Here is a 228,936-nt window from a genome sequence, read left to right on the forward strand (position 1 = left end):
GACGCCGATCTCACCCGGTGGTCACGCGTCGGTCACCCCAGCGCGTCGGACACGACCTGCTTCGCGGCCTCCTGGACCTGGGTCAGGTGGTCGGGCCCGAGGAACGACTCGGCGTAGATCTTGTAGACGTTCTCGGTGCCGGAGGGGCGGGCCGCGAACCACGCGTTCTCGGTGGTGACCTTGAGGCCGCCGATCGACGCGCCGTTGCCGGGCGCCGTCGTCAGCTTCGCGGTGATCGCCTCGCCCGCGAGGGACGTCGCGGTGACCTGCTCGGGCGACAGCCGTCCGAGGGTGGCCTTCTGCTCGAGCGTCGCCGGGGCGTCGACCCGGGCGTACCAGGACTCCCCGAACTCCGAGACGAGCTGCGCGTGCCGCTGGGACGGCGACGTCCCGGTGGTGGCGAGGATCTCCGAGGCGAGCAGCGCGAGGATGAGCCCGTCCTTGTCGGTGGTCCACACGCGTCCGTCGGTCCGCAGGAACGACGCGCCCGCCGACTCCTCGCCGCCGAAGCCGACGGACCCGTCGAGGAGCCCCGGCACGAACCACTTGAAACCGACCGGCACCTCGAGGAGCCGACGGCCGATCCGCGCGGCGACCCGGTCGATCAGCGACGACGACACCAGCGTCTTGCCGATCGCCGCACCGGCGGGCCAGCCCGGACGTGCGCCCGAGTACAGGTAGTCGATCGCCACCGCCAGGTAGTGGTTCGGGTTCATCAGCCCGGCGTCCGGGGTGACGACGCCGTGGCGGTCGGAGTCCGCGTCGTTGCCGGTCGCGATGTCGTACGGGGCCGCGGTCCCGTCGGCGCCCGGCCGCATGGCGTGCACGAGCGATGCCATGGCCGACGGCGACGAGCAGTCCATCCGGATCTTGCCGTCCCAGTCGAGCGTCATGAACGCCCAGCGCGGGTCGACGGTCGGGTTGACGACGGTGAGGTCGAGGCCGTGGCGCTCGGCGATCGCCGCCCAGTACTCGACCGACGCGCCACCGAGCGGGTCGGCGCCGATGCGGACTCCCGCGGACCGGATCGCGTCGAGGTCGACGACGGACGGGAGGTCGTCGACGTAGGCGGTGAGGAAGTCGTGCTTGAGCGTGGTGTCGGCGGCGAGGGCCGTCGCGAGCGGCACCCGCCGGACCTGCCCGACGCCGGTCCGCAGGATCTCGTTCGCCCGGTCGGCGATCCACCCGGTGGCCTCGGAGCCCGCGGGCCCGCCGTGCGGGGGGTTGTACTTGAAGCCGCCGTCGCGCGGCGGGTTGTGCGAGGGGGTGACGACGATCCCGTCGGCCAGGCCCGAGCCCGATCCGTCGGCGCCGGTCCGGACGCCCGCAGCCGTCGTGGCGCCGTTGTGCAGCAGGATCGCGTGCGAGACGGCCGGGGTCGGTGTGAACGAGTCGCGTGCGTCGACGTGGACCTCGACGCCGGCCGCGGCGAGGACCTCGAGGGCCGTCTGCCAGGCGGGCAGCGAGAGCGCGTGCGTGTCGCGCCCGATGAAGAGCGGGCCGTCGGTGCCCTGGCTGCGCCGGTACTCGACGATCGCCGCCGTGATCGCGACGATGTGCGCCTCGTTGAACGCGGAGTCGAGGCTCGAACCGCGGTGCCCGGAGGTGCCGAACACCACCCGCTGGGACGGGTCGTCGAGATCCGGCGAGAGGTCGTAGTAGGCGCCGATCACGGCGTCGACGTCGATCAGGTCGGAAGGCTGGGCGGGGGTACCGGCGCGCGGGTCCATGGCGCGATCCTTCCATTGCGGCCGGTGCCACGCACAGTCCCGTCCCGACGGTCGTGGGCCGACCGGTTCCGACGGTCGTGCGCGGACCTGTCCGGGACCGCCCGGGTGTCCACCAGGTGAGCGCTGACGACCGGGCGCTGGACGCCCGTGCCGAGTCCCGTCATAGGGTTGCCTCATGTTCTCGTCCCCGGTGCGCACCGTCCTGGTGAGCGACCTCGACCCGGCGGCGCCGATCGCACCCGGCACGACGCTTCTCGACGTCCGTGAGCAGGACGAGTGGGACGCCGGGCACGCGCCCGGTGCGCTGCACATCCCGCTCGGTGAGCTGCCCCGGCGCATCGCCGAGATCCCCGTCGACGGGCGCATCGTGGTCGTGTGCCGGTCGGGGAGCCGGTCCGCCCGCGCGACGGCCTGGCTCGAGCAGGGTGGCTACGAGGCCGCGAACCTCGACGGCGGCATGCTTGCCTGGGCGGGCGCCGGGCTCCCGGTCGTCTGAGCGTGTCGGTCGCCCGCTCGGCGGCGGGGTGCGGTCCGACGCGAGCCGGCAACTACCGGTAGCCTCGCTGCCCATGGCCACCATCTCCGAGTTCGTGCTGCGCCCGTTCGAGGGGCTCCCCAGCGAGCCCGACTGGGTCGCGATGCGCGAGGTCGTCCCCGCCGCGACCGCACCCGCCCGCACGACTGCCGAGTACGGCGCGCGCGACGTCCTGATCACGACGGTCCTGCCGATGGGCTGGCCGGCGCTGCACCGGTCCGACGGCGTCGTGCTGCTCGCCCTGCAGACGAACGCCGGCACGGGAGACCTCAGCCGCGACCTCGCGGCCGTGCTCCTCGAGGCGATCGAGCTCGAGCCCGGCACCGCCGTCGAGACGACCACGGCGCCGGGGCCCGGACCGCGGCTGCAGGACGTCCTCGACCTCACCGTCCCGTTCGAGGTCACCGTGCACGAGGGCTTCGAGTACTGGCTCGCTCCGGACACCGAGATCACCGACGACGTCCGGCAGTCCCTCGAGGAGGCCGACGCGACGATCGTCCCGACCCGCAAGCTCGGCGGCGTCCCGTCGGCGTACTGGTGCCGGATGGGTGGGCGCGAGTTCCTGCGCTGGGCGCGCGCCGAGGACGAGCAGGTCGTCCTGGACGGCCTGGCTCGGCTGCACGCGCGCCGGGAGTCGGCGATCGGCACGGCCCGGTTCGTCGGGTACTTCCGCTCGAACGGCCTCGTGGTCCCGGTGTGGGAGCTCCCGCGCGGCGTCGAGGCCGACGACGTCGAGCCCGACGTCCAGGCGTTCTCCGCGGGCTTCGAGGCGGCCCTGGCCGACACGTCACCGCTCGACGCGAACCAGCGCCGCGCGCGGGCCGGGCTGGTGGCCCGGCAGGTCACGCTGCGCTGACCGGTCGCGTCGTTGCCGGACCGTGACAGGGCCGGTGCGTTCCTCGGTGGGTTGCCGCGGTGTGCACTCGCTAGGGTTGAGGACGTGACCTCCGCCGGCGCCGACCCCACCGTCGACAACCCGGGCAGCACCGACCGCCCGGTGCCGTCCGCACGCCCGAAGCCCCTGGTCAGCAGGACCGTCCACCGGCAGCGCGTCGCCGTGATCATCCCGGCCAAGGACGAGTCCCGGCGCATCGCCGCGACGGTCCGCGCCGCCCGCGCGATCCCGCACGTCGACCTGGTCCTCGTGGTCGACGACGGCAGCGAGGACAACACGCAGCACGTCGCGCGGGACGCGGGCGCGGTCGTCGTCCGGCACTCCCACAACCGGGGGAAGGCCGCGGCGATGGAGACCGGAGCCGCGGTCGTCGCGATGCGGGACGCGCCCGACCGGCCCGCGCGTCTGCTCCTGTTCCTCGACGGCGACCTCGGGGAGACGGCGGTCAACGCTGCGCCCCTGATCGGTCCGGTCCTCGATCGCGAGGCGGACTTCACGATCGCCCTGCTCCCCCCGCAGCCGGGTGCCGGTGGGCGCGGGATCGTGGTCGGCGCGGCGCGTCGGGCGATCCAGTCGATGACGGGGTGGACGCCGACCCAGCCGCTGTCCGGGACGCGGTGCCTGACGCGGTCCGCGTTCGAGGCGGCGACGCCGCTCGCGCACGGCTGGGGGGTCGAGACCGGGATGACGATCGACCTGCTGCGGCAGGGGTTCGTGGTGCGGGAGATCCCGTGCGACCTGCGGCACCGGCCGTCGGGCTCGGACCTGCGCGGCCAGCTCCACCGGGGCGGTCAGTACCGCGACGTCGTGCTCGCGATCAGCGCCCGGCGCGTGCGCAGCGCTGTGGGGCTTACGCGCGGCTCGCGGTCGCACGGTTCGCGCTCGGATGGCAGGCGGCTGGGCGGTGGCCGGCCGGACGGTTCCGCGACGAGGCGTTGACCGGCCGCTGACCTGGTGGCCTGGTGACCAGATGGCCCGATGACCTGCTGACCTGCTGGTTCGGGGTCCGCTGACCCGGGCCGTCACGCCGACGGCTGCGGGTCCCGTTCGGCCGCAGGGATCGCGCGGAGGTGCAGCACCCCGTTCGCCGTCGTGGCGATCAGCAGCGGGAACGCCACGCCGAGGCCGACGGCCGGGATGACGATCCCGGAGTCGTTCACGAGGAACGCGATCCCGAGCACGACGCCGAGGGTGATGACCGCAGGTCCGGCCATCGGCGCATCGGCGCGGAGCAGCCGCAGCGATGCCCCTCCCGAGAGCCAGGCGTACGCGCCTCCGTCCGATGTCTGCGCGGCCCGACGGACCGTGCGGATGAGGGCCACCAGGGCGAGGACGAGGGCGACGGTCGCCGTGAGGGACAGGGCACTCCCGGCGAGGGTGTGGAGGTTCTGAGTGGCCTTGCGCTGGACGACCGGCCAGGCGCCACCGTCGATCAGGGTCTGCACGAACCGGCCGAGGTGCGTGCGCGAGTCGGCGGGCCGCAACCAGTCCAGGACCGCGAAGAACGCGACCGCGCCGGCGCCTCCGCCGAGCACCACCAGCACCCGTCGCCAGGTGAGCCGGACGCCGGCGGCGAGCAGGGCGAGCACGGCGAAGCCGGGGACGAGCCCCGGGGGTCCTCCGAGGTCGCTGCCGAGACCGGGGAGGCCGTCGAGCACCGTCGCACCGAGCCCGACGGCGGCGACGAACGCGACCGCGAGGCGCCGACGGCCCCGGCGGACGAGGGCGTTCGCCCCTGCTGCCGCGACGATCACGACGGCCGCCGCGAACAGGGCGAACGCCGTGTTGCTGAAGCCGTAGAAGCGGGCACCGAGCAGAGGCTGGACACCCATCGGCGCCGAGAGCTGCAGAGTCGCGCCGGTCGCGACGTCGTCACCGAGGACCAGCGCGGTCGCAGCGGCGACGACGCCCGCCGGGCCGAAGCCCCAGCGCCGCCACGGCGGGATCAGCGCGAGCCCGGCGATCACCGCGACCCAGCCGGCAGTGAGCCCCAGCAGCACGACGGCCGGGGACGTGGCACGCCACCAGGGGCTCGCGTTCGCCAGGAACGACGCCGCCGGGACCGCGGCGACGGTCGCGCCGGCGACCCGCACCGCGACGAGCACCCGCCCGGGGACGTGGGCGCGCGGCGACGGACCGGACGTGACATCTGCGGTCGCGCGACGCCGCCACCGAAGACGCCCGTCCAGGCCGATCACGACCGCGAGGCCGAGCACGAGGTTGAGCAGCACGAACCCGACGTAGAACGGCTCGGAGGTCCGGCTGGTCGCCTGGGCGTGACGGTCCTGGTCGACCAGCGCCTCGATGCGTGCCTCGGCGCGGGTCGGTCCGCGACCGGCTGTCACCGGGGAGCCGACCAGCACCCCGGCCGGTGCCGCGTCCTGGGCTCCGACGCCGGAGAGGAGGGTCGGCGTGAGGTCCGTCGTCTGGAGCAGACCGGGCTGGCGGGTCGACGTCGAGGCGAGCCACCCGCCGCCGAACGCCGCCCCGCCGGGCACGACGCCCGGTCCGGTGGCCACCGCGAGCTGGAGGTGCGGCTGCCGGCCCGAGTCGGCGATCGACGCCAGGACGACCGTGGTCCCGTCGGGCACGCCGGCGAGCACGGCATGCACGCGGGTGTCGAGGGCGGCCACCTGGGCGGGGCGCGCCGCGACGGGAGCGGTGCCCGCGGACTCCGGGCCGGGGTCGCGCACGGTCCCGAGGTCGACGACGAGCAGCTCGGCGATCCCGAGGTCGGTGCGGACGAGGTCCGAGAGGTCGGTCGCGTCGGCCGGGACGGCGTCGATCGGTGACGTCACGCGCCCGGACGACCGGGCGAGGGCGATCGCCGCGCCGGGGCCGATGCCTGCGGCGTGGACTCCCGCGGTCGCGAGGCTGTCCCCGAGGAGGCCGAGCCGCGCGTCGTAGCCCGAGTCCGCCGCTGCGGTCAGGTAGTCGCCCCACCCGGGCACGGTGGCGTCGGTGCCGGGGACCTGCAGGGTCCGGCAGGTGCCGTCGCCGGACAGGTCGGCGGCAGGCAGGTCGGCGGCGGGCAGGTCGGCGGCGCGCGTGCCGGCCGAGACGGCGAGCCAGCCGTCCGCCGGGCAAGCCGTGGCGTGGACGCTCCGCACCACCACCGAGCCGACCGAACCGTCCCGGGTCAGGGACCACAGGGTCGGTGTGGCGCGGGCGTCGAGATCGTCGAACCGGAGCCCCGTCACGCCGATGAGCACGACCTTGTGCCCGTCGGCGGCTGCCGTGCGGACGCTCGACGGAGCGTGGGTGGTCGTCGTGCCGCTCGGGGACGCGGCTGCGGGTCCGGCCACGGCGATCCCGACGCCGGCGAGCAGGACCAGTGCGACGGTGCGGGTCACCCGCCGCAGGCGTCCGCGCCGATTCATGCGTGGCCGGTTCATGCGTGGCCCGTCCGTGCGTGGCCCGTCCGTGCGCGGCCGGCCCGCACGCGGGCCGTGCGGGGCGCGGGTGAACACCCGGTCAGCCTACGGTCCAGGGCGTGGGGTGGTGTGTCGACCGCCACGGCGGGGCACGATGGTCCCGGCACCGCGGGGCCGGGTGCGCAGTCGGGGCAGAGGAGCAGGGCGTGGTGCAGTCATCGGACGGGCAGCAGGGAAGCGCTGCGGGTGGAGGGGACTCCGGCGGGACGGCGTCGGACGACGCGGCGCAGGATGCGGCGCTCGACGGCGTCCTGGCCCGCCGGGACGTCGGCGCGGTCTTCCAGCCGATCGTCGACCTGCAGTCGGGTGAGGTGGTCGGTCTCGAGGCGCTCGCCCGGGGACCGCACGGGACCGCGCTCGCGGACCCGAGCGCGCTGTTCGCCGCAGCGCGCCGCGCGGGGCGGGTCGCGGAGCTCGACTGGATCTGCCGGGCGGCGGCGTTCGAGGCGGTCGTCGCCTCGGGTCTGCCACCGTCGTTGTCGCTCTTCGTCAACGTGGAGCCGGAGACGTTCTCCGTCGCGTGCCCACCGGATCTGCTGGTCGCGGTGACCCGCGCGGAGTCGATGCTCCGGGTCGTCGTCGAGGTCAACGACCGGGCGCTCGCGACCGACCCGGCGGGGCTGCTGGCCGTGGTGGACCGCGCCCGGGCCTCGGGGTGGGGGATCGCGCTGGACGACGTCGGGGTGAGCCGCGACTCGATGGCCGTCATGCCGGTCATCGGTGCGGACGTCATCAAGCTCGACCTGCGGCAGCTCCGGCGACGGAGCCCGGAGGACGCCTCGGCGATCACGATGAGCGTGCTCGCCCACATCGAGCTCACCGGTGCCTCGCTGCTCGTCGAGGGGATCGAGAGCGAGGACGACGCGGAGTGGGCTCGCGCCCTCGGTGCCGCGTACGGGCAGGGGTACCACATCGGCGTGCCCGGTCCGCTCGAGGACCACTACCGGGTGCCGCGGGCGACGGTCCCGCTCGCCCCTGCCGAGCTCGACGAGCCGGCGGCGGGCTCACCGTTCGCGATCGTCGCGGCTCTCCCGTCGCGCACGATCGACCTCGCGCACGTCGACGAGCTGGCCCAGCTGGTGTACCGGACCGCGCTGGTCCCGGGCGCGTCGCCGGTCATCCTGGCGTGCGGCGGTCGCGACGACCGGCCCCAGGAGGAACGTGGTGCGGGCTACCCCGAGCTGGAGAGCCCGCCGCTCCTGGCGGTCCTGTTCGGCGAGGGGCTGCCCGTGCTCCCGATCCCCAGCCTCCCCGACCTCCGGGGGGTCCGGGTCCTGCACGACGACCCCCTCGCCGACGAGCGGTTCCTGGTCATCCTGTGCGAGAAGGGGCCGTTCGCGGTCCTCGGGTGGAGTGACCCGTCGGTGGTGGCCGGACCGATCGAGGTCGTCGTGACGCAGAACCCGGACCTGGTCCACCGGATCGCCCGGCACCTGATCCGCCGGATCCCGCCACCCGGTGCGGACAACGAGGCCCTGCTGCCGTGGACGCCCGGCGTGACGGCGAGCACGGACCCGGCGGGCGGCTCGGCCCGGTCCGGGTGGCGCGATCGGCTCGGCCGTCACGGGTAGCCGGCCGCCGGACGGGAACATCTAGGCTGGCGGTGCCGTGCGTCCTGCACGTCCTGCTGCCCCGTGGCCCGTCCGGGCCCGTCCGAGGAGGTTGTCCGGTGACTGGCGACGCCACCACCCGTCCGCGCTACGCGTACCTGGGGCCGGCCGGCACGTTCACCGAGGCGGCACTGCGCCTGGTCGTCCCGGCCGATGCCGCCGAGTACCTCCCGCAGGTCGACGTCGTCGCGGCGATCGAGTCGGTGCGCGCAGGGGTGGCGGACTTCGCCGTGGTCGCGATCGAGAACTCGGTCGAGGGGAGCGTGTCGGCGACGCTCGACACGCTCGCGACCGGCGATCCGCTCGTCGTGATCCGTGAGGTGCTCGTCCCGGTGAACTTCACCCTGGCGGCCCGGCCGGGCGTGGCGTTGTCGGACGTCCGCCGCATCTCGGCGCACCCGCACGCGTGGGCGCAGTGCCGTCGGTGGCTCTCCGCGCACCTGCCGGGTGTGGTGCACGTCCCGACGACGTCGAACACCGCGCCGGCCGTCCTGCTGGCGGAGCCGGGCCAGGAGCTGGGCTTCGACGCCGCGCTGGTGCCGCCGCCCGCCGTGGAGCACTACGGGCTGCACGCGATCGCGACCGGGGTGGCCGACAACGCATCGGCAGTCACCCGGTTCGTGGTGGTCGGCCACCCGGGGACCGTCCCGCCGCCGTCGGGCGCCGACAAGACGTCGCTCGTCGTGCACCTGCCGCACAACAACTCGGGTGCGCTGCTGGAGATGCTCGAGCAGTTCGACGCGCACGGCGTGAACCTCTCGCGGATCGAGTCCCGACCGATCGGTGATGCGCTCGGCCGGTACTCGTTCTCGATCGACGCCGAGGGGCACATCGCCGAGGAGCGCATGGCGGAGACGCTCATGGGGCTGCACCGGGTGTGCCCGCACGTGCGGTTCCTCGGCTCCTACCCGGCGGCCGACGCGCCGCCGACGGTCGTCCGGACCGGGACGGCCGACACCGACTTCACCGACGCCCGTCGATGGGTCGAGGCGCTCCGCGCCGGCCGCACGTCCTGAGCCGGTCCGCGCGAGGCCGTCGAGCGGGCTGACCGGCGCTGCGGTCGGGTGCCGGACCCGCCGAGGGGGGATCAGGCGGCCGACGGCTCCGGGGCGTCGGCCTGGACCCGCATCACGAGGACTCCCGGGTCCACCCGGACGTCGACCTCGGTCGCGCGCCCGAGGACCTCGCCGTCCACCTGGACGTGCTCGCCCGCGGGGACCAGCAGCCGGATCCTGCGGGCGCGTGCGTGGTCGATGCGGCCGATCTTCGCCGGCAGGCCGGTGCGCACGCCGTAGCCCTGGAGCACGACCTCGCCGAAGAGCTGGGCCCAGCCGACCAGCCCGCCACGGGTGTCGATCGCGGCGATGTCGAGCCACCCGTCGTCGACCAGGGCGTCGGGCAGGAGCGTGATCCCACCGGGCAGACGGCCGCAGTTGCCCACCAGCAGGCTGCGCAGCCGGGCCGTCGCCGGCGGCCGGTCGTCGAGGCGGATGTGCACCTTGGAGCGGGTGCCGTGCAGGTGTCGCACGCCGGCGAGGAAGTACGCCATCCAGCCCACGCGCGCCTTGAGGGTGGCGTCGGTGTCGGCGACCATCGCGGCGTCGAAGCCGAGGCCGGCGATCACCAGGAAGAGGTGCTCGGTCCGGGGGGCGTCAGGGTCCTGATCGGGTCCGTCGAGCGTGAGCCAGCCGACGTCGATGCTCCGGTTGCGACCGGTCAACGCGATGCGGATCGCCGCCTCCGGGTCGGAGAGCGGGATGTCGAGGTTCCGCGCGAGGAGGTTCCCCGTGCCCATCGGCACGAGGCCCATCGGGATCCCGCTGCCGACGAGCGCCTCGGCCACCGCCCGGACCGTGCCGTCGCCGCCCACCGCGACGACGACGTCCGCCCCTCGGCGGACCGCCTCGCGGGTCTGCCCGACGCCCGGGTCCTCGGCGGTGGTCTCGAACCAGATCGGCTCGGGGAGGTCGCGGTCCTCGCAGGCGGCGCGCACCGCGTCGCGCAGGCCGGCGACGTCGGGCTTGGTCGGGTTCGCGACGAACGCGACCAGGTCGCCCCGCTCCTGCACCTCGTGGACGAGGTCCCGGGACGGTGACGTCGGCTGGAGGTCACCCGTGGCTGTCAGGATCAGCCGGCGTTGGCGACGGAAGACGACGACGGCGAGGACCAGCGCGGTGGCGGCGACCGCGGCCACGAGCGCGATGAGGATGCTCTCCGAGGTCATGGTGCACACGGTAGGCGGTGACGGCAGGTGTCGCTCAGTCTCGATACCCTCGGGGGGTGATCGACCTGCGACTGCTCCGTGATGACCCTGACACCGTGCGTGCGAGCCAGGTGGCGCGGGGTGATGACCCGGGGCTGGTGGACGTCGTGCTGGACGCGGACGCACGCCGCCGTGCCGCCCTGACCGACTTCGAGCGCCTGCGCGCCGAGCAGAAGTCGCTCGGCAAGGAGGTCGCGCAGGCGCAGGGTGAGGAGAAGCATCGGCTCCTTGCGCACGCGAAGAGCCTCGCGGAGCAGGTCAAGGCGCTCCAGGCGGACAGCGACGCCGCTGCGGCGGTCCTCGAGGAGGCCGCGCGACGGATCGCGAACGTGATCGAGCCCGGAGTCCCGTCGGGCGGCGAGGCGGACTACGTCGTGCTGCGGCACGAGGGGACGCCGCGCGACTTCGCGGCCGAGTACGGCCCGGACTTCGCGATCCGCGATCACCTCGACCTGGGTGAACGTCTCGGTGCGATCGACACCGAGCGTGGCGCGAAGGTGTCCGGTGCGCGGTTCTACTACCTGACGGGGATCGGTGCGCGCCTCGAGCTCGCGCTGCTCAACGCGGCGATGGACCAGGCGATCGCGGCCGGCTTCACCCCGGTGATCACCCCGACGCTCGTCAAGCCGGAGATCATGGCCGGGACGGGGTTCCTCGGCGCGCACGCGGACGAGATCTACCGGCTCGAGGCGGATGACCTGTACCTGGTCGGGACGTCGGAGGTCGCCCTCGCCGGGTACCACGCGAACGAGATCGTCGATCTGTCGGCCGGCCCGAAGCGGTACGCCGGGTGGTCGGCGTGCTACCGCCGCGAGGCGGGCTCGTACGGCAAGGACACCCGCGGCATCATCCGGGTCCACCAGTTCCACAAGGTCGAGATGTTCGCCTACGTCCCGGTCGAGGAGGCCGCTGCCGAGCACGAGCGGCTGCTCGGCTGGGAGGAGCGGATGCTGGGCCTCGTCGAGCTCCCGTACCGGGTGATCGACACCGCGGCGGGCGACCTCGGGACGAGCGCGGCCCGCAAGTTCGACTGCGAGGCGTGGCTCCCGACGCAGAACCGCTACCTCGAGCTCACCTCGACCTCGAACTGCACCACCTTCCAGGCGCGGCGACTGAACGTGCGCGAACGTACCGAGGCGGGTGACACCCGCACGGTCGCGACGCTCAACGGCACGCTGGCCACCACGCGCTGGATCGTGGCGATCCTGGAGAACCACCAGCAGGCCGACGGCTCGGTGCGGGTGCCGGTGGGGTTGCGGCCCTATCTCGGTGGCCTCGAGGTCCTCGAGCCGGTGACCCCGTGACCCCGGTACCACCGCTCCCGGGCGGCCAGGTCCCGCACCTCGTCGCGCTCGACGTCGACGGCACGCTCGTCACGTACGCCGGCGAGCTGTCGGAGGACGCCCGGGAGGCCGTGGCCCGGGTGCGTGCCGACGGCCATCACGTCGTCCTGGCGACGGGCCGCTCGGTCCATGCGACCGTGCCGGTCGCGCACGAGCTCGGGATCACGGACGGCTGGGTGGTCTGCTCGAACGGGTCGGTGACCGTGCGGCTCGACGCGGACCTCGAGGGCGGCTACGAGGTCGTCGACCAGGTCACGTTCGACCCGGGTCCGGCGCTGCGGCTCCTGCATGCCGAGCTCCCGGGTGCGCTCTTCGCGGTCGAGGAGGTCGGTGTCGGCTTCCGGCTGAGCGCGCCGTTCCCCGACGGGGAGCTGAGTGGGGTGCAGTCCGTCGTCGACATGGACGACCTCTGCAGCGTGCACGTGACGCGCCTCGTCGTCCGCAGCCCCGGTCAGACGAGCGAGGAGTTCCACGAGGTCGTGCACCGGATGGGCCTCGCCGACGTGAGCTACGCGATCGGGTGGACGGCCTGGATGGACATCGCCCCGCACGGCGTCACCAAGGCGTCGGCGCTCGAGCAGCTGAGGCGTCGACTGGGCGTGGAGCCTGCCGCGACGATCGCGGTCGGCGACGGGGGGAACGACCGCGAGATGCTCGACTGGGCCGCGCGTGGCGTCGCGATGGGGCATGCGGACGTGAGTGTCCGGGAGGTCGCCGACGAGGTCACCGGGACCATCGAGGACGATGGTGTGGTAGCGCTCCTACAGTCGCTGCTAGCCTGACCCTTCACGCCCGAGAGCGCGTTCGCGCAGGTCGCCAGGTGGACCCCAGCCCCGTCCGGGGGCACAATCGGCGTCCGTGGCGCACATCGAGGACGTGGCGCGAGCCGCCGGCGTATCGACGGCGACCGTCTCGCGCGCGCTGCGCGACCTCCCGCACGTCTCCCAGGCGACCCGCGACCGGGTTCGCCAGGCGGCCCGCGACCTCGGCTACGTGGCGTCTCCCGTCGCCGCGAGCCTCGCCTCCGGGCGCACCCGCACGATCGGGCTCCTGACGCCCTGGGTCAACCACTGGTTCTTCTCCAACGTGATCGACGGCGCGGAGCGTGCGCTGCGCGCCGAGGGCTTCGACGCGCTGCTGTACACGTTCGAGATCCCGCGTGACTGGCGCCGCCGCCAGGTCGATCCCGACGTGCTGCGTCGGCGCGTGGACGGGATCATCGTCGTCGGCATGCCGCTCGACCAGGCGGAGGTCGATGCGCTGCTCGGGCTCGGTCACCCGGTGATCTTCATCGGGACGGGCGCCGCCGGCCAGGTGACCGTGCGCGTCGACGACTTCCGGACCGCGACGGTGGCGACCGAGCATCTGCTGTCGCTGGGCCACGTGGTCATCGGTCACATCACCGGGTCGCCGCAGGACAACGCGCCGTGGGCCCCGCCGGTGGACCGGCGCTCGGGATGGCTCGACGCGATGGCCCGCGCGGGGGCGCCGCCGGACGCCGAGCTCGAGGTCAACGGGTACTTCGACGTCGAGGGTGGGCGCGAGTCGACCCGGCAGCTGCTCGCCCGGCGTCCGGACGTCACGGCGGTCTTCGCCGCGTCCGACGAGATGGCGATGGGGGCGATCCTCGCCGCGCGGGACCTCGGCCTCCGGGTGCCCGAGGACCTCTCCGTGATCGGCATCGACGGCCACGACCTCGGCGAGCTCGTCGGGCTCACGACGATGGCGCAGTCCGCCCAGGACCAGGGCACGACGGCGGCGGCCCTGCTGCTCGGGATGATCACCGGGACGCCGGCGCCGGAGCAGGTGGTCTTCCCGACCGAGCTGGTCGTGAGGACGTCGACGGCGCCGCCGCGCACGCACGCGACCCCGTCTCGCTGACGCGACCCCTCCGGAGGCCACCGCGGCCGGGAGACGAGGTCTGTGACGAAATCGTGACGTCCCTGGACTTGACGGCAGGAGGTCGGTGGATGCCAAGATCGACCTGCTCGTGTAAGCGTTTGCAGTGACCACCACCTGTCGCGCCAGAGAGGCCGCGACTGGGAAGGAAAGACATGAAGCGAAACTCACGACTCGCCGCAGCAGCAGCAGGGGTTGCCGCACTGGCCACCGTCGCAGGTTGTTCGAGCGGCTCGAGCAACACCGGCACCTCGGCATCTGCCGTCCCGACGTTGACGGGCGACTGCGCTCAGTACCAGGCCTACGCCGGGCACAGCGGCTCGACCGTCACGATGTTCGGATCGATCCTCAGCCCGGAGTCCGACTCCCTCAACAAGTCGTGGGCGGACTTCGAGAAGTGCACCGGGATCACCATCCAGTACACCGGGTCCAACACGTTCGAGTCCGACCTCCCGGTGAAGGTCAACGGCGGTAACGCGCCGAACCTCGCGATCATCCCGCAGCCCGGTCTGCTCCAGCAGATGGTGGCGACCGGCACGGTGAAGAAGCCGCCGGCCGGCACGGTCGCCAACGAGGCGAACTGGAACGACGCCTGGAAGGGCTACGGCTCGGTCGACGGCACGTTCTACGCCGCCCCGATGAGCGCGAACATGAAGTCGCTCGTGTGGTACTCGCCGAAGTACTTCAAGGACAACGGCTACACCGTGCCCACCACGTGGGCGGACATGATGGCCCTGTCCGCCAAGATGGCGTCCAACATGAGCGGCACCGCGAAGCCGTGGTGCGGTGGCATCGGCTCCGGCACCGCGAGCGGCTGGCCGGCCACCGACTGGCTCGAGGAGGTCGTGCTCGGGACCTACGGCGGCCAGGTGTACGACGACTGGATCAGCCACAAGGTCAAGTTCTCCGACCCGCAGATCCAGAAGGCCATGCAGACCGTGGCCGACTGGCTGCAGAACCCCGCGTGGGTGAACGGTGGCGTCGGCAACGTCGCGACGATCGCGACCACGACGTTCCAGGACGCCGGTCTCCCGATCCTCAAGAACGAGTGCGGGATGCTCCAGCAGGCGTCGTTCTACGAGGCGCAGTGGCCGAAGGGCACGAAGGTCGGCCCGGACGGCGACGTGTTCGCGTTCAAGCTGCCGGCCGTGGACCCGTCCGTCTCGACCCCGGTCGAGGGCGGCGGCGAGTTCGTGACCGCGTTCGCTGACGACCCGGCCACGCAGGCCGTGCAGAACTACCTGTCGAGCCCGGAGTGGGCCGACAGCCGGATCAAGGTGGCACCGGGCTGGGTCTCGGCCAACGAGAAGGTCGACCAGACCCTCTACACCGACCCGATCGACCAGATCTCGGCGAAGTACCTGGCCGACCCGAAGGCCACCTTCCGGTTCGACGCCTCGGACGCCATGCCGGCGGCCGTCGGCGCCGGTGCCGAGTGGAAGGCGATGGTGGACTGGTTCGGCAGCGGCAAGTCGATCAAGGATGTCGCCGCAGAGATCGATGCTGCCTGGCCGACCAGCTGACGTCACCGGTAGAACATGAGTGAGTCCTGAGGTGCTTCGGTCCGCGGGCGCGACCCGCGGACCGAAGCACCTGGGCTGTATCCAGCTGTATCTACCTGTGCCGTCCAGTTCGAAGCGAGACAGACAAAGGGGTCCGTCATGACCACTGCCTACGTTGCGTTGGCGTCGAGCACCCTCGGGCAGGCCGCCTCTACCCTGTTCGGCGTCGTCGAGGCCGTCGGTGGGTTCCTCGCGATCCTGCTGATCGTCTTCTTCGTCGCCGGACGGGTGACGGGCCGCCTCCAGAAGCCGATCGCCATCGTGATCTGCCTGGGCCCGGCGCTGTTCCTGGTGCTCCTCGGCCTGATCATCCCGGCGATCACGACGATCAACAACAGCCTGAGGAACCAGCAGTTCCTCGGCCAGCTCAAGACCAAGTACATCGGGCTGGAGAACTACGCGCACGCGTTCACCGATCCCTACACCCAGCAGACGATCATCCGCACCGTGCTGTGGCTGCTGATCGTCCCGGCCGCGGCGGTGTTCGTCGGGCTGCTGATGGCCCTCCTGGTCGACCGCATGAAGTACGCGTCGATCCCCAAGACCATGGTGTTCCTGCCGACGGCGATCTCGTTCGTCGGTGCCTCGGTGATCTGGGCCTATGTCTACAACTACAAGGCACCGTCCCTGCCGCAGACCGGGTTGTTGAGCCAGGTCGTCATGAAGCTGGGGTGGAGCAATCCACCGAACTGGCTGATCACGGTGCCGTTGAACACCTTCCTCGAGATGGTCATCATGATCTGGATCCAGGCCGGGTTCGCCATGGTGATCCTCGGTGCCGCGCTCAAGGGAATCCCGGACGAGATCATCGAGTCCGCTCGTCTCGACGGCGCGTCCGGGGTGAAGCTCTTCCGCACCGTGCAGATCCCGATGATCCGCACCACGCTCGTGGTCGTGATCACCACGGTGATGATCACCACACTGAAGGTGTTCGACATCGTGTTCACCCTGAACAACGGCAACTTCAGCACGGACGTGCTCGCGCGGCAGATGTACGCCGACATGTTCGTGACGAACCAGGTCAGCCGGGGTAGCGCCCTGGCCGTGATCCTCTTCCTGGCCGTCACCCCGCTCATCTACTACAACGTCCGCACGCTGCGCCGAGAGCGGGAGATCCGATGACGACGACGACGACACCCGCCGCCAAGGTCCAGCAGCCGCTCAGGGGACAGGCGGCCGTCAAGGCGGTGCGCAAGGCCTTCAGCAGCTCGCTCGCCTCGGCCGCGGCGGTATTCATCGGCATCATCTGGACGATCCCGACGTTCGGGTTGCTGGTCAACTCGTTCCGGTCCCGGGAGGCCGCGGCGACGACCGGGTGGTGGGAGGCCTTCGTCCACCCGAGCTTCAGCCTGTCGGGGTACAACGAGGTGCTCACCGGTGGCGGTGGCCTGGCCATCCCGCTGGTGAACTCCCTGGCCATCACGATCCCGGCCACGATCATCCCGATCTTCATCGCGTCCATGGCCGGGTACGCGCTGGCGTGGATGCGGTTCAAGGGCAGCGACTTCATCTTCTTCGGCATCTTCGCGCTGCAGGTCGTCCCGCTGCAGATGGCCCTCGTACCGCTGCAGCAGTACTACGTCCACGGGCTGCAGATCTTCGGGATCACCGTTCTCCCCTCACCGGGCATCAACGGCACGATCGCGCAGATCTGGCTGACGCACACGATGTTCTCGATGCCGCTGGCGATCTTCCTGATCCACAACTTCATCGCCCAGCTGCCTGCGTCGCTCATGGAGGCGGCTCGTGTGGACGGTGCCTCGCACCTGCGGATCTTCCGCTCGATCGTGCTGCCGCTGTCGATGCCGGCGATCGCCTCGTTCGGGATCTTCCAGTTCCTCTGGGTGTGGAACGACCTGCTGGTCGCCAAGACGTTCGGTGGGACGAGTCCCGAGATGCAGCCCGTCACCGCGCGGATGCAGAGCCTGGTGGGCAGCTACGGCGCACACCTGGACCTGCTGGCACCTGCCGGCTTCCTCACGATCGTCATCCCGCTGATCGTGTTCCTGAGCCTGCAGCGCTACTTCGTGCGCGGCCTGCTGGCCGGGAGCGTCAAGGGGTGACCTGAGGTCGCACGGACGAGGGCGTCGCCACGAGGCGGCGCCCTCGTCGCGTCCGGGGCGCACTACCGTGTGCACGTGACACACCCCGCCGTCGTCGGCACGTCGTCGCCCGGCCACCGGGTCCCCGCACCCGTCCTGTTCATCGGCTCGGGCACCGCGCAGTACGTCGGTGCGGCCGTCGCCGTCGGTCTGTTCATGCAGCTGAGCCCGGGTTCGGTCGCCTGGCTGCGCGTCGCGGTGGCCTCGATCGTGCTGCTGGCGTGGGCGAGACCGTGGCGTCAGGCCTGGACCCGTCGCGCGCTGGTGGGCACGGCCCTCTTCGGTGTCGTCCTTGCGGGTATGAACGTCACGTTCTACCTGGCGATCGACCGGCTGCCGCTCGGCACCGCCGTGGCGATCGAGTTCGTCGGCCCGGTCGCGGTCGCGGCCATCACCGGGCGTGGCTGGCGTGAACGGGCCGGCATCGGGCTCGCGGCCGCCGGCGTCGTGCTGCTCGCGGGGATCACGCTGCGGGACGGCGGCCCTGAGGTCCGCCTCGGCCTGGTCTTCATCGGGGCCGCGGCGATGCTCTGGGCCGGGTACATCGTGCTCGGGCGGCGCGCCGCGCACCGCGGGACGGGCGTCGGGCCGCTCTCCGTCGCCATGACGGCCGGCACGATCGCGTTCGCGCCGTTCTTCGCCGGCTCGCTCGGCACGGTCGTCGGCGACGCGCGGCTCGCCGGGGCGGTCGTGCTGGTGGCGCTGTTCTCGTCGGTCGTGCCGTACGCGATCGAGCAGGTGGTGCTCCGGCGGGTGAGCGCGGCGACCTTCGCGATCCTGCTCGCCATGCTGCCGGCGACGGCCGCCGCGGTCGGGGCGGTCGCGCTGCGGCAGTGGCCGCAACCGGTCGACCTCGTGGGGCTCGCGCTGGTCTCCGGTGCGATCATCCTCACGACGGCGCGCCCGCCGATGACGCGCACGGTGGTCGAGCCTGCGGTCCCGCAAGGCTCCTAGAGGTACTGACCGGGCGTCGGCCGGGAGTCGTCGCCGTCCTCGGGCACTGCGTCGCTGCCGGGCCCGTCGACCTGCTGCCGGTACACGACACCCGGGGGAAGGGCGCGGCGCATCTGGGCGAGCTGGGCCTGCGTGGCCATCTGCTGTGCGACCAGAGCGGTCTGGAGACCGTGGAACAGGCCCTCGAGCCACCCGACGAGCTGCGCCTGGGCGATCCGCAGCTCGGCATCCGACGGCGTGACGTCCTCGGTGAACGGGAGGGTGATCCGGTGCAGCTCGGCCACGAGATCCGGTGACAAGCCCTCCTCGAGCTCGCGCAAGGAGCGCTCGTGCACCGACGCGAGCCGCGCGCGTGCCGCCTCGTCGAGAGGAGCGGTGCGGACCTCCTCGAGGAGCTGCTTGATCATCGTGCCGATGCGCATCACCTTGGCCGGCTCACCCACCACGGGGGTGTCAGCACCCTCGGCCCGCGAGCGCTCCGCGTTGCCCATGTTGCCCGTGCCGTCCGTGTCCGTGGTGTCCTCAGGGGCCGACGTGACAGGGATGACGATCGCCACGGGGGTGCGGTCGGGAGTCGGGTCGTTCGTGGTGCTCATGCGGCGTTCCTCCTGGATGGGCAGACGTCGTCGACCGTATCTCGCTCAGGGGACGAGAAGGACCTTGCCGAAGACTTCACCCGATGCCAGGAGCTCGTGGCCCGCGGCAGCCTCGGCGAGCGGGAGCCGGGCGTGCACGACGGGACGCAGCCGGCCGTCGAGCAGCATCGGCCAGACGGTCTGCCGGACGGAGTCGACGATCGCCGCCTTCTCGTGCGGCGGCCGGGCGCGGAGCGTCGTGCCGATCACCGCGGCACGACGGGCCAGGAGCAGCCCGAGGTCGATCTCGGCCCGTCGTCCCTGCTGGAGGCCGATGACCACGAGGCGACCGCCGGTCGCCAGCGCGCGCAGGTTCGTCTCGAGGCCGCCGGCGCCGAGGACGTCGAGGACGATGTCGACACCTGCCCCGCCGGTCGCCTCGAGCACCCGGTGCAGGACGTCGTCCCGGCGGTGGTCGATCGCCACCTCGGCACCGAGCTCGAGGCACCGCTCGGCGCGGGCGGCGCCGCCCGCGGTCGTCAGGACACGAGCGCCGAGCGCGGCCGCGAGCTGGACGGCGACGACGCCGACGCCGCCGGACCCACCGTGCACCAGGACCGTGCTGCCGGCGGTCAGACCGCCCACGTCGACGAGGTTGGACCAGGCGGTGCAGACCGCCTCGGGGAGCGCAGCCGCGTCGAGCAGGTCGATGCCGTCCGGGACCCGGAGCACCTGAGCGGCGGGCACGGTGACGAGCTCCGCGTAGCCGCCGCCGTCCACGAGGGCGCAGACCCGATCGCCCTCGGACCAGCCGGTGACACCGTCTCCCAGGGCGGCCACCACGCCGGACACCTCGAGCCCGAGGCGGTCGGTGACGCCCGGCGGCGGGGGGTAGCTGCCGGCCCGTTGCAGCAGGTCGGCCTTGTTGATGCCGGCGGCGCGGACCCGGATGAGAACCTCGCCGGGCCCCGGAACCGGAGCTGGGAGGTCCTCGACGGGCAGCCCGTCCGGGCCCTGCGGAGATGTCACCACGACTGCGCGCACATCGACGAGCCTACGGACGAAAGTCTGGGCGCGCTCCCGTCTCGCGTGACAAGATCGGGCCGCACGCTAATGCACAGGGGGTCCCTGACCGATGTAGGACACGCGGCGTCCCCGCTGTCCCGACGTCGTGCGCGTGCTCGTATCCGGGCAGCAGAGCAGCTGAGTTGAGAGAGGTCCACATGCTTCGCAGGTTGGGCATCCGGTCCAAAGTGCTCGCTGTTCTTGCGGTGCCCATGATCGTGCTGCTCGGTGTGGTGGGGTACGTCGGTTACGGGGCGATCCAGGAGGCTCGGACGGCGAGCGCCGTCGAGACCGTCGTCAACGCGATGAACGCGTACACGCCCGTCATCGAGGCGCTCCAGGAGGAGCGGGCGGCGTCGGTGGCGAAGTCGCTGTTCACGTTGTCCGATCCCGCGACGCTCACGGCTGCGAGGAGCAAGACCGACGCGGCGATCAGGGCGCTCGAACCGCTCTCCACCACCGGAGTCCTCGCGTCGTTCCCTGCGAACGTCCGCACCGCCTTCGGAGAGAGCGACTACCAGCACTCCGACCTCGCGGCGCTGCGGGCCCAGGTCGACTCCGGCGGCCAGACGAGCAACATCCAGAGCACGTTCGACGGTGCGATCAACGCTGACATCGCGCTGTTCGGGATCGTCGCCAACGCGATCCCGGACCGTTCGCTCGCCGGGTACGTCCTCGCGTTCGGCTCGATCGAGAAGAGCAACGAGGACCTGGTTCGCGAGCAGGCCGTGGGCGAGTCCATCATGCGTCTCCAGGGCAGCTCGCCGGGTACCGTGCAGCTCTTCGTCACGCAGCAGTCGACGACCGAGCTCGACCGCACGACCGAGCGGGCAGATGTCGCCAACCTCGGACGGCCCGAGCTGTTCATCCCGCTGAAGTACCCGACGCAGGACTTCAAGCGACTCCGCATCGTCCTGCAGAACGGCAGCCCGGCCGAGATCGCCGCGGTCACCCCGGCCGCCTGGCAGAAGGAGATCGCCGATCAGATCGCGGCCCAGTCCGCGGTCCGGGACAAGATCTTCGTGGACGCGTCGCAGGTGGCAGCGACGGCCTCGTCGGCCGCCCGCTCGAAGGCGCTCCTCACGGCAGGGACCGGGCTGGCTGCCGTCGGGCTGTCGCTGTTCTTCGCGCTGTTCGTCGCGCGTGGCATCGTCAACCCGCTCCGCCGCCTCACCGCGGCTGCCGCGGACGTCCGCGAGCAGCTGCCGAAGCTCGTCGAGGAGGTCGCCGTCCCCGGCGAGGGACCTGGCATGGAGCTCGTGCAGATCCCGGTGGAGTCGCGTGACGAGGTCGGCCGCCTCGCCGACGCGTTCAACTCGGTGAACGCCACGACGCTCCAGGTCGCCCAGGAGCAGGCCGCCCTGCGTGGCTCGATCGCCGAGATGTTCATCAACGTCGCGCGCCGGGACCAGGTGCTCCTCAACCGGCAGCTGTCCTTCATCGACTCGCTCGAACGCACCGAGGAAGACCCGAACGCCCTGGCGAACCTCTTCCGGCTCGACCACCTCGCGACCCGGATGCGCCGCAACGCCGAGTCCCTCCTCGTGCTCGCCGGCATCGACTCCGGTCGACGGATGCGCGACTCGATGCCGCTCTCCGACGTGATCCGCACGGCCTCGTCCGAGATCGAGCAGTACGACCGCATCCAGCTGGACCTCCCGATCGACCCCCACATGCTGGGGTTCAACGCCCTCGCGTCGGCCCACCTGCTCGCCGAGATCCTCGAGAACGCCACGGTCTTCTCCGAGCCGGACACGCCCGTCGAGGTCAGCACCGGGGTGCGCGGCGACAGCGTCACCGTCACGGTGGTCGACCACGGGCTGGGGATGTCCGACGAGGAGATCGAGCTCGCGAACGAGAAGATCCGGTCCGTGTCGGCGAGCGACGCGCTCGGTGCGCAACGACTCGGGCTGTTCGTGGTCGGCCGTCTGGCCCAGCGTCTCGGTGCCACCGTGCAGATCGGCCGTGGCCAGGTGGGCACGGGCACGACGGTCGAGGTGACGTTCCCGGTCGTCCTGTTCCAGGCGAGCGAGACGATGTCCGCCGCCTACGGTCTCCCGTCCCCCGTCGTGGACCACGCCATCGAGCCCGTCGCGCCGCCGATCGAGGACGCCGCCGCTGCCTGGCTGTCTCCTCCGGTGATCGAGGACGTCCCGCCGGTGGTCGAGGCGGTCGACCTCGGCGCGCTGACCGACGGTGCGACCCAGCTCGGCCTCCCGAAGCGGCGCGTCCGCGACGGTGCGACGGTCGAGGAGCCCGTTCGCCCTCCGGTGACCCAGGCCGAGCTGCGCGAGCGCGACGAGAGCAAGATCGTGCTCCCGGCGCTCGTCGAACCCCGCCTGGCCGCAGAGCTCGCCGGTGCCGTCGAAGGGTGGAAGCCGGACGTCGCGGCCCCCTCGGGCTCGTCGCTCCCGGCGCGCAACCGCGCCGCGTCGCCCTACTGGCAGGACGCGCCGGCCGAGGAACCCGCCGTGGCACCTGCTCCGGTGGCCCCGGAGGTGCGGACCGGCCTGTTCAGCGGGTTCCGCCGTGGCGTCGACGTCCCGGCGCCCGCCCCCGCGGACCTCGCAGGACGGCCGGTGCGAGGTACCGACGAGGGCAGCTCCGACCAGCACGGCGCCGGTTTCTACGCCGCCGACTACCACGCCACGAGGTACCACGGTCCGAGCTCGGAGCTCCGCGAGACGCTGCAGAGCGCCGAGGCGGCACCGGACCCGGCACCCGCCCCCGCCGAGGCTGCACCTGCCCCGGTGATGCCCGCGTTCGTGATCCCGGGGCTCGTCCCCGACGACGAGGACGACGAGGTCTACGTGCCCGGCCGCAACTGGGAGCCGGTACCCGTCGTGCGTGACGGATCGGCGCCGACAACGGTCGACACGCCGCCCGAGCCCACCGTTCTCCCGACCCGCCATCCGGCGGGGCCGCCTGCGGCGTGGGCACCCCCGCCGGCCCCGCAGACGTCGGAACCGGCCACACCGCTCCCGGACCAGCCGCGCGAGCCGGACCCGGGCGCTGAGCGCGTCTGGGCTCCGGACAACGTCCCGGCACCGCGATGGGAACCGACAGCCCCGCTCGCCCGGCGTGGCGCTCCCACGGCACCCGAGCACACCTCCGACGTGGTGCCGCCCGTCGCGAACCCCGCTCCGCTGGAGCCGACGACACCCACGGACGGGGCAGCAGCGCCCGGCGTCGACTCGCCCTGGGCGCCTCAGCAGGCGTGGGCACCGGAACAGGCCTGGGCACCGGTCTTCCCGTCCGCCGGTCCGGCGCCGCTCGCACGGCGCGACGGCGCGGCGACCGAGGTCGAGAGCACCGCGACCGCGACGTTCTCGTCGGCTGCGCCCCTCGGCTTCGAACCGCACCTCGACGAGGCGCGTGCCTGGAGCGCCGGTGAGCACCTCGACCCGCTGACGCACCCGTCGCCCGTCGTCCCGCCCCCGGGCGCCCCCCAGGGCGGCACGACGGTCCCTCCGGCGGTGGCCGCACCGTTGCCGACGCGCACCGAGGCAGCCCCCGACCTCCGCGAGGTCGACGCCTCGATGCCGTGGATGCCGGCCCCGCCGCCGACGGGCTTCCAGACCCTCAGCCCGGGCGCGCCTGCGCCCACGACGGACGGTGCCGTGTCTCCTGGAGGTGCGCTGCCGTCGCGCACCCCGGTGCCGACCGGCAGCGCACCGGCCCCTGGCGCCACGGTCCTGCCGAGCCGCCCCGTCCCGAACCCGCCGGTCGAGCCGGCCGGGATCGTCGACCCCGCCGAGCGTGGTGACGGTGAGCCCGGCGTGCCGGTGGTCCCGTTCTCGAGCATCGTCGCCCCAGCGGCGCCGGAGGTGCGCCCCGAACCGGCGACGCTCCCCGCGTGGCAGCAGCGCGCACAGACCGAGTCGGCTCCGGCGTTCGGCGACGTCGTGGGTGCCTCGGCGGCGCCGACGGACGCCCCGAAGCGCAGGTGGAGCCTGTTCGGACGCAAGAAGGCCGATCGCCCGGACCCGTCCGACTCCCGGTCGACTGCGCCGCAGGAGGCCGACCGCGCTGCCGCGGACCGGGTCGGTCAGGGCTTCGCGCGACAGCAGCCGGCCGTGTTCCTCCCGGCAGGCGACGTGCCGTCGCTCGAGCCGCAGGCGCCGGTGCGATCGTCGGCCTTCGGCGCGTCGAGCCAGGCGCACGCGGCACCCGAGCCCCCGTCGACGCCGCCGTCCGCTCCCGCGTGGGCTCCGGCTGCAGCGTCCGCCGCGCCCCCCGGCGGAGCGCCTGCGGCGTTCACCCCGCCGACTGTCGCTCCGGTCTTCACCCCGCCGATCGTGCACGAGGCTCCGACCAGCTGGTCGCCGCCGGTGGTGCCGGACGTCATGGCGTCCTCGTTCACGGACGCCCAGCCGGTCCGCAACGGTGCCCTCGACGACGAGGTCGCGGCGATGCTCGCGCTGCGGTCGGACATCCAGGAGCAGGCGCTCTCCGAGCTCAGCCAGCTCTCGGCGTACCGCCCGACGATCGTGAGCAACGGACCCGCCGGCACGGGCGCCCTGACGCGCCGGGTGCCGACCGCGATCCCCAAGGCGCCGGAGATCGTCAAGCCCGACGGCGACCGCGCCGTCAATCGGGATGCCGCGCAGCTGCGTTCTCGGCTGTCCAGCTTCCAGTCCGGGACGAGTCGTGGCCGTCGCGCCACGGAGGACGCCCCGACCGGGTCACCGACGGCCGATGCCTCGCTCGCCGAGACGTCACCCGCATCAGGGACTCAAGATTTCGTGATCGATGACGATCATGACAACACGCCTTCGACACCGTCATGGTGACGAGCTACCTCGCAGCCGCTGGCTGCCGCCACAAGGAGGAAGAGTGACAGCGCTCAGCACTGAGGCAGCCAACTTCGGCTGGCTCCTGGACAACTTCGTCCGGACCGTGCCAGGCACTCGGCACACGCTCGTGGTGTCTGCCGACGGCCTGCTCATGGCGATGTCCGAGCAGCTGGACCGCACGAGCGGTGACCAGCTGGCGGCGATCGTCTCCGGTATGTCGAGCCTGACCCGTGGCGCCTCGCGTCAGCTCCGCGCGGGTGAGGTTCGTCAGGCCATCGTCGAGATGGACAACCTCTTCCTGTTCCTCATGAGCGTCTCGAACGGCTCCGTCCTCGCGGTGGTCGCCGAGTCGAGCTGTGATGTGGGCCTCATCGGGTACGAGATGGCTATGCTCGTGTCCCGTACCGAGGCAACCCTCACACCGCAGCTGATCACCGAGATGCGCGGCCAGCTTCCCGTCGACGGCGCGACACGATCCCCACTGGGATGAGGTAGCGATGAGTGACCACATCGAGTACGAGGCAAGGACGGTCCGTCCGTACGCCGTGACCGGTGGCCGGGTGCGGTCGTCACGGTCCGCGGACCTGCCTCTCGAGGCCCTGGTCGAGGTGATGCCGGGCGCTGTCACGAGCAGTGGTCTGACACCCGAGAAGCGCGCGATCCTGCAGCACGCCGCGCATACCTACATCTCCGTCGCCGAGCTGTCGGCGATGCTCCACCTGCCGCTGGGCGTGGTGCGCATCGTCGTCTCCGACCTCGCCGACGCCAAGTACATCCGCGTGCACACCTCGACGCCCGTCGAGGTCCACACGGGTCAGTCACCTGCCCTGTCCCTCAGTGTGCTGGAGAGTGTTCTCAATGGCATTTCCGCCCTCTGAAGCCGCGGTCGCCGAGCACTCGGCCACCGGAGGCGTCGCGCCCACCGTTGTCAAGATCGTCGTCGCAGGCGGCTTCGCCGTCGGCAAGACCACCTTCATCGGGTCCATCTCGGACATCGAGCCGCTGAACACCGAGGCGGCGATGACCGAGCACTCCGTCGGCGTCGACGACGCCGGTGGTGTCTCCGACCGCAAGACGACCACCACGGTCGCGATGGACTTCGGTCGCATCGCCCTGCCGGGGTCCTTGTGGCTCTACCTGTTCGGCACGCCGGGCCAGGACCGCTTCCTGTTCATGTGGGACGACCTGGTCCGCGGTGCGATCGGCGCCGTCGTCCTGGTCGACACCGACCGGCTCGACCAGTGCTTCCCCGCGGTGGACTACTTCGAGAGCCGCGGCATCCCGTTCGTCGTCGGCGTCAACTGCTTCGACGGGATCGCCAAGCACCAGCTCGAGGACGTCCGCGAGGCGCTCGCCATCCCGGCGCACGTCCCCGTGCTCTACACGGACGCGCGGTCCCGGGCCGCCACGAAGCAGACGCTGATCTCGCTGGTGCAGCTCGCGATGGAGCGGCTGCGCGGGGCGTGACCGTCTGACCTCGATCGTGACGCCGGAGGGCGCCCGTGCGGACCAGCGCGGGCCCTCTCCGGCGTCGACGTCTCTGTAGACTCTGCGGGTCCCAGCGGCGGCGTCGGGACGCGGAGAACACGGCCCAGAGGACGGCATGCAGACCTACGTCGACGGGACGGCGCTGAGCCGGTTCCTGGAGGGCGCGGCCGAGCATGCGGAGTGGGTCGCGTGGGCCGCCGAGCACGACGGGTCCCTCGTGACGTCGGAGCTCGCCCTCTCGGAGCTGCGGCGTGAGGCGGAGCCGCGTGGCATCGAGGCGCGTCAGGCCGCCCGCGACGTCGCCGACCGGCTCACGGTGGTCCGGTTCTCCGACCAGTGCCTGGCGACGGCGGCGATGGCGTCGTCGGTGCTGCCCCCGTTCGCGGCGTTGCACCTGGGGGTCGCGGTGGCGGAGCCGGACGTCACGGCGGTCGCCACCTACGACCAGCTGCTCGCCCAGGTCGCGGTGATCTACGGGGTCGAGGTCGTCAGCCCGGGACGGGCCCCGCGGTGGTGGGAAGGCCTGGCATGATGTGCACGCACCGTGCTCGTCACGGTTCTGGTGGGTTGGCAGAGCGGCCGAATGCGCAGGTCTTGAAAACCTGAGTGCCGATGATCTCGGCACCGTGGGTTCGAACCCCACACCCACCGCCTCGGACGGGGCCGTCGCACCCCGTCGACGTCCGCCCGCAGGGTGCGCGGCGGTCGGCCGTGATCCCGTCGGCGACCGGGCCGGATGTCCTGCTCGCGATGTCCCGTGGACGCGTCATGATGGTCCCCGTGCCCACGATCCCCACCGATGACGAGCTCGAGCTCATCCGTCAGTCCGGCGTCGCGCTCCGTGCCGGCAAGCTGAGCCTCTCCGCAGGGACGGGCTCCTACCGGGTGAAGAACACGATGGAACGAGTCGCGACCGCGCTCGGCATCGACCGCCACGAGGCGCACGTGACCCTCACCGAGATCACCACGACCTCGCACCGCGGCTCGAGCTTCCGCACCGAGGTCGCCGAGGTCCGCTCGATCGGCATCAACTCCGACCGCCTCTCCGCGCTCGAGGTCATGGCGTCGACCCTCCGCCCAGGATCGACGGTCGAGGAGGTCACCGAGAAGCTCGACGCGATCACGGCCCGGCGACCCCTCTACTCCGGGCTGCTCAACGCGCTGTGGTCCGCGATCGCGTGTGCCGCGTTCGCGTTCCTCAACAACGGCGGGCCGATCGAGTGCCTCGTGGTGTTCATCGGGGCCGGCGTCGGCCAGTACGTGCGGCGCGCGCTGCTGACCCGCGGCTTCAACCAGTTCGGCGTGACGATGATCGCCGCGGCCGCCGCATGCCTGACCTACCTGGGGTTTATCCAGGCCCTGCAGGCGGTCGGCTCCGTCGGGGCGCACCACCAGGCCGGGTACATCTCGGCCGTGCTGTTCCTGGTGCCGGGGTTCCCGCTCGTCACCGGCTCGCTGGACCTCGCCAAGCTGGACTTCTCCGCCGGGCTGGCACGGCTCACCTATGCGCTGATGATCCTCAGCTCGGCGGCGCTGGCCGTGTGGGGCGTGTCCGTGGCGGCCGGTCTCGACCCGGCCCCGGTCGCTGGCCCGCGGCTGCCGTTCCTCGTGCTCATCGCCCTTCGCCTGGTCGCGAGCTTCCTCGGGGTGCTCGGCTTCGCGCTGATGTTCAACAGCCCGTGGAAGATGGCGATCGGTGCCGCACTCGTCGGGATGGTGGCGAACGTCGTCCGTATCCAGCTCGTCGAGGTCGGCGCGGCCGCACAGGCCGGGGCCGCCGCCGCCGCGCTGATCGTCGGCCTGCTGTCCGCGTGGGTCGCCCCGCGGCTCCGGGTCCCGCGGATCACGATCTACGTCCCGGCGGTCGTCATCATGGTGCCCGGCGCGACCGCGTACCGGTCGGTGTTCCACCTCAGCAACGGCGACACGACGCAGGCGCTGGCGTTCGGTGTCCAGGCCGCGCTCGTCGTCATCGCCATCTCGATCGGCCTCGCCGTCGGCCGCATGCTGACCGACGCGACCTGGGCGTACGAGAGGTGACGAGCGGTCCCGTCGTGCCTGCACAGAGGGCTTTTGCTGCGACGACGGCGGACAGGTAGCCTAGGCGGGCTTGGAGACGTCGCATAGCCAGGTCTAGTGCGCGACCCTGCTAAGGTCGTGAAGGGGTAACCCTTCCGTGGGTTCAAATCCCACCGTCTCCGCTCTGGGTGCCTGATCAACCTCAGGCCCGTGAGTGACAGAACTCCTCGTGAGGAGCCCGGACGGGCTTCTGACGGGGAGTTTCGTCGTTCTCGGGGCCCCCTGCCGCCATGCGCGTGGGGGTTCGCGGCACCACGGAGGGCTCGTGTGCGGACATCGGCGGAGGGGCTCACCGGACCTCGGGAGAGGACTCGCGCGCTCCGCGGCGCCCCACGAGACCGATGGCCCACGTTCGCGTCAGTCGCTCCATTCCAGCCCGAGAACCGTCGAGATCGTCCGGACGACGCCGTTGTGGTTGTTCGATGGTGCGATGAAGCGTGCTGCATCACGAACCACGGGATGTGCATTGTCCATCGCGAACGAGTAGTCCGCCGTGTCCATCATCTGCAGATCGTTCAGGAAGTCGCCGAACACCATCGTCTGAGAGCGTTCGATCCCCATCTCCTGCTGAAGACGGCGGACTGCGGCTCCCTTGTTCGCGGTCTGGCTGATGACGTCGACCCAGTGGGCGCCTGAGACCACGACCTGCAGAGACGCGTGGTAGGCCGACAGAGCCGGAGCGGTCGTGGTCTCGGCGGATCCGAAGTCGAAGAATGCGACCTTGAGCACGTCGTCATCGGGAGCGTCGAGCAGGTCGGGGACAACCTGAACGCGACTGAAGAACCGCATCACCTGCTCCAGGAATCGCGGATCCTCCCGCTCGACGTAGGCGGAGCCCTTCCCGCACACCACGACACCGACGTCCACGCCCGAGGCGATGAGGTCGCGCGCTGTTCCGACGAGATCCGCAACCGCGTCGCCTGCCAGGCAGTCCGAGGCAACCTCCTGCCCGTCGCGCACGATGTACGTCCCGTTCTCCGCGATGAACACGACCCGGTCGGCGACGTCGCGGAAGCGCTCGAGGAGGTTGTCGTACTGCCGTCCGCTCGCCGGGCAGAAGACGATGCCCCGACGGTCCAGCTCGTCGAGCAGCGGCCAGAGGTGCTCGTGGAGCTGGTCGTGCTGGTCGAGGAGGGTGCCGTCCATGTCCGCCGCGATGAGCCGGATGTCGGGTCGGGGGTCGGTGGGGAGCAGCTCGAAGGGCGGCGTGGAGTCGATGGTCACGGGCCGATGATGCCAGTCCTCGGCGTCGTCCGGTTTCCCGGGAGGGTGGGCGTGGACAGCCTGAGCCGACGACGTCTTGACAGCCCACAGAGGCGGCTCTACGGTGAGTACACGATTACGTACACGATTACAAGGAAGTAGATCGATGAGCGCGAACGTGGACGACGTGAGTGTCGCGGGAGATCCCGTCGACCTCCGCAAGGTGGCGTTCGGTGCTGCTGCCGATGCGCTCCAGAGTGAACGGGACGCGCTCGAGGCGGTATCGAGCCGGTTGGGCGATGACTTCTTCCGTGCGGTCGAGCTCCTCGTCGCCTGCAGCGGGCGAACGGTCGTGACGGGTCTGGGGAAGTCGGGACACGTGGCCGGGAAGATCGCGGCGACCCTGTCGAGCGTGGGCAGGCCGGCGCAGTTCGTCCACGCGACGGAAGCCCTGCACGGAGACTCGGGCGCATTGACCCGCGGGGACCTCCTGATCGCCCTGTCGAACTCCGGTCGCACCGCCGAGGCGGTGGCGTTCGCTCGCTACGCCGTGTCGATCGGAGTGCCGGTCATCGCCCTCGTCGGGGTCAAGGACTCGCCGCTCGCGGACCTGAGCAGTGCCGTGATCGACGCCTCGGTCGCTCGCGAGGCAGACCCCTTGAACCTGGCGCCCACGGCGTCGACGACCGCCGCTCTCGCGCTGGGAGATGCGCTGGCCGCCGCCGCGATGGCAGTGGCGCGCTTCACCCCGGACGACTTCCACCTGCGCCACCCGTCGGGTTCGCTCGGTGAGCAGCTCGCGACCGGCGAGGACCAGCGATGACCTCCGACGTCGTGGTGGTCGGCAGCTTCATGATGGACCACCTCGTCTACGTGGAACGCCGCCCTCGGCCGGGCGAGACCGTTCGCGGCCTCGGGTTCCACGTGTCGGAGGGTGGCAAGGGCTTCAACCAGGCGGTCGCCGCCTCGCGGGCCGGAGTGACCGTCCGGATGCTCGGGCGGGTCGGCGACGACGACCTCGGGCGCCGATTCCTCAACCGAGCCCGAATCGAGGGCATCGAGACCGACGGCATCGGCCTGGATCCCGAGTCCGGCACCGGAGTGGGCGTGCCCGTGGTCGACGAGAGCGGCGAGAACGCCATCGTCGTCGTCCCCGGTGCGAACGACCAGTTCACCGTCGAGCACCTCATGGCGCACTCCGCGCTCGTGTCCGACGCGCGGGTGCTGCTCCTCCAGCGGGAGATCCCGGAGTCGACCGCGGTCCGCGCTGCCGAGCTCGCCAAGGCCGCCGGCGCCTACGTCGTGCTGAACCCGGCACCCGCCGGGCCGATCGACGCCTTCCGGGGCCTCGTCGATCTTGTCGTCCCGAACGAGGGCGAGCTGGCCGCTCTCGCGCGCGGCAGCAACGTCCTCGAGCGGGCTCGCAGCCTCTCGGCGCTCCTCGGCGGGTGCGACGTCATCGTGACTCTCGGCCCGGCGGGGGTGCTGCTGGTCACGGGAGAGGACTCGCGGGTGTTCGCGGCCGAGTCGGTCGACGCGGTCGACACGACGGGTGCGGGCGACTGCTTCTGCGGAAACCTCGCGGCGCGCCTCTCGCTCGGCGACGCGCTGGCGTCGGCGGTCGAGTACGCGATCGTCGCCTCCGGCATCGCCGTCGGACGTCGCGGCGCAGCTGACGCGGCACCGGTGCCTGAGGAGGTGCTGCTTCGCCTCCAGGCGCGACAGCGCTCCGAGGGCGACGACGAGGGGCGCGATGACGCGGCCCTGGCAACAGTGAGAGAGGGGTAGGACCGTGAGCGGATTCTCCATCTGGATGCTCGAGTACGCGCACTGTCTGACACAGCCGATGGGCTGCATCTTCTACGGGCAGTGGAACGTCGGCACCCGGAAGTTCCCGTACAGCTACGTCTACGTGGAAGGCGACGGCCACCGCATCCTCGTGGATGTCGGCCACGACGACGAGAGCTCCAACCAGGTGCTGTCCTCCCGGTACGACGTCATCGACTGGCAGGCCCCCGATGCCGTCCTGGCGAAGGTCGGCGTGCGTCCTGAGGACATCGACATCGTCGTCCTCACCCACGCCCACTACGACCACGCGGGTGCGGCTCGGCGGTTCCCGAACGCCACGTTCTACCTCCAGCGCACCGAGCTGGAGGGCTCCCGTTGGGCCCTGGCCAATGCGCACCTGTTCAAGTCGATCATCGGCGCGATCGACCCGGGCGACATCGAGATGCTCACCGAGCTCGAGCAGGAAGGGCGTCTCGTCCTGCTCGACGGAGATCTTCCGGACCTGGTCCCCGGGCTGAGCGTACGTGCGGCGAAGGACACCCACACGCCTGGATCCCAGTACGTCGTCGTCACGACGGGCGGGCAGAACTGGGTCGTCACCGGCGACAACATGTACAGCTACGAGAACGCCGAAGGCCTCGACCACGACGGCACCTACGTGAGCATCGGCTTCGGTGGCGGCAGCTCCTGGAACAACCTCACGACGATCGACGAGATGCTTCGCGCCGCCGGATCGACGGACCGGCTCGTGATCGCCCACGAGGGCGAGACATTCGTCCGGCACCCGTCCAAGGAGTTCCCCGATCACCTCTCCGTCGCCGAGCTCGTGCTCGCCGATGGTGTCACCTCACGGATCTGAGAAACGAAGGGAACCCGATGAAGAAGACAGGAATTCTCAATCGCGACGTCTCGGCGCTCGTCGCGCAGATGGGCCACTACGACACGCTGATCGTCTCGGATGCGGGATTCTCGGTCCCGCCGGGTGTCCCGTGCGTCGACCTGACGCTCTCCGCGGGCAGCCCGACCGTGGACGAGGTCGTCGCGATGGTCGGCCGCGAGCTGCAGGTGGAGAGGTTCCACTTCGCCGACGAGGCCGTGGCCGTCCTGGGCGACCGTGCCGCGGACATCTTGAGCGTCTTTCCCGAGGCGTCTGCCCAGAGCATTCCCCACGTCGATTTCAAGAAGATGGCGACAGGCGCCCGCGGAATGATCCGCACCGGTGACTGCCGTGCATACGCCAACGTCATCCTCGTCTCTGGCGTCATCTACTGACACACCTGCACGACCGCAGTCCGCACGTCGCATCGCACAACAAGCTCAAAGAGGAGTAGAAAATGCGCAAGCAACACACCAGCGTGATCGCCGCAGTGGCGATCGGGATCGTCGCACTCGCCGGCTGCAGCTCCACCGCACCGTCGACCGGCACGTCGGGTACGGCGGCGGGCGGAAAGCTGCTCGGCATCGTGTCGATCACCGCGACCGACGCGAACAACGCCCGCGTGATCAAGGGCGCGACCGCGGCTGCAGAGGCCGCCGGCTGGACCGTCGACGTCGTCGACGCCCAGGGCAGCGCCGACCAGGCGAACGCGGCGATCGTGAACTTCGCGAACAAGAAGGCCGGGATGATCTTCGACCTGGTGTTCCCCGCGTCGTCCCTCGGTGCTGGCCTCGCGGCAGCGAAGTCCGCCGGCATCCCCGTGGCGACCTGGGGCGGTGGCCCCGGCGACGGCATCGTCATGACGACCGGCGCCGGCGGGCCGTTCGCCGAGCCCGCAACCGCGAAGCTGCTCAGCGACATGAGCGACGAGGGTCAGGTGCTCGCCCTGACGTACCGGACCGGACAGGTGTGTCGCGACCGCGAGGACCTCTTCGACGAGATGCTCGCGAAGGCACCCAAGGTCACCGTGACCAAGAACGAGGTCACCATTCCCGGGTTCCTGCAGGACGGCGCCAAGTACGCCACCGCGTGGCTCGCCGCGCACCCTGCCGGCTCGGGCAACCTCGCCGTGTGGGGCTGCTGGGAGGACCCGACCCTCGGCGCGATCTCCGCGATCAAGCAGCAGGGACGCACCGACGTCAAGACCTACGGCATCAACGGCTCGAGCACCGCGATCAAGGCGGTTCAGGACGGCAGCCTGACCGCCACCGTCTACGAGGACGGGGTCAAGGAGGGCGCGACCATGTTCACCACGACCATGGAGGCGATCAAGGCGGGCAGCAGCTGGCAGCCGAAGACCGTCGACGTGCCGGGGATCCTGGTCAGCGCTGACAACATCAGCGACTTCCTCGCCTCGCACCCTGAAGCACTGAACTGACGTTCTGACGACGACGAGGAGTCACGCGATGAGCGACGAGCAGGTGGACACGAGGGTGCGGGCGGCCGACACGCAGTCGATGGTGGTCATCGATTCCGTGAGCAAGGCCTTCGGCGGGGTCCACGCGTTGCGTGACGTCTCGCTCTCGGTCCGGCCGGGAGCGGTGCACGGTCTCGTCGGTGCGAACGGGGCCGGCAAGTCGACGCTGATCCGCTGTCTGGCTGGGGTCACCCAGCCAGACAGCGGGCAGATCGTGATCGACGGCGAGCCCGTGACGATCGCCACACCCCACGACGCATCGGACCTCGGGTTGTCCTTCATCCACCAGGAGCTGAGCCTGGTGCCCGGGTGGAGCGTGCTCCGGAACATGGCACTGGGCGTTCCGCCGACGACCCGTCTGGGGCTGATCGACTGGAGGCCGATCCGCCAGCGTGCGCGCGCCGTCGCCGAGCAGGTCGGGATCGAGTTCAGCCTCAACAAGCAGGTGGACGACCTCAGCACGGCGGATCGGTGGCTCGTCATGATCGGGCGCGCCCTGATGCACGACGCGCGGCTGATCGCAATGGACGAGCCGACCGCGTCGCTGTCCGCGAGCGAGGCCGAACGACTCCACGCGATCGTCAGGGACCTCGTCGCCCAGGGCAAGGCGATCATCTTCGTGTCCCACCGGCTCGACGAGGTCTCGTCGCTCTGCTCGGACATCACCGTCTTCAAGGACGGCGCCGTCGTCCAGCAGACGACACGCGCATCGACCACGCGCGCCGAGCTCGTACGGGCCATCGTGGGTCAGGACATCGACGTCACGTCGCGCCCGGCCGAGAAGGCGACCGCGGGCGAGGTCGTTCTCGACGTGCGCGACATCCATGACGCCAAGACCCTCCACGGAGTCTCGCTGGAGGTGCGATCCGGCGAGGTCGTCGGACTTGGCGGGCTCGTCGGAGCAGGGCGGACCGAGCTCGCTCGCATCATCTTCGGTGCAGCGAAGCGCACCACCGGTCAGGTCCTGCTCGCAGGCTCCGAGGTCCACTTCGCCGCACCGGCCGACGCGGTCAGATCGGGGATCGGCATGGTCCCCGAGGAGCGGCGATCCGAAGGGGTGTTCCTCGACAGGTCGATCGACTTCAACATCAACATCGCCTCCCTGGACTCGCTCCGGATGCATCGCCTGCTCCCGCTGCTCCGCCTGCGGGAGGCGCAGCGACGTGCGCAGATCGCCGCAGACGGTGTCACGGTGAAGGCGAAAGACGTGCGACAGCTCGTCGGCGCGCTCTCCGGCGGGAACCAGCAGAAGGTCGCCATCGCCCGATGGCTGATCGACAAGCCGAGGGTCCTGATCCTCGACGAGCCGTCGAGAGGCGTCGACGTCGGGGCCCGGGCCGAGGTCCACCGCCTCGTCCGTGAGCTCGCCGCTCAAGGAACGGCAGTCCTCGCCATCTCCTCCGACAACGAAGAGCTCGTCGCGCTGTGCGACCGGGTCGTCGTGATGGCCGAAGGGGCGATCACGGGCGAGCTGACCGGCGACGACATCACCATCGATCACATCCTGTCGTTGAGCTTCGCTCACGACCGAGGGAAGGTTGCAGCGTCATGACCACGACCACGGCTGACGTCAGTGCGAAGTCGCTGCCTGGGGCAGCGGCAAAGGGTCGCAGGACCCTGGCACTCACCATCGTCTCCAAGTACGGAACCCTGATCGCCATGGCGATCATGATCGTCATCTTCGCGATGATGGTCCCGAACGGGATCTTCCTCACGACGAACAACCTGCTCAACATCGTCAACCAGTCGGCACTCACCGCGATCATCGCGAGCGGGCTCACCATGGTCCTGGTGGTCGGTGAGTTCGACCTGAGCGTCGGGTACGCGGCGAGCCTCGCAGGGATCCTGGTCACCGGTCTGATGGCCAAGCAGGGCCTGGCGATGCCGCTGGCGATCCTCGTGACCCTGCTGATCGGGGGCGCCGTGGGTTCCGCGAACGGTCTGCTCGTGACCAAGGCGCGCGTCAACGCCGTCGTGGCGACCCTTGGCCTCGGCACGGTGCTGGTCGGGCTCGCCTACGGCTACACGGCAGGTTCGCCGATCGTCCAGGTGCCGCAGGCGTTCGCGCAGCTCACCCTCGGGCGGACGCTCGGCGTCCAGAACCCGATCTGGTTCATGGCCGTCGTCCTCGGTCTTCTCTGGCTCGTCCTCAACCGCACGCCACTGGGTCAGCGGATCCAGGCAGTCGGCGCCAACACCGAGGCCGCGCGTCTCGCCGGGGTGCGGGTCGACCGGACGAAGATCGCCGCGTTCGTGATCGCGGGCGTGTGTGCCGCGATCACCGGAGTGCTGCTGGCCTCGCTGCTCGGCAGCGGTACCGTGAGCGCTGCCGACGGCTACCTGATGGACTCGTTCGCCGCAGTGTTCATCGGCTCGGCCACCCTGCGTGATGGCAGGTTCCACATCGTCGGCACACTGGTCGGGGTGCTCGTCGTCAACGTAGGGTTCAACGGGCTCAGCCTCCTGGGGACCCCGACCTTCTGGCAGTACATCTTCAAGGGCGGGATCCTGGTCCTGGCTGTCGCTCTATCGACGATCGCGCGCCGGTACTCCCGGACCTAGGACCTCCGCGTGACCGAGCTGGATGTATGAGGAGGGGGAACCTTGGCCACCATGCGTGATGTCGCCGCGGCAGCCGGCGTGTCAACGGCGACGGTGTCGCGGGTCGTGAACCAGAGCGGGGTCGTCGATCCCGAGCTCACCGCTCGCGTACGTGCTGCGATCAACGAGCTGGGGTACCGGCCGAACCTCGTGGCCCGCGGGCTGCGCAACCAGACGACGACCGTCCTGGCGCTGGTCTTCTCCGACATCGAGAACCCGTTCTTCACCTCGGTGTGCCGAGGCGTCGAGGACACTGCACGGCGTCACGGCTACTCCGTGCTGCTGTGCAACGCGGACGAGAACATCGAGAAGGAGGCCTCGTACGTCAACATCCTGGCGTCGCAGTCCGTCGCCGGGGTGATCATCAGTCCGGCCTCGGACGAGACGGACATCGAGCCGCTGGTGAGCCAGGGAGTCGCCATCGTCGCGCTGGACCGGCGGCTCGTGCACCACCCGACGGACTCGGTCCACTCGGACTCCCGTGCCGGGGCACGCAACGCGACGCGACACCTCCTGGAGTCAGGGGCGCACCGGGTCGGCTGCATCACCGGGCCGCGCGGGGTGAGCACCGCAGAGGAACGCCTCGGCGGCTACCGCGATGCGATCTCCGCCGCGCGGCTGCCTGACGAACCCGCCCTCTGCGAGTATGCGAACTTCCGTGAGGACGGCGGGTACCGGGCGGCCAAGCGGATGCTCGAGCTCCCGGAACCACCCGACGCGCTGTTCGTCGCCAACAACCGGATGCTCGCCGGTGCCCTTCGTGCGTGCCTCGAGGCCGGAGTCGCGATCCCGGACGAGGTCAGCATCGTCGGCTTCGACGACCTGCCGTGGGCGGACTTCACCCAGCCGTCCATCACCACCGTGCGTCAACCGACCTACGAGATCGGAGCCGCCGCCGCGCGGCTGCTCATCGAACGCATCGCCGGTGCTGATCTCCCGCCGCGGGAGGTCGTCTTCCAGCCGGAGCTGGTGGTCCGCGGCAGCTCGGTCAAGCGTGCAAGCAGCGCGCGGACCGACGTGCGGAAGCGGCCTGCGTCGGCATCCGCTCGTTGACGTCTCGACGGCGTGCGCGGACTTGAGCAGCTGCGGGCGTCCTGCCCCGCGTCGAGCCCGAGGTCCCCGTCGCGCTCGGGCAGCGGTCGATCAGCGCCGGTAGGGGTCCGGGCGGATGTCGCCACGGTGCTCACGGACGATCTTCTTCCAGCGGGCGCGCTCGTCGGCGGCCAGGCGGGCGTCCCCGCGGCGGGCCTGGTAGGCGGCCTCGCGGGCCAGGCGACGCCAGGAGTCGAGCCGTCGGGCCGGTAGCTCACCGGAGTCGATGGCCTCGCGCACCGCGCAGCCCGGCTCTTCGGTGTGGCGGCAGTCGCGGAATCGGCAGCGGTGTGCGAGCTCCACGACGTCCGCGAAGGTCGCGTCGAGCGCGTCGTCGTCGGCGACGAGGCCGATGCCACGCACGCCAGGGGTGTCGATGAGCCAGGCGCCGCCGGGCAGTCCGACGAGCTCGCGGTGCGTCGTCGTGTGCCGTCCGCGGCCGTCGGCGCGGCGCTCGCCGGTGGCCATGACCTCGGTGCCGGCGAGGGCGTTGACGAGCGTGGACTTGCCCGCGCCCGACGGGCCGACGGCGACGAGCGTCACCCCCGGCTCGAGCAGCGCGCGCAGCGGGGCAAGACCGACGTCGGTCGGGACGCTGACGGTGTGCACGTCGGCGCCGAGCGCGACCGCGGCGACGTCGCGGTGCAGGGCCTCCGCGTCGGGCACGAGGTCGGCCTTGGTGAGGACCACGACGGGTCGCGCGCCGGAGCCCCACGCCAGCGTGAGCAGGCGTTCGACGCGACCCAGGTGGGGTGCGGGGTCGAGGTGCTCGACGACGAGGACCACGTCGACGTTCGCCGCGAGGGCCTGGGTGCGGGACGTGCGGCCCGCGGAGTCCCGCACGAGGGCGGACCGGCGTGGCAGGACGCGGACGAGTCGCAGCTCGTCGTCCTCGACGACGAGGACGTCGTCGCCGACGGTCGGGGCGAGGTCCTCGCCGTCGTCGGACGGGACCAGACCCCCGCGCGGGAGGACGGCGCGACGTGGCTCCTCGCCCGGCTCCACCCCCGGGACCACGAGCACCGCGCCGGCGTCGACCCGGGCCACGCGGGCCGGGGAGGCAGCGGCGTGCGGCTCCAGTGACGGGAGCGCTCGGGAGTCCGGAACGGGCATGACATCGATGCTAGGAACCGGCCCCGCCGCGGGCGACCTGATTTCCAGGGCTCGGTGTGTTGTCGGGTCCGGAGCGCCGTCGGTCACAGTCGCCGTCGGTCACAGTCGCATTCGGTCACTGGCGCAACCGGGTCACCGGGCGCAACCGGGTCACCGGGCGCAACCGGGTCACCGGGCGCAGCCGGGTCCCTGGGCGCAGCCGGGTCACCGGCTGTCGTCGCGCAGCACCACCCGCATCGTCGAGCGGCTCGCGGCGGCACCGGCGACGACGAGCAGGCTCGCGGCGAGGACCGACCCCACGAACCTGAGCGCGACGTCGACGTGCGTGAAGGCCGACATCCCCATGGCAGGGACGAGCAGGAGCCCCACCGCGACGAGCGACGTCCCGATCGCCGCGTAGAGCGGGAGCAGCGTCTCCTTCATGCGCGCCTTGTCGAGGACGGCGAGGTCGGTGCCGGCCAGCGCGAGGGCCCGGTACTGGTCACGCTGGTCGATGACCCGGCCGGACTGCATGACGCCGGTGGACACCGCGGCGAGCACGCCCGCGATCGCCAGTGTGAGCAGAGCCCCGGTGGACAGGTCCGCCAGGTACTGGTGGTCGGACGCCGACGTCGTCGTGGAGGTGTCGAGGACTGCCATGACGCTCGCGATGCCGGCGATGAACGTCGCGAGCGATACCCCGCCGACCGAGCGCCAGGCCGTTCGCGGCTGGTCCATCAGGCGGCGCCCGGCGAGCAGCGTCGCGACGTCCTTGGCCCGCGCCGTGACGATCCGACCCTGGAGGTACGCGACGAACGGACCGACGACGTTGATCGTGGAGATGCCTACCACGAGCAGCCCGACCAGCACGACGACCGGGACGTTCACGTCCGAGCGCATCGTCACGCCGAAGGCCACCGCCGCCAGGAGCATCGTCAGGAGCCGGACGGCCCGGAGCCCGGCCGGTCGCACGCGCGCCGCGACCCCCAGCGGGGTGATCGCCACCCGTCGCAGGCTGGACACCGCACTGAGCAGCGCCACGACCGTCACCGCACCCACGGCGGCCAGGACGGTCGGGACCCCGACCCACAGCTCGCCGAGGTCGAACGTGCGTCCCTCGAACCGCAGGCGAGCAACCGCCGGCAGCAGTGCCGCGTACCCGAGGACGCCGGCGAGCCCACCGGCCAGCGCCTGCGCACCGGCTTCGAGCAGGGTGACGACCGCGACCTGGGCCGTCGTCGCTCCGCACAGCCGGAGCGTGGCCAGCCGGGCGTCGCGTCGGGCGACCACGAGCCTTGCGGCCGCGCCCCCGAGGGTCACCAGCGGGATCAGCAGGAGCGCGGCAGCGATGCGGGCGAGGACCGGGTAGGTGCTCTCGACGTCGCTCAGCGGGAGACCGGCCGCCCTCCCGTCGAACGCGGCGATCCCCCCGAGGACCACGAGCAGGACGGCCGTCGTCGCCCCGAACGCGATCACGGCGAGGCCGCTCGTGAGGGCCTGCGGGTCGGAGCGCCCGGCGCTGCGACGGCGCACCAGCCACCAGAGTCGTACCGCGGCGGTCACCGGGTCATCGCCTCGGTCGTGATGCGGCCGTCCTGCACCTGGATGGTGCGCGAGCACCAGCGGGCGACCTCAGGGTCGTGCGTGACGACCACGAGCGTCGCGCCGGCGGCACGGGTGCTCTCGGTGAGCACCTGCATCGTGTCGTGGCCGGTCGCCCGGTCGAGGGCCCCGGTCGGCTCGTCCGCGAACACCGCGCCGGGTGCGCCGACGAGCGCCCGGGCGATCGCCACCCGCTGGGCCTGCCCGCCGGACAGCTCGCCCGGTCGACGGTCCTGCAGGCCTGCGAGGCCGAGGTGGTCGATCCACCGGGAGGCCACTGCGCACGCGTCGCGCCGGGACGTGCCCGCGAGCATGAGCGGCAGGGCGACGTTCTCGACCGCGGGCAGCTCGGGGAGGAGCTGGCCGGACTGGAAGACGAAGCCGAAGTCCTCGCGGCGGAGCACGGTGCGCCGGGCGTCCGAGAGCGTGGTGAGGTCCGCGCCGCGCCACGTGATTGAACCGGCGGTCGGGCGCAGGATCCCCGCGAGGCAGTGCAGCAGCGTCGTCTTGCCCGAGCCGGACGGGCCCATGATCGCGACGGACTCGCCGGCCGCGATCGTCAGCTCGACGTCGATCAGGGCGTGCGCGGCGTTCAGACCGCTGCCGTACGTCTGGGTCAGCCCGAGCGCGACGAGGTCGGAGGAGGTCGTGGTCATGCGCCCATGATGGCCGCCGACACCTCGACGCGGCGTCGGACGACGGGGTGAGCCTCGACTCGACGTGTCGTCCTGGGGTCGCGGGCCGGGTCAGCCTGGGGGGTGGGGGCGGGTGCGCGGTGGCGCCCGGTTTGGGGACGGGGCGCCGGGACGGTATCGTCATCCCCGGCCCTTGGGCCATGCGCCCGTAGCTCAACGGATAGAGCATCTGACTACGGATCAGAAGGTTGGGGGTTCGAATCCCTTCGGGCGCACAGTGAGACGTTGGCCCGGCATCGTCATGGTGCCGGGCCTTTGTCGTCTCCCTGTCGGTGATTTCCCAGGACAGCGGCCTGCACCTGGCTCGCAGGCCAGATGTCGCCGCCGCGCGCCGGGCTGATGACCCGGGTGGAGCGACCGGGTCGGGTCAGCGACGGTGGACCACGGCGTCGACGATCTCGTCGACCGGTCGTGCGATGCCCAGGCTCCTGGGCGCCCCGCTCACGAGGTGCGCCGGCGGCCGAGTTGACGGAGCTTCCAGCCCACGAGGGCGAACCAGACCGGCAGCAGGAGCCCGTAGATCGCGTAGCCCGACCCGATCATGGGTCGCAGCGTCTCGGCGACGATCCCGGCCGCGCCGGTGACGACCCCGAGGGTGGCGACGACGCGGCCGACGTGCCCGGTCCGCATGGTCAGGGACAGGACGAGGATCGCGGCGGCCGTCAGGACCCCGGCCCAGGACACCGCGTTCGTGGCCGCGATGAGTGCGTCCGCGGCGCTGACCAGGCTCGCCCGTTCGGCGCCCGAGCTGGTCGCCGCGTAGGAGTCGGCGAGCACGACCAGCCCGCCGTTCAGGGACTGCGGGCTGCTGCCCAGGGCCAGCGCGATGGTCTCGGAGGCGATCCCGAACAGTCCGCCGATGGCCGCCATGCTCTTGTTCACCCCCTTGAGCGCCACGGCGAGGGCTGCGAACACGACGAGTGCGGGCACGCTCAGCCCGACGAAGCACACCAGCTCGGTCAGGTAGACGAACCTGTGGGCATCGATGTACTCGAGCAACGCGCGTCCGTCGGTCGGGGGGATGGGCGCGGCGAAGACCAGCACGACCGGTACCAGCACGAGCAGCACGAACACCAGTGCCGACAGGGCGCCGGCCCGGTACAAGGGTGCCCACGACGGGTCGAGCCCCGCCGGCTCGGCACGGTTCACGCTGGGCAGGTTGGTCCTGGCCTTGCGGACCGTCATCGTCGCCACCTCGGAGCACGGGGTCGAGACGTCGGGGTCAGCCGTCTCATCGGAGCGAGCATTCGAGCGCCTCCACCACGCGGACGCGGCGGACGCACCAGTCGCCTCACGTCCTGACAGCCAGACTCCCACCGTTGGCCGGGCGCCGCGACCGACAGGTTGGCTCCGGTGCTGGAGGAGACCGACACGCACGGGACGCAGGTGTCTGCCTGCTGGGCCCGTGCGATCGGTCTGAGGTCGTCGTCCGCGACCCGTTCGGGTGATCCGCCGCGAACGGACTGAGGCCGCGCCCGTTGCGCTGCGAGAATCCGTGCGTGGACCCGTTTCCTGCCGCCGGCTGGTACGACGACGGGGCGACCCCGGGCGTGCTGCGCTGGTTCGACGGCTCGGTCTGGACGGAGTACACGGTGCCGGTCGGCAGGCCCGACCAGATGCCGGCCCCGGCTCCGGGTCCGGCCCCGAGTCCGGTCCCGGCACCGAACCCGGAGCCGACACCGGCCCCGGCGTCGACCTTCGGCCACGTCCCCACCGTGCGGCTCGGGCAGTCGCTCAATCTCGCCGACCATGTGGTCGAGACCGCCGAGTACCGGCGCAACCGGCTCGACGAGGCGCTCGCGCTGCGCCGCCGGGCCGTTGCACTGTTCGGTGGCGCGCTCGCGGTCCTCCTGGTGGTGGGGATGGTCGGCATCGCGATGCACGGTGCGGACACGATCTGGTACGTCGGCGTGGTGGCGTCCGCCGTGCTCTGCGTCCGGGCGTGGCGCGACTACACGAACGCGACGTACCGCGGTGCGCCCGCGTTGACGACGACGGCCTGGGTGATGGCGGGGGTTGCGCTGATCGTGGCGCTCGCGGTCCTCGTCGCCGGTCCGATCGCCACGATCACCACGCTGGCGCACCTCGTGGACAAGGTCAGGCGCTGACCCTCCCGGCCGGGCGGCGTTGATACCGTCGGGAAGTGATCGGTGCCGCATCCTCTGAACCGGATGCGTTTCCCTGTTCCATCGAGCAGGCGACGTCGTCGGACGCCGCAGGTGTGTACGACGTCATGCGGACGACCTGGTTGAGCACGTACCCGAACGAGGCGCTGGGCATCTCGGTCGAGAGCATTCGCGCGCGCGTCGAGGGTGAGCACGGTGAGGGCGTCTCCGGGCGGATCGAGAGATGGCGTCAGGCCATCGAGGACCCGGATTGCCACATCGTCGTCGCGAAGCAGGGCGATCGCGTCCTGGGCTATGTCGCACCCTTCTACGACGAGAACGAGCAGCACTTCCGACTCGGCGGGCTCTACGTCCTGCCGGAGGCCCAAGGGAAGGGGCTGGGTCACCAGCTCATCGAGGCTGCGATCACGAGCATCGGACGCGAGCACGACATCTATCTGCACGTGGCGACGTACAACGCGCGGACGATCGACTTCTACACGCGGCACGGATTTGTCGAGACGGGTCGCGACATGACTGGCAGCACGCCGGGCCCGCAGGACGGGCGCGACATCCCCGAGCTGGAGATGGTGCTGCCTGCGGGCGTCACGGAGTAGCGACTGATCCCTCTTGCGCCGTCAGCAGGCCGGGCTGACGGCTGCACGGTACCCGGCCGGTGGACGGTCCGGCAGCGCCGCCGCGCTGACTCGGCGGGGAGCCCCGCGCCTACTCGGCGGGGATCCGCCGGGCACGGACCGCGCTGTAGGTCTGCTGCAGCGCGGTGACCGACTGGTCGTAGGACGCCTGGGCGATCCCGATGAAGAGGCAGTCGACGACGGTCAGCTGGGCGATCCTGCTGCCGAGGGCGCCCGACCGGAAGAGCGTCTCGCGGGCGGCGGTGAGGAGCACGATGTCGGCGACCGCGGTCAGGGGCGACCGGCTGAAGTTCGTGAGCGCGATCGTCGTCGCCCCTCGGGCCCGGGCCTGCGTGAGGTAGTCGACCGTGTCGGTGGTCGTGCCGGAGTGCGAGACCGCGAAGGCCACGCACTTCTCGTCGAGGACGGCTGCCGTCGTCAGCGCCGCGTGCGGGTCGTGCCACATCAGCGCGGTGAGGCCGATCCGGGTGAGCTTCTGCTGCAGGTCGAGGCCGACGATCGAGCCGGCGCCGACGCCGAAGATGTCGACGCGACGGGCACGGAGGATCGCGTGGATCGCGGCGGTCAGGGCCTCGGTGTCGAGGACGGCCGCCGTGTCGGAGATCGACAGCGTCTCGCTGAGGGCGATCTTGGAGATGATGTCCGCGATCGTGTCGTCCTGGTCGATGTCACCGGACACCGGGGGCAGGTCGGAGGTCTGGAGGCGCTCGCGGGCGGCCTCCTGCGCGAGGTCGAGGCGGAGGTCCTGGTACCGGGTGTAGCCGACGCTCCGGTAGAAGCGGACCACGGAGGTGGTGGAGGTGTGGCTGCGTTCCGCGAGCTCGGTGATCGAGAGGTTCGCCGCGGCGACGGGGTCGTCGAGCAGCACCTCGGCGACCTGGCGCTCGGAGCGGCGGAGCGTGGGGCGCGCCTCGCGGATGCGGACGAGGACGGTGCGGGACTCGTGCTCGCGCGCGGCCGTCGTGTCCACTTGCGTCTCCCCGCCCTCTCGCTGCTCGGTCGCTCGGGACCACATGCTGTCACGCCGTCAGGGCGGCAGCCGAGGGGTGCGAGCCCGCCCGGAAGTTTGTTACATGATCGTAACCGCCGATGTACAGATTTGACCTACTCTGAACGCGAGCGCTTAACGCCCGACCGCACCGAGGGCCCTGACCGTGACTCGACGGTCGCCCAGCAGCGAATGGAGCAGTTCATGTCAGCACGCACCCGCGCGACACGCGGCTGGATCGCCGCAGTCGCGTCCGTCGCCGTTCTCACCCTGGCCGCCTGCTCGAGCCCCACGAGCTCGAGCACGCCGTCCTCGACCACCGGCAAGGCCGGCGGATCCCTCGTGATCGGTGTCACCAGCGACCCCGACACGCTCTTCCCGTGGAAGGCCACCCAGTTCCAGGCCGTCCACCTGCTCGAGAACATCTACGGGACGTTGACGCAGTTCGACAAGGACCTCAACGTGGTCCCCGGGCTCGCGACGTCGTGGGACGCCTCGGCCGACGGGAAGACCCTCACGCTCCACCTGCGCACCGGCGTGACGTTCGACGACGGCACGGCCTTCGACTCGGCGTCGGTCAAGAGCTCGCTCGACGCGATCAAGGACGAGGCGACCGCCGCCGTCGCCCGGTCCTCGCTGTCGGCCGTGACCTCGGTCGACGCGCCCGACGCGTCGACCGTCGTGCTCAACCTGTCCGCCCCCGACGCTGCCCTTCCCGCGAACCTGGCCACCGTCAACATGGCGATGCTCCCGGCCGGCGCGACCGAGACCGCGCTCAACACGACGCCCGACGGCACCGGCCCGTACAAGCTCGAGTCGCGCAAGCCGAGCCAGTCGATCACCCTCGCCGCGAACCCGACGTACTGGGGAGACGCCCCCACGCTCGCGAGCATCGAGTTCCGCGTCATCCCGGACGAGTCGTCGATCGTCTCCGCGCTCCAGTCCGGGAACGTGCAGATGGCCGTGTTCGACGACCCGCTGGTCGCCAAGACCGCCGAGGGCCCGAACGTCACCGTGACCAAGACGCCGCAGCTCTCGTACCACGTGCTGCAGCTCAACGCCCGTCGCGGCGACCTCACCGACGTCAACGTGCGCCTCGCGATGCAGTGCGCGATCGACCGTCAGCAGGTCCTCGACACCGCAGCCCTCGGCGAGGGCGAGGTGACCGGCCCGATCACGTCACCGGCGTACAAGTCCGACCCGACGTCGCGGCCGTGCCCGACGCGCGACCTGGCGAAGGCCAAGGAATACCTCGCCAAGGCGGGCAAGAGCTCGGGCGTCACGATCGACACGATCGTCTCCCAGGGTGAGTACGCGACCTCGGTCAACGAGGCGCAGAACCTCGCGGCGCAGCTCGCCGAGGCGGGCATCACGCTCAAGCTCGAGGTGCTCGAGTCGGGTGCGTACGTCGACCGCTGGATCGCCGGCGACTTCGACGCCGCGGTGGCCCTCAACGGTGGACGCCCGGACCCGGACGGCATGTACGGCCGCTACTTCACCAGCACGGGCAACCTCAACAAGGTCGCCGGGTACAGCTCGCCCGAGCTCGACGCGCTCTTCGCCGAGGGCAAGGCCACGACCGACCCGAAGGCCCGCAAGGCGATCTACACGAAGATCTCGGACGACCTCGAGAACAACGCCGCGTGGATCTGGATGTTCACGAGCTACACGTACACCGCGACCGCGACGTCCGTGCACGGGTACACGCCGATGGCGAACGGCTCGCTGCAGTCGCTCCGCAGCACGACCGTCGGCTAGCCGCACACAGCCGCACATGGGGTGGTGGGACCGGCACCCGCCGGTCCCACCACCCCCTGACGAGATGGGCATCATGGTCCGACAGCTCCTCCACCACAGCGTCGTGCGCCGCGGCACGCAGATGGTCGTCACGTTGTTCGGCGTCGCCGTCTTCGTGTTCATCATGCTGCGGGCGATCCCGGGCAACCAGATCACCGCCGGCCTCGGCACCGAGGCCGCGGCGCTCACCCCGGCCCAGCGCGCCGCGCTCGAGAGCTACTACGGTCTCGACAAGCCGCTGCTCACGCAGTTCTTCGGCTGGCTCGGGAACGTGTGCACCGGCAACCTCGGGTTCTCGTCGCGCTCGCAGCAGAGCGTCCTCGACATGACGATGCACTCGCTCCCCGTCACGCTCGAGCTCGCGATCCTCGCGATCGTCCTCGGCCTGGTGATCGGGGTGCCGCTCGGGATGCTCTCGGCCTCGAGGCCGGAGTCGCCCCGTGACGCGATCGCGCAGACCGTCGGCCTCGCCGGGCTGTCGATCCCGGCGTTCCTGCTCGCGACCGCGCTGCTCTCGGTCCTCGCCCAGGTGTGGGGCTACAACCCGAACGGCCGGGTCTTCGCCCCGATCACGCAGGACGTCCTGCTCAACCTCCAGCAGATGATGCTGCCCGCGTTCGTCCTCGGGTTCGGGATCGCGGCACCGATCATGCGCACCACCCGGACGGCGGTCCTCGACGTCCGCTCCGAGGACTTCGTCAGGACGGCGCGTGCCAAGGGGGTGCCGGTGCGACGCCTGTACGTCCGGCACATCCTCGGCAACGCGCTGGTCCCGATCGTCACGATGACCGGTCTGCAGTTCGGCTACCTGCTCGGCGGAGCGGTCGTCGTGGAGCAGGTCTTCTCGATCCCCGGGATCGGACGTCAGGTCCTGCTCGGTATCCAGCAGAAGGAGTACGCGGTGGTGCAGAGCACCGTGCTCGTCATCGCGGTCGCGTTCGTCCTGGTCAACCTCCTGACCGACGTCCTGTACCGCGTGATCGACCCGAGGGTGCGTGCCTCATGAGCGAGCTCACCGAGCTGCCCGTGACCGCACCGGGAGCGGCACGACGGCCGCTCGCGGCGGTCCTGCGGAGCCGCAGCGGCCTCGCCGGGATCGTGCTCACCGGGCTGCTGCTCGTCGTCGGGATCCTGTCCCTCACCGGCGCCCTCCCGTACGACGCGACCGCCCAGAACCCGGCCCACCGCCTCGCGGCACCCTCCGCGTCGCACTGGTTCGGCACCGACCAGTTCGGCCGGGACGTGTTCGCACGGGTCGCCGCCGGCGTCGCCAACTCCTCGCTGATCGCGGTGGTCGCGGTGACGTTCGCGACGATCGTCGGCACCGCCGGCGGTCTGATCGGCGGGTTCTTCCGGCGGCTGCCCGACGCGCTGATCAGCGGCCTCACGAACATCCTGTTCGCGTTCCCGCCTCTGCTGCTCGCGCTGTCCCTCGCGTCGGTGTTCACCCGCACGTGGTTCACCGTCGCGGTGGCGATCGCCGTCGTGTACGTGCCGATCTTCGTCCGGGTCACCCGGGGCCCGGTGCTCTCGTTGCGCGAGGTCGAGTTCGTCCGGGCCGCCACGAGCACCGGCGAGAGCCGGATCGCCGTGATGCTGCGGCACGTCCTGCCCAACCTCACCTCGATCCTCGTCGTGCAGATCGCCCTGTCGCTCTCGTGGGCGGTCCTCACCGAGGCCTCACTGAGCTTCCTCGGCCTCGGGACACCACCGCCGGCACCGTCGCTCGGATCGATGATCTTCGAGTCGCGCACGCTCGTCTCGATCGCGCCGTGGACCATGATCGCGCCGGGCGTCGTCGTCGTGCTGCTCGTGGTCGGGCTCAACCTCCTCGGCGACGGCCTCCGGGACGTCCTCGACCCGCGGAACCGAGGGACACGATGACGACCACGCCGCAGTCCTCGCGCGACTTCGCGAGCCTGTCCACCGAGGCGGTGGACCCGACGTTCGCCGACATCGACCGGATGCCCGTCGCCGACCTCGCCGCCCTCATGAACGCGACGGACGCGACGGTCCCGGCGGCGGTCGAGAGGGCCCTGCCGAGCATCGTGCCCGCGATCGAGGCCGTCACCGAGCGCCTGCGCGCCGGTGGTCGGCTGATCTACGTCGGCGCCGGCACCCCCGGCCGGCTCGGGGTGCTCGACGCCTCCGAGTGCCCCCCGACCTTCGGGACGTCACCCGACCAGGTGTTCGCGATCATCGCCGGCGGCCCGGAGGCGATCGTCTCGCCGATCGAGGGAGCCGAGGACGACGAGGGCCAGGGCGCCGCCGCGATCGTCGCCGCGGGCGTCGGGCCGCTCGACGCCGTCGTCGGAGTCGCGTCGAGCGGGCGGACCCCGTACGTGGTCGCCGCGATCGGCGAGGCGCGGCGTCGCGGCGCCCTCACCGTGGGGCTGTCCTGCAACGTCGGCACCGCGCTGAGTGACGCCGCCGAGCACGCGATCGAGATCGCCGTCGGCCCGGAGCTGATCAGCGGGTCGACCCGGCTCAAGGCGGGGACGGCGCAGAAGCTCGTCCTCAACATGTTCTCGACGATCTCGATGATCCAGATCGGCAAGACCTACGGCAACCTCATGGTCGACGTGCACGCCTCGAACGCGAAGCTGCGTGCCCGCGCCGTCCGCATCGTGCGGTCGATCGCCGAGGTCGACCGGGCCACCGCGGTCGCGGCGCTCGAGGAGACCGGGTACCGGGTCAAGCACGCCGTGCTGCTGCTGCGGCTCGGACTGGACCCCGCGACCGCGGAGGAGAAGCTGCTCGCCGCAGGCGGGCGGCTGCGCAACGTCCTGGAGGGAACCGCATGAGAGTGCTCGGGATGATCTCGGGAACGTCGCACGACGGCATCGACACCGCCGTGGTCGACTTCCGGCTCACTGACGGTGCGCTGACCGGAACGGTCGTGCACACCGGCAGCACGCCGTACGCGGCGGACCTGCGCGCCCGGCTGATCGCGGCGCTGCCGCCCGCTCCGACGACCCTCGCGGAGGTGTGCGAGCTCGACACGCTGATCGGCCAGGCCTTCGCGGCTGCCGCCGTCGCGGTGATCGGCGAGGCCGGGCCGATCGACGCGATCTGCTCGCACGGGCAGACCGTCTACCACTGGATCTCCGACGGCGCCGCGCTCGGGACCCTGCAGCTCGGGCAGCCCGCGTGGATCGCCGAGGCGACCGGGACCCCGGTGGTCTCGGACGTGCGGGCGCGGGACCTGACCGTCGGCGGGCAGGGGGCGCCGGTCGTGTCGTTCCTGGACCGGATGCTGCTCGCCGGCATCGTGGGGACGCGGGCCGCGCTGAACCTCGGCGGCATCTCGAACATGACGGTGATCGACCCCGACGACAGGCTCGTGGCCTATGACATCGGCCCGTCGAACGCGCTGATCGACTCGGTCGTGGTCGAGCGCGGGCTCACCCCGTACGGCTACGACCGGGATGGGGCGATCGCGGCGTCCGGGACCGTCGACGACGCCCTGCTGGACGTCCTGCTCGCCGAGCCGTACTACCGGCTGCCCGCACCGAAGAGCACCGGCAAGGAGCTCTTCCACGGCGACTACGTGCGGCACGCGCTCGAGGTCGCGGACGCGGAGCCGACCGATGCCGACCTCGTCGCGACGCTCACCGCGCTGACGGTCCGGACCGTCGCCGCCGAGGTCCGGCGCGCCGGGGTGACGACGCTGATCGCCTCCGGTGGTGGGTGCCGGAACCCGGTGATCCTCGACGGCCTGCGCGACGCGCTGCCGGGGGTCGACGTGCTGCTGTCCGACGACCTCGGCGCACCGGCCGACGACAAGGAGGCGATCGCGTTCGCGCTGATCGGGTGGTGCACGCTGCACGGCGTCCCGGCGAACCTGCCCGAGGGCACCGGTGCACGCGAGCCCCGCATCCTCGGCAGCCTCACGCCGGGGGCAGGACCGCTCGTGCTCCCTGTCCCGCTGCCGACCGTGCCGACCGCACTGACCCTCACCCGGGAGCCCTAGGTGACCGACGTGCCCACCGTGACCGTGCGCCCGGCCGAGGCCGACGACCTCGACCAGGTCGTCGACGTCTTCCTCGGCTGCTGGCGCGAGACCTACGCGGCCGTGCTGCCGCGGAGGCTCGTCGACGCGATGACCGACCAGAGCGCGCGCGAGCTGTGGGCGCGCGCCGCGCGGGAGTCCGCGCCGGGGGACCTGCTCGTCGCCCTCGGTGCAGTGGCTGAGGTGCCTGCGCAGGTCGTCGGCGTCGCTCGGCTCGGGCCCGTCGTCGACGGGACGGGCCACCTCGCGTCGCTCTACGTCTCGCCGCAGGCCCAGGGCCTCGGTGTCGGTCGCCGCCTGATGGAGGTGGCCCTCGCGCGCCTCGCCGCGGCCGGTGCGACCTCCGCGACGCTGTGGGTGTTCCGGGACAACGCGCCGTCGATCGCGTTCTACCGGCACCTCGGATGGGTACCGGACGGGCACGAGCGCACGCAGCCCGAGTTCGGCGAGCCGGAGCTCCGGCTCTCACGCAGCCTCGCGCCGGCAGACGGCGACGGCCGCCGATGACCGGGACGGTGCGCGAGCTGCGGGTGCACGAGTCGGTGCGTGCCCTCGTGCGGCCGTTCGTCACCGCGATCCGGCGTGCCGACAGCATCCCCGTCGTGCTCGTCGAGGCCGTCGACGACACCGGGACCAGCGGCTGGGGTGAGGCTGCCGTGAGCTGGCGCGTGACCGGGGAGTCGCCGGCGAGCGTCCGCGCGGCCGTCCTCGGACCGCTCAGCGACGTCGTCGTCGGGCGGCCCCTGGAGGCGACCGCGACGCTCGGTGCGGACCTCGCGCGCGCGGTGCACCAGAACGCGGCCGCACGGTCCGCGGTGGAGTGCGCCGTCCAGGACCTGTTCGCCGCGCGTCGCGGGCTCACGCTCGCCGCGGCGCTGGGAACCGGGCGGGACGGCAGCACCGAGCGCCGCGTCGGCATCGCTCGCAGCGCCGCCAGGGTGCGCACCGACATCACGGTGTCCGCGGCGAGCACCGAGACGCTCGTCGCCGTCGCACGGCGGCACGTGGCCGACGGCTTCACGACGATCAAGGTCAAGGTCGGGGCCGGCGGGGACGACCGCGACGCCCTGGTCGGGGTGCGGGAGGCCGTCGGGCCGGACGTCGTGCTGCGCGTCGACGCGAACCAGGCCTGGGACGTCGACGAGGCGGTCGGGATCATCCGGTACTGGGAGGCCGCGGGCGTCGGCCTCGAGCTCGTCGAGCAGCCGGTGCGCGCCCGTGACCTCGACGGCCTGGCCGCAGTGACTGCGCAGGTCGGGACCCCGGTGCTCGCCGACGAGTCCGTCCGCACGAGCGACGACCTCCGTGAGGTGATCCGCCGCCGCGCCGCAGGACTCGTCAACATCAAGCTCGCGAAGACCGGCGGGCTGGCGGAGGCTCGGCTGATGGCGGAGCTCGCGGCGCGGAACGGGATCGGCGTCGTCGTCGGCTGCATGATGGAGAGCAGCGTCGGCGTCGCAGCAGCAGCGGCGCTCGCGGCGAGCCTCGGTGGCGCGGACGCCGCACGCACCCACGACCTCGACGCCGGGCTGTGGCAGTCGACGTCACCGGTGCGTGGCGGGATCCGGTACGACGGCGCCGAGGTGGTGCTCTCGTCGGGGCCCGGGCTGGGCATCGTCGGGCTCGCGGGTGACGACGTCGAGCCGTGGGCGGTGGCACCGTGACGGGCCGCACGTCGCTGGACCGAGCGCTGCAGGAGCTCGCCGTGCGCGTCGTGCACGACCTCCCGGTGGACGCGCCCACGGGTGCGGTGCCCCCGGTCGGAGCGGTGCTCGCGGTGCACACCCCGGCCGGGGAGAGCGTCGCCGTCGCCGGTGACCGCACGCTCGAGCCGGCCGCCCCGATGACCCCGGACACCGTGCACGACCTCGCCTCGGTGACGAAGGTCGCTGCCACGACGGTCACGGTGATGCGGCTCGTGTCCGAGGGGCTGCTGTCGCTGGACCGGTCGGTCACGAGCCTGCTCCCGGGTTTCGCCGGCGGGTACAAGGACGACGTCACGGTGCGGGACCTGCTCGAGCACCGGTCGGGGATGGCGGAGTGGTGGCCGCTGTACATCTCCGCGTCCGGCGGGCAGGTACCGGAGTCGGCGCACGACGTCGTCGACCGGCTGGCGTTGCGGTACGCGCCGCGGTCCGGTCACCACTACTCGGACCTGGGGTTCGTCCAGCTCGGGCGGATCGTGTCGGTCGTCACCGGGCTCCCCCTCCCGGAGGCGGTGCGCACACTCGTCCTCGACCCGCTCGGTGTCGACCTCCGGTACGGACCACCGGCCGGCGCCCCGGTCGCGGCCAGCGGGCCGGACGACCGCGTGGAGCAGGCGATGCTCGACTCCGGGACCCCGTACCCGGTGCCGTTCTCGTCGGCGGACTTCGCGGGGTGGCGCACCGGGACGATCCAGGGGCAGGTCCACGACGGCAACACGTTCCACGCCCTCGGTGGTGTCTCCGGCCACGCCGGGCTCTTCGGCACGGTCGGCGACCTGCTGCGGCTCGCGGTCGCGCTCGCCCACGCTCACGACCACGGGGCGATCTGGTCGTCCGCGGTGGTCGAGGAGTTCATGGCCTCCCCGCGACCGGTGCCCGCGCGCTCCTGGAACCAGGCGCTCGGGTTCCGGCACTACTGGGTGCGCCTCGACGGTCGCCGGATCGAGGTCCTCGGGCACACCGGCTTCGTGGGGGCCGCGATGGCGTTCGTCCCCGGTGGCGACGTCGCCGTCGCGCTCGGGACGAACCGCCTGCTCCGCGGCAGGCCGCCGGTCCCCGTCGAGGAGCTCCTCCACCAGATCCTCCGGGTCGCGACCGACCCGGATCCCGACGCCGCAGGCCCTCATCCCCCTGGGGGTCTGCGGCCCTCCTCTCCCGCCCCCGACCTGAGCCGAGGCACGCCGTGACCGACCCGACCCCGCTGCTGTCCATCCGCGACCTGTCCGTGGTCTTCCGCTCGCGCGCCGGAGACGTGCCGGCCGTGAGCGGCGTGACGATCGACGTGCACGCCGGTCGCACGGTCGCCGTGGTGGGCGAGTCCGGGTCCGGGAAGTCGACGACGGCCGCCGCCGTCAACCGCCTGCTGCCCGACGCCGGTCGGATCACCACCGGGCAGGTGCTGCTCGACGGGCGCGACCTCGCGTCCCTCACCGAGCGCGAGATGATCGCGGTGCGCGGCGCGCACATCGGGTTCGTGCCGCAGGACCCGATGTCCAACCTCAACCCGTTGATGCGCGTCGGTGACCAGATCGCCGAGGCCCTCGAGGTGCACGGCCGGACCAGCGGGAACGCGACGCGCACCGCCGTCGTGGAGCTCCTCGACATGGTGGGGATCGCGGACCCGGAGCAGCGGCTGCACCAGTACCCGCACGAGTTCTCGGGCGGGATGCGCCAGCGGGTGCTGATCGCGATGGGGCTCGCGTGCCGTCCGCGCCTGCTGATCGCCGACGAGCCCACGAGCGCGCTCGACGTCACGGTCCAACGCAAGATCCTGGACGAGCTGGACGAGCTCGTCGGACGGCTCGGCACTGCGGTCATGCTCATCACCCACGACCTCGGCCTCGCCGCCGAGCGGGCCGACACGATCGTCGTCATGAACCAGGGCCGCGTCGTCGAGTCCGGCACCGCGGAGCAGATACTCGACGCGCCCCAGGACCCGTACACGAAGAGGCTCCTCGACGCCGCGCCGAGCCTCACGTCGACGCGATGGGTGCGGGCCTCGCCGGTCGTCGCGCACGGGGCCGCGACGCTCGAGGAGATCGGGCGTGGGACCGCGGAGGTCCACGGTGCGACGCCGACCGACGCGCCCACCCCGGCCGTGGCACCGCTCGTCGCGGTGAACCACCTCTCCAAGACCTTCGTGCTGCGGTCCTCGCGCAACGGCGCGGTGCGCGAGCTGACCGCCGTGAGCGACGTCAGCTTCACGATCCCGCGCGGGCGCACGGTCTCCTTGGTCGGTGAGTCCGGGTCCGGCAAGTCGACCACCGCGAACATCGTGCTCGGGCTCGAGACCGCGAGCGAGGGGCACGTGCTCTTCGACGGCGTGGACATCGCGCCGCTCTCGCGGCGTGAGCTCTTCGCCTTCCGGCGCCGGATCCAGCCCGTCTTCCAGAACCCGTACGCGTCCCTCGACCCCCGCTACACGGTCGAGGAGTCAATCGCCGAGCCGATGCGCGTGCACCGGGTCGGCCACCGGCGCAGCCGCCGTGAACGCGTCGCGACCCTGCTCGACCAGGTCGCGCTCCCCGCGGCGATGGCCTCCCGCCTCCCGCACGAGCTCTCCGGCGGGCAGCGTCAGCGCGTCGCGATCGCACGTGCGCTCGCGCTGTCGCCGGAGCTCGTGGTGCTCGACGAGGCGGTCTCGGCCCTCGACGTGATCGTCCAGGCGCAGATCCTCGAGCTGCTCGCCGGGCTCCAGCGAGAGCTCGGCCTGAGCTATCTGTTCATCAGTCACGACCTGGCCGTGGTGCGGATGATCTCCGACGAGGTGCACGTCATGAAGAACGGGTGCGTGGTCGAGAGCGGGACGCCGGACGAGCTGTTCGCGCGCCCGCGGGAGGACTACACGCGCGAGCTCCTGGCGGCGATCCCCGGTGGGCGTCGCGCGGCCTGACGGGTCACGGCTCCGGCCCCGGGTCTCACACGTCGCGGATGCTGCGCAGCTCCTGCCGGCTCCGGACGCCGAGCTTGGTGAAGACCCGCGACAGGTGGCTGTCGACGGTGCGCACCGAGAGGGTCAACCGGTCGGCGATCGCCCGGCTGCTGAGCCCGCCGGCGGCGAGGCCGGCGATCTCGCGCTCGCGGGCGGTGAGGCGGGCTGACGGGCGCACGGTCGGGAGCCACAGCCCCTGGGCGGTGAGGTCGCGTGCGGCGATGGCCACGAGCTCGACGTCGCCGGCCACGATCGCCGTGGCATGGGCGAGAAGTGCCCGGGCCCGGGTGGTGGCGACGGCTGCGGCGAGCTGGCCGAGCCGGGTCAGTACGGCGGCGTCGGACGGGTCGGCCGCCCCGAGGAGGTGGCCGGCGACCAGCGCCCGGTGCAGCGCCTCGAGCTCGGTGCGGTGCAGCCCGCGATCCGCGCTCCAGTGCGCGAGTGCGAGGGCGTCGGCCCGCAGCGTCGGCTGGAGGAGCCAGAGCTGGGCGTCGACGAGGAGCAGCCGGAGGTCGGACTCCACCATCGCCGACGCCCGCTGCGGTGCGCGCCGCGCGGCATCGATGAGGCGGAGCGCCGCCGACCTGTCCCCGAGGGCTGCGGCCGCCACCGACTCCGCCGCTGCGGCGTACGCGTAGAGGCCGGACGGGTCGAGGATGCTGAGACTGGCCGACGCCGCATGGTGCTCACGGAGGGCGTCGGTCCACAGCCCTCGCGCCGCGGCGAGCAGGCCCCGGCCGGTGCTGTCCGCGGCGTACTGGATCGGGTGGCCGGCCTCGGCGCACGCCCGTGGGACGGCGGCGTGGTCGGCCCCCTCGAGGTCACCTGACCACAGGTGCACGAGGAGCTGGGTCGTGCGGATGCGCGCGAGCAGCCAGGGGTGTCGCGGCGCGTGCACCTCGGCGGCCCGGACGCTGCGGGTCGCGAGGGCCGTGGCGTCGCCGAGGCGTCCCGCCTGGGCCAGTCCGAGCACGGTCGGCGCCGCCAGCCCGAGCACGTTCGCGGACCGGTAGCCCGCAGCCCGGAGGTGCGCGAGCGAGGGTTCGACGCTCTCGGCGAAGCGCCCGGCGGCGCCGAGCCGGGTCAGGCGGTTCACCTCGAGGGCCGACCGCAGGTCCGGGTCGGCGTCGTCGCCCAGCTCGCGGAGCAGGCCGTCGATCAGGTCGAGCGAGCCGTCGGGGTCGTTGCCGTGGTACTGGTGGAGGTCGGCGCTCTGCTCCGCGAGCTGGATCTGCCGCAGGCGGTGCTCGGTCCCGGTGTGATCGGCGGTGAGTCGCTCCGACGCCTCGAGCAGGTCGGCGGCCGCGCGGCCGGACTCGCCGAGCAGCCGCCAGGCCTGGGCCCGGACGAGCAGGACGTCGATCAGCGGGCCCGTGCCGCCGAGCGGCTGACGGAGCGCCGCGCTCGCGATCTGGACGGCGATCTCGGGGCGGCACAACGACACCGCCGCGCGCATCGCACGGAGCAGGCGTTCGCCGGTCTGGTGGATGTCGCACTCCAGCGCCCACAGCACGGAGCGCAGCAGCCCGGCCGGCGACTCGTGCTCGGTCGGGAACCCGGAGCGGGCGGTGCGCAGCTGGGTGTACAGCTGCCGGCGACGGCTCATCGGGACGAGCGCGCGGACGGCCTCGGCGTACGCGGGAGGGTTGAGCCGCGCGATGGGGGACAGGGGCTCGTCGAACGATCGGTGGCTGCCCGGTGTCCCGTACGTCGTCGGCGCGGTCACGACGAGCCCCTCGTGCACGAGGTGGTCGAGGACCGCGTCGTCGACGAGGCGGTCCAGCCAGGACACGGGGATCGGCTCGGCGAGGGCCACGAGCTCGAGTGCGGTGCGTGCCGGGACCGGGAGGTTGTCGAGGTCGCGTCCCACCGCGTCGAGGACCCGCGGGCCGGGACCGGCGCCGATCAGGCCGATCCAGACCCCGTTGCGTTCCGCGAGGGTGCCCGTCTCGACCTCGTGGCGGAGGAGCTCGCGCACGTGGTGCGGGTTGCCGAGCGTCTGGCGCCAGATGCGTCGGCCGGTGTCCCCGGTGACGGGTCCGCCGAGCGCCTCCTCGACGAGGGCCTCGGTGGCGGCGGGGTCGAGCGGGCGGAGGTCGAGGCGTTCCGCCAGGCCGTCCTTCCACAGCTCGAGCCACGGCGACAGCTGCGCGCCCGACGGGCGCATGGTCGCCACGACGGTCACCTCGCCCTCGCGGACGAGCAGTGCGAGCGCCTGTGCGGTGGCCCGGTCCAGCAGGTGGGCGTCCTCGACGTGCAGCAGGACCGGTGTGCGCGGGGGCTCGTCGGTGACCCGGATGACGTGGCTGGGGTGGCCGGTGGCGCGCTCGAGCGACGCTCCCGATGCCGCGAGGTGGATGCCCTCGAGCGCGGCCCAGCGGTCGGCCGCACCGACGGTCAGGGTCATGGGGTGGGGGTCGGGGAGCTGGCGGTCGGCGATCGTCCCGTCTGTCGCGACCCGGGCGTCGCTGAGGTGGGGAGCGAGAGCGCGGCGTCGTGCGGTCCACTCGTCGAGGGTCGCCCGGACGAGGTGCGTCTTGCCGACGCCGGCCTCGCCGACCACCAGGACGCTGCGGGCGGACGCGAGTGCGTCGAGCATCGCCGTGCGGGGTGCGGGGCGGTCGACGAACGGCCACGGTCGGCCGGTGGGCCTGTCGCTGAGCGGGGCGGGGATGCGACCGGTGGTCGTGGCGCGATCGGCGAGGTCGGTCATGCCATCCCCCCGTCCTCTCGGTCCACCATGGCGTCCGGCGGACGTCGCTCCGCGCGAGCGTGCGTCTCAGCTCACCGATGCGCTCCGAGCAGGACCTTAGTCCCAAAGTGCCCGGAAGACACCGAGTTGACGACGACATTCACCCATGTGGCGAGGGGCAAAAGTCCCAAGATCGGTAGGGATTACCGATGTCGCTCCGCACGCCCGCTCCTACGTTCGACACTGTCAGCGCCCACGGCACCGCCCTCTCCCCGAGGATGCGGCGCGAAACCAGGGAGAGATAGTGCCCACATACACCGCGCCAGGCGTGTACGTCGAGGAAGTCCCGTCGTCGCAGAAGGTCCTCGCGTCAGCACCCACAGCCGTCGCAGCCTTCGTCGGCTTCACCGAGCGGGCCCCGCTCGGCGACCCGAACGACCCCGAGGGCCTCGCCCCCCGGCTCGTCACGAGCTGGACCCAGTTCGAGTCGCTGTTCGGCGGGTTCGTCGACGGCGCGATCCTGCCGCTGTCCGTCTTCGGGTTCTTCCAGAACGGCGGGACCCTCGCCTACATCGTGCGGATCCCCAACTCGACCCCCGCCGGTGAGCCCGCCCGTCTGGCGCTCCCGGCTGCGGACCGGTCCCTCGGGAGCCCGCTCGAGATCACCAGCGTCGAGCCCGACGCCGACGTCACCGTCGCGATCGCGACCGACGACGGCGACCCGGACGCCGAGGGCCCCTCGACCTTCACGCTGAGCGTGATCGTCGGCGGCGAGACGGTCGAGCAGTACCCCGACCTGACCTTCGGCGGTGCGCGTGACGCGGCAGCCGTGATCAACAAGACCTCCACGCAGATCAAGGTCGAGCTCAAGCTCGAGGCCGACGTGGACCTGCAGAGCCAGCTCGAGCTGCTCCGCCCGGGCCTGTACCCCCTCGAGAAGGCGGCGCCGGTCCCGGCTCCCGTGACCGGCCGCAAGTTCGCCGGATCGGAGACCGCCCGCAGCGGCATCAACGGTCTGGCGATCGCCGAGGACGTGACGATGGTCATCGTCCCCGACCTCATCACCGCCGCGACCAAGGCCGACGGCAGCGTCGACCTGGGCCTGTGGAAGGCCGTCCAGACGTCGCTGATCGCCCACTGCGAGCTGCACCCGAACCGCATGGCGATCCTCGACGCCCCTCCCGGGATGGGCCCGCAGCAGATCAAGGAGTGGCGCAGCGAGACCGCGATGTACGACTCGGCGTTCGCCGCGCTGTACTACCCGTGGATCAAGGTCGAGAACCCCATCGGCTCCAACGGCGACGCCGAGGTGCTCATCCCGCCGTCCGGCCACGTCGCCGGCGTCTGGGCCCGCACCGACGACACCCGTGGGGTGTGGAAGGCGCCGGCGAACGACACGATCCGCGGCGTGCTCGACGTCGAGCGCTCGATCACCCAGAACGAGCAGTCGCTGCTGAACCCGATCGGGATCAACTGCATCCGCCCGTTCGGCACGCGCGGCATCCGGATCTGGGGTGCACGCACCCTCGCGTCGGACACCGACTGGCAGTACATCAACGTGCGCCGGCTCTTCAACATGGTCGAGTCGACCATCATGGACGGCACGCAGTGGGCGGTCTTCGAGCCGAACGACGTCACCCTCTGGGAGGGCGTGACCCGCACGCTCACCGGCTACCTGCGCGGACTGTGGCAGTCCGGGGCCCTGTTCGGCGCCTCGGCGGACCAGGCCTACTTCGTGCGATGCGACGCCACGACGAACCCGCCGGAGTCGATCGACGCCGGCAAGCTCGTCGTCGAGGTCGGGCTCGCGCCGGTCAAGCCGGCCGAGTTCGTGATCTTCCGCATCAGCCAGAACAAGCAGTCAGCCTCCTGATCTCACCCCGTCCCGGTGGGCTCAGGTCCACCGGGACGTCCCACCTGAACTGAGGAGCACCCGTGCCCAACGCAATCTTCAACACCGACCCGATCATCTCCCAGAACTTCTTCCTCGAGATCGACGGGTCTGTGGTGTCGTCGCTGATCGGCGTCTCGGGCCTGGACGTCGAGGTCGGTGTCGCGACGACCAAGCAGGTCGGCAAGGACGGCAAGCAGCAGCTGGTCAAGACCCTCGGCGAGGTCACGAACGTCCCCGACCTCAGCCTCACGCGTGTTGCCCCGTCCGACATGGGCAACGACAAGCTCTGGGGATGGTTCAACGACATCCGCGACAAGGGCATCAAGCTCTCCGACCGGACGAACAACCGCAAGAACGGCTCGATCGTGATGTACGACCACACCCACACCGAGGTCGCACGGTTCAACTTCTTCAACGGCTGGCCGAGCAAGATCTCCACCGACGGGCTCAGCGTGGACAGCCAGGACGCGGTGAAGGAGACGATCACCCTCACCATCGAGCGTCTCGCGCGGGTCAAGTGAGCCTGCAGACCCGCTACGACTTCACCCTGCCGCGCGGCTACGTCGACGACCAGGGTGTGGTCCACCGCACGGGCACGATGCGCCTGGCGACCGCACGGGACGAGCTCGAGCCGCTCCGGGACCCGATGATCGACGGCGCGGACGACCCGCGCCTGACCATCGTCGTGCTCGCGCGCGTGGTCGAGAGGCTCGGCACGCTCGAGCTCGTGACGACCCGGGAGATCGAGGGGCTCTTCGCCGCCGATCTGGCGTTCCTCCAGGACTTCTACGGAGTGATCAACTTTGGCAGCCAGGAGGAGTACGAGGAGCTGATCGCCGCACAGCGCGAGGCCGGCGCCCCGGTGACGACGCAGGCCGTCGCCCCGGAGCCGGCGGTCGCCGCGACCGAGGACGCGCCGGCCGACGCCCCGGCCGTCGCGTCGTACTCGCGGCCGGGTCGTTCGGCCATCGAGGAGATCCCGCACGACGGCAGGTGACACATGCTCCGCTACCCGGCTGAGGCGCTCTGGCAGGAGATCGCCTATCTCGCCTACCACCTGCACTGGTCGATGGCGGACCTGCTCGACCTCGAGCACCTGGACCGTGTCCGCATGGTCCGGGCGGTGTCGTCCCTGAACGAACGAGCGTGGGAGGCGGTGCGCGACGGTGGCATCTGACATCGAGCCCCTCGGCGGCGATCCCACCACCGGCGGCATGTTCATCTTCGAGGTGGACGGGGTCGAGATCGGCACCTTCCGCGAGGTGCGCGGCCTCGAGCTGACCGTCGACGTCGAGACGTACACCGAGGGCGGTCAGAACCAGTACGTCCACAAGCTGCCCGGCACGCTGCACTGGCCGAACCTCGTCTTCAGCCGTGGCATGGTCGAGAGCGACGCGCTGTTCACCTGGGTGTCCAACTCCTCCGGGGAGAACTTCGCCGCGAACGGGAACAAGGTGACGCGCAGCACCGGTGCGGTCACCGCCGTCACCAGCGAGGGCAAGCGCCTGCGGGCGTGGGAGTTCGACCAGGTCTTCGCCGTCCGCTGGACCGGGCCCGAGTTTCACGTCGGCAGCAACGAGCAGCTCGTCGAGCAGCTCGAGGTGGCGCACAACGGCTTCCGCGCGAAGACGACGAATACCCCGGCACCGTGAGCGGGACCGAGAACGAGCCGACGTCCCCCGGCAGCGCACCTGACCCGACCCCTGCGCCGTCGGTGACGCTCGGTGCCGCGATCCGCACCCGTTTCCGTCGCCCGGGCGCCGCCGACGGGCAGCACCCGCCCCGGCTCATCGGTCACCTCGCCGCGCGGTCCCTCCTGTTCAGCGCCGCCTCCGGGCGTTCGCTCGCGGTGCGGCGCGTCGTCGGGGTCCCGGCGAGCGTGCGAGGAGTCGGCTCCCGTGACGCCGTCGTCCGGGCACCGCGGTGGTGGAGCCCGAGTGCCACGCCGGAGGAGATCGCCGACGCCGCCGGGGCCCGCCCGACGCCCGCCCCCGCCGATCCGGCGACCGGCGTGACACTCCCGGCGCGTGGCCTGCGCCGCGTCGCACGCGGCGTTCCGAACGAGTCCCCTCGGCACCCCGGCGGGATGTCCGTCAGCGCCGCCCCCAGCACCCTGCCGATCCGGCCGGCGCGAGAGGTGACCGCCGCCGGCCCGATGATCACCTCCGTGGACCGGCGCCGACGGTCGCCGTCGCCACCGCCCCGACCGAGCGGCCCCGGCGGTCCGTCGGGGCAGGCCTCGGGGGCCGGCACCACGCCCGACGTGGCGCGCGCGACGTCGGCCGGTTCCCCGGAGAAGGCTGTGCGCCGGACCGTGTCGGCCGTCGGCCCGGACGGCAACCGAGGCGACCGGACGACGGGGAACGACGGGACGACCCGGCTGACCCCCACCGCTCGCGTGAGCCGTTACGTCCGTCGACGCCTCGCCGCTGCCCGTGCGGCCCGCGGTGACGAGACGACCGCAGCACCGAGCGCCAGCCGGTCGGGGGCGACGGACGCGCCACGGACGCCGTCTCCGACGCCGACGACGCGGGCGTCGGCTCCGTCGACCTCTCGAGGCGGCGCGAGTACGCCCGCCTCTGTCGCCACCGGCAGGACGGGTGAGGTCGCGCCGGTCCGCCGGTCCGCCGCACCGGCCCCGTCGTCCGCGCCGCCGAGCCCGTCCCACCAGGTCGGACCGGCGTCCGCCGCTGCTCCCGACGGCACGACGACGCCGACCGGGCCTTCCCTGGGGAGAGCGGCAGGTGCGCCGGGGGGCGTCGTCGCCTCTCCCGTGGACGCACCGCCGGTCGGCGCGGTCCAGCCGTCCGAGGCGTCGCCGACCGCGGAGGTCGCCGCCCCGCGCCGGCTGCCGAGCGCGGTCGCCGCAGGGCCGTTGACGAGCCCGGAGCCGGCGCCGACCCGCCCCGCGCGCCGAGGGATGGCGGCGCGCACGCTTCGCCGTGCCGTCGGCGCACCGGTGCGCCTCCGGGTGCCGGGTGCGGCCTCCGTGGCGGCACCGGGCGGCTACCGACCCGTGCGGCGCGAGCCGGACGCGGTGGCGGGCCCGATCCGCAGGTCGACCGCCGCCGACGCAGGACGAGCAGCGGCGGGGGCGTCGGGCGCCGGCACCCGGCCCGAGGCCGCGACGCCAGCGCCTGCGGGCCGGGCGCCGGATCGGCAGGGCCCGGCCACGACCCAGGCGCACGCCGCGGCGCCGGTCTCGACTGCGCCCGGCTCGACCTTGCGGAGCGCCACCGTCCAGAACCCGACCTCGCCCAGCCCGAACGCAACCAGCCCGACCGTGTCGAGCTCGGCCACGCCGGGCCGGACCTCACTCTCTCGAACCACACCGACCGGTGCCGCGCGTCACGGCGCCGTCGAGCAGGGTGTGGCGGCCGCCGCGACCCCGCAGACCGCCACGCCGACCTCGGCGGTGCCTGCGGTGCGCGCAGAGGGGGACCCGACCGCCGTGCGTCGCTCCGTCGGACCCGCTACCGCGACGACGCTGCCGCTCGCTGCGGCGGGAGCCTCGGTCGGTGACGACGCGGCTCACCCGTCGGGTGCGCGCGATGCTGCACCGCGGACCGTGCGCCGGTACAGCGGGCTCCCCGTGGCCATGGGCTCGCTCGCGGTGCGTCGCGCGTCGGAGGGTGAGCTCGTCACGTCCGGGGCGAGCGCCGGACGGCTCGTCCGGCCGGGGCGTCCCTTGGCTGTGCACGCCTCGACCGACCGCCGTGCGACCGGCGGCCTGGGGTCGGGTTCGTCGGCCCGCACCTCGACCCTCGGGGCTACGGCGCCGAGCTCCCTGCTGCTGGCGAGTGCCTCGGCACGGTCCAGCGGATCCGAGCGGCCGGGTGCCACGGTGCGGCGTCGACCCGCGCCGGCGGCGTCGTCGCAGGTGCTGTCGGAGCGCCGTCCCGCTGCCTCACGAGGCCCTGCGGGGTCACCGGGCTCGTCCGGACGGCAGGGGTCTCCCGCGCAGTCGCGCTCGGCCGGGCCACAGGGTCCCTCCGGTCCGCCGGGTGCCGCACACCCGGGGGGCGGGACGTCGCAGGGCGTCGCGACGTCGGGTCTCGCGTCGCCGGGCCGACGCGGCTCGACGATCCGGCGCGCGCCCCACGGCCCCGAGGCCGTCGTCGGTCGCACGTGGTCGCTGGGGATCGTCGGCCCACCGGTGGGGCAGGCGATCCGTCGTTGGACCGACGCGTCTCGGCAGCGACCGGACGGGTCAGAGGCCCGCAGCACGCTGCTCGGCGGACATCGGGCGCCGGGAACCCCGGCGTCGGTCCCGGCAATCGGTCGGGGTGCCCCTGGGTGGCCGGCTCCTGCGGGCGGCTCCCGTCGTCGCAGCGAGGGACGGGCGGCACCCGTGCTCGGGCTGCACCGCGGTGCCGTCGTGCCGGCGGAGCTCGTCGGTGTCGCCTCGACGGCCGGCCGACTCGTGATGCCGCCTCGGGCTGCGCCGTCCCCGGCCGGTCCACCGCCGGCGGTCCCCGACGCACCTGCGTCCCGCGTCGCCTCGCCCGGCGCACCGCGCGAGGGGGGGAGGATCGTCCCGCGCAGCCGGACCGAACCTCCCGGCGACTCTCGCGGCGCTCCTGGCCGCGGAGTCCACCGGGGCATTCTCCGGCCCGGGTGCCCCGACGCCGACCGACGCCGTCGCCCCGCCGCCGATCCGCCACACCTTCGAGGGAGCCGACATGACCACCAGCGTGCAGCACAGCCCGGTGAGTGCGTCGTGGACCGCACCCGACGACCCCGGCAGCCGTACCCTCGACCCCGAGGTCATGGACGAGCTCGTGGACCGTGTGGTCGAGCGGATCGAAGGCCGCGTCGTCGAAGAGCTCGAGCGCCGCGGGCGCCGTGGTCTGCCGGGGGGTGTTCTGATGGCCTCGACGGAGAAGGCGTTCCTCGAGATCGAGAGCGGCGAGCGGCTGCCCTGCCTGTTCAACCCCGCCCAGCTCGCGATCAGCCGGAGCAACACGTGGACGGGAGAGTCCATGCCGGGTCGCGGTGTGCCCCGGCTGCGGTACGCGGGCGCCCGACCCGGGACGATGGCGGTCGAGCTGTTCTTCGACACGACGAACGACGGCAGCGACGTCACCAAGTACACCGGGAAGATCCTCGCCCTCATGGACGTCGACTCCTCGCTCCCGGGGTCGAACGAGACCACGCACAACGCGCGGCCGCCCTACGTCACGTTCCACTGGGGTGACCTGCACTCCTACAAGGCCGTCATCGCGCACCTGGACCTGACGTTCACGTACTTCTCGTCGGCCGGCACCCCGCTGCGGGCGACGCTCGCCCTGGTGCTGCGCCAGTACGAGGAGTCGAAGGCCTTCGGGCCGCAGAACCCGACGTCGGGCACGCCGCGACCCCACCGCGTGCACCGGGTGCAGCCGGGCGAGACGCTCGACCGGATCGCCGCCCGGTACTACGGCGACTCGACGCAGTGGCGCGCTCTCGCGAGCGCGAACGGCATCGAGGACCCGCTCGCCCTGCGTCCGGGCGCCCAGCTGTCGATCCCGCAGCTGGAGGTCTGAGCATGCCCGTCCTCCCGTCGACGTCCGACGGCATGTCGCTGGCCCCGGTGATCAAGTCGAACGGCTCCGTGCTCCCCGAGGCCTGGCTGGGCGCGCTCCTCGAGCTCCGGGTGCGCCGTGCCGTGCGGACCATCGGCCGGTGCACCCTGCGGTTCGCCGACCCGGGCTACACGCTCGCCAGCGCGAGCAAGCTCAAGGTCGGCGCCACGATCCAGGTGTCCGCCAAGGCCGACGGGGAGGGCACCACCCTGACCACGGTGTTCGAGGGCAAGGTCACCTCGACAGGGGTCGAGAGCAGCGACGCGGATCAGCCCGAGCTGATCGTCGTGGCCGAGGACCTTGCCTACGAGCTCAGCCGCACGGCCCGGGCCGCGACCTACCTCAAGCAGAAGGCCTCGGAGATCATCACCAAGGTGGTGGCGGACTCGGGCGCGGCCAGCACAATCGATGCCACCGACCATGTGCTCGACTACACGCTCCAGACGGGCACCGACCTCGCGTTCATCGACGAGCTGTGCCGTCGGAACGGGCTCGACTGGGAGGTGAACGAGACGACCTTCCGCGCGTGGACCTCGCACAACGGGACCAAGCTCAGCGACCCGGCTGCACAACCGGTCGTGACGCTCACGCTCGGGAACGACATGAGGACCTTCTCCGCGCGGGTCTACGGGGACGCGCCGAAGTCGGTGACGGTCCGCGGGTGGGACCACCTGAACAAGGAAGAGATCGTCGCGACGTCGGAGCTCGGCCGCAGCAAGCTGCCGAACGGGATGAGCGCCCTGCTCTCGGAGGGCTCGATCCGCAGGGCGACCACCCTGGACGCGCAGGCCGGACCGGTGGACCGGGCGGACGCCAAGACTCTTGCGGACGTCCTGAGCGCCGAGACGGGGACGGTCGTCGCGCGCGGTGTCGGTCCGATGCTCCCGATGGTCCGACCCGGGGTGACGGTGACTGTCGCCGACGCCGGGCCCGCGTCCGGCGACTACTACGTCCGTGAGGTGGAGCACACGTTCCGCCCGTCCGGCTTCCACACGGCGTTCGTCGCGGGGGACCGGGGGCAGACGTCGCTCGTGCCCCCGAACGACGCGTCGGTGTCGTCGAGCTTCCAGCACGCCGGACTGGTGGTCGGCATGGTCTCGGCGATCAAGGACGACCCCGAGGCTGCCGGCCGGATCAAGGTGTCCCTCCCGGGGCTCGACACGAAGATCGAGTCCCAGTGGGCGCGCCTGGCCGTCCTGGGCGGCGGGGCGGGGCGCGGGATGGTGTTCCTCCCGGAGGTCGGCGACGAGGTGCTCGTGGGCTTCGAGGGTGGCGATGTCCGCCGTCCCGTGGTGCTGGGTGGGCTGTTCGGCAAGAAGGACAAGATCCCCACGGACCTCGTCGGCAGCTCGGAGGTCGAGCACCGCCGGCTGACGTCCCGGCTCGGCCACGTCGTCGAGCTCTCGGACGGCACCGATGCGAGCACGCAGCACATCCGCCTGGCGCTCGCCGGTGAGACGATCAGTCTCCGCCTCGGCAAGGACCGCGCCGACCTCAAGCTCCCGTCGGGGGTCCCGTTGAAGATCGTCTCGGGCAGCTCGTCGATCGAGATGGACGGCAGCGGGGCGATCAAGCTCTCCGGGACGACGATCGCCCTCAAGGCCGAGCAGGGTGTGACGATCGAGGGCATGGACGTGACCGCGAAGGCGACGGCGAAGCTCGCCGCATCCGGCGCGCAGGTCGAGGTCAAGGGCAGCGCGACCACGACCATCGAGTCCTCGGGCGTCACGGCCGTCAAGGGAGCGATGGTGCAGATCAACTGATGGCTACCTCCAGCCCGAACCCCCTCGCCGGAACCACGGGACGCGACGCGTCCTTCATCGGTCGCGGCTTCAGCTGGCCCCTCGAGGTCGACCATCGCGGCGCGATCCGGTTGACCGAGGGCGTCGCCGACCTCGACCGGTCGATCCGTGTGGTGCTGCTGACCGCACCCGGCGAGCGCGTCATGCGCCCGCAGTTCGGCTGCCGGATCTGGGACCTGCTGTTCGAGCCCGTGACCCCGAACCTGCTCGGCCTGATCTCCGAGGCGGTCCGTGAGGCTCTCGCCCAGTGGGAGCCGCGCGTGGAGGTCGAGGACGTCGAGCCCGTGCAGGACGACGACGACGGCGGGCTCGTCCGGATCCTCATCCGCTACCGCGTCAAGGCGACGAACGACCGCCGCAACCTCGTCTACCCCTTCTACGTGATCCCGCGTGAGGACACCTGATGCCGATCCCTCCCCCGAACCTCGACGACCGGTCCTTCCAGGACATCGTCGACGAGACCAAGCGCCTGATCCCCCGGTTCACGCCCGAGTGGACGAACCACAACGTCTCCGACCCCGGGGTCGCGCTGATCGAGCTCTTCGCCTGGATGAGCGAGATGGTGCTCTTCCGGGTGAACCAGGTACCTGAGCGGTTGTACGTGCACTTCCTCAACCTCGCCGGGATCGAGCCGTTCCCGCCGTCGGTCGCCCGCACGGACGTGACGTTCTGGCTCTCCGCCCCCGCCATCCAGCCCCTCACCATCCCCGGCGGTACCGAGCTCACGACGTCGACGTCGGCGACGGACGCCGTGATCTTCTCCACCGAGCACGACGCGGTGGTGGCGCCGCCACGGCTGCACGCCGCGCACTCGACGCGTGCGCGCGACGAGCAGACCGTCGACGGCTGGGAGGACCTGACCTACCCGGGCAGTGCGCTGACGTGCTTCACCTCGACGCCGGTGCAGGTCGGCGACGCGACGCTGTTCGGCTTCGCGGAGTCGCTCGCCGGGGCCGCGCTGCGGCTCACCGTGGAGGCGACGGCCCAGGGGATCGGCGTCGACCCGGCGAACCCGCCGTTGGCCTGGGAGGTCTGGACGGGTGAGTCGTGGACGCCGGTCCGGGTGCAGCGCGACAGCACCGGCGGGTTGAACCGCAACGGCGAGGTCGTCCTGCTGATCCCGCAGGCGCACGCCTCGCTCATGCTCGCCGGGACCGTCGCCTACTGGTTGCGGGTGCGCCTGACCAACCCCGCGCCCGGGCAGCCGACGTACCAGGCGTCCCCGCGCCTCGAGTCCCTGAAGGCGGACGTCATCGGGCTCACGGTCTCCGCCGAGCACGCGACGACCGTCGGGCCGGAGAACCTCGGCCGCTCGACCGGTGTCCCGGCGCAGCAGTTCCGGGTCGGGTCGATCCCGGTCGCGGCGCGTCGCGAGAGCGAGGTCGTCCGGGTGGTCGCGACCGAGGGGACGACGACCTGGACCGAGGTCGAGGACTTCTCCGCCTCCGGCCCGGAGGACCGTCACGTCGTCTGGGAGTCGTCGACCGGGGTCGTCCGGTTCGGGCCGCGCGTGCGCTACCCCGACGGCACGGTCCGCCAGCACGGCGCGATCCCGCCGGACGGCGCGCTGATCCAGGTCACCGGGTACCGGCACGGCGGCGGTGCCGCGGGCAACGTCGGGGCACGCACGCTGACGAACCTGCGCTCGACCCTGCCGTTCGTCTCGAGCGTTGTGAACCTGGCGCCCGCCGTCGGCGGGGTGGATGCGGAGACGGTCGAGGAGGCCAAGATCCGTGGTCCGCTGTCGCTGCGCACCGGGCAGCGTGCCGTGACGGCCGGGGACTTCGAGCGGTTGACCCGGGAGACCTCGGTCGAGGTCGCCCGCGCGCGGTGCCTGGTGGGCACCGAGACGCACAACGGTGCGGTGCGGGTGCTCGTCGTCCCGCAGGTGCGCACGGATCCCCGGACTCACAAGATCGACGACTTCGCGCTGTCCGAGCCGCTGCTGCGCGCGATCTGCGAGGTCCTCGAGGAACGCCGGTGCGTCGGGGTCGCGGTCGAGGTCGGCACGCCGTTCTACCAGGGCGTGAGCGTGGCCGCCCTGGTGCGGGCGCTGCCCGGGCGCCCGGCGGCCCTCGTGCGGCAGCGGGTGCTGGACGTCGTCGACCGCTACATCAACCCGGTCACCGGTGGTCCGACGGGCACGGGGTGGCCGTTCGACACCGACATCACCGCCGCCGAGATCGCCCAGCTCCTCGAGGTGGTCGAGGGCGTCGAGCGGGTCGAGGAGGTGCAGCTCTTCGAGTACGACCTGCGCACGGGGCGGCGCCTGGGTAGCGGACGTGATGTCCTGCACCCGGAGTCGCACACGCTGTTCCTGTCGGCCGAGCACCGGGTGGTCGTCCGATGACGCGCGCGCTCGACGTCCGGTGCGCCGGACGGTCCGCGCTGCCGCCCGTCTACGGGGGTTCCCGTGAGACGTGACCAGTGGCTGCTCAACCAGCTCCCCGTCGGGATGCTGAGCGACGACTTCTTCACCCGGTTCGTGTCGATCTTCCAGGAGGAGGCCGCCACGCTCCTCGCGCACGGCGACAACCTCCCGCACCTGGCCGACCCGACCGTCGCACCGTTGCCGATGGTGCGCTGGATGGCGGACTGGATCGGGCTCGACGGCATCGACCCCGGTCTGCCGGACGGGACCCAGCGTCGGCTCGTCACGACGGCCGCGCGCACGCTCCGGCGTCGGGGCACGCCCGGCGCGCTGCGGGGGTTCCTCGAGCTGTTCAGCGGAGGCCCGGCCGAGGTCACCGACGGGGGCGGCGTGTGGCGTGAGGGCGAGGCACCGGCCGATCACGCCTGGGTCGTCATGCGTGTCGCGTCGACGGGTGGGCTGCCGGACGAGGCCTTCGTCTCGCTGATCGCCGACCACGTGCCGGCGCACGTGCGGGCCGAGCTGTGGGTCGACGACCGGCAGATCTGGCCGCAGCCCGGGGCCGAGGAGAGGATCCGTCGTGGCTGATCCGTCGCCGCTCCCGTCCTCCGTTCCCGCCGCACCACAGGAGACCACCGTGCCTCACGAGACCGCCCCTGTCGGGGAGAGCGCGCTCCCTCAGCAGAGCGCGGTGCCGTCGGAGAACGCGGTGCCGTTCGGCACCACGGCGCCGCTGGAGGCCACCGTGCCCTTGCAGCCCGCTGTGCCTCCGCAGCCCGGTGTGATCCGTGACAGTGTCCTGCCCCACGGCCCCGGCTCGCCGCGGGTCCCGGGCGCCCCAGCGATCACCGTGCCCGACGCCCCGGCCGAGATGACGATCGTCTGTCCCGAGTGCGGGGCGCCGTCCACCGTGGCGCTGGCACGGCGCGACGCCGACGACTTCTGCCCGATCTGCGACTACCCGCTGTTCTGGGCGCGTCCGCAGGACCGGAAGGGCGGCGGGGAGGACGGCGCCGACGACGCACGCTGGCGGTCACCCGGCGCGTCCGGCGCCTCGCTGATCGCGACGGTCCCGTGCCCGGTGTGCCGCGAGCTCAACGTGCCGTCGGCCGTGGTGTGCGTCCGGTGCGGTGCCGACATGAACCCGCCGCCGCCACCCGAGCCGGAACCCGTGCCGGCGCCGGAGCCTGCCCCCGTGCCGCAGGAGATCCGCGAGCCCGACCCGGCCGAGCCGTTCCCGTGGTGGTGGTTCGCGACGGTGATCGCGATGGTGGGTGTCGCCTGGTACGTCAGCATCCGGTACTGACCGTACGGGTGGTCCGGGTCGGCATGCAGATGAGCCTGGGGCGACCCGACCGGGCGGACGGTCGGCAACGGAGCTAGCCTGAAGAACGAGGTGATGCCCTGTGCGCTCGTCTCGTATCCGTGACGCCGCCGTCGCCGGTTCGTTCTACCCGGGCGACCCTGAGGTGCTGCGCGTCACCGTGGACCGGCTGCTCGCCGACGCCCCGCTGTCGCCCGACGGGGCACCGACCCCCCGAGCGGTGATCGTGCCGCACGCCGGGTACATCTACTCGGGCTCCACCGCGGCCCTGGCCTACGCGCGGGTCGCGCGGGGGAGGGACGCGATCCGGCGGGTCGTGCTGATCGGCCCGACGCACCGGGTGGCGGTGCGCGGGGTCGCCCTGCCCGGGGCGGACGGCTTCCGGACGCCGCTGGGCGTGCTCCCCGTCGCGGAGGAGTGGGCCGAGGAGCGCCTCGCCGGTGTTCCGGCGGCGTGCATCTACGCGGAGACCCACCAGTGGGAGCACTCCGTCGAGGTCCAGCTGCCGTTCCTGCAGCGCACCCTCGGCGACGTCGAGATCGTCCCCCTGCTCGCCGGGGACGCGACGGGCGACGAGGTCGCCGACGTGATCGACGCGCTGTCGGACGAGCCGGGGACGCTCGTCGTGATCAGCTCGGACCTGTCGCACTACCTGCCCTACGAGGAGGCGCGCCGCGTCGACGCGCAGACGATCGCGCAGATCGGCGCGCTCGACGGGCCCCTGGACCACCTGCAGGCATGCGGAGCGACCCCGGTCAACGGCCTGCTCGTCGCCGCACGCCGGCACGGCCTGCGTCCCGAGCTCCTGGGCGCGTGCAGCTCCGGGGACACCGCCGGGGACCGGGAGAGGGTCGTCGGCTACTGCGCCTTCGCGTTCGACGAGGACGACGATGGCTAGGTGCCGGGCGTCGACGCGCGACGCGGCGGTCGAGATCTCACCCGCCGCCGTCGATCAGCCCGCTGTGGCCGAGCAGCCCGCTGCGGTCGATCGACCTGCTGTGGCCGATCGGCCTGCCGCGACGGTGCCGTCCGCGGACAGCGTCGTGCCCGACGACGCAGGTGACCTGCTGCTGCCCGTCGCCCGCGAGGCCATCGCCCGGTCGCTCGGGATGACGACCCCCGGCACGGAGACGGGGGTCGCACGTGCCGAGACGTTCCCGTCGTGGGTGCTCGAGCCCGGAGCCAGCTTCGTCACCCTGACGAAGGGCGGCCGGCTCCGCGGGTGCATCGGGTCGCCCGTCGCCCAGCGGCCGCTGCTGGACGACGTGCGCGCCAACGCGGTCGCGGCCGCGAGCCGGGACCCGAGGTTCGTGCCGATGGAGCCGGCCGAGCTCCCGGTCGTCGCGATCGAGGTCTCGGTCCTCTCCGCGCCGCAACCCCTGCCGGTCGGCAGCCTCGAGGAGTGCTACGCCGCGCTACGACCAGGAGTCGACGGTGTGATCGTGGAGATGGGGGACTGGAACCGGGCGTTGTTCCTGCCCCAGGTGTGGGACGAGGTGCCGGACCCCGTGCAGTTCCTCGGGCACCTGTGGCGCAAGGCCGGCGTCGCCCCGGGTGTCTGGTACGAGGGCACGACGGTGCAGACGTTCACGGTCCGAGCCTGGCACGAGGGGCCCGACGGGTCGGAGGGGTGAGAGACGTGCGCGACGACGACCTGCTGGTGCCCTCGGCGTCCCCCGGCGACGAGGCGGAGGTGCCCGAGCCCGAGCCCGAGCCCCACGTGGAGCCTGAGCCCGACGTGGAGCCTGCGCCTGACGTCGAGACGTGGCCCGACGCCCCGACGGCCCGGTGGTGGACGGCGCTGGACGACGGGCGGCTGCAGTGCGACCTGTGCCCGCGACGCTGCCGGCTGCACCCCGGGCAGCGGGGGTTCTGCTTCGTGCGCGCCCGCGACGGCGACCGGATGGTGCTGACCACGTACGGGCGGAGCTCCGGCTTCGCGATCGACCCGGTGGAGAAGAAGCCGCTCGCGCACTTCTACCCGGGGACCGCGGTGCTGTCGTTCGGCACCGCGGGCTGCAACCTCAACTGCCGGTTCTGCCAGAACTGGGACATTTCCAAGTCCCGCGAGTGGGACCGGCTGGCCGCGATCGCGTCCCCTGACGGCATCGCCCGGGCCGCCGAGTCCGCCGGCTGCGACTCGGTGGCGTTCACGTACAACGACCCGGTGATCTTCGCCGAGTACGCGATCGACACTGCCATGGCGTGCCACGAACGTGGCCTGCACGCCATCGCGGTGACTGCCGGCTACATCGCCCCGGTCGCCCGCGCCGAGTTCTTCGCCCCGATGGACGCCGCGAACATCGACCTCAAGGGGTTCACCGAGGACTTCTACTGGAAGGTGACCGGCTCGCACCTGCGCGACGTGCTCGACACGATCGTGTGGGTGCACGAGCACACCGACACCTGGGTCGAGCTGACGACTCTGCTCATCCCCGGCCACAACGACGCACCCGACGAGATCGAGCGGATGAGCCGGTGGATCCTCGCCGAGATCGGTCCCGACGTGCCGCTGCACTTCTCGGCGTTCCACCCCGATTTCAAGATGCTCGACGTGCCGCCGACGCCTGCCTCGACGTTGCGCACCGCGCGAGCCACCGCGCTCGACGTCGGTCTGCACTTCGTCTACACGGGCAACGTCCACGACCCGTCCGGGGAGACGACCTCGTGCTCGACGTGCGGCCACGTGCTCATCGAGCGCGACTGGTACGAGATCCTCGCGTACACGGTCACCGCCGACGGCCGCTGCCCGGAGTGCGGCACCGTCGTGCCGGGCCGGTTCGGCACCGCCGTCGGCCACTGGGGGCGGCGCTCCCTGCCGGTACGGATCGCGTGACCGGTCGGCTGACCTGCCCGGTCGGCTGACCTGCCCGGTCGGCTGACCTGCCCGGTCGGCCAGGCCACCCGTTGGGCTCACCTGCCCGGTGCGCGCGCACCGTCCGCAGCGCTACCTGCGACACGGTCTGCGCCGCGTGCGACGTCCGACGCTCACCGCCGCACCTGGTGCCAATGGTGCGCGTGGTGCGTCAGGGACTTCTCATGCGTCACCCCAGCCACTCGGGCCCCACGCGCGGCGCGGCGCGCTGGCCGCGTCCAGATGCCGGGACGAATCGAGGCGTGCGCCACAGGTGGGTGCGCGAACATGACGTGCGACTGCGACTGCGACGGAGGGGACCGATGACAGAACGGCTCACCGGCGGAACGGGTGCGATCTGGCTGCGCTGGGTCGCGCTGGTGGCCTTCGGCACCGGGTTCGGGTATGTCGAGGCTGCGGTCGTGACCTACCTGCGTCGGGTCATCGGCTATCACGCCGGGTACCAGGTCGGCGCCCAGAAGGTGTACCTCGACCTCGGGGTGATCTCGTTCGTCCAGCCGCAGCACTCGGTGCTGGTCGACCCCGTGCTCACGCAGGTGGAGGTCGCCCGGGAGGCGGCGACGATCCTCATGCTCGTGGCGATCGGCATCGTCGCGGCCGAGACGTGGGGCCGTCGGCTCGCGGCGTTCTTCATCGCCTTCACGGTGTGGGACCTGACGTACTACCTGTTCCTGCGCGTGATCGACGGGTGGCCGACGAGCCTGCTGGACCAGGACGTGTTCTTCCTGATCCCGGTCACGTGGGTCGGTCCGGTGGCCACCGCGGTGGTCGCGTCGAGCGTCGTACTTGTCGTCGCATCATGGATGTACATCACAGGAGGGCGACGCCTGACGGCCACCTCGTTCACGGCGCCTACGTCACCGTGAACGTCACCCCGGCACTCGTCGACGTTCTGAACGTCGACGTCTCGCCGAAGGTCGCGGTGAGGGTCGCCGTCCCCGCGGTCCACGTCCCCGTGACCGCCGTGGACAGGGTGAGAGTCGCGACCCCGCTGGCGGAGACCGAGGCGGTGCCCAGGCTCGTGCCGTTCCGGTAGAACGTGACCGTCCCCGACCCGACGGTCCTGCCGGTGCTGGTGACCGTGGCGGTCAGCGTGACCGCCGCCGGGGTCGCTGCCGGGAACGTCGAGATGTCCGACGTCAGGGTCGTCGTCGTCGGGTAGCGGACCGTCACCGGGACCGCTGCCGACGTCGACGCCGCGAACGTGCCGGCCCCGCTGTAGGTGGCGGTGAACGACGGGGTGCCCCCGGTCCAGGCCGACGTCGACGGCGTGAGGGTCGCCTTGTAGACGCCCGACAGCCTGGCGACGGCTTGCGGGCTGCCGAGCTGGGTCCCGTCCATGAAGAACGTCACGGTCCCGGCGTCGAGCCCGGTGCCGTTGCCGGAGGCCGGGGTGATCGTCGCGGTGAGCGTGAGCGCGTCGCCGGGGTTGATCGTCGACGCCGAGGCCGTCAGTGCCGTGGTCGTGCCCAGCTGCGTGAGCGTGAACGGCGTCGTGACCTCCGACACCGTCGCGTCCGAGGTGCTGACGGTCGCCGTCGTCGGCGTGACCTGCCACCCCGGCACGTTCGGGGTGACGGTGTAGCTGGACGTGCGGTCGAGGTACACGACCTCGGCACCGGTGTTCACGCCGGCGGTGCCCGAGTACACCTGGGTCCCCGAGGAGGTACCGGAGCTGCGGGTGATGACGAACGGCATCGAGGGTGCGCCGGAGACCGTGGAGGTCGCATCCACCCGGACGCGCATCTCGGAGACCGTGACCGCCGCGGTCGTGGCGCCCGCGGCGATCGATGCCGTGTAGGTCCCGACGTGACCGGCCGGACCTGACACCGTGGCCGTCCAGGCGCCCGGCGGCACCTGGTTGAACGTCGTGGCGAACGTGCTCGGCCCGGTACGCACGGCCGGCTGCGCGGCGAGCGAGAGCCCACCGGCCGGGTCCGGGTCGAGCGCGACCAGGGCACCGGTCAGGTCGAAGCCCTGGGTCGAGGTGAGCGTGACCGTGACCTGGCGGGCGACCGTGTAGAGCACGATGTCCGTCGAGTAGAGCTGGCCCGCGCTGAGCGTGATCGTGCGCGTCGTCGGGCTGTAGCCGGTCGCGCTGATCACGAGCGAGTACGTGCCGTCGGCGATCCCGGTCATCGTGAACGCCCCGGCGGTCGTGGTGGTGCTCTTCAGAAGGGCGCCGCCCGTCCCCGGCACGTGGAGCTCGACCGTCGCCCCGTCCAGGAGCTCGGGGGCGGCCGCACCGGCCTGGCCGGACACGGTGCCGGTGACGGTGTTGGTCCGGGCCGCGATCGGCAGGCTCAGGGTGGTGGGCTCGCCGGCGGCGACGGTGATGTTCACCGTCAGCGGGGCGAAACCGCCACCGGTGATCGACAGCGAGTACGTCCCCGGGTCGATGTTCGCGAACACGTACTTCCCGCTGGTCGGGGCGGTCGCGCACGTCGCGGACGGGACCGTGGTGCAGTTCTGCTCGGTGGTGCCGTCCACCCCGATCAGCGAGACGTCGAGCGCGTTCACGGCCGTCGACGTCGCATCGAGCGGGTCGTACACCGTGACGGTGAGTGTCACCGGGTTGGCCTTGAGGAGCAGGTTCTGGGTGACGTCGGTGCCGGCCGGGACGGTCACCGTGACGGAGGTCGACCCGTCGGCGAAGCTGTACCCGGGCGCCAGGATCGTGACGGTCCAGTCACCGGCGCTGAGGCCCTGGGTCGTCGTGGTCCCGGTGATGCGGTAGGCCCCGGACGTGTCGGTGGTCGCGGTGAACACCTGACCCCCGGCCTGCGACGCCCGGACCTCGACGCCTGCGAGCGTGCTCGTGACGCCGCTGGACCGCTGGACGGACACCGTGCCGCTGATCGTCCCGAGCTTGACGACGGTCACCGGGATCGGTGTCGACTGCCCGGCGGCCACCGTCACCGAGAACGTGTCGAACTGGTAGCCGGCGGCCTGGACGAGCACCTGGTAGGTCCCGCTCGCCATCTGGCCGAACGACACCTGGTTCGTGCCCGGGATCGCCGCCGTCGTGATGTTGCCGGAGCCGGGGCGGATGAGGGTGACGACCGGGTCCTGGACCGCCGTGCCCGGAGCGGCGCCGGTGACGACGGACACCGTCAGGTCACCGAACCGCGGGAGGTCGAACGCGACCGGGGTGAGTGCCGTCGGGAGCACCGGCACCGTGAAGGTCACGGTGCGCGAGTCGAAGCCGGCCAGCGACGCGGTCACCCGGTAGGTGCCCGGACGGACCATCGTCGCGCCCGTGCCACCGCTCGGGTCGGCCGGCTGCGACGGGTCGGACCACACGAGCGTCGCCTGACCCGGCGACCCGGCGACGGCCACGGCGCTGATCCCGGCGTTGCTCGCCCCGGGCGGCCCCTGGTCGACCACGAACGTCATCGCGGCGATCTCGGACGCGGTCGGTGCCGGTGCCCCGGTGAACGTGACGGTGCCGGAGAACGGTCGTCCCGACGGCTCGAGCACCAGCGGCGACGCGAGGTCGGAGATCGGGATGTTCGTCCGGGTGAGGGTGCGGTAGGGCGCGGTGCCCCCACCGGGGGCCGGGTAGGACACGGTGACGCTCACCAGGTCGGTGACGAGCGGCAGGTACACCTTGGACGGGTCGGTGGCGTCCGCCTGCGCGGCGACGACCTGGAACGCGCCGTTCGCGTCCGTCGTCGCCGTGGCCGACGTCGTCACCGGGACGAGCCCCGAGTAGCCCGTGACCCCGGTGAGCTGGACGGTCGCACCGGCCACGGGACTGAGTGCCGTCGCGGCGAGCTGGGTGACGACCGTGCCGCCGAACGCGCTCCGCGGACGCGTGAGCACCACCTGGGTGGAGATCTCCTGGTTGTTGCCGATCGTCACGGCGGCGGACGATGCCGTGAGCTGGACGGCTGACGTCGCACCGGGCGGCGTCGTCGTCCACGTGACGTCGAACCGGTAGGTGCCGGACGGGAGGTGCGTGACGACGACCTGACCGTCGGCGCCGGTCGTCCAGGGAGTCGCCGGAGGCGTGTAGGTCCCCGACGACAGGCGCACTGCGGTCACGACGGCACCGTCCGCGGGCAGCAACGCGCTCGTGCCGCTGTCCGACAGGACGCTGACGTCCACCCGCGCCAGGCGGTCCATCGTCGCGTCGTATCGCCGGACGTCCCCGGGGTTCAGGACGATCGCGACCGGGGCGACCGGGAGGTACTCGTCGTCGCCGGGGATCACGGAGATGTCGAACTGCCCGCTCCCGAGCCGCTCGAGGTCGTACGAGCCGTCCGGCTTGGTGGCCGCGCACTTCGCGCCGCCGGTGATCGTGCAGGTGACCGTGCCGTCGGGTGCCGTCGACACGGTGCAGGGCCCGAGCGTCCCGGTGGACCCGGTCGGGCGGGCGACCACGCAGGTACCGGCCGGGACGGCGCCGACCCGCGCGAGGATCGTCCCGACGACCGACGGCGACGGGTACAGGGCCACCTGGGCCGCCTCGACGGTCTGACCCATCGGGACCTTGACCTTGACGGTGCCGGGCTCGTAGCCGGGTGCCGAGATGGTCAGCGTGTACAGGCCGGGGAGCAGGCCGGCGGTGCCGGGGGCCGGGATGACGTACTCGAGGTCCGGGGCGGACGTCACCGTGATGGTGCGGGTCGACCCGTCGGCGGCCGGCGCCGTCATCGTCACGGTGATCTGGCACACCTCGGGCTTGCCGCTCGGGTCCACACCGAGGTTGGTGCACGTGATCTGGCCGTTGGTACGCGCGTCGGAGACCCGGCCGCGGATCACCGACGTCGCGAGCAGACCGGACCCGGGGATCGGCGTCATCTCGAGGTCCGAGGTCGCCGCGGACCCGGCCGTGACCTTCACCGGCGCGTACGCGTCGAGGTGACCGAAGAGCTGCGCGGAGAGCACGTAGCTGCCCGGTGCGATGCCGTTGAACCGGAACGTCCCGTTCGCGTCCGACGTGCTCATCGTCTTGTAGGTGTTCACGCCGTCGGTCAGCGTGAGCCCGGCCCCGCCGAGGCCCGTCCCGCCCGGGTCCCGGACGGTGCCCTGCACGACGCCCGTCGACAGCCCGAGGCGCACGTCGAGCCGTGCCGCCGAGGCGCTCGTCCCGAGCGTCACCTGCGTGGTCTGCGAGGCGTACCCCGGGCCGCCCACCGTCACCGTGTACGTCGACGGGACGGGGAGGTTCGCGAGCACGAAGGTGCCGACCTGACCCGACGTCACGGTCGACGCCGTCCGGGTGGTGGTGCCGTCGGTCGCCGTGACCGTGAGCCCACCGAGGCCGCTGATCCCCCGAGGGCATCAGGGCCGGTGACCGTACCGGCGAGCGACGCCACTCCGTGCGCGAGCGCCAGGTCGACCACTGCGGAACCGCCGGCGGTCAGCGTCACGAGCCGCGACTGCGCACCGAAGCCCGCGCCGGCGGCGGTGACCAGGTAGGTGCTCGGTGTCGACAGGCCGTCGACCGACCAGGCGCCGACGGTGCCCTCGGTCGCGCTGCTCGTCGTCACCACGTTCGTCCCGTCGGTGATCGTGACGCTCACGCCGCCGAGCGGGCCGTCCGGGCCGGTGATCTGCCCGGACATCCGGCCGGCCCCGGCGATCATCGCGATCTTCAGCGGAGCGGCCGCGGCTGCGGCCCCGGTCATCTCGAAGCGCTGGGTCTGGAACCCGGGCTTGGACACCGTGATGAGGTAGTTGGACTGTGCCGACATCCCGGCGACCGCCCAGGTGCCGTCGTTGAGGGACGACGTGTCCCGGGCGGCGTCGACCGCTCCGGTCGGCTGCAGGACGAGCGACGAGGCGGAGATCTTGCCGAAGCCGCCGCCGCCCGTCGACCCGCTGGTCAACGACGCGTTGACGGCCGTCGCGCCGGTCGTCGTGGATCCGGACGCCGCGCTGCTCCCGATGAGCTGGCTCGCCGGGACGACGGAGATGTGGAACCCGGCAGGGTCGGCGGCGGTGATGATCCCGCCGATGCGGACCCCGGCCTGGGCGGCCCCGGTGCCGCCCGTGCCCCCGGTCCCGCCCGTGCCCCCGGTCCCGCCCGTGCCGCCCGACGCGGCCCCGCCGGTGCCCCCGGTCGCAGTCGGCGTGGCGCTCGGGGCGACCTGGCCGCTCGCGGGCGCCGCGGTGGTCTGCTGGTTCGTGCGCTGGGACAACCACGGCAGACCGACGGCGATGCCGGCGATCCACAGGGCGACCACGGCCAGCATCGCCACCGCCCGCAGGGCACTCGCGGGGAACATCGGGCGAGAGGTCAGCACACCGTGCGACCGTGCCGGGGCCTGCTCGCCGTGGGCGACCACCGAGTACGACGTGCGACTGCGATGCCCGATCAGGCGTGGCCGGGCGACGGAGAGCCGGACCGGCAGGCGGACCGTCGCGTGCGCGGGAACGGTCACGACCTGACCCTCGAGGTCGATCCGCAGGTCCCGCGTCGTGGCGCTGTCCAGGAGCACCGCGGCCGGGTGCTCCCCGCTGTTGCTCAGCACCACCGTCACCCGGCGGGAGAAGACGGCGGTGGCCTCGGCCGGTTCGACGCTGAGGACCACGGTGCTCGGCGCGTCGACCGTGACGGTGGCGTCGAGCAGCGTGACGGGGCCGCCCGGGCCGCCGGGCACCTGTGCCTGGACGGCGAGCGCGTACGCGTACGAGCCGGGGACGGCGCCGCGCGCCACCCCGATGCCCAGCTCGACGGAGACGGTCGCGTCGGCCACGACGGCAGGCACGCGCACGGGCTGCGCGTGCCACTCGCCGTCGAGCCCGATCGCGGAGATCGTCAGGTCGCGCGGACCGTCGGCGAGGTTGCGCACGTGCACGCGGACGACGGCGGTCTGCCCCGAGGGCGCGTGGGTGCCTGGCTCGACCGCGACGCTCACGGTCGGCCTGCCGGGGGTCGGTGCGTTCATCGTCTCGTCGTCCCTCATGGTCCGGGGATCGTGATGTTCTGGGTGAGCTGCTCGCTCGGGTTGAGCGTCACCGGTGGTGACGTGGCCGCGGCGGCGCCGTTCGCGGACGGTTTCACCTCGAGGATGTAGAACGCCGGAGCGTCGACGTTGACGAACGAGTACGCGCCCGAGCCGTCGGTGGTCGTGGTGGCGACCGGTGCCGCGGCGGTGCCGTAGTCCGAGGCGAGGTACAGGTCGACCTCGGCGCCCACGGTCGGCACCCCGCCCTTGTCGACGACTCCGGAGATCGCTGCCGGGGAGACGAGGACCGGGTTGATCGTCTTGACCTGCCCGGCCACGAGCGTGACGATCATCGACGTCGGTCGGGTGCCCTTGCGGCTGAACGTCACGGTGTAGGTGCCCGGCGGCAGGCCCTGCATGACGAACGACCCGACCGCGTTCTCCGGGGTCGACGCGGACGTCACGGTGAACTGCGCCTGGCCGGAGCTCGCGGAGATCTGCACGTTCCCGGTGGGGGTCGCTGTGCCGCCGCCGGCCGGGCTCTGCGTCACGGTCCCGAGGATCTTCGCCGTGGCGAGGCGCATCTGGACGTTGACCTGCGTGGCGCTCGGCGCGCCGGCGGTCACGTGGCCGAACCCGTCGATGCTCACCGAGAGCACCTGCGACTCGAGGTCGGCACGGGAGAACGTCACGGTGTACGTGCTCGGGATCCGCAGCCCGGAGAGCGCCCACGAGCCGACCGGGGACTGGCTCTGCGTGACGGTCTGACGGGTGTCGGCACCGTCCGTGACCGTCACGGTCACCCCGCCGGTCCCGTCGGGTGCCGTCGCCGTCCCGGAGAGCGTGCCGGACGCCGCGCCGAGGGTCACGGCGACCCCGGTGAGCTTCTGCGCCGGACCGAGGTTGAGGTTGAGGGTCGCCGACGCGTAGTTCGGCGCGCTGATCACGACGGTGAACGTCCCCGGGGTCGGCAGCCCGCGCAGCGTGAACCCGCCCGGGGTGTCCTGCGTGAGCGTGACGGTGCGCACCGACACCTGGCCGTACGTCGCGACGACCGTCGCCCCGGGGATCGGCCCGCCGGCCCCCGACACGACCCCGGAGATCGTCCCGTCGCCCTCGAGGAGCTGGATCTCGATGCCGGTCCGTTTCTCACCTGCGGCGACGTCGATCCGTTGCACCTGGGTGCTGTACCCGGTCTCGGTCGTCACGAGGTCGTAGACCGCCGGTGACGGGACCTGGTCGAGGGTGAACGTGCCGTCCGCACCGACCGGGACGCTGCGCACCACCGCCCCGGACGTGGCGGTGGCCGGCGCCTCGCCCGGCACCGGCGCGACGTTGCCGGCCAACGGGGGGACGTCCAACGGCAGCTCGAGCCGCACGACCGCACCGGCGAGGTTCGCACCCGTCACGGTGCCGGACACGCTCGCGGGCACACCGCCGACGAGGACCGTGAGGTCCGTGACGCTCTGGCCGGCGTTCAGCTTCACGAGCTGGGCCTTGTCCGCGGTCGCCGCGGACGGGTACCAGACCTCGGCGAACCCGGCGGCCCGGAAGCGCAGGGCGTACGAGCCGGCCGGCAACGAGCCGATGTGGAAGGCGCCCGAGGCGTCCGTCGCCGTCGTCGCCACCGGCGCGGTGGTGTCCGACTCGTCGAACGCGTCGACGGAGACCGCCGCGACGCCGTCGCCCGTCGAGAGCAGGCGGACCTGGCCGCCGAGGGACGACGTCCCGGTCGTCGCCTTCTGCGTGCGGGCCTGGGCGACCTGGAGCGCGACGTCACGGTCGGCGGCCGAGCGCTTCACCACGCCGCCCAGCGCCGTCGTGATGACGATCGCGAAGATCGAGATCGCGACGAGCAGCCCGAGCATGGCGAGCAGCCCACGACCGAAGACGGGCTTCTGGACGAACGCCCCCATCGCCGCCGGGGGGCCGTCCGTCGGCGGCTCGGCCTCGAGCTGCTTGACGTCGACGACCGGCACGGGGGCCGCCGGGCCCGCGGCAGGCCAGGTGGCCATCGCAGGGGTGGCGCGGTTCGCGATGCGCAGCTCGAAGGACCGCGGCTCGGGCGATCCCACCAGCTTCCGCTTCGCGCTCGTGCGGAGCTCCGCGAACTGCTGCTCGCCCGGGCTCAGGTGGAACTCCGGCGGGTCGAACCTGAACGTGATCGCGCTCTCCGGGTCGGTCCCGACGACGGCGCCGTCGATCGTGGTGTTCCCGTTGTTCGCGATCGCCACGCCGAACACGGCCGACCGTCCGCCGGTCACGATCGTCGGGTCGAGCTGGACGTCGACGCGGGTGATGCCCGCGACGTCGATGACCAGCTCCTCGACGGTGGTGCGCCCCGGTGCGGTCAGCTCGCGCACCTGCACGGCGACCCGCCGCTCACCGGCCGGCAGCGCCGCCGGGAGGTCGAGCGTGAGGGTCACGGCGGCCGTCTCGCTGGGGAAAAGCGTCGGCTCGGGCTGGTCGATCTGGACCCAGGCAGGGTCGACGCCGAGGCAGCGGACCGCGTACCCGCTGATCACGTCACCGGTGTTGGTGATGGTCACGATCGCGGTGGTCGGGTTGCCGGCGACCGCGGCGATCCGGCGGGGGGCGACGTCGAGGCGCATCTCAGCCCACCGCCGGCAGGGTCAGGTTCTGGGTGACGGTCGACCCGGCGACGACCTGCACGACCGCCGTGGTGACGACGCGCCCCGCCTCCGACAGCGTCACGGAGTACGCGCCGGGCGGCAGCTGGGCGAACGAGTAGAACCCGGCGGGTGAGCCGGCGACCGCGGTGGACGTCGTCTTCCAGGTGTGCTGGCCGTCCGTGGCCTGCACCTCGACCCCGGCCGTCCCGGTGCCCCCCGACTGCACGACGCCCTGCACCGTGCCCCACGACGGGCGCATCGTCACGGTGACCGCGGGGGTCGTCCCCGTCGTGAGGTCGACGGCGACGCTCTGCGCCGCGTACCCCGGCAGGGTGACCATCAGGGTGTAGAGCCCCGGCTTGAGGCCCGCCAGGGTGAACGCCCCGACGTTGCCGGTCGTGAGGGACGTGCCCGTCACGGTGGTCGGGCCACCGGTCGCGGTGATGGTCGCCTGCCCGAGCCCGCTGCCGTCGGGCGCGAGGATCCGGCCGTTGACGGTGCCGGCGCCGCCGGTCATCGTGACGGCGACGTCGTTCTTGGACTGGCCGGCGGTGAGGTCGACCACGACGGTCGCGGTGGTGAACCCGTTGGCCGCGAACGTCACGACGTACGTGCCGGGGGTCGGCAGGCCCGGGATGACGAAGGTGCCGACGGCGCCGAGCGTCGGGGTCCCGACGACGACCGGCGTGCCGCCCACGCTCGTCGTCACCACCACGCCACCGAGGGGGTGGCTGCCGTCGCTGACCGTCCCGGAGATCTGCCCGGTGCCGGACGCGAGGGTCACCGTCGGGGCGAACCGGGTCTGGCCGCCGGTCACGCTCTCGGTGATGGTCGAGGGCTGGTATCCCGGCGCCGTGAAGGACAGCTCGTAGGTGCCCGGCGCCACGACGTCCGGCAGCGTGAACGTCCCGTCCGCCGCGGTCTGGACGGTGCGGGTGAGGGTGGCGTCGTCACGGGCCCACGTCGCGCGGGCCACCACGGTCGTGACCACCGGGGTCGTCACGGACCCGACGTCGACCTTGCCGTTGATCACCGCCGGGTTGCCGGTGATCGTCAGGTTCACGTCGCCCGTGACCTTCTGCGCGACGGCGTTGACGAGCTTCGCCCCGGAGGAGTCGGCGGCGCTCGGGTACCAGACCGGTGTGTAGCCGTCCGCCTTGATGCTCACCAGGTACGAGCCGGGGTACAGCCCGGCGATCGCGTAGCTGCCGTCCTGCTGGGTCGCGGCCGACCCGACCACGACGAGCCCGGTGCGCGACGTGCGCCACGCCTCGACGGTGATGCGCCCCACGCCCAGGCCGTCGCTGGCGGCGGTGACGGTGCCGGCGAGCGTCCCGCCGACGCCGGCGGGCAGGACGCCGGTGCGTGGCACGGCGCCGGCGGGTGCCCCCGAGGCCGTGGTGTCGGCTGCGGCGGCGGTCCCTGCGGCACCCGCGACCGAGGTGGCGGCGAAGAACGACGCGGGGGCGACCTTCGTGTACGGGTCGGAGCCGAGGATCGCGCCGACGCCGAACAGGAAGATCGACGCCCAGACCCCGAGGATCGCGAGGAGCACGATCGCCGTGATCACGCCCGCGCTCAGCCGCGAGCGCTGCCGCAGCACGAGGGGCACCACCTCGTGCTGGTCGAGAGCGGTCGCCTCGACCTGCAGGGCGCGCTCGCGGTCGCCGCCCAGCAGCTGACGCGGCCCCTGGACGCGGACCGTGCACGTGGCGGTGGTCCCCGGCGGGAGGCTCAGGGTCGACGGCGTGAGGGTCGCCTGCAGGCTGCGGTCGCTGTCGGTCGCGCGCAGCGCGACGTCGAGCGGGACGTTGCCGCGGTTGCGGACCTTGATCTCGAAGCTCGCGCGCCGCCGCGACCGCACGACGGACGGTGCGGCGCTGATCGAGAGCTGCGGTCGGCTGCCGACGACGAGGTCGACGTCGTGGTGGACGGCGTCGGTGACCCCGGCCTGCCCGACGACCCGGACGGTGATCGGGTGCGTGCCGGCCGGGAAGCTCTCCGGGAGGTCGAGCCGCACGACGAGCTGACCGGTCGCGTCCGGGAACAGCGCGAGCACCGACGGGCGTGACGTCGTGTGCTCGACGGGCAGCCCCACGACGTGGGCGCTCACCCCGTCGATGACGGTTCCGGTGTTGACGACGTCCAGGAGGATCTCCCCCGACCCTCCGGGGGCGACCTCGAGCACGTCGACGCCGCTGACCACGCGCACGGCAGCTACGACCTGTCGTCGGGAACGGTCGCGTGGAGCGTTCCGTCGGCGTCGCGTCTCACGGGGAGGTCGGCACCCGCGCGGTCGGCCGGACCGATGGTCGGGCGCGTCCTGGCCGGCATCGGCGGGCGGGACAGCTGGTTGAGGCTGCCGTCGACGGAGGTGACGCCACGCGGTGCGGTCTCCCACGGGTAGGCGTCGGCGGCGACGGTCGCGAGCAGCGTGAACGAGGCCTTGAGGGTGCCGCCGAGCCCGCCCCAGACGTCCCGCGGGCGGTTCACGGTGTCGTCGGCGAGCGTGAGCTGCACGTTGGAGCTGAGCGGCGTGGCGAGGTGCTCGGGTGGCAGGATCTGCTGGGCGAGCAGCCGGGTCAGCACGTCACCGAGCAGCTGGTGCTCGTCGCGGGTGCTCCCCGCCCACGCGCTCACCAGGTAGGACAGCTGGACCATCGGCAACGGTGCGCGGCGCTCGAGGCTGCCGTCCGCGGCGGTGCGCGGGGCGGACGGGCGCGGCGGCTGCGGGCTCCGGGACACCTGGTACAGGAAGAGGCTGACCGTGATCCGGTTCACCTGGGCGGCCCAGGTCGACGACGGCGGCTCGAAGGAGACGTCGCCGATCTCGTTCGACAGGGGGAGCGCCGACCGCAGGTAGCTCTCCAGCCCGTCCTCGACGGTAGGGATGAGGATGATGCTCTCCCTTCTCGTCGCGCGGCGTGCCACCCGTGGACCCGTACCCACCCAGCACCCAGCGCATACCCGAGAGGCGTTCTCGATGCTACGAATTGCCCGGAACAGCCAACATCGGTAATCACTACCGAAGTTCGCCGCGGGTGCTCGACCGGACCCGTGACCTCGCAGCAGACTCGATCCCGGACGAGGCGGTGAGAGCCCGGGCCGTGCCGGGCGCGTCGCGCGCGCGGGGGCACGGGTCGGCCGCTCGCTCAGGTTCCCGTTCGACCCGTTCGTCGTCTGCTGCCGGGAGGCCTGTGATGCGCGAGCGCCTGACCGCTCTGCTCAAGCCGCTGGCGCTCGCCGTGGACCGTCGCGGTGGCCTCGACCCCCAGCTCGCAGGGCGGCTCGGGGCCGTGATGGACGTGCTGCGCGACGAGTACGACGGCGCGGGTCCGTCCGGGGAGTGCCGGGGTCTCGCCGGGGAGGACCGGCTCGCCGGGCTGGCCGACGTGTTCGACCTCGACCCGGTCGACGTCGACCTGCTGACGATCGCCGCGGCTCCTGATCTCGACGCGAACCTCGCGCTCGCGTTCGGCCTGCTCCGCGGCGCGACGGTGCCGGCGCGGGCCTCGGTCGGGCTCGCGCTCGAGCTGGTCGGGCTGCCGACGCTGTCCGGTGCGGGTCCTGCCCGCCTCGGCGTCGGCGCACCCGTCCGGCGGCACGGGTTGCTGGACGTGTCGTCGGGCGAGCCGTGGCTGCTCCGGGACCTGTGGGTGCCCGACCGGGTCGTCGCGCACCTGCTCGGCGTGGACGAGGTCGACCCGGAGGTCGCAGCGGCCGTGATCGACCCGGTGCCGATCACCGGGCTGGATGCCGACGGGCTCCTCGCGGCGGCGGTCGAGGCCGGTGTGCCGCTCGTCTGGGTGCGGTCCCCCCTGGGTGCCGGTGGGCTGTCCCTCGCCGCCGGGGCGCTCGCGGCGGCGGGCGTCGGGTGCCTGGCCGTCGATCTCGCGCGCGTGCCACCGTCGGCGGACCTCGCGCGTCTGGTCGTGGTGGTGACCCGTGAGGCGGCGCTGCGCGGCGCAGGGTTGGTGGTCGCGCATGCCGAGCGCGTCGCGGAGCACGACCCCGCGGCCGTGTTCGCTGCTCTCGTGGAGGCCGCCGTCCCGGTGCTGGCCGTCGGCGAGAAGGCGTGGCAGCCCACGTGGCTGTCCCACCACCCCCTCGTCGTGGAGGCGCCGGCGGTGTCGACCGAGGACCGTGCGGCGGTGTGGGACGCGCACCTCGGTGTCGCCGACCACAGCCTGTCGACGCTGCGGCTGGCCCCGGAGTCGATCGCCGACGCGGCGCAGTACGCGACGCGCCTCGCGCTGATCACCGGCACGGAGGTGTCGGTGGACTCGGCTCGGGCGGCCGCGCGCCGGGTGGGCGGGTCGATGACGACCGGTGCGGCGCTGGCGCCCCGGCGTCCGCCGTCGTTCGAGGACCTCGTGCTCCCCGAGCACGCCGGCGCGACGCTGCGACGGCTGGTGTCCTGGGCGCGGCACCGCGACGAGGTGCTGGCCGACGGGCGCCTCGTCGACGTCGGCGGCAAGGGGACCGGGATCGCGGCGCTCTTCAGCGGCAGCCCGGGGACGGGCAAGACGCTGGCCGCCCATGTGATCGCTGCGGAGCTCGGGCTCGACCTGTACCGGGTGGACCTGTCGTCGATCGTCGACAAGTACATCGGGGAGACCGAGAAGAACCTCGAGCGGGTGTTCCACGAGGCGGAGAGCCTGAACGTCCTGCTGTTCTTCGACGAGGCCGATGCGCTGTTCGGCAAGCGCTCGGACGTGAAGGACGCGCACGACCGCTACGCGAACCAGGAGGTCGCGTACCTGCTGCAGCGCATGGAGAACTTCGACGGGATCACCATCCTGGCGACCAACCTGCAGGGGAACCTCGATCCGGCGTTCAGCCGTCGCATGAGCTTCATCGTGCACTTCCCGGACCCGGACGCTCCGACGCGGCACCGGTTGTGGGAGGCGAACCTGGCGCGGGTCGAGACCGACCCGGACGACCCGGTGCAGGTCGCCCACCTGGCCAGGCAGGTCGAGCTCGCGGGCGGCGACATCCGCAACATCGTGCTCGCGGCCGCGTACGACGCGATCGCGTCCGGCTGTGCGGTCGGCATGCGGCACGTCCTGGCGGCGACGGTGGCCGAGTACCAGAAGCTCGGGCGTCGCGTGCCCGCGAACGGGTTCGTCCCCGACGGGGCCGGACCGGCATGACGAGGTCGGGCGAGACTCACATCGAAGGAGGAGCCGACGATGCCGGCTGAGGGCGAGCGCACCACACTCACGAAGCAGCACGCGGGCCCCGCCCCTGCGCCGGCGGCTCCCACGGTGGTCCGGTCGGCACCGGACACCCCGGACACCCCGGGCACGCCGGGCACGGTGGCCGTCCCGGGGCTGGCCGTCGCGATCCAGCGGAGCGCGACGACGGACGACCCTCTCGGCGGCACGACCGCCCCGCCCGAGATCGGTGACGCGCTGCGCCGTCGCCAGGGCGGTGGTCGCCCCCTCGACGCCGGTGTCGCGGAGCGGATGGGCGAGGCGATGGGGGCCGACTTCAGTCGGGTCCGGGTCCACGACGACGCCGAGGCGGACCGGATCGCCCGCTCCGTCCAGGCCACCGCCTTCACGGCCGGGACGGACCTGTACTTCTCCCGTGGCACCTACGCGCCCGGGTCGGCGGGAGGTGACCACCTGCTGAGCCACGAGCTCGCGCACGTCGTCCAGGGCGGTGCGGGCGCGCCGGCCGGAGCGGGCCCGGTGATCGGGCGCGCGGACGACCCTGCCGAGGCGGCCGCCGACGCGATGGCGGACCACGCGGTGCGTCGCCTGCAACGGCAGGCGTCGCGGGTCGGCGGGTCGGCCGAGGCGGCGGTGCCCGGTGCGGCGGCGAGCGACGCCGGCGCGGGGGCGGCAGGAGGCACCGGCGCGCTGCGGCGGCAGGCGGTTCGCGCGGGGTCGACGACGATCCGCCGCTGGAACCCGTTCAAGAAGCTCTTCGGCGGGAAGAAGAAGAAGACCACGAACGCTCCCGTCACGGTGCCGGACGCGCCCCTCCTCACGCCGGCACCGAGGGTCGAGGCGCCGCAGGACCAGGTGGTGGCCCCGCCGCTCCCCGAGTCGAGCTCGAGCACACCGCCGGTGGTCTCCCAGGACCAGGTGGTGGCCCCGCCGTCGCAGACGACTCCGTCGGTCGACCAGGAGCAGGTGATCGCCCCGCCGCTGCCAGAGACGACGTCGGGTGACCAGGTGCAGGAGGTGCAGGAGGTGCAGACGCAGTCGCCCGAGACGACCCCGGAGCAGCAGCCTCTGGCGCCGCCCACCCCGAAGACCGCCAAGGAGCGTTTCACGGAGGCGTGCGACCCGCAGACCGCGCCGCCGAACAAGATCGTCGCCAAGCAGCGCATGGACGTGTTGCGTCAGCTGATCACCACGTTCTCGCGCGCGGAGAAGAAGTCCATCGCGGACGACGGCGCGGCGATGGCGATCGGGCGCGCGCACCTCGGTGACCTCTACTACATGTCGCTCCTCGCCGCGGTGGACATGGCGAAGAAGAAGACGAAGTCCAACGGGACGAAGGTCAAGCACCACCTGACCGGTGCCGAGGCGGACGAGTTCATCAAGACGAACATCGAGGACTACCCGCACATCAAGCCGTTCATCGCGGCGGCCGTGAGCGCCGGGAAGAAGGGCGAGGGCTACGTCGCGAGCATCTCGCCGGAGGACTGGGCGATCGTCTACGGCGTCGAGTTCCCGACCGACTCCGTCGAGGAGGAGCAGAGCACCAACGCCTACGCCTCCACCAAGAACAAGGACGAGCCGGCCATCCTGCACGCCGACCGCGGCACTCCCAGCACCGCCATCCATGAGAGCATGCACCGCTACGCCAAGGACAACGTCCTGGACGTCTTCGGTTTCGACCTCAACGAGGGCATGACCGAGTACTTCACCCGGATGCTCACGACGAAGAACGCCACCCCCACCAAGGACGGTGGCCCCGAGCGCGACAACTACGACGACAACGTGAAGTTCGTGCGTGGCATGATCCGCATCCTCGGCGCGAACAAGGTCGAGCAGGAGACCGTGCTCGGTGAGATCTACTTCGAGGGCAAGACCGCCAAGCTCGAGGAGAAGTTCCGCGCGGCCTGGAAGGCGAAGGACAGCACGCTCACGACGGAGCAGCTCAACACGACATGGGCGTCGTTCAAGAGGAACATCAGCGACGGCAAGTGGTCGAGGGCGAAGAGGCAGCTCCCGGCGGCGTGACGGTGGACAAGGAGACCCGATGGCCCGCATGACCGCTCAACGCGGCCGCATCCTCGCGCTGCTGCGCCTGACGAACGACCCGGACGTCCAGGAGACCGATGCGGTCCCCGCGGCGGAGGATCTCGACGCCCTCGACGCGATCGGGTTCGACTGGGACGGCGAGCAGGCGCACATCTCGGTGTACGAGTTCGACGACTACGACGACGCAGTCGAGGCGCAGGAGAGGCTGCAGGGCTACGCCGCGCAGACCGATCTCGCCGTGGTGACCACGGTCAACGGCGACCTGCTGCTGTGGGCCACGGCCCCGAACGGCGACGAGGGCGCACTGCGCCGGATCGACGGGCTGGCCAGCTCGTTCGCCGGCAGGGAGTAGCCCCTCACGCCTCCAGGGTCTTGACGCTGCCCGGGTTGACGATCTGGATCACGCCGCCGAACCCGCAGGTGCAGCTCGCGCCGAGCGTGAGACCGGGCTTCCCGCCGATCAGCGTCGTCATCGCGCCGCCGACCCACGGGGTGGTGACCGGGATGCACGGCATGGGGGTCAGCACGCCGAGGGCCGCGGCCGTCGCTGCGGCCACCTGCGGGTTGGCGAGGCTCATGCACATGCCGAAGGGCGGGATGTTCATCATCGGGATCGCGTCGGTGATCGCGGCCGCGGGCTTGCCCTCGACCATGACCCGGGCGATCGGCAGGACGTTCAGCGTCGACGGTGCCACCCCGAAGCTGCACTGCAGCATCGCGGTCGCGGTCGCGGCGGGCTTGCCCATGGTGGTCCTCTCGTCGGGACGGCGTGCCGTCCACCCGGCCCTACAGCTTGGATCCCTTCACCGACGACGTCCGCGTCGAGCCCGTCGTGGTGATGATGCACGTGACGTCCCGGTCGTCACCCGCCTGCCACCCGCGTGCCGACGGCAGCAGGTAGGTGAAGAACAGCGACGAGTCGCGGTAGTCGCTGCCGACGTACCCAGCGAACGCGCCGAGGCAGGCGCCGTCCGCGAAGGCCTTCAGGACGGCCTCCCCCGGGTAGGGGGCCGACGTCTCCGAGCCGGCCGGCAGCGGGTAGGCGGCGAGGGCGTAGACCTCCTGCTGGTGGGGCTGGGTGCAGGGGACGACGGTCAGGTTCGTGACCTCGGCGGTGATCGCCTTCGGGGCGACGAGGCAGTCGCCGGGCTTCGCCTTGAGCACCGAGACCACGGTCGTCTTGTCGTTCTTGCCGAAGAACGAGCAGCCGGTGAGCGCGCCGAGGGCCACGGCCGTCGTGGCGATCGCCCCGACGGTGCGGAGGGCGACGGGCGACCGCCTGAGGGGCCGTCCGGTGGTGTCTCGTGCAGTCATGCGCCCTCTCCGGTCGACGTGCCGCGCGGCAGCACGGTGCTCGTCGCGATCGAGGGTAATCGCCCGGCCCGGCGGTTCCCTCCGTAGTCACTGCGGAACTTCACTGCGGTGGCGCGACGTCGGGCGGGTCGCAGGTGACGCGACCAGACGCCCCACGCCTATCCTCGGGGTGTCGGCAGAGCAGCGTCGGCCCGCCGTTCGACGTCGGGCCCGGTGCGGCCGTGCCTCAGCCCGTGATCGCCCGTGGGTCCCGTACCCGTCCTCGTAGCCGGAGATGCCGATGACCTCCCGTCGTACCCGTGAGTGGGGGGTGAGCGCGTGGTGGTGAGTGCGCGTGATGTTGCTCGGGTGGCGGGGGTGTCGGTCTCGACGGTGTCGCGGGCGTTGTCGCGTCCGGGTGAGGTGGCGCCGGGGACGTTGGCGAAGGTGCTCGATACGGCGCGGGGGATGGGGTATCGGCCGAACCTGGTGGCGCGGGGGTTGACCACGGGGCGTACGGGGTTGATCGGGTTGGTGGTGCCGGACATCGAGAACCCGTTCTTCGCGTCGGTGACCAAGGGGGTCCAGGACCGGGCGCGGGCGGCGGGGTTGGCGGTGGTGATCGCGGACTGTGACGAGGATCCGTCGCGGGAGGCGGATCTGGTGCGGGACATGGCCCGTCAGGTCGATGGGATCGTGGTGTGCTCCCCGCGGTCCCCGGACGAGGTGATCGAGGACCTGGCGCGGGAGTCGACGATCGTGCTGGTCAACCGCCGGTGCGGGCAGATCCCGGCGGTGCTGATCGACAACCTGGCCGGGGTGGGGTTGGCGTTGGAGCACCTGCGGGCGTTGGGGCATCGGCGGATCGCCTATGCGGGGGGCCCGGCCACGTCGTGGTCCACGCGGGCCCGGTGGGCTGCGGCGCAGGCGTTCGCGACCGCGCACCCGGACACCGACCTGGTGGACCTGGGGTCCTTCGCGCCGTACGTGTCGGGGGGTGTGGCGGCCGGGGACCTGCTGATCGCCTCGGGGGCCAGTGCGGTCCTGGCCTACAACGACCTGGTCGCGTTCGGGCTGCTGGACCGGTTGGCCCACCGCGGGGTCAACGTCCCCGGCGACATCTCGGTCGTCGGGGTCGACAACATCCCCATGTCCGCCCTGGTCTCCCCCGCCCTGACCAGCGTCGGCATCCCCCTGGTCAACTGCGGACGCGCCGGGGTCGACCTCCTCGTCGCCCGCCTACGCGACCCCCAGACCCCCCCGACCCACCACCACGACCTGTCCTTCCAGCTCGTCGTACGCGACTCCACCGCCCCCCACCACACCACCCTGCGCCACACCGCCTGACCCACCCCACCGCCCGGCCACCACACCGACCGGCGCATCGCGGCGCGGCGTGCGGCGACAGGCAGCGGCGCGTCCGGCGCGGCGCCGTCCGGACTCGTGACGACTCACGGCTCGTGGCGGTGGGCGTCGTCGTCCTCCTCCTCGAGCTCTTCCTCGAGCTCCTCCTCCGGGGCGTCCTCCAGGTTCTCGTCGAGTCCGGGGCGGTCGTCGAAGAACTCGGTCATGGCCGTGCGCTCCTTGGTCGGCACCTCACCGGCACCGCCGGGACGGCGGACCGTGATTCCACGCTAGGCGCCGTCTTCGGCGGGCGCGCGCCGGGTGCGTCGCCCGGCCGGTCGCCGACGCCGCCGTCGCGGCCCAGGACGACCGCGCGCGGACGTGCCGAGTGGCGACGCCCGGCCTACCGTGGAGGCATCGGGTCGCGGAGCTCCGCGGCCCGCCGACATCGACGGGCACCGGACGCGCGGTGCCGAGAGGTGGTGGCAGGTCCATGACGTCCGACCAGGTCAAGGAAGCCGAGAAGAGGCTCGCGGACGCGGCCAAGGCGGCGCGGATCGAGCTCGAGAAGACCGGCACCCCGGACTACGACTCGCGTGCGCACCAGCGTGCGGTCGAGGAGGAGCGCAACGCTCAGGAGGCTCTCGAGCAGGCGCGGGCGTCGGCCTGAGCCGAGGTGCTCAGGCGGGTCGGTCGGTCCCGAGGCCCGAGGTCTCCCAGAAGTACGCCGCGGAGGTGCTCCCTTGGGTCGGCAGGGTCGGGAGCGTCACCGGAGGGGCGGTGGTCGGCTCGGCGAGCGTGTGCGGTGTCCAGCGGTCGCCGTCGAAGTAGCGGAGCACCCCGGGCGCGTGCGGGTCGGGGTACCACCCGGTTCTCGCTGTCGTCGTGCCCATCATGCGTGCATCATCGGCGGCCGAGGCCGGAGACTTGACCTCCGACATGTGAAAATCTTCTCATTTCGCCCAGCGGATCCTGTGAACCTCCCCTCGACGTGAGCCTGCCGACCGTAGTCTGACGAGATGGACGAGCCGTCTGACGAGGTGGACGAGCCGCGATGGCTCGACGACCGTGAGCGTGAGGCATGGCTGTCCCTCACGGCGCTCATGCTGCTGCTCCCGGCCGCGCTCGACGCCCACCTCATGCACGAGGCGGAGCTCACGGGCTTCAGCTACTTCGTCATGGCGATGCTCTCGGAGGCTCCGGGGCACGCGACCACGATGAGCGACCTGGCGGTGCGGTCGCACGCGTCGCCGTCGCGGCTCTCGCACGTGGTGACCTCGCTCGAGGCGCGCGGGTGGGTCGAGCGGCGGCGCTGCAGCCACGACGGCCGGGTCGTCCACGTCTCGCTCACCGAGGCAGGCTGGGAGTCGCTGGTCGCGATCGCCCCGCGGCACGTCGCCAACGTCCGGCGCCTCGTCTTCGACGCCCTCGACGAGGACGACGTGGTCCGGCTCGCCGAGATCGCGACGAAGATCCGGCGCGTGCTCGACCCCGAGCGGACCTTCGGCCCGTCGCACTGACGGGCGCCGTCAGTCGCGCGTCGCCTCGGGGACGTGCTGCGCCGCCCAGGCGAAGACCGCGTCGACGTAGCGCGTCCGGGCGGGTTCCGGCGAGAGGGCGAGGTCGTGGATCCCGTCGGGGACGCGGGTGAGGGTCACGTCGGCACCGAGCCCGGGTGTGCGGGCGGCGATCTGCTCGACGTCCAGGACGGAGTCGGTCCGGGTGATCGCCTCGTGCCAGCGGTCGTCGGGCCCGCTCGCGGTCGAGCAGCAGACCAGCACGGGGACGTCGATCGACAGCCCGGCGGCCACGGCGAGGTGCCCGCGGTGGATGGCCCGGAGCCAGGCGGCTCGCACCGGGAAGCCGGCGAACGGCTTCCAGCGGAGGTCGTAGTCCCACGCCCCGCCCGTGCTCACGTGCAGCGACCGGCCGTAGTCCGGGCCGAGCCTCCCGACGATGCGCTGCGGCATCCACGGGCCGAGGGCGTCGATCAGCCGGACCGCGATCGTCCGCTCGAACCAGCTCCCCTGGAGGTCGAGCCAGGGGCTGTTGAGGACGACGGCGTCGACCCAGGGCGACGTCGGCGAGCCGGCCGCCCGCGGGTGACGGTCCGCCCAGAGGGCGGCAGTCAGCCCACCGGCCGAGTGACCGAGCAGGACGACGACGTCGTGCCGGTGCTCGTCGCGGATGATGCGCAGCGCCTCGTCGATCTCCTCGTCGTACGTGCGCAGGTCGGTGACGTAGTTCGGGACCTGCCCGCGGCGCAGCGAGCGACCGTACCGGCGCAGGTCCAGGGCGTAGAAGTCGTACCCTCGCGCGACCCACTCGGCGGCGTGCTCGGCCTGGAAGAAGTAGTCGACGAACCCGTGCACGTAGAGCACCGCTCGCGAGGACCCGTGCACCGGCGTGCCGTCCGGTCCGGCGCGGTGGACCAGGGTGGCGACGGTCTCGGGCTCGCCGTCGGGCGCGAGCGGGAGGGTGCGGGCGACCCAGTCGCCGCCGAGCACGTCGGGGGAGGTCAGGTCGGCGGCGGTCTGCGCGTCATCGGGCATGTGCCGATCGTGCCACGGGTGATGCGTCCCGTCGTCGGGTGGTGCACCCTGCTCGTACGCCGTCACCCGGGCTGGCCGATCAGAGTTGAGCGGAATACGCTCAAGTCTGGTGCAGTTGGCACGATCAGCACCCTCGAGCACCCCTCAGCACCGACAGGAGAACCCGGTGGACCTCAAGTTCACGACCAAGGCGCAGGAAGCGATCGGTGACGCCATCCAGCAGGCGTCCGCGGCCGGCAACCCGCACCTCGAGCCGACGCACCTGCTCAGCTCGTTGCTGGCGCAGGAGTCGGGGATCGCCGGCGGGCTGCTCGACGCCGTCGGGGCCGACCGGGCGGCGATCGGTCGCCAGGTCCGGGCCGAGCTCGTCGGGCTCCCCCGCGCGTCGGGGTCCTCGGTCGCCCAGCCGACCGCGTCGCGTGCCATGACGGTGCTCATCGACGCGGCAGGCCAGGAGGCGCGCGCCCTCGGCGACGAGTACGTCTCGACCGAGCACCTGCTGCTCGGCATGGCTGCGGGCGAGTCGTCCGCCGCGCGGATCCTCAAGGCTGCGGGCGCGACCCGCGAGGCCCTCGCCCAGGCGCTGCCGAGCGTGCGGGGGAACACGCGCGTGACGTCGGCCAACCCCGAGGGCACCTACAAGGCCCTCGAGCAGTACGGCGTGGACCTCACCGAGTCGGCGCGCGAGGGTCGCCTCGACCCGGTGATCGGCCGGGACAACGAGATCCGCCGCGTCGTGCAGGTGCTGTCGCGCCGCACCAAGAACAACCCGGTGCTGATCGGCGAGCCGGGCGTCGGCAAGACGGCCGTCGTCGAGGGCCTGGCCCAGCGCATCGTCGCGGGCGACGTCCCGGACTCCCTCAAGGGCAAGCGGCTGATCTCGCTCGACCTCGGCGCCATGGTCGCGGGCGCGAAGTACCGCGGCGAGTTCGAGGAGCGGCTCAAGGCCGTCCTCGAGGAGATCAAGGGTTCCGAGGGTGAGGTCGTCACCTTCATCGACGAGCTGCACACCGTCGTCGGGGCCGGCGCCGCCGAGGGCAGCATGGACGCGGGCAACATGCTCAAGCCCATGCTCGCGCGCGGCGAGCTGCGGATGGTCGGCGCGACGACGCTCGACGAGTACCGCGAGCACATCGAGAAGGACGCCGCGCTCGAGCGTCGCTTCCAGCAGGTGTTCGTCGGGGAGCCCAGCGTCGAGGACACCGTCGCGATCCTCCGGGGCATCAAGGAGCGGTACGAGGCGCACCACAAGGTGACGATCTCGGACGCCGCCCTCGTCGCCGCGGCCGCCCTGTCGCACCGGTTCATCCCCGGTCGGCAGCTCCCGGACAAGGCGATCGACCTGGTCGACGAGGCCGCGTCGCGCCTGCGCATGGAGCTGGACTCCTCCCCGGTCGAGATCGACGCCCTGCAGCGTGCGGTGACCCGGCTCGAGATGGAGGAGGTCGTGCTCTCCGAGGCGGCCGAGTCCGGCGACGCCGCGTCCGCGGACCGGCTCGAGAAGCTGCGGGCGGACCTCGCCGACCGCCGCGAGGAGCTCGCAGGTCTCACGGCCCGCTGGGAGGCCGAGAAGGCCGGCCACAACCGGGTCGGCGAGCTCCGCAAGACCCTCGACGAGCTGCGCACCGCCGTGGAGAAGGCCATCCGCGAGGGCGACCTCGAGTCGGCAGGTCGGCTCCAGTACGGCGAGATCCCGGCGCTGCAGAAGCAGCTCGCGGCCGCGGAGGCGGACGAGCAGGCCGGCGACGAGCTCGAGCTCGGCGCGCGCCCGGCGGTCGCGCCGATGATCGCCGAGAAGGTCGGTCCCGACGAGATCGCCGAGGTCGTCTCCGCGTGGACGGGGATCCCGGCCGGGCGCCTGCTCGAGGGCGAGAGCCAGAAGCTGCTGCGCATGGAGCAGGTCATCGGCTCGCGGCTGATCGGGCAGTCCCGCGCGGTCGCCGTCGTGTCCGACGCGGTGCGTCGCTCGCGTGCCGGGATCTCGGACCCGGACCGGCCCACGGGGTCGTTCCTGTTCCTCGGCCCGACGGGTGTCGGCAAGACCGAGCTCGCCAAGGCCCTCGCGGACTTCCTCTTCGACGACGAGCGCGCGATCGTGCGCATCGACATGTCCGAGTACTCCGAGAAGCACTCGGTGGCGCGACTGGTCGGTGCCCCTCCGGGGTACGTCGGGTACGAGGAGGGCGGTCAGCTCACCGAGGCCGTGCGCCGTCGGCCGTACTCGGTCGTGCTGCTCGACGAGGTCGAGAAGGCGCACTCCGAGGTCTTCGACATCCTGCTGCAGGTGCTCGACGACGGTCGGCTCACCGACGGCCAGGGCCGCACGGTCGACTTCCGCAACGTGATCCTCGTGCTGACCTCGAACCTCGGCTCGCAGTACCTCGTGGACCCGACGCTCGACGACGCCGCGAAGCAGGCCGGGGTCATGTCGATGGTGCGGTCGTCGTTCAAGCCGGAGTTCCTCAACCGGCTCGACGACGTCGTGATCTTCGACGCGCTCTCGCTCGGCGAGCTCGGCCAGATCGTCGACCTGCAGGTCGCGCGGCTCGCCGAGCGCGTGCTCGAGCGGCGGATCACGCTCGAGGTCACTCCGGCCGCGAGCGAGTGGCTCGCGATCGAGGGCTACGACCCGGCGTACGGGGCGCGGCCGTTGCGTCGGCTCATCCAGCGGGAGATCGGTGACCAGCTCGCCCGGCTGCTCCTCGCCGCGGCGGTGCACGACGGCGACACCGTGGTCGTGGACCACCCGGAGGACGCCGCCGGGCTGTCCCTCGCGGTCGAGGCACGTCCGGTAGCGTCGGTGGGATGACCGACGACGACGTCCCCCGCACCGAGAACGCCACACCCGAGCCGGTGCCCTTCAGCTCGGCGGCCCTGCTCGCGGAGCTGCTGGGTCAGCAGGCGCGGCTCGTGCTCCCCCGGTTCGACTACGTCGAGGGGGCGCGCCTCGGTGGGGTGATCGCCGCGCTCGCCGAAGGTCGCGGGCTGCCCGTCGTCGTCCGGGTCGAGGCCGAGACGCCCGCCGGGCCGCACATCGTGTTCCAGCGGGCGTTCCCGGGCAGCTCGCCCACGAACGACTGGTGGATCGGCCGGAAGTTCGCGGTGGTGCGGCGCTTCGGCGAGGCGTCGTTCACGGTCGGCACCCGGTTCCGCGTCGAGGGCACGACCTTCGAGGAGTCCTCGGGCCTGGACGAGGAGACCTACGCCGCGCACGGCGGCGCGTTCCCGCTACGGGTCGGTGACGAGATCGTCGGGATCGTCGGCGTCTCCGGCCTGCCGCAGCAGGAGGACCACGCTCTCGTGGTCGAGGGGCTCACGACGTACCTGCGGTGAGACCGCGCACCGGGCGACGAGACGAGAACGAGGCCTTCGATGACCGAGAGCACCGACCGCACGACCGACACCCTCGGTGACGAGCAGCTCGACGCGCTGGTGGCCCGTCTGACGCTGCCGCAGAAGGTCCGCCTCCTGACCGGGGCGGACTTCTGGTCGCTGCACGCGGAGCCGGCCGTCGGCCTGCGCACCGTCGTCGTCTCGGACGGGCCCTCGGGGGTGCGCGGCGCGGTCTGGGACGAGCGCGACCCGTCGCTGAACCTGCCCAGCGCGACGGCGCTGGCAGCGACCTGGGACGTGGACGTCGCCTACCGCTACGGCGTCGCGATGGCCCACGAGGCCCGCCGCAAGGGCGTCGACGTGATCCTCGGGCCGACGATCAACCTGCACCGCAGCCCGCTCGGCGGCCGCCACTTCGAGGCGTACTCCGAGGACCCGCTCCTCACTGCGGACCTCGCCGAGGCGTTCGTCCGCGGCGTCCAGGACACGGGCGTCGGCGCGTGCCCCAAGCACTACGTCGCGAACGACTTCGAGACGGACCGCTTCACCGCGTCCGTCGAGGTCTCCGACCGCGCCCTGCACGAGCTCTACCTCGCGCCGTTCGAGCGCACCGTGACCGGCGCCGGGACCTGGACGGTCATGAGCGCGTACAACGCCGTCGCCGGAGTCACGATGAGCGAGAGCGACCTCCTCGCCGAACCGCTCAAGGGGACGTGGGGGTTCGACGGCGTCGTGATCTCCGACTGGACGGCGGTGCGGTCGCTCCGCTCGGCCGCGGCCGCCCAGGACCTCGTGATGCCCGGACCGGACGGGCCGTGGGGCGACGCGCTCGTCTCGGCCGTCGAGAGCGGCGAGATCTCTGCGGCCGCCGTCGACGACAAGGTGCGCCGACTGCTGCGCCTCGCGGCACGCGTCGGTGCGCTCGCGGGCGCGGAGCCCGCCGTCACCCCCGTGCCGGCGACCGGGGCCGAGGCAGCGGCCGGGGTCGCGCTCGCACGCGAGGTCGAGCAGCGCGGCATCGTCCTGGTGCGCAACGACGGCGTCCTCCCGCTCGGTCGCGCCGACGCGGCTGAGGGCACCCCGGGCGGGCACCCGGTCCCCGCACGCGCGACCCACGACCGGGTGCCCCCCGCCCGCATCGCGGTGATCGGCCAGAGCGCGCTGCGTCCCCGCACCCAGGGCGGTGGTTCCGCGACGGTCGTGCCCGAGTCGACCGTCTCGCCGCTCGACGGCCTGCGCGCCGCACTGCCCGGTACCGCGTTCACCTACGCCACCGGCGCGATCGTGCACGACGGCGTGCAGCCGTTCGCCCTCGCGGACATCCGTCACCCGGACTCCGGGGAACCCGGCGCCCGCGTGCGCTTCCTCGCCGCGGACGGCACGGTCGTGCTCGAGGAGTCCCGCCGGGCGACGGACCTCATGTGGCTCGGCAACGCGCCGGTCGCCGCGAGCCTCGAGCTCGTCACGGACCACACCCCGTCGACCTCCGGGCCGGTCGAGCTCGGCTGGGCGGTGATCGGCCGCACGACCCTCGAGGTCGACGGCGCGGTCGTCCACGAGGCCACGTTGACCGTCGACGCCGCAGACGTCGGCGCGGCCCTGATGGCGCCGCCGAGCACCACGGTGCGGGTCGACCTCGAGGCCGGCCGCACGTACCGCCTGCGGTGGTCGCACCCGCTGACCGGCGTCCCGTCGATGCCCGACGGGACGGACCTCCCCGGGGTGCTCGGCTTCACCGCGGGCTGGCGGCCGTGGGTCGAGTCGGCCGAGACGCTCCTCGAGGAGGCGCGTGACGCCGCCCGGGACGCCGACGTCGCGATCGTGGTCGTCGGGACCAACGAGAAGGTCGAGTCCGAGGGCTTCGACCGGTCCGACCTGCGGCTGCCCGGACGCCAGGACGACCTCGTCCGCGCCGTCACCGCGGTCAACCCCCGCACGGTCGTCGTCGTGAACTCCGGCTCGCCCGTCCTGCTGCCGTGGCGTCAGGACGCCGCCGCGGTGCTGCTCACGTGGTTCGGCGGGCAGGAGTACGGTCACGCGCTCGCCGACGTGCTCACCGGGGTCGTCGAGCCCGGCGGGCGGCTGCCCACCACCTGGCCCGCGCACGAGCACGACGTCCCGGTGCTCGACGTCACCCCGCGCGACGGCGTGCTGCGCTACGACGAGGGCCTGCACGTCGGGTACCGCGCGTGGCTCCGCGCGGGGACGGAGCCCGCCTACCCGTTCGGGTACGGCCTCGGGTACACCACGTGGACCTACGACGCGGTCCGGGTCGTCGGCCCGGTTGGCGACGCGTCGGGGGCCGACGGCGCGCGACGTGTCGAGGTCGACGTGACGAACACCGGTGCACGTGACGGACGGGAGGTCGTCCAGGTCTACCTGACCCGGCCGGGGTCCGCGGTCGAGCGCCCGGTGCGCTGGCTCGCCGGCCACGCGACGGTGACGGCCGGGCCCGGGGAGACGGTCACCGCACGGATCGGGCTCCGGGCTCGGGCCTTCGAGCACTGGGACGGCGCCGGGTGGTCGACCGAGCCAGGGGAGTTCACGGTCGTCGTCGGCCGCGATGCGTGGTCCGACGAGCTCGAGACGACCCTGGTCGTCCAGGCCGTCGTCCAGGTGTTCGTCGACGGGGGTGTCGCGGGGACGCTCAGGGAGCCGTGACGGTCCCGTCAAGGAAGGACCCGGTCACCGGCTTCCCGAGCGTCACGAGGCACAGCCCGGTGCGGTCGCCGCTCTCCCAGGACGCGAGGGTCGGCGCCCACACGACGGCACGGACCCCGGCCGACTCCTCGGCTGCGGTGAGCTGGCAGGCGTGCGCGACGCGGTCGTCCACCCGCTCCTGGCCCGGCCACACGTCCGTCGCACCGAACGCGTAGGTCGTGACGACCTCGGCGGCGTGCGGCTCCCGGCACGGCAGGACGGTCACCCGCGTGATGTCGCCGTCCGCCGGAAGCTCCTCGACGCAGCTCCCGGTGCGCAGCTGGCCGACGTAGGCCGCGCGTGCCGAGGTGAGGGTCTGCGGCAACGGCCGGGTGGCCTGCCAGGTCAGCAGGCCGGCGACGCTCCAGATCCCCCCGAGCAGGGTCCAGACCGTCCCGAGGACGATGCCCGCGACCGCGAGGCCCTTGCCGCGGGTGGCGCCCCGCCGGATCCGCCCGAGGGCGGCGATCCCGAGACCGAGGGCGACCGGCCCGAGGGTGATCACCCCGGCCACCAGGGAGTTCACCGCCAAGAGGTCCCGCGGCGGTGCGGGTGGCTGCCAGCCGGGCGCGTAGTACGCGCCGGGGTCGGGTCGCGCGGGCGGCGCGGTCACCGCACCGATCCGGCTGCCGAGCCGAGGAGTGCGCTCGCGGAGGTGCCGAACGAGACGGTGCCGGAGTGCGTCGTCATGTCGCCCGTCGCGAGCGCCATGACGAAGCCGATGACGACCAGCGCGAAGAACAGGATGCCGAGAGAGCCGAGGACGATGCCGGCGATCGCCATGCCCTTGCCGGCGTCACCCGTGCGAGAGATCTGGCGCATGCCGATGATCCCGAAGATCAGCCCGAGGATCCCCGCGGCCCCGGCCGTCACGATGCCGGCCAGGCCGAGGACCAGCGCGGCGATCGCCATCCCGTTGGTCTTCTGCGGCTGCGCCCACTGGGCGCCCGGGGCGTACGTGCCGGACTGCGGGTACGAGGTGTACTGCGGCGCGGCGTACTGCTGGCCGTACGCGGGTTGCCCGTACGCCTGCTGCCCGTACGCCTGCTGCCCATACGGTGCGGCGGGGGCACCGTAGGACTGCTGGCCGTAGGACGCTGCCGTCGGGGCCGCGTACGTCTGCGGGTCGTACGCCGGGGTGCCGTACGCCTGCTGCCCGTACGGTGCCGGTCCGGGCGCTCCGTAGGCCTGCTGCCCGGACGGGTCCAGAGGTGACTCGACGGGCGCCGCGGCGGCGTCGGGCGCACCGAGGCCGGGCTGCGGCGACCAGGACTGCTGTACCGGAGGAGTGGCAGGCGCATCCGGCATCGTCGGTCCACCCGCCTGCTGACCACCCGCCTGCTGACCCCCCGTCCCCGGGAACCCGTTGCCGCCCCCCGACGGAGCACCCGTCACGGGGTCCGTCCCCGGGGCAGGCGCGGCGTACGGGTCTCGTGCGTTCTCGCCCGGCGCGGTCCACGGGTCAGGGGTCGTCATGCGTGCAACCTAGCGAACCGGCGACGTCGTCGTCAGTCCATCAGGTCGAGGATCACCGGAACGTGGTCGGAGGCGCCCTTGCCCTTGCGCTCGTTGCGGTCGATCGTCACCCCGGAGACCCGCGCCGCGAGCGCGGGCGAGGCGTACGTGAAGTCGATCCGCATGCCCTCGTTCCGCGGGAACCGCAGCTGCTGGTAGTCCCAGTACGTGTAGGTGCGCTCGGCAGGGACGAACGTGCGGGACACCTCGGCGTACCCGGCCTTCGCGAACGCCGCGAACGCCGCGCGCTCGGCCGGGCTGACGTGCGTCTTCCCGGCGAACAGCTCGATGTCCCACACGTCGGTGTCGAGCGGTGCGACGTTCCAGTCGCCGACGAGGGCGACCTGCGCCGTCGGGTCGCCCGCGTCGGCGGAGATCCACGAGGCGGCCTGCGCGCGCAGCTCCTCCAGCCAGCTGAGCTTGTACGGGTAGTGCGGGTTGTCGAGCTCGCGCCCGTTCGGGACGTACAGGCTCCACACGCGCACCCCGCCGCACGTCGCACCGAGGGCGCGCGCCTCGACGACCGGCTCGTCACCGAACCCGGGCTGGTGCGGGAACCCGGTCTCGACGTCCTCGAGCCCGACCCGGGAGACGATCGCCACACCGTTCCACTGGGAGAACCCGAACGTCGCGACCTCGTAGCCGGCGTCCTCGAAGAGCGCGCGCGGGAACTGCTCGTCCTTGCACTTCGTCTCCTGCAGGGCCAGCACATCCGTGCCGCTGCGTTCGAGGAAGGCCACGGCGCGATCGGCCCGTGCACGGATCGAGTTGATGTTCCAGGTCGCCAGACGCATGTGCGCCAGGCTATCGGCCTGTTCCGCCCAACCGGCAGGAGAGGACCGTAGGCTGACGGCATGGGAACCGCACTGATCACCGGCGCGAGTGCCGGGCTGGGTCTCGAGTTCGCCTGGCAGCTCGCCACCGCCCGCCACGACCTCGTCCTCGTGTCCCGTGACGCCGAGCGGCTCGAGCGGCTGGCCTCCCAGCTGCGCGCCGCCGCCGGTGTGCGGGTCGAGGTCCTCCCGGCCGACCTGTCCGTCCGCGAGGACGTCGAGCGGGTCGCCGAACGCCTGCGGGCGACCACCCGCCCCGTCGGCCTCCTGGTCAACAACGCCGGGTACGGGCTGCACCAGAAGTTCGTCGGCGGCGACCTCGCCACGGAGGAGAAGGCGTTCGACGTGATGGTGCGTGCGGTGCTCGTGCTCTCGCACGCGGCCGCCGGCCAGATGAGCGTGCGCGGACGTGGGGCGATCCTCAACGTCGCCTCGATCGCCGCGCTGCTCGCGTCCGGCACCTACTCGGCGCACAAGGCGTGGGTGCGCACGTTCACCGAGGGGCTCGCGGTCGAGCTCAAGGACACCGGGGTCACCGCGACCGTGCTGTGCCCGGGGTTCGTGCACACCGAGTTCCACGAGCGTGCCGGGATCGACAACCCGTTCCCCGAGGTCGCCTGGCTCAACGCCGAGTCCGTGGTCGCGGCGGCGCTCGCGGACGTCCGTCGCGGCGTCGTGATCTCGACCCCGAGCCTGCGGTATCGGACGGTCGCCGGTGTCGCCCGGCTGCTGCCGCGCGCGGCCGTGCGCGCGTTCGGCTCGTACCGCCGGCCGGTCGACCCGGAGGCGACCGGGACGTCCGACGCGTCCGGCAGGTCGGGCGGCGACGCCCTCGACGGCCCTGGCGCCCCGGACGCCGCAGACAGCGCCGTCTAGGCACCGCTAGCCTGACGGACGTGCCAGACGACGCGACCTTCTCCCCGACCCCTCGCGAGCAGCTTCGCGACCTCATCTCCGAGCTTGCCGTCGTGCGCGGCAAGGTCACGCTGTCCTCCGGTCGGGAAGCCGACTACTACGTGGACCTGCGCCGCATCACCCTGCACCACCGGGCGGCCCCGCTCGTCGGGCACGTGCTCCTGGACCTCCTCGAGGAGGTGGGCCTGGGCCCGGCCGAGGTCGACGCGGTCGGCGGGTTGACCCTCGGCGCGGACCCGGTCGCCGGCGCCCTGCTGCACGCGGCCGCGTCGCGCGGCCTCGACCTGGACGCGTTCGTCGTGCGCAAGGAGGCGAAGGCGCACGGCATGCAGCGGCGGATCGAGGGCCCGGACATCGCCGGCCGGCGCGTCGTGGTCGTCGAGGACACCTCGACGACCGGGGCCTCGCCGATCACCGCGGTCGCGGCGGCGCGTGAGGCCGGCGCGGAGGTGGTCGGGGTCGCGGTGATCGTCGACCGTGACACGGGCGCCCGCGAGAAGATCGAGGCCCTCGGGGTGCCGTACCACGCCGTCTTCGGGCTCGCCGATCTCGGTCTGAGCTAGACGACGTCCAGGGGGACATGCGCATGACCGTCGTGCTGGTGATCGTGCTGGCCGTAGCAGTGGCCGGGTTCGGGCTGTGGCGCGCGCAGGTCCGCCAGAAGGCGCTCGTGGCGTGGGCGCAGTCCGCCGGGTGGTCGTACCAGGCGTCCGACCCGACGCTCGTCTACCGATGGGTGGGGCAGCCGTTCAACGAGGGCGGCCGCAACCGCCGGGTCCGGGAGGTCCTCTCCGGCTCGGTGACCGGCGCGGACGGGCCGCACCGGATCACGTCCTTCACCTACTCGTACACCAAGGACTCCGGCTCGAGCTCGAACGGCTCCCGCAGCAGCACGACGTACCACCACCACGTGATGGTCACCCCGCTCCCGGTGGCGCTCCCGACGCTCGAGCTCACCCACGACGGCCTGGGTGCGCGGCTCGCGAAGATGGTCGGCGGGCAGGACATCCAGTTCGAGTCCGAGGAGTTCAACCAGGCGTGGCGCGTGCAGGCCCACGAGCTCAAGTTCGCGCACGACGTCGTGCGGCCCCTGCTGATGGAACGGCTGATGCGGGCGGACGCCCGGTCGGTGTCCTTCCGGATCGAGGGTGACACCCTGTTGATCTGGGACGACGGTCGGACGAACCTCGACCGGATCGGCCCCTACAGCTTCATGATGGCGGCCGTCGTCGAGTCGATTCCCCGGTTCGTCTGGCAGGACCACGGCTACGATCCCCCTATCACCTCGAACGCCCGGGAGGGCCAGTGACCACCGCCAGCATCATCCTGATCGTCCTCATCGCGATCGTCGTCATCGCCCTGCTGTGGGCGGTCGGCGCGTACAACGCGTTCGTCCGGCTCCGCAACCTGGTGCAGGAGGCCTGGCGGCAGATCGACGTCGAGCTCACCCGTCGCCACGACCTGATCCCGAACCTCGTCGAGACCGTCAAGGGCTACGCGGCCCACGAGCGCGGTGTGTTCGACGAGGTCGCCCGGGCGCGATCCCTTGCGTCGGCGCCCGCCTCCGGACCCGCCGAGCAGGCCGCTCACGAGAACCAGCTCACCCAGGCCCTCGGCCGGCTCTTCGCGGTCGCCGAGGCGTACCCGGTGCTGCGTGCGAGCGAGAACTTCCAGCAGCTCCAGGCCGAGCTCACCAACACCGAGGACCGCATCGCCGCCGGTCGGCGGTTCTACAACGCGAACGTCCGGACGCTCAACACGCGCGTCGAGACGTTCCCGAACAACATCATCGCGGGCATGTTCGGCTTCGTCCGTGCCGAGTACTTCGAGACCGAGGACCCGGCCGTGCGCGCCGCCCCGACGGTGGACTTCGGCCAGAGCTGACCGACCCCGCACCCGGGCGCGGGTCACCGGGTCGCGCGGTCTCGGTGGTCGTGGAGCCTCGGTGGTCGTGGAGCCTCGCTGGTCGTGGAGCCTCGCTGGTCGTGGAGCCAGGTGGCCGCGCGACCGATCGGGTGTCGCGGCGCTCAGCGTGTGAGCAGGAGGATCCCGAGCACGACGCTCGCCGCGACCTCGCCGATCCCGACCGTGCGCGGCGAGAGCGCCGGCCACCGTCGCGGGACGACAGCGGCACGGACCGCGAGCACGACGAACAGCGCACCGAGCACCGGGTCGGCCCACGCCGTCGGCACGACGACCGCGGCGTGATACCCGACCGACGCCCACCACATCCGCGGGTTGCCGCGCTCGCGGATCATCGTCTTCACGTAGAGCACCGTCCCGGCGAAGTACGCGAGCAGCACCCCGGCGATCAGCCACGCATGCGGTGACGTCGCACCGGGCGGCCACGTGAGCGGTCCGGTCCCGACCGGGCCCTCGGCGTCGCCCAGCCCCCACGCGACCACCGCCATGAGACTCGCCGCGACGACGGTGACCAGGTCGTTCGCGAGCGACCGGTCGGACCGGCGGGCCGAGAACCACAGGCTCGCGGCGAGCAGCGGCGCGTAGACCGGTGCCCACCTGAGCAGGGCCGGGTGCGTGGCCAGCAGCACGGAACCGAGCGCGACCGCGACGATCGTGTACGCACGCACCGGCGGCCAGTAGCGCGCCTTGCGTCGTGACCTCAGCCAGAGGCCGGCGGCGAAGAACGCGAGGTACCCCACGAGCCACGTCGCCAGCAGCAGGAGGTGCGACCAGCGGACCCCGGAGGCGACCGCTCCGACCACCGGCGGGAGGAGCAGCATCGCCCAGGCGCCGTGCTGGTTCGGGACCCAGCCGGGGTTGCGACCCCCGCGAGCGCTCAGACCCGGCTCACCAGGTCCGCGATCGAGTCCACGACGTGGCTCGGCCGGAACGGGAACCGATCGACCTCGTGCGGCTTGGTGGAACCCGTGAGGACGAGGAACGTCTGCAGACCCGCCTCGATGCCCGCGACGATGTCCGTGTCCATGCGGTCCCCGATCATCGCGGTCGACTCGGAGTGCGCATCGATGCGGTTGAGGGCCGAGCGGAACATCATCGGGTTCGGCTTCCCGACGAAGTACGGCTGGCGCCCGGTGGCCGCCGTGATCATCGCGGCCACCGCACCGGTCGCCGGGAGGTCGCCCTCGGCGCTCGGACCGGTCACGTCCGGGTTGGTGCAGATGAACCGCGCACCGCCCGCGATCAGCCGGACGGCCTTGGTGATCGCCTCGAACGAGTAGGTCCGGGTCTCGCCGAGCACGACGTAGTCCGGTGCGGACTCGGTCAGCGTGTAGCCCGCCTCGTACAGGGCGGTCGTCAGGCCGGCCTCGCCGATCGCGTACGCGCTGCCACCCGGGACCTGGTCCGCGAGGAACTGCGCGGTGGCGAGGGCCGATGTCCAGATCGACGACTCGGGGACGTCGAGCCCTGCTGCCGCGAGCCGGGCACGCAGGTCGCGCGGGGTGAAGATCGAGTTGTTCGTGAGGATCAGGAACGGTCGCTCGGCGGCACGCAGCGCACCGATGAACTCGGCGGCGCCCGGCAGCGCATGGCCCTCGTGCACGAGGACGCCGTCCATGTCCGTCAACCAGCTACGGATCTCACGGTTCACGGACGCGGTGCTCCCGGCTCCACGACAGGGAGCTCGGCGACGAGCTCGGCGGCCTTCCGGCGCTTGCGCCACAGCTCGATCGCGATCGGCAGGACGGACACGACGACCACGAGCACCAGCAGGAACTCGATGTTGGCCTTGATGAACGGGATGTTGCCGAGGGCGTACCCGAGGAGGGTGACGCCGACGCCCCACAGGAGTGCTCCGACGGCGTCGAACGCGGCGAAGTGCGGGTAGTGCATCTTGCCCACGCCGGCCGCCACCGCGGAGTACGTCCGGACGAACGGCACGAACCGCGCGATGATCACCGTGCGACCGCCGTAGCGCTCGAAGTACGCGTTGGTCTGGGTGATGTGGCTCTGCTTGAAGATGCGCGAGTCCGGCCGGTTGAAGATGCGCGGGCCCATCCGGCGACCGATCCAGTACGCGGTCTGGTCGCCCAGGAAGGCGGACGCGAACAGCAGGCTGCACAGCAGCCAGAGCGGGAAGTGCAGCTTGTCCTGCGCGACGAACGCTCCCGCGGTGAACAGCAGGGAGTCGCCCGGGAGCAGCGGGAACAGCAGACCGGTCTCGACGAAGACGATGACGCAGACGCCGATCAGCGCGTACGCGCCGAAGGTCGTGATGAGGTAGTCGGGGTTCAGCCAGCTGGGGCCGAGGGCATGGAGCTGGCCGACGGCGGGCAGCACCTGGGCGAGAGCGGTCGGTACGAGCACGCTGCAAGAGTACGGTGCGCACCCGTGGTCTCCCGAGAGCACCCCGAGGACATCCTGTGAACATGACGTCACCGCGGAGCCGTTCGGACGGCGATACCGGGCCCGGAGCGGGTGCCACAGTGACTAGCGTGGTCCTCCGGTGCATGACGGTGCACAGCGGTGGCCCGGGTGGCCGCTCGAGGAAGGACGGCGCATGCGTGAAGGTCTCACGCTCGAGGCGGTGACGCGACGCTTCGGCGACCGCGTGGTGCTCGACGAGGTGAGCCTCGCGGCCCGTCCGGGGCGGCTGACGGGGCTCATCGGCGCCAACGGTGCCGGCAAGACCACGACGATGCGCATCGTCATGGGTGTGCTCACGGCGGACGACGGCGAGGTCCGCTTCGGGGAGGAACCGGTCGACCTCCGGCTGCGTCGCCGGTTCGGGTACATGCCGGAGCAGCGTGGGCTGTACCCGAAGATGCCGGTCGTCGACCAGCTCGTGTTCCTCGGGCGCATGCACGGCCTCGACGCCGCGACGGCGAAGGACCGGGCCGTCGCCCTGCTCGACTCGCTGGGGCTCGCGGACCGTCGCACTGACGTGCTCGGCACGCTGTCGCGCGGCGTCCAGCAGCGCGTCCAGGTCGCGGCGGCGCTGCTCCACGACCCGGTCCTCCTCGTGCTCGACGAGCCGTTCTCCGGTCTCGACCCGTTCGCGGTGGACCTCGTGGCCGAGAGCCTGCGCGAGCGCGCCGACGCCGGTGTCCCGGTGCTGTTCTCGTCCCACCGGCTCGAGGTGGTCGAGCGGCTGTGCGACGACGTCGTCATCCTCAGCGCGGGCCGGGTGGTCGCGGCGGGCGAGGCGAGCGAGCTCCGGCGGACCCGGGCAGGGCGGCGGCTGCGCCTGGTCGTCACGTCGCCGCGGGCCGACGAGTCCACCACCGGGACGCGGTCGCGCTGGGCGGAGCTCGACGTCGAGCTCGCCCGGACGCCCGGGGTCGTCGAGGTGATGGTGGACGGCGACGTGATCACGGTCGACCTGGACCCCGCGGCCGACGGCCAGGTGGTCCTCGCGGCTGCGCAACGGCACGGCGACGTCGAGGAGTTCGGCGCAGTCGTCCCGACGTTGGCGGAGATCTTCCGGGAGGTGGTCCGATGAGTGCCGACCGGACGCGAGGCGTGCAGGACGACGCCGACGAGCGACCGCGCCTGCGCGAGACCGTGGCCGTCATCGCCCGTCGGGAGATCACGGTCCGGCTCCACGACCGAGCCTTCCGCGGCTCCACGCTGTTCATGCTGGTCGTGGTCGCGCTGGCGGTCGCCGTTCCGGCGTTCATCCAGGGGCAGACACCGCGGTTCACCGTGGCGGTCAGCGGCAGCGCCGCGCAGCAGGTGGTGGGTGCGGCGACCACCCTTGCCGCCGACGCCCAGAAGAGCAGCAGCTCCACGGTGTTCGGCGTCGGGAAGCTGCCCAGCGCGATCATCACGACCCGTCCGGTCGAGTCGACGGACGAGGCCGAGGAGCTCGTCCGGGACGGCACGGTCTCGGCGGCCGTCATCGGCGACGACATCCGCATGCTGCAGCTGATCGCGAAGGGCGTGGTGCCCGACGTCCTCGGGACCCTCGTCGAGACGGCGTCGGCACAGCTCCAGATCTCCGCCGCGGCGGCCGACGCGGGGCTCACCTCGGCGCAGCTCCGCGCGATGCTCAACCCGACCCCGCCGACGACCACGGTCCTCGACGCCAGGACGCGGGGGTCGGTGCCGCCTCAGCTCCTGGTCGCCGTCGTCGCCCTGCTGTTCTACCTGTCGGTGCTCACCTTCGGGGTCTCGATCGCCCAGAGCGTCGTCGAGGAGAAGCAGTCGCGGGTGGTCGAGCTGCTCGTCGCCGCGGTCCCGGTGCGCTGGCTGCTCGCCGGCAAGGTGATCGGGAGCACCGTGCTCGCCCTCGCGCAGATCCTCCTGCTCCTCGCCGTCGGGATCGCCGGGGCCGCGGTCACCGGACGCGCGGCCTCCGTCGGGCAGCTGTTCATGGGAGCGGGGTGGTTCGTCGTGTTCTTCGTGCTCGGCTTCGTGCTGCTCGCGTGCCTGTGGGCCGTCGCCGGCTCGCTCGTGTCCCGGCACGAGGAGCTGCAGTCGACCACGATCGTCATGCAGGTCCTCGTGATGGTGCCGCTCGTCGCGGCCCTGCTCGCGACCGAGCCGGGGATCGTGCAGACCGTGCTGTCGTACATCCCCCTGACGGCGCCGTTGCTCATGCCCGAACGCGTGATCCTGGGAGATGTCGCGGCGTGGGAGCCGGTCGTCTCGGCGGTGCTCCTGCTCGCGTTCGCGATGCTCTCGGTCGGTCTCGGCGCGCGTCTCTACGAGCGTTCGGTGCTGCACACCTCCTCGCGGCTCCACCTCCGCCAGGCCTGGCGGAGGGCACGGGCGCGGGCGTGACGGGTGCGGGCGTGACGGGAGCGGGCACGACGGGTGCGGGGCCGGTGCGCGGCGTCGGGGCGGGACCTGACCAGGACGGCAGGCCCGACCACGACCGCATGCCCGACCAGGAGCGCGCCGAGGTCGGCGTCGGTCCCTGGCCCGGTGGGCGCGAGGCGTGGCCCGACCTCTCCGGACCGGACGGTGCGCGCTACGACCCGGTGCTGCTCGAGCAGGGCGACCGCCGCAACGTCGTCGACCGCTACCGGTACTGGACCGTGGAGGCCGTCGTCGCCGACCTCGACACCCGGCGGCACGAGTTCCACGTCGCGGTCGAGAACTGGTCCCACGACCTGAACATCGGGTCCGTGGTGCGGACCGCCAACGCGTTCAACGCCGCAGCCGTGCACGTGGTCGGCCGGCGGCGCTGGAACCGGCGCGGTGCGATGGTCACCGACCGGTACCAGCACCTGCAGCACCATGCGACGGTCGAGGACCTGCTGACCTGGGCGGACCAGGCCGGTCTTCCGGTGCTCGGCATCGACAACCTGCCCGGGTCCGTCGCCCTTGAGGGCTACCCGCTGCCCCGGGCCTGCGTCCTGCTGTTCGGCCAGGAGAGCGTCGGGCTCTCGGACGCCGCCCGTGCGGCTGCCCGCGACGTCCTGCACATCGCGCAGTTCGGGTCGACGCGCTCGATCAACGCCGCGGCAGCTGCGGCGATCGCGATGCACGCCTGGGTCGTGCAGCACGCGACGGCCTGACCTGCAGGGTCGCGCCGGGTGTCCGTGGGCACGAGGTCCCGCTCGCGTCGAGCGCCGTTCGTGCAAAACTTGGCCGATACGCCACCCCTCTCACACGTGCAGGAGATCTGCTGATGGGCATTGCCACCCCCGAGGTCTACAACGAGATGATCGACCGGGCGAAGGCGGGCAAGTTCGCTTACCCGGCCGTCAACGTCACGTCGTCCTCGACCCTGACCGCCGCGCTCCAGGGCTTCGCCGAGGCGGAGAGCGACGGCATCATCCAGGTCTCCGTCGGTGGTGCCGAGTACGCGTCCGGCGCGACCATCAAGGACCGCATCGCCGGCTCGCTCGGTCTCGCGGCGTACGCCGCCGAGGTCGCCAAGAACTACCCCGTCACGGTCGCCCTGCACACGGACCACTGCGCCAAGCAGAACCTGGACTCGTGGGTCCGCCCGCTGCTCGCGCTCGAGATCGAGCTGGTCAAGGCCGGCAAGCTCCCCACGTTCCAGTCGCACATGTGGGACGGCTCGTCCGTGCCGCTCGCGGAGAACCTGGTCATCGCCGAGGAGCTCCTCGCGCTCTCGCAGGCCGCGCGCACGATCCTCGAGATCGAGGTCGGCGTCGTCGGCGGCGAGGAGGACGGCCACACGGCCGAGATCAACGAGAAGCTCTACACGACCGTCGAGGACGGCCTGGCCACGGTCAAGGCGCTCGGCTCGGGCGAGAAGGGCCGGTACCTGACGGCTCTGACGTTCGGCAACGTGCACGGCGTCTACAAGCCGGGTGCGGTCAAGCTGCGTCCGTCGATCCTCGCCGACATCCAGAAGGCCGTGGGCGACGCCCTCGGCAAGGAGAACCCGTTCGACCTCGTCTTCCACGGCGGCTCGGGCTCGACCGAGGCGGAGATCGCCGAGGCCGTCGACAACGGCGTCATCAAGATGAACATCGACACCGACACCCAGTACGCGTACACGCGTCCGATCGCCGGCCACATGTTCGCCAACTACGACGGCGTGCTCAAGGTCGACGGAGAGGTCGGCAACAAGAAGGCCTACGACCCGCGCGCCTGGGGCAAGCTGGGCGAGGCCGGTCTGGCCGCGCGCATCGTCGAGGCCGCCCAGCAGCTGCGGTCGGCAGGCACCAAGATCCGCTGACCCACGCACGACGGAGGGGCCCGACGGCAGTCACGCCGTCGGGCCCCTCCGTCGTGCCGGGCTCCTCCGGCACCGCCCCGGGGTCAGGTGTGGTGCGACTCGCCGCGCTCGGACCCTCGAGGTTCGACGGGAAGGGCGTCGTCGTCCACGTCGAGGAGGTCGCCGATCCGGGTCACCTCGAGGAGGAACCGCACGGTCGGCGGCACCCGGAGCAGGCGGACCCGGTGGGCGCTGCGCGTCGACAGGCGAGCCAGGAACGCGACGCCCGACGAGTCCATGAACGTCACGTGGTGCGCGTCGACCTCGATCGGCAGGCCGGCCTTCTCGGCCTCGGCGCCGGCCTCGAGGAGCTCAGGTGCGAGGTCGGCGTCGACCTCGCCGGTGAGCACGATCCGTGTGCGCTCGGGACCGACGATCACGTGCACGGTCCCGGGCTCGACGGCCGTGGGTCGGCTCCCGGTGCTCGCTGCGTCTCGGACGGGCTCGTCCGGCGTCGGGCTGTTACCGTCGCGCACGATGCTCCTCTCGGGTCGGCCGAGGTCCGGGACGGATCCTCCGGACAGCCCGGGCGAGCTGCTGACCTGTGGGCACGCTAGACGATCGGAGGTGGTCGTGGTCAACCCTTCGGACCGGGACCCGTCGGACGCGGCGCTCTCCGAGGTGCGCGACCGCGCCCTGCAGGCCACCAGCGCGGCCTTCATGATCATCGACGCGACCGTGCCGGGTCGGCCGATCGTCTGGGTGAACGACGCCTTCACCCGGACGACCGGCTACCCGCTCGCACAGGTGCGCGGCCGCAGCGCGACCGTCCTGATCGGTCCCGAGACGGACCTCGCGACGATCGCCGCGTTCTCGGCCGCGATGTCGGCGGGACGCAGCGCGTCCGGGACGCTGGTCTCCTACCGGGCGGACGGGAGCCCGTTCTGGAACCACACCTCGCTCGCCCCGGTGCCCGATGCCACCGGACGGATCACGCACTGGGTCGTCAACCAGGTCGACGTCACGGACGAGATCACGACCAGCGCGGCACAGCGTCACGAGGTCGAGGTCGAGCGGCAGGCCCGGCACGAGCTCGCGGTCCTCACGGAGGTCTCGAACCTTCTGATGGATCTCGACGACCCGCACGCCCTGCAGGCGATCGCGGACGAGCTCGCCGGGCGCCTCATCGAGTGGGCCGGGTTCTTCCTCAACGACGGCGGTCTGCACGCCGCCGAGGGCATCGACGTGGACGCGCCACCGAGCGGGCGCGGTCGTCGGCACGGTGGCGGGGACATCCGCGACGGGGCTCGCGACGCACCCGACGACCCGCACGCGTCCGACCCCGTCCAGCAGCTCCTCGACGGTGGCGGCGAGCAGCCGGTCGACCTCGACCTCGGGGGGACGTTCCCGGACCGGACCGCGTCGCGCTGGCTCGCCGACCACCTGCGCGCGGTCCTCGGGCCACGGGGCGTCACGACCGTCGTCCTCTTCCCGGTCGAGGGGCGCGGTCGCATCCTCGGGCTCCTGGCCGTCGTGCCACGCGCGCGGACCGGCACCTCGGGGTTCGCACCGAGCACGCTCAGCGTGCTCGACCTCACGGTGCGTCGCGTCGGTCTCGCGGTCGACAACGTCCGCCTGTATGCACAGGAGCATGCCCTCGCCGAGACCCTGCAGAGCGCGATGCTGCCGCAGCAGGCCCAGATCGAGGGCGTCGACGTGTGGACGTACTACTCGCCGAACACGGGCCACGCCCAGATCGGCGGCGACTGGTACGACGTCCTGCAGGTGTCGCCGGACGTCGTGGCGGTCGTGATCGGGGACGTCGTCGGGCACGACGTCGAGGCGGCCGCCGCGATGGGCCAGCTCCGGTCCGTGGTGCGCTCGTTCGCGCTCGAGCTCGCGACCCCGGGGCCGGTGCTGGAGCGCGTGGACCAGGTCGTGAGCGGCATGACGATGAGCCGGGCCGCGAGCATGGCGCTCGTGACCCTCACGCACCAGGACGGGACCTGGCGGCTCGAGTACGCGCGCGCGGGTCACCTGCCGGCGCTGCTCGTGCGCGACGGGCACCCGACGCTGCTCGACGACGCGGGCGGCCCGCTGATCGGGTTCGGTGGCCGTCCGCGCGCCACGGCGCACCACGACCTGCGCCCGGGGGACGTGCTCGTCCTCTACACGGACGGTCTGATCGAGCGGCGCGACCGGCCGTTGCGGGAGGGGCTGACCGCCCTGCAGGACCTCGCGTGCGGCATCACGGCGATCGATGCCGCCGGGATCGGTGAGGACCTCGTCGCCGGGCTCGTCGACCGGCCGGAGGACGACGTCGCCGTGGTCGTCGTCCGCCTGCCCGACCACGCGACGGACGACCGGGTGCACGCGCACAGCCGCAGTGCGCGCCGGTGGGTGCTGCCGAGCGAGCCGGCATCGATCGGGCGGGCCCGTCATGCGGTGATCCGCACGGGTCGTGCCTGGGGGCTCACCGACATCGGGAGCGCGGAGCTGGTCGCGTCCGAGCTCGTCGCGAACGCCGTCCTGCACGGCTGGGGGCCGATCTCCCTGCGGCTGTTCGACACCGGGGACGGGCTGAGGATCGAGGTCGAGGACGCCAACCCGGCGCCGCCCGTGACGACCGACGGTCATCCCGGGCGCGTCGGCGGCTACGGCATGCGCATCGTCGAGCGGCTCGCGGACTGGGGCTGGCGCCCGCTGCCGAAGGGCAAGCTCGTCTGGGCGCGGATGCGGGTCGCCGAGGTCCGGGGTCCCGAGGACTAGCGCGGGCGCGACGGCAGGAGCGCGAGGACGAGGACGGCCCCACCGGCCGCGGCCGCTGCGCCGGCCGCCATGGCGACCCCGGTTCCGCTCATGAACGCGGCGCGGGCGGCGTGGGCCACGACCGGTCCGATCGTCCCGCCGGCTGCGTCCGCCACGGCGAGCGCACCGCCGAGGGAGCCGTGGATCGCGTGCGCGGCTGCCTCCGGCACGGGGTGACCGGCGAGAGCCGCGGACACCGACGACTGGTACCGGGTCGACAGCACGGACCCGATCACGGCGACGCCGAACGCCCCGCCGACCTGCAGGGCCACGGCGTTGACCGCCGACCCGATACCGGCGTCGCCCCGGGGGACCGAGCCGACGACCGAGTTCGTCGCCGTCGGCAGCAGCAGTCCCGCCCCGCACCCGATGAGCAGCAGCCCGGGAACGACGTCGGTGTAGACCGTGGCCGCGGTCGACACGGCCGAGACCTGCCACAGCCCGGCGGCGATCGCGGCCAGGCCGGCTGCAGCGGTGCCCTTCGTCCCGATGGCGTGGACGGCGTGGGCGGAGAGCGCCGCACTCACGACGAGGACGCCGGCGAGCGGGAGGATGCGCAGCCCTGCCTGGAGCGGCGTGTAGGCCAGGTCCGACTGCAGGAACTGCGTCTGCACGAACAGCGACCCCAGCAGGCCGAATGCCCCAAGGGTCTCGGCGGCCGCAGCGACGGAGAACCGGCGGTCGGCGAAGCACCCGAGGGGGAGCATCGGATGGCTGCTGCGGGCCTCCCAGACCACGAAGGCGAGCAGCACGCCGACGCCACCGACGCCGGCCCGGACGACCGGCGCCGACGTCCAGCCGTCCACCGGGGCCTGGATGATGGCCCAGAGCACCAGGCCCAGGCCGGCAACGGAGAGCACCGCACCGGTCGGATCGGCGGGCTGAGGGGCAAGGTTCCTCGACTCGGGCACCACCAGCACGGCGCCGACGAGCCCGGCGGCGACGACAGGGAGGTTGACGAGGAAGATCGATCCCCACCAGAACCTCTCCAGCAGGAGGCCGCCGGCGATCGGGCCGATCGCGATGCCGAGCCCGATGGTGCCGGCCCAGGCACCGATGGCCCGGACCCGCGCCGCCGGCTCGCGGAAGAGGTCGTTGATGATCGACAGCGAGGCCGGGATCGTCAGCGCGGCGCCGGCGCCCATCAGCGCTCTCCAGATGATGAGGGGGCCGGCGGAGTGCGCAACGGCGGCGCCGGCGGAACCCGCCGCGAAGACGACCAGACCGAGGAGGAAGAAGCGTCGTCGCCCGAAGCGGTCGGCCAGGCTGCCGCCGAGGAGCAGCAGGCCGGCGAGCACCATCGCGTAGGAGTCGACGATCCACTGCAGCTCGCTCGACGTCGCACCGAGGTCCCGGACGAGCGTCGGCAGGGCGACGTTGAGGATGGTGTTGTCGACGTTGATGATCAGCGCCGCAGTGCACACGACCCCCAGCGCAACGCCCCGCCTCCCTCGTCGAGTGGAGCGATGTGCGCGAGACACGCGGGCGTGTCCGCGCACATCGCTCCACTCGACCGGGGCGGGTGAGGGGGGTGACGCGGGAGTGGGTGGCATGTCGGCTCTCGATACTCACGGGTATTGAATACTGGTGAGTATGCTCGGGGATGTGGACGACGTCAACGCCATCGGGCGCCCCCGGCCGGACCGGTCGCCGGACGCGGGACCGGCGACTCGACCCCAGGGGCGACCAGGCCGTGCGGAGGTGCGTCGCCGCCTTCTCGACGCGGCGCTCGGCGTCTTCGCCGAGCACGGCTACGCCAACGCCCGTCTCGACGACGTCGCGGCGGCCGCCGGGCTCACCAAGGGCGCGATCTACTCGAACTTCACCGGCAAGGACGACATCTTCTTCGCGATGCTGGACGCGCAGGTGCGCGACCGGGTCGACGCCGTCCACGCCGCCCTGACCGCCGCCGAGGATGCCGAAGGCGCCCACGACGACGACGCCCAGGACGAGGACGCCCCGTACCGGATCGGGCGTCTCCTCGCCACGACGATCACCGAGCAGCGTGAGTGGCAGCTGGTCTTCCTCGACTTCTGGCTCCGTGCCGTGCGCGACGACGCCGTGCGCGCCCAGTTCCTCACGCACCGTCGCGAGATCCGCACCGCGATCGCCGACGCCGTGGAGCAGGTGGTCGGGAACCCGCCGACCGAGACCGGGTTCAGCATCGACGACGTCGTCACGCTCGTCCTCGCGCTGAGCAACGGCCTGACGATCGAGCAGAACATCGACCCCGGGTTCGTGAGCCCCGACCTGTTCGGCCGGGTCCTCGCGCAGCTCTCCCGGTAGCGGCCGCGGCTGCCGAGCTCCCAACCCCTCGAGCCGTCGACCCTTGAGCCGTCGACCCTTGAGCCGTCGACCCTTGAGCCGTCGACCCTAGGCCGGTCGGGCGTCGTCGCTCGCGCCGTCCGGGTCGATCCGGAACAGGTCCAGCGCGCCGCACACCTCGAGGACGAACAGGTCCCGGTCGCCCGCCCCGCGCAGCACGGTCGCGCCGCCGCGCTTGCGGCTCGCATCCGCGAGCGAGATGAGGAACGCCGCACCCGTGGAGTCCATGAAGGTCACCTGCGCCAGGTCGATCACGAGGAGCTGACGGCGGAGCCCGACGATGCGCGCGGCGATCCCGGGGAACTGATCGCGCGCGGCGAGATCGAGGTCGCCGGAGACGACCACGGTCGTCGTCGCCGACGAGGTCGAGATCTCGATCACCGCTGCGCACCAGGGGGTAAGGGGTCGGGGGATTCTCGACTGTATCCAGCGGCGCAGGTCGCCGCATGTGGGCGCCGGTCCGGTGCCCGCCCGCTGAGCGCAGATCGTGCGGCTCGCACGCTCCGGATGAGCGATCGACGGAGTCCTGCGACACTGGCCGCATGAGCGAAGTGCGCCGCCATGACCTGCTCGACCCCGCGCCGACGCTGCTGCCCGAGGACCACCCCGACGTCCTCGCCCGGGCCGAGCTCGGGGCCGGGGCCGATGCCGTCTCGGTCCTCACCGCGCACCCGGCGTCGTCCTACCTGTGGGCCGCGTTCTCCCGGGGCGCCCTCGGCACCGGGACCCCCGAGGGTGCGCTCGCTGCCTACGCGTATGCGCGTACGGGCTACCACCGCGGGCTGGACGCGTTGCGCAAGGCCGGCTGGCGCGGCCAGGGGCCGATCCCGACGGGCCACCTCCCGAACCAGGGGTTCCTCCTGAGCGTCCTCGCCCTCGAGCAGGCGGCCGCGGCGATCGGCGAGATCGACGAGGCGGAGAGGTGCGAGCGGCTGCTCCTCAACTCGGGGACGACCGCGGCGGAGGTCGCCGGGCTGCTGCTCTGAACGCCGGCTCCGGGCTCCTGCTCCGGGCGCTGGCTCCGGGCGCCCGGTCCGCCTCCCCGGAGGCTGAGTCAGGGGTTGCGTCTCGGCCCCTGCCGCGCGACAATCCGGCGCCTTTTCCTCAGGTCGTGGTGGTCGTCGCCGATGGCATGGCGACACGTTCCCACCGGACCTGAGGACCTCACGACCATGTCGACGCAGCCGCACCCCACCACACCGACGGCCGAGCGGCGCCGTCGCCGACGGCTGAGCGATCTCAGTGTCGCGGCCAAGGTGATGGGCGCGCTCGGGATCGCGATCCTGGCGACGGCACTCGTCGGCGGGGTTGCCGTCGTCACGACGTCGAACATGGCACGTGCCACCGAGCGGATGTACACCGAGCAGGTCCTCGGTACGTCGCTCGCAGGTCAGATGCGCTTCCAGATGCTCTCGGTGCGGGTGAACGCGCTCAGCGCGGCCTACGTCCCGGACAAGTCCGCGACGGCGGGGTTCCTCGACGCGCGGAACGCGGCCCTCGTCTCGGTCGGGGACATCGCCAAGCAGTACCTCGACACGACCTCACCGACCGCGGGGCAGCGCGCGGCCGTCGCGGCCGTCGTCACCGATGCCAAGGCCTACGGCGATGCGCTGGCCCAGGCCGACGTCCTGACGAAGGCGGGGGACGCCGCGGGCATCGAGAAGCTCCGGTCGAGCACGATCTCCCCGCTCGGCGTGAAGATCACCGACGAGATCGAGAAGATCGTCGCGGAGCAGACCAAGCTGTCCGCGGCCCTGAGCGCGCAGTCGTCCGCGGCGGCCTCGACGGCTCGCGGCTGGATCGTCGTCGTCGCGATCGCCGGTGCGCTGCTCGCCCTGCTCGTCGGGCTCGCTCTCGTCCGGCGCCTGCGGTCCGACGTCACGCGCCTGCGTCACGTCGCGGAGGCGCTCGCCGAGGGTGACCTCACGAAGCCGACGGGCCTGACGGGCCGGGACGAGATCGGCGTCACGGCGGCTGCGCTCGACGCCGCGGTCGTGAACCTCCGCAAGCTGATCCACGGTGTCCGGGACGCGGCGTCGCGCACGGCGGAGGCCGCGTCGCGCCTCTCGGCGTCGTCGGCCGAGGTGACCTCGTCGGCGCAGGAGACGAGCACCCAGGTGGGTGTCGTCGCCGGGGCGTCGGGCGAGGTGTCCCAGCACGTGCAGTCGGTCTCGGCGGGGGCGGAGGAGATGGGGGCCTCGATCCGGGAGATCGCGCAGAACGCCAACGAGGCGGCGAAGGTCGCGAACCAGGCGACCGGGGTGGCGGCGGCGACCAACGAGACGGTGGCCAAGCTGGGGGTGAGCTCGCAGGAGATCGGCAACGTGGTGAAGGTGATCACGAGCATCGCGGAGCAGACGAACCTGTTGGCGTTGAACGCGACGATCGAGGCGGCTCGTGCGGGTGAGGCGGGCAAGGGGTTCGCGGTGGTGGCCGGTGAGGTCAAGGAGCTGGCGCAGGAGACGGCGCGGGCCACGGAGGACATCGCCCGGCGGGTCGAGGCGATCCAGGACGACACCGCGAGCGCGGTGACGGCGATCGGGCAGATCTCGACGATCATCGCCTCGATCAACGACTTCCAGCTCACGATCGCCAGCGCGGTCGAGGAGCAGACAGCCACGACCAACGAGATGTCCCGCGGGGTCAACGACGCGGCGCAGGGTGCGGAGAGCATCTCCCAGAACCTCAACGGCGTGGCGACCTCATCGGCACGGTCCACCGCGGTGCTCGAGGACATGGGTGAGGCGCTCGCCCAGCTCGCCGAGCTGTCGGCGGGGCTCCGCAGCCAGGTGGAGATGTTCGTGGCGTAGGCCCGGCACGCGGTCCTCGGCCGTGCGTGACGGGTGGCCGTCGGGCCACGTCCGGTAGCCTTTCGGAGGTACCGGGCCGCTGTCACCCGTGCCCGAGGGCCCGACGTCGATCGCGGACCGGTCGGTCCTTCGTCGTCCAGGCAGCGGAGGAGTGGGGATTCCATGCCAGCCGTCGTGGTTGTCGGCGCCCAGTGGGGCGACGAGGGCAAGGGCAAGGCGACCGACCAGCTCGGCGCACAGGTGGACTACGTCGTGAAGTTCAACGGCGGGAACAACGCGGGCCACACCGTCGTGATCGACGGCGAGAAGTACGCCCTGCACCTGCTGCCGAGCGGCATCCTCTCGCCGGGCGTGACCCCCGTGATCGGCAACGGCGTCGTGATCGACCTCGAGGTGCTGTTCCAGGAGATCGACGCCCTGGTGACCCGCGGGGTCGACGTCTCCCGGCTCCTGGTCTCGTCCGCGGCGCACGTGATCGCGCCCTACAACCGGACCATCGACAAGGTCACCGAGCGGTTCCTCGGCAAGCGCAAGATCGGGACGACCGGTCGGGGGATCGGGCCCACGTACGCGGACAAGATCAACCGGGTCGGGATCCGCGTCCAGGACCTCTTCGACGAGAACATCCTGCGGCAGAAGGTCGAGGGTGCGCTCGACCAGAAGAACCACCTGCTCGTCAAGGTCTACAACCGCCGGGCGATCACCGTCGAGGAGACCGTCGAGGACCTCCTCCGGTACGCGGAGCGGCTGCGCCCGATGGTCGCCGACACCCCGCTGATCCTCAACCGTGCGCTGGACGCCGGGAAGATCGTGCTGTTCGAGGGCGGCCAGGCGACCATGCTCGACGTCGACCACGGCACGTACCCGTTCGTCACGTCGTCGAACGCGACCGCCGGGGGCGTCTGCACCGGGTCCGGGGTCGGCCCGACGCGGATCGACCGGGTGATCGGCGTCGTCAAGGCGTACGCGACCCGCGTCGGCGAGGGTCCCTTCCCGACCGAGTTGCTCGACGAGATGGGCGAGTTCCTGCGGGCCACGGGTGGCGAGTTCGGGGTGACGACCGGGCGCCCGCGCCGGTGCGGCTGGTACGACGCCGTCGTGGCGCGCTACTCGAGCCGGATCAACGGCCTGACCGACTTCGTGCTGACCAAGCTCGACGTGCTCACCGGGCTGGAGAAGATCCCGGTGTGCGTGGCGTACGACGTCGACGGTGTCCGCTACGACGAGATGCCGGCCGACCAGAGCAACTTCCACCACGCCAAGCCGGTGCTGGTCGAGTACGACGGCTGGACCGAGGACATCACGCAGGCACGGACGTTCGAGGACCTGCCGGTCAACGCGCAGCGCTACGTGCTCGCCCTCGAGGAGCTGTCCGGGACGCGGATCTCGGCGATCGGCGTCGGGCCCGGTCGCGACGCGACGATCCTGCGTCACGACCTGATCGGCTGACCCGACGGTGGTCGGCGGGATCGGACGGGTGCAGGTGGCGCGCCTGCGGGTGGACGACGCGAGCGTGTCGGCATGACGGGCCGTCGGACGTCCGTCCTCCCGGACTCCCGCGTGCTCGTCGGGCCGGTCGTGACGCTGCGACCGCTCCGCACGGACGACGCGGCGGAGCTGTTCGAGGCGATCGGCTCGGAGGAGGTCTGGGCCGCCGGGTACAACGGCGGCGAGGCCGCGCGACCGCGGAGCGAGGCCGAGACGGCGCGGTGGATCGACGCGCTCGTGCACCACGGCCCACGGGCGACCTACGCCGTGACCCTCTCTGAAGGTGCAGCGGGCACGGCCTTCGGTGCGCCCGGACGCGTCGTCGGGACCTCGTCGCTCGTCGAGGCCGACCCCACGCACCACCGCGTGCACCTCGGGGCGACGGCCTACGCGCCGCGGGTCTGGGGGACGGCGGTGAACCCGGCCGCGAAGCGTCTGCTGCTCGCCCACGCCTTCGAGGACTGCGGCTTCGAGCGCGTCAAGATCCAGACCGACCACATCAACACCCGCTCGCAGGCCGCGATCGCGAAGCTCGGCGCGGCGCGCGAGGGGGTGCTGCGCCACGAGATGATCCGGGCCGACGGGACCTGGCGCGACACCGTCGTCTTCTCGATCCTGGCCGACGAGTGGCCGGACGTGCGTGCGCGCCTCGATGCGAGGATCGCGGCCGGCTGAGGTGGACGGCCGAGGTCGGCCGGACCGTCGGTGTCGGACGATCGCGGTCGATCGGCCGCCGTCATCCCGTCGGCGCGTGCCGCTCGAGGAACGCGTAGACCTCGGCGTCGTCGACACCGGGGAACGTGCCGCCGGGCAGCGGGGCGAGCACCTGCGCGTGCAGCCGCGCGCTCGGCCACGACTGCTCGGCCCACCGTGCGCTCAGGTCGATCGGCGGCTGGCGGCAGCACGTCGGGTCGGGGCAGCGGGAGACCGTGTGGCGTGTCGTGTCGCGGCCGCGGAACCACTTCGAGTGCACGTACGGCACGCCGACGGTGATCGAGAACTCGCCGGACGTCGTCGCCCCGGTCTGCGCGGTGCACCAGAACGTGCCGGCGGGCGTGTCCGTGTACTGGTGGAACTCCGTCGCGCGGTCGCGCACGGTGAACGCCATGCGCGACGTCCACTGGCGGCACACGATCTGGCCCTCGATCGCGCCCGTCGGGTCGGTGGCGAAGCCGACCGCGTCGTTCTCGTACCCCCGGTACAGCGTGCCGTCGTCGCCCACCCGCATGAAGTGCACCGGGATCCCGAGGTGCGCGGTGGCGAGATTCGTGAAGCGCATGGCCGCGGCCTCGTGCGTGACGCCGAACGCGTCGCGGAAGTCCTCGATCGCGAGGTCACGTTCGCGCTTGGCGGCCTGCAGCACCTCGACGGCGCGGCCCCGCGGGATGAGGCAGGCCGCGGCGAAGTAGTTGATCTCCATCCGCTGGCGCAGGAAGTCCGCGTAGCTGGCCGGGCGCTCGTGCGCGAGCACCCGGTGCGCGATCGCCTGCAGAGCGAGGGACCGCAGGCCGTGGCCGCCGGGGATCGAGGCGGGCGGGAGGTAGATGCGCCCGCTCGCGAGGTCGGTGACGGTGCGCGTCGAGTGCGGGAGGTCCCCGACGTGCAGGATCTGGAAGCCGAGCTGCTCGGCCATCCGGGCGACCGCGCGGTGCGTGAGGGCGCCGGACGTGTAGCCGGCCGCGCGTGCCATCCGCTCGGCGGCGTCCTCGATGTCCGGGAGGTAGTTGTCGCGTTCGCGCATCCACAGGCGCAGCTCCGTGTTCGCGCGCCGCGCCTCCTCGGGGGTCGCGATCGACGCGTTCGCGCGGCGGGACAGCTCCTCGTGCAGACCGACGAGGGCCTCGAGGGCCTCGAGCGGCAGCGTGCGACCGGCGCGTACCGAGGGCAGCCCGAGCCCGGCGTACAGCGTGCTGCCCTGGGCGCGGTCGAGGGCGATCTCGAGGGCGGCGCGGCGGCTGGGCGGCTCGGTCGCGAGGAGGTCGGAGAGCGCGATGCCGAGGGCGCCGGCGATCGCCTGGAGCAGGGAGATCCGGGGCTCGCGCCGACCGTTCTCGATCAGGGAGAGCTGGCTCGGTGCGGTGGCGACCGCGGCGCCGAGCTGGTCGAGCGTGAGACCGGCCGCGGTGCGGAAGTGCCGGATGCGACGCCCGAGCGTCAGGAGATCGGTGGCCATGGCTTCACGCTAGCGAAAGATCGGTGAATCTTCACTCGTGATTCCGGTTGAAGGGTCGCCGGAATCGGACGAAGGTGGAGACCGAGCGCCGAACCCGACCGCAATCGCACGAGAGGCCCACGATGACCGTCCTCGACCACCCGCTCCTCACGACCCCTCCGACGACCCACGCCCGCCTGCTCGCCTGGGTCGCGGAGATGGCGGAGCTGACCGAACCCGACGCCGTGGTCTGGTGCGACGGCACCCCGGCCGAACGCCAACGGCTCAGCGAGCAGATGGTCGCGGACGGCACCCTGATCCCGCTCGACCCGGAGCTCCGCCCGGGCAGCTACCTGGCCCGCTCGGACCCGAGTGACGTCGCGCGCGTCGAGGACCGTACGTTCATCTGCTCGACGCACGCCGAGGACGCCGGGCCCACCAACAACTGGCGCGACCCGACGGAGATGCGCGCCGAGCTCCGCGGCGTCTTCGCCGGGTCGATGCGGGGTCGGACGATGTACGTGGTGCCGTTCTCGATGGGACCGCTCGGTGGCGCGATCTCGCAGCTCGGCGTCCAGCTCACCGACTCGCCGTACGTCGTCGTGAGCATGGCCGTCATGACGCGCACGGGCACGGCGGTGCTCGACCTGCTGGGTGACGACGGTGCGTTCGTCCCCGCGCTGCACTCGGTCGGGATGCCGCTCGTCGCTGCCGACGGCACCCGCCGCGAGGACGTGACGTGGCCGTGCAACACGACCAAGTACATCGTGCAGTTCCCCGAGACCCGAGAGATCTGGTCGTTCGGGTCGGGCTACGGCGGCAACGCGCTGCTGGGCAAGAAGTGCTTCGCGCTGCGCATCGCGTCGGCCATGGGGCACGACGAGGGCTGGCTGGCCGAGCACATGCTCATCCTCAAGATCACCTCCGACGAGGGGCGCACGTTCCACCTGGCGGCGGCCTTCCCGTCGGCTTGCGGCAAGACGAACCTCGCGATGCTGCGGCCGACCATCCCGGGGTGGACCGTCGAGACCATCGGGGACGACATCGCATGGATGCGGCCCGGTCCGGACGGCCGGCTGCGGGCGATCAACCCGGAGGCGGGGTTCTTCGGGGTCGCACCCGGTACCGGCGTCGAGACCAACCCGACGGCGATCGCCACCCTCACGCACGACGTCATCTTCACGAACGTCGCCCTGACCGACGACGGCGACGTCTGGTGGGAGGGGCTCACGCCCGAGGTGCCCGAGCACCTGACGGACTGGCGCGGGCAGGACTGGACGCCGGAGTCCGGTCGACCGGCGGCGCACCCCAACTCCCGGTTCACGGTCGCCGCCGAGCAGTGCCCGAGCATCGCCGACAGCTGGGACTCCCCGGACGGGGTGCCGATCGACGCGATCCTGTTCGGCGGGCGCCGGGCGACGAACGTCCCGCTCGTCGCGCAGTCCTTCGACTGGGCGCACGGCGTCTTCATGGGGGCGACGATCTCCTCCGAGCAGACGGCAGCCGCCGAGGGGACCGTCGGCGAGCTGCGTCGTGACCCGTTCGCGATGCTGCCGTTCTGCGGGTACAACATGGCGGACCACTGGGGTCACTGGCTCACGGTCGGTGCCGGGCTGGCGGCGGACAAGCGCCCGCTGCTGTTCCAGGTCAACTGGTTCCGCAAGGGCGCCGACGGCCGGTTCCTGTGGCCGGGGTTCGGGGAGAACTCCCGCGTCCTGGACTGGGTGCTGCGTCGGGTCACGGGCGAGGCCGAGGCGGAGACCACGCCGGTGGGGCTCGTGCCGGCTCCGGGTGCGCTCCCGCTCGACGGGCTCGACGTGTCCGAGGTCGACCTCGCCGCGCTCCTCGCCGTCGACCCGGACTCGTGGTCCCACGAGGCGGACCTGACCGAGGAGTTCTTCGCGCAGTTCGGCGACCGGCTGCCGCCCGAGCTCGCCGACCAGCTCACCGCCCTCCGCACCCGCCTCGGCACCGCGACCCGGTAGCCGCGCACCCCGGCCACCGGAGCTGCCCACCCGCCACCGGAGCCGTGACGACTCCCGTCAACTGGAGCGTTCTGCCGCGACACACCGGCGTGTCGCGAGCGGAACGCTCCAGTTGACGGGGGGTGGGGTGGGGCGGCCGGGCGTGCGGGGAGGTCGGGGTGAGCGGGTGGTGGCCGTTAGGCTCAGGGTCCGTGAAGATCCTCGTCCTCGGCACCGGTGCTCGTGAGCACGCCCTCGTTCGGTCGCTTGCGGCAGATGTGCAGGTCAGCGAGCTGCACGCCGCGCCAGGGAACCCTGGCATCGGGGCGGACGCGACCCTGCACGCCGTCGATCCGCTGAACGGGGACGCCGTCGCCGCGCTCGCGACCGACCTCGGCGTGGACCTCGTCGTCGTCGGCCCGGAGGCACCGCTCGTCGCCGGGGTGGCCGACGCCGTCCGCGCCGCCGGGATCGCCTGCTTCGGCCCGAGCCGCGAGGCCGCCGCCCTCGAGGGGTCCAAGGCGTTCGCGAAGGACGTCATGGCGGCCGCCGCCGTGCCGACCGCGATGGCGCGCGTCTGCACGACCACCGACCAGGTCGCCGAGGCCCTCGACTCCTTCGGGCCGCCGTACGTCGTCAAGGAGGACGGTCTCGCGGCCGGCAAGGGCGTCGTCGTCACGACCGACCGCGACGAGGCCCTCGCCCACGGGGCGGCGTGCGTCGCGAAGCCCGGCGGCCGGGTGGTGGTCGAGGAGTACCTCGACGGCCCGGAGGTGTCGCTGTTCTGCCTGACCGACGGGTCGACCGTCGTGCCGCTCGCCCCGGCGCAGGACTTCAAGCGCGCCCTCGACGGCGACGCCGGACCCAACACCGGCGGCATGGGCGCGTACTCCCCGCTCGACTGGGCGCCTGCCGGGCTGGTCGAGGAGGTCGTGCAGCGGGTCGCGCAGCCGACCGTCGACGAGATGGCGCGTCGCGGGATCCCGTTCGCCGGGGTGCTGTACGTCGGGCTCGCGCTCACGAGCCGCGGCCTGCGTGTGGTCGAGTTCAACGCACGCTTCGGCGACCCGGAGACGCAGGTGGTGCTCGCACGGCTGCGCACGCCGCTCGCCGGTCTGCTCCGCGCCGCGGCGACGGGGACGCTCGGTCTGGTCGAGCCGCTGCGCTGGAGCGACGACGCGGCCGTGACGGTCGTCATTGCGTCCCACGGCTACCCTGTGTCGGCCCGCACCGGGGACCCGATCACCGGCATCGACGAGGCCGAGCGTGCGACCGGGGCCCAGGTGCTGCACGCCGGGACGGCGCTCGTGGACGGGGTGCTCGTGTCGGCGGGCGGTCGGGTGCTGTCCGTCGTCGGCCGCGGCACGGACATCGAGGCGGCCCGGGCGATGGCCTACGCCGCGATCGACCTCATCGAGCTGCCGGGCTCGCACCACCGCACGGACATCGCGGCGTCGCCGTCGCGGTGATCCCGGCCCACGCCAGGTCGACATCCGGTCCGGTGCGTCGTGACGCGTCAGGGTGCGGGAGGATGTGCCCGTGAGCGCGCCACTCGAGCTGACCGGCTGGACCCCCACCTACTCGGGGAAGGTTCGGGACCTCTACGTCCCCGACCTCCCGCCGGGTGTCACGCACCCGCTGGGCGACGTCGTGCTCGTCGTCGCGAGCGACCGCATCAGTGCGTACGACCACGTGCTCGACACCCTGGTCCCGGACAAGGGTCGCGTCCTGACCCAGCTGAGCCTGTGGTGGTTCGAGCAGGTCGCGGACCTCGTCCCCAACCACGTGGTGACGGCGGAGGCCGGAGAGCACGGTGTGCCCGCCGCGGTGCTGGGGCGCGCCATGATCTGCCGTCGGCTCGAGATGTACCCGGTGGAGTGCGTCGCACGCGGCTATCTCACCGGATCGGGCCTCGTCGAGTACCGCGCAGGCCAGCAGGTGTGCGGAGTGCCGCTGCCGGCGGGCCTCGTGGACGGCTCGCGGCTCCCGACGCCCATCTTCACGCCGGCGACCAAGGCCGAGCTCGGCGAGCACGACGAGAACGTCTCCTTCGACGTCGTCGCGAACCGGATCGGCCTCGAGACCGCGACCCGGCTGCGGGACCTCACGCTCGCGGTGTACTCGCGGGCCGAGAGCATCGCGCGCGAGCGGGGCGTGATCCTCGCCGACACGAAGCTCGAGTTCGGGCGTGCGATCGACGGACCGGACGCCGGTGCCGTCGTGCTCGGTGACGAGGTGCTGACCCCGGACTCGTCGCGGTTCTGGCCGGCCGACACCTGGGCCCCCGGCGGTGCGCAGCCGAGCTTCGACAAGCAGTACGTCCGGGACTGGCTCACGTCGGACGCGTCGGGCTGGGACCGCACGGGCGACGCGCCGCCGCCGCCGTTGCCCCCCGAGGTGGTCGAGCGCACCCGCGCGCGCTACCTCGAGGCGTTCGAGCGGCTGACCGGCCGAGCCGCGCTCTGATGCCCGGCGGGATGGTCCTCACCGGCGCTCGCGTCGTCGGCACCGACGTGCCCGGTACCCGTCCGATCGGTACCGGCTCCGGGCTCGTCGACGTCCTCGTGCGCGACGGGCGGATCGTCGCCGTCGCGCCGGACCTCGCCGCCGACCTCCCCCGCAGGTGGCGCGCGTGGACCTCGACGGCCGCCCCGTCGTGCCCGGCCTGTGGGACAACCACGTGCACTTCACGCAGTGGGCGCTCGCACGGCAGCGGCTCGACGTCTCCGGGACGACGTCCGCAGCCGAGGTCGTCCGGCTCGTCGTCGAACGGCTCCGCACGCAGCCGCTCCCGGACGGGGCGACGCTCACGGGGCTCGGGTTCCGGGACGCGCTGTGGTCGGACACCCCGTCGGCGGTGCTGCTCGACGACGCGATCGCCGCGGCCGGCCTCCCGCCCGTCCCGGTGGTCCTGATGTCCGGCGACCTGCACTGCGGCTGGCTGAACACGGCGGCCCTGCGGTCCCCGGCGCTCGCTGCGCACGGTCTCGGCGACCATCCGACCGGGGTGCTCCGCGAGGCGGAGTGGTTCGCCGCGAGCGAGGACGTCAGCGTCGTGGCCCCCGACGTGCTCGAACGCCTCGTCGACGAGGCTGCGCGTGCCGCCGCGGCGCGGGGCGTCGTCGGCGTCATGGACGTCGAGATCGCCGACAACCTGTCCGTGTGGTCACGACGCGTGCAGTCCGGGATCACCTCGCTGCGGGTGTCCGCCGGCGTCTGGCCCGAGCACCTGGACCGGGCCATCGCCCGGGAGCTGGCCACCGGCGACGTCCTGCCGGGGACCGACGGGCTCGTGACGATGGGCCCGCTGAAGATCATCGCGGACGGGTCGCTGAACACCCGGACGGCGTACTGCCACGACCCGTACCCGGGGCTGACCGGTCCCGAGGCCCGCGGCGTCCTCACCTACGACCTGGACCGGCTCGTGCCGCTGATGACGCAGGCTGCACGCCACGGCATTGCGTGCGCGATCCACGCGATCGGCGACCGCGCGAACACCGTCGTGCTCGACGCGTTCGAGAAGAGCGGGGCACGCGGTTCCGTCGAGCACGCGCAGCTCGTCTCCCCCGAGGACGTCCCGCGCTTCGCCGCCCTCGGTGTCGTCGCGTCGGTGCAGCCCGAGCACGCGATGGACGACCGCGACGTCGTCGATCGGTACTGGGCGGACCGGGTGGACCGGGCCTACCCGTACCGGGACCTGCTCGAGTCGGGGGCGCAGCTGGCCCTCGGCTCCGACGCACCGGTGGCCCCGCTGGACCCGTGGATCTCGATCGCGGCGGCCGTCACCCGTGCGCGCGACGACCGCACGCCGTGGCACCTCGAGCAGGCCCTGCCGATCGGGGCGGCGCTCGCGGCGTCGGTGCGCAGCAGCGTCGCGCCTGGTCAGCTCGCCGATCTCGCGATCCTCGACGCCGACCCGACCACAACCGACGCCGCGACCCTGCGGACGATGCCCGTCGCGGCGACCCTGCTCGGCGGACGCGTCACCTGGGGCACCCTCGGAAGTCGGTAGTCTGAGCACCGCACCCCTCCACCTCCGCCCCGTGAAACAGGAGCCACCCGTGGGACGAGTCGTCGTCAACGTGATGCCGAAGCCCGAGATCCTCGACCCGCAGGGCAAGGCCGTCAACGGCGCCCTCCCGCGGCTCGGGTTCAGCCAGTTCGTGAGCGTCCGTCAGGGCAAGCGGTTCGAGCTCGAGGTCGACGGTGAGGTCACCGACGAGGTCCTCGCGGCGGCCCGTCGTGCCGGTGAGACGGTGCTCTCGAACCCGGTCATCGAGGACGTCGTGGACGTCTACGCCGAGACTGCGCACGCCGCGTCCGCCGAGGCGGGCCGCTGATGCTCGCAGGAGCCCGCATCGGGGTCGTCACCTTCCCGGGGACCCTCGACGACCGCGACGCCGCGCGCGCCGTCCGGCTCGCGGGCGGCGAGGCCGTATCGCTGTGGCACGCGGATGCCGACCTGCACGCCGTGGACGCCGTGGTGCTGCCCGGTGGGTTCTCGTACGGCGACTACCTGCGCGCCGGGGCCATCTCGCGGTTCGCGCCCGTCATGGGGTCGATCATCGACGCGGCGAACGGCGGGATGCCCGTCCTCGGCATCTGCAACGGCTTCCAGGTCCTCACCGAGGCGCACCTGCTGCCCGGGTCGATGATCAAGAACGACCACCTGCACTTCGTCTGCCGTGAGCAGGTGCTCTCCGTCGAGAACACCGATACCGCATGGACCCGGCTGTACTCCGTCGGCGAGCGGATCACGATCCCGCTGAAGAACCAGGACGGTCAGTACGTCGCCGACGAGCACACGCTCGACGAGCTCGAGGGCGAGGGGCGCGTCGTCGTCCGGTACCGCGACGGCAACCCGAACGGGTCGCGTCGCGACATCGCCGGGATCACCAACGCCGCAGGGAACGTCGTCGGCCTCATGCCCCACCCCGAGCACGCGGTCGAGCCCGGGTTCGGTCCGGACGGGCCGAACGGGCCGCGGACCGGCACCGACGGGCTGCGGTTCTTCGCCTCGGTCATCGGGGCCCTGGTCGGTTGAGCGAGAGCGCCCGTGCGGCGTCCGCTGCAGGGTCCCGGGTGACGATCGAGTCGGTTCCGTGGGCGGACGCCGACGCGGACCGGCTCCGCACCGAGCAGCAGGAGGAGCTCAAGTCCCGGTACGACGGTGTGGCGGACCTCGAGCCGCACATCCCGCCCGAGGGTGTCGTCGCGATGCTGCTCGTCCGGGTCGACGGCGTCGCAGCGGCGTGCGGGGCGCTGCGGGCGCGCGGTGAGGGCATCGGTGAGCTCAAGCGCATGTACGTGTCGCCCGAGTTCCGCGGGCGCGGGCTGTCGCGTCTCGTGCTCGTCGAGCTCGAACGGCGGGCCGTCGTCCTCGGCTGGGAACGCCTGATCCTGGAGACCGGCGTGCTGCAGCCGGAGGCGATCGGGCTCTACCTCTCCGAGGGGTACCTGTCGATCCCGAACTACCCGCCGTACGACGTCGAGGCGGACTCCCGGTGCTTCACGAAGCTCGTGGCCGCTCCCGGTGCGACGGCGCAGACCGGCACGGAGCGAACCGGCGCGGGGCGGACCGGCACCGGGCGGAGGGGGCTGCCGCGTCGACGACCGGCAGATCGGCTTCGGCCGTCCGCGTCGCTCGCGCGGAACGGCCCGTGGTCGAGATCGTGGACGTCCCGTTCGACGACCCTCGAGCGTTCGAGCTTCGGCGCGAGATGTACGACGAGCTCGCGCCGGTGTATCCCGAGTTCGACGTCTTCGACGACGGGTTCGCGGCGATGGAGGCGGACGTCGGGGGCGACGTGCACGTCACGCTGCTTGCGATGGTCGGCGGCCGTGCGATGGGCACGGCGATCCTCCGTCCGGCAGGCGGCAGGTTCGGACCGTCGGCCGGTGAGGTCAAGAAGGTGTTCGTCCGGCCGGAGGCCCGCGGACTCGGGGTGGCGCGTGCGCTGATGGCGGCCGTCGAGGACGCGGCCCGTGCGGTCGGCTTGAACGCAGTGATCCTGCAGACCGGGTCGCGCCAGCCGGAGGCGATCGCGCTCTACGTGAGTCACGGCTACCGTCCGATCGCGCCGTACGGTCCGTACGTCGGTGACACCGTCTCCCTCTGCTTCCAGAAGTCCCTCACCGCCTGACCCGTCTCTCGTCAAGTGGAGCGATGTGCGCGGACACGCCCGCGTGCCGCGCGCACATCGCTCCACTTGACGGGCGTCGTGGGTCTCGGTGCAGTGGCGTTGGGCATCGGTTGTCCACAGGGAGGCCCAAGGGCCTGTGAAGGTTCGGTCGTGGCTTGGTACGGTCGCGCCGGACATTTCGGGCACCGGGGGGTGACGTGCGACGACGTGAGCATGGCGGGGCTGGTGCGGGCGCGGGTTGTGGTGCGAGTGGTGGGCCGGCCGCGCTGGCGTCCGTGATCGCCGGGGGTGATGACCTCAGGCGCCGGAGCAGGGCGTCCAGCTGGGGCGGCATCGGAGTCGTCGTGCTGGCGGCAAGCCTGGCCGGATGCACGGGTTCCAGTACGCCGGACCCTGAGGTCAGCTCGAGCAGTGTCGCCTCGGCGTCTGTCGCACCGAGCCCGACGCCGAGCCCGACTGGACCGGTAGCGCCGGTTCGCCCGGCACAGATCGACCAGATGACGCCGACGGGTGCGGCCGCCGCGGCGACGTACTTCATCGAGCTCTACGGGTACGTGCTGCAGACCGGCGACCTGACCGCGTGGGACGCGATGAGCTACCGGACATGCCAGTTCTGCAATGCGACGCACGAGTTCGTCGCCTCGACCTTCCGCGACGGAGGCTCGTTCGTTGGGGGCACGACGACCGCGGAAGTGCTGGCCGTTCATGCGCTCGCCGAGCTCGAGGGTGGATACCCGGTCGACCTCCGCGTCACGCAGGGCCCGACCGGGAGGCTCGACGCTGCGGGAGCCCAAGTGACGAGCACCGAGGGTTCGGTGTCCACGGCGCGCTTCCACACGTCCTTCATCAACGGCGCGTGGCGGATTCTGGGCGTTGAGGGTGGGCGTGAGTCGGAGTGAAGTGGGTTACTCGCATCTTCGTCGTCAGTCTCCTGGCGAGCGCGTCGTCGCTGCCAACGAGCGTGCGCACCGACAATCAGGACGTCGACTGGAAGAGTCGTTGGAGCGGGAACGAGGTTGAGGTCTCCGGCCAGACCGAGTCGACCCACAGCATCGCGGTGGCGCCGGATGCGAACGTGCGGTACCAGCAGTCGCCGTGGGCGGTGTGCATGGACGATGCGTCGATGAACGTGCCGGTGCTGGGGCCCGGGGTGTCCTGCCCGGACACGGCGTTCGAGGCTCTGGCGCTGATCTGCCCGGAGGGTCAGCATGTGGTCGATCCGGTGTTCGTGTCGGAGCGTGATGCGAGCAGCCCGACGGGGTGGGGTCCGTGGACGTTGTCGACGCCGGGAAGGTGCGTAGCGTCGGCAGACCTGGCTGCTGAGGTGTCGCGGGAGCTGGCGCGGTTGCCTCTGGCGGCCTCACCGGTGTCGGTGCCACCGAACGGGTGGGTGATGGTGAACATGGACACGGTGGTGTTCACGAGCCCCGACGCGCAGGTGTTCGACCTGGTGGTGCTCGGGACGCCGGTGCGGGTCAGTGCGCGCCCGGCGTCGTTCTCGTGGGACTTCGCTGACGGGACGGACCCGTTGGTGACGTCCGATCCGGGACGCGCGTATCCCCACCAGACGGTGGCGCACACCTACACGCGCGGTGGGTCGTACGTGGTGGGCCTGACCACGACCTGGGTCGCAGACTTCCAGGTGAACGGTTCTGGGGGGTGGATCCCGGTGCCAGGAACGGCGACCACGACATCGCCGGGTGCGCCGTTGCAGGTGTACGAGGCCCGCGCGCACCTGGTCGACGGCCCGTGCCCGTCGACCGGGCCGTGCACCCTGACCTGAACCGCCTACCCGATCGACCGCGCGGCCGGGCGTCGCGCCGGTGCGCACCCAAGTCGGCGCTCGGTCAAGTGGAGCGATGTGCGCGGACACGCCCGCGTGTCGCGCGCACATCGCTCCACTTGACGGGGTGCGGGGGTCAGGGGGCGGCGTGCATCTCGGTGCCCTGGTGGAAGAGGATGCGCCAGCCGGTCGTCGCGCGGTGCCAGATGGTCGCGCGGCGGGTCGTGCGCTCGCCCTGACGCAGGACGTACGTGAGCAGATAGGTGTCGGGCGCGAGCTCGCGGCAGTGGAAGTGGTCCGTCTCCCACGGATCCGGTTCGGCCGCCGCGTAGCGTCGCGCCAAGGTCGCCCAGACGAACTCGCGGCTGTACGCGCGACCTGACGCGCCGATCTCCCAGAAGTCGGGTGCGGTCTGGGCCTCGAAGTCCTCGCGGGTGGTCCCGAGCTCGAGACGGTGGAAGATCGGTTCTCGCCGTACGAGCTCGGCGAGGATCGGCGCGAGCCGAGGTTCCGTGGTCAGGTCGGGGCTCATCGACAGCTCATCGGGCACAGCTACGACTCTGCCACGACGCGTCAACGCCGAGGAGAGGTGCCGCACCCACACCCACCCCCGTGTCGAGTGGAGCGATGTGCGCGGACACGCCCGCGTGTCTCGCGCACATCGCTCCACTCGACACGGGACGTGCGGCGGTCGACGCGGAAGCAGCAGCTCTACGCGGAGGCGAGGGGACGGCCGAGCGCGGTCTCGCAGGCTTCGACGAGGCCGCCGTCGAGGCCGTACTTGCCTCGGAAGATCGCATCGAGGGTCTCGAAGTGCACCATCACCTGCGGGCGGACCATGCCGCAGCCGAGCAGGGCCCCGAGCGCGGCCCGCTGCCGGCGGGTCATGTCGGAGAGTCGGCAGCCACCGGCCAGGTCGAGGCCAGTGCGCTCGAGCTCGTCCGCAGCGGTGCGCAGCGCCAGGTCGAGCTCCCCGTCGGGGTTCCAGCGGGGGAACGGCGTGGCTGCGGTCTCAGGTGTGCTCATGGGGATCGCAGCGACCGTAGCAGCCCGACCCGCGCGACCGCAGGGACCGAGGGCCTCAGGCACCGCGGCGCCCCGTCGCCATCGCCGCGGTGCCCGTGCCGAGCCACCGGTGCCCGTGCCGAGCCACCGGTGCCCGCGCCGAGCCATCAGTGCCCGTGCCGAGCCATCAGTGCCCGCGCACCGTCAGCGCCGTCAGCGCCGGCTCGCGCCCAGTGCCTGCGTGAGGTCGTCCAGGAGGTCCAGCGGGTCCTCGAGACCGATGCTGAGCCGGACGGTCGACTCCGAGATCCCCACCGCCGCGCGCCCGGCCGGTCCTAGCTTGCGGTGCGTCGTGGTGGCGGGGTGGGTGACGAGCGACTTGGCGTCGCCGAGGTTGTTCGAGATCGCGACGACGCGGAGCGCGTCGAGGAACGCGAACGTGGACCGCTTCGCCACGTCGGGGTCGGCCCCGGGAACGGCGAGGTCGAACGTCACGATCGTGCCACCGCCGCTCATCTGGCTGGTCGCGAGCGCATGCTGCGGGTGCGACGCCAGGAACGGGTACCGCACCGTGGCGATGCCGGGCTGCCCCTCGAGCCACGTCGCGACCTGCAGCGCCGCCGCCGTCTGGGCACGGACCCGCAGCGAGAGCGTCTCGAGCCCCTTGAGCAGCACCCAGGCGTTGAACGGGCTGAGGCTCGGCCCGGTGTTGCGGATCAGCGTCTGGACCGGGCCGTCGATGTACTCGCGCGACCCGAGGATCGCGCCACCGAGCACGCGCCCCTGCCCGTCGATGTGCTTGGTCGCCGAGTAGACCGTGACGTCGGCGCCCTGCGTGAGTGGTCGCTGGAGCACGGGTGTCGCGAACACGTTGTCGACGACGACCACGGCCCCGGCGGCGTGGGCGAGCTCGCTCACGCGTGCGACGTCGACGAGGTCCTGCATGGGGTTCGACGGCGTCTCGAAGAACACGACGTCGGCGGGCGTCGCGAGCGCCGCCTCCCACTGGGAGAGCTCGTGGCCGTCGACGTAGTCGGTGCGGACCCCCAGGACGCGAAGATCTCGTCGAAGATCACGAGGGTCGAGCCGAACAGGGCCCGCGCGGCCACGATCCGGCTCCCGGAGCGGACCAGCGCGGCCAACGACGTGAACACGGCGGACATCCCGGTCGCGGTCGCGTAGCAGGCCTCGGCGCCGTCCAGCAGCCGTAGCCGTTCCTCGAAGGTCGAGACGGTCGGGTTGCCGTACCGCGAGTAGATGAAGCGGTCGGCGTCACCGGCGAACGCGGCCTCGGCGTCGGCCGCGCGGGAGTAGACGTAGCCCTGGGTGAGGAACAGCGGCTCGGCGGTCTCCTGGAAACCGGTCCGCACCTGCCCGCCGTGGACGGCGAGCGTGTCGGCGCGCAGGCCGGTCGGCGGGAGCGTGCCGTCGTTCCAGTTCCCGGGGCCCGGCGTTTGCGGGGCGGTCGGGACCGATCCGGTGCTCATGACTGGGTCCAGGGCAGACCGGTGGCACGCCAGCCGTGGTCGCCGCGATGGCCCTCGAGGTCGAGGTTGCCCTCGAACCCGTCGAGGACGTTGTACGCAGGTCCGAGCCCTGCGGCGGTCGCGGCGGTCGCGGCGGCGATCGACCGTGCGCCGGACCGGCACAGGAAGACGACGGGGCGCCCAGGGGTCAGCCCGGCCGCGACGGCCTCCTCCACGAACGTCGCGTTGCGCGCGCCGGTCGGGTACGTGACCCACTCGACGAACACGGTGCTGCGGCCGAGCGTGCTGACGTCGGGCACCCCGACGTAGCGCCACTCCGCCTCGGTGCGGACGTCCACGAGGACGGCGTCGGGGTCTGCCGCCAGGAGGTCCCAGGCCTGCTGGGGGAGAGGTCGCCGGCGTAGCCGGAGGGTGTCGCCGCGGTCGGTGAGTCGGACGTGCTCATGTGCGCCTCCATCGGTCCTGGCGGTAGCACCCTCACCCGGGACGTGGGGTCCCAGGGGGTTGCTGCGGCGTCGTCGAGCCAGATCTCTCGGCCGCTCTGGATGGTGCCTCGGATGCTACGGCCCCTGTGCGTGGTCCGACAAGCACGAGCGACCCACCGTCCACCATCCAAGATGCGAGACCGGTCGTCCACCCGTTGACACGGGCCCGCCCGTCGCGCACGCTGGACCGAGGTCATGAGTGCCAGCGCATGATGATGCACAGCCCCGGCTTGCTGGCCGGCAACCCTCCTCCGCGGTGGGGTGCCCCGGGTGACGACCTGGCCGTGACCGAGGTGGTCACGGCAAGCGCGGGACCTCCCCTTCGTCGGCATGCGTCGACCCGTCGGCGTGCCGGTGGTGGTCCCTCCGGACCTCCTGGAGCTGTCGTGCCCTCTTCGTCTGTCGTCTCCCCCTCGCCCGTCGTACCTCACCCGTCTGCGGTGCCCGACGCGCCTTCAGTGCCCGGTACGGCTGCCGCGCCCGGTACGTCTGCGCTGCCCGATCGGCCTGCCGAGACCCTCGCGCTGCTGCCCGTGGTCGGCGGTGCGACCCGGGTCCCGCTCGTCGACGGGACGTCGCGCGTCTACGCCAACCTGGACTACGCGGCGAGCGCGCCGGCGCTCGAGGCCGTCGCCGACCGGGTGAACGAGGTCCTGCCGCTCTACGCGAGCGTCCACCGCGGCGCCGGGTACCTGTCCCAGGTGTCGACGGCTCTCTACGAGTCCGCGCGGACGACGATCGGGCGGTTCGTCGGCGCCCGCGAGGACGACGTCACGATCGTCACCCGCAACACGACCGACTCCCTCAACCTGCTGGCCGGCTGCGTCCCGGGCGACGTGCTGGTGCTCGATCTCGAGCACCACGCGAACCTGCTGCCCTGGCAGCGGAGGGGCGCCACGGTCCTCGAGGTCGCGGGTACCGTCGCGGCCACGCTCGACGCCCTGCGTGCCGCGCTCGCCGCGCACCCGTACGCCCTGGTGGCGGTGTCCGGAGCGTCGAACGTCACGGGCGAGTCCCTGCCGGTCGCGGAGGTCGTCGCGCTCGCGCACGCGGCCGGCACCCGGGTGGCCGTCGACGGTGCCCAGCTCGTCCCGCACCGGGGATTCTCGCTCGCACGCAGCGGGGCCGACTACGTCGCGTTCTCCGGGCACAAGACGTATGCACCGTTCGGTGCCGGTGCGCTGGTCGGCCGGCGCGACTGGCTCGACGCGGGCGAGCCGTACCTCGCCGGGGGTGGAGCGGTGCGCGACGTCCGTCCCGACCGGGTGGTGTGGACGACGGCGCCCGCGCGCCACGAGGCCGGGTCGCCGAACGTGATCGGCGCGATCGCGCTCGCGGCGGCCTGCGACACCCTCGCCGCTCTTCCCGACGGTGCGCTCGCGGCTCACGAGCGTGCGCTGCGGGACCGGCTGGTCGACGGGCTGCAGGCGATCGACGGGGTCGAGGTCGTGCGTCTCTGGGCCGACTCCGCGGACCCGGTCGGCGTCGTGACGTTCTCCGTCGCCGGGCACGACCCCGGGCTCGTCGCGGCCTACCTGTCCGCGGAGCACGGGATCGGGGTCCGGGACGGGCGCTTCTGCGCGCACCCGTTGCTCGCGCGGCTGGGCGTGCCGGCGGGGGCGATCCGCGCGAGCGTGGGGGTCGGCACCGAGGGGGAGTTCGTGGAGCGCCTGCTGGGCGCTGTTGCCGCGTACCTGGCCGACGGTCCGCGTGCGCGGTACGTGGTCGTCGACGGGTGCTGGCAGGTCGAGGCCGACTCCCGGCCGTTGATCCAGGTGGGCGGCCTGGCGGCGCTCGCGGCGACGGCCGCGGCCGCGTGCGGACCGGCCCTGGACTGAGCCCGGGCGGCGGTCCAGAACCCCTGATTGCCAGGGTTTTCACAGCAACACCAGGAAACGTCCAGCCACTGGCCCGACGGGGGTCGTCGACCCGTCGCACTCCGTTCACCTTACAGACATCTCCGGGTTTAATGGGCTCCCTAGCGTGCAGATCGTTGGGTCGTCCCGCGCCATCCGGCCGGGCCCACATCGATGACGAAGGGACGTGACCACGTGAGGCGTACTCGCCTTCTTGGGACAGCGGCCGCGATCACGCTCGGTGCCATGTCGCTCGCTGCGTGCGGCACGAACAACAACTCGACCGGGAGCGCCTCGCCGCTCTCCGCGTCGACCGCAGGCTCGTCGACCCCCGCGAGCAGCATCGCGTGCGCCCAGGGCTCGCTCACCGCCTCGGGTTCGACGGCACAGTCGAACGCGATGTCGCAGTGGACGAAGACCTACCAGACCGACTGCTCGGGCTCCACGATCAACTACCAGGGTGGCGGCTCGGGCAAGGGCGTCACCGACTTCACGTCGGGCACCACCGACTTCGCCGGCTCCGACTTCGCGCTCACCGCGGCGCAGAAGCCCGCGGCCGACGCGCGCTGCGGCACCGGCAACCAGGCGATCGACCTCCCGATGGTGCCGGGCCCGATCGCGGTGGGCTACAACCTGCCCGGCGTGACCTCGCTCAACCTCTCGGCGACGACGATCGCGAAGATCTTCTCGGGTGCGATCACGAACTGGGACGACCCGGCGATCAAGGCGGACAACCCCGGCGCGACGCTCCCGTCGCTCGGGATCCAGACCTTCCACCGGTCCGACGGCTCGGGCACCACGTTCAACTTCACGAACTACCTGCAGAACGACGCGGGCAGCGCGTGGACCTTCGGCCACGACAAGACCTGGAGCGCCCCGGGCGGCCAGGGCTCCAAGGGGACCGCGGGCATCGCGCAGGGCGTCAAGACGACCCCCGGCGGGATCGGCTACATGGAGCTGTCGTTCGCGACGCAGAACAGCATCCCCTACGCCAAGGTCGGCAACGCCCAGGGCAAGTTCGTCGAGCTCACCACGGCGAACGTCGTGAACTTCCTCTCGAAGGCGAAGATCACCGGAACCGGCGGTGACCTCGCGCTGACGTTCGACTACGCGAACCCCGACACCAGCGCCTACCCGGCCGTCCTGGTCACCTACGAGATCGTCTGCGCGACCGGCAACAAGAGCGCGACCCTCCCGGTGCTCAAGTCCTTCCTCGGCTACCTGGCGCACTCGGGCCAGGACATCTTGGAGAAGAACGGGTACGTCAAGCTGCCCGAGAACATCGCCACGAAGGTGCAGGCGGCCGTCACCGCGATGGCCTGATCGCACCACCTCGTGACACCGATGGTGCCTGACCCGCCCCCGGGTGGGTCAGGCACCGTCGGTACGTCACCGTCCTGACAGGAGGAGCATGGGAGCCCCGAGCAGCGCCGGCGGTTCGACCCTGGCCGAGCCTCGGCCCCGTGATGCGGAGAACGCGCGCGCCCCGCGCCGTCGGTCCCGCCCGGTCGAGCACCTGGCCGACCGGGTCTTCCGACGGCTGACGATCGGCTCGGCAGGCTTCCTGCTCACCCTCCTGGTCGCGATCGCGCTGTTCCTCCTCGAGCGTGCGCTTCCGGCGATCAACCAGGACAGCACCAACTTCTTCACCACGCGGACGTGGAACCCCGACGACCAGCCGCCGGTGTTCGGGATCGCCGCCCTCACCTACGGCACGCTCGTGACGTCGGCCCTCGCGGTCGCGATGGCGTTCCCCGTGGCCGTCGGCGTGGCCCTCGCCGTCACGCACTACGTACCTCGCCGCGTCGCCCAGCTGATCGGCTACCTGGTCGACCTGCTCGCCGCGATCCCCAGCGTGGTCTTCGGCCTGTGGGGTCTGATCTTCCTGGTGCCGGCGATGATCCCGCTGAGCGCGTGGCTCGCCCGCTACTTCGGCTGGATCCCGATCTTCGCGTCGAAGGGCATCTTCGGGAAGTCGATCTTCACCGCCTCGGTGGTCCTCGCGATCATGATCCTGCCGATCATCGCCGCGATCTCGCGCGAGGTCCTCGGCCAGGCGCCGCTCGCGCACCAGGAGGCGGCGTACGCGCTCGGCGCCACGAAGTGGGAGATGATCCGCACCGCGGTGCTGCCGTACGGCCGGTCCGGGCTCATCAGCGCGACCGTGCTCGGCTTCGGCCGGGCGATGGGCGAGACCATCGCGGTCGCCCTCGTGCTCTCCGCCAACTACGAGATCAACATCCACCTGCTCGCACCGGGCGGCAACACCATCGCGGCGAACATCGCCAACACGTACGGCGAGGCCGCAGCGGTCGGACGCGGCGCGCTCATCGCCTCCGGGCTGGTGCTGTTCGTCATCACGCTGATCGTCAACTTCGTGGCACGCGCGATCGTCGCTCGCAGCAAGGACTTCCGGGAGACCGGCTCATGACCACCGCACCGACCGCCCCCGCCCCCGCGCCCGCCGACGTCCTCGTCTCCGTCTCCGGGGGGAACGCTCTGCCGTGCTGGACGGCCGCCGCCGTCGCCGGTGCCACCCTCGTCGTGAGCGGTGTGCTGTTCGCGCTGACCCCGCTGCAGGGTGTCGCGGACTTCGTGGTGTTCAGCACGCTCCTGTTCGTCGTCGCGTTCATCACGACGTCCGTGGTCGTCGAGGGCGGGCGGCGTGCCCGGGACCGCCTCGCGCTGACCCTGACGAGCGCAGCGCTCGTCATGGCGGTCGTGCCGCTCGTCGCGGTCCTCGGCTTCACCCTCAGCCGCGGGCTCGCACGGTTCGACGGGACGTTCTTCACGCACTCGATGTTCAGCGTCGCGGACAGCGACCCCGGCGGCGGCATCTACCACGCGATCGTCGGCACCATCGAGCAGGTCGGGATCGCGACGGTGATCTCGGTGCCGTTGGGCCTGATGGTGTCGATCTACCTCGTCGAGTACGCGCGCGGTCGGTTCGGCCGCGTCGTCAGCACGTTCGTCGACGTCATGACGGGCCTGCCGTCGATCGTCGCCGGCCTGTTCGTCCTCGCGCTGTGGGTGCTGATCCTCCACCAGGGGTACAGCGGCTTCGCCGGGTCGCTGGCGCTCGTGATCCTCATGATCCCGGTGGTCGTGCGCACCACCGAGGAGATGCTGCGCCTGGTCCCGGACTCGTTGCGCGAGGCCAGCTACGCGCTGGGGATCCCCCGCTGGCAGACCATCCGGTCGATCGTCCTCCCCACCGCGATGCCCGGCATCACGACGGGCATCATGCTGGCCGTCGCGCGCGTCTCGGGCGAGACCGCACCGCTGCTGCTGACCGTGTTCGGCAGCACCGCGATCAACGTCAACCCGTTCAGCGGTCCGCAGGAGGCGCTCCCGCTCTTCGTCTTCAGCGAGGCCGGTCTGCCGAACGACACGGCTCTGGCGCGTGCATGGGCGGGTGCCCTCACGCTCATCCTGCTCGTCGTCCTGCTGAACGTGGTCGCCCGGCTCCTGGTCCGACGCTCCGTCCTGCAGCGCTGATGCCACGCGGGACGCGGCCGATGAGGGCCGGCTTCGGACCGCTGCTGCAGGTCCTCGACGACGCCGCCGTGCAGCACGTCGTGGTCGGGCCGGTCGCGAGGTATGCGCAGGCCGAGCCGGGTGCCCCGACGGTCCGCCCGCCCGAGTCGCTCGACATCGCGCCGTCCTTCGACGAGGTCAACCTGGCGCGGCTCGCCCGGGTGCTGGACGCCTTCGGCGCGACGTTGCGGATCACCGGGACGGCAGGCGGCATGCGGGTCCCGCTCAGCCCGGCGCTGTTCGTCGACCTGCCCGTGCTGCCCCTGTCCACCCGGCTCGGCGACGTGACGGTGCTGCGCCACCCTCTCGACCGACCTGAGGCGTACGCCGAGCTCGTCGACTCGGCGATCGCCGCATGGATCGACGGCGTCAGGGTCCTCGTGGTCGGCCCGGTGGTCGGGCCCGACGAGCTGTCCGAGCGGCGTCCTGCACCTGGCGGCGGCGCCGACGGGGACGACGCGGGGTCGGCGGGCGGCGATCCTGCGGGGGCTGCGGGCGTCGTCGGGACGACAGGTCTCGCGGGGACGACAGATCTCGCAGGGACCACGGGTCTCGCCGGGACCGCGGGTCTGGCGGGTCTGGCGGGTGCGGCTGGTCTCGCGGGGATCGCCGGCCGCACGGGCGACGTGCCTCGGGTGCCGGCGACGCCGGAGTCGGAGGAGGAGCTCGCCCAGGCGATCCTCGAGGCGGTCGACCGACTGACGCACCCGGTGTCGGTCCGCGAGCTCGTCCTGGCCATGAGCGGGTCGCGCCGGCTGCCGTACAAGCAGGTCAAGAACGCCGCGGAGATGCTGACCGCGCGCGGGGAGCTGCTGCGGGAGAAGGACGGCTCCGCCTACCGCTACCGGTCGCCGATCGATCCCGGTGACCGCATCGCCCGCCAGATCGCGGCGCTGCTGCGCACCGCACCGGACTGCGACGCCACGCTCCAGCGGGCACGCGGCTACATCGCCTCGTCGGCGAGCTGAGGCGCCGACGGAGCCGCTCAGGCGACGGTGATCCGCAGGTGGGCTGCCAGCGCCCCGGCGAGGTCGAGGAGCTGCTCCGGACTGATGGTGGCGCCGGCGAGCCCCGCGAGCCCGTCGAGCCGCGACAGGTCGGCTCTCCGGAGATCGACGTCGGTCAGCTCGGCGCGCGTCAGGTCGAGCCGGCCGATGCGGCAGTCGTCGATGACGAGGCGTGTCACGCGCGCACCGATGAGGTCGAGATCGCCGATCACGCATCCGTCGAGCCGGACGTCCGTGAGGTGCGCCTCGCGGAGGTTGAGGTAGTCGATCTTGCCGCCGTGCACCGTCACCCGGGTGAGCGCGCCACCGTAGGCCTGGACCGCCCCGAGTCGGCAGTCGACGATCTCGACGTCGCGCCACGTCGCGTCGACGAGGTCGAGCGTGCCGGCGTGGACCTCGCGCAACGTCGTGTCGAGGAGCTGGGCGTGGTCGAGGTCGGTCGCGTCGAGGGTGCAGCCGTGCAGCACGCAGTCGATGAACCGCGCGTGATCGGCGTGCTGGCCCGACAGGTCGAGACCGTCGAACGCCAGGGCCTCGTAGTCGCCGTCGGGTTCGAGAGCACCGGTGAATGCGTCGAGATCGATCACGACGTCACCCTCCCACCGACCGCCCACCCGGCGCCCCTGCACGGACAGTCGAGCGCTCTCACGCCCACCCGGTCGGGGTGCTCAGAGACCGAAGCCGGCGAAGCGCAGCCCGACTGCCACGGCCCAGGACAGCGCCGAGAGCACGATGCCCCAGATCGCCAGCGACCGCCCGACCGCCGGGTAGCCCTGAGCCGCCAGCTTGCGCGAACGGGTCAGTCCGGTGATCGACACCACGACGGCGATGAGCGAACCGAACCAGTACCCGAACAGCACCCCGATGCTGACGAACACGACGCCGAGGACGAAACCGATCGTGGCCCGGGTGTTCTTCGGTGCCGCGACTCCGGGGAGGTACGAGTACGGGAACGCGGCCCCTGACACCGTGCCGTTGGCCTCGTAGCCGACCACGCCGCCGTAGGCCGGCGACGTGCCGTGCCCACCTGATGCTGCGGTCGGAAGGTAGCCGCCGGGGCTGCGCTGCTGCGCCGTGCTCGCGGTGGCCCCGAGCTCGGCATACGGGTCCTGTCCCAGCGGGTTCGTCGGGCCCGGTGTCCAGGCGCCGCCTGCTGAGACGGTCGCTTGCGCCGACGCCGGCGCCGGCGAGAGCGGGGCGTCCGTCGGCATCACGTGCGACGTCCACTGGGCGCCGTCCCACCACCGCTGGCCGCCGCCGGACGGATCTGCGTACCAGCCGGCGGGCGGCATGCCTGTGATGGCGTTCTGGCCTGGTGCGATCGACATCGGTACCCCCTCGCGCGCTGCGGCACGACGGTGTCGGGCCCGAGGTGGTGATCGACGCCGCCGATCAGCGGGTTGAGCCGTAATCGGGTGAATCACTCGTCCGAGGGGGTGATCTTCCCGGTGAAGTGCACCGCGCCGGACCGGACGTCCCACCCGGTGTATCTGAATCCCCGGCCGGCGAGCGCGGAGTCGGTGCTCGACCCGTCCGCGTCGGGCACCCGGACGACCTGGAGCGTCACGGTCCCGGGCAGCAGCACGGGCTTCGCGAACTGCACCGTCCAGGTGAACCCCGGGCCGCGCCGCGGGCCGACGTCGGCGAGAGCCCGTGCGGCGGTGTACATGCCGTGCGCGATGGCGCGGGGGAAGCCGAACGCGCGCGCGGTGAGCGCCGACATGTGGATCGGGTTGCGATCCCCGGAGACCTCGGCGTACCGCCGCCCGGTGTCGGCCGCGAGGTGCCAGACGGCGGTCGGGAGCCCGGTCGGCACCGACAGCGCGGGAGGACGCTCGTCCGGGGCCGCTGCTCCCGTGAGCCGCGCGCCCCGCGAGAGGTAGGTGGACACCCCGCGCCAGGCCGGCGGCTCGCCCGACCCGGCCGCGTCCTCTCGGCTGACCTCGACGACGAGGTCGAGCTGCACGCCGGACCGGTGCGGTCGGAGCTGCTCGGTCCACGCCCGGACGTGCAACGCGTCGGTGTGCCGCAGGGGTTCGCGCTGCTCGACCGCGTTGGCCAGGTGCACCATGCCGACCAACGGCAGCGGGAAGTCGTGGCGCACCATGAGGGCGGTGGCGACGGGGAACGCGAGCACGTGCACGAACCCGGCCGGCAGCACGTCGCTCGCCGGTTCCCCGATCAGGTGCTGGTAGGCGGTCAGGTGGGCGGTCGAGGCCCGGACGTCGTGCACCGCGTACTCGACCGAGGGCAGGGCGTCGGCGTCGAGCGGCCGTGCCCCTGCGGGTGACAGCGAGCGCCTGAGGGCGAGCCGCGCCGCGCCGATCCCCCCGCGGCCGTAGAGGCCCCCGAGACCGGGGACGGCGTCGAGCTCGACGACCTTCCGGGTGGTCATGCCCCGACCAGGTTCTGCCCGCACACCCGCAGGACCTGCCCGACCACGCCACCGGCCGACGGCGAGGCCAGGAACGCCACCGTCTCGGCGACGTCCTCGGGCAGCCCGCCCTGCTGCAAGGAGTTGAGCCGACGCGCGACCTGGCGGGTCACCGCGGGGATCCGGGCCGTCATCTCCGTCTCGATGAAGCCGGGTGCGACGGCGTTGGCCGTCCCGCCGAAGGCCGTCAGCAGCGGGGCCGTCGCCCGGACCATCCCGATCACGCCGCCCTTGGACGCCGCGTAGTTGGTCTGGCCGCGGTTCCCGGCGATCCCGCTCGTCGAGGCGAGCGAGACGATCCGCGGCGCGTCGGTGAAGTCCCCGGACGTGAGGAGCGCCTCGTTGATGCGGAGCTGAGCGGCGATGTTCACCGCCAGGACGGCGTCCCACCGCTCGCGGCCCATGTTCGCGAGGAGCTTGTCGCGGGTGATGCCGGCGTTGTGGACGACGACGTCCAGGTGCCCGTGCCGACCGAGGGCGTGCTCGAGGAGCCGCTGCCCGGCGTCCTCGGCCGTGATGTCGAGCTGGAGCGCGGTGCCGCGCACCTCGTTCGCGACGGCGGCCAGCGCCTCGCCGGCGGCAGGGACGTCCACGACGACGACCGTCGCGCCGTCGCGGGCGAGGGTGCGGGCGATCGCCGCCCCGATCCCGCGAGCGGCACCGGTGACCACGGCGACCCGTCCGGCGAGCGGCGCGTCCCAGTCGGCCGGGAGCGTGCCCGCGTCCGAGTCGATCTCCAGGAGCTGGCCGTCGACGAACGCCGAGCGCCTCGACAGGAAGAACCGCAGGGCGCCCACCGCCGACGGGGCGAGCACGTCGACCCCTTCGGCGAGCACGATGCCGTTGGCGGTCGCTCCGCCGCGGAGCTCCTTGGCGAGGGACCGCAGGAGGCCGTCCACACCCTGGCGTGCTGCGGCGACGGCCGGGGCATCCTCGGGCGTCGCCGGCCGGGAGACCGTCACGACCCGACCACCCGGCGCGAGCCGACGCAGCGTCGCGGCGAGGGCGGCGACCGGTGCGGCGAGGTCGTCCGGGTGCTCGACGTCGGACAGGACGAGGACGACGGCGGCGACGGTCTCGGTCGTGGCGACGTGGCGGTGCACGTCGAGGTCCCAGCCCGGAGCGTCGCCGGTGCCGGCTGTGCCGCCGGTGCTGGCGGTGCTGGCACTGCCGGCGAGGAGCTGGGCGATGGCGTCGGCGTCCGGTTGCGGGGTGCTCGGGCCGTCCTGGCCGCCGAGCCCGATCACCAGCACCGGGCCGGCCACGAGCGGGTCACCCACCCGGTGGCGCCGCAAGGGGGCAGGTCGGGGCAGACCGAGCTGCTTGGCGAGCTTCTTCGTGAACCCGCTGTTCACGAGCTGCAGGTACGTGTCGGTCATGCCGTCTCCAGGATCGCGGTGACGCCCAGCCCGCCGGCTGCGCACACGGAGATGAGGGCGCGGGCCGGCGAGCCGGTCTCGGCGGCACGAGCTGCGAGCAGCTTCGCCGTCGTCGCCACGAGCCTGCCACCTGTGGCGGCGAACGGGTGACCCGCCGCCAACGAGGACCCGTTGACGTTGAGCCGGTTCCGGTCGACCGTGCCGAACGCGCCGTCGAGCCCCAGGCGCTCGCGGCCGAACGTCTCGTCCTCCCAGGCGGCGAGGGTCGTCAGCACGGTCGACGCGAAGGCCTCGTGGATCTCGAGGAAGTCCAGGTCCGCGAGCGTCAGCCCGTGCCGCGCCAGGAGACGTGGCACGGCGAACGCGGGCGCCATCAGCAGGCCGTCCGTCCCGTGCACGAAGTCCACCGCGGCGACCTCGGCGTCGACGACGTAGGCGAGGACGGGCAGGTCGTGCGCGTGCGCCCACTCCTCGGAGCCGAGGAGCACCGTCGAGGCGCCGTCGCTGAGCGGCGTGGAGTTGCCCGCGGTCATCGTCGCCGGGGTCGGCAGGTGCGTGCCGAAGACCGGCTTGAGCGCCGCAAGCTTCTCCGCGGAGGTGTCCGCGCGGAGGTTCTGGTCGCGGACGAGACCGCGGTAGGGCGTGACGAGGTCGTCGAAGAACCCGGCGTCGTAGGCCGCCGCGAGACGGCGGTGACTCAGCAGTGCGATCTCGTCCTGCGCCTCGCGGGAGATCCCCCACTGCGCGGTGGTGAGGGCCTGGTGCTCGCCCATCGAGAGCCCGGTGCGGGGCTCCGCCGTCGTCGGGGCCGACGGCGCGAGGTCGGCGGGCCGGATGCCGGCGAGTGCGGCGAGCTTGTGCCGCGGGGTCCGTGCGCGAGAGAGCGTGAGGAGCGCGCGCCGGAGGCCGTCGCTCACGGCGACCGGGGCGTCCGACGAGCTGTCGACGCCACCGGCGATCGCAGAGTCGAGCTGACCGAGCCGGATCTTGTTGCTCAGCCCGACGACGGCCTCGAGACCCGTCGCGCAGGCCTGCTGGAGGTCGTACGCGGGGGTCTCGGCGGAGAGCGCGGAGCCGAGCACGGCCTCGCGGGTCAGGTTGAAGTCGCGCGAGTGCTTGAGGACCGCGCCCGCGGCGACCTCCCCGATGCGCTCGCCCTGCAGGCCGAACCGCGCCACGAGGCCGTCGAGCGCGGCGGTGAGCATGTCGAGGTTCGACGAGTCGCGGTACGGGCCGCCGATCTTGGCGAACGGGATGCGGTTGCCGCCGATCACGGCCGCTCGCCGGGTGGGCGTGGCGGTCGGGGTGGCGGGTGCGCGTCGTGCTGCAGGCATGAAGGTCCTCTCGCGTCGTTGCTGAGGTGCGTGCTGCTGGGTGCGGGCGGGTGGAGCTCGGGTGGTGCTGGGTGCTGGTGGTGCGGGGTGATGCTGAGTGCGGGGTGCTGGTGGTGCGGCTGGACGGGCGGATCGTGCGATCAGGGACCTCGGTCCCAAGAATCTTCGTTGAGTCGATGGTATGTCCGAGACCCAGAGTACCTGATACCGTCGGTTTCGTGAGCCAGATCACACCGGCTCCGACGGCGTCGTCGGAACCCGGTCACCCCGATCCGCTGCAGTCGGACGGTCGGTCCACCCGATGGGCGGATCACCGCGAGGCGCGCCGCGCCGAGCTCGTGCGCGTCGCCCGTCGAGTGGTGCACCACCAGGGGCCGGACGTGTCCATGGACGAGATCGCGGCGGCCGCGGGGACGTCGAAGTCGATCGTGTACCGGTACTTCTCCGACAAGACCGGGCTGCAGATCGCCCTCGCCGATGCGGTCCTGCTCCAGATGCAGGGCGCCCTCGAAGGCGCACTCCGCTCCGCCGACACCCCTCGCGACGGGTTGCGGTCGATGGTCGCCGTGTACCTCGAGATGGTCGAGTCCTCGCCGAACGTCTACTCGTTCGTCACGCGGCAGCCCGAGTCCGGGGCTCCGATGGCGCACTTCCTCGATGAGGTCACCGCCATGGTCGCCACACCGTTCGTGCGGGCCCTCACCGAGAGCGCCGTCACGGCGCCGGGACCGGTGTCCGCACTCGCGCAGTCGTGGGCGGCCGGAGCCGTGGGGTTCGTGCGCGGCTCGGGCGAGTGGTGGATGGCACAACGCGGCCGGCCCGGCACGCCGAGCCGCGACGAGCTGACCCGCCAGATCGCCTCCTGGCTCTGGGCCGGACCGGTCGGGTTCCTTGCGCGTGACCGCAGCAGCCCGGACCGTCGCGCGCCGGACCTGCCCGCCGGGGACCCGCCGGGTGCGGAGCCTGACGGCGCGGTCCCTGACGGCGCGGTCCCCGACGTTGCGGACACCCGCGCCGCGGATCCGCCTGGAGCGCGGTGAGGCAGCGAGGGGTGCTCCCGTCTACCGCCCGTACCGCTGCCCACCTCAGCTCTGCTCAGCCTCTCCGCGCGCCACTCACCTCGCACCACTCACCGCACACCGCACACCGCACCACTCACCGCACACCGCACCACCACTCACCGCACCGCCGTCCACCGCTCGACCTCCCACTGCACCGCCGCCGAGGAGACTCCATGACCGCGACCACCGAACGCCCGACCCCTGCCGCCCCCGCCCCTGAGCCCGCTGTCGACGTCGCGTCTCTCGCGACCGTCCTGCTCGGCCGCTGGGCCGAGATGCGGCTGGCGGCACGCACCCTTGCCGGCGACCCACGGTTCGCCCGGATCGAGGGCCTGCCGATGGCCGAGCACCGTGAACGCGTCCTGACCCAGCTGATGACGCTGGCGGCCGAGGGGGACGTGCTGCGCGCGTTCCCGACGGCCCTCGGCGGCTCGGACCAGCACGGCGCGAGCCTCGCGCGGTTCGAGGAACTCGTCGCCGCCGACCCGTCCCTGCAGATCAAGGCGGGTGTCCAGTGGGGGCTGTTCGCGTCCGCGATCATGCACCTCGGAACGGCCCCGCACCACGAGCGACTGCTCCCCGATGCGATGTCGGTCGCCGTGCCAGGGGCGTTCGCGATGACGGAGGTCGGCCACGGTTCTGACGTCGCGTCGATCGCCACGACGGCGACCTACGACGCCGGGACGCACGAGTTCGTGATCCACACGCCGTTCCGCGGGGCGTGGAAGGAGTTCCTCGGCAACGCCGCCAAGCACGGCACCGCGGCCGTGGTGTTCGCCCAGCTCATCACGCAGGGCGTCAACCACGGGGTCCACGCGCTCTACGTCCCGTTGCGCGACCCGCAGACCAAGGAGTTCCTGCCGGGGGTGAGCGGCAAGGACGACGGCCTCAAGGGTGGGCTCAACGGCATCGACAACGGTCAGCTGTGCTTCGACCACGTCCGGGTGCCGCGCGAGAACCTGCTCAACCGGTACGGCGACGTCGCCGAGGACGGCACGTACACCTCGCCGATCGCGAGCCCCGGCCGACGCTTCTTCACGATGCTCGGCACGTTGGTCCAGGGCCGGGTGTCGCTCGACGGTGCCGCGAACAACGCCGCGAAGATCGCCCTCGTCGCCGCCGTCACCCACGGCAACCAGCGTCGGCAGTTCGCCGGCAGCTCGGACGCCGAGGAGACCGTGCTGCTCGACTACCAGCAGCACCAGCGCCGGTTGCTCCCGCTCCTCGCGGAGACCTACGCCGGCGCCTTCGCGCACGAGCGGCTGCTCGAGCTGTTCGACTCGGTGTTCTCCGGACGGACCGACACCGATGAGGACCGTCAGGACCTCGAGACACTCGCCGCGGCCCTCAAGCCGATGTCCACGTGGCATGCGCTCACGACGCTGCAGACCGCACGCGAGGCCTGCGGCGGTGCCGGCTTCATGGTCGAGAACCGCCTGACGTCGCTCCGCGCCGACCTCGACGTGTACGTGACGTTCGAGGGCGACAACACGGTGCTCCTCCAGCTCGTGGCCAAGCGTCTGCTCGCCGACTACGGGCGTGAGTTCAAGGACGTCGACGCCGGCGGTGTCGCGCGGTACATCGCGACGCGGGCTGCCGATGCCGCGCTGCACCGCACGCCGTTGCAGCGCGCCCTGCAGATCCTCGCGGACCAGGGGGACGCGCGCCGATCCGTCGGGCAGCTGCGTGGCGCCGAGGCGCAACGTGACCTGCTGACCGATCGGGTGGACTCGATGGTCGCGGAGCTCGCGGCCGCACTGCGTCCGGCGACCAAGGCCTCGCGCGCGGACGCCGCGGCGCTGTTCAACCGCCACCAGCACCAGCTGATCGAGACGGCGCGGGCCCATGCCGAGCTGGTCCAGTGGGAGGCGTTCACGGCCGCTCTCACCACGATCGAGGACCCCGGCACGGCTCGCGTGCTCGGGTGGCTGCGCGATCTGTTCGGCCTGACCCTCATCGAGCGGAACCTGGCGTGGTACCTCATCCACGGCCGGCTGTCCGTCGGGCGCGCGCGCACGGTGACGTCGTACGTCGACCGGCTGCTCACGCACCTGCGCCCGCACGCCCAGGACCTCGTGGACGCGTTCGGCTACGCGCCCGAGGCGATCCGCGCCACGATCGCCACCGGTGCCGAGCGCGAGCGTCAGGACGAGGCCCGCGCCCACTACCGGGCGCAGCGCGCCTCCGGCACCGCCCCCGTCCCGGAGAAGTCCCGCACCTCCTGACCGACCCAGCTCCCGCACCTTCCCGTCCCGACGGTCTGGTCGACCGGAAGTCCACGCGAGTCGATCCCGCCCGTCGGTCGGTCCCGCCAGTCGGGTGTCCGGGTGGGTCGTGTGCTGTCGAGTGGAGCGTTCTGTCGCGACACGCCCGCGTGTCGCTGACAGAACGCTCCACTCGACAGAAGGGGGCGGGTTACCAGCGGTTGCGGGCTTCTTCGGCCCAGCCGACGGCGCCGTCGACGTGGACCCGGGTGCCGGTGTCGTCCGTCATCCAGCCCGACCACATGCCGAAGCACTGGTGGGTCTCGCTCGCCACGACGACGAGGTTCGTCCGTGCGGCGCGCTCGTGGAACGGTGCGAACGTGAGCTCCACGTGGCGACGGTCCACGTCGTGCACGTGCCAGGGGGCCAGCCACTCGGTGCGGTCGTACTCCCAGACCAGCTCGTCGCTGTTCTTGTGCAGCCGGCCGTCGAGCACCAGGGCGTTCTCGGTCGAGCCGGTGCCGTCCGTCCACGCCCCACCGACCTGGACCCCGACCGTGCGGCCGTCGACGACCCCGCTGCCCGCCCCCCAGTTCCAGCGCATCGAGTACGGCCACAGCCCGCGCCCGTGGTCGAGCACGGCCCACGACTCGCCGGCCGGGACCTCGTGGCGCACCCCGTCGACGACGACCGACCCGGCCGCCGGTCGTGCGACGTCCTTGAGCGTGTACTGGAAGCGCCGGTCGCTCCACGGCACCACGACGCCCAACGACTCGTGCCCCGCGGGCAGCTCGGCGATGACGTCCACCTCGACCCGCGCCGTCCGGGCCCGCAGCCGGGTGCGTCCGGGGGCGTCGTCGATGGCGATGTCGAGCCCGCGTGCGTGCGCCCGCGACGGGCCGGTCCCGCTGGTGTCGGGCAGCGTGCAGCCGGCGCCGAACGGCACGACGGCCACCGTGTCGATCTCCTCGGACGTCCGGCGGTCGAGCACCCAGACCTGGTGCTGCGCCGCGTAGTCGAGATCGGCGACGGTCAGCGCGATCACGTGGGTGGGCGTGACGACGCCCCAGTACTCCCAGCGCTTGGTCCGGCCCCAGCCGTGCAACGGGGTGCGGGGGAGCCGTGTCCCGTGCAGCGGTCCGCGCGTCCAGCCGACGGTGTCGGGGTTCAGCCGCCCGTCCGGCAGGCAGAGCTCGACGGCGGTGACGATCTCACGTTCGGTTCTCACGGGGCTCCCTCGTCCCGGCGGACGCACCGACGCCCGCCCCGACCCAGCATCCCAGGTCAGCGCCCTGTCGCGGCAGCCCCCGCACATCACCCGTCTCCCGCCGAGTGGAGCGGTCTGCAGCGACACGCCCGCGTGTCGCTCGCAGACCGCTCCACTTGGCGGGAGGGCGTCGGGGCGCCGGTATCCTGGGTGGCGTCTGCGCTGGCCTCTCGTGAGGGATTCGATGACCACGTCGCCCACCACTCCGTCTCCCGAGACCGTGTCCTTCGACACCGTCGCGAACGCCGAGGCCACTCCCGACCAGGAGATGCCGTACGCCGAGCTCGGCCTGACGCCCGGGGAGTACCAGCAGATCCACGACCTCCTCGGTCGTCGCCCGACCGCGGCCGAGCTCGCGATGTACTCCGTGATGTGGTCCGAGCACTGCTCGTACAAGTCGTCGAAGGCGCACCTGAGCAAGTTCGGCGCGAAGACCACACCGGCGATGAAGGAGCACCTGCTCGTCGGCATCGGCGAGAACGCGGGCGTCGTCGACATCGGCGACGGCTGGGCCGTCACCTTCAAGGTCGAGTCCCACAACCACCCGAGCTTCGTCGAGCCGTACCAGGGCGCCGCGACCGGCGTCGGCGGCATCGTCCGCGACATCATCTCGATGGGCGCACGGCCGGTCGCGGTCATGGACCAGCTGCGGTTCGGGGCGATCGACCACCCGGACACCGCGCGCGTCGTGCACGGCGTGGTCTCCGGCGTCGGCGGCTACGGCAACTGCCTCGGCCTCCCGAACGTCGGCGGCGAGGTCGTCTTCGACCCCTCCTACCAGGGCAACCCGCTCGTGAACGCCCTCTGCGTGGGGGTGCTCCGGCACGAGGACATCCACCTCGCGAACGCGACCGGCGTCGGCAACAAGGTCGTGCTGTTCGGCGCCCGCACCGGCGGCGACGGCATCGGCGGCGCCTCGATCCTCGCGAGCGAGACCTTCGACGACACCAAGCCGTCCAAGCGGCCGAGCGTCCAGGTCGGCGACCCGTTCATGGAGAAGGTGCTCATCGAGTGCTGCCTCGAGCTCTTCGCGGCTGGCGTCGTCGAGGGCATCCAGGACCTCGGGGCTGCCGGGATCTCCTGCGCGACGAGCGAGCTCGCGAGCAACGGCGACGGCGGCATGTACGTCGAGCTCGACAAGGTGCTGCTGCGCGACCCGAGCCTGACGCCCGGCGAGATCCTCATGTCGGAGTCGCAGGAGCGCATGATGGCCGTCGTCACGCCGGCGAAGCTCGACGAGTTCCTCGCGATCACCCGCAAGTGGGACGTCGAGACGGCGGTGATCGGCGAGGTGACCGACACCGGTCGGCTGGTGATCGACCACCACGGCGTGAAGATCGTCGACGTCCTCCCGCGCACCGTGGCCCACGAGGGCCCCGTCTACCACCGCCCGTACGCGCGGCCGGCCTGGCAGGACGCCCTCAACGCGGCGACCCTCAGCGGGCCCGACGCGGACCCGCGGTACGCGCGCCCGTCCACCCCGGAGGAGCTCCGCTCCACGCTGCTGCGACTCCTCGGCTCGCCGAACCTGTCCTCGAAGTCCTGGGTCACCAACCAGTACGACCGGTTCGTGCAGGGCAACACGGGCCTCGCGCAGCCCGACGACGGCGGTGTGATCCGCGTGGACGAGACCACCGGCCTCGGCGTCGCGCTGTCGACCGACGCGAACGGTCGCTGGACCAAGCTCGACCCGTACACGGGTGCGCAGCTCGCGCTCGCGGAGGCCTACCGCAACGTCGCGACGACGGGCGCCCGCCCGCTCGCGGTCACCGACTGCCTGAACTTCGGGTCCCCCGAGGACCCGGACTCGATGTGGCAGCTCGTCCAGGCCATCGAGGGGCTCGCGGAGGCATGCCAGACCCTCGGCGTCCCCGTGACGGGCGGCAACGTCTCGCTCTACAACGGCACCGGTGAGCCCGGTCAGATCGACTCGTCGATCCACCCGACCCCGGTCGTCGGGGTCCTCGGCGTGATCGACGACGTCGCGCGTGCCACCCGGTCGGGGTGGACCGCACCGGGTCTGTCGATCTACCTGCTCGGCACGACCCGCGGCGAGCTCGACGGCTCCGCGTGGGCCGACGTCGTCCACTCCCACCTCGGTGGTCTCCCGCCGAAGGTCGACCTCGCCGCTGAGCGGACCCTCGCCGAGATCCTCGTCAACGCCGCGCGCGACCACCTGGTCGACGCCGCCCACGACCTCTCCGAGGGTGGCCTCGCCCAGGCGCTGGTCGAGGCCTGCCTGCGGTTCGGCGTCGGTGCGCGGGTCTCGCTCGACGCCCTGTGCGCGCGCGACGGCGTCTCGACCTTCGAGGCGTTGTTCTCCGAGTCGACCGGTCGGGTGCTCGTCGCCGTCCCGCGGAGCGAGGAGGTCCGGTTCGTGGACCTCTGCACCGCGCGGGGCTACCCGTCGCTCCGGATCGGGATCACGGACGACGCGTGCCAGCCCGGCTCCGGTGCGCTCGGTGCGCCCGACGAGGAGCACGAGAACGAGCCCGCCCTCGAGATCCAGGGCCTGTTCACCCTGCCCCTCGCGGAGGCGCGCACGGTGTTCGAGGCCACCCTCCCGAGCCACTTCGGCTGACCCCACCGGCCCATGCCCCCGCGCCGTCGCACCGACCCCGCCGACGGGCGTGCTGCCGTCGCGATCTGGCGGGCAGCCCCCGAGGACGCGCCCCGGAGCGCGGTCCGGGTCGCGGTGCGCTTCACCCTCGAGGAGCTCGCGGAGGTCGCGCCCGGGCACGCCGTCGAGGTCCGGGTCCCGCCCGACGGCGCGGTGCAGGCCGTCGAGGGGCCGCGGCACACGCGAGGCACACCGCCGAACGTCGTCGAGACCGATCCGCAGACCTGGCTCGCACTCGCCACCGGCCTGCTGACCTGGGACGATGCGGTGGCCGCCGGCCGGGTCTCGGCGTCCGGGGAGCGTGCCGACCTGTCCGCCGTCCTCCCGCTCCAGGCCACCCGCGCGCGTCCATGACGCCCCGCTCCCGGGTGTCGGATGCCGACCGACCCCGCCGCGAACCGCGGCCCCGGCGACCGGCCCGCGGTGACGACGCCAGCGGTGAGCGGGTCGCCGCGGGAGAAGCGTCACCCCGTCTCCCGCGCCCGACTACTCTCAAGGGGTGACATCCTCACCGTCGCCCGACCCGACGCGCGGCCCGGCCACGCCGCCGAGCGAGGCCGAGCTCCGGCGGATCGCGCGACCGGCCACCGTGCGCCGTGCGCCGAGGTTCCGCGCGTTCATCGTGGTCGGCGCCCTCGTCGGGATCGCGCTCGGCTCGCTCCTCGCCGCCGTCGCGTCGGTGGGGCTGCTGCAGAACCAGACGCCCGCGATCGTGATGAGCGCGATCGGGCTCGGCGGCTTCGGAGGGCTGGCCGGTGCGGGGATCGCCGTCTGGGTCGACCACCGGAGCTCGGCGCGCCGCCCGAAGGCGTAGCGCCCCTCTCGCGCGCCGCGACCGGTGTGCGACCATAGTCCCGTGGCCTCCCGCGGAGACGGACTTCTGTCGCACGACCTCCTTCCCGGCGAGAAGGGCCCGCAGGACGCCTGCGGGGTCTTCGGCGTCTGGGCCCCCGGTGAGGAGGTTGCCAAGCTCACCTACTTCGGCCTGTACGCGCTGCAGCACCGCGGCCAGGAGTCGGCCGGCATCGCGACCTCGAACGGTGAGCAGCTGCTCGTCTACAAGGACATGGGACTCGTCTCGCAGGTGTTCGACGAGACAGCGCTCAACGCCCTGCACGGGCACATCGCGATCGGCCACACGCGCTACTCGACCACCGGTGGCAGCACGTGGGAGAACGCGCAGCCGACCCTCGGCCCGACGGCGGGCGGCACGGTCGCCCTCGCGCACAACGGGAACCTGACGAACACGGCGGACCTCGTCGACCTGGTCGCCGAGCGGCACGGTGCGCAGCGCCGCGGCGAGCTCGCCCGGGGCAACACGACGGACACGGCCCTGATCACCGCGCTGTTCGCCGGCGACCCGGACCGCACCCTCGAGGCCACCGCGCTCGAGGTCCTGCCGCGGCTCCGCGGCGCGTTCTGCCTCGTCTTCATGGACGAGCACACGCTGTACGCCGCGCGTGACGCGCAGGGTGTGCGCCCGCTCGTGCTCGGCCGCCTCGAGCGCGGCTGGGTCGTCGCGAGCGAGACCTCGGCGCTCGACATCGTCGGGGCGTCGTTCGTCCGCGAGGTCGAGCCGGGCGAGCTCATCGCGATCGACTCGGACGGCCTGCGGTCGAGCCGGTTCGCGGCCGTCGAGCGCGCCGGGTGCGTGTTCGAGTACGTGTACCTCGCCCGCCCGGACACGTCGATCGCCGGGCGGTCCGTGCACGCGGCGCGCGTCGACATGGGCCGGCGCCTCGCGAAGGAGCACCCGGTCGAGGCGGACCTGGTGATCCCGGTCCCCGAGTCGGGGACGCCCGCGGCGGTCGGCTACGCGGCCGAGTCGGGGATCCCGTTCGGGCAGGGTCTGACGAAGAACGCATACGTCGGCCGGACGTTCATCCAGCCGTCGCAGACGCTGCGGCAGCTCGGGATCCGGCTCAAGCTCAACCCGCTGCGCGAGGTGATCCGCGGCAAGCGGCTCGTCGTCGTCGACGACTCGATCGTCCGGGGCAACACGCAGCGTGCCCTGATCCGGATGCTCCGGGAGGCCGGGGCCGCCGAGGTGCACGTGCGCATCAGCTCTCCGCCGGTCAAGTGGCCGTGCTTCTACGGCATCGACTTCGCGTCGCGCGCGGAGCTGATCGCCAACGGTCTCGACGCGCAGGCGATCGGCGCCTCCCTCGGTGCGGACACGCTCGGCTACATCTCGCTCGACGGGATGATCGAGGCGACCGAGCAGCCGGCCAGCCAGCTCTGCGCCGCGTGCTTCACCGGCCGGTACCCGATCGAGCTGCCGCCGTCGGACCGCCTCGGCAAGACGCTGCTCGAGCAGAGCGAGCTCCCGCTCGGTGCCCCCGAGGACAACCTGCCGACGTTGACCGTCGCGGCCGGTGGCGCGAACGCGCTGGACCACCCGTGACGGGCGACCAGCCCGCGGTCACCTACGCCGCGGCGGGTGTCGACACCGAGGCCGGCGACCGTGCGGTCGAGCTGATGAAGGACGCCGTCCGGGCCACCCACGGTCCGCAGGTGCTCGGCGGGGTGGGCGGGTTCGCCGGGCTGTACGACGCGAGCGCCCTCACGGCCTACCGCCGTCCGCTGCTCGCGACCTCGACCGACGGTGTCGGCACCAAGGTGGCGATCGCCCAGGCGATGGACATCCACGACACGATCGGGTTCGACCTGGTCGGCATGGTCGTCGACGACATCGTCGTGGTCGGCGCGACGCCGCTGTTCATGACGGACTACATCGCGTGCGGACGGGTGGTCCCGGAGCGCATCGCGGCGATCGTGCGCGGCATCGCACAGGCGTGCGCGGTCGCGGGGACGGCGCTCGTCGGCGGGGAGACGGCCGAGCACCCGGGCCTCCTCGGCGCCGACGAGTACGACGTCGCCGGTGCGGCGACCGGTGTGGTGGAGGCGGACGCCCTGCTCGGCCCGGAGCGGGTGCGTGCCGGTGACGTGCTGATCGGTCTCGCGTCCAGCGGGCTGCACTCCAACGGCTTCTCGCTCGTCCGCAAGGTGCTCGAGGTCGCCGGGTGGGGGCTCGAGCGGCACGTCGACGAGCTCGGCCGCACGATCGGCGAGGAGATCCTCACCCCGACGCGGGTGTACGCGTCCGACTGCCTCGCGCTCGCGGCGGTGCCGTCAGCGGACGTGCGCGTCTTCAGCCACATCACCGGCGGCGGGCTCGCCGCGAACCTCGCGCGCGTGCTCCCGGCCGGGCTGGTGGCCGAGGTCGACCGGTCGAGCTGGGTCGTCCCGCAGGTGTTCGACGTCGTCCGGTCGCTCGGCGGCGTGCCGTGGCCCGACCTCGCGAACACGCTGAACCTGGGGGTGGGGATGGTCGCCGTCGTCTCCGCCGAGGGGGTGTCCTCCGCCCTGGCCGAGCTCGAGCGTCTCGGGGTCCCGGCGTGGGTGCTCGGGCACGTCAGGGACGCGTCGGCCGACGACCTCTCTGCCGCGTCGGGAGACCTGGTGCAGAACACGAAGGGCGTCCACGGCGGCGGGGTCCTGATGACGGGCGCCTACCGGACCGCGTGAGCGACGGGCGGCAGGGGGTCACCGCCGGCGCGCCTGCGTGCAGACCCGGAGAACGACATCGACCGGACTGCGGTCTCGCAGTCCGGTCGATGAAGACGATCCGGTCGATCAGGGGCCGGGCGGGGTGCGCCCGGGGGTGTCAGCGCTCGTCAGCCCACGGGGACTCGTCGATGTCATCCTCCTCGACAGGCGCACGGCGCGTGTCGGTCACGACATCGTTGCGGCGTCCAGACGTGAGCTCCTGCTCGAGGGCCCGATAGTCGGTCTCGGGACTGAAGTACTTCAGTCCCCGAGCGACCTTGGTCTGCTTAGCCTTCTGACGGCCGCGCCCCATGGCACCGACCCCCTCTAACGTGAAAGCGGGGCAGGCACCTAGTATGTGCGGCCCCGGGGTGCTGAATCATCTGTTCGGCCATAACGGTACAGGGTCGATCGTTGTTCCGACTACTCCGGTCCGGTCGTCCACACGATCTGCTCAGGACTCCCACGGCCGCCTCCGCTCCGTTCTGCCGAACTGACCGTTCCCCAGAACGGGTGATGTGCGGAGAACGTGACGCAAATCTCTGCAGTTCGGGCGTGTCCGTGCCGATACCTCCCCCTGGGAAGCGTTACACCCGCGGTTCTCGTCGCACGATGGCACCAGGAGGACGCATGACCACGCACATGCAGCAGGCGGAGACCCTGCTCACGCCGTCCGAGGTGGCGACGCTGTTCCGGGTGGACCCGAAGACCGTCACGCGGTGGGCGAAGGCAGGCAAGATCTCCTCGATCCGCACCCTCGGTGGGCACCGCCGTTACCGTGAGGCCGAGGTGCGGACGCTGCTGGACGGTGTTCCCCAGCCGCGGGTGGCCGTCGACGTCCCTCAGCCGCGGGTGACCGGCGACTGACGCGTCCCCGGCCCACTGCATGGTCCGATTTCCGCCAGTGATCGGTCCGGGCGCGGGAGAGACTGGTCGACGTGACCCTCTCCTCGCCCGTCGACGCCGAGACGGCGTACCGCGCGATCAGCAGCCGCGACCCGCGGTACGACGGGCGCCTGTACGTCGGCGTCGTCTCGACGGGCATCTACTGCCGACCGTCCTGCCCTGCGCGCACGCCCCGACCCGAGAACTGCACGTACTTCACGGCAGCGGCGGCCGCGGTGGCGGCGGGCTTCCGCGCGTGCCGGCGGTGCCGTCCTGACGCCCTCCCCGGGTCGCGGGACTGGGACGTCCGCAGCGATCTCGCGGCGCGCGCGCTGCGGGGGATCGCCGACGGGCTCGTCGACACCGCGGGCGTGCGCGGGCTCGCCGACGCGGTCCACGTGAGCGAACGCCACCTGCACCGGGTGCTGGTCGAGCAGGTCGGCGCGTCACCGGTGCAGCTCGCCCGGACCCGACGGTCGCAGCTCGCCCGCATGCTGCTCGACCAGACGTCCTTGGGCATGGCCGACATCGCGTTCGCGGCCGGCTTCTCGAGCGTCCGACAGTTCAACGAGGTCATGCGCGAGCAGTTCGGGGCGGCGCCGTCGACGCTGCGCCGCACCCCTCGCGAGGCCCGCGTGGAGGCCGAGGGCCGGGTGCCGCCGACCGGCGCGACCGTGACCCTGCGCCTGCGCTGCACCGAGCCGTTCGACGCCGACAGCTGGTGGGGCCACGTCGCGCACCGGGCCGTGCCCGGCCTCGAGGTCACGGTGGTCGGCGACGACTTCTCCCGGTCCGTGCGCCGCCTGGTCCGTGCACCCGGCGGCCCCGTCGAGGTCGAGGTCACCCTCGCCGCCGACCGGGCTCCCGGCGCGGTGCCGGTGCGCCTGACCCTCACGTCCCTCGGGGACCTCGCCCCGACGGTCGCACGGCTGCGACGGTGGCTCGACCTCGACGCCGATCCGCACGCGATCGACGAGGCGCTGCGCACCGACGTCCTGCTCGCGCCGCTGGTCGACTCCCGGCCGGGGCTGCGGGTGGCGGGCACGGTCGACCCCTTCGAGCTCGCGGTGAAGGCCGTCCTGGGGCAGCAGGTGTCGACCGTGGGGGCGCTGACCCTTGCGGCGCGGCTCGTCGCGGCGTGGGGCGAGCCGGGTCTGGGTGGGCTCGCGCTGTTCCCGACCGCGGAGCAGCTCGCCGGCGTCGGCCCCGACGCACTGCGCACGATTGGTCTGACCGGCGCACGCGCGTCGGCCCTCCACCACGTCGCGACGGCTGTCGCGGACGGCCTCCCCTGCGCCCGGAGGCGGACCGCACGGAGGTCAGGTCGGCGCTCCTGGCACTCCCCGGCATCGGGCCGTGGACGGCCGACTACGTCGCCCTGCGCGCCCTCGGCGACCCCGACGTGTTCCCCGCGGGCGACCTCGTGCTGCGACGGGCGCTCGGTGAGCTCGGCGGCGGGGACCCCCGGACGGTGGACGTGACCTGGGCGACCCACCGCGCGCGGGCCTGGCAGCCGTGGCGCGGGTACGGCGCGCAGCACCTGTGGTCCGCGGTCGCGGCCGGCGACCTCGCGGCGGGACCGGTGCGGCGTCCGAGCCCCGACGCACCGTCCGCCCCGGCGAGGGACGCACCGAAGCGTGGCGCGCCGACCCCCGGCGCCCGGCCGGACCCCGTCGCCCGCACCGCACCGTTGTCCGCACCGCACCCCGAGGAGAAGGCATGAGCCCCGAGACGATCATCGCCACGACGGTCACGACGGCCGTCGGACCCCTGTCCGTCCTGGTGTCCCCGGACGGCGTCGTGCGCGCGGCCGGCTTCGCGTCGGTGCCGACGATGGCGGCCCGGCTCGAGCAGGCGAGCGGACCGTTCGAGCTCCGCGAGGTCGGTGCCGACTCGGGCGACCCAGCCCTGGCCGAGGCGGTCGACGCGCTGCACGCCTACGCCGCGGGCGACCTCGACGCGCTCGGTCGCGTCCGGGTGTCGCAACCCGGGGGACCCTTCATGCAGGACGTGTGGGTCGCGATGCGGAAGATCGCCCCGGGGAGCACCGCGACGTACGCGGAGCTGGCGGCGGCGGCCGGTCGGCCAACTGCGGTGCGCGCGGCCGGGAGCGCGTGCGCGCGCAACCTGGTTGCACCGTTCGTCCCCTGCCACCGGGTCGTCCGGACCGGCGGCGGTCTCGGGGGGTACTACTACGGTCTCGACGTGAAGCGGTCGCTGCTGCAGGTCGAGAAGGGCTCTGCGGTCGAGTAGAGCTCTGTGGTCGAGTAGAGCCCTGCGGTCGGGAAGGGTGCTGCGGTCGAGAAAGGTGCTGCCGAACCCCGACCGAGAGCGTCCGTGGGCCGCCTCCCAGCGCGTGCGGTCCGCGCCACGGGTCCTGGCCGCGTCTCAGCGCCTGCGGGCCGCCCCGGCGATCACGGTGGCCAGGACTCCGGCCGCGGTGCCGAGCACGATCCGGGCGTGGGTCTTCTCCTCGGGGTCGGCCTCCGGCCCGGAGCCGACCGCGTCGCGGGCGAGCTTCTTGGCGGAGTCCACCGCGTGGGTGGCCTGCGTGCGCGGGTCGAGGCGGGTGGCGAGCTCGTCGACCGTGGCGGCGAGCTCGGCGCGGGTCTTGGCGAGCTCGGCCTCGAGAGCGGCGAGCTTCGGGTCGGTGGTCATGAGCGGAGCCCTTCCTTCACGGCCTCGATGTCGAGCTTGACGTTCTCGGTCGCGCGTTCGGGCGTCGGCGGCATCCCCCGGGAGAGGGCGCGCTTGCCGAGGAGGGCGAGGGTCGCCGTGAGCGCGAGGAGGACGACACCGACGATCAGTGCGGCGAGCCAGGCAGGCATGACGTTCGCGAGCCCGAGGGCTGCGCTGTTGAGGAGCCAGCCCAGGCCGTAGAGCGACAGGACACCGGCGACGACGAACATGCCGATCCCGATCGCCGCGTTCTGCGCTCGGAGCTGGAGCTCGGCCTTCGCGAGGTCGATCTCGGCGCGGACGAGCCGCGCCGCCTGCTCGGTGAGGCGGCTCACGAGCTGGCCGATCGACAGGTGCTCGGGGTCGGGCGGGGTGGGCGGTGCGGGCTCCGACGGGCCCTCGCTGCTGGTCACACGATCACGTCCTTCGCCTTGCCGGGTGCCTCGGGTCGGCCGTCGTCCGGTCGCCCGTCGCGGGTCCGGACGACGCCGGGCGAGGCGCCGCGCTGACCTGCGTGTACAGCATCGCGCACTCGGTGCCGTGATGCGACGTGGTCGCTCGATCGGGTGCTGCACGGAATCCCACGGCGCCGTGAGCCGGTGGATCACGGCGCCGTGGGGTCAGCGGCCGGTCAGCTGCCCTGGCCCATGCTCCACAGGGTCCAGATGGCGGTGCGGAGCGAGCGCGGCTGGTGCAGGGTCGTCACGATCGCAGTGGCGACGTCGACCGGGGACAGCCACTCCGCGAAGCGCGGGTCGTCGGACGTCCGGCCCGCACCGACGGCGAACTCGGTCCCGGTGCCCGCGGGGCAGATGAGGGTCACCCGCACGCCCTTCTCACGGAGCTCCCGGTCGAGGCTCCCGGCGAGGCCGACCTGTGCATGCTTCGTGCCGGCGTATACGGCCTCGTCCGCCCCGCCGCGGAACCCGGCGACGCTGGAGACGATCACCACGTCACCGGCGCCGGCCTCGAGCATCGCCGGCAGTGCGGACCGCACGGTCCAGACGGTGCCCGCGTAGTTCGTGTCCATCATCGTGGCGAGCTCCTCGTCGGTGTGGTCGAGGATGCCGCCGTACATGCCGATGCCGGCGTTCGCGACCACGGAGTCGAGGCGTCCCCAGCGGTCGATGGCAGCGGCGACGAGCCGCGCGTTGTCGGCGGGCGAGCGGACGTCCATCGTCACGCCGACGGCGTTGTCCGCCCCGAGCTCGGCGACGAGCTCCTCGAGGCGCTCGGTGCGGCGCCCGCCGAGCGCGACCTTCGCCCCTTCGGCGACGAGCAGGCGGGCGGTCTCACGGCCGATCCCGGCGGTGGCACCGGTGAGGGCGACGACAGTTCCGGTCAGGTCACGAACGGCGATCACGGGGGACTCCTGGGGTGTGGACGTGGTGGTGCGGATCTGGGCTGTGGACGGGTGCGGGGCGACGGGTACGGCCGCACACGTCGACCGTACCGGTCGTGCCGGGTGCGTTCCTGCGGTCAGTCGGCGGTGGGCATCCAGACCCGCATCGTCGACGGGCCACGGTTGGCCCAGTGGTGGTAGGGGACGAGGGGGACGAGCCCGGCGTCGACCTCGCCGGTGACGGCGCCCGTCCCGTCGGTCGCGTCGTGGGACCCGTAGGGCCATCCCGGCTCGTCGAGCGCGAGCCGGGTCGCGTGCACGCGCACCACACCGCCCTCGTCGACCGGCGGCTCGTCGGTGCGGACCCGCACGACGTTCACGCTGCCCCCGAGGTCGGTCGACTCGAGGCACATCACGAGCGGCCCGCGCTCGACCGCGACCTGACCCCGTACCGCGTCGACACGCGCGTCCGGCCAGGTCCACCGGGCGGACATCGGAAGGACGAGCTCGACCACGTCCCCGACAGCGAACCTCCGCGCGAGGGTCGCGAAGCCGGGCTCGACGGCGCGGTGCGTCGCCCCGTGGGTGAGCGTCGCGCCCGTGGCCCAGGACGGGACCCGCAGGGTGAGCGTCCAGGACTCGTCGGGGGTCTCCGTGACGACGACGCGGATCGTGCCGTCCGTCGGGTACGCGGTCTCGATGCGCAGGCCGACCTCGCGGCCGCTGCCGATCGTGGCGCGGACCGTCGCTCCGGCGTACTGGTGGAGCTGCACGCCGTCGTCGTCCGCGGTGGCCACGTAGGCGCCGAGCGTGGCGATCGTGCGGGTGAGGTTCGTGGGGCAGCAGGAGACCTCGAACCACGGGGCGCGCAGGCTCGAGGACGCCCGGGGGCTCGCGACGTCGACCTCGGGAACGGCGCCGGGGACACGCTGGTGGAGCGTGTTGGTGTAGTAGAACGACCGGCCGTCCTCGGCGGGGGACGCCGCGACGACGTTGTACAGCGTGCGCTCGACGGCGTCCGCGTGGCGCGGGTCACCGGTGGCGAGCAGGAGACGGTGGTTGAGCATGACGGAGGCCACGCCTGCGCACGTCTCGGAGTACGCGCGGTCCGGCGGGAGCTCGTGGTCCTGGCCGAACGACTCGCCCTCGTGGTGCGCGCCCATCCCACCGGTGAGGTACGTGCGACGCGCGAGGGTCGTGACGGTCTGGATCGCGACGGCGGCGAGGAGGTCGTCGTCGCCGTCCTCGGTCGCGACGTCCGCCGCGCCGGCCGCGAGGTACAGCGCGCGGACGGCGTGACCGTCCATGACGGTGGTCTCGCGGACCGGGCGGTCGTCCTGGAAGTACTGGCGACCGAGCTCGATGTCGCCGAGGGCGCCGTGGCCGCGTCGGTCGACGAACGCGCGCGCCTGGTCCAGGTAGCGTCGCTCGCCCGTGACGCGGTACAGCTCGACGAGGGCCACCTCGATCTCCGGGTGCCCCCCGACCCGCTGGTCGCCCTCGTCGCCGAAGACGTCGCACACGTGGTCGGCCGCCCGGGTCGCGATCCGCACGAGGTCGTCCTCACCGTGCGTCCGGGACCGGGCGACCCCCGCCTGGATGAGGTGCCCGTAGCAGTAGAGCTCGTGGCCCCACTGCAGGTCGGAGTAGCGCGGCGCCTGGCCGGGACGGCCGAACTTGGTGTTGAGGTACCCGTCGGCCTCCTGCACGGGGGCGACCCGGGCGACCAGCGCCTGCAGCCGGGCCTCGAGCGCGGCGTCGCCGGTGCGCCCGACCTCCCAGGACATCGCCTCGAGGAGCTTGTAGATCTCGGAGTCGGAGAACTCGCGCCCGCGACGGTCGGCGGGAAGCCGCCCCTCGACCGCGGCGTCGAAGTTCCCGATCCACCCCATGGTCTCGACCCACTGCTCGCAGTGGGCGATCATCGCGGTCGAGTTGAGCCGCTGGAGGTCCGCCCAGAACCCGCTGTCGATCGTCACGTCGGCGAGGCCGAGAGGGCGCCAGCGACCGGTCGACGGTGCGACGGGGCGGCCACGGTCGGGCCGGTCCGCAGGCACGGTGAGGTGGTCGTGACGGGCGTCGGTAGGCATGGGGTTCTCCAGGTCGGGCGAGGGGGGATCGGGGCAGGAGGCGAGGGGCTTGCGCCACGGTGCGGTGCGAGTGGGGGGCCGCGGGCGCGGCTGTGCGACGGCTACTTCACGGCGCCGACCGACAGGCCGTCGCGCAGCAGCCGGTAGGTGGCGGTGAAGACGATGAGGATCGGGATCGAGGTGAGCACGGCCAGCGCCATCAGGCCGGGCCAGTTGATGCCGAAGGCCGAGACCTGCTGCGCGAGGAGTGCGCTGAGGGGGTAGCTGCCCGGCGCGAGGAAGAAGTTCACCGCGTACAGGAACTCGCCCCACGAGAGCAGGAACACCAGGGTCCCGACGGTGTAGACGCCGTTGCGTGCCACGGGGAGGACGATCGAGAAGAACGTCCGGAGCACCGAGGCTCCGTCGATCGATGCGGCCTCCTCGAGCTGCGGTGGCACGGATCGGAAGAACGGCCGCAGCAGCAGCGTCGCGAACGGGATCAGCAGGGCGGTGTCGGCGAGCACGACGCCGAGCGTCTTGTCGAGCAGCGCCCAGTTGCCGAAGATCTGGAACAACGGGATGACCGTGGCGGTCTGCGGCATCATCTGCAGCACGATCAGCAGACCGAGCCCGAGGGTCGGCAGGTGCCCGGTGGTGCGCGCGAGTCCGTACGCGGCGGGGATCGCGACGAGGAGGACGAGCAGCGTGGTCCCGGTCGCGATGAGCACCGACTGGCGCAGCGCCGTGACCAGGGCGCCGTCGAAGGCCTCGACGTAGGCGGTCGTCACCGGTCGGAACAGGAACGACGCCTGGGTCGTGAACACGTCGGAGGGGCTCTTGAACGACGTGAGGACGATCCACAGGATCGGCACGGCGTACATGAGCGTGAGCAGGCTCTTGACGGTGAGCGCGATGGGGCCGTTGGTCTGCTTCACGACTCCGACTCCTCTCGGCGGATGCTGCGCGCGTAGACCGCGGCGAGCACGAGGACCCCGAGGACGGTGACCACCGAGGTGGCCGAGCCGAGCCCGAAGTCGTAGCGGACGAAGGCCTGCAGGTAGCCGAGGAACGGCAGCGTGTTGGTCGCGGTCCCGGGTCCGCCGTAGGTCATGACGTAGATGAAGTCGAAGCTGCGGAACCCGTAGACGATCGTCAGGACGAGCAGCACGAGCGTGGTCGGGCGGACCGACGGGAGCATGATGTGGCGGATCTCCTGCCACTTGTTCGCACCGTCGAGGGCGGCGGCCTCGAAGCTCTCGGGAGGGATCCCGAGCAGGGCGGCGCGGAAGACCAGGGCGTTGAACGGGATCACCGCGAACGCGTTGACGAACGCGACCGACATGAGCGCCCAGTACTGGTCGTAGAGGAACGGGATCGGGGTGTCGCGGAGGCCGGTCGACGTGAGGATCGTGTTGAACAGGCCCGAGTCCCCGAGCAGGAACTTCCAGACGCTGCCGTTGACGACCGGGGGAAGTGCCCAGACGAACACCATGAGGGCCATCAGGAACCCGGACCACCGGCCCTGGATCCGCAGCACGATCGCTGCGGCGAGCCCGCCGACCATCCCGAGCAGCGTGACGACCAGGACGAACACCCCGGTGCGCGTGAGCGCCTGGGTGGTCTCGCCGGTGGAGAAGCCCTTGGTGAAGTTCTCGAGGCCGGTGAACACCCACTCGCGGTTGAGCGTGGCGGCGCTGACGGCGCTGACGCTCATCCGGATCAGCTGGAGGAGCGGGTAGAAGCTGAAGAGTGCGAGGAAGACGCCTGCCGGGAGCAGGAAGAGCATCCGGACCTGCGGCTTCCGCCGGGTCCCGGACCGCCGGGGGGCGGTCCGGGTCCCGGACGGTGCCGACGGGACGCCGGTCGCCGGTGCCAGTGGAGCTGTCATGTCGAAGATCTCTCTCGTCGAGGTGACTCTGGCGCCGGCGGCCGGCGTCCGCGCCGTGGGTCGTGCGGGTGGAGCATCTAGCCGAGCAGGCCGGTCACGGTCGTGACGGCGGTCTTCGCGGCGTCGGTCGGGGACTTCTGACCGCCGAGCGCGGAGCTCCAGGCCTGGCCGACGGCCAGCTGGATGTCGGCGACGGCTGCCGGCGGGATGTTGCCCGCGGGGTAGTTGGCGCCGTACTTGGCGATCGTGTCAGCGAACGGCTTGAGCAGCTCGTTCCCGGTCACGGCCGGGTCCTCGGCGGCGTCCGCGCGTGACGGGATGCTGCCGACGATCGTCACCGGGAGGATCTGCCCGGCCTTGTCGAAGTACGTCTCGGTCAGGTACTGCCAGGCGAGGTCGGGGTTCTTGCTGAACGCACCGATGCCCTCGCCCTCGCCGCCGAGGTAGACCTTGCCGGTGCTGCCGAGCGGCAGCGGGACGACGCCGTAGCTGAACTTCGCGTCGGACTTGGCCGTGCCCATCTGCCAGTTGCCGTTCTCCGCGAAGGCGACGCCGCCTGCGGCGAACTTCTGGAACGGCACGGTCTGGTCCCAGGTCACCGACTCCTGCGAGAGCCAGCCCTTGTCGACCCAGCCCCGTACCCGGGAGAGCCCGGCCGCGAGAGCGGTGGCGTCGGGCGAGGTGTAGCTGAACCCCGAGGCGGAGAGCCACGGGAACGCCTGCCACTCGCCCTGGGACTGCGGCAGCCCGCTGAGCGTGATGCCCTGGTAGCCGGCGGCCTTCGCCTTCGCCATGTCGGCCTCGAGCTCGTCCATGGTGGTCGGCGGCTGGACGCCGAGCTCCTTGAGGATGTCGGCGTTGTACCAGAGGCCCAGCAGGTTGACGTAGCCCTGGACGGCGTACGTCTTGCCGTCGATCTTGTGGATCACCGAGTCGGGGAACTGGCTGGCGTCGGCGTAGGACGCCCACCGGTCGTCGAGCGGGGCGAGCGCGCCACCGAGGGCGAGGGTCGCGGCCTCGGCGCCGTTGAAGACGACGACGTCCGGGCCGGTCTTCGCACCGGCTGCGGCGATGACCTTGGAGTTCATCTGGTCGTAGGGCACGTAGACGTTGTCGACCTTGACGCCGCTGTGCGCGGACTGGAACTTGGTCGCGTACTCGTCCATCAGCTTGACCTGGTTCGGGTCGCTGAAGTAGTGCCAGACGGTGATCGTGCTGCTCGTGGCGCCGCCCCCGCTCGAGGTGCTCGACGAGCCGGAGCCGCCGGAGCACGCGGAGAGCGCGAGGGCGCCGGCGACGGTGGCGGCGGCGAGCGTGAGCAGCCGTCCGCGGCGGCGGGGGGAGCCGGTCGACCGGCCCGTGATGTCGGTGATTCTCAACGGAACTCCTCTGATGGCGCGTGGCCGAGGCTCTCGTTCCGGCGACGTCGCCGCCGTGTCTCGATCCTCGTTGATGGAGATGCGTGCTTGCCGTGCCGGTCCTCGCCGCTGGGGGAGCGGTGAGCAGGCGGGCCCTCGGGCACGACCTCTCGGAGCGAAACCCTCCGAAACCGTTTTCGCTAAGTTAGCATCGAGGGTGGGGTCAGTCAACGGCGCTACCATGCGTCATGGATTTCGTGACCGGTCTGTGACATCAGGGGGTTGAGGTGGCTGCGACGGAGGAGAGCGTCCCGCGACCGCGAGCGGCGACGCTCCGGGACGTGGCGGTCCTGGCCGGCGTCTCGGTCGCGACCGCGTCCAAGGCCCTCAACGGCCGCAGCAACGTGCACCCCGACACCCGTCGCCGGGTGATCGAGGCGGCCGAACGGATCTCGTTCACCCCGAACACGCTCGCGCAGGCGATCCTCGCCGGGCAGACCGGCACCGTCGGTCTGCTCACCAACGACCTCGAGGGTCGGTTCAGCCTGCCGATCCTCATGGGCGCGGAGGACGCGTTCGGCGCCGGCAAGATGTCGGTGTTCCTGTGCGACGCGCGGGACGACGCGATCCGCGAGCAGTACCACCTCAAGGCGCTGCTGGGCCGACGGGTCGACGGGCTGATCGTCGTCGGGAGCAACACGGACCCACGCGAGTCCCTCGGGCACGACCTGCCGGTGCCGGTCGTCTACGCGTACGCGCCGTCGACCGATCCGCTCGACTCGTCGGTCATCCCCGACAACGTCAATGCGGGCACGCTCGCGATCGAGCACCTGGTCGCGACCGGACGCACCCGCATCGCCCACGTGACGGGCGACGTCAACTACGCGGCAGCACGCGACCGTGCCGCCGGGGCGCTCGGCGCTCTCGCCGCAGCAGGGCTTGAGCTGGCCGGGGAGCGGGTCCGCTACGGGGCGTGGACGGAGGCCTGGGGGCGCGCAGCGACGCACACCCTCCTCAGTCAGGGCGTCGAGTTCGACGCGATCCTGTGCGGCAGCGACCAGATCGCGCGGGGGGTCATGGACGTCCTCCGCGACCGGGGCTTCGACGTGCCGCGCGAGGTCGCCGTCATGGGGTTCGACAACTGGCAGATCCTGACGTCCGGTGCGCGCCCCGAGCTCACCAGCGTCGACATGAACTTCGAGATGCTCGGTCGCCGTGCGGCGCAGCGGATGTTCGAGGCGATCGACGGCAAGCAGACGCCCGGGGTCGAGCGGATGCCGTGCCGGGTCGTGGTCCGCGGCTCGACGACGCTCGACGACTGAGGGCACACGCCCCACGGCTCGCCTGGTGGACCCGGCCGTGCGGGACCGGGAACGACGACGGCCCCTCGGCGCCTGCGGAGGTCTCCGCGGGGCCAGGGGCCGTGGTGCGAGCTGTCGAGCAGGAGGTCCCGGAGAGGGACCGCCTCGGTGGTGGCCACTGGCAGGGTCGAACTGCCGACCTTTCGATTTTCAGTCGAACGCTCTACCAACTGAGCTAAGTGGCCGAAACTCGAACGCCCGGTCTGGCGACCGGGCGATCGTCGAGCGACCCCGACGGGACTTGAACCCGCGACCTCCGCCGTGACAGGGCGGCGCGCTAACCAACTGCGCTACGGGGCCTTGTGGTGAGACAAGGCTTCATGCTGTCGTGCTGTCCTGCTCGTACCCCCAACGGGATTCGAACCCGTGCTACCGCCGTGAAAGGGCGGGGTCCTAGGCCGCTAGACGATGGGGGCGTGTCACCGCTCCGACGTCTCTCGTCCGTGACGTCCGAGGAGTCGTAAGACCGGGATGAGCATAAGGGTAGAGGACGGTGAACACCAAAGCGGTGCTCTGACCGGCACGACCGCCGCACCGCGCGGGCGCGCCACGATGCCGATACCGGCAAGATGTCCTCGTGGTGCACATGTCGCGTGAGGAGTTCGAGGAAGCCGTCGAGGACGCCCTCGACGAGATCCCGCCCGAGCTCACCGCCCAGATGGACAACGTCGTCGTGCTCGTCGAGGACGACGCACCGTCCGACGAGCCCGAGCTGCTCGGGCTCTACGAGGGCACGCCGCTCACCGACCGCGACGGGTGGTGGGCCGCCGGCTCGCTGCCGGACCGCATCACGATCTACCGCAACCCGACCCTCGCGATGTGCGACTCGCGCGAGGAGGTCGTCGAGGAGGTCGCCGTGACGGTGGTCCACGAGATCGCGCACCACTTCGGCATCGACGACGAGCGGCTGCACGAGCTGGGGTGGTCCTGATGACGCACGACCTGAGGTTCGGCATCGTCCTGCTGCCGCAGGAGCGGTGGGCCCGGGACCGCGCCCGGTGGCAGCGCGCCGAGGAGTACGGGTTCGACCACGCGTGGACCTACGACCACCTCGCCTGGCGGACGCTCGCCGACGAGCCGTGGCTCGCGACGATCCCGCTGCTCGCCGCGGCGGCGGTCGTGACCGAACGCATCCGGCTCGGCACGTGGGTCGCGTCGCCGAACTACCGGCACCCGGTCCCGTTCGCCAAGGACGTCATGGGCCTGGACGACATCAGCGACGGGCGGCTGATCCTCGGGCTCGGCGCGGGCGGCACCGGGGTCGACGCCGAGGTCCTCGGCGCGCCACTGACCCCCGGCGCGCGCACCCGACGCTTCGGCGAGTTCGTCGCGGTGCTGGACCGGCTGCTCACCCAGCCGGTCACCGACCACGACGGCGAGTTCTACCGGGCCAACGGCGCCCGGATGCGACCGGGCTGCGTGCAGCAGCCCCGGGTGCCGTTCGTCGTCGCCGCGAACGGCCCACGGGCGATGGCGCTCGCGGCACGCTACGGCGAGGGCTGGGGCACGTTCGGCCCGAGCCTGCCCGACGAGGTCCGCGACGGCCTCACCGAGGCGCAGGCGCAGGACGAGTGGTGGGCGGGGCTCGAGCGGATGGTCGAGGCGTACGAGGCCGCGGCCGACGGCACGCCCGGAGCGACCGCGCGCCGCTACCTCAGCATCGACGGCGCGCCGGTCTTCGCCCTGCGGTCGGCCGACGTGCTCGTCGAGGGCGTCGAGCGGGCGACCGCGCTCGGCTTCACCGACATCGTGCTGCACTGGCCGCGCGCCGAGGGCATCTACGCCGGGTCCGAGTCCGTGCTCGACGAGGTCGCGGGACTCCTGCCGGAGCTTCGCCAGAGGTACGTGCCGCGCGAGGTCAGGACGCGCTGACGGCCTGTTCCGCCGCCTGACGGGCGGTCCATGCGCTCGCGACCATCTCGGCGAGGCTGTGCGTCATCCGCCAGTCGAGGTCCCGCGCGGCGCGCTCGCCCGACGCGACGATGCGTGCCGGGTCACCGGCCCGGCGGGGGGCGATCTCCGGCGTGAAGTCGATGCCGGTGACCTCGGCCACGGCCGTCATGATCTGGCTCACCGAGACCCCGTCGCCCGAGCCCAGGTTGTAGACGGGCTCCAGGTCGCGGCCGCCGGCGAGTGCCTGCGCGGCGGCGACGTGCGACGACGCCAGGTCACCGACGTGCACGTAGTCGCGCACGCACGTGCCGTCCGGGGTCGGGTAGTCGGTGCCGTTGATGCGCGGCGTCCGACCCTCGACGAGGGCCTCGAGCACGAGCGGGAAGAGGTTGTGCGGGGAGGTGTCGTACAGCTCCGGGGTGTCCGAGCCGACGACGTTGAAGTACCGCAGCGACGTGTGGCGCAGGCCCGTCGCGCGGCCCTGGTCGGCGAGCAGCCACTCGCCGATCAGCTTCGAACGGCCGTACGGCGACTCGGGCGACGTCGCGGTGTCCTCGGTGACGAGGTCGACGTCGGGCGTCCCGTACACCGCCGCGCTCGACGAGAACACGATCTGCTCGACGCCCTGCGCGGACATCGCCGCCAGCAGGTGCGCGGTGCCGGTGACGTTCTGCTCGTAGGTGTGGAGCGGTCGGCTCACGGAGACGCCGGCGTACTTGAACCCGGCCAGGTGGACGACCCCGGTGACCTGGTGCTCGGCGAGCGCCTGCTCGACGAGCGCCGTGTCCAGGATGCTGCCGACCACGAGCGGGACGTCCGCCGGGACGAACTCGCGGTGGCCGCTCGACAGGTCGTCGATGACGACGGTCGCCAGCCCGACCTTCCCGAGCGCCCGCACCACGTGCGATCCGATGTACCCGGCTCCACCCGTCACCAACCACGTCATGCGAGCACGGTAGCGCGCCTGGTCACCGCGTTCCTGCACGCCTCCGGTCCGGGCCGGGGACCGGTCGTGGCCCGCCGTCGCGAGGGGCTGCCTGGGTGCGGCCGTCCGGACCGTCCGGTTAGCCTCGACGGATGCGTACAGAACTGGTCGCTCGGCTCGTGCAGGCAGATCAGACGATCACCGAGGTCACCGACGTGGTGAAGCTCGTCGTGGCGATCGTCGTCGGCGTCGTCCTCGCCCTGGCCCTCGCGGAGGTGACCTCCGGTGTGGTGCGGGCCGTCGGACGGCGCAGCTGGCTGGCCGTGACCCTCGCCGCACGTGCACGTCGGCCCCTGCGCGCGGTGATGCTCGTGGTCGCCGTGTGGATCGGGCTCCGGGTCGGCACGACGCCACCTCCCGGCGCCACCCGGGCGGGCTGGATCCTGGCCATCGAGCACGGGCTGCGGATCGCCCTCATCGTCTCGGTGGCGTGGCTGATCGGGGCCCTCGCGTTCGTCGTCGAGGACGCCGCCCTCAAGCGCTTCCGCAGCGAGGTCGCGGACGACCGGCACGCGCGTCGCATCCGCACCCAGATCACCGTGCTACGCCGCGTGACGGTCACCGTGCTCGTGCTCTGCACCGTGGCCGCCGTGCTGCTGACGTTCCCGTCGGCCCGTGCGGCCGGTGCGAGCGTGCTGGCCTCGGCCGGCGTGGTCTCCCTGGTCGCCGGCCTCGCGGCGCAGAGCGTCCTGGGCAACTTCTTCGCCGGGGTGCAGCTCGCGTTCAGCGACGCGATCCGGATGGGTGACGTCGTGGTGGTCGACGGCGAGTGGGGGCGGATCGAGGAGATCACCATGACGTACGTCGTGGTGCACGTCTGGGACGACCGCCGGCTGATCCTGCCGTCGACGCGCTTCACGTCGAGCTCGTTCGAGAACTGGACCCGGAGGTCGTCGGAGCTGCTCGGGACGGTCGAGATCGACCTCGACTGGAACGTCCCCATCGAGGCGATGCGCACCGAGCTGCGCCGGCTCCTGGACGCGACCGACCTGTGGGACGGGCGGGTCGGAGTCCTGCAGGTCACCGACGCGTCGAAGGGCACCGTGCGGACGCGGGCGCTCGCGAGCGCGGCCAACTCCGGAGCCTTGTGGGACCTGCGGTGCTACCTGCGCGAAGGCCTCGTCGGCTGGCTGCAGCGCGAGATGCCGTCGGCGCTCCCGCGCACCCGGTGGGAGGCGGGCGTACCTCCCGTGCCGACGGTCGCGCCGACGCAGGAGGAGCACCCCGTCGCCCCGGTGATCGAGGTCCCCGGGGCCGCTGCCGGGGCCACGTCGGCTCCGGGGTCCGGGGCGCACGCCGCGGTGCCGGTCCCGGACCTGGAGGCTGCGGTCGCGCCCGCTCCGGCCCCGACGACTGTCCTCCCGGTGCCGGGCAGCGAGAGCACCCCCGGAGACGGCGTCCCCGCGCCCGGCGATGCGGAGTCGCCCGCCCCCGGGTCGGACGGGACGCCGGTCGCCGTGAGTCGTCGATCGGCGCGGCGCTCGACGGAGGACCCCCGCGAGTCAGGTGAGCAGGAGACGATCCGGCTCGACCTCAGCGCGTCGGACTCTCGCCTCTTCACCGGCAGCATCGACGCGATCGAACGGTCGAAGGCCTTCAGCGGCCCGGGCGAGGACGCGTACGCGGAACGCGACGATGCGGCCCGGAAGGCGGAGCGCGCGGAGCGTGCCGAGCAGCAGGCAGCCGAACGTCAGGCGGCAGAAGAGCGACGGCGCGCGGCCGAGCGACCCGACGACTGAGCCCGACGCGGCTCGCGGGGACGGTCTCGCTGGGCGGACGTGCTGTTGCGGTGCTCCGGGATCCTTGTGACGGTGGAGGGGACCGAAGGCGACGGTCCGGTCGGCAGGGGGGTATGCCTCCGGCTGCCTCCGTGCACGAGCGGATCGATCGTCCTCACCGGCAACGAGAGGAGAGCCTCGTGCTCACCCTGACCGAGAACGCCAGCACCGTCATCCATGACCTCACCTCGCGCGCGGGCCTTCCCGACACGGGCGGTCTGCGCATCGCCGAGTCCGGGGACCAGCAGGGGAGCTTCGAGCTCGCGCTCGTCGCAGCCCCGCACCCGGAGGACGAGGTGGTGACCGAGGGGACCGCCACCGTGTACCTGGCGCCGGCTGCGGCGGCGACGCTCAGCAACCAGTGCCTCGACGTCGACTCCGCCGCGTCGCAGCAGGGGGCGGCCTTCACGCTCGCCCCGCAGTGAGCTGCGCCCCGGCGGACGTGAACCCCTGCTGACCTGCACCACCGGCTGACCTGCACCCTGGGTGACCTGCACGATCACCGGGTCTGCGACGCCGGCTCGACCTCCGAGGGTCGATACCTGACCGGGTATCGGCCCTCGGTGCGTCCGCGGGTCTTGTCACGGCACGCCCGACCAGGGGAGAACTTCGCCGAGTCGCCGGTTCCCGTTCACCCGAGTTCACCGGAGACGTCGCCTTGCGTAGGTAGACACGGTGACGTGCCGACGTGGTGTCGGCGTCACTTCCTACCGAGGGACATTGATGCGCAAGCTGACCATGCTCGCTCCCCTGGCCGTCGCGGCCGTCGCGCTGTCCGCGTGCAGCTCCACCGCGGCCGGAACGACGGGCTCCACGTCCTCACCGCAGGCGGCGTCCACCGCTGCCGCCGCGGACTGCGGGACGACGGTCCCCGAGATCGCTGCTGCCGCGAAGAAGGAAGGCTCGGTCGACCTGATCGCGCTTCCCGACACCTGGGCGAACTACGCCGGGATCCTCGACTCGTTCCGCAAGAAGTACGGCATCAAGGCCACCGTCGCGAACCCGGACGCGTCGTCCGCGGACGAGATCACCGCGATCAAGACCCTGCGCGGCCAGCCCGGCATGCCGGAGGTCGTCGACGTCGGCGCCTCGTTCACCCAGCAGATGATCGACGACGGCTACGCGCAGGCGTACAAGCCGACGACGTGGAACGAGATCCCGGACAACCTCAAGGACCCCGCAGGTCACTGGGTCGCCGCGTACTACGGCGTGATGTCGATCGGCGTCAACACCACCCTGGTCAAGGACGTCCCCAAGACCTTCGCCGACCTCAAGAAGCCCGAGTACAAGGGTCAGATCGCCCTCAACGGCGACCCGCGTGAGGCCGGCGCGGCCTTCGCCGCGGTCATGGCGGCCTCGCTCGCCAACGGCGGCAGCTTCGACAACATCCTCCCGGGCATCCAGTACTTCTCCGACCTGAAGAAGTCCGGCAACCTCGAGATGGTCAAGGTCACCAAGGCCACGCTGCTCTCCGGCGAGGTCCCGATCGCGCTCGACTGGACGTACAACTTCCCGGCGCTCAAGCCGCTGATGAAGAACGCCGGCTTCGACCTCCAGGTCAACGTCCCGCAGGACGGCGTCTACGGCGGGTACTACGCGCAGTCGGTCGTCACGAAGGCTGCGCACCCGTGCGCCGCTGAGCTCTTCCTCGAGCACCTGGTGGGCGACGACGGTGCCCTCGGCTACCTGCAGGGCGGGGCCATCCCGGCCCGCTACGCCACGCTGGTCAAGGAGGGCAAGGTCGACGCGACGCTCGCCGCGAGCCTCCCGGACGCGAAGACGATCGCCAAGATCGCGTTCCCGACGCAGAAGCAGCTCGACGCCGCGAAGGCCACGCTGGCCGCCCAGTGGGGCCCGATGGTCGCGGACAAGTGACCGGCACGGACCTGGCAGCCGACCCGACGACCCGCGCCACGAGCGCGGGCGTCGGGGCGGCCGCCGCCCGTCCGGGCACCGTCGTGGTGAACGACACCACCGGCGGGACCGACGGCCTCATGGGGTGGCTCGGGCGCCTGACCGGCGGCCGGAAGCCCAACGCCGCGACGCTCGCGATGATCCCGTTCCTGGTGTTCGTCGGGATCTTCCTCGTGTGGCCGATGGCCGCGGTGATCGTCAAGACCTTCACGCCCGGCGGCCGGTTCGGGGTGGGCACGCTGATCCGGGCGATCTCCGGCCCGTACCAGTCGGCCTTCGAGAACTCGCTCATGCTCGCGGGCGCCTCGGCCGTCATCGGCGGGGCGCTCGGCCTCGCGCTGGCCATGGCACTGCGCGGGCTCGACCGCCCGCGGTGGTTGCGGCCCACGATCGACGCCTGGAGCTCGGTCGCCTCCCAGCTCGGCGGCGTGCCGCTCGCGTTCGCGTTCGTCGCGGCGCTCGGGACCCAGGGTGTGCTGACCAAGGCGCTCGCGGCCGTCGGCATCGACGTCGCGGGCTCGGGCTTCTCGCTCTCGACGCTCGCAGGCATGACGTTCGTGTACCTGTACTTCGAGATCCCGCTGATGTTCCTCGTCGTCGTCCCGGCCGTCTCCGGCCTGCGGACCACGTGGCGCGAGGCCGCGGAGCTCATGGGCGCGAGCCCGCTGCGGTACTGGCTCACGGTCGGCGGACCGATCCTCGCGCCGTCCGTGCTGGGCGGGATGCTGCTGCTGTTCATCAACGCGTTCAGCGCCTACGCGACCGCCTACGTGCTCAACTCGAGCGGGCAGCTGGTGCCGCTCGCCATCCGGTTCGTGCTCCAGGGCAACGTCATCACCGGAGAGCAGGATCTCGGCTACGCCCTGGTCACCTGGACCGTCGCGCTTCTCGTCGCCGGGCTGGTGCTCATGAACGTCCTGCAGCGTCGCGCCGCACGGTGGTCCCGCGCATGAGCGCCGTCACGCCCCCGACCGCGGCACCCCTGACCGCGGCGCCTGTGACTGCGACGTCCGGGACGCCGGCGCCTCGTGCCGCGGCACGCGTCCGGACCCGGCACCGGGGCCTCCGCGTCGTTCGCTGGACGTTCCTCGCGGTCCTCGGGCTGTACTTCCTGCTGCCGCAGCTCGCGATGGCCCGGTTCGCGTTCCAGAACGTGCCCGTCGTGCTGCTCGACGCGTCGACCCTGTTCTCGAAGTGGTCGGCGTCGTCGCTGGTCGACGCCCTCACGCAGCCTGCCCTGTGGGACGCGGCGAAGACCAGTGCGATCCTCGCGGTGCTCGCCGTCCTCCTGGACCTCGCGCTGCTGCTCCCGCTGGCGATCCTCGCCGAGATCCGTGCCCCGCGGCTGCGCCCGGTGCTCAGCGCGCTGACCCTGCTCCCCTGGGTGATCCCACCGATCGCCCTCGTGGTCGGGGTCGCGGCGACGTTCCGTCCGGTCGCCCCGTGGTTCCTCACGAGCACGCTCAGCCTGGTGCCGTTCTACGCGATCTGGGCGATGCCGTTCACCTACCGGGCCCTCGACTCCGGCCTGCGGGCGATCAACGCCCGCACGCTCGTCGAAGCCGCGCGCAGCCTCGGCGCCTCGGAGCTGACGGTGCTGTTCCGCGTGCTGGTGCCCAACCTGAGCGCCTCGATCGTCGCCGCGAGCGGGTTGACCGCCGCTCTCGTGCTCGGGGAGTTCGCGTTCGCGTCGTTGCTGCTCAAGGACACGCTCCCGACCTACCTGGTCAACTACCAGCGCGACTCCCCCAGGCCGGGATGGCGCTCGCGCTCGCCGTCATGGTGCTCACCGCTCTCGCGCTCGGCGCCGTCGTGCACATGCTGCGACGTCGCGGGCTCGGCATGAGCACGACCGGCTTCTGATCCGAGGAGGATCCTCATGGCCACGATCGAGATGATCGGTGTACGCAAGACCTTCGGGACGACCGTCGCCCTCGCCGACCTGCACCTGCGGGTCGAGTCGGGGGAGATGGTCTGCCTGCTCGGCCCGTCGGGCTGCGGCAAGACGACCGCGCTGCGCCTGCTCGCCGGTTTCGAGCAGCCCGATGCGGGGCACATCCTGGTCGACGGCGAGGACGTGACGCGCGTCTCGCCGCGGCACCGTGGGTTCGGGATGGTGTTCCAGGACTACAGCCTGTTCCCCAACCTGACCGGGCGGCAGAACATCGCGTTCGGTCTCAAGGTGCGCCGCAAGGGTGCCGTGGAGACCGCTGAGACCGTCGATAGGCTGCTCGCCGTGACCCGGCTGGAGAAGCACGCGGACAAGTACCCGCACCAGATGTCCGGTGGTCAGCGCCAGCGCGTCGCTCTCGCGCGAGCCATCGCGACCGAGCCGCGGCTGCTGCTCCTCGACGAGCCGTTGTCCGCGCTGGACGCCCAGGTGCGTGAGCACCTGCGGGACGAGATCCGCCGCCTGCAGCAGGAGGTCGGCGTGACGACGGTGTTCGTCACGCACGACCAGCACGAGGCGATGGCCGTCGCCGACCGGGTGGCCGTGATGCGCGAGGGGCTGCTCGAGCAGATCGACCCGCCGCGGGTGCTGTACAGCCGGCCCGCGTCGCAGTTCGTCGCCGGGTTCGTCGGCACCGTCAACCGGTTGTCCGCCGAGCGGACCGTCGACGGCGCCTGGTTCGTCCTGGGCGAGAAGGTCGAGGCCGTCGGTGACACGGCCGCGGACCGCGGCGCCGGGGAGGGCGCCGCCGTCGACACGGCACCGAAGCATGCCGTGGTGCGGCCCGAGCAGCTGCACGTCAACCGGGCGGAGTCCGGCGCGGGACCGGTCGCGCGCCTCGTCGCGCTGTCGTTCCTGGGGGCCTTCACGCGGGCGGTGATCGAGCACCCGACCGAGGGGCTCGTGACGGCCGACGTGCTGGGTGAGGCCGCGGACGGCCTGACCGTGGGCGACGCGGTCGCGGTGAGCGTCCGTCCGGGAGCCGGTGCGGTGGTCCTGCAGTGACCGCACGCACGACGCGGGACGGCGGGCAGGTCGGCGGGTCCGTCGGGACCCGCCCCGATGTTCTCGCGAGCGCCTCGACCGGCACCACGACGGCTGATGCCCTCGCGACGACGGCGGCGCGCACGCTCGTGCGGGGGGAGCCGGGACGGCTCGGCTGGGCGGAGCTCGTCGTCGGTCCCGGTGAGGCCCATCACGGGGACGCGCCGCACGCCGCGGGTGAGGCGCTCGCCTGCCTGGTGCACCTGTCCGACCTGCACCTGTGCGATGCCGAGTCGCCCGTGCGGCAGGAGTACCTGGACCGCCACGGTGACCCCGGCGCCCCGTACGCCGGGCGCCTCGGGACGATCGGCACCTACCGTCCGCAGGAGATCCTCACGGTCCAGGTCGCGGCCGCCGCGCTCGAGGCCGTGCAGCGGCTCGACCGGGCGCCGGTCACGGGTGCCCCGCTCGACGCGGTGATCGTCACGGGTGACATGACCGACAACGCGCAGCGCAACGAGCTCGCCTGGTACACGTCGCTGATGGCCGGCGGTGTCCTGGACCCACGCAGCGGCGACCCGCGGCACAGCGGCTGGGTCGGTGCGGTCGACGCCGTGTGGTCGTCGTCGTACTGGCACCCGGACGGTGCGCCGGTCGGTGAGGAGCCCGATCGTCCGACGGCCCTCTACGGCTACCCCGCGGTGCCCGGTCTGGTCGAGGCGGCGCGGGCACGCGTCCTGTCTCCCGGTGCCGGTCTGCCCTGGTACAGCGTGCACGGCAACCACGACGCCCTGCTGCAGGGCACCGTCGCGCCCGACCCGGAGCTGCGCAGGCTCGCCACCGGGGACGAGCGGATCGTCGACCTCGCGGTGGGCCAGACGCCGCTCGTCGTCCTCGAGGGTGCCGCGCCGATCGGCCCTGCGAGGTACACGCACGACGCCTCGTCACCGCGCGAGACCGTCACCGCCGACCCGGCTCGGGCCCTCGTCCGCCCCGGGGACTTCGCGGCGGCCCTCGCCGAGACGGACCAGCACGGGGCGAGTCGCGTCGCGGGGCACGGGAACGCCTGGGTGTGCGACATCGGGCAGGTGCGGGTGATCGCGATCGACACCGTCAACCCGCACGGCGGGTGGCAGGGGTCGGTCGACGCGACGCAGCTCGCCTGGCTGTCCGACCAGCTCGACCGCGCGCAGGGCCGGTACGTGGTGATCACGTCGCACCACCCCTCATGGACGCTGACGAACCCCTACGCGCCTGACGGCTCGCCGCGACGGCACCTGGCGGACGACGTCCTCGGGCTCCTGCTCCGGCACCGAGGCGTGGTCGCGTGGCTCGCCGGTCACGTCCACGCGCACACGCACGTGTGGCACCAGGCGCCGGACCGTGACGGCGGGTTGTGGGAGATCACGACGTCGTCGCTGGTCGACTGGCCGCAGCAGCTCCGCGTGCTCGAGCTCGTCCGCGAGCCGGGCGGGACCCTGGCCCTCGCGAGCACGGTGGTCGACCACCTCGGTGGTGCCGCCTGGGACCCGGAGGCCCTGGACGACCCGGTCAACCTGGCCGCGATCTCACGGTCCCTGGCCGTGAACGACTACCGCGCCCGGAACGTCCCGGCCCTGCTCGCGCGCACCGCCGGCACCCCGTCGGACCGCAACGCCGTCTGGCGCATGCCCGACCCCCACGCCTGACCCCACCCCTGTTCCGTCAAGTGGAGCGATAGTGCAGCGACACGCGGGCGTGTCGCTGCACTTCGCTCCACTTGACGGACCGGGGACCGGACCGGACCGGGGACCGGACCGGACCGGGGACCGGACCGGACCGGGGACCGGACCGGGCGGGGTGAGGGGGGGAGGGGGTTCAGGGGACGCAGCTAGGGTCTGGGCATGGGACTGAGTCGTACGCAGCTGATGTTCGTCGCCCTCCACAAGGGTGTGTACCGGGCCACGCGTGGGCGTCTGCTCGGGCGGTTCGGTCACCTCGAGCAGGTGCTCCTCAGCACCACCGGTCGCGTCAGCGGACAGACGCGCACGACGCCCCTCGCCGCGACGCCCGACGGCGACCGGCTGATCCTCATCGCGTCCAACAACGGCGGCGACGCCCACCCCGCCTGGTACCTCAACCTCGTCGCGCACCCCGAGGTGACGGTGCAGCGCGGGGCCCAGGTGCTCGCCATGACGGCCCGCACCGCCGAGGGTGCCGAGCGTGAACGGCTCTGGGCGCTCGCGGTGAAGAACAACCCGGGATACGCACGGTACGAGTCGCGCACGTCGCGGCGGATCCCGGTCGTCGTGTGCGAGGCGGTCGCCGCTCGCGAGTAAGGGTGGGCGTCCGACGCTCATGCGGGTGGCCGGGCGTGTCGATGACGTCGGGGTGATCACCGGGGGCAGGGGACGTTCGGTCGCGCATGTCGCGACACTGATAGCGATGCTGGCGCTTCTGGGCGGGTGTCGCGCCGACGCGGGAGCGACGACGCCGACGGCGGTTCTGACGTCGACGTCGCGGGTGGCGAGTCCGACCGTTGCGGCCCCGGTCCCGACCACCGCACCGCCCGAGCCAACGCCGACCGAGGCGACGCCCACCGAGAGCGCTCCCGCGCCTGAGCCTCCGGCCGCCGCGCCGGCACCCGCGCCCGCGCCGGCTGCGGCACCCCCGCCCGCACCGGCTCCGGCCGAGGCCCCGGCACCTGCTCCGGCGGTGAACACCGACCCCCGGTTCCCGACCTGCAAGGCCGCGATCAAGGCCGGGTACGGCCCGTACCGCCAGGGCATCGATCCCGAGTACGACTGGTACCGCGACGCCGATCACGACGGCATCGACTGCGAGCGCTGACCGAGCAGAGGCGAGATCAGCCTCCGCTCACGACGGGTGTCGTCGAGCGGTCTCCTCGGCGTGTGGGGACCGGTCCGCCTGCGGCGAGGAGAGCGGCCTCGGGTGCGTGTCGAGGTGCCGGCGAACGTTGACCCCGACCGACGTCGGTGCAGCAGGGCGACCACGTGCGTGCGCCGTCCGCGCCCCGTGGTGATCGGGAGGCCGGTCCGTCGTCGCTCGCTGGTTCTCGCGACGGCCGTCCCTGCCCCCGTCGATCCGGGTTACTCCCGGCCCGCTCGTGCCTATCGGCTCCCGGCTATGTAACTTTTGTATCTCGACCAGCGAAAGACCCTAGAGTTTCGACACGGGCACTGTTACTTTGGCTGGCATCGGCCCCTACGACGAGGTGGGCCTACTCGAGAGAAGGACGTCATGGCAAACCGCGGAATGGGTCTGCTTCGAACCCGCAAGGCAGCGGTGGTCGCCGCGATCGCTGGTGCTTCGCTGACGCTGGCGGCATGTTCCGGCAGCGATGCAGGTGGAAGCAGTAGCGGCGAGGCCACCGCCGCCACGTCCGGTGAGGTCAGCTGGTGGGGCTGGACGCCCGACACGCCGGTGGCCGAGCGGTACATCGCGGAGTTCAACAAGGAGTACCCGGACATCAAGGTCACCTACAAGAACTTCGAGAACGTCGACTTCCGCAACGCCCTCACCCCAGCGCTCGACTCCGGTCAGGGCCCGGACGTCTTCGACCTCTCGCCCGCAGGCGGCTCCCCCGACACCTGGGGTCCGTACGCTCTCGACCTCGCCCCCGTGGCCGAAGCGACTCTTGGCACGGACTGGAAGTCGCAGTTCGGAGCCAACTACGTCAGCCAGCTGACCGACTCCGACGGCCGTGTGGTGTCGCTGCCGCTGGGTGGCATGTCCGCCGGCATGGTGTGGATCAACAAGGGCATCTTCGACGAGGCCGGCGCCGAGGTGCCGACCGACTACGCCTCGTGGCTCGCGGCCTGCGACAAGATCTCGGCCATCGGCAAGAAGTGCTTCACGATGGGCGCCGGCGGAGCGGACACCTTCCCGACCGAGATGTTCCACTCGGTCGCCAACTCCGTCGACCCCGAGTTCTTCCTCAAGGCAGCCGTCGGCCAGGCCAAGTGGGACGACCCGCAGGGCATCGAGACCCTCAACATCTTCAAGAAGATGAAGGACGACGGGATCATCGCCTCCAACGTCCTCGACGCCGGGCAGTACCCGCTGGCCAACGAGGAGTTCATGAAGGGCGACGCGGCGATGGTGCAGATGGGGTTCTGGTACACCCAGTACGCGGGCAGCGAGTCGTGCGTCAGTGCGATGGAGAGTGCCGGCGTCACCAACCCCACGTGCTTCGTCCAGCTTCCTGTCGAGTTCCCGGACGTCGCGGGGCACGGCAACGGCTCCGCGTACTTCGGCGAGGCCGACTACGGCCTGGCGATCAATGCTGACTCCAAGAACATCGGAGCGTCGAAGACCTTCGTCACGTGGATGACGATGTCGAAGACCGGTCAGCAGAACGTCGCGAACGCGCTCGACCTGCTTCCGTCACTCGGCGGGGTCTCGCCGAGCTGGGACGCCATCAGCCTGGTTGACGAGGCGACGCAGAAGCCTGCGATCGAGAAGCTGATCGCGGCGAGCAACGAGACGACGCAGTCTCGCCAGTGGCAGACCACCCAGGACACGCTGGACGCGATCGTTCTCGCCATCCAGCAGGTCCTCGACCCGACGATCACCATGTCGATCGACGACATCGCGGCTCAGCTCCAGAAGTCATCGGTGGCGAGCACCGTCGGCGTCAAGTAGGTCATTCGACAGGACTGGAGTTCATACGTGATGGCGAACCTTGCGAGGTCGGCAGGTTCACTGAATTCCAAGCCGGGTGGAAAGCGAGGTGGGTGGCTCGGTCAAGGGGCCACCCACCTCGTCCCGGGTGGTCTGAAGTGGATCCTCCCTGGCTTCATCTTGTCCGTGGGACTGATCTACTACAGCATCATCTACTCGGGGTATCTCTCCTTCTTCGACTGGCCAGGTGGCCGGGCGAAGATGACGTCGGTGGGTGTCGCGAACTACCAGGAGGCGCTCTCCGACCCAGTGTTCTGGATCGCCATCCGGAACGTCCTCATCTACTTCGTGGTCATCTTCACCGTCCAGGTGGTCGGCGGGCTCTCCTTCGCGGCGGCGATGCACTCGAAGGTCTACCTCGCGAACATCTACAAGATCATCATCGTGGTCCCGGTCGTGGTGGCCCCGGCGACGATGGCGCCGGCGCACATCGAGGTGTGGCAGACCAACGGCACCTTCAATGCGATCTTGCGGGCGATCGGCCTCGACTCCTGGACCCAGGGCTGGATCGGGCAGTCCACCACGGCGTTGTTCGTCGTCATCATGGCGGGGTGCTGGGGCGCGATCGGATTCGGTTTCATCCTGTACTTCGCGGCCATGGGGCAGATCGAGCCGGAGATGATCGAGGCGGCGCGGATCGACGGCGCGGGGAACATCCGCATGCTGAGGTCGATCGTGCTTCCGAACGTGCGCTCGGTGACGGTGTCGCTCGGCATCCTCAACTTCATGACGGCGCTCAAGCTCTTCGACACGCCGTGGCTGCTCACCCAGGGTGGCCCCGCTCACTCGTCCGAGTTCCTCGGCACGATGATCTATTCAGAGACGGCGGGTTCGTCGCGGAACCTCGGGTACGCGGCGGCGCTGTCCATCCTGCTGCTGGTGATGGCGATCGGTATCTCGATCGCGATTCAGCTGCGTTCCCGCGAGAAGAGCCCGACGGGCGCCCGCAGGTCGAAGAAGAAGGTGGCCGGACATGTTTGAGACGCGAACCCGATGGGCGCAGGTTCTGCTCCAGGTGCTCGTCACCATCGCGGTGATCCCGCTCCTCATCCCGCTTGTGACGATGGTGGCCCGATCGCTCGAGGGGCGCGGGTGGGGCAACTACCTGGCCGTGCTCGAGGTGCCGGGATTCCTCACGTTCTTCCGCAACTCGGCCATCGTCTCGGGTGGTTCCATCGCCATCATCTACCTGGCGACGATGGCCGGCGCCTTCGGTTTCTCCAAGCTGCGGATCCGGCACAAGGAGGTGTTCTTCTGGATGATGATGGCGGCGCTGACGTTGCCGGAGGTCGTCCTGATCGCCCCGTTGTACGCCACCGCGGTCAAGCTCGGGATGATGGGCACCTTCTGGTCGGTGATCCTGCCGATCGCCGCGTTGCAGGTGCCGTTCACGGTCCTCCTGACCCGCGGGTACATGGACGGCATCCCTGACACGTTGTTCGAGGCCGCCCGGCTCGACGGGGCGAACACGTGGCGGTTCTTCTGGTCGATCCTCGTGCCGCTCGCGCGGCCGATGGCGACGGCCATCATCATCCTGGTGCTGATCAACTCGTGGAACTCGTACCTGCTCCCGAAGGTGTTCCTCATCAACGACAACATGGGCGTCGTCACCCTGCTGCCGGAGTTCTTCCGACGCCAGTACAACGACGACACCCCGAAGGTCCTCGCCGCGGCCGTGATCACGGCGATCCCGACGATCGTCGCGTACATCTCGCTCCAGAAGCAGTTCGAGCGTGGCATGGCGGCGGGCGCGATCAAGTAGTGCGGGTTCCGGTGAGTGTGCGCGTGACGACGACGGGAGCGAGATCGTGAGTGTGCTGGGTGGTGCGGCGCCCGAGGGCGCGGGCCGGGAGGCGGCTCGGGAGCCGATCCGCTACGCCGTGGTGGGCAACGGCTGGCGGGCGGGCATCTTCGGACGGCTCGCCGAGCTCTTCCCCGAGCGGTTGCGGGTCACCGGGGTGGTGACCAGGACCGCCGAGGGAGGCGAGCGGGCCGAGCAGCAGTGGCACACGCCGTCGTTCCGCACGCTTGCGGACGCGGTGCGGGCCGAGCGGCCGGACTTCGTCGTCGCGGCGGTGCCGTGGTCGGTCGCGCCGCAGATCACTCGCGAGGCCGTGGCGCTCGACCTGCCGGTGCTCAGCGAGACTCCCCCGGCCCCGGACGTGCCAGGTCTGGTCGAGCTGTGGTCCCAGGTGGGCGCGTCCGGCCTCGTGCAGGTCGCCGAGCAGTACCCGCTCTACCCCGGGCACGCTGCGCGGCTGCGGCTGATCGATGCAGGGGTGCTCGGTGCGGTGAGCAACGTCCAGGTCTCCTCGACGCACCAGTACCACGCGATGGCGCTCATGCGAGCGATGCTCGGCGTCGGTTTCGATGACGCCGCGGTGACGGCGTTCCGGACGGAGTTCGGGCTGGCGAGCCCGATCGGTCGAGATGGCTGGACGGGCGATCTGACGCCGCAGCCGTCGTGGAACCTGCTCGCGCACTACGACTTCGGCGACGGCCGCAGCGGGCTGTACGACTTCACCGACAACCAGTGGCACAACGAGCTGCGGTCCAACCGGATCCTGGTGCGTGGCAGCCACGGCGAGCTGGTCACCGACCACGTGGTGCACGTGACGGACACGCAGACGGTCCTGGAGTCCGACCTCGTGCGCCGACAGACGGGGCGGGACATGAACTTCGAGGGATTCGACCTGGACCACATCGCCTTCGAGGGGAAGGTCGTCTACCGCAACGCGTGGCAGGGCGGTCGGCTGGCCGACGACGAGATCGCCGTCGCCTCGCTGCTGGCCGGGATGGGTGCGTGGGTGCGCGACGGAGGACCGGCGCCCTACCCGCTCGCCGACGCGTGCCAGGACCATCTGCTCGCGCTGGCGATCGACGAGTCGCTCGCCACGGGCCGGGCGGTGCGGACGACGCGCCGGCCCTGGGCGTCCTGACCGACCTCGCGGCGTGGTCGGCACCCGCCGAGCCCGTCCCATCCGTGCGGTCCGGCGATCGCGCACCGACAGAGAGCAGAAGGCCATGGCCGTCACGAACCTCGTGCTGAACGTCGCGGACGTCGCGCGCTCGGTGGACTTCTACACCGGGCTGCTCGGCGCGGTGGTCACGGGAGAACCCACGTCGGAGAGGGCTGTCCTCGACCTGGTCACCGCGACGCTGGAGCTGCGTCTGCTCGCCGACGGCGCCGCGTGCCCGTGGCAGGAGGACGACAGGTCTCTCGGATTTCGGCACCTCGGGTTCAAGGTCGAGGCCGTCGACCCGCTCGTCGCACAGTTGCGGGCGGCCGGCGTCCGGCTCCGTCTCGAGCCCGTCGATGCCGTGGGGGAGGTCCGGATCGCGTTCTTCTACGACCCGGACGGCACGGTGCTGGAGGTCGTCGAGGGCCACCTCAGGTATCACGACGTCGTCGACGCCGCGGCCGTGGCCGCCGAGCGCGCGCTGCCGGTTCCCACCCGTCCTCGCTTCGATCACGTGGGGGTGACGAGCCGTGACCTTGCGACGACCGTCGCGACCTACCGGCCGCTGGGGTTCCGGCACAGCGGCACGCTGCACTTCCGGGACGACCCGAGGGGTTTCCGGATCGACTACCTCAAGGGTGGAGACACGGTGATCGAGGTCTTCACCTTCGACGTCGAGGTCTGGCCGGCACCGCCGCGCACGGACACCTACGGCTTCGCGGCGGCGCAGCTGGACGGCGCCCCGGGCGTCGTGGCCGGGGCGGAGGTCGGGATCGTCGACGGGCGACGTGTGCTCGTCGCCTCCGACGACTTCCCCGTGATGGTGGGCCGGTGATCGAGGTGCGGGTCGGTGGGCCCGGCTGGGTGCGGACACTCGGCGGTACCGGCCTCGAGGTGACGGCGCTGGGCGTCGGTGGCGGACCGCTCGGCAGCATGCCCGAGGCGTTCGGGTACTCCGTCTCGCAGGATCAGGCGGTCGACCTCGTCGAGGCGGTGCTCGCGAGCCCGATCCGCGTGCTGGACACGTCCAACGGCTACTCCGACGGGGAGAGCGAGCGACGCATCGGGGCCGGGATCGCCCGGGCCGGTGGCCTGCCGCCGGACGTGCTCGTCATCACCAAGGTCGATGCGCGAGACGGCGACTACTCGGGCCGCAGGGTGCGGGAGTCGGTGCGGGAGAGCCGTGAGCGACTCGGCCTCGACACCCTTCCTTTGGTGCACCTGCACGATCCGGAGTTCCACGACTGGGACGACCTCACGTCGCGCGGCGGAGCGGTGGAGACCCTCGTGCGGATGCGCGAGGAGGGGACGATCGGGCACATCGGTGTCGCGGGAGGTGACACCCGGGTGCTGTCGCGGTACCTCGACCTCGGTGTGTTCGACGCGGTGCTGGTGCACAGCCGGCTGACGGTCGTGGACCGCAGCGCCGAGCAGCTCGTCGCGCGTGCCGAGGCCGAGGGGCTGGGGGTCGTCAATGCGGCCGTGTACGGCGGCGGCATCCTGGCCGACCCGTCGGGCGGCTCCTCCCGGTACGGCTACCAGCAGGCCTCCGTGGCGACGCTCGAGGCGGTGCACCGGATGGCGGAGCTGTGCACGCGTTGGGGTACCGACCTGCCCACGGCCGCCCTGCAGTACTCGCTGCGTGACCAACGGGTGCATCTCACGGTGGTCGGCATCAGCAAGCGGCGCCGGTTGGACGGTCTGATCGAGGCGGTGGGGGTCGACCTCTCCCCGGAGTTCTGGGACGAGCTCGAGACGCTCGTCCCGGCCCCGGAGAACTGGCTCGACGCGGGGTAGGCGACCGGCTCGCTGCCACCCCCGCCGCACCGAGGCGACCAGCCCGGCCGCGGTCCTCATCCCGACGCCAAGGAGGCGCATCTGCATGACAGCCCATCGTGGGGACTTCCCCGCCGACTTCGCCTGGGGCACGGCCACGGCCTCCTACCAGATCGAGGGCGCCCCCGACGTCGACGGGAAGGGCCCGAGCATCTGGGACACGTTCACCCGGGTGCCCGGCGCCATCGCGGACGGCAGGACGGGGGACGTCGCCGACGACCACTACCGCCGCTTCCGTGAGGACGTGGCGATCATGGCCGACCTCGGGGTCAACTCCTACCGGTTCTCGATCGCCTGGTCGCGCATCCAGGCCGACGGCACCGGCCCGGTCAACCCCGCAGGGATCGCCTTCTACCGAACCTTGGCCGAGGAGCTCCTCGGGCGCGGGATCACGCCCTACGCCACGCTGTACCACTGGGACCTCCCGCAGGCTCTCGAGGACCGTGGCGGGTGGCTCGAGCGCGACACCGCCGAGCGGTTCGGCGAGTACGCGGGACTCGTGGCGTCCGAGCTCGGTGACGTCGTCGGTGACTGGATCACGCTGAACGAGCCGTGGTGCTCCTCGTTCCTCTCCTACGCCGGCGGCATCCATGCGCCGGGTCGGACCGTGGGAGCGCACGCGGCGCGTGCCGCGCATCACCTGCTCCTCGGGCACGGGCGTGCAGTCCCGGCGATCCGTGCCGCGAGCCCGGAGGCGAAGGTCGGCATCACGCTCAACCTGTACTCGATGCGGGCGGCCTCGGACAGCGCGGCGGACCGCGATGCCGAGCGTCGCATCGACGGTCTCGTCAACCGGTTCTTCCTGCAGCCCGTGCTGACCGGTGGCTACCCGCAGGACGTGCTCGCCGACCTGGGCGAGACGGAGTGGTTCGCCGAGCATGCGACGCGCGACGCGGCCGACGTCGCGACGCCGATCGACTTCCTCGGCATCAACTACTACAGCAGGCACGTCGTCGCCGACCCGCCGATCGGCGCCGAGGTCGTCGGGGAGCCGGCCGGACTCACGTATCCCGGCAGCGAGAGCGTGCTGTTCGTCGACACGGGGGCACCCCGGACCGCGATGGGCTGGCCGATCCATCCCGAGGGCATGGTCGACGTGCTCGAGATGGCTCACGCCTACCGTCCGGACCTGCCTCTGTACATCACGGAGAACGGCTCGGCGTATCCCGACACGGTCGTCGACGGCGAGGTCGAGGACGAGGCGCGGCGCCGCTACCTGGAGCAGCACGTCATGGCGTGCTCGGCGGCACTGCAGCAGGGGCTGCCGCTGAAGGGCTACTTCGCCTGGACGCTCATGGACAACTTCGAATGGGCGTGGGGCTACTCGCGGCGGTTCGGCCTCGTGCACGTCGACTACTCGACCCAGAAGCGCACGCTCAAGCGGAGCGGGACGTGGTTCCGCAGCTTCCTGACCGGCTCCGGTGACGTCCGATGAGCGACGACGAGTCGGGTGACGGAGAGGCGCGATCCGCGGCAGAGGCTCCGAGATACGCCGACAGAAGTTTGACTTTTGCATGGTCGCCGCGCAAAGATGACGTCATGCCTGACTCGCGGTCGACGGCGCCGACCTTCGGCGGCGTTCGCGCGCGCATGACGTCGTCGATGCGCTCAGGCATCATCGGGCTGGGATTCATCGGCGAGGTCCACGCCCGCGCCGTGCGCGCCGCCGGGGGCACCCTCGTGGCCGTGGCCGACGCGACCGCCGACGGCATCGAGGACTCGGCACAGCGGCTCGGCGCAGAGCGCGGGGCCGCCTCGGCCGAGGAGCTCGTGACCTCGCCCGACGTCGACGTCGTCCACATCTGCACGCCGAACCACCTGCACGCGCCGTTGGCGCGACTGGCGCTCGAAGCCGGGAAGCACGTCATCTGCGAGAAGCCGTTGGCGACCACGGCCGCCGATGCGGCTGAGCTCGTCGAGCTGGCGCGCGTGGCCGGTGTGGTCGCGGCCGTGCCCTTCATCTACCGGTACTACCCGACGGTGCGCGAGGCCCGGGCGCGGGTGGCGTCGGGTGCAGGCGGCCCGGTGCACCTGGTGCACGGGTCCTACCTCCAGGACTGGCTCTCGACCGCCAAGGACCAGAACTGGCGGGTCGACCCGGCCATCGGCGGGGCCTCGCGGACGTTCGCCGACATCGGCGTGCACTGGTGCGACCTCGTCGAGTTCGCCACCGGCCACCGCATCGTCTCCCTGGCGGCGAACTTCGTCACGGCCGTGCCCGAGCGGACGAGCTCCGGGGACGGGGCCGTGCCGCAGCACGTCGCGACGGAAGACGCGGCGACCTTGATCTTCGAGACCGACCGCGGTGCGATCGGCTCGCTCGTCGTCAGCCAGGTCACCCCCGGACGCAAGAACCGGCTGTGGATCTCGATCGACGGGGCGGAGACGTCGATGGCGTTCGACCAGGAGCTGCCGGAGACGCTGTGGATCGGCGGCCGCGACGAGACGACGCTCGTGCATCGCGGCGCGGTGGGCCTGTCGGAGGACGCCCAGCGACTCTCGGTACTCCCCGCCGGACACCCCCAGGGCTATCAGGAGTGCTTCAACGGCTTCGTGGCGGACGTCTACGCCGCCGTCGGTGGCGCCGTGCCGCGGGGCCTGCCCCTCTTCGAGGACGGCCTCCGTGCGGCCAGGCTCACCGAGGCTGTGCTCGACTCCGTGCGGTCGAGGTCGTGGGTGGAACCCGTGTCATGAACCTCGTCCCGATGCCCGCCGTCGGTGCGTTCCACCGTCCACCCCCGTCCGCCATGCGGCGCACGAACCGTCCCCGGTCCGTCGCCCGACAAGGAGTCACGATGTCGCGCTCTGAGCTCTCGGTGCAGCTGTACACGGTTCGTACCGCCCTCGCCGAGGATCTGCCGGGAACCCTCGCCCGCATCGCGGGGCTCGGCTTCCGGGACGTCGAGCTGTTCGACTTCGTCGACCAGGCGCAGGAGTACGTCGCGCAGCTGGCGGCCTGCGGTCTCCGTGCGCCGTCGGGCCATGCCTCGCTCCTCGACGAGGAGACGTCGCGCGTCTTCGACGCCGCCGAGGCGATCGGGATGCGGACGGTCATCCAATCGATGGTCGCTGCCGACCAGTGGGCCGACGTCGCGGGGGTCAGGGCAACGGCGACGGCGCTCAACGCCGTCGCGGCCGAGGCCGCCGACCGCGGGTTGCAGGTCGGTTACCACAACCACTGGTGGGAGCTGCAGAGCATCATCGGCGGAGTGAACGCCCTGGAGCGCTTCGCGGGGTACCTCGACGACGCCGTCGTGCTCGAGGTCGACACCTACTGGGCGCAGACGGGTGGGGTCGACCCCGCCGCGCTGCTGCGGCGGCTGGGGGACAGGGTGCGGTTCCTGCACGTCAAGGACGGTCCCGCGACCCTCGACGTCCGGGAGCAGGTGGCCGTCGGCGCCGGCAGCCTGGACGTGGCCGCGATCATCGGGGCCGCCCCCCAGGCGCAGCGGGTCGTCGAGCTCGACGACTTCGCCGGCGACGTCTTCGAGGCGTTGCGCGACAGCGTCGCCTATCTGACCGAGCAGACCGAGCAGACCGAGCAGACCGAGCAGACCGAGCAGAGTGTGACGGCATGAGCGAGGCGAACGGGGAAGCGATGAAGGACACCAGCACGAGGGCGACGCATCCCGTCACCCTCTTCACCGGCCAGTGGGCGGACCTGCCGCTCGAGGAGGTCGCGGCCCACGCGAGCCGCTGGGGCTACGACGGGCTGGAGATCGCCTGCTCCGGCGAGCACCTCGACGTGTGGCGCGCGGCGGAGGACCCCGCCTACCTCCAGGGCCGGCTCGACCTGCTCGACCGGTACGGGCTGAAGGTCTGGGCGATCTCGAACCACCTCAAGGGCCAGGCGGTGTGCGACGACCCGATCGACTTCCGGCACCAGGCGATCGTCGGCTCGCGGGTCTGGGGCGACGGTGACGCCGAGGGGGTGCGTCAGCGTGCGGCGGAGGAGCTGAAGCTCACCGCCCAGGTCGCACGCACGATGGGCGTGGACACCGTCGTCGGTTTCACCGGATCGAAGATCTGGCCGTACGTCGCGCTCTTCCCGCCGGTACCGACGAGTGTGATCGACGCCGGCTACCAGGACTTCGCCGACCGGTGGAACCCGATCCTCGACGTGTTCGACTCCGAGGGGGTGCGGTTCGCCCACGAGGTGCACCCGAGCGAGATCGCCTACGACTACTGGAGCACCGTCCGCACGCTCGAGGCCATCGACCACCGCGAGGCCTTCGGTCTCAACTGGGACCCGAGCCACATGATGTGGCAGGGCATCGACACGGTCGGTTTCATCGTCGACTTCGCCGATCGCATCTACCACGTCGACTGCAAGGACACCCGGCTGCGGCCGCAGACGGGCCGGGCCGGCGTCCTCGGCTCGCACCTTCCCTGGGGCGACCCGCGCCGGGGCTGGGACTTCGTGTCCACCGGGCACGGCGACGTCCCGTGGGAGGACGCGTTCCGCGCCCTGCGCTCGATCGGCTACACCGGGCCGATCTCGGTGGAGTGGGAAGACGCGGGGATGGACCGCCTGCACGGGGCCGCAGAAGCCCTGGACTTCGTGCGCTCGCTGCTCTGGCAGCCGCCCGCCCAGTCGTTCGATGCCGCATTCAGCAACCAGGAGTAGGAACCATGCCGCCACGTACCCTGCGCGCCCACCAGCGCGCCGACCTGCACGTCATCGACCTCACCACCGGGACGACCCGGCTGGTGCACTCGTCCTCGGAGCTGCTGTTCGAGGCGCCCAACTGGACGCCGGACGGGCGGTGGCTCGTCGTGAACGGTGACGGCCTGCTGTTCCGCATCCCGGTCGAGGGCGGCGAGCCTGAGGAGATCCCGCTCGGGGACATCCCGCCGATCAACAACGACCACGTCATCAGCCCGGACGGGAGCACGGTCTACGTCTCGGCGGACGACGGGCACCTGCACGCGGTGCCGTTCGCCACGGGCGTGCCCCGGCGGGTGTCCAACGACGCGGAGCCGGGCTTCCGTCACTTCCTGCACGGCATCTCCCCGGACGGTGCCACGCTCGCGTACATCGGCCTCTTCGAGGCGCCCGACGGGTCCGTGACGACCGACGTCTACACGGTTCCGACGGCCGGCGGCGCCGACGTCCGGCTGACCGACGACCCCTTCGCCTACGACGGTTCCGAGTTCGGCCCGGACGGGCAGTGGATCTACGTCAACTCCGAGCGTGCGTCGACCGAGCCAGGGCACGCGCAGCTGTTCCGGATGTCCGTCGACGGCGCGACGTTCGAGCAGCTCACGCACGACGAGCGGGTCAACTGGTTCCCGCACATCTCGCCGGACGGCCGGCGGATCGCCTACGTCAGCTTCGAGAGCGGCACCCTGGGCCACCCCGAGGACCGTGACGTGATCGTGCGGTTGATCGAGGCAGACGGGAGCATCCGCGACGTCGCCCATCTGTTCGGCGGTCAGGGCACCATGAACGTCCCGAGCTGGGCCCCGGACAGCACGGCGTTCGCGTTCGTGTCCTACCCGATCGAGTCCTGATGCCCGGCGTCGCAGGGAGACCGTGATGAACGTGCGGGCTGTGCCGTTGAACGACGGCAGGACGATCCCCCAGCTCGGCCTGGGGGTGTTCCAGATGAGCGAGCAGCAGGCCGAGGCCGCCGTCCTGGCGGCCTACGAGGCCGGGTACCGGCTCGTCGACACCGCGGCCGGGTACCAGAACGAGGCGGCGGTCGGGCGTGCGATCGCCCGTCTCGACCGTCCGGAGCACGACGACGTGTACGTCACGACCAAGCTGGCGAACGGCGACCACGGCTACGACGAGGCCCTGGCGGCGTTCGACGTGTCGATGGGCAAGCTCGGTCTCGACACGCTCGACCTGTACCTCGTGCACTGGCCGTGCCCGCGCACGAACCGCTACGTCGAGACCTGGCGGGCCCTGGTGCGGCTGCGCGAGGAGGGGCGGGTGCGGTCGATCGGGGTGTCGAACTTCGAGCCGCACCACCTGCGGCGCATCGTCGACGAGACGGGCGTCGTTCCCGCGGTCAACCAGGTCGAGCTGTCCCCGTTCTTCCAGCAGCGGGAGCTGCGTGCGGTGCACGCCGAGTTCGGCATCGCGACGGAGGCGTGGTCACCCCTCGGCAAGGGAGGCGTCGAGCTCCTGGGGCACCCGACGGTCACCGGGATCGCCGCGGCCCACCACGCGACGCCCGCGCAGGTCGTGCTGGGCTGGCACCTGGCGTCGGGCATCGTGACGATCCCGAAGTCGGTCACCCCGTCACGGATCGTGGAGAACATCGGTGCGGCGGACGTCACGTTCGACGATGCCGAGCTCGCGGCGATGACGGCGCTGGACCGGGGCGCCCGGCTCGGGCCGCGGCCCGACGACATCGAGTAGCGGACACCCGTCCACGGTCCGGTCGAGCTGACGGCGCCCGCGACACCACCGAGTCGTCGCAGCAGCGGGGCTCACCACACCGAGGAGAGACCGTGAGTGTTCTGGACACGTTCGTGCTGACCGGGCGTACCGCTGTGGTCACCGGGGCGACCCGGGGGCTGGGACGAGCGTTCGCGCGGGCGCTCGCCGAGGCGGGCGCGAACATCGTGGTGGTGGGTCGCGACGCCGCTGCCGCCGTCGAGGTCGAGGCGGAGCTCCGCGCCCTCGGGGTCGGGGTGATCGTGGCGTTGGGTGACGTGACGCGGCGGTCGGACGTCGAGCAGGTCCTCGCGCAGACCGTGAGCGCGTTCGGCCGGGCGGACGTCCTCGTGAACAACGCCGGGGCATGCATCCACAAGCCGGCAGCCGAGGTGACCGACGACGACTGGCGCGCGGTCATGGACGTCAACCTCGACGGCGTGTGGATCGCCAGCCAGGTCTTCGGACGGCACATGATCGACCAGGGCGGCGGCTCGATCGTCAACGTCGGGTCGATGTCGGCGGCCATCGTGAACCGACCGCAGTGGCAGCCCGCCTACAACGCGTCGAAGGCGGCGGTGCACCACCTGACCCGTAGCCTCGCCGCCGAGTGGGCGCCGTCGAACGTCCGCGTGAACGCGCTGGCGCCGGGCTACATGCGCACCGACATGTCCCCCGTCGACGAGCCCCGGTACCAGCGGTACTGGATCGAGGACACGCCGCAGCGCCGTGCGGGGGAGCCGGAGGAGCTCGGGCCGGCGGTGGTGTTCCTCGCCAGCGACGCCTCGAGCTTCATGACCGGCTCGGTGCTCACCATCGACGGGGGCTACAGCGTCTTCTGAGGGCGCCGGGGAGACGCGGTCTTCTGAGGCGCCGGGGAGGCGCGCCGTCCTCCCCGGCACCGTCCGTCACGGGTGAGGCTTGATGTTGAGGTTCACGCCGAGCTTGGCCTCGGAGTCGACGATGGTCCAGCTGCCGCCGGGGTACATGCCGATGGTGCGCATCGCGTAGCCGGCACCCTCGAGCTCCTCGATGACGGCGTCCCTCGCCTCGCCGACCTGGAAGCCGATGTGATGCACGCCCTGGCCGTGGGTGTCGCGGAACTCGCGGAACGTCGACGGGTTCTGGTCCGCCTCGTGCAGCTCGATGACGAAGCCGCGTTCCTGGCAGTCGATGACCGCCAGCTTGAGGGCGTAGGCGGCGACCTCGCCGCGGTACGTCTCGTTCGGGTTGGGGGTCGCCTCGTCGACGCGGACGTCCGGACGTGGCACGTCCAGCAGCTCGCACCAGGCGTCCAGCGCGCTGTCGATGTCGTCGACGACGATCGCGATCTGGATGAATCCCGCGAGCGGCACGGGGTGCTTCATGGTGTCCTCCTTGACGGGTGGTCCACGGCGCGCATGGGCCGCGGCGTGCTCCTCTCAGCGGGTGACCGCGGCTCGCGCCGAACGGGTCGGCGTGCGGCCATTCGATGAGATTTGTCGATCTTCGTCAGAAGTTTGTCACTCGACGCGCTGAAGGTGCAAGTCGCGCGTCAAATGAGGGAGCTCAAGCCCTCTCGGGACAGGACGTGGTCGGCGACCATCGTGCTGCCGCCGAGCACGCCCGCGTGGCCCATCGTCCGGCTGGTGACGATGCGCAGGTGCTGCGTGGCCAGCGGCAGCGACCTGCCGTACACGACCTCGCGGATGCCGGCGAGGAGGTGCTCGCCCGCCTCGGCCATCTGCCCACCGATGACGATGACCGACGGGTTGAGCATGCTCACGCAGGTGGCCAGCACCCGCCCGAGATCCCGACCGGCCTCACGGAGCAGCTGGGATGCGCGCACGTCGGCCGAGCGCACGAGCGCGACGACGTCGCCGCTCGAGCTGGCCGGCGAACCGAGGGCCGTGAGCTCGGCGGCGATCGCCCGCCCGCTGGCCAGTGCCTCGAGGCAACCGGTGTTGCCGCACCGGCAGATCACCGGTCGGCCGCCCGGGACGGCGATGTGGCCCAGGTCGCCCGCAGCGCCCTGGGCACCTCGGCGGATGGCGCCGTCGATGATCACCCCCGCACCGATCCCGGTGGCGACCTTGACGAAGAGCAGGTGGTCGATGTCGGGGAACTCGGTGCGATGCTCGCCCAGCGCCATCAGGTTGACGTCGTTGTCGACCAGGACGGGCGCACCACCCATCAGCCCGGTGAGAAAGCCGGCGACATCGGCACCGTCCCAGCCGGGCATGATCGGCGGGTTCATCGGCCGCCCGGTGGCGTGGTCGACGGGCGAGGGGAGCCCCACCCCGACCCCGGCGAGCTCGGACAGCTGGCGGCCGCTCTGAGCGATGAGCTCCTGGGTGATGCCCGCGACGTTCGTGAGCACGGCTTCCGGGCCGTCCTCGATCGAGATCGTCTCGAGCCGGTCGACGATGATCGTCGACGCAAGGTCGGTGATGGCGACCCGCACGTGCGTCGCACCCACGTCCACGGCGGCGATGATCCGAGACGACGGGTTGAACGCGAAGACCGTCGGTGGTCGACCGCCCGTCGAGAGCGCCTCACCGAGCGGGCTCACCAGGCCGGAGGCAAGGAGCACCTCCATGCGTGCGGCGACGGTCGAGCGCGCCAGGCCCGTCATCTGCGCGAGCTCGGCCCGTGTTCGGGGTTGGCGATCGCGGAGAAGCTGCAGGATCCCGGCCACGTCTCCAGCATGCTCAAGGTCGTTACGCACCGGCTTAGTCAAGCACGCCTGGCGGCTTTCTGCCGCGATTCAGCGAAACATGCCCACCTTCGATCGCCGCCTTCGCTTGACGCGACACAACTCGGGGATGCCGTGGCGGACCAGGCGACGCCCACGATCCCCTGGGCGTGCGCCACCAGTCGCGGGGCGGTACTGCTACCGGCGTCCGATCAGGTACACCGCGACGAGGTAGAGGCCAACGGCGGCGAAGGCCCCGACGTGCGGGCGCAGCGTGTCCCACCCGGCGACCACCGCGCGGCGGAGCGGGCGCACGAGCTGCGTAGCCCACGTCACGGCGTCCCCCTCGTCCGACGCGGATCCCCAGCGCCGCTCCTGTGCCTGTCAGTGTGTCACTCGCTGCTCCGTGACCACCGATTCCGAGGTGCGGGAGTCGTCTTAGCATCCACGCACCGGAGTCGAGGGTAGCGAGACGGGTCGCAGCGGCGCGACGCGGACCGGTGGTCAGGTGCCGACGTACGTCGACCTGCGGCTGTATCCGATCGGATACCCGGTTGTAGACGGTCGGTGCTTGTCCGGCCAGGTCGCCCGGCGGGACCGTGCAGTGTTGGCCCACGCGGGTCGAGTGAGCTCGGCCGGCGGACCGGCGTCCAGATCTTGCCGCGAGAAGGGCGCGAACGTGGCAGCCGACATCGCACGTGCCACCGCACCGCGGGCGCGGGCCGTCGTCGAGACGCTCGCCGAGGGGGTCCGTTGACATGACCACCGTGCCCGGCGCCGATCCGGTCGTCGAACCTCCGCGCGGCCTCCCCCGCTGGTACGCGTACCGGCGCCGCTTCGAGCGGTTCGTCGGCCTCATGACCGACGGCCCGGAGCCCAACCCGCTCATGGCGCGCTTCTTCGCGATCGTCCTGGGTCAGGTGGACGCGGTGATCGCCGCCGCCGAGCAGGGTGCGCCACTCCTGGCGAGCTGGCACGGGAACGCGACGGAGATCGCCGCGGCCATGGGCATCGACGTCTACTGCCCGGTGGACATGCTCCTGGCCAACCAGCCGTTCACCGACGACCTCGAGCGGGCCGCCGAGGGGGTGTGGCCCGAGGACACCTGCGGGCTGGTCCGGCAGGCGGTGCTGGCGGTGACGGACGCGTTGGTGCCGACGCCGACGGGGATCGTCGCGACGTTCGAGCCGCGCGGCCCCCGGGCCCCGGTCCATGAGCTGTGGCGGCGGACCCCGGAGTGGAGCGGCATCCCGGTGTTCGTCGCGGACGCGCCCGACGGCTCGACCGACGCCGACGTCGACGCGTTCGTCGGGGAGCTGCGCCGGATGGTCGGCTGGCTCGAGGAGCTGACCGGGCGGGTGCTGACCGAGGGGAGCCTCCGACGGGTGTGCGAGGAGGTCAACCGGGCGACGCGGTGGTGGCAGGAGCTGTGCGAGCTGCAGCGTGCGGTCCCGGCCCCGATGCCACCGTTCCTCGTCCCCGAGCTCGGCTGGAACGCGACCCAGCACGTGAACGCCGGCAACCCGCAGGTCACCGCACTGTTCCAGGCGACGGTCGCGGTCGCGCGCGAGGCCGTCGAGGCAGGTCGCGGCGCCATCCCCGAGGAGCGCATCCGGGTGTACTGGGCCGGTCTCGACGGCACGTGGCCGCCCAACGAGCTGGGCCCGTGGCTCGCCGAGACCTACGGGGCGAGCGTCGTCAACGGGATCCAGGGCGACGCGGTGGCCTACCGGCACATCGACACGACGTCGCTGGACTCGATGCTGCACGGTCTCGCGCGCCGGAACCTCCGCGAGGTGCCGACCAACCGGTACGCGCGTGGTGCCGGGACCGTCCTCGCCGCGGACGTCGCGCGGGCCGTCGCCGACTACCGGGTCGACTGCGTGCTGGTCCCCGAGCACCGGCGCTGCGCGGGGCGCGTAGGGCGCACGGATCCGTCGGTCTCGGTCGGGCTCGTGCGGGAGACCTGTCGCGAGATCGGCGTGCCGGTGCTGTCCGTCGCCGCCGACGTCGTCGACCCCACGTGGGTGCCGGTGGACCAGGTGCAGCGGCTCGTGTCCGACTTCTTCGCGGACCACGGGTGGGAGCCTCTCGACGACTGAACGCCGGCGTGCGGAGCGGGGGTGGCCTTCGGTCCCTGGTCACCCGAACGCCCCGCGGGAGACCATGAAGGGTGCAGCAGAGCAGCAGCTACCTGGCCGAGCTGGTGCGCATCAACGACACCCTCATCTGGTCGTGGGACCGGATGGACTCGTTCGTCGCCGCGGTGCGCATCATCCGGGACACCGTCGGCGCGACCCTCGCGCCCTCGTTCCTCGTCGACCCGACGGGGACGCAGCTGGAGCTCGTCGGCGGGGCGCGGGAACGGGCGGCGCTGGAGCCGGACTTCTCGAGCATGCCCGCCTACACGCACCTCCGTGAACCGTGGATCAACGACGGTGAGTGGCCGGTGTGCGCCGCCGACCACCTCGACAGCGAGGCGTGGCGGATCCTCCCGGACGACTTCAAGGCGTGGTTCGGCGAGGTCGGCGTCGTGGTCGCGATCCACGCGGACGGGCGTCACCTGGGGGCGGTCCTGCTGACCTTCGACCCGCCCCGGCGGCTCACCGAGGAGGAGCTCGAGTTCTGCGCGGTCGCCGGGCGCATCCTCGGGAGCGCCCTCTACCGGTGGCAGGTGCTCGGCCGCGAGCGGGAGATGGGCGCGCTCGAGGAGCGCCGACGGCTCAGCGAGGAGCTGCACGACGACCTCTCGCAGCAGGTCGCGGGCCTGGGCCTGCTCGTCGAGACGATGAAGCTCGACGCGGCCGGCCTCGAGGGTGACCTCGCGGAGGACATCCACCAGCTCGACCGCCGGGTCACGGCGCTCCGCAAGCACCTGCGGCATCAGATGCTCGGGCTGCGCGCCGACGCCGAGATGGTCGAGGGCGCGTTCGTGGACCAGGTCACGGAGCGCATCGGGCAGTTCGAGAAGCAGTGGCAGATCCCCGTGGCGTTCTCCTGCACGTGCCCGGCGGAGGTCGACGACGAGGCGCCGATCGCCGTGTCCGCGCAGCTGCTCCGGGTGCTCCAGGAGTCCCTCGCGAACGTCGTGCTGCACGCGCGGGCGACCCAGGTGCAGATCCGGCTCGGCTACGCGCAGACCCTCATGCGCCTCGAGATCCAGGACGACGGCGTCGGGTTCGACCTGGAGAGCGTCCCGGACTCGCGTCTCGGCGTGCTGATCATGCGGCAGCGGATGGAGCAGATCGGCGGCAGCCTGACGATCAACCCGGTCCCCGGGGGTGGGACGCTGATCGTCGCTGAGGCGCCGATCGGACAGCGTCGCCGGGTCACCCTGGAGGTCCCCGGTCATGTCTGAACCTCACGACGGACCGGCGACGGTCCTCATCGCCGACGACCACACGCTGTTCCGCGAGGGCCTCGCCGCACTGATCAGCCGATGGCCGGACTTCGAGCTCGTCGGCAGCGCCGGCGACGGTCACGAGGCCGTCCGGCTCTCCCGGCGGCTCCAGCCCCAGCTCGTGCTCATGGACGTCCGGATGCCGGTGCTCGGCGGCGTCGAGGCCACCCGCCAGATCCGGATGGCTCAGCCCGCGACCAAGGTCGTCATGCTGACCATGTCGACGCTCGGCGAGGACGTGTTCGAGGCGCTGCGCAACGGCGCGCACGGGTTCCTGAGCAAGGACGAACCACCCGAGCGCCTGCACGACTTCCTCGTCGACGTCCTCCGGGGCGAGGTGGCGCTGTCGGGTGCGATCGCCGGGAAGATGCTCGCCGAGTTCGGCGGCGTCGGCCCTCACGCGGCCACCGGGCCGTCGGGCGGGCGGGAGTCCCTCAGCCCGCGGGAGCGGGACGTGCTGCGACTGCTCGTGGACGGGCTGTCCAACGACGAGATCGCCCGCCAGATGTGCGTCTCCGAGGCGACCGTGAAGAAGCACCTCGGCCGGGTCATGACCAAGCTGCACCTGCGCAACCGGGTCCAGGTGGCGGTCTACAGCGTGCGCATCGGGCTGGTCGACTAGGGTCTGCCGCCACTGCTGCTCGTGTCCACGAGCGTGCGCCGGTCAGACATGCCGTGCCCCGAGGCCGGAGTCGTCGACGAGGTAGTCAAGGGCGCCGCGCGCCTCGTCGGGCGCGGAGGACCGGCGCCAGTCCCGCATCGTGAGCCGTGCGCGGGCCTTGCGCAGCCGTGCGAGGTCCTTCGGTCGAAGCTGGTTGGCAAACGCGGAGACGTGTCCAGAGACAGCCACCGCGTGGCAGAGCACAACCAGATCGGCCACGTGCCGCTCGGGCTCGCGCCGGTCCGTGACGGCCGCGGACGCCTTCATGATCAGCGCTCCGAGCAGGTTCGGTCGGCGCACGGTCCCTTCCGGACCGCGCGAGATCGTCACCCGGACACGTTCTGACCGGGCGAGAGCCTGCTGGGTGGCGGGCAGCTCGACGGCGGGCCGTCGGTTCACGGCGATCGGTACCCGGTCCTGGGAGTTGGCCGCCTCGGGCACCATGAGGTCCACTGCCACCTTCGCCTTGGCCCACCGGTAGGACAGCTGACTGCCGCCGGCGAGCGGAGCCGGCGTGATGTCCTCGAAGCCGAGAAGGCGGAGCTGCTGGGTCAGCCTGCTCAGCGCGTCCCGGTGGGTGAAGACGCCGACGGCGAGATCGGCGTCGCCGGTCGCTCGGGTGAACTGAACCTGGTGCTCGAGGCAGTGGAGCATCACCATCAGGCCACCGACCAGGGTCCACGGGTCGGGAACAGCCGCATCGAGCGCGAAGACCGTCTCCATCGCCCCAGTGAGTACGGGGTCCAGGGTAGGTAGCTCCACCTGAGTCCCGCTGTCGGGGAAGCGGGGAGCGTAGGTCCGCAAGAGACGGCTCGCCGCCAGGATCTGGCCCGTCGGAACATCGTCTCCCAACGCCTGGATGCCGTCGAGCAACGCGGCGCGGTCGGCATGGGTCGCGGGCGCCTGACGAACCATGTTCAGCAGGGTGGCGAGCGCCTTCGTGCGATCGCCCGTCGAGATGTCACCGTCGAGCGTGTGCCGGATCACCTCGACACCGACCACGGTGAGGCGGGCGATGGTGTCGACCAGGGTGACATCGCTCATCGCACAGGCCGTGCCAGCTCCGAGGAGATCGCCTCCAGGAGTGCGCGGCCGGCCGCCGTGGCTCGCGGGTCGGTGTCGGCGAGCAGATCGGTGGCGACGATCAGGCGGTAGACGTTCTCGCCGTCCGTCCCCCATGACGGCAGGTCGGGGACCGCAGGGACAGCGATTGTCACGTTGCCGGACTCGGCGGGGATGAGCCCCAGGTCCCGACGCAGCCTCTCGAGGTGCGTACGGTCGGGGACCCAGACCGACGCACTCGCTGTCCCGACAAGCAGGTCGGTGACAAGGTTCGTCGCCGATGCCCCCGTTCTTCGGGTTGCCGGGTCGGCCATCAGTGCGGCGACCTGCTCACTGCCGGCTCGCCAGGTGCGACGGGACTCCGCCACTGCGCGCATCTGGGCGTGCCACGCGCCCGGTGTGGACGGTGTGCGCGTCAACCGTGCCCTGAGCCTGGAGAGCTCGTCCTGGCGGATCCAGGTCGGCGTGTCGCCATCGATCAGAGCCGCAGCGGCCCAGGCGATCCGCGGCGACATCGCCCGGGTGTGGCCGGGGCGGTCGCGGTCCGCAAAGGAGTCGACCTCGCGTTCGTCCAGCACGTAGGTGCCGCCGACCCGCTCGGCCCGCAGAGCGCCCGCAGCGATGAGCGCGCGTACGCGTCGCGTGCTGACGCCGAGCTGATCAGCGGCGCCGGTGACTCCAATTCCCATGACACTGATATTCCGCTGTCGGAATATCAGTGTCAAGAGAAGGCTTCCGCAAGCTGCGCGGCTGCTGGAGGCTCACACCGCCACCGCCACCGCCACCGGCTCGACGTCAGCGCGCCTGTCGGTCACAGCGCGATCAGCGCGAACACGCCCCACCCGAAGTACGTGCGCGTGAACGCCGTGTACTGCTGCGGCTCGGTCGCGAGCAGTCGGCGGACCTCGTCGTGCAGCTCGTGGTCCGGGTGGGCGTCCGCCCAGCGCCGCATGCTCAACCACTGCGGTGCCTGGTAGCGGTCCCAGGACTCCTCGGTCGCGCAGACCATCTGCACGACGTCGTAGCCCTGCGCGCCGAACGAGGCCAGGAGGTCCGGCAGGGTCAGGTAGTGGTCGGTGGACGGCACCCCGCACCCGGCGAGAGCCTCCGGGGTCGTGGGAACGGCGCGCCAGTACGGCTCGCCGATCAGCAGGATCCCGCCGGGCGTGAGGCTCCGGCTCAGCAGGTCGAGGGTGCCGGGCACCCCGCCGCCGATCCACGTCGCGCCCACGCACGCCGCGACGTCCACGAGCTCGTCGACGACGTAACCGGAGGCGTCGGCCTCGACGAACCGGACCGCGTCACCGACACCGAGCTCGTCGGCGCGGGCCCGGGCCTGGGCGATGAAGTCAGGGTTGAGGTCCACGCCCAGCCCGGTGACCTGGTGATCGCGGGCCCAGGTCGACAACAGCTCGCCGGACCCGCAGCCCAGGTCGAGGATGCGTGCCCCGGCAGGCAGGTCGAGCGTGGCGCCGAAGGCGGCCAGCTGCTGCTCGGTCAGGGGGTTGTGGATGCGGTGGCGGGACTCACGGATGGAGAAGAGACGAAGGTCGAACACGACGGTGCTCCTTGCACGGGTTCCAGCAGCGGCCCGCTGACGGAGACCGGGCGGGGCTCCGCACGAGCCTGCCGCGACCCTACGACCGGTCCCACGTCGCAGGCCACGGCTTTCCCGGGGTATCCGGTCGGCTACCCCGGCGTACCCGTTGGGTGCTAGTTGCACCCGGAACCGGTCCGCGACGCTGGAGGTGCCCGGTCACCTGCCGTGTCAGCGGTGGGTGCCGGCCTGACCCGTGCGCCGCAGAGAAGGGTGACCCGATGAAGGTCGTCATCGTCTACAAGTGGGCGCGCGACGGCGCCAACGCCGCTGTCCGTGCCGACGGGACAGTCGACTGGCGGGGAGCCAAGATGGCGGCCGGTGAGGACGACCCGGCGGCGCTCGCGGTGGCCAAACGGCTCGCGGAGGACACCGGTGGCACGGTCGTCGGGCTGACGATCGGGGACGGCGACGCGAGCTGGGCGTTGGCGCGCGGTGTCGGGGAGGCGTACTCCGTGACCGACGTCCCGCCGTTCGCGGACAACGCCGCGACCGCGCGGGTGATCGCCGCCGCGGTGGAGCGGATCGGCGACGTCGACGTCGTCGTCGTGGGCGACTCGAAGCAGGACCCGGGCGTGGCGCCGGCCGTCGCCGGGCACCTCGGCTGGACCGCGCTCGCGGGCCTGGCCTCGGCCTCCGTCGTGGACGGGCGGGTGGCCGCGGTCCGTCGCAGCGCGACCGAGGAGCAGACGATCAGCGTCGCCCCGCCCGTGCTGCTCGGGGTCGCCGCGGAGGCGGACGTCGACACCATGCCGGGGATGAAGGAGCTCCTGGCCGCCCGCAAGCGCCCGCTCACCACCTGGCCGCTGGCGGACATCGGCGATCCCGGCACCGACGTCCGGAGCACGGGCACCCGCAAGCCCGACGCCGTGGCCGCGACCCTGTTCGACGGCGACCCGGCGACGTCCGCGGCGCAGTTCGTGGCCGCGCTCCGCGCCGACGGCGTCCTGTGAGCATCCCCGGATCCGAGAGAGGGCACGCACTGTGAGCATCGACAGCTGGGTCGTCACGACCGACGAGAAGCAGGTGGGCGGCATGGTCGCCGTGGCGCGCCACCTCGGCGGGCGCGTGACGGTTGTCGCCGTCGGCAGCCGCGCGCTGGCCGATGCCGTCGCGGCGTCGGGCGCCGACGACGTTCGGTGGGTGGGGGTCGCGCCCGACGTCCCGCCCGAGGCCTACGCCGCGGCGGTGGCGGACCTCGCGGCCGCGACCCCGCCGAGGGTGGTCGTGAGCAGCACCGAGCCGGCGGCACGGGTGCTGCTCGGGGCGGTGGCGGCGCGGATCGGCGCCGCCGTCGTGCCGGGGATGCTGGACCTCGCGGCGTCGGACGGGGACGTGATCGTGACCCGCGCGGCCCTCGGCGGTGAGGTGATCGAGACCCTCGTCGCGGACGGGCCGGTCGCGACGGTGTTCGTCGGCGAGGACGTCGAGAACGACGCACCTGCGACGGCGGCCGTCGTCGAGCAGGCAGCGACCGCGGCCGACGCACGCATCGAGGGGACGGAACCGGTCGGTACGGCCACCGGCGTGGCCGATGCGGCGCGCGTCGTCTCCTTCGGCCGCGGGGTGCGGGCCAAGGCGGACGTGGACCTGCTCCGCCGGCTCGCGGACGTCCTCGGTGCCGAGCTCGCGTGCTCGATGCCGATCGCCGACGACCTCGGCTGGCTCGAGAAGGAACGGTACGTGGGCCGCTCCGGCCAGCACATCGCCCCACGGCTGTACCTCGCCGTGGGCATCGGGGGTGCACCGCAGCACCTCGAGGGCGTCCGTGACGCGAAGGTCGTCGCGGCCGTCAACAACGACCCGGACGCGCGGATCTTCCGGTCCGTCGACTACGGGATCGTCGGCGACCTGTACGAGGTCGTCCCGGCCCTCATCGACGCACTCAGCCAGTAACCCCCAGCAGACGCACTCAGGCACACCGAGCACGAGGAGAAGAACCATGAGCACCACCTTCGATGCCTCCTACGACGTCGTCGTCATCGGCGGAGGCGGGTCCGGACTGTCCTGCGCGGTCCAGGCGGCCAAGGACGGCCTGACCTGCGCCGTGCTCGAGAAGGAGGCACAGACGGGCGGCAGCTCGTCGTTCGCCGAGGGCCACGCCGCGTTCGAGTCGGACGAGCAGATCAAGCGCGGCATCAACGTCACGAAGACCCAGGCGTTCGACACGTACCTCGACTACTCGCACTGGCGCGCCGACCCGGCCCTGGTGAGCCGGTTCGTCGAGAACGCCGCCACGACCATCGTGAAGCTGCGCGAGGAGGAGGGCGTCGTCTATGAGGACGTCACCGTCACGGCCCTGGACCAGCCGGGCGAGCTCACCACGTGGCACCTCCCCGAGGGCGAGGTCGCGCACGTCATCGAGCTGCTCGAGGCCGACGCCCGCCGGCGCGGCGTGGACGTCTTCCTGTCGACCGCCGCCACGAAGATCCTCCAGGACGCCGACGGCAAGGTGACCGGTGTGGTCGCGACGGACGCGGACGGCCAGGAGGTCCGCCTCGGCGCGAAGGCCGTGGTCGTCGGGACCGGCGGGTACGCCGGCAACCCCGAGATGCTGGACCACTACACGCGGTACGGGATCGGCTCGCGCCTCATCAACGTCGGCGGCCCGGGCAACACCGGTGACGGCGTGCGGATGATGCTCGAGGCCGGCGCGGTGGAGCACCGCTCGATCGGCACGCTGCTGCTCTTCCCGCTCATGCGGGACAAGACCATCACGAGCCACACGAACTGCACCGGCATGCAGCCGTACTTCTGGGTCGACGCCACCGGTCGGCGGTTCGTCGACGAGGTCGTCGGGCTGAACTTCGGTCACGCGGGGGACGTCGTCGCCGGTCTGCCCGGCTCGATGTACTGGTGCATCATCGACCAGGCCCAGATCCGTCACCTGGTCGAGGACGGTAACGAGATCGGCCTCGGCATCTACGTCCGCAACAACGAGAAGATGGTCAACCTCCCCACCGAGATCGAGGCCGACGCCGCCGACGAGGCCCGGACCAACGTCGTCAAGGGCGCGACCATCGAGGAGCTCGCGGCGAAGATGGGCGTTCCGCCGGCCGTACTGCGCGCCGAGGTCGACGCGTACAACGCGCTGTGCCACGCGGGCGTCGACTCGCGCTTCCACAAGCCGGCGAAGTTCCTCTTCCCGGTCGAGGAGGGCCCGTTCTTCGCGATCAAGATGGAGACCGGGATCATGATCACGATGGGTGCCATCAAGATCGACGAGCACCTGCGCTGCCTCGACAAGACCGGCAACCCCGTCCCGGGTCTGTACTCGGTGGGGTGCGACGCGGGCGGCCTGTTCGGTGAGTCCTACACCTTGCCCGTCCCCGGCTCGGCCAACGGGTTCGCCCTGACGTCAGGGTGGCTCGCGGCCGACGAGATCGCCGAGGCGATCGGGGCCGGCGCCCTCTAGGACGTCGACCGGTGCCGCCCGGGCCTGCGCTCGGGCGGCACCGGCCCGTCGTGGGATCGGGCTCGTGAGGGCAAGGCGCGTCAGGAGCACGGCGCGCCGGGGCACAGCCGTCGGGACGAAGGGGTGGAGATGAGCCAGGAGGTCGACTTCGACGTCATCGTCGTGGGCGGGGGTGTCGCCGGTGCGGTGTGCGCCTACCGGTTGGCCGAGGCCGGTCACGAGGTGGTGCTGATCGAGCGCGGCGCCGAGCCGGGGTCGAAGAACCTGTCCGGCGGGGTGTTCTACTGCCGCGTGATGGAGCAGGTGTTCCCGGGGTTCGTCGACGCGGCCCCGGTCGAGCGCCGGGTCACGCGCAACGTCCTCAGCTTCCTCAACGAGTCGTCGCACGTGAACATCGACTACTGGGACGCGCGGCTGGCCGAGCCGGTGAACGCGGTCACGGTGCTGCGGGCCAGGCTCGACGCGTGGCTCGCCTCCCGGTGCGAAGAGGCCGGGGTGATGGTGATGCCCGGCGTGCGGGTCGACGAGCTGATCATCGAGGGCGGCCAGTGCGTCGGGGTGCGTGCCGGTGACGACGAGCTCCGTGCGCACGTGGTGGTGGCGGCCGACGGCGTGAACTCGTTCCTCGCCCAGGGCTCGGGCATCCGGGCGAAGGAGCCGACCGAGCACCTGGCCGTCGGGGTGAAGTCCGTGATCGGGCTGCCGCGGACCGTCATCGAGGACCGGTTCCACGTCAGCGGGAACGACGGTGTCGCGTACGCGTTCGTGGGGGGACTGCACCCAGGCGGTCGCCGGTGGCGGGTTCCTGTACACGAACCTCGAGTCGGTGTCCGTGGGTGTCGTGCTGAGGCTCGACGACCTCGCCGCGAAGGGCCTGACGGCCTCGGACGTGCACGACCACTTCCTCGCGCACCCAGCCGTCGCGTCGTTGATCGACGGCGGCGAGCTGCTCGAGTACGGCTGCCACCTGACGATCGAGGACGGGCCGGCGATGGCCTCCCACGACCTCACCCGGCCCGGTCTGGTCCTGATCGGCGACGCCGCCGGGTTCACCCTCAACACCGGGCTGACGATCCGCGGCATGGACCTGGCCGCGGGGTCGGCGCTCGCCGCGGCCGACGCGATCACGGCGGCGCTGACCGCCGGCGACTACTCGCAGCAGGCCATGGACGCCTACCCGGCGGCGCTCGCGGCCACCTTCGTCGGGGCCGACATGAAGACGTATGCCCGGGCGCCGGCGTTCCTCGAGGTTCCCCGGATGTACCGGGACTACGGGCTGCTGCTCGCCGACGTGTTCCACGGGATCTACGACCTCGACCTCACGCCGCGGCGGCACCTGCTCGGGACGGCGACACGGGCGTTCAAGGGGTCGGGTCTGAAGCTCCGGCATGTGGTTCGTGACGGCTGGGCCGCGGTGCGGGCGCTGTGAGGGGCGGGGTCGTGACGGGCAAGAGCGCGGTGAGGGAGGACGACGATGACTGACTTCGGGAGCGTTCCGGACAGGCTGGCGCGCAACACCTACACCCTGGACGACGCGCAGAGCCACATCGAGGTCCACCAGGATGTTGCGCGCGCCACCGGCACCGGGAAACTGCTTGTACGGATCTGCCCGGCCCATGTGTACACCGAGGAGGCCGACGGGACGATCACGGCTGCGTACGCGGCGTGCCTCGAGTGCGGGACGTGCCTGGCGGTCGCTGCGCCGGGGTCGCTCACGTGGCACTACCCACGCGGCGGGTTCGGGGTGGCGTACCGGGAGGGGTGATGGGCAGGTCTCGCACATCTCCGCAGAGGCCGGGCGCGACGGTGTCTGGTAACTTGCGAGGCGATTGAGACCCTCACCCCCGACGGCGGTGTGACATGGCGATCAACAGGGCACGACGAGCCCCGGACGAGTCACGAGGACGTGGCGCGACGGTTCAGCCCGGGGCCGAGTCGACACCGGCGCGGTCGCTGCAGGTCGAGAAGCTGCTGGCCGAGTCGATGCCGGCCCAGTTGCTGCAGGCCGAGCCGCTGCTGGCCGAGTCGACAGCGGCCGAGCCGACACCGGCCGCGCCGTCGCAAACCGAGCCGCCGTCAGCCGAACCGCCGCGGGCAGCGCCTGTCGCGGGCGTCGGCGGCGCGGTCCCGAACGAGGCCAGTCCCGACGCCGCGGCCAGCGAGGACCTCACGCACGCGAGCGCCCTGGTCACGCGGGCCAGCCGCACGATCGTGGCGGCCTTCCTGCTCGCAGCAGTCGCCTGGGGTCTGGTCGCCCGCAGCTACGGGGCGCGGGCGGTCGCCGCCCAGGCTGCCGGCGCCTCGTCGAGTGGGGAGCCGTCGCCTGCGCGGTTGACCGAGCTGAGCCTGAACGGCTGGGCCTGGTGCTGGGCCTTCGCGGCCGTCGGCGCCGGCCTGCTCGTCCTGCATCTGGTCGACGGTGCCAAGGGGTACGGCATCTTCCGCCCGCTGATCGGGTCGGACCGCCGCTTCTCGACCTCGCTGACGCAGCTCGGGCTGTGGACGTTGCTGATCACGACGTCCTTCGGGTGGCTGCTCATCAAGGCCGGGTTGACCGATGTGAGCCTCGACGTGCTGCTGCCGTCGTCACGGTGGGATCAGTACCTCCTCCTGCTCGGTGGGCCGTTCGCGGCGGCCGTCCTCGCCAAGGGCATCGTGACCTACAAGGTGAGTCAGGGGACGCTGCAGAAGACGGAGCCCGCCGCGACCGAGCTCCGGCAGGTCGCCTCGGACGACGGCGGCGGCACCGACCTGGTGGACGCGCAGTACCTGCTGTTCAACCTGGTCGCCCAGGTGTACTTCGTGATCGCCCTGGTCCAGAAGGGCGTCCTGCCCGAGATGCCCTCGACCCTGCTGGCGATGACGAGCCTGACGGCTGCGACGTACGTCGGGTCGAAGGCGGCTCGCGCCAACGCGCCGGTGATCACGTCGATCAGCCCGAAGACCGTCTCGGTGGGGACCGAGGTGACGGTCCTGGGGTCGAACTTCGATCCGAGCGGGTCGGCGGACCCACGGCGGGTCGTCACGATCTCGATCAGCGGTCTCGCCGAGGCCATCCCGGTGGCGCCGGGAGACTTCACGGACACCCGGGTGTGGTTCACCGTGCCGCCGGGGGTGACCGCGGGGAAGCACCAGACGCTGCAGCTGACGTCCACCGCCGGGGTCGCGACCATCGAGTACGACGTCGAGGTCGTGTAGCCGACGCGGCGACGTCAGGCGGTCGGCTGGTCCTCGACCGTCGTGGCGAGGACGCGCCTGAGCACGTCGGTCAGGATGCGGCCGATGGTGGCGCGGGCCTCGGCGTCGGGGTACTCCTGGCTGTGCGCGAGCGACCACCGGTCCAGGCTCTGCACGACGTCGGTCGCGAGCGTCGCCTGCAGCGCGACCGGGAGGTCGGTGCGCACCGCGCCGCACGAGCGTCCGACCTCGAGCACCCCGACGAGCCACGCCCGCATCGCGCCGACGGTCTCGCGTGCGGCAGGGCTGTGCTCGACCGGCGCGTCGGGCAGGTAGAAGAGTCGCCCCGCGTCGGCATACCAGTCCTCGCGTGCCGCGACCTCGAGGACCCGCTCCACCGTTCGGGTGAGCTCGTCCCAGAACCCCGGACCGGACAGCTCCGCGGGTGAGGGCGGGGCGACCTCTCGCGCCAGGCCGCCCATCGCCGCCCGCAGGACGGCGTCGAACAGCGCGGCCTTCGAGTCGAAGTAGTGGTAGAAGGAGCTCTTGCTCATGCCGCACGTGCGGATGATGCGGTTGAGGGACGCGCGCTCGTACCCCGCCGTGGCGAACTCCCTGGCGGCGGTTCGCAGGATCTCCTCGAGGCGCTCCGGCGCCAGAACCCCTGTGACCACATCGGCACCCTAGTCACTCGTGGACCACCCGGTCCACTCTGGTCTATCGTGTGTGGACCACCCGGTCCGCTCGGTTCTCCCGGCCCACTCGATCCACTCGAGGAGCGACATGATCAGCGCCATCTCCCTCTCCGACCAGCTCGTCGCGCAGCAGGGCGATCGGACCCGCGTCCTCGTCGTCGGCGCCGGGGTCGCCGGGATCACCCTGGCCGCGCTGCTGCGCGCGGCCGGCCAGCACCCGGTGCTCGTCGAGCGCGGGCGCCAGGGGCAGGCGCCGGGCTACATGCTGGGTCTGCTCCCCTTCGTCGACCCGGTGATCCGCCGCCTCGGCGTCGAGCCGGCCTACCTCGAACGCAGCGTCGGCATGCACCGCTACCTCCTGCGTGGCGCCACGGGCCGACGGCTGCGCGAGTACTCCCTCGACGGCGCCCTCGCCCCCTTCGGACGGTACCGCGGCATCGCGCGGGAGGACCTGCTCGACGTGATCGCCACTGAGAACCTCCCCGTCACCTTCGGCTGCACCGTCGCGGACCTCGCCCAGGAGGACGACGGCGTCCGCGTCGTCCTGGACGAGGAGGGCGCGCGCCACGAGTCGGTGTTCCACGCCGTCATCGGTGCGGACGGCCTGCACTCCGGCATCCGTGACCTCGTGCTCGCCCCTGGCGACGTCAGCCGGGTCGACACCGGTTGGGGCGGGTGGGTCGCGTGGTCCGACGCCGACGACAGCCCGGACCTGTACGAGGAGACCTGGGGCGACGGGTTCTTCGTCGGCATCTACCCGGTGCTCGGACGCACGGGGGTCTTCGTCGGCGGCCCGCGCAGCCTCGCCGCGGAGGGACCCGCAGCAATGGTCGCGCGCGTCCGCCGCGCGCTGCGCACCCGCGACGCCAGGACCGAGCGAGCCCTGGCCGCGGTCGGCGACGGCTACCACTGGGCCTTCAACGATGTCCGGAGCGCGCGCTGGACCGTCGGCCGCGTCGCCCTGCTCGGCGACGCAGCCGCGGGCTTCCTGCCGACGGCGGGAGTCGGTGCCTCCATGGCGATGGAGTCGGCGGCCGTCCTGGCAGACCTTCTGACGGACGCCTCCCCCGAGCAGGTCATCGCGGCGTACACCGCCTACGAGGGCGCCCAGCGTGGACGGGTCGAGCAGGCCCAGGACTCCTCCCGGCAGCTGGCCCGCCTCATGTTCCGCTCGGGCCGCCTCCTCACCCGAGTGCGGGACGTCGCCACCCGCGCCATCAGCTTCGAACGCGCCTTCGGCCCGATCCTGCGGCTCCTGGCCGATCGCCCCGAACCACCCGCAGCCCGTCACCGCCTCCCGGCACAGCCCCGAAAGGACCTGGCATGACCACGCACCAGCGCACCCTGGACGACGTCGCACGCCTCCCGCACTACGGGGAACCGTTCCCCTTCATCCCCTGGACGACCGGCTCGAAGCTGCGCGTCTCCTGGGTGTTCGCACGGCACCTGCTCGCCGAGCTCGGCGCGGCCCGGTTCATCGGGTTCTGGCTCATGCTGCCGTTCCGTCTCCCGGGCGCATGGCGTCGGTCCGCCGAGGGCTTCCGGATGATGCGTCGCAGCTTCGGGATGATCGCCCAGCTCGAGTGGATCCTGCTCGTGGTGATCCACCGGGTGCTGGAACGCCGGGAGGGCGCAGAACGCGCCTACGACTTCGCCCGCCGAGCCATCCAGGACGCCTCGACGTTCATGATGGCCGACTTCTACCAGGCGGACCGGCTCGCGGAGTTCGACGATCCGTTCGCGGCGTTCTGGGCCTACCACCGCGCCATGTTCGCCGACGACCCGAACTACCCGAACGAGCTCATCGACGAGTCCGACGACCTCAAGGTGATGGTCGTCCACGAGTGCCGCAACTGCCACGTCGCCGCACTGACGGCACCGGAGCTCTCCCCCCTCGGCTGCGACCACGACATCACCGGGTACAAGTCGATCGAGGAACGCACCGGCATGGAATTCCGACGGCCGACCACCCTCGCCAAGGACGGGCAGCCGTGCCGGTTCATGTTCTACCGGGCGGGCACCGCGCCGGCTGGTGAGGTGCACTGACTGGTGAGGTTCACCGAGAGGGGTGGCCGTCCTGCCGGTCGGGTCCGTCGGGAAGAGCGGGCTGTCGTCGGCGCCTACGCCCACGCCTCGAGCAGGTCGTCGGCCGTCCATACCTGTGCGAGACGGTCGTCGGCGACGGCACCGGCCGGGCACACCGCCACCAGGGGCGTGCCCGCTCCGAGGCCGGGGATCTTTGTCGCGTCTGTCGCGAGCGTGGTCAGTTCGGTTGCGGTGACCTTGCCGTTGGGACGCCACTTGATGGTCCCGACGAAGGCGTAGCGGTCGGCCGGGCGCGCGTTCGCGCCGACCAGGTCGATCTCCGGCGCGTTCGTCCGTGGCCACCACCCGCCGACTGCTCGCGCCTCGGGCCAGCGGGTGTCGGGGAGCAGGCGTTCCAGGGCGTCTCGCACGACCGGTTCGATCGCGCGGCCCCGCCAGCTGGTGTAGCCGTCCGTGACCCGTTGGAGCGCAAGGTCCCCGCGACCGCGGTCGATGTCGCCCACGGCGGGCTCGACGTAGCGGAGCCAGAACCGCAGGGCGGGGTCGGCTACGCGCCACCGGCGATTCTTCGGGTCGCGCCTGGTGGACAGGGGCTCGTCGGCGACGGCGACGCGCTTGATCGACAGCGTCTCCAGGGCGTCGGTCAGGGTTGCGGCGTTCATCGGCTTGCTGCCGGTGGACTGGGCGATCGAGGTGAAGGTCCGTTCGCCCTTCCCGCCGATCGCCGTCAGCACGGCCCGGGCCGACGTGGTGGCGGGGAACTCGCTGTCGAGGATCCGTTGCCCGGACACCACCAGCGGGGTGATCGCGTCCGAGAGCTGCGTCTGGAGGAACTCCTCCCGGGTCATCCCGGGCGCCCAGGCGCGCGCGACGGTGGGCAGGCCGCCGGTGGTCAGCCATGCGTCGAACGCGTCGATCCCGGACGTGCCGGTCATACGGGCGACGTCGCGCGGGGACAGCACGTCCAGGACCATCGGGGTCGCGCGGCCGTGGAAGGGGGCGTCGTGATGGTCGAGGGCTTCCATCATCGCGAGGTCCGACCCGATCAGGAGGAGCAGGACGGGCTTGCGTGACAGGTCGTGGTCCCAGACCCGTTGGAGCTCACCGGCACCGCCGGGGATCGCGTCGAGCAGCCAGGGCGCCTCGTCGATGACGACGATCGACGGACGGTCGGCGGGCAGCAGTCGGTCGATGATCCGCAGGGCGTCAGTCAGGGTCGACGGGGTGGCGGACTCCGCGAGCCATGCGTCGGGCAGGTCGGACTCCGCAGCTGCGGCCATCAGGGCCCGCAGCTCGGCCGCAGGGTCGGCGCTGCGTGCGGCCTGGAAGTAGACCGAGGGGTGACCGGCACGGGCGATGAGCTCGGACACGAGCCGGCTCTTGCCGACGCGACGGCGGCCGCGGAGCAGCACCGCTGTGCCCACGTCGTGGGTGCGGCCCGCCCTCGCGCGGGCGTCGATGTCGGAGAGCAGACGGGTGAGCCGGTCCAGCTCGACTGCTCGGCCGACGAAGTCGGACATCAAGGCGCCTTCCGATGAAACTATGAGTCACCATACTATGGCAGCACATAGTAAGTGCCGTTGGGATGTGCGACGCTTCGAGCCTGGCCAAGGCCGACGTAGGGTCGCGGACGGAGAGCGCCGCCGGTTCGGCACCTTTCCGAGCGCCGGCCGCAGGGGGTGACGCCCGATCAGTCGACGTTGTCGCGTGCGTGCAGGCCGATGAGCTGGTCAGGGGCGCGGGTCATGTCGATGTCCCACTCTCCGTCGGAGGTGGGTATCCAGAACCTGTTGTCGAGCGCCCAGTGCCACCAGCCGATCCGTTCGGTCAAGGTGATGGTTCGTCCGATTCCCTCGTAGGTGCACACGCCAGTGGGCGAGTCCGGATCCTCGGGATTCCGACAGTCCATGACCAACGGCTGCTCCCGGTGCAGCAGGATCACGTACTGCCGATCGAACATGAACCCGACGCTCTCCGGGGCTCCGAGGACCGGGTCGTCGAATGCCTCCTGGTCCCACGTCTGCTCGTGGAGATCGGCAGAACGCTCCAGCGAGGAGCGCAGAAGATCCTGAACGGCGTCAGGCTGGGCACTCCCCAGTCGTCCTCATAACCCTGCCGGTCCCCGTCGTGCCACATCCACAGCGCTGCCGCGTCCTGGCTGAGCCGAACCCCGAACTCGGCGCAGACTTCGTCCACCTGCTCCTTGGTGAGTCCGGGTCGCAGGCGTTCGACCACTGGCATGCCCAGGCCTCGCAGGCGTTCCTCGAAACCTGTCAACGCCTGCGTGACCTCGACCGCCGTCATCCCGCCATCTTCTCTGCCCCCGTTGCGGATCGCCAGGGTCGGTACCGTGTCCAGCCTCTCGACGGCCGGGATCCGCAAGAACGCAGCGTCTCACCGGGAGCGCGAGCCAGACCGGCGGCAGTGGCTGGCATCGATGGCGGAGATGGCCCGGTCGCATTCGTGTCGCCCTCGGGACATGCTGCAAGACGGCTGCTTTCGCGGGCCGAGCGCAATTGATGGCGAACTTGACGGCCCTCTGACCAGCACCAACACCGTGGGCCCCGTGGGGCTCGAACCCACAACCTACGGATTAAAAGTCCGTGGCGGGGGTGTCGGTTGACTTCGTGCGAAGAGCATCTGCGCTGGTCAGATGCCCTCCGAGTGTCCGGTGCCGTCGGCAGCAATCGAGCGGTTCGGGACCAAGAGGGCTGCCAGATGGCTGCCAGCGGACCCGGAAAGTGGGGACGCCGTGGACGACGACTCTCGCGGGCGCCTGGTGCGATGAATGCGAGGTCCGGCGAAACGCTAAGTTCGGTTGCCACCGATCATGCGGGACACGATGCCGCAAAGGCGCAGCGGCGAGTCCCGAAGGCCACCGCTGGGGCGCGTACTGAACTCGAAACCCCGGGGCAGTCGCAAGCACCCGTCCCCGTACCACTTCGGACGACCCTGTAGATGAGGTGTTCGCACGACATGCGCTCGGCACTTTGAGCCGCGCCCTCTCGGATTTGCTTCTGGCTCCGCGGCGAGTCTCCGGGCGTCCTAAGAATCGCGTGGACGCCCGCGGTCGTCGTCCACGATCCAAGGAACAAGCGACGTGGGGCCGTGTCCCTGTTCCCGATCCCGCAAGTCGCGGTCGCAGCCAAGCCCTGGCGCTGTCCCGTCTAGCCGAGACGGCGTGGAGTATGCAGGAAGAGTGCGCGAGTCGCTGTTCACCGACCCTACGGTCTCGGGCCCCGAGGTCTCTGAGATCGAACCGGGGACTCGACGAACAGGTTGAGGTCATCACGCGGTCCAGCGAAGTGCTGTGGGCGCTTGCCGCAAGGCGCGACGATTCTCAGGTCGCAGCGACCTACGGTAGGTTCGACGATGCAGACGGCAGGGGCGACGATGGAGAAGCAAGCGGTCTACAGATCAGTGCAAGAGCTCTTCAGGAAGGGTCTTGTTACACTGGTCGGCTCTGGCGCGTCATGCGCGCACGGCTTGCCGAGCATGAAGCAACTTGCCGAACATCTCCTTAGCACCATTGGGGAATCAGACAGGCCGCTTGGTGGCGATAGCTCGGCGGCCTGGGAGGGCATTGCGTCCTCGCTCCGGGACGGAGTCGACCTTGAGGCGGCGTTTGGAAGCGTCGAACTCTCTTTGGAACTGTCGGAGGCCATAGCCCTTGAAGTGAGCAACTGCGTAGCAGACCTTGAATCTGCTGCAATCGTTGAGATGCTTGAGTCATCAAGTGATCCAGTGTTCGGACGACTCTTCAAGCACCTTCTGAGAACCACCGAATCCGCGGACGTAATCACCACAAACTACGATCGACTACTCGAAGTTGCCGCCGCACTTGTTGAAATTCCCGTCGATTCGATGTTTCATGGACATGGTATCGGGCACCTCGACGAGGACCTGAGCCGCAGTGAACTACTTGTTGTACGAGCGAATCGCTCCGGAAGGACTGCTAAGCGGTCGATCCGCCTACGTCCTCACTTGCGTCTCGCCAAGCCGCACGGAAGCCTCGATTGGATAGAGCATCGAGGGAGAACTTTGAAGACCAGTCTCGACCTCGGCGGCCGTAGACGAATCATCGCGCCTGGCAGTAGCAAGTATGTTCTTGGGTACGAACAGCCGTTCGACCTGCAGCGCCAGCGCGCTAATGCAGCGATCTCCGAAGCCTCCGGATTTCTTGTGATTGGGTATGGCTTCAGCGACTCGCACTTGCAGACTTATCTGGAACCGCAATTCGCGAAGGTTCCCGCTTTGGTGATGAGTAAGTCGCTCACGACGGGAGCGCGCCATTTCCTCGCCTCCAACCCTCGGGCCGTGGGGTTTGAGCGAGGGCCAGGCGGGGGGACAAGTATCACCTGGGGTGCAGAAACTGCTGTCGTGCCAGAAGACATTTGGAGTCTCGATGTGATGATCAGAGAGGTTCTCGGGATATGAGTGGAAAGCAGATCGAATTCGACCCCAGTGCGATCCTTGGGCGCGCATTTCGGATTGACACGGCCAGTGTTTGGGCTGAAGTAGTAGATCACGAGAAGTTGACCCGGACTGGAGTGGGAAACCTTCTTGCATTCCAGGGCGCAACGAGCTCGGAGTACCTTATTGCCGTGCTCGACCGTGTGACGCGGGACCTCCAGGACGAGATTCTCGAGGGTGGCGACGAGGGCGCTGCGGAGGACATTCCTCCGGAGGTTCAGCAGCGAGATCTCCTGCGAGCTGTGCTGCTTGGCACATATCGACAGATGGACGGAACGTCGACGGGGTCTTTCAAACGAGGGGCGGACAGCTACCCGTTAGTCGATTCTCCGTGCTGGGTTATTGACGGCCTCGCCCTTCAACAGCTCATGGGCTTGCTTGCGAGTCAGCTTGAGCCCGACAAGCGCCTTGAACTGGGTCACTTCGTGGCCGACCGTTCAGCCGTTGCAGTGGCAGATGGTGACCGGCTCTTCCAGCGGCACGCGGCGCTCCTTGGGAGTACTGGCTCCGGTAAGAGTTGGACGGTCGCCCTCATCCTTGAGCGGGCAAGCAGGCTCGCGCATCCCAACTTGATCGTGTTTGACATGCACGGCGAATATGGGCCGCTAACCGAAGGGTCCTCCGCCGTGGCGAAAGGCTGGCGAATAGCAGGGCCGGCCGACCTTGAAAGTTCCGATTCTAACGTCCTCTACCTGCCTTGGTGGCTACTCAATCAAGAGGAAATGCAGGCGTTGCTTCTCGATCGTTCGGAAGACAACGCTCCGAATCAAGCTGCGCGACTCACTGACCATGTGAGAGATCTCAAGAGTGAAGCACTCAAGGCAGATTCGCGTGAGGACGTGCTTGCACGCTTTACGGTTGACAGCCCGGTACCGTACAGCATTCGCTCTCTCGTAGAGCGCCTCCGGGCGGATGATGTGGCAATGGTTGCAGGAGCGAGTCGTGACAAGCAGGGGCCGTTCTTTGGGCGCCTGACCCGGTTCATTAGTCGACTTGAGAGCAAGCTCGCTGACCGGAGATATGGATTCATGTTTGGCCCGCCTGAGTCGGAGGTCAAGTACGAGTGGCTTCACCAATTTGCCAAATCGCTTCTTGGTTCCTCGCCCGGGATCAAGGTAATCGACTTCAGCGAAGTGCCAAGCGACGTCCTTCCGATTGTCGTAGGTGTATTTGCGCGAGTCTTATACGAGGTTCACTTCTGGACTGAGCCTGAGAGGCGGACTCCGGTCACGTTTGTCTGTGACGAGGCGCACCTCTATCTGCCGGCTCACGACCCGGGCGCTGCGGAGTCGCGCGCACTGGACGCATTTGAACGAATCGCGAAGGAGGGTCGCAAGTATGGGCTTTCGCTTATGGTAGTCAGTCAGAGGCCTTCAGATGTAAGTCGGACCGTCTTGTCGCAATGCAACAATTTCATTGTTCTTCGGCTGACCAACGATCAAGACCAGTCCGTAATCCGGCGACTAATGCCGGATAGTCTTGAGAGTCTCACCGCCTCACTTCCACTTCTCGACGTCGGAGAGGCGTTGGTGCTAGGCGATGCGATGATTTTGCCGACTCGAATCAAGCTAGACAAGCCGCAGACAAAGCCTAGGAGCGCGACCCTCAATTTCTGGACTGAGTGGAACGAGACGCCTGTGGTTGAGGCGGACCTTGTGGCAGCGGTTGAAGCAATGAGGCGACAGTCACGCATCTTGCCAGCGGACTCCTCCTCAGAGTGACCTGATCGGAGTGTTCGGGCCGCTTTGAACTGGCTGTACACCGATGATCGTTGGCTCTTGTTCGCTGTTCATGGAGGCTGCCTGCAGGGCTTGGCGTACGGCGACGCTTGGGGTGAATCCTATCGGAGCCTATTATGGCAGCCAGAGTCTGTCCTGACGTTCACGGGTCCAGGCGAGCGAGGCACGCGCGGCTGGCAGGTCGACGACGTCGGAAATCCAGTCACGGTGTAGGCCTGGCGACGGCCGGCTCATTTGCTTGTCCGAGCGGCGGTCGAATGGGGAAGCCACAGGCACGGCCCGGGTTGGAGATGCTCGTGCTGGAACGCAATGTCCGCTTGGCGGACGAGGGCAAAGGGCACGCGGGGATCTGTGACGAACGCGGCAGGGCTAACCCGCCGCGTCAGGACGATTGGCTGTGCCTGCCAGCCTTCGACGGGGTCTGGGACGCCGAGCAGGCTCAGGGCGGCGGGAAGCTGTCGCGAGATGTCAGCAGTCTTCTCGAGCAGCCTGCCGACCTCGTCGCGACGTCGCCGGCCGGTTCCGGTGTCGGCCGCGCCGCCGTGGAAGTCGTCGATCTCGTCCGCAACTTCCCAAGGCGAGAACGCAATGGCCGGATCCTTCACCTCCGCGACCCAAACGCGGCGAGTGGCGGGGACAGCGACGAGCAGGTCTATCTGCCCCGTGATGACGAGTCCATGCTTCATTGTCTTGCGGGGGTCGATGTCGCGCCGAGACGGGAGGCCAGCCTCCGCGGCTATCCGGTGGGCGTCGATCTCCTGGCTCTTGTTCATCTGCTGGCGGAAACGGTCGAGTTCGTCGCTGAGCGCTTTCATGCTCGGTTGGCGCAGCACTGCGCGGGGGATCGGGAGCCGACCGTCGTTGAGGTAACTCAGATAGGCGAGCTGGCTCAGGCGGATCCGGCCTGGGACGAGCAAGAGCTGTTCGCTGCCGTGCCCGCTGCTGGTGCTGATGAACGGCTGGGTCACAAGGCGCACGGGACGGGCCTCCATCTTCCAGTACTCGAACGGCGTGGTGCGGAACCGTTCGGGTGTCGCTGTCAGCCAGTCGACCGCCGCCTCAATCTCGCCCTGCGGCAGACCGGTGTACCCGGCGGCGTCGTCCACGAGAGCGGCACGGAGTGCGGTCCCTGTCGTAGGAAGGTGGTCAGCGGCAGCGGCGAGCACACCCACCACCGCGTCGAGCCCGGCGCCGATCGTCTCGCGGAGTGCATCTCCGATACGACGCAGAGCGTCGGCTTCGGGGAGGTCGGCGAGCCGTTGGAAGGGAGCGTCGCCTTCGGGGCCACCGACTACCGGCTGCATCGGCTTGCGTTCGTCGACTAGCTCGATTACTGAGGTGAGGACTCGATTCCTGGTGTAAAGCGCGAAGTCGGTCGGGCCGGGGGCCTCGGTGACGGTAACGGCTCCGTCCTTGTCGACACACACAGATGCCACGACGAGCCTTCGGCGGTCTGCCGTGGCGAGTGTCGCGAGCGAGCGGGCGCGGGTCGCCGCGGCGGCGGCGACCCGCCAAGCGGGGCGGTCCGGCGTCCGGTCCTCATCGGTCGGGCCCCAGCGAAGGGCGTTCTCGACGAGGAGCTCTGCTGCACCCGTGTGTGACGCAGCCGTCGCAGCCGTCGGCGCGACGCCGCCCAGGTGTTCCTGCCACCACGGTCCGGTCATGCTTGCGGCGACGTCTTGGTCGTCGTGGAGGCGCGCCGCGGCGGCGCGATGGAGCTGATCGGCGCAGACGAAGACTGCGTCGTCGCCAGTACCGGTGAGCGCTGCTGCCTCGGCCAGCAGGCGTTCGGCGAACTGGCGGAGTAGCGACTGTGCCTCCGTTCCGGTGCGGGCTCCCGGCGGAACCGATTGCCAAGTGGCGGCGGACTGAAGCATCCGGTCGACAGTGGCGTGCTCGGCGTGGCTGGGCGGGCCCCAGGCACCGAACCGATCGTCGTTCCATTCGGGTGATTGACCGGCCGTTGTGTTGAGCAATTGGGGCAGCCCGGCCCACATGCGGACAAGATCGTCCGCGGCACGGCGTCGCACGGCCCGGCCGGCACCATCCATGTCAGCGAGGGAATCGGACACCGCCCGAGCGACTGTTAGCAGCAGCGCCTGACCGTCTCGATGCTCGGGCGAGCTGCTCACTCCGATAGGAATCCGGTAGGCCCGACGGGGCTGGCCATCGGGAACGTACAGCACGACGTCGTTGTCGAGTGGCGCAAGCGTTACGTCGATAAGGACGGCTCGGCGCCGCGGGGCGAGGCGGCGCAGAGATGCGCGGGCCGATCGATTGCGCCAGAGCTGGTCCAGGCTGTGTTGGAGGGCCTCGGCCAGAGCAGCCGCAGGGGCAAGTAGCGCTAGCTCGTCGACGTTGGCCAGAACGGCAATCGCTGGGCCGCGGCGGGCCGTCGACATGATCAGCAGGGTCGGCGGGTCAACATGCCACAGACGTAGTCGGCCCGGTTCAGCGTCGTGCCTCGCCCAGTCGTCGATAGGCGGTCCCTCAGTCCGGGCAAGTAGTGACTCGACACGGCGGCGTTCGCCGGGCCGCAGCAAGCTCCTCGACTTCGTCGGGCTGCCGAGTCGATTGTCCTGGCGAGGAGTGAGCGCCGTTGCCCGTGCGTCTTCGCGTGCGCTGTCGCACAACTCTGGAGGCCATCCGTACTCGCCGCCAGCACCGTCAGCGAGTTCGCGCCACACCTCGTCAGGATGGTCCCTATCTCGAAACGCCCTGACGAGGACGGGCAGCGGGACCACGGGCACGGCCGCGGCCTCGCTAGTGAACCACCGGAGCCTCCTGCGGCGAGACCGCAGGACGACGACCACCCGAAGGAGGGCCGCGTCGTCAGCGAGGAAGCCAAGCGGTGCATCTGGGTGGCCGAGCGCAGCGGCAGGCACTGGGCCGTGCAGACGATCGATCGCCCGTGCGAGGTCTGATCGACGGCCCGTCTGCGCGAGGGCGATGAGGACGGCGTGGCGCTCCCCCGGCACGACGAGCAGGTCGTGGAGCCTCTGTGCTCCGCTGGGGAGCGTCTCGACCGCAGGCGACAGTACGTGCGCCTGGGCAGAATCGAGCGCCTGCGCTAGTGCGCGCCAATGTCGGTCGGTTCGGCCGGAGCGACGTCTGTCGGCGCGGTGGGTCACTGTCCGTCGACCAGCGGCGTTAGCCGATCGGGCGGCATTGGCGGGCGGCGACGACGCGAGCGGTCGACGGTTCCATCACGGCAGCCGGAAACCACCCCAAGCAGCAGCGCCGTGTCCGGCAGGTGGTCTTGACGGTCGTCGGCCTTCGGCACGATGCCTCCTTGATGCTCCGCCTGACGCTACCAGTGGGCTCGGACGGGAAGGGCTTCGCGGTTCGGGCGATGCGCACGTCCCCCGCCCTCTCAGGCCCTCGGCCCGTCGCAGGCGGGCCGCGCGAGTTGCTGCTCGCGCGCGACTGCATCGAACGGGTCGATCACCGCCGCCGACGCGAACGAGTCCTCGGCAGATTCACCTCGCCCGAGTACGAGACAATCCACACACCGTCCGCTCACGCGGCGTGAGAACCATTCACCGAAAGTGTCAGCCCGGCCTTCAGCAGTCCCGACTATGGCGCAGATGAACGAGAAGTCGTGGACAAGGCCTCCCTGCCCTTGGCTGGCTGGAACGCTTGGCCGGCGGTGCCACTCGGCCGCGGTGCCTCAATCAGACCTGGGTGAATCACTACGCTACCGGGCAGAACAAGAACGGAGGGGCATGACGTCATGACATCCTGTACGGGCGGGCTCGATGAGGCGGTCACCCGTTTCGGCGCGCCTGGTAGGAGAATGCTGTCGGCCCCAGTGGCTGAGAGTCCAACGCCCGCTCCCCAGTTGGGGTGCTGCTTGGCTCCGCCGGCAAGCCCGGGGTACCGGCGGCCTTCCACGATGAGGTTCTCTACATCTGTAAACAGGACCCACTAGCGATCGCGAGTGCACCATGGACCTTCAGACCGCCCTAAATGTGGTGTCCTCGACGGTGCAGCTATCCGGCGTCAGCGACCGCGCCCTCGCGGCCATCGTTCAGGGCGGGCTTCGAACGTCCCGGGCTCGTCCGCTATCGGGACTTGACGGCGGAATACGCGTTCGCGCGGTCGACATACTGCACGAGCTCGCCCTCGCGACCCGCTTCTCCTACCACCCCACGGTCCTCGACGCCTACTCGCAATGGGCTCTTCTCCGGTACATCGGAGCATTTGATCTGACTACGGATGTCGCCCCGAAGCTCGAACTGTCCGACGCAGGCCAGCGAGTCATCGCGAATCAGCGACGGGTTATGAGCGAAGAACTCGGGATCGGCGTATCTGTCCTGCTCGCACGGCGGTGGTTCCAGCGAGATTTCCCAGCCAGCGTCCTCGACGTAGTGGACCTTGACCTGGCTGTCGAGTCCGGCCTTGTCGACAGTCCTGCCGGCCGACGGGCCGACTACCTCCTCGCAAGTGTTGACCCGTCCACAGGTCATCTCCTCGCGCACGGTTTGCTCGAGAGCAAGGGGACGGTGACGCCGTCTTATCACGTCTCGCAGATCACCTCGGGCGCCGGGCAAGTTGAGAACACGACAGTCGAAGGGCGGCACCTCACCGGACTGGTGGGCGGTTCGCTGACCGGCCGTCATGAGATCCGCTACGGAGTGATCGAAGTCATTCCGCGCGTAGGACGGAGGCCAATCGACCTCGGGGAAGTTGCGCGACAGCCTGGTGTTCGGATTCGGCCGCCCTCGTCCGCGCAGATGCTTCGAAGGGCATCAGCCGTGGATCTTCTGCGGTCCACATGGACCAAGCTCGCGGAAATCGCTGATGACCCGGAGCTCTTCAGCCTTGTAGCACCCGAGCGGCTGAAGGAGCGCCGTGCTGAGGGGATGTCACGTCCTAGGGGCGAGCGGATTCAGAAGGAAGTCGGAGACGTCAACTTTGTCGGCACGATGACACGGGTCCCATTGCCGGGGGGTGAACTGCGAGCGTTCCTTGGGGTAGACGCTCTCCTCCTGACCGCCTTACGGACGGGCGAACCGGAGGCCGTAGCGGAGGTGCAGGGACGCGCGAGACGTCTTGGTGACACACAGGAGTCTCTCGATCGCGGGACGGACGATCGGGTCGCCAGCGTGACGGCCACCGGGACAGCGCTCATAATCGAGGCGCATTGACGGGCAACAACGCCAGCGTCGCGGTCGGCGACCCAGGTTGCGGTCGACTTCGGTCTCACGCCCTCGTCGTGGGCGAGGCAATCGGGGTCCTGGCCAGGGGGAGCGATCGCCGCAGGGGCGCGACAGTACCGCCGCCCTGGGCTGCAGGGCGTCGACTTCCGCGGCGCTGGTGGCTACGTCCTCCTTCCCCCGTCCCTCGGCCAGACGAAGGCCTACTCACGGCGATACGAGACGTACTGGACGAGGCCGGAGCCCGGGCGACCGCTCGACTGGTCGGCCGTCGTCGAGCTTCTCGCTCCGAGGCAGGCACCCGAGCGCCCGGGCGTTGTCGGTCACCTGCGCAACGGCATCGACCCGACCCCGCGCCTGGCCGCACACGTCGCGCGGCAGCACGAGGGCAACCGCGACAACGCCCTGTTCTGGGCCGCGTGCCGCGCCGCTGAAGCCGGCGTGCGGGACTTCGAACCGCTCGTCGCCGCCGCGGTGAGCGCCGGCCTCACTGAGCGGGAAGCCGTCAGAACCGTTCTCAGCGCCCGGCGCAGCGTCGAGCATCCTGCTGTCCACCGGGTCAGCACTTTGACCCAGCCGATCCCGTCCGCCCCGACCCGCTAACCAGGAGACCGCCATGTCCCACGCCACCGTCGACGAGGCACCTCGCCCCAGGATGATGCTCTCCGTCGCTGAGGTCGCCACCGAGCTCGGCTGCGGCCGCGACACCGTGTACGCGCTACTCGCCTCGGGCCAGCTCGCCTCCGTGCGGGTCGGGGAGCGCCTGCGCCGAATTCGGCGGCCCGACCTCGAGGCGTACATCGAGGGCCTGCCGCTGAGCCCCGTCACGGAGTACCGCTGAGCCATGGCCGCCGCCCGAGGCCGCTATGGCGACGGCGCCGTCTACCAGACCGAGGACGGCGCCTGGCGCGGATCCGTCGACCTGGGCCGCGACCCGATTACAGGGCGACGGATCCGCAAGTACGTCCGCGGCAAGTCCAAGGGCGAGGTCAACCGCAAGATCTCGGCCCTGCGGGACAAGCACCGAGCTGGCGAGATCACCATTCAGAACCGACGCGGCCTCACCCTCGCCGAGTGGCTCGACCAGTGGCTCGCCGGACCGGCGAAGCTTCGCCTCGGCGAAGACATGCAGAAGCGATACGCCCAGATCTGCCGCGACCACGTCAAGCCGACGCTCGGGTCGTGGCCGCTCGACAGACTGACACCTGAAGCGATCGACCGGCTCTACGCGGACCTCGCGGCCAAAGGCCAGTCACCGCGCAGCGTCGTCTTCGTCCACCGGGTGCTCGGTCGCGCGATGAAGGTCGCGAACCAGCGTGGCTATGTCTCCCGTAACGTCACGCGGCTCGTCGAGCTCGAGACGCCGCGGGGGCGCTCCGGCGTGGCGCTCAAGGCGACGGAAGCTCGCGCGGTCCTCGCCACCGCCGCGCAGCACCGCGACTACGCCCGCTGGGTGGTCGCGCTCGGGCTAGGTGCCCGGCAGTCCGAGGCGCTCGGGATGCGCTGGACGGAACTCGACCTGGACGACGGATTGTGGCGCGTCGGCGGGCAGCTGCGTCGGCGGCCGTGGCAGCACGGGTGCCCGGCCGACGAACCGTGCGGCGCCGCCGCCCAACGCTGCCCCGAGCGTCGCGACGGTGGCCTCTACCTCAAGAGCACTGCGAAGACTGAGGCCGGCAACCGGCTCGTGCCGCTCGCGCCCTTCGTCGTCGATGCTCTTCGTGCCCGCCGAGTACAGCAGGACGCCGAGCGCGCCCACGCCGCTGATCTCTGGCACGAGAGGCCGGTCAGCGGTCTGGTGTTCACGACACCCTTCGGCAGTCCCGTCGACCACCGCAACGATCATCGTCGCCGGAAACTGCTGCTGGTCGAGGCTGGCGTGCGGCAGGTGAGACTCCACGACGC

Annotated in this window: 203 protein-coding genes, 7 tRNA genes, 3 pseudogenes and 2 riboswitches (1 of these 215 cut by a window edge); of the genes and pseudogenes, 146 read left to right on the top strand and 67 right to left on the bottom strand. The window is 71.7% G+C overall.

What is annotated here, in order from left to right; translation table 11 throughout:
• Positions 1-32: 32 nt before the first annotated feature.
• Positions 33-1,730, bottom strand: a complete 1,698-nt coding sequence (gene pgm, locus LJB74_RS10960; RefSeq protein ID WP_259308562.1) for a phosphoglucomutase (alpha-D-glucose-1,6-bisphosphate-dependent) — start codon at positions 1,728-1,730, stop codon at positions 33-35.
• A gap of 175 nt (positions 1,731-1,905) precedes the next feature.
• On the opposite strand from pgm, the gene LJB74_RS10965 reads away from it, so the two are divergent.
• From LJB74_RS10965 to LJB74_RS10975, 3 genes are all read left to right on the top strand, one after another.
• Positions 1,906-2,226, top strand: a complete 321-nt coding sequence (locus tag LJB74_RS10965; protein WP_259308563.1) for a rhodanese-like domain-containing protein — start codon at positions 1,906-1,908, stop codon at positions 2,224-2,226.
• A 73-nt stretch (positions 2,227-2,299) separates the two neighbouring features.
• Positions 2,300-3,121: a DUF5926 family protein gene (locus tag LJB74_RS10970; RefSeq protein ID WP_259308564.1), complete on the top strand. Its 822-nt coding sequence runs from the start codon at positions 2,300-2,302 to the stop codon at positions 3,119-3,121.
• Between the two features lie 141 nt (positions 3,122-3,262).
• Positions 3,263-4,099 (top strand): glycosyltransferase, encoded by an 837-nt coding sequence (locus tag LJB74_RS10975; protein ID WP_259310343.1) that lies wholly within the window; start codon positions 3,263-3,265, stop codon positions 4,097-4,099.
• 83 nt (positions 4,100-4,182) lie between these two features.
• On the opposite strand, the gene LJB74_RS10980 is transcribed toward LJB74_RS10975, so the two are convergent.
• Positions 4,183-6,513, bottom strand: coding sequence for a hypothetical protein (locus tag LJB74_RS10980; protein ID WP_259308565.1), 2,331 nt, complete (start codon positions 6,511-6,513; stop codon positions 4,183-4,185).
• Between the two features lie 227 nt (positions 6,514-6,740).
• Between LJB74_RS10980 and LJB74_RS10985 the strand changes: the two genes are divergently transcribed.
• A complete protein-coding gene (locus LJB74_RS10985; RefSeq protein ID WP_259308566.1) occupies positions 6,741-8,165 on the top strand; it encodes an EAL domain-containing protein in 1,425 nt (474 codons plus the stop codon).
• 98 nt (positions 8,166-8,263) lie between these two features.
• Positions 8,264-9,220, top strand: a complete 957-nt coding sequence (gene pheA, locus LJB74_RS10990; protein WP_259308567.1) for a prephenate dehydratase — start codon at positions 8,264-8,266, stop codon at positions 9,218-9,220.
• 71 nt (positions 9,221-9,291) lie between these two features.
• On the opposite strand, the gene LJB74_RS10995 is transcribed toward pheA, so the two are convergent.
• Complete coding sequence (locus LJB74_RS10995; protein ID WP_259308568.1) at positions 9,292-10,428, bottom strand: diacylglycerol kinase family protein; 1,137 nt, start codon at positions 10,426-10,428, stop codon at positions 9,292-9,294.
• Between the two features lie 56 nt (positions 10,429-10,484).
• Here LJB74_RS10995 and serS point away from each other — a divergent pair, with 56 nt between their 5' ends.
• From serS to LJB74_RS11030, 7 genes are all read left to right on the top strand, one after another.
• Positions 10,485-11,771, top strand: coding sequence for a serine--tRNA ligase (gene serS, locus LJB74_RS11000; RefSeq protein ID WP_259308569.1), 1,287 nt, complete (start codon positions 10,485-10,487; stop codon positions 11,769-11,771).
• Positions 11,768-12,592, top strand: a complete 825-nt coding sequence (locus LJB74_RS11005) for an HAD family hydrolase (protein ID WP_259308570.1) — start codon at positions 11,768-11,770, stop codon at positions 12,590-12,592. The genes serS and LJB74_RS11005 overlap by 4 nt, the downstream gene beginning before the upstream one ends.
• A gap of 76 nt (positions 12,593-12,668) precedes the next feature.
• Positions 12,669-13,691, top strand: a complete 1,023-nt coding sequence (locus LJB74_RS11010; protein ID WP_259308571.1) for a LacI family DNA-binding transcriptional regulator — start codon at positions 12,669-12,671, stop codon at positions 13,689-13,691.
• A gap of 173 nt (positions 13,692-13,864) precedes the next feature.
• Positions 13,865-15,232, top strand: coding sequence for an ABC transporter substrate-binding protein (locus LJB74_RS11015; protein ID WP_259308572.1), 1,368 nt, complete (start codon positions 13,865-13,867; stop codon positions 15,230-15,232).
• 138 nt (positions 15,233-15,370) lie between these two features.
• Entirely contained in the window at positions 15,371-16,393 is a 1,023-nt protein-coding gene (locus tag LJB74_RS11020) for a carbohydrate ABC transporter permease (RefSeq protein ID WP_259308573.1), read from the top strand.
• Entirely contained in the window at positions 16,390-17,334 is a 945-nt protein-coding gene (locus tag LJB74_RS11025) for a carbohydrate ABC transporter permease (protein WP_259308574.1), read from the top strand. Before LJB74_RS11020 ends, LJB74_RS11025 begins: the two co-directional genes overlap by 4 nt.
• Before the next feature lie 75 nt (positions 17,335-17,409).
• Positions 17,410-18,327 (top strand): DMT family transporter, encoded by a 918-nt coding sequence (locus tag LJB74_RS11030; protein ID WP_259308575.1) that lies wholly within the window; start codon positions 17,410-17,412, stop codon positions 18,325-18,327.
• On the opposite strand, the gene LJB74_RS11035 is transcribed toward LJB74_RS11030, so the two are convergent.
• The gene (locus LJB74_RS11035; protein WP_259308576.1) at positions 18,324-18,923 is read right to left on the bottom strand and encodes a bacterial proteasome activator family protein; all 600 of its coding nucleotides are present in this window, start codon (positions 18,921-18,923) and stop codon (positions 18,324-18,326) included. The two genes, LJB74_RS11030 and LJB74_RS11035, sit on opposite strands and share 4 nt — an antisense overlap.
• A 45-nt stretch (positions 18,924-18,968) precedes the next feature.
• The gene (locus LJB74_RS11040; RefSeq protein ID WP_259308577.1) at positions 18,969-19,946 is read right to left on the bottom strand and encodes an NAD(P)H-quinone oxidoreductase; all 978 of its coding nucleotides are present in this window, start codon (positions 19,944-19,946) and stop codon (positions 18,969-18,971) included.
• Positions 19,947-20,125: 179 nt separating this feature from the next.
• On the opposite strand from LJB74_RS11040, the gene LJB74_RS11045 reads away from it, so the two are divergent.
• The 8 genes from LJB74_RS11045 to LJB74_RS11080 all read left to right on the top strand — a co-directional run bounded on the left by LJB74_RS11045 (position 20,126) and on the right by LJB74_RS11080 (position 28,452).
• Entirely contained in the window at positions 20,126-24,760 is a 4,635-nt protein-coding gene (locus tag LJB74_RS11045; RefSeq protein WP_259308578.1) for a nitrate- and nitrite sensing domain-containing protein, read from the top strand.
• 43 nt (positions 24,761-24,803) lie between these two features.
• Entirely contained in the window at positions 24,804-25,253 is a 450-nt protein-coding gene (locus tag LJB74_RS11050; RefSeq protein WP_259308579.1) for a roadblock/LC7 domain-containing protein, read from the top strand.
• A gap of 7 nt (positions 25,254-25,260) precedes the next feature.
• Positions 25,261-25,641 carry a DUF742 domain-containing protein gene (locus LJB74_RS11055; protein WP_259308580.1) on the top strand — a complete coding sequence of 127 codons (381 nt, stop codon included), beginning with the start codon at positions 25,261-25,263 and terminating at the stop codon, positions 25,639-25,641.
• Positions 25,622-26,230 (top strand): ATP/GTP-binding protein, encoded by a 609-nt coding sequence (locus LJB74_RS11060; protein WP_259308581.1) that lies wholly within the window; start codon positions 25,622-25,624, stop codon positions 26,228-26,230. The genes LJB74_RS11055 and LJB74_RS11060 overlap by 20 nt, the downstream gene beginning before the upstream one ends.
• A gap of 136 nt (positions 26,231-26,366) precedes the next feature.
• Positions 26,367-26,783 (top strand): PIN domain-containing protein, encoded by a 417-nt coding sequence (locus LJB74_RS11065; protein WP_259308582.1) that lies wholly within the window; start codon positions 26,367-26,369, stop codon positions 26,781-26,783.
• 29 nt (positions 26,784-26,812) lie between these two features.
• Positions 26,813-26,902 (top strand) — tRNA-Ser (locus LJB74_RS11070).
• Between the two features lie 120 nt (positions 26,903-27,022).
• The gene (locus tag LJB74_RS11075) at positions 27,023-28,291 is read left to right on the top strand and encodes a threonine/serine exporter ThrE family protein (protein WP_259310344.1); all 1,269 of its coding nucleotides are present in this window, start codon (positions 27,023-27,025) and stop codon (positions 28,289-28,291) included.
• A 72-nt stretch (positions 28,292-28,363) separates the two neighbouring features.
• A tRNA-Ser gene (locus tag LJB74_RS11080) sits at positions 28,364-28,452 on the top strand.
• Between the two features lie 235 nt (positions 28,453-28,687).
• On the opposite strand, the gene LJB74_RS11085 is transcribed toward LJB74_RS11080, so the two are convergent.
• The gene (locus LJB74_RS11085; protein WP_259308583.1) at positions 28,688-29,554 is read right to left on the bottom strand and encodes a Cof-type HAD-IIB family hydrolase; all 867 of its coding nucleotides are present in this window, start codon (positions 29,552-29,554) and stop codon (positions 28,688-28,690) included.
• 145 nt (positions 29,555-29,699) lie between these two features.
• Between LJB74_RS11085 and LJB74_RS11090 the strand changes: the two genes are divergently transcribed.
• From LJB74_RS11090 to LJB74_RS11125, 8 genes are all read left to right on the top strand, one after another.
• A complete protein-coding gene (locus LJB74_RS11090) occupies positions 29,700-30,356 on the top strand; it encodes an SIS domain-containing protein (RefSeq protein WP_259308584.1) in 657 nt (218 codons plus the stop codon).
• The gene (locus LJB74_RS11095; RefSeq protein WP_259308585.1) at positions 30,353-31,321 is read left to right on the top strand and encodes a ribokinase; all 969 of its coding nucleotides are present in this window, start codon (positions 30,353-30,355) and stop codon (positions 31,319-31,321) included. The genes LJB74_RS11090 and LJB74_RS11095 overlap by 4 nt, the downstream gene beginning before the upstream one ends.
• Positions 31,322-31,325: 4 nt before the next feature.
• A complete protein-coding gene (locus LJB74_RS11100) occupies positions 31,326-32,180 on the top strand; it encodes an N-acyl homoserine lactonase family protein (protein ID WP_259308586.1) in 855 nt (284 codons plus the stop codon).
• A gap of 17 nt (positions 32,181-32,197) precedes the next feature.
• A complete protein-coding gene (rbsD, locus tag LJB74_RS11105; protein ID WP_259308587.1) occupies positions 32,198-32,593 on the top strand; it encodes a D-ribose pyranase in 396 nt (131 codons plus the stop codon).
• Positions 32,594-32,655: 62 nt separating this feature from the next.
• The gene (locus LJB74_RS11110; protein WP_259308588.1) at positions 32,656-33,636 is read left to right on the top strand and encodes a sugar ABC transporter substrate-binding protein; all 981 of its coding nucleotides are present in this window, start codon (positions 32,656-32,658) and stop codon (positions 33,634-33,636) included.
• Between the two features lie 28 nt (positions 33,637-33,664).
• Entirely contained in the window at positions 33,665-35,227 is a 1,563-nt protein-coding gene (locus LJB74_RS11115) for a sugar ABC transporter ATP-binding protein (RefSeq protein ID WP_259308589.1), read from the top strand.
• Complete coding sequence (locus LJB74_RS11120; protein ID WP_259308590.1) at positions 35,224-36,237, top strand: ABC transporter permease; 1,014 nt, start codon at positions 35,224-35,226, stop codon at positions 36,235-36,237. The genes LJB74_RS11115 and LJB74_RS11120 overlap by 4 nt, the downstream gene beginning before the upstream one ends.
• Before the next feature lie 51 nt (positions 36,238-36,288).
• Positions 36,289-37,329, top strand: a complete 1,041-nt coding sequence (locus LJB74_RS11125) for a LacI family DNA-binding transcriptional regulator (protein WP_259310345.1) — start codon at positions 36,289-36,291, stop codon at positions 37,327-37,329.
• Between the two features lie 90 nt (positions 37,330-37,419).
• On the opposite strand, the gene rsgA is transcribed toward LJB74_RS11125, so the two are convergent.
• The 3 genes from rsgA to LJB74_RS11140 form a co-directional block, all read right to left on the bottom strand.
• Entirely contained in the window at positions 37,420-38,481 is a 1,062-nt protein-coding gene (gene rsgA, locus LJB74_RS11130; protein WP_259308591.1) for a ribosome small subunit-dependent GTPase A, read from the bottom strand.
• A gap of 204 nt (positions 38,482-38,685) precedes the next feature.
• Positions 38,686-40,023 carry an FtsX-like permease family protein gene (locus tag LJB74_RS11135; RefSeq protein ID WP_259308592.1) on the bottom strand — a complete coding sequence of 446 codons (1,338 nt, stop codon included), beginning with the start codon at positions 40,021-40,023 and terminating at the stop codon, positions 38,686-38,688.
• Complete coding sequence (locus tag LJB74_RS11140) at positions 40,020-40,718, bottom strand: ABC transporter ATP-binding protein (RefSeq protein ID WP_259308593.1); 699 nt, start codon at positions 40,716-40,718, stop codon at positions 40,020-40,022. Before LJB74_RS11140 ends, LJB74_RS11135 begins: the two co-directional genes overlap by 4 nt.
• A 181-nt stretch (positions 40,719-40,899) precedes the next feature.
• Between LJB74_RS11140 and LJB74_RS11145 the strand changes: the two genes are divergently transcribed.
• Positions 40,900-40,972: transfer RNA gene (locus LJB74_RS11145), tRNA-Arg, on the top strand.
• A gap of 226 nt (positions 40,973-41,198) precedes the next feature.
• On the opposite strand, the gene LJB74_RS11150 is transcribed toward LJB74_RS11145, so the two are convergent.
• The gene (locus LJB74_RS11150) at positions 41,199-41,942 is read right to left on the bottom strand and encodes a hypothetical protein (RefSeq protein WP_259308594.1); all 744 of its coding nucleotides are present in this window, start codon (positions 41,940-41,942) and stop codon (positions 41,199-41,201) included.
• A 314-nt stretch (positions 41,943-42,256) separates the two neighbouring features.
• Here LJB74_RS11150 and LJB74_RS11155 point away from each other — a divergent pair, with 314 nt between their 5' ends.
• Entirely contained in the window at positions 42,257-42,865 is a 609-nt protein-coding gene (locus tag LJB74_RS11155; RefSeq protein ID WP_259308595.1) for a DUF2510 domain-containing protein, read from the top strand.
• A gap of 35 nt (positions 42,866-42,900) precedes the next feature.
• The gene (locus LJB74_RS11160) at positions 42,901-43,479 is read left to right on the top strand and encodes a GNAT family N-acetyltransferase (RefSeq protein ID WP_259308596.1); all 579 of its coding nucleotides are present in this window, start codon (positions 42,901-42,903) and stop codon (positions 43,477-43,479) included.
• A gap of 109 nt (positions 43,480-43,588) precedes the next feature.
• On the opposite strand, the gene LJB74_RS11165 is transcribed toward LJB74_RS11160, so the two are convergent.
• A complete protein-coding gene (locus tag LJB74_RS11165; RefSeq protein ID WP_259308597.1) occupies positions 43,589-44,488 on the bottom strand; it encodes a MurR/RpiR family transcriptional regulator in 900 nt (299 codons plus the stop codon).
• A 222-nt stretch (positions 44,489-44,710) separates the two neighbouring features.
• Between LJB74_RS11165 and LJB74_RS11170 the strand changes: the two genes are divergently transcribed.
• The 9 genes from LJB74_RS11170 (at position 44,711) to LJB74_RS11210 (ending at position 54,914) form a co-directional block, all read left to right on the top strand.
• Complete coding sequence (locus LJB74_RS11170) at positions 44,711-46,264, top strand: ABC transporter substrate-binding protein (RefSeq protein ID WP_259308598.1); 1,554 nt, start codon at positions 44,711-44,713, stop codon at positions 46,262-46,264.
• Between the two features lie 73 nt (positions 46,265-46,337).
• Complete coding sequence (locus LJB74_RS11175) at positions 46,338-47,309, top strand: ABC transporter permease (protein ID WP_259308599.1); 972 nt, start codon at positions 46,338-46,340, stop codon at positions 47,307-47,309.
• Positions 47,306-48,187 carry an ABC transporter permease gene (locus LJB74_RS11180; protein WP_259308600.1) on the top strand — a complete coding sequence of 294 codons (882 nt, stop codon included), beginning with the start codon at positions 47,306-47,308 and terminating at the stop codon, positions 48,185-48,187. Before LJB74_RS11175 ends, LJB74_RS11180 begins: the two co-directional genes overlap by 4 nt.
• On the top strand, positions 48,184-49,107 hold the full coding sequence (gene murQ / locus LJB74_RS11185) for an N-acetylmuramic acid 6-phosphate etherase (RefSeq protein ID WP_259308601.1): 924 nt from the start codon (positions 48,184-48,186) through the stop codon (positions 49,105-49,107). Before LJB74_RS11180 ends, murQ begins: the two co-directional genes overlap by 4 nt.
• Entirely contained in the window at positions 49,104-50,276 is a 1,173-nt protein-coding gene (locus LJB74_RS11190) for an anhydro-N-acetylmuramic acid kinase (protein WP_259308602.1), read from the top strand. Before murQ ends, LJB74_RS11190 begins: the two co-directional genes overlap by 4 nt.
• Before the next feature lie 9 nt (positions 50,277-50,285).
• Positions 50,286-50,822, top strand: a complete 537-nt coding sequence (locus LJB74_RS11195; protein WP_259308603.1) for a GNAT family N-acetyltransferase — start codon at positions 50,286-50,288, stop codon at positions 50,820-50,822.
• The gene (locus tag LJB74_RS11200) at positions 50,819-51,979 is read left to right on the top strand and encodes a mandelate racemase/muconate lactonizing enzyme family protein (RefSeq protein WP_259308604.1); all 1,161 of its coding nucleotides are present in this window, start codon (positions 50,819-50,821) and stop codon (positions 51,977-51,979) included. Before LJB74_RS11195 ends, LJB74_RS11200 begins: the two co-directional genes overlap by 4 nt.
• On the top strand, positions 51,976-53,208 hold the full coding sequence (locus tag LJB74_RS11205; protein ID WP_259308605.1) for a serine hydrolase: 1,233 nt from the start codon (positions 51,976-51,978) through the stop codon (positions 53,206-53,208). Before LJB74_RS11200 ends, LJB74_RS11205 begins: the two co-directional genes overlap by 4 nt.
• Complete coding sequence (locus LJB74_RS11210) at positions 53,205-54,914, top strand: ABC transporter ATP-binding protein (protein WP_259308606.1); 1,710 nt, start codon at positions 53,205-53,207, stop codon at positions 54,912-54,914. The genes LJB74_RS11205 and LJB74_RS11210 overlap by 4 nt, the downstream gene beginning before the upstream one ends.
• 25 nt (positions 54,915-54,939) lie before the next feature.
• On the opposite strand, the gene LJB74_RS11215 is transcribed toward LJB74_RS11210, so the two are convergent.
• Positions 54,940-57,666: a LuxR family transcriptional regulator gene (locus tag LJB74_RS11215; protein ID WP_259308607.1), complete on the bottom strand. Its 2,727-nt coding sequence runs from the start codon at positions 57,664-57,666 to the stop codon at positions 54,940-54,942.
• Positions 57,667-57,949: 283 nt separating this feature from the next.
• Here LJB74_RS11215 and LJB74_RS11220 point away from each other — a divergent pair, with 283 nt between their 5' ends.
• From LJB74_RS11220 to LJB74_RS11240, 5 genes are all read left to right on the top strand, one after another.
• The gene (locus LJB74_RS11220) at positions 57,950-59,518 is read left to right on the top strand and encodes a phage tail sheath subtilisin-like domain-containing protein (protein ID WP_259308608.1); all 1,569 of its coding nucleotides are present in this window, start codon (positions 57,950-57,952) and stop codon (positions 59,516-59,518) included.
• Between the two features lie 62 nt (positions 59,519-59,580).
• Positions 59,581-60,060: a phage tail protein gene (locus tag LJB74_RS11225; protein WP_259308609.1), complete on the top strand. Its 480-nt coding sequence runs from the start codon at positions 59,581-59,583 to the stop codon at positions 60,058-60,060.
• The gene (locus LJB74_RS11230; RefSeq protein WP_259308610.1) at positions 60,057-60,536 is read left to right on the top strand and encodes a hypothetical protein; all 480 of its coding nucleotides are present in this window, start codon (positions 60,057-60,059) and stop codon (positions 60,534-60,536) included. Before LJB74_RS11225 ends, LJB74_RS11230 begins: the two co-directional genes overlap by 4 nt.
• 3 nt (positions 60,537-60,539) lie before the next feature.
• On the top strand, positions 60,540-60,716 hold the full coding sequence (locus LJB74_RS11235) for a DUF6760 family protein (RefSeq protein ID WP_259308611.1): 177 nt from the start codon (positions 60,540-60,542) through the stop codon (positions 60,714-60,716).
• Entirely contained in the window at positions 60,706-61,191 is a 486-nt protein-coding gene (locus LJB74_RS11240) for a phage tail protein (RefSeq protein WP_259308612.1), read from the top strand. The genes LJB74_RS11235 and LJB74_RS11240 overlap by 11 nt, the downstream gene beginning before the upstream one ends.
• A 754-nt stretch (positions 61,192-61,945) precedes the next feature.
• On the opposite strand, the gene LJB74_RS11245 is transcribed toward LJB74_RS11240, so the two are convergent.
• Together LJB74_RS11245 and LJB74_RS11250 are read right to left on the bottom strand one after the other, a co-directional pair.
• A complete protein-coding gene (locus LJB74_RS11245) occupies positions 61,946-62,473 on the bottom strand; it encodes a hypothetical protein (RefSeq protein ID WP_259308613.1) in 528 nt (175 codons plus the stop codon).
• Between the two features lie 72 nt (positions 62,474-62,545).
• On the bottom strand, positions 62,546-62,839 hold the full coding sequence (locus LJB74_RS11250; RefSeq protein WP_259308614.1) for a hypothetical protein: 294 nt from the start codon (positions 62,837-62,839) through the stop codon (positions 62,546-62,548).
• A gap of 1,382 nt (positions 62,840-64,221) precedes the next feature.
• Here LJB74_RS11250 and LJB74_RS11255 point away from each other — a divergent pair.
• The 10 genes from LJB74_RS11255 to LJB74_RS11300 all read left to right on the top strand — a co-directional run bounded on the left by LJB74_RS11255 (position 64,222) and on the right by LJB74_RS11300 (position 74,341).
• Positions 64,222-65,064 carry a LysM peptidoglycan-binding domain-containing protein gene (locus tag LJB74_RS11255; protein ID WP_259308615.1) on the top strand — a complete coding sequence of 281 codons (843 nt, stop codon included), beginning with the start codon at positions 64,222-64,224 and terminating at the stop codon, positions 65,062-65,064.
• Between the two features lie 2 nt (positions 65,065-65,066).
• Positions 65,067-66,866 (top strand): phage baseplate assembly protein V, encoded by a 1,800-nt coding sequence (locus LJB74_RS11260; RefSeq protein WP_259308616.1) that lies wholly within the window; start codon positions 65,067-65,069, stop codon positions 66,864-66,866.
• A complete protein-coding gene (locus LJB74_RS11265; RefSeq protein ID WP_259308617.1) occupies positions 66,866-67,309 on the top strand; it encodes a GPW/gp25 family protein in 444 nt (147 codons plus the stop codon). The genes LJB74_RS11260 and LJB74_RS11265 overlap by 1 nt, the downstream gene beginning before the upstream one ends.
• On the top strand, positions 67,309-69,255 hold the full coding sequence (locus LJB74_RS11270; RefSeq protein WP_259308618.1) for a putative baseplate assembly protein: 1,947 nt from the start codon (positions 67,309-67,311) through the stop codon (positions 69,253-69,255). The genes LJB74_RS11265 and LJB74_RS11270 overlap by 1 nt, the downstream gene beginning before the upstream one ends.
• Positions 69,256-69,318: 63 nt before the next feature.
• A complete protein-coding gene (locus tag LJB74_RS11275) occupies positions 69,319-69,864 on the top strand; it encodes a phage tail protein (protein WP_259308619.1) in 546 nt (181 codons plus the stop codon).
• A gap of 49 nt (positions 69,865-69,913) precedes the next feature.
• Positions 69,914-70,582, top strand: a complete 669-nt coding sequence (locus LJB74_RS11280) for a hypothetical protein (RefSeq protein ID WP_259308620.1) — start codon at positions 69,914-69,916, stop codon at positions 70,580-70,582.
• Positions 70,583-70,682: 100 nt separating this feature from the next.
• Complete coding sequence (amrB, locus tag LJB74_RS11285) at positions 70,683-71,498, top strand: AmmeMemoRadiSam system protein B (RefSeq protein WP_259308621.1); 816 nt, start codon at positions 70,683-70,685, stop codon at positions 71,496-71,498.
• Complete coding sequence (amrA, locus tag LJB74_RS11290; RefSeq protein WP_259308622.1) at positions 71,491-72,234, top strand: AmmeMemoRadiSam system protein A; 744 nt, start codon at positions 71,491-71,493, stop codon at positions 72,232-72,234. The genes amrB and amrA overlap by 8 nt, the downstream gene beginning before the upstream one ends.
• Before the next feature lie 5 nt (positions 72,235-72,239).
• The gene (gene amrS, locus LJB74_RS11295; RefSeq protein WP_259308623.1) at positions 72,240-73,436 is read left to right on the top strand and encodes an AmmeMemoRadiSam system radical SAM enzyme; all 1,197 of its coding nucleotides are present in this window, start codon (positions 72,240-72,242) and stop codon (positions 73,434-73,436) included.
• Positions 73,437-73,777: 341 nt separating this feature from the next.
• Entirely contained in the window at positions 73,778-74,341 is a 564-nt protein-coding gene (locus LJB74_RS11300; RefSeq protein ID WP_259308624.1) for a hypothetical protein, read from the top strand.
• Here LJB74_RS11300 and LJB74_RS11305 read toward each other — a convergent pair.
• From LJB74_RS11305 to LJB74_RS11325, 5 genes are read right to left on the bottom strand one after another with little or no spacing between them, the layout of a single operon-like run.
• Entirely contained in the window at positions 74,328-78,686 is a 4,359-nt protein-coding gene (locus LJB74_RS11305; RefSeq protein ID WP_259308625.1) for a carboxypeptidase regulatory-like domain-containing protein, read from the bottom strand. The two genes, LJB74_RS11300 and LJB74_RS11305, sit on opposite strands and share 14 nt — an antisense overlap.
• The gene (locus LJB74_RS11310; protein ID WP_259308626.1) at positions 78,683-80,392 is read right to left on the bottom strand and encodes a carboxypeptidase-like regulatory domain-containing protein; all 1,710 of its coding nucleotides are present in this window, start codon (positions 80,390-80,392) and stop codon (positions 78,683-78,685) included. Before LJB74_RS11310 ends, LJB74_RS11305 begins: the two co-directional genes overlap by 4 nt.
• Positions 80,389-82,986 carry a carboxypeptidase-like regulatory domain-containing protein gene (locus LJB74_RS11315; protein WP_259308627.1) on the bottom strand — a complete coding sequence of 866 codons (2,598 nt, stop codon included), beginning with the start codon at positions 82,984-82,986 and terminating at the stop codon, positions 80,389-80,391. Before LJB74_RS11315 ends, LJB74_RS11310 begins: the two co-directional genes overlap by 4 nt.
• 1 nt (position 82,987) lies before the next feature.
• Entirely contained in the window at positions 82,988-85,219 is a 2,232-nt protein-coding gene (locus LJB74_RS11320) for a carboxypeptidase regulatory-like domain-containing protein (RefSeq protein WP_259308628.1), read from the bottom strand.
• A gap of 5 nt (positions 85,220-85,224) precedes the next feature.
• Positions 85,225-85,938: a DUF4255 domain-containing protein gene (locus LJB74_RS11325; RefSeq protein ID WP_259308629.1), complete on the bottom strand. Its 714-nt coding sequence runs from the start codon at positions 85,936-85,938 to the stop codon at positions 85,225-85,227.
• Positions 85,939-86,207: 269 nt separating this feature from the next.
• On the opposite strand from LJB74_RS11325, the gene LJB74_RS11330 reads away from it, so the two are divergent.
• Genes LJB74_RS11330 through LJB74_RS11340 form a run of 3 tightly spaced genes read left to right on the top strand, consistent with a single transcriptional unit; the run spans position 86,208 to position 90,582 of the window.
• On the top strand, positions 86,208-88,160 hold the full coding sequence (locus LJB74_RS11330; protein WP_259308630.1) for an ATP-binding protein: 1,953 nt from the start codon (positions 86,208-86,210) through the stop codon (positions 88,158-88,160).
• 39 nt (positions 88,161-88,199) lie between these two features.
• A complete protein-coding gene (locus LJB74_RS11335) occupies positions 88,200-90,209 on the top strand; it encodes a DUF4157 domain-containing protein (protein ID WP_259308631.1) in 2,010 nt (669 codons plus the stop codon).
• Between the two features lie 19 nt (positions 90,210-90,228).
• Positions 90,229-90,582 (top strand): hypothetical protein, encoded by a 354-nt coding sequence (locus LJB74_RS11340; RefSeq protein WP_259308632.1) that lies wholly within the window; start codon positions 90,229-90,231, stop codon positions 90,580-90,582.
• Positions 90,583-90,586: 4 nt separating this feature from the next.
• Here LJB74_RS11340 and LJB74_RS11345 read toward each other — a convergent pair whose 3' ends face one another.
• The gene (locus tag LJB74_RS11345; protein WP_259308633.1) at positions 90,587-90,976 is read right to left on the bottom strand and encodes a DUF4280 domain-containing protein; all 390 of its coding nucleotides are present in this window, start codon (positions 90,974-90,976) and stop codon (positions 90,587-90,589) included.
• 40 nt (positions 90,977-91,016) lie between these two features.
• Entirely contained in the window at positions 91,017-91,544 is a 528-nt protein-coding gene (locus LJB74_RS11350; RefSeq protein ID WP_259308634.1) for a septum formation family protein, read from the bottom strand.
• A 324-nt stretch (positions 91,545-91,868) separates the two neighbouring features.
• Here LJB74_RS11350 and LJB74_RS11355 point away from each other — a divergent pair, with 324 nt between their 5' ends.
• Positions 91,869-92,870, top strand: a complete 1,002-nt coding sequence (locus LJB74_RS11355) for a LacI family DNA-binding transcriptional regulator (RefSeq protein ID WP_396125153.1) — start codon at positions 91,869-91,871, stop codon at positions 92,868-92,870.
• Positions 92,871-93,360: 490 nt separating this feature from the next.
• Positions 93,361-93,537: a translation initiation factor 2 gene (locus LJB74_RS11360; RefSeq protein WP_259308635.1), complete on the top strand. Its 177-nt coding sequence runs from the start codon at positions 93,361-93,363 to the stop codon at positions 93,535-93,537.
• Between the two features lie 10 nt (positions 93,538-93,547).
• On the opposite strand, the gene LJB74_RS11365 is transcribed toward LJB74_RS11360, so the two are convergent.
• Positions 93,548-93,763 (bottom strand): DUF2510 domain-containing protein, encoded by a 216-nt coding sequence (locus tag LJB74_RS11365; RefSeq protein ID WP_259308636.1) that lies wholly within the window; start codon positions 93,761-93,763, stop codon positions 93,548-93,550.
• A gap of 123 nt (positions 93,764-93,886) precedes the next feature.
• Between LJB74_RS11365 and LJB74_RS11370 the strand changes: the two genes are divergently transcribed.
• Positions 93,887-94,387, top strand: a complete 501-nt coding sequence (locus LJB74_RS11370; RefSeq protein WP_259308637.1) for a MarR family winged helix-turn-helix transcriptional regulator — start codon at positions 93,887-93,889, stop codon at positions 94,385-94,387.
• A gap of 9 nt (positions 94,388-94,396) precedes the next feature.
• Here LJB74_RS11370 and LJB74_RS11375 read toward each other — a convergent pair whose 3' ends face one another.
• Positions 94,397-95,419 (bottom strand): alpha/beta hydrolase, encoded by a 1,023-nt coding sequence (locus tag LJB74_RS11375; protein ID WP_259308638.1) that lies wholly within the window; start codon positions 95,417-95,419, stop codon positions 94,397-94,399.
• A gap of 166 nt (positions 95,420-95,585) precedes the next feature.
• Here LJB74_RS11375 and clpB point away from each other — a divergent pair, with 166 nt between their 5' ends.
• The 3 genes from clpB to LJB74_RS11390 are packed head-to-tail and all read left to right on the top strand — an operon-like array spanning position 95,586 to position 101,413.
• Positions 95,586-98,228, top strand: coding sequence for an ATP-dependent chaperone ClpB (gene clpB / locus LJB74_RS11380; protein WP_259308639.1), 2,643 nt, complete (start codon positions 95,586-95,588; stop codon positions 98,226-98,228).
• A complete protein-coding gene (locus LJB74_RS11385) occupies positions 98,225-98,752 on the top strand; it encodes a heme-degrading domain-containing protein (protein WP_259308640.1) in 528 nt (175 codons plus the stop codon). Before clpB ends, LJB74_RS11385 begins: the two co-directional genes overlap by 4 nt.
• Positions 98,753-98,791: 39 nt before the next feature.
• On the top strand, positions 98,792-101,413 hold the full coding sequence (locus LJB74_RS11390) for a beta-glucosidase (RefSeq protein ID WP_259308641.1): 2,622 nt from the start codon (positions 98,792-98,794) through the stop codon (positions 101,411-101,413).
• Here the strand turns inward: LJB74_RS11390 and LJB74_RS11395 are convergent.
• The 3 genes from LJB74_RS11395 to LJB74_RS11405 are packed head-to-tail and all read right to left on the bottom strand — an operon-like array spanning position 101,400 to position 103,761.
• On the bottom strand, positions 101,400-102,065 hold the full coding sequence (locus tag LJB74_RS11395) for a DUF4190 domain-containing protein (protein ID WP_259308642.1): 666 nt from the start codon (positions 102,063-102,065) through the stop codon (positions 101,400-101,402). The genes LJB74_RS11390 and LJB74_RS11395 overlap by 14 nt on opposite strands.
• Positions 102,062-102,928: a DUF4190 domain-containing protein gene (locus tag LJB74_RS11400; protein ID WP_259308643.1), complete on the bottom strand. Its 867-nt coding sequence runs from the start codon at positions 102,926-102,928 to the stop codon at positions 102,062-102,064. Before LJB74_RS11400 ends, LJB74_RS11395 begins: the two co-directional genes overlap by 4 nt.
• Before the next feature lie 32 nt (positions 102,929-102,960).
• Positions 102,961-103,761 (bottom strand): exodeoxyribonuclease III, encoded by an 801-nt coding sequence (locus LJB74_RS11405; protein ID WP_259308644.1) that lies wholly within the window; start codon positions 103,759-103,761, stop codon positions 102,961-102,963.
• Between the two features lie 60 nt (positions 103,762-103,821).
• Here LJB74_RS11405 and LJB74_RS11410 point away from each other — a divergent pair, with 60 nt between their 5' ends.
• Genes LJB74_RS11410 through LJB74_RS11425 form a run of 4 tightly spaced genes read left to right on the top strand, consistent with a single transcriptional unit; the run spans position 103,822 to position 106,599 of the window.
• Positions 103,822-104,676: an SDR family oxidoreductase gene (locus LJB74_RS11410; protein ID WP_259308645.1), complete on the top strand. Its 855-nt coding sequence runs from the start codon at positions 103,822-103,824 to the stop codon at positions 104,674-104,676.
• Between the two features lie 20 nt (positions 104,677-104,696).
• The gene (pyrE, locus tag LJB74_RS11415) at positions 104,697-105,278 is read left to right on the top strand and encodes an orotate phosphoribosyltransferase (protein ID WP_259308646.1); all 582 of its coding nucleotides are present in this window, start codon (positions 104,697-104,699) and stop codon (positions 105,276-105,278) included.
• Between the two features lie 23 nt (positions 105,279-105,301).
• On the top strand, positions 105,302-106,024 hold the full coding sequence (locus LJB74_RS11420) for a hypothetical protein (protein ID WP_259308647.1): 723 nt from the start codon (positions 105,302-105,304) through the stop codon (positions 106,022-106,024).
• Positions 106,021-106,599 carry a LemA family protein gene (locus tag LJB74_RS11425; RefSeq protein WP_259308648.1) on the top strand — a complete coding sequence of 193 codons (579 nt, stop codon included), beginning with the start codon at positions 106,021-106,023 and terminating at the stop codon, positions 106,597-106,599. Before LJB74_RS11420 ends, LJB74_RS11425 begins: the two co-directional genes overlap by 4 nt.
• Positions 106,600-106,742: 143 nt before the next feature.
• On the opposite strand, the gene LJB74_RS11430 is transcribed toward LJB74_RS11425, so the two are convergent.
• The 3 genes from LJB74_RS11430 to LJB74_RS11440 are packed head-to-tail and all read right to left on the bottom strand — an operon-like array spanning position 106,743 to position 109,005.
• Positions 106,743-107,519, bottom strand: coding sequence for a YwiC-like family protein (locus LJB74_RS11430; protein WP_259310346.1), 777 nt, complete (start codon positions 107,517-107,519; stop codon positions 106,743-106,745).
• Positions 107,516-108,289, bottom strand: a complete 774-nt coding sequence (locus LJB74_RS11435; protein ID WP_259308649.1) for an HAD-IIA family hydrolase — start codon at positions 108,287-108,289, stop codon at positions 107,516-107,518. Before LJB74_RS11435 ends, LJB74_RS11430 begins: the two co-directional genes overlap by 4 nt.
• A complete protein-coding gene (locus LJB74_RS11440; RefSeq protein ID WP_259308650.1) occupies positions 108,286-109,005 on the bottom strand; it encodes a VTT domain-containing protein in 720 nt (239 codons plus the stop codon). Before LJB74_RS11440 ends, LJB74_RS11435 begins: the two co-directional genes overlap by 4 nt.
• Before the next feature lie 193 nt (positions 109,006-109,198).
• Between LJB74_RS11440 and LJB74_RS11445 the strand changes: the two genes are divergently transcribed.
• From LJB74_RS11445 to fbaA, 4 genes are all read left to right on the top strand, one after another.
• On the top strand, positions 109,199-110,140 hold the full coding sequence (locus LJB74_RS11445; protein ID WP_259308651.1) for an ABC transporter ATP-binding protein: 942 nt from the start codon (positions 109,199-109,201) through the stop codon (positions 110,138-110,140).
• Positions 110,137-111,423, top strand: a complete 1,287-nt coding sequence (locus tag LJB74_RS11450; RefSeq protein WP_259308652.1) for an ABC transporter permease — start codon at positions 110,137-110,139, stop codon at positions 111,421-111,423. Before LJB74_RS11445 ends, LJB74_RS11450 begins: the two co-directional genes overlap by 4 nt.
• Positions 111,424-111,521: 98 nt before the next feature.
• Complete coding sequence (locus LJB74_RS11455; protein WP_259308653.1) at positions 111,522-112,163, top strand: TrmH family RNA methyltransferase; 642 nt, start codon at positions 111,522-111,524, stop codon at positions 112,161-112,163.
• A gap of 113 nt (positions 112,164-112,276) precedes the next feature.
• Positions 112,277-113,299: a class II fructose-bisphosphate aldolase gene (gene fbaA / locus LJB74_RS11460; protein ID WP_259308654.1), complete on the top strand. Its 1,023-nt coding sequence runs from the start codon at positions 112,277-112,279 to the stop codon at positions 113,297-113,299.
• 83 nt (positions 113,300-113,382) lie between these two features.
• Here the strand turns inward: fbaA and LJB74_RS11465 are convergent, their stop codons facing one another.
• A complete protein-coding gene (locus LJB74_RS11465) occupies positions 113,383-113,814 on the bottom strand; it encodes an STAS domain-containing protein (protein WP_259308655.1) in 432 nt (143 codons plus the stop codon).
• 97 nt (positions 113,815-113,911) lie between these two features.
• Between LJB74_RS11465 and LJB74_RS11470 the strand changes: the two genes are divergently transcribed.
• Entirely contained in the window at positions 113,912-116,047 is a 2,136-nt protein-coding gene (locus tag LJB74_RS11470) for a SpoIIE family protein phosphatase (protein WP_259308656.1), read from the top strand.
• Here LJB74_RS11470 and LJB74_RS11475 read toward each other — a convergent pair.
• Positions 116,044-117,510 (bottom strand): MFS transporter, encoded by a 1,467-nt coding sequence (locus tag LJB74_RS11475; protein WP_259308657.1) that lies wholly within the window; start codon positions 117,508-117,510, stop codon positions 116,044-116,046. The genes LJB74_RS11470 and LJB74_RS11475 overlap by 4 nt on opposite strands.
• Positions 117,511-117,691: 181 nt before the next feature.
• Between LJB74_RS11475 and LJB74_RS11480 the strand changes: the two genes are divergently transcribed.
• The gene (locus tag LJB74_RS11480) at positions 117,692-118,372 is read left to right on the top strand and encodes a TetR/AcrR family transcriptional regulator (protein ID WP_259308658.1); all 681 of its coding nucleotides are present in this window, start codon (positions 117,692-117,694) and stop codon (positions 118,370-118,372) included.
• Between the two features lie 87 nt (positions 118,373-118,459).
• Here LJB74_RS11480 and LJB74_RS11485 read toward each other — a convergent pair whose 3' ends face one another.
• Positions 118,460-118,792 carry an STAS domain-containing protein gene (locus LJB74_RS11485; protein WP_259308659.1) on the bottom strand — a complete coding sequence of 111 codons (333 nt, stop codon included), beginning with the start codon at positions 118,790-118,792 and terminating at the stop codon, positions 118,460-118,462.
• A gap of 161 nt (positions 118,793-118,953) precedes the next feature.
• Between LJB74_RS11485 and LJB74_RS11490 the strand changes: the two genes are divergently transcribed.
• The 4 genes from LJB74_RS11490 (at position 118,954) to LJB74_RS11505 (ending at position 123,384) form a co-directional block, all read left to right on the top strand.
• Entirely contained in the window at positions 118,954-119,397 is a 444-nt protein-coding gene (locus tag LJB74_RS11490) for a DUF3151 domain-containing protein (RefSeq protein ID WP_259308660.1), read from the top strand.
• Positions 119,398-119,583: 186 nt separating this feature from the next.
• Positions 119,584-121,221, top strand: a complete 1,638-nt coding sequence (locus LJB74_RS11495) for a methyl-accepting chemotaxis protein (protein WP_259308661.1) — start codon at positions 119,584-119,586, stop codon at positions 121,219-121,221.
• 162 nt (positions 121,222-121,383) lie between these two features.
• Positions 121,384-122,670 carry an adenylosuccinate synthase gene (locus LJB74_RS11500; RefSeq protein WP_259308662.1) on the top strand — a complete coding sequence of 429 codons (1,287 nt, stop codon included), beginning with the start codon at positions 121,384-121,386 and terminating at the stop codon, positions 122,668-122,670.
• 72 nt (positions 122,671-122,742) lie between these two features.
• A complete protein-coding gene (locus LJB74_RS11505; protein ID WP_259308663.1) occupies positions 122,743-123,384 on the top strand; it encodes a GNAT family N-acetyltransferase in 642 nt (213 codons plus the stop codon).
• 61 nt (positions 123,385-123,445) lie between these two features.
• Here the strand turns inward: LJB74_RS11505 and LJB74_RS11510 are convergent, their stop codons facing one another.
• The gene (locus tag LJB74_RS11510) at positions 123,446-124,882 is read right to left on the bottom strand and encodes an XRE family transcriptional regulator (protein ID WP_259308664.1); all 1,437 of its coding nucleotides are present in this window, start codon (positions 124,880-124,882) and stop codon (positions 123,446-123,448) included.
• Between the two features lie 122 nt (positions 124,883-125,004).
• Here LJB74_RS11510 and LJB74_RS11515 point away from each other — a divergent pair, with 122 nt between their 5' ends.
• From LJB74_RS11515 to LJB74_RS11560, 10 genes and pseudogenes are all read left to right on the top strand, one after another.
• Positions 125,005-126,846: a phosphoenolpyruvate carboxykinase (GTP) gene (locus tag LJB74_RS11515; protein WP_259308665.1), complete on the top strand. Its 1,842-nt coding sequence runs from the start codon at positions 125,005-125,007 to the stop codon at positions 126,844-126,846.
• Between the two features lie 191 nt (positions 126,847-127,037).
• Positions 127,038-128,294 carry a phosphoribosylamine--glycine ligase gene (gene purD, locus LJB74_RS11520; RefSeq protein ID WP_259308666.1) on the top strand — a complete coding sequence of 419 codons (1,257 nt, stop codon included), beginning with the start codon at positions 127,038-127,040 and terminating at the stop codon, positions 128,292-128,294.
• A gap of 64 nt (positions 128,295-128,358) precedes the next feature.
• Positions 128,359-129,291, top strand: a complete 933-nt coding sequence (locus LJB74_RS11525) for a phosphoribosylaminoimidazolesuccinocarboxamide synthase (RefSeq protein ID WP_396125154.1) — start codon at positions 128,359-128,361, stop codon at positions 129,289-129,291.
• A gap of 166 nt (positions 129,292-129,457) precedes the next feature.
• Positions 129,458-130,837, top strand: a complete 1,380-nt coding sequence (locus tag LJB74_RS11530) for an amidohydrolase family protein (protein WP_310650842.1) — start codon at positions 129,458-129,460, stop codon at positions 130,835-130,837.
• A 49-nt stretch (positions 130,838-130,886) separates the two neighbouring features.
• Entirely contained in the window at positions 130,887-131,165 is a 279-nt protein-coding gene (purS, locus tag LJB74_RS11535; RefSeq protein WP_259308668.1) for a phosphoribosylformylglycinamidine synthase subunit PurS, read from the top strand.
• Positions 131,165-131,869: a phosphoribosylformylglycinamidine synthase subunit PurQ gene (gene purQ / locus LJB74_RS11540; protein ID WP_259308669.1), complete on the top strand. Its 705-nt coding sequence runs from the start codon at positions 131,165-131,167 to the stop codon at positions 131,867-131,869. Before purS ends, purQ begins: the two co-directional genes overlap by 1 nt.
• A gap of 173 nt (positions 131,870-132,042) precedes the next feature.
• Positions 132,043-132,222: pseudogene (locus LJB74_RS11545) on the top strand (GNAT family N-acetyltransferase); the annotation flags it as partial.
• A gap of 263 nt (positions 132,223-132,485) precedes the next feature.
• Positions 132,486-132,968, top strand: a complete 483-nt coding sequence (locus LJB74_RS11550; protein WP_259308670.1) for a GNAT family N-acetyltransferase — start codon at positions 132,486-132,488, stop codon at positions 132,966-132,968.
• Positions 132,969-133,312: 344 nt separating this feature from the next.
• On the top strand, positions 133,313-133,867 hold the full coding sequence (locus LJB74_RS11555; RefSeq protein WP_259308671.1) for a DUF6318 family protein: 555 nt from the start codon (positions 133,313-133,315) through the stop codon (positions 133,865-133,867).
• A gap of 62 nt (positions 133,868-133,929) precedes the next feature.
• Positions 133,930-134,751: a PKD domain-containing protein gene (locus LJB74_RS11560; protein ID WP_259308672.1), complete on the top strand. Its 822-nt coding sequence runs from the start codon at positions 133,930-133,932 to the stop codon at positions 134,749-134,751.
• A 136-nt stretch (positions 134,752-134,887) separates the two neighbouring features.
• On the opposite strand, the gene LJB74_RS11565 is transcribed toward LJB74_RS11560, so the two are convergent.
• The 4 genes and pseudogenes from LJB74_RS11565 to LJB74_RS11580 all read right to left on the bottom strand — a co-directional run bounded on the left by LJB74_RS11565 (position 134,888) and on the right by LJB74_RS11580 (position 137,581).
• Positions 134,888-135,283: a hypothetical protein gene (locus LJB74_RS11565; protein WP_259308673.1), complete on the bottom strand. Its 396-nt coding sequence runs from the start codon at positions 135,281-135,283 to the stop codon at positions 134,888-134,890.
• Between the two features lie 179 nt (positions 135,284-135,462).
• Positions 135,463-135,777, bottom strand: a complete 315-nt coding sequence (locus LJB74_RS11570) for a hypothetical protein (RefSeq protein WP_259308674.1) — start codon at positions 135,775-135,777, stop codon at positions 135,463-135,465.
• A 192-nt stretch (positions 135,778-135,969) separates the two neighbouring features.
• Positions 135,970-137,243 (bottom strand): annotated as a pseudogene (locus tag LJB74_RS11575) (O-succinylhomoserine sulfhydrylase).
• Entirely contained in the window at positions 137,240-137,581 is a 342-nt protein-coding gene (locus LJB74_RS11580; RefSeq protein WP_310650843.1) for a rhodanese-like domain-containing protein, read from the bottom strand. Before LJB74_RS11580 ends, LJB74_RS11575 begins: the two are co-directional and overlap by 4 nt.
• Before the next feature lie 112 nt (positions 137,582-137,693).
• Positions 137,694-137,795: riboswitch (SAM riboswitch) on the bottom strand.
• Between the two features lie 124 nt (positions 137,796-137,919).
• Positions 137,920-138,043, top strand: a riboswitch (SAM riboswitch).
• Between the two features lie 143 nt (positions 138,044-138,186).
• Between LJB74_RS11580 and LJB74_RS11585 the strand changes: the two genes are divergently transcribed.
• The 5 genes from LJB74_RS11585 (at position 138,187) to LJB74_RS11605 (ending at position 144,089) form a co-directional block, all read left to right on the top strand.
• Positions 138,187-139,566, top strand: a complete 1,380-nt coding sequence (locus LJB74_RS11585) for an aminotransferase class V-fold PLP-dependent enzyme (protein WP_396125155.1) — start codon at positions 138,187-138,189, stop codon at positions 139,564-139,566.
• Positions 139,567-139,830: 264 nt separating this feature from the next.
• Positions 139,831-140,907, top strand: coding sequence for a phosphate ABC transporter substrate-binding protein PstS (gene pstS / locus LJB74_RS11590; protein ID WP_259308675.1), 1,077 nt, complete (start codon positions 139,831-139,833; stop codon positions 140,905-140,907).
• An 88-nt stretch (positions 140,908-140,995) separates the two neighbouring features.
• Entirely contained in the window at positions 140,996-142,015 is a 1,020-nt protein-coding gene (pstC, locus tag LJB74_RS11595; RefSeq protein ID WP_259308676.1) for a phosphate ABC transporter permease subunit PstC, read from the top strand.
• The gene (gene pstA / locus LJB74_RS11600) at positions 142,012-143,082 is read left to right on the top strand and encodes a phosphate ABC transporter permease PstA (protein ID WP_259308677.1); all 1,071 of its coding nucleotides are present in this window, start codon (positions 142,012-142,014) and stop codon (positions 143,080-143,082) included. Before pstC ends, pstA begins: the two co-directional genes overlap by 4 nt.
• Positions 143,083-143,102: 20 nt before the next feature.
• Positions 143,103-144,089 (top strand): BlaI/MecI/CopY family transcriptional regulator, encoded by a 987-nt coding sequence (locus LJB74_RS11605; protein ID WP_259308678.1) that lies wholly within the window; start codon positions 143,103-143,105, stop codon positions 144,087-144,089.
• 17 nt (positions 144,090-144,106) lie between these two features.
• On the opposite strand, the gene LJB74_RS11610 is transcribed toward LJB74_RS11605, so the two are convergent.
• The 5 genes from LJB74_RS11610 to LJB74_RS11630 form a co-directional block, all read right to left on the bottom strand.
• Positions 144,107-144,715 (bottom strand): pentapeptide repeat-containing protein, encoded by a 609-nt coding sequence (locus LJB74_RS11610; RefSeq protein WP_259308679.1) that lies wholly within the window; start codon positions 144,713-144,715, stop codon positions 144,107-144,109.
• Between the two features lie 81 nt (positions 144,716-144,796).
• Entirely contained in the window at positions 144,797-145,456 is a 660-nt protein-coding gene (locus tag LJB74_RS11615) for a DUF2510 domain-containing protein (RefSeq protein ID WP_259308680.1), read from the bottom strand.
• Positions 145,457-145,548: 92 nt separating this feature from the next.
• Positions 145,549-146,523: a MaoC/PaaZ C-terminal domain-containing protein gene (locus LJB74_RS11620; protein ID WP_259308681.1), complete on the bottom strand. Its 975-nt coding sequence runs from the start codon at positions 146,521-146,523 to the stop codon at positions 145,549-145,551.
• The gene (locus LJB74_RS11625) at positions 146,520-147,941 is read right to left on the bottom strand and encodes a 3-oxoacyl-ACP reductase (protein ID WP_259308682.1); all 1,422 of its coding nucleotides are present in this window, start codon (positions 147,939-147,941) and stop codon (positions 146,520-146,522) included. The genes LJB74_RS11620 and LJB74_RS11625 overlap by 4 nt, the downstream gene beginning before the upstream one ends.
• Positions 147,938-149,275: an acetyl-CoA C-acetyltransferase gene (locus tag LJB74_RS11630; protein ID WP_259308683.1), complete on the bottom strand. Its 1,338-nt coding sequence runs from the start codon at positions 149,273-149,275 to the stop codon at positions 147,938-147,940. Before LJB74_RS11630 ends, LJB74_RS11625 begins: the two co-directional genes overlap by 4 nt.
• A 218-nt stretch (positions 149,276-149,493) precedes the next feature.
• Between LJB74_RS11630 and LJB74_RS11635 the strand changes: the two genes are divergently transcribed.
• Positions 149,494-150,315, top strand: a complete 822-nt coding sequence (locus LJB74_RS11635) for a TetR/AcrR family transcriptional regulator (RefSeq protein WP_310650844.1) — start codon at positions 149,494-149,496, stop codon at positions 150,313-150,315.
• 194 nt (positions 150,316-150,509) lie between these two features.
• The gene (locus LJB74_RS11640) at positions 150,510-152,561 is read left to right on the top strand and encodes an acyl-CoA dehydrogenase (protein ID WP_259308684.1); all 2,052 of its coding nucleotides are present in this window, start codon (positions 150,510-150,512) and stop codon (positions 152,559-152,561) included.
• Positions 152,562-152,751: 190 nt separating this feature from the next.
• Here the strand turns inward: LJB74_RS11640 and LJB74_RS11645 are convergent, their stop codons facing one another.
• Positions 152,752-153,768, bottom strand: coding sequence for a DUF2804 domain-containing protein (locus LJB74_RS11645; RefSeq protein WP_259308685.1), 1,017 nt, complete (start codon positions 153,766-153,768; stop codon positions 152,752-152,754).
• Between the two features lie 223 nt (positions 153,769-153,991).
• Between LJB74_RS11645 and purL the strand changes: the two genes are divergently transcribed.
• The 5 genes from purL (at position 153,992) to purM (ending at position 159,955) form a co-directional block, all read left to right on the top strand.
• A complete protein-coding gene (gene purL, locus LJB74_RS11650) occupies positions 153,992-156,388 on the top strand; it encodes a phosphoribosylformylglycinamidine synthase subunit PurL (protein ID WP_259308686.1) in 2,397 nt (798 codons plus the stop codon).
• Between the two features lie 12 nt (positions 156,389-156,400).
• Positions 156,401-156,781: a sterol carrier family protein gene (locus LJB74_RS11655; protein WP_259308687.1), complete on the top strand. Its 381-nt coding sequence runs from the start codon at positions 156,401-156,403 to the stop codon at positions 156,779-156,781.
• 145 nt (positions 156,782-156,926) lie between these two features.
• Positions 156,927-157,241, top strand: coding sequence for a histidine kinase (locus tag LJB74_RS11660; RefSeq protein ID WP_259308688.1), 315 nt, complete (start codon positions 156,927-156,929; stop codon positions 157,239-157,241).
• 42 nt (positions 157,242-157,283) lie between these two features.
• Positions 157,284-158,831, top strand: a complete 1,548-nt coding sequence (gene purF, locus LJB74_RS11665; protein WP_259308689.1) for an amidophosphoribosyltransferase — start codon at positions 157,284-157,286, stop codon at positions 158,829-158,831.
• Entirely contained in the window at positions 158,828-159,955 is a 1,128-nt protein-coding gene (purM, locus tag LJB74_RS11670) for a phosphoribosylformylglycinamidine cyclo-ligase (RefSeq protein WP_259308690.1), read from the top strand. Before purF ends, purM begins: the two co-directional genes overlap by 4 nt.
• A gap of 139 nt (positions 159,956-160,094) precedes the next feature.
• Here the strand turns inward: purM and LJB74_RS11675 are convergent, their stop codons facing one another.
• The gene (locus tag LJB74_RS11675; protein ID WP_259308691.1) at positions 160,095-160,289 is read right to left on the bottom strand and encodes a DUF3073 domain-containing protein; all 195 of its coding nucleotides are present in this window, start codon (positions 160,287-160,289) and stop codon (positions 160,095-160,097) included.
• A 317-nt stretch (positions 160,290-160,606) separates the two neighbouring features.
• On the opposite strand from LJB74_RS11675, the gene LJB74_RS11680 reads away from it, so the two are divergent.
• From LJB74_RS11680 to LJB74_RS11695, 4 genes are all read left to right on the top strand, one after another.
• Positions 160,607-160,843, top strand: coding sequence for a BldC family transcriptional regulator (locus tag LJB74_RS11680; protein WP_259308692.1), 237 nt, complete (start codon positions 160,607-160,609; stop codon positions 160,841-160,843).
• Between the two features lie 71 nt (positions 160,844-160,914).
• Positions 160,915-162,342, top strand: a complete 1,428-nt coding sequence (locus LJB74_RS11685; RefSeq protein ID WP_259308693.1) for a bifunctional transcriptional activator/DNA repair enzyme AdaA — start codon at positions 160,915-160,917, stop codon at positions 162,340-162,342.
• Positions 162,333-162,584, top strand: coding sequence for a hypothetical protein (locus tag LJB74_RS11690; protein ID WP_259308694.1), 252 nt, complete (start codon positions 162,333-162,335; stop codon positions 162,582-162,584). Before LJB74_RS11685 ends, LJB74_RS11690 begins: the two co-directional genes overlap by 10 nt.
• Positions 162,581-163,114 (top strand): methylated-DNA--[protein]-cysteine S-methyltransferase, encoded by a 534-nt coding sequence (locus LJB74_RS11695; RefSeq protein ID WP_259308695.1) that lies wholly within the window; start codon positions 162,581-162,583, stop codon positions 163,112-163,114. The genes LJB74_RS11690 and LJB74_RS11695 overlap by 4 nt, the downstream gene beginning before the upstream one ends.
• Before the next feature lie 135 nt (positions 163,115-163,249).
• Here the strand turns inward: LJB74_RS11695 and LJB74_RS11700 are convergent, their stop codons facing one another.
• The 7 genes from LJB74_RS11700 to LJB74_RS11730 form a co-directional block, all read right to left on the bottom strand.
• Positions 163,250-163,519: a DUF3618 domain-containing protein gene (locus LJB74_RS11700; protein WP_259308696.1), complete on the bottom strand. Its 270-nt coding sequence runs from the start codon at positions 163,517-163,519 to the stop codon at positions 163,250-163,252.
• Positions 163,516-163,953: a phage holin family protein gene (locus tag LJB74_RS11705; protein ID WP_259308697.1), complete on the bottom strand. Its 438-nt coding sequence runs from the start codon at positions 163,951-163,953 to the stop codon at positions 163,516-163,518. Before LJB74_RS11705 ends, LJB74_RS11700 begins: the two co-directional genes overlap by 4 nt.
• Before the next feature lie 218 nt (positions 163,954-164,171).
• Positions 164,172-164,903, bottom strand: a complete 732-nt coding sequence (locus LJB74_RS11710; RefSeq protein WP_259308698.1) for an SDR family oxidoreductase — start codon at positions 164,901-164,903, stop codon at positions 164,172-164,174.
• A 116-nt stretch (positions 164,904-165,019) separates the two neighbouring features.
• Positions 165,020-166,972 (bottom strand): glycoside hydrolase family 127 protein, encoded by a 1,953-nt coding sequence (locus LJB74_RS11715; RefSeq protein WP_259308699.1) that lies wholly within the window; start codon positions 166,970-166,972, stop codon positions 165,020-165,022.
• Between the two features lie 101 nt (positions 166,973-167,073).
• Positions 167,074-167,889 carry a carbohydrate ABC transporter permease gene (locus LJB74_RS11720; RefSeq protein ID WP_259308700.1) on the bottom strand — a complete coding sequence of 272 codons (816 nt, stop codon included), beginning with the start codon at positions 167,887-167,889 and terminating at the stop codon, positions 167,074-167,076.
• On the bottom strand, positions 167,886-168,842 hold the full coding sequence (locus tag LJB74_RS11725) for a carbohydrate ABC transporter permease (RefSeq protein WP_259308701.1): 957 nt from the start codon (positions 168,840-168,842) through the stop codon (positions 167,886-167,888). Before LJB74_RS11725 ends, LJB74_RS11720 begins: the two co-directional genes overlap by 4 nt.
• 77 nt (positions 168,843-168,919) lie before the next feature.
• Positions 168,920-170,221, bottom strand: coding sequence for a sugar ABC transporter substrate-binding protein (locus LJB74_RS11730; RefSeq protein WP_259308702.1), 1,302 nt, complete (start codon positions 170,219-170,221; stop codon positions 168,920-168,922).
• Between the two features lie 266 nt (positions 170,222-170,487).
• Here LJB74_RS11730 and LJB74_RS11735 point away from each other — a divergent pair, with 266 nt between their 5' ends.
• Positions 170,488-171,522: a LacI family DNA-binding transcriptional regulator gene (locus LJB74_RS11735; protein WP_259308703.1), complete on the top strand. Its 1,035-nt coding sequence runs from the start codon at positions 170,488-170,490 to the stop codon at positions 171,520-171,522.
• 148 nt (positions 171,523-171,670) lie between these two features.
• On the opposite strand, the gene LJB74_RS11740 is transcribed toward LJB74_RS11735, so the two are convergent.
• The 3 genes from LJB74_RS11740 to LJB74_RS11750 all read right to left on the bottom strand — a co-directional run bounded on the left by LJB74_RS11740 (position 171,671) and on the right by LJB74_RS11750 (position 171,977).
• Positions 171,671-171,746 (bottom strand) — tRNA-Phe (locus LJB74_RS11740).
• 41 nt (positions 171,747-171,787) lie between these two features.
• A tRNA-Asp gene (locus tag LJB74_RS11745) sits at positions 171,788-171,861 on the bottom strand.
• A gap of 43 nt (positions 171,862-171,904) precedes the next feature.
• Positions 171,905-171,977: transfer RNA gene (locus LJB74_RS11750), tRNA-Glu, on the bottom strand.
• A gap of 170 nt (positions 171,978-172,147) precedes the next feature.
• Between LJB74_RS11750 and LJB74_RS11755 the strand changes: the two genes are divergently transcribed.
• Together LJB74_RS11755 and LJB74_RS11760 are read left to right on the top strand one after the other, a co-directional pair.
• Entirely contained in the window at positions 172,148-172,492 is a 345-nt protein-coding gene (locus LJB74_RS11755) for a metallopeptidase family protein (protein ID WP_259310349.1), read from the top strand.
• Positions 172,492-173,433, top strand: a complete 942-nt coding sequence (locus LJB74_RS11760; protein ID WP_259308704.1) for an LLM class flavin-dependent oxidoreductase — start codon at positions 172,492-172,494, stop codon at positions 173,431-173,433. The genes LJB74_RS11755 and LJB74_RS11760 overlap by 1 nt, the downstream gene beginning before the upstream one ends.
• On the opposite strand, the gene galE is transcribed toward LJB74_RS11760, so the two are convergent.
• A complete protein-coding gene (gene galE, locus LJB74_RS11765; RefSeq protein ID WP_259308705.1) occupies positions 173,420-174,400 on the bottom strand; it encodes a UDP-glucose 4-epimerase GalE in 981 nt (326 codons plus the stop codon). The genes LJB74_RS11760 and galE overlap by 14 nt on opposite strands.
• A 131-nt stretch (positions 174,401-174,531) precedes the next feature.
• Between galE and LJB74_RS11770 the strand changes: the two genes are divergently transcribed.
• From LJB74_RS11770 to LJB74_RS11875, 22 genes are all read left to right on the top strand, one after another.
• The gene (locus tag LJB74_RS11770) at positions 174,532-176,178 is read left to right on the top strand and encodes a mechanosensitive ion channel domain-containing protein (RefSeq protein ID WP_259308706.1); all 1,647 of its coding nucleotides are present in this window, start codon (positions 174,532-174,534) and stop codon (positions 176,176-176,178) included.
• 179 nt (positions 176,179-176,357) lie between these two features.
• Positions 176,358-176,642 (top strand): adhesin, encoded by a 285-nt coding sequence (locus LJB74_RS11775; protein WP_259308707.1) that lies wholly within the window; start codon positions 176,358-176,360, stop codon positions 176,640-176,642.
• Positions 176,643-176,940: 298 nt separating this feature from the next.
• The gene (locus LJB74_RS11780) at positions 176,941-178,092 is read left to right on the top strand and encodes an ABC transporter substrate-binding protein (protein ID WP_259308708.1); all 1,152 of its coding nucleotides are present in this window, start codon (positions 176,941-176,943) and stop codon (positions 178,090-178,092) included.
• Positions 178,089-179,084, top strand: a complete 996-nt coding sequence (locus tag LJB74_RS11785; protein WP_259308709.1) for an ABC transporter permease subunit — start codon at positions 178,089-178,091, stop codon at positions 179,082-179,084. Before LJB74_RS11780 ends, LJB74_RS11785 begins: the two co-directional genes overlap by 4 nt.
• A complete protein-coding gene (locus tag LJB74_RS11790) occupies positions 179,081-179,977 on the top strand; it encodes an ABC transporter permease (RefSeq protein ID WP_259308710.1) in 897 nt (298 codons plus the stop codon). Before LJB74_RS11785 ends, LJB74_RS11790 begins: the two co-directional genes overlap by 4 nt.
• A 33-nt stretch (positions 179,978-180,010) precedes the next feature.
• Positions 180,011-181,087 (top strand): ABC transporter ATP-binding protein, encoded by a 1,077-nt coding sequence (locus LJB74_RS11795; protein WP_259308711.1) that lies wholly within the window; start codon positions 180,011-180,013, stop codon positions 181,085-181,087.
• The gene (locus tag LJB74_RS11800; protein ID WP_259308712.1) at positions 181,084-182,754 is read left to right on the top strand and encodes a TIGR03767 family metallophosphoesterase; all 1,671 of its coding nucleotides are present in this window, start codon (positions 181,084-181,086) and stop codon (positions 182,752-182,754) included. Before LJB74_RS11795 ends, LJB74_RS11800 begins: the two co-directional genes overlap by 4 nt.
• 195 nt (positions 182,755-182,949) lie before the next feature.
• Positions 182,950-183,384: a nitroreductase family deazaflavin-dependent oxidoreductase gene (locus LJB74_RS11805; RefSeq protein WP_259308713.1), complete on the top strand. Its 435-nt coding sequence runs from the start codon at positions 182,950-182,952 to the stop codon at positions 183,382-183,384.
• Between the two features lie 106 nt (positions 183,385-183,490).
• A complete protein-coding gene (locus tag LJB74_RS11810) occupies positions 183,491-183,895 on the top strand; it encodes an excalibur calcium-binding domain-containing protein (protein ID WP_259308714.1) in 405 nt (134 codons plus the stop codon).
• 411 nt (positions 183,896-184,306) lie between these two features.
• Positions 184,307-185,710 (top strand): ABC transporter substrate-binding protein, encoded by a 1,404-nt coding sequence (locus LJB74_RS11815; protein WP_259308715.1) that lies wholly within the window; start codon positions 184,307-184,309, stop codon positions 185,708-185,710.
• A gap of 165 nt (positions 185,711-185,875) precedes the next feature.
• Positions 185,876-186,730: a carbohydrate ABC transporter permease gene (locus LJB74_RS11820; RefSeq protein ID WP_259310350.1), complete on the top strand. Its 855-nt coding sequence runs from the start codon at positions 185,876-185,878 to the stop codon at positions 186,728-186,730.
• Positions 186,723-187,511, top strand: coding sequence for a carbohydrate ABC transporter permease (locus LJB74_RS11825; protein WP_259308716.1), 789 nt, complete (start codon positions 186,723-186,725; stop codon positions 187,509-187,511). The genes LJB74_RS11820 and LJB74_RS11825 overlap by 8 nt, the downstream gene beginning before the upstream one ends.
• Before the next feature lie 46 nt (positions 187,512-187,557).
• Entirely contained in the window at positions 187,558-188,688 is a 1,131-nt protein-coding gene (locus tag LJB74_RS11830) for a Gfo/Idh/MocA family protein (protein ID WP_259308717.1), read from the top strand.
• Positions 188,689-188,773: 85 nt separating this feature from the next.
• Positions 188,774-189,544 (top strand): VOC family protein, encoded by a 771-nt coding sequence (locus LJB74_RS11835; RefSeq protein ID WP_259308718.1) that lies wholly within the window; start codon positions 188,774-188,776, stop codon positions 189,542-189,544.
• Complete coding sequence (locus LJB74_RS11840) at positions 189,541-190,506, top strand: aldo/keto reductase (protein WP_259308719.1); 966 nt, start codon at positions 189,541-189,543, stop codon at positions 190,504-190,506. Before LJB74_RS11835 ends, LJB74_RS11840 begins: the two co-directional genes overlap by 4 nt.
• A gap of 85 nt (positions 190,507-190,591) precedes the next feature.
• Positions 190,592-191,980 (top strand): GH1 family beta-glucosidase, encoded by a 1,389-nt coding sequence (locus LJB74_RS11845; protein WP_259308720.1) that lies wholly within the window; start codon positions 190,592-190,594, stop codon positions 191,978-191,980.
• 104 nt (positions 191,981-192,084) lie between these two features.
• A complete protein-coding gene (locus LJB74_RS11850) occupies positions 192,085-193,239 on the top strand; it encodes a Gfo/Idh/MocA family protein (RefSeq protein ID WP_259308721.1) in 1,155 nt (384 codons plus the stop codon).
• 101 nt (positions 193,240-193,340) lie between these two features.
• On the top strand, positions 193,341-194,123 hold the full coding sequence (locus tag LJB74_RS11855) for a sugar phosphate isomerase/epimerase (RefSeq protein WP_259308722.1): 783 nt from the start codon (positions 193,341-193,343) through the stop codon (positions 194,121-194,123).
• The gene (locus tag LJB74_RS11860; protein ID WP_396125157.1) at positions 194,120-195,172 is read left to right on the top strand and encodes a sugar phosphate isomerase/epimerase family protein; all 1,053 of its coding nucleotides are present in this window, start codon (positions 194,120-194,122) and stop codon (positions 195,170-195,172) included. Before LJB74_RS11855 ends, LJB74_RS11860 begins: the two co-directional genes overlap by 4 nt.
• A gap of 5 nt (positions 195,173-195,177) precedes the next feature.
• Positions 195,178-196,059: a biopolymer transporter Tol gene (locus LJB74_RS11865; RefSeq protein WP_259308723.1), complete on the top strand. Its 882-nt coding sequence runs from the start codon at positions 195,178-195,180 to the stop codon at positions 196,057-196,059.
• 25 nt (positions 196,060-196,084) lie between these two features.
• Positions 196,085-196,915, top strand: coding sequence for an aldo/keto reductase (locus LJB74_RS11870; protein ID WP_259308724.1), 831 nt, complete (start codon positions 196,085-196,087; stop codon positions 196,913-196,915).
• Between the two features lie 92 nt (positions 196,916-197,007).
• Entirely contained in the window at positions 197,008-197,775 is a 768-nt protein-coding gene (locus LJB74_RS11875; protein WP_259308725.1) for an SDR family NAD(P)-dependent oxidoreductase, read from the top strand.
• A 66-nt stretch (positions 197,776-197,841) separates the two neighbouring features.
• On the opposite strand, the gene LJB74_RS11880 is transcribed toward LJB74_RS11875, so the two are convergent.
• From LJB74_RS11880 to LJB74_RS11890, 3 genes are all read right to left on the bottom strand, one after another.
• On the bottom strand, positions 197,842-198,300 hold the full coding sequence (locus LJB74_RS11880) for a VOC family protein (RefSeq protein ID WP_259308726.1): 459 nt from the start codon (positions 198,298-198,300) through the stop codon (positions 197,842-197,844).
• Positions 198,301-198,467: 167 nt separating this feature from the next.
• The gene (locus LJB74_RS11885; protein ID WP_396125159.1) at positions 198,468-199,610 is read right to left on the bottom strand and encodes an ROK family protein; all 1,143 of its coding nucleotides are present in this window, start codon (positions 199,608-199,610) and stop codon (positions 198,468-198,470) included.
• A 195-nt stretch (positions 199,611-199,805) separates the two neighbouring features.
• On the bottom strand, positions 199,806-199,943 hold the full coding sequence (locus LJB74_RS11890; protein WP_259308728.1) for a hypothetical protein: 138 nt from the start codon (positions 199,941-199,943) through the stop codon (positions 199,806-199,808).
• Positions 199,944-200,365: 422 nt separating this feature from the next.
• Here LJB74_RS11890 and LJB74_RS11895 point away from each other — a divergent pair, with 422 nt between their 5' ends.
• The 3 genes from LJB74_RS11895 to LJB74_RS11905 all read left to right on the top strand — a co-directional run bounded on the left by LJB74_RS11895 (position 200,366) and on the right by LJB74_RS11905 (position 203,629).
• Complete coding sequence (locus tag LJB74_RS11895) at positions 200,366-201,709, top strand: 2-hydroxyacyl-CoA dehydratase family protein (protein ID WP_259308729.1); 1,344 nt, start codon at positions 200,366-200,368, stop codon at positions 201,707-201,709.
• Positions 201,710-201,780: 71 nt separating this feature from the next.
• The gene (locus tag LJB74_RS11900; RefSeq protein WP_259308730.1) at positions 201,781-202,965 is read left to right on the top strand and encodes a sensor histidine kinase; all 1,185 of its coding nucleotides are present in this window, start codon (positions 201,781-201,783) and stop codon (positions 202,963-202,965) included.
• Positions 202,958-203,629 (top strand): response regulator transcription factor, encoded by a 672-nt coding sequence (locus LJB74_RS11905; RefSeq protein WP_259308731.1) that lies wholly within the window; start codon positions 202,958-202,960, stop codon positions 203,627-203,629. The genes LJB74_RS11900 and LJB74_RS11905 overlap by 8 nt, the downstream gene beginning before the upstream one ends.
• A gap of 42 nt (positions 203,630-203,671) precedes the next feature.
• Here the strand turns inward: LJB74_RS11905 and LJB74_RS11910 are convergent, their stop codons facing one another.
• The 3 genes from LJB74_RS11910 to LJB74_RS11920 form a co-directional block, all read right to left on the bottom strand.
• Entirely contained in the window at positions 203,672-204,712 is a 1,041-nt protein-coding gene (locus LJB74_RS11910; RefSeq protein WP_259308732.1) for a hypothetical protein, read from the bottom strand.
• On the bottom strand, positions 204,709-205,419 hold the full coding sequence (locus LJB74_RS11915; RefSeq protein WP_259308733.1) for an excisionase family DNA-binding protein: 711 nt from the start codon (positions 205,417-205,419) through the stop codon (positions 204,709-204,711). The genes LJB74_RS11910 and LJB74_RS11915 overlap by 4 nt, the downstream gene beginning before the upstream one ends.
• A gap of 122 nt (positions 205,420-205,541) precedes the next feature.
• Positions 205,542-206,288, bottom strand: a complete 747-nt coding sequence (locus LJB74_RS11920) for a cyclopropane-fatty-acyl-phospholipid synthase family protein (RefSeq protein WP_259308734.1) — start codon at positions 206,286-206,288, stop codon at positions 205,542-205,544.
• A gap of 260 nt (positions 206,289-206,548) precedes the next feature.
• Between LJB74_RS11920 and LJB74_RS11925 the strand changes: the two genes are divergently transcribed.
• From LJB74_RS11925 to LJB74_RS11955, 7 genes and pseudogenes are all read left to right on the top strand, one after another.
• Entirely contained in the window at positions 206,549-207,280 is a 732-nt protein-coding gene (locus LJB74_RS11925) for a hypothetical protein (protein ID WP_259308735.1), read from the top strand.
• Positions 207,281-207,311: 31 nt separating this feature from the next.
• Positions 207,312-208,223 (top strand): electron transfer flavoprotein subunit alpha/FixB family protein, encoded by a 912-nt coding sequence (locus LJB74_RS11930; protein WP_259308736.1) that lies wholly within the window; start codon positions 207,312-207,314, stop codon positions 208,221-208,223.
• A 46-nt stretch (positions 208,224-208,269) separates the two neighbouring features.
• Positions 208,270-209,742, top strand: a complete 1,473-nt coding sequence (locus LJB74_RS11935; RefSeq protein WP_259308737.1) for an FAD-dependent oxidoreductase — start codon at positions 208,270-208,272, stop codon at positions 209,740-209,742.
• A gap of 129 nt (positions 209,743-209,871) precedes the next feature.
• Positions 209,872-210,384 (top strand): annotated as a pseudogene (locus LJB74_RS20870) (FAD-dependent oxidoreductase); the annotation flags it as partial.
• 106 nt (positions 210,385-210,490) lie between these two features.
• Positions 210,491-211,171: a hypothetical protein gene (locus tag LJB74_RS11945; protein WP_259308739.1), complete on the top strand. Its 681-nt coding sequence runs from the start codon at positions 210,491-210,493 to the stop codon at positions 211,169-211,171.
• Between the two features lie 45 nt (positions 211,172-211,216).
• Positions 211,217-211,507, top strand: a complete 291-nt coding sequence (locus tag LJB74_RS11950; RefSeq protein WP_259308740.1) for a ferredoxin family protein — start codon at positions 211,217-211,219, stop codon at positions 211,505-211,507.
• A gap of 95 nt (positions 211,508-211,602) precedes the next feature.
• A complete protein-coding gene (locus tag LJB74_RS11955; protein ID WP_259308741.1) occupies positions 211,603-212,940 on the top strand; it encodes an IPT/TIG domain-containing protein in 1,338 nt (445 codons plus the stop codon).
• A gap of 14 nt (positions 212,941-212,954) precedes the next feature.
• On the opposite strand, the gene LJB74_RS11960 is transcribed toward LJB74_RS11955, so the two are convergent.
• On the bottom strand, positions 212,955-213,593 hold the full coding sequence (locus tag LJB74_RS11960; RefSeq protein WP_259308742.1) for a TetR/AcrR family transcriptional regulator: 639 nt from the start codon (positions 213,591-213,593) through the stop codon (positions 212,955-212,957).
• A 109-nt stretch (positions 213,594-213,702) separates the two neighbouring features.
• Between LJB74_RS11960 and LJB74_RS11965 the strand changes: the two genes are divergently transcribed.
• Positions 213,703-214,941 (top strand): NAD(P)/FAD-dependent oxidoreductase, encoded by a 1,239-nt coding sequence (locus LJB74_RS11965; protein WP_259308743.1) that lies wholly within the window; start codon positions 213,703-213,705, stop codon positions 214,939-214,941.
• Complete coding sequence (locus tag LJB74_RS11970; protein WP_259308744.1) at positions 214,938-215,660, top strand: L-2-amino-thiazoline-4-carboxylic acid hydrolase; 723 nt, start codon at positions 214,938-214,940, stop codon at positions 215,658-215,660. Before LJB74_RS11965 ends, LJB74_RS11970 begins: the two co-directional genes overlap by 4 nt.
• Positions 215,661-215,734: 74 nt before the next feature.
• Here LJB74_RS11970 and LJB74_RS11975 read toward each other — a convergent pair whose 3' ends face one another.
• The 3 genes from LJB74_RS11975 to LJB74_RS11985 form a co-directional block, all read right to left on the bottom strand.
• Positions 215,735-217,180, bottom strand: a complete 1,446-nt coding sequence (locus LJB74_RS11975; protein WP_259308745.1) for an ATP-binding protein — start codon at positions 217,178-217,180, stop codon at positions 215,735-215,737.
• A gap of 170 nt (positions 217,181-217,350) precedes the next feature.
• Positions 217,351-217,620: a hypothetical protein gene (locus LJB74_RS11980; protein WP_259308746.1), complete on the bottom strand. Its 270-nt coding sequence runs from the start codon at positions 217,618-217,620 to the stop codon at positions 217,351-217,353.
• A 598-nt stretch (positions 217,621-218,218) separates the two neighbouring features.
• Positions 218,219-218,319: transfer RNA gene (locus LJB74_RS11985), tRNA-Ser, on the bottom strand.
• Between the two features lie 713 nt (positions 218,320-219,032).
• On the opposite strand from LJB74_RS11985, the gene LJB74_RS11990 reads away from it, so the two are divergent.
• The gene (locus tag LJB74_RS11990) at positions 219,033-220,097 is read left to right on the top strand and encodes an SIR2 family protein (RefSeq protein WP_259308747.1); all 1,065 of its coding nucleotides are present in this window, start codon (positions 219,033-219,035) and stop codon (positions 220,095-220,097) included.
• Positions 220,094-221,854: an ATP-binding protein gene (locus tag LJB74_RS11995; protein ID WP_259308748.1), complete on the top strand. Its 1,761-nt coding sequence runs from the start codon at positions 220,094-220,096 to the stop codon at positions 221,852-221,854. The genes LJB74_RS11990 and LJB74_RS11995 overlap by 4 nt, the downstream gene beginning before the upstream one ends.
• A 248-nt stretch (positions 221,855-222,102) precedes the next feature.
• On the opposite strand, the gene LJB74_RS12000 is transcribed toward LJB74_RS11995, so the two are convergent.
• Together LJB74_RS12000 and LJB74_RS12005 are read right to left on the bottom strand one after the other, a co-directional pair.
• The gene (locus tag LJB74_RS12000) at positions 222,103-224,274 is read right to left on the bottom strand and encodes a hypothetical protein (protein WP_259308749.1); all 2,172 of its coding nucleotides are present in this window, start codon (positions 224,272-224,274) and stop codon (positions 222,103-222,105) included.
• 725 nt (positions 224,275-224,999) lie between these two features.
• Positions 225,000-225,155, bottom strand: a complete 156-nt coding sequence (locus tag LJB74_RS12005; RefSeq protein WP_259308750.1) for a hypothetical protein — start codon at positions 225,153-225,155, stop codon at positions 225,000-225,002.
• A 664-nt stretch (positions 225,156-225,819) separates the two neighbouring features.
• Between LJB74_RS12005 and LJB74_RS12010 the strand changes: the two genes are divergently transcribed.
• From LJB74_RS12010 to LJB74_RS12020, 3 genes are all read left to right on the top strand, one after another.
• Entirely contained in the window at positions 225,820-227,022 is a 1,203-nt protein-coding gene (locus tag LJB74_RS12010; RefSeq protein WP_259308751.1) for a hypothetical protein, read from the top strand.
• 625 nt (positions 227,023-227,647) lie between these two features.
• Positions 227,648-227,872, top strand: a complete 225-nt coding sequence (locus tag LJB74_RS12015; RefSeq protein WP_259308752.1) for a helix-turn-helix domain-containing protein — start codon at positions 227,648-227,650, stop codon at positions 227,870-227,872.
• A gap of 3 nt (positions 227,873-227,875) precedes the next feature.
• A protein-coding gene (locus LJB74_RS12020; protein WP_259308753.1) for a site-specific integrase crosses the window boundary here: on the top strand, positions 227,876-228,936 show its 5' portion. The gene runs 172 nt beyond the window's last position; only the first 1,061 of its 1,233 coding nucleotides appear in the window; its start codon is at positions 227,876-227,878; its stop codon lies off the right edge, out of view.

It is taken from the genome of Cellulomonas sp. P24 (genome assembly GCF_024704385.1).
Lineage (GTDB): Bacteria > Actinomycetota > Actinomycetes > Actinomycetales > Cellulomonadaceae > JAJDFX01.

Excerpts from the sequence above, each read along its gene's own strand:
- pgm (WP_259308562.1), bottom strand. The coding sequence starts at position 1,730 with ATGGACCCGCGCGCCGGTACCCCCGCCCAGCCTTCCGACCTGATCGAC.
- LJB74_RS10965 (WP_259308563.1), top strand. The coding sequence starts at position 1,906 with ATGTTCTCGTCCCCGGTGCGCACCGTCCTGGTGAGCGACCTCGACCCG.
- LJB74_RS10970 (WP_259308564.1), top strand. The coding sequence starts at position 2,300 with ATGGCCACCATCTCCGAGTTCGTGCTGCGCCCGTTCGAGGGGCTCCCC.
- LJB74_RS10995 (WP_259308568.1), bottom strand. The coding sequence starts at position 10,428 with ATGACCTCGGAGAGCATCCTCATCGCGCTCGTGGCCGCGGTCGCCGCC.
- LJB74_RS11015 (WP_259308572.1), top strand. The coding sequence starts at position 13,865 with ATGAAGCGAAACTCACGACTCGCCGCAGCAGCAGCAGGGGTTGCCGCA.
- LJB74_RS11020 (WP_259308573.1), top strand. The coding sequence starts at position 15,371 with ATGACCACTGCCTACGTTGCGTTGGCGTCGAGCACCCTCGGGCAGGCC.
- LJB74_RS11025 (WP_259308574.1), top strand. The coding sequence starts at position 16,390 with ATGACGACGACGACGACACCCGCCGCCAAGGTCCAGCAGCCGCTCAGG.
- LJB74_RS11035 (WP_259308576.1), bottom strand. The coding sequence starts at position 18,923 with ATGAGCACCACGAACGACCCGACTCCCGACCGCACCCCCGTGGCGATC.
- LJB74_RS11045 (WP_259308578.1), top strand. The coding sequence starts at position 20,126 with ATGCTTCGCAGGTTGGGCATCCGGTCCAAAGTGCTCGCTGTTCTTGCG.
- LJB74_RS11055 (WP_259308580.1), top strand. The coding sequence starts at position 25,261 with ATGAGTGACCACATCGAGTACGAGGCAAGGACGGTCCGTCCGTACGCC.
- LJB74_RS11060 (WP_259308581.1), top strand. The coding sequence starts at position 25,622 with ATGGCATTTCCGCCCTCTGAAGCCGCGGTCGCCGAGCACTCGGCCACC.
- LJB74_RS11065 (WP_259308582.1), top strand. The coding sequence starts at position 26,367 with ATGCAGACCTACGTCGACGGGACGGCGCTGAGCCGGTTCCTGGAGGGC.
- LJB74_RS11075 (WP_259310344.1), top strand. The coding sequence starts at position 27,023 with ATGGTCCCCGTGCCCACGATCCCCACCGATGACGAGCTCGAGCTCATC.
- LJB74_RS11090 (WP_259308584.1), top strand. The coding sequence starts at position 29,700 with ATGAGCGCGAACGTGGACGACGTGAGTGTCGCGGGAGATCCCGTCGAC.
- LJB74_RS11095 (WP_259308585.1), top strand. The coding sequence starts at position 30,353 with ATGACCTCCGACGTCGTGGTGGTCGGCAGCTTCATGATGGACCACCTC.
- rbsD (WP_259308587.1), top strand. The coding sequence starts at position 32,198 with ATGAAGAAGACAGGAATTCTCAATCGCGACGTCTCGGCGCTCGTCGCG.
- LJB74_RS11110 (WP_259308588.1), top strand. The coding sequence starts at position 32,656 with ATGCGCAAGCAACACACCAGCGTGATCGCCGCAGTGGCGATCGGGATC.
- LJB74_RS11115 (WP_259308589.1), top strand. The coding sequence starts at position 33,665 with ATGAGCGACGAGCAGGTGGACACGAGGGTGCGGGCGGCCGACACGCAG.
- LJB74_RS11120 (WP_259308590.1), top strand. The coding sequence starts at position 35,224 with ATGACCACGACCACGGCTGACGTCAGTGCGAAGTCGCTGCCTGGGGCA.
- LJB74_RS11125 (WP_259310345.1), top strand. The coding sequence starts at position 36,289 with ATGCGTGATGTCGCCGCGGCAGCCGGCGTGTCAACGGCGACGGTGTCG.
- rsgA (WP_259308591.1), bottom strand. The coding sequence starts at position 38,481 with ATGCCCGTTCCGGACTCCCGAGCGCTCCCGTCACTGGAGCCGCACGCC.
- LJB74_RS11140 (WP_259308593.1), bottom strand. The coding sequence starts at position 40,718 with ATGACCACGACCTCCTCCGACCTCGTCGCGCTCGGGCTGACCCAGACG.
- LJB74_RS11150 (WP_259308594.1), bottom strand. The coding sequence starts at position 41,942 with ATGACGGTCCGCAAGGCCAGGACCAACCTGCCCAGCGTGAACCGTGCC.
- LJB74_RS11170 (WP_259308598.1), top strand. The coding sequence starts at position 44,711 with ATGTCAGCACGCACCCGCGCGACACGCGGCTGGATCGCCGCAGTCGCG.
- LJB74_RS11175 (WP_259308599.1), top strand. The coding sequence starts at position 46,338 with ATGGTCCGACAGCTCCTCCACCACAGCGTCGTGCGCCGCGGCACGCAG.
- LJB74_RS11180 (WP_259308600.1), top strand. The coding sequence starts at position 47,306 with ATGAGCGAGCTCACCGAGCTGCCCGTGACCGCACCGGGAGCGGCACGA.
- murQ (WP_259308601.1), top strand. The coding sequence starts at position 48,184 with ATGACGACCACGCCGCAGTCCTCGCGCGACTTCGCGAGCCTGTCCACC.
- LJB74_RS11190 (WP_259308602.1), top strand. The coding sequence starts at position 49,104 with ATGAGAGTGCTCGGGATGATCTCGGGAACGTCGCACGACGGCATCGAC.
- LJB74_RS11200 (WP_259308604.1), top strand. The coding sequence starts at position 50,819 with ATGACCGGGACGGTGCGCGAGCTGCGGGTGCACGAGTCGGTGCGTGCC.
- LJB74_RS11215 (WP_259308607.1), bottom strand. The coding sequence starts at position 57,666 with ATGACCGACCTCGCCGATCGCGCCACGACCACCGGTCGCATCCCCGCC.
- LJB74_RS11235 (WP_259308611.1), top strand. The coding sequence starts at position 60,540 with ATGCTCCGCTACCCGGCTGAGGCGCTCTGGCAGGAGATCGCCTATCTC.
- LJB74_RS11255 (WP_259308615.1), top strand. The coding sequence starts at position 64,222 with ATGACCACCAGCGTGCAGCACAGCCCGGTGAGTGCGTCGTGGACCGCA.
- LJB74_RS11260 (WP_259308616.1), top strand. The coding sequence starts at position 65,067 with ATGCCCGTCCTCCCGTCGACGTCCGACGGCATGTCGCTGGCCCCGGTG.
- LJB74_RS11265 (WP_259308617.1), top strand. The coding sequence starts at position 66,866 with ATGGCTACCTCCAGCCCGAACCCCCTCGCCGGAACCACGGGACGCGAC.
- LJB74_RS11270 (WP_259308618.1), top strand. The coding sequence starts at position 67,309 with ATGCCGATCCCTCCCCCGAACCTCGACGACCGGTCCTTCCAGGACATC.
- amrA (WP_259308622.1), top strand. The coding sequence starts at position 71,491 with ATGGCTAGGTGCCGGGCGTCGACGCGCGACGCGGCGGTCGAGATCTCA.
- LJB74_RS11300 (WP_259308624.1), top strand. The coding sequence starts at position 73,778 with ATGACAGAACGGCTCACCGGCGGAACGGGTGCGATCTGGCTGCGCTGG.
- LJB74_RS11310 (WP_259308626.1), bottom strand. The coding sequence starts at position 80,392 with ATGAGGGACGACGAGACGATGAACGCACCGACCCCCGGCAGGCCGACC.
- LJB74_RS11315 (WP_259308627.1), bottom strand. The coding sequence starts at position 82,986 with ATGCGCCTCGACGTCGCCCCCCGCCGGATCGCCGCGGTCGCCGGCAAC.
- LJB74_RS11330 (WP_259308630.1), top strand. The coding sequence starts at position 86,208 with ATGCGCGAGCGCCTGACCGCTCTGCTCAAGCCGCTGGCGCTCGCCGTG.
- LJB74_RS11335 (WP_259308631.1), top strand. The coding sequence starts at position 88,200 with ATGCCGGCTGAGGGCGAGCGCACCACACTCACGAAGCAGCACGCGGGC.
- LJB74_RS11340 (WP_259308632.1), top strand. The coding sequence starts at position 90,229 with ATGGCCCGCATGACCGCTCAACGCGGCCGCATCCTCGCGCTGCTGCGC.
- LJB74_RS11345 (WP_259308633.1), bottom strand. The coding sequence starts at position 90,976 with ATGGGCAAGCCCGCCGCGACCGCGACCGCGATGCTGCAGTGCAGCTTC.
- LJB74_RS11350 (WP_259308634.1), bottom strand. The coding sequence starts at position 91,544 with ATGACTGCACGAGACACCACCGGACGGCCCCTCAGGCGGTCGCCCGTC.
- LJB74_RS11360 (WP_259308635.1), top strand. The coding sequence starts at position 93,361 with ATGACGTCCGACCAGGTCAAGGAAGCCGAGAAGAGGCTCGCGGACGCG.
- LJB74_RS11365 (WP_259308636.1), bottom strand. The coding sequence starts at position 93,763 with ATGATGGGCACGACGACAGCGAGAACCGGGTGGTACCCCGACCCGCAC.
- LJB74_RS11370 (WP_259308637.1), top strand. The coding sequence starts at position 93,887 with ATGGACGAGCCGTCTGACGAGGTGGACGAGCCGCGATGGCTCGACGAC.
- LJB74_RS11375 (WP_259308638.1), bottom strand. The coding sequence starts at position 95,419 with ATGCCCGATGACGCGCAGACCGCCGCCGACCTGACCTCCCCCGACGTG.
- LJB74_RS11385 (WP_259308640.1), top strand. The coding sequence starts at position 98,225 with ATGACCGACGACGACGTCCCCCGCACCGAGAACGCCACACCCGAGCCG.
- LJB74_RS11390 (WP_259308641.1), top strand. The coding sequence starts at position 98,792 with ATGACCGAGAGCACCGACCGCACGACCGACACCCTCGGTGACGAGCAG.
- LJB74_RS11400 (WP_259308643.1), bottom strand. The coding sequence starts at position 102,928 with ATGACGACCCCTGACCCGTGGACCGCGCCGGGCGAGAACGCACGAGAC.
- LJB74_RS11405 (WP_259308644.1), bottom strand. The coding sequence starts at position 103,761 with ATGCGTCTGGCGACCTGGAACATCAACTCGATCCGTGCACGGGCCGAT.
- LJB74_RS11410 (WP_259308645.1), top strand. The coding sequence starts at position 103,822 with ATGGGAACCGCACTGATCACCGGCGCGAGTGCCGGGCTGGGTCTCGAG.
- LJB74_RS11420 (WP_259308647.1), top strand. The coding sequence starts at position 105,302 with ATGACCGTCGTGCTGGTGATCGTGCTGGCCGTAGCAGTGGCCGGGTTC.
- LJB74_RS11445 (WP_259308651.1), top strand. The coding sequence starts at position 109,199 with ATGCGTGAAGGTCTCACGCTCGAGGCGGTGACGCGACGCTTCGGCGAC.
- LJB74_RS11450 (WP_259308652.1), top strand. The coding sequence starts at position 110,137 with ATGAGTGCCGACCGGACGCGAGGCGTGCAGGACGACGCCGACGAGCGA.
- LJB74_RS11455 (WP_259308653.1), top strand. The coding sequence starts at position 111,522 with ATGCCCGACCAGGAGCGCGCCGAGGTCGGCGTCGGTCCCTGGCCCGGT.
- fbaA (WP_259308654.1), top strand. The coding sequence starts at position 112,277 with ATGGGCATTGCCACCCCCGAGGTCTACAACGAGATGATCGACCGGGCG.
- LJB74_RS11490 (WP_259308660.1), top strand. The coding sequence starts at position 118,954 with ATGAGCGAAGTGCGCCGCCATGACCTGCTCGACCCCGCGCCGACGCTG.
- LJB74_RS11495 (WP_259308661.1), top strand. The coding sequence starts at position 119,584 with ATGTCGACGCAGCCGCACCCCACCACACCGACGGCCGAGCGGCGCCGT.
- LJB74_RS11500 (WP_259308662.1), top strand. The coding sequence starts at position 121,384 with ATGCCAGCCGTCGTGGTTGTCGGCGCCCAGTGGGGCGACGAGGGCAAG.
- LJB74_RS11505 (WP_259308663.1), top strand. The coding sequence starts at position 122,743 with ATGACGGGCCGTCGGACGTCCGTCCTCCCGGACTCCCGCGTGCTCGTC.
- LJB74_RS11510 (WP_259308664.1), bottom strand. The coding sequence starts at position 124,882 with ATGGCCACCGATCTCCTGACGCTCGGGCGTCGCATCCGGCACTTCCGC.
- LJB74_RS11515 (WP_259308665.1), top strand. The coding sequence starts at position 125,005 with ATGACCGTCCTCGACCACCCGCTCCTCACGACCCCTCCGACGACCCAC.
- purQ (WP_259308669.1), top strand. The coding sequence starts at position 131,165 with ATGCTCGCAGGAGCCCGCATCGGGGTCGTCACCTTCCCGGGGACCCTC.
- LJB74_RS11565 (WP_259308673.1), bottom strand. The coding sequence starts at position 135,283 with ATGAGCCCCGACCTGACCACGGAACCTCGGCTCGCGCCGATCCTCGCC.
- LJB74_RS11570 (WP_259308674.1), bottom strand. The coding sequence starts at position 135,777 with ATGAGCACACCTGAGACCGCAGCCACGCCGTTCCCCCGCTGGAACCCC.
- pstS (WP_259308675.1), top strand. The coding sequence starts at position 139,831 with ATGTCGCTCGCTGCGTGCGGCACGAACAACAACTCGACCGGGAGCGCC.
- pstC (WP_259308676.1), top strand. The coding sequence starts at position 140,996 with ATGGGAGCCCCGAGCAGCGCCGGCGGTTCGACCCTGGCCGAGCCTCGG.
- pstA (WP_259308677.1), top strand. The coding sequence starts at position 142,012 with ATGACCACCGCACCGACCGCCCCCGCCCCCGCGCCCGCCGACGTCCTC.
- LJB74_RS11605 (WP_259308678.1), top strand. The coding sequence starts at position 143,103 with ATGAGGGCCGGCTTCGGACCGCTGCTGCAGGTCCTCGACGACGCCGCC.
- LJB74_RS11615 (WP_259308680.1), bottom strand. The coding sequence starts at position 145,456 with ATGTCGATCGCACCAGGCCAGAACGCCATCACAGGCATGCCGCCCGCC.
- LJB74_RS11620 (WP_259308681.1), bottom strand. The coding sequence starts at position 146,523 with ATGACCACCCGGAAGGTCGTCGAGCTCGACGCCGTCCCCGGTCTCGGG.
- LJB74_RS11625 (WP_259308682.1), bottom strand. The coding sequence starts at position 147,941 with ATGACCGACACGTACCTGCAGCTCGTGAACAGCGGGTTCACGAAGAAG.
- LJB74_RS11630 (WP_259308683.1), bottom strand. The coding sequence starts at position 149,275 with ATGCCTGCAGCACGACGCGCACCCGCCACCCCGACCGCCACGCCCACC.
- LJB74_RS11640 (WP_259308684.1), top strand. The coding sequence starts at position 150,510 with ATGACCGCGACCACCGAACGCCCGACCCCTGCCGCCCCCGCCCCTGAG.
- purL (WP_259308686.1), top strand. The coding sequence starts at position 153,992 with ATGACCACGTCGCCCACCACTCCGTCTCCCGAGACCGTGTCCTTCGAC.
- LJB74_RS11655 (WP_259308687.1), top strand. The coding sequence starts at position 156,401 with ATGCCCCCGCGCCGTCGCACCGACCCCGCCGACGGGCGTGCTGCCGTC.
- LJB74_RS11675 (WP_259308691.1), bottom strand. The coding sequence starts at position 160,289 with ATGGGGCGCGGCCGTCAGAAGGCTAAGCAGACCAAGGTCGCTCGGGGA.
- LJB74_RS11680 (WP_259308692.1), top strand. The coding sequence starts at position 160,607 with ATGACCACGCACATGCAGCAGGCGGAGACCCTGCTCACGCCGTCCGAG.
- LJB74_RS11695 (WP_259308695.1), top strand. The coding sequence starts at position 162,581 with ATGAGCCCCGAGACGATCATCGCCACGACGGTCACGACGGCCGTCGGA.
- LJB74_RS11700 (WP_259308696.1), bottom strand. The coding sequence starts at position 163,519 with ATGACCACCGACCCGAAGCTCGCCGCTCTCGAGGCCGAGCTCGCCAAG.
- LJB74_RS11715 (WP_259308699.1), bottom strand. The coding sequence starts at position 166,972 with ATGCCTACCGACGCCCGTCACGACCACCTCACCGTGCCTGCGGACCGG.
- LJB74_RS11725 (WP_259308701.1), bottom strand. The coding sequence starts at position 168,842 with ATGACAGCTCCACTGGCACCGGCGACCGGCGTCCCGTCGGCACCGTCC.
- LJB74_RS11755 (WP_259310349.1), top strand. The coding sequence starts at position 172,148 with ATGTCGCGTGAGGAGTTCGAGGAAGCCGTCGAGGACGCCCTCGACGAG.
- LJB74_RS11760 (WP_259308704.1), top strand. The coding sequence starts at position 172,492 with ATGACGCACGACCTGAGGTTCGGCATCGTCCTGCTGCCGCAGGAGCGG.
- galE (WP_259308705.1), bottom strand. The coding sequence starts at position 174,400 with ATGACGTGGTTGGTGACGGGTGGAGCCGGGTACATCGGATCGCACGTG.
- LJB74_RS11770 (WP_259308706.1), top strand. The coding sequence starts at position 174,532 with ATGCGTACAGAACTGGTCGCTCGGCTCGTGCAGGCAGATCAGACGATC.
- LJB74_RS11780 (WP_259308708.1), top strand. The coding sequence starts at position 176,941 with ATGCGCAAGCTGACCATGCTCGCTCCCCTGGCCGTCGCGGCCGTCGCG.
- LJB74_RS11790 (WP_259308710.1), top strand. The coding sequence starts at position 179,081 with ATGAGCGCCGTCACGCCCCCGACCGCGGCACCCCTGACCGCGGCGCCT.
- LJB74_RS11795 (WP_259308711.1), top strand. The coding sequence starts at position 180,011 with ATGGCCACGATCGAGATGATCGGTGTACGCAAGACCTTCGGGACGACC.
- LJB74_RS11805 (WP_259308713.1), top strand. The coding sequence starts at position 182,950 with ATGGGACTGAGTCGTACGCAGCTGATGTTCGTCGCCCTCCACAAGGGT.
- LJB74_RS11810 (WP_259308714.1), top strand. The coding sequence starts at position 183,491 with ATGCTGGCGCTTCTGGGCGGGTGTCGCGCCGACGCGGGAGCGACGACG.
- LJB74_RS11815 (WP_259308715.1), top strand. The coding sequence starts at position 184,307 with ATGGCAAACCGCGGAATGGGTCTGCTTCGAACCCGCAAGGCAGCGGTG.
- LJB74_RS11825 (WP_259308716.1), top strand. The coding sequence starts at position 186,723 with ATGTTTGAGACGCGAACCCGATGGGCGCAGGTTCTGCTCCAGGTGCTC.
- LJB74_RS11835 (WP_259308718.1), top strand. The coding sequence starts at position 188,774 with ATGGCCGTCACGAACCTCGTGCTGAACGTCGCGGACGTCGCGCGCTCG.
- LJB74_RS11845 (WP_259308720.1), top strand. The coding sequence starts at position 190,592 with ATGACAGCCCATCGTGGGGACTTCCCCGCCGACTTCGCCTGGGGCACG.
- LJB74_RS11850 (WP_259308721.1), top strand. The coding sequence starts at position 192,085 with ATGCCTGACTCGCGGTCGACGGCGCCGACCTTCGGCGGCGTTCGCGCG.
- LJB74_RS11855 (WP_259308722.1), top strand. The coding sequence starts at position 193,341 with ATGTCGCGCTCTGAGCTCTCGGTGCAGCTGTACACGGTTCGTACCGCC.
- LJB74_RS11860 (WP_396125157.1), top strand. The coding sequence starts at position 194,120 with ATGAGCGAGGCGAACGGGGAAGCGATGAAGGACACCAGCACGAGGGCG.
- LJB74_RS11865 (WP_259308723.1), top strand. The coding sequence starts at position 195,178 with ATGCCGCCACGTACCCTGCGCGCCCACCAGCGCGCCGACCTGCACGTC.
- LJB74_RS11870 (WP_259308724.1), top strand. The coding sequence starts at position 196,085 with ATGAACGTGCGGGCTGTGCCGTTGAACGACGGCAGGACGATCCCCCAG.
- LJB74_RS11880 (WP_259308726.1), bottom strand. The coding sequence starts at position 198,300 with ATGAAGCACCCCGTGCCGCTCGCGGGATTCATCCAGATCGCGATCGTC.
- LJB74_RS11895 (WP_259308729.1), top strand. The coding sequence starts at position 200,366 with ATGACCACCGTGCCCGGCGCCGATCCGGTCGTCGAACCTCCGCGCGGC.
- LJB74_RS11905 (WP_259308731.1), top strand. The coding sequence starts at position 202,958 with ATGTCTGAACCTCACGACGGACCGGCGACGGTCCTCATCGCCGACGAC.
- LJB74_RS11910 (WP_259308732.1), bottom strand. The coding sequence starts at position 204,712 with ATGAGCGATGTCACCCTGGTCGACACCATCGCCCGCCTCACCGTGGTC.
- LJB74_RS11915 (WP_259308733.1), bottom strand. The coding sequence starts at position 205,419 with ATGGGAATTGGAGTCACCGGCGCCGCTGATCAGCTCGGCGTCAGCACG.
- LJB74_RS11925 (WP_259308735.1), top strand. The coding sequence starts at position 206,549 with ATGAAGGTCGTCATCGTCTACAAGTGGGCGCGCGACGGCGCCAACGCC.
- LJB74_RS11935 (WP_259308737.1), top strand. The coding sequence starts at position 208,270 with ATGAGCACCACCTTCGATGCCTCCTACGACGTCGTCGTCATCGGCGGA.
- LJB74_RS11950 (WP_259308740.1), top strand. The coding sequence starts at position 211,217 with ATGACTGACTTCGGGAGCGTTCCGGACAGGCTGGCGCGCAACACCTAC.
- LJB74_RS11955 (WP_259308741.1), top strand. The coding sequence starts at position 211,603 with ATGGCGATCAACAGGGCACGACGAGCCCCGGACGAGTCACGAGGACGT.
- LJB74_RS11965 (WP_259308743.1), top strand. The coding sequence starts at position 213,703 with ATGATCAGCGCCATCTCCCTCTCCGACCAGCTCGTCGCGCAGCAGGGC.
- LJB74_RS11970 (WP_259308744.1), top strand. The coding sequence starts at position 214,938 with ATGACCACGCACCAGCGCACCCTGGACGACGTCGCACGCCTCCCGCAC.
- LJB74_RS11975 (WP_259308745.1), bottom strand. The coding sequence starts at position 217,180 with ATGTCCGACTTCGTCGGCCGAGCAGTCGAGCTGGACCGGCTCACCCGT.
- LJB74_RS11980 (WP_259308746.1), bottom strand. The coding sequence starts at position 217,620 with ATGTTCGATCGGCAGTACGTGATCCTGCTGCACCGGGAGCAGCCGTTG.
- LJB74_RS11990 (WP_259308747.1), top strand. The coding sequence starts at position 219,033 with ATGCAGACGGCAGGGGCGACGATGGAGAAGCAAGCGGTCTACAGATCA.
- LJB74_RS11995 (WP_259308748.1), top strand. The coding sequence starts at position 220,094 with ATGAGTGGAAAGCAGATCGAATTCGACCCCAGTGCGATCCTTGGGCGC.
- LJB74_RS12000 (WP_259308749.1), bottom strand. The coding sequence starts at position 224,274 with ATGTCGACGGCCCGCCGCGGCCCAGCGATTGCCGTTCTGGCCAACGTC.
- LJB74_RS12010 (WP_259308751.1), top strand. The coding sequence starts at position 225,820 with ATGGACCTTCAGACCGCCCTAAATGTGGTGTCCTCGACGGTGCAGCTA.
- LJB74_RS12015 (WP_259308752.1), top strand. The coding sequence starts at position 227,648 with ATGTCCCACGCCACCGTCGACGAGGCACCTCGCCCCAGGATGATGCTC.